Source organism: Salinicoccus sp. RF5, assembly GCF_020786625.1.
Taxonomy (GTDB): domain Bacteria; phylum Bacillota; class Bacilli; order Staphylococcales; family Salinicoccaceae; genus Salinicoccus.
Genome location: NZ_JAJGRC010000002.1, coordinates 55,666 through 286,351 on the forward strand (window position 1 = coordinate 55,666; position 230,686 = coordinate 286,351).

Here is a 230,686-nt window from a genome sequence, read left to right on the forward strand (position 1 = left end):
CTTCGACAATGCAGGGTCGTCCATCGGCCAGCTTGTCCGTACCTTATCCTGCCATGTGCCGCCATAGAACTTACCGGTCGCAATCTTCTCCCTGCTGAAGCGGGGATCGGCATAGGAGTAGTCATACCAGCCGCTGTGGCCGACGATGGCCCAGTCATTATCCAGTATGAGCGGGGCGCTGATCATACTCTCCGGATGTTCCCTGTAGAACCTGTATATATCGGCACTTGATGCTCCTCCGGATTCCGGCTGCCAGTAGTCGTGGTTGCCTGGAACGAAGCGGATGTCGATTCCCGTCCGGGCCATGAGCGAATGGATGAAGTTGGTTGTGATGCGATAGTCGCTGGAGATGTCTCCGGCGATGAGGAGCAGTTCGATTTTTCTTCTATGGATCTCATCGGCAAGTATCTGTTCAAAGTCGTTTATCGAGTAGCGTGCATGCCGGCGGTCGACATGTAGGTCGGAAATGATGCCTATTCTCATATTGATCTCTCCGTATGGTCGATTTATCAAGAAGTATCATGTACACCCCGGGATGAAGTCAATCAAACCGTCCCCGAGCATACAAAAAAGACAGGCCGGAAGGCCTGTCTTTCTACATATACAGTATCAATTTTAAGCGAAGAATCCGACGACTGCTGCAGTGAGCACACTGACCAGGGAAGCACCGTATACGAGCTTCAGGCCGAAGTGGGCCACCTTGTTGCCGCTGTCGTCATGCAGGCCTTTGACGGAACCTGCGATGATGCCGATGCTTGAGAAGTTGGCGAATGATACCAGGAATACGGAAATCATCGCCTGGGATTTGCGGCTGAATTCGTCCGCCATTCCCGTATAGTCGAGCATGGCGACGAATTCATTCGTAATCAGCTTCGTCGCCATCAGGCTGCCTGCCTGCTGGGCTTCAGCCCAAGGGATCCCGATGAGGAATGCGATCGGCATGAAGATGTAGCCGAGGACATCCTGGAATGTGATCTCCATTCCAGGAATGAGCAGGAATGCTTCGTTCAGGATGGCGATGAGCGCGATATAACCGATCAGCATCGCTGCAACGGTCATGGCGACTTTTGCACCATCCATGATGTAGTCCCCGAGTATCTGGAAGAATGATTTTCCTGCATCCGGATTGTCATCGACATCGGCTGCATCTTCAGCATCCGTCACTTCATACGGATTGATGATGTGGACGATGACATATGTACCGAACAGGTTGAGTACGATCGCCGTAACGACATACTGCGGTTCGAGCATTGTCATGTAGGCACCGACGATGGACAGGGATACGGAACTCATCGCCTGTGCGGAAAGCGTATAGAGCCGGTGCTTCGGCAGATGTGGCAGCTGGTTCTTCAGTGAAATGAAGACCTCCGACTGGCCGAGGATCATGGATGCCGCACCGTTGTAGGACTCAAGATAGCCCATGCCTGTGACTTTGGTCAGCAGGAAGCCGAGTCCGCGGATGATCAGCGGCAGCAGTTTGGTGAACTGCAGGATACCGATTAGTGCCGAAATGACGATGATCGGCAGCAGTACATTGAAGAAGAAGACATCTGCCGGAGAACCGTCTCCGAGTGTCGTCAGGTCGCCCATGACGAACCCGACACCTTCAGCGGCAAAGCCGAGCAGCGTGTTGAATCCGGCTGCCAGGAATTCGATGACGGCCTGGCCGGCGCCTGTGGAAAGAAGTATGAAAGCAAAAAGCAGTTGTAGACCGAGAAGGATCAGAATGTTCTTCCATTTTTTGAAGGCAAGTTTGCGGTTGCTGCTCACAAGCCATGCGAGGAAGAAAGTGAATGCGATCCCGATGATACCCATAAGAATATTCAAGAATTTCACCCCATAAAAGATTAAGTTGTATTCATTATATAGCATGGCGTTATTGTCTGTATATGTAATCATGTGACAAAATCATCCCGATTCATTATAATGCAAACGTTTACAAAAATAAAGGGGAAATACAGAAAACTTTACGTTTGCCATATTTGACTATAGGAGATATAATTTAGTCAAAGAAGGTCAAAAGGGGTGATGTAATGCGCAACATGTCGGATATAATCGAACAATACCTCAAACAGCTGATTGAAGAATCCGGCGGTGAAGTTGTGGAAATAAAACGCGCGCATATCGCAGAGAAATTCGACTGTGTCCCCTCGCAGCTGAACTATGTGATAAAGACCCGTTTCACCAATGAACATGGCTACACCGTGGAAAGTAAGAGGGGCGGCGGCGGATACATCCGGATCACCAAGGTGGAGGCCCACTCAAAATCCGATTATCTGGCACGCCTGAAGCAGCTGATCGGCGACGGCATCTCTCAGCAGAATGCAAAGCACATCGTACAGTCGCTGATGGAGAACGAAGTGATTACAATGAAGGAAGCGAAAATCATAGATGCAGTCCTGGAGAGGGAATCTCTCATGCTCGATCTGCCATACCGTGACCGCCTCCGTGCGAATATACTGACGAGGGTGATAGATGTCATTCTCTACACAGAGGAGTGATGAGATGAAATGTGAATCATGCAACGAAAGAGAGGCAACCATCCATATCTCAAAGGGCAATGGCTTCGAAAAGACCGAAAAGTTCCTGTGCGAGCAGTGTGCCAATGCCTCATTCGAGAATGACTTCAGTTATCCGGACGACAGCTTCAATATACAGAAGCTGCTCAAATCACTGTCCGAGCACCCATCCCTGCAGCAGACAAAACGGCGTCCGAAGCAGTGTGCGACATGTGGATCCACCATCAACACCATCGTACAGATGGGGAAATTCGGATGTCCCGACTGCTATACCACCTTCGGCAGTCAGGCAGCCGACATCATCAGCCGGGTGCAGGCCCACCAGTCGGAGCATGTCGGGAAGGTGCCTGTGAAGGCGCGTGCCCAACTGAAGACGAAGAAGAAGCTCGAACAGCTGAAGGGTGAACTGGCAAAGCTCGTCGAAGCGCAGGAGTTCGAGGAGGCGGCGGTGGTGCGTGATGAAATCAAGGCGCTGGAACAGGCAGGTGATGATGATGGGATATGATCACATCAGCCCGTGGATGCAGGAATCAGAGGAGCTGCCGGTCGAAATGTCTGCGCGGGTGAGGCTTGCCCGTAACGTGAGTCACCTACCCTTCCCATACATGATGAAGGGAAATGAGGCCATTGCGCCGGTGCTCGAGAAGCTGGAGGAGACGCTCACAGACTACCGGCGTGTAGAGATGGCAGGCCTCCAGTTCGAGGACAAGGCGCTGCTGGTCGAAAAGCATCTGGTGAGCCCATTGTTTACGAAGCAGGGGCTGCTCAGTTATATTAATGAGGACGAATCCGTTTCCATCATGGTCAATGAAGAGGATCACCTGCGCATCCAGGCGATGGGGGTCGGCCTCCCGATGATGGACCTTTATAGAAAAGCGGATGCGATCGATGATATGCTGGAGTCGGAAGTCGATTATGCATTTGACGAAAAGTATGGCTACCTCACCGCCTGTCCGACGAATGTCGGCACCGGGCTGCGTGCCTCTGTGATGCTTCATCTGCCGGCACTCACCTTCGGCAGCCGCATTCAGCCGCTGTCTGCAAATCTGAGTCGTTTCGGTTTCACATTAAGAGGTATATATGGAGAAGGATCCGTCCCGCTCGGACATATATACCAGCTGTCGAACCAGCTGACACTCGGGCAGACGGAAGAGGAGATCATCAACAACCTTGACGAACTGAAGGAACGCATTGTTGAAGAAGAGATGGAGATGCGCTCATGGCTTGAAAGTGAACATCTTCTCGAAGTGAAGGATTCGGTCTACCGCTCCTATGGCCTCCTGAAGCACGCCTACAGGATGCCATTGAAAGAAGCAGCGAAGTGTCTGAGTGATCTGAAGCTCGGCACCGACCTCAGCTTGATTGAACTGGAAGGTTTCCAGTTCCAGAAATGGATTCAACTTATTCAGCCAGCATTCGTCAAGATGCGCCTGAATGAAAAAGATATAGAGATCACGTCCTTGGAGCATGCTGTTGAAGAAGAGCGTGCGGCTTTGATGAGACAACTACTAGGAGGGGAATAATATGTTATTTGGCAGACTGACTGAAAGAGCGCAAAAAGTGCTGGCCTATGCACAGGAAGAAGCAATCAACCTCAAGCATTCGAACATCGGAACCGAGCACCTGCTGCTTGGGCTCGTAAAGGAAAACGAAGGTATTGCCGCGAAGGTCCTCGAATCCTTCAATATCACTGAAGAGAAAGTGAAGGAGGAAGTGTTCAACCTGATCAACGAAGGCAGCGAACCTTCTTCCTCCATCCACTACACGCCGAGGGCGAAGAAGGTCATTGAACTCTCAATGGATGAAGCGCGCAAGCTCCACCATAACTTCGTGGGCACGGAGCATCTCCTGCTCGGCCTGATCAGGGAAAGCGAAGGCGTGGCCGCACGTGTGCTGTCGAACCTCGACCTGAACATCACGAAGGCCCGTGCCGCAGTCATCAAGATGCTCGGCAACCCTGAGTCATTCCAGCAGAAGGACGGCATGAAGAAGGACCACAATACACCAACCCTGGATTCACTGGCCCGCGACCTTACGCAGATTGCCCGTGATGAAATGCTCGACCCGGTCATCGGCAGATCCAAGGAGATCACCCGTGTGATCGAGGTGCTGAGCAGAAGGACGAAGAACAACCCGGTCCTGATTGGTGAACCCGGTGTCGGCAAGACGGCGATTGCCGAAGGCCTTGCACAGGCGATCATTAAAAACGAAGTGCCGGAAACCCTGAAGGACAAGCGCGTCATGTCACTCGACATGGGGACCGTCGTGGCAGGCACGAAGTATCGTGGTGAATTCGAGGAACGCATGAAGAAGGTAATGGAGGAGATCCATAAGGCCGGCAACGTCGTGCTGTTCATCGATGAGCTGCATACACTGATCGGGGCCGGCGGCGCCGAAGGTGCAATCGATGCCTCCAATATCCTGAAGCCTGCACTTGCACGCGGCGAGCTGCAGTGCATCGGGGCGACGACACTTGATGAATATCGCAAGCACATCGAAAAGGATGCGGCACTGGAGCGCCGTTTCCAGCCTGTACAGGTGGATGAGCCGAATGTCGAGGATGCGATACTCATTCTGAGGGGTCTCCGCGACCGTTATGAAGCACACCACAGGATCACCATCACGGATGAGGCGCTGGAAGCGGCAGCGGTCATGAGTGACCGCTATGTCCAGGACAGGTTCCTGCCGGACAAGGCGATCGACCTGATTGATGAAGCGTCATCCAAAGTCAGGCTCAGAAGCTACACATCCCCGCCGGACCTGAAGGATCTTGAAGGCAAGCTTGAAGCCATCAAGAAGGAAAAGGATGCAGCCGTACAGAGCCAGGAGTTTGAAGCGGCGGCGAACTACAGGGACCAGCAGACAAAGCTTGAAGATGAGCTTAAGAAGCGTGAAGACAACTGGAAGAAGGAACAGGGACAGGCATCACAGTCTGTGACGAAGAGTGATATAGAACTTGTCATCAGCAGCATCACAGGCATCCCGCTCTCCAAGATTGCAGAGGACGAGTCGGAGAGGCTGATGAACCTGGAGTCCATCCTGCATGACCGCGTCATCGGTCAGGAGGATGCTGTAGCTTCCATTTCGAAGGCGGTCAGAAGGGCACGTGCCGGACTCAAGAATCCGAAGCGTCCAATCGGCAGCTTCATCTTCCTCGGTCCGACGGGTGTCGGTAAGACGGAACTTGCCAGGGCACTCAGCGAAGCGATGTTCGGCGAAGAGGATGCGATGATCCGCGTCGACATGAGCGAGTACATGGAGAAGCACTCCGTCTCCCGTCTCGTCGGTTCACCACCGGGCTATGTCGGCTATGATGATGGGGGCCAGCTTACGGAAAAAGTGAGAAGAAAACCTTATTCACTCGTACTTTTCGATGAAATCGAGAAGGCCCACCCGGATGTCTTCAACATGCTGCTGCAAGTATTGGATGACGGCCGTCTGACGGACTCCAATGGACGTACCGTCGACTTCAGGAACACGATCATCGTCATGACATCGAACGTCGGTGCCCAGGAGCTCAGGGACAACAAGTTTGCAGGCTTCGGTACGACGGCGCAGTCCCAGGACTACGACACGATCAGAAATACGATGATGAAGGAACTGAAGAACAGCTTCCGTCCCGAATTCATCAACCGTGTGGACGACATCATCGTCTTCCACAGCCTGGAGAAGGAACACCTCAAAGAGATCGTGACGCTCATGATCAATCAGCTGACAGAACGTTTGAGCGATCAGGATATCCATCTTGAAGTCACCGATTCGGCCACCGACAAGATTGCAGAGGAAGGATATGACCCTGAATATGGTGCGCGTCCACTCGCACGCTCCATCCAGCGTCATATCGAAGACAGGCTCAGTGAATCCCTGCTTTCCGGCGAGGAGCTTGAAGGCAGAGTAGTCACAATCGACTACAAGGATGATGAATTCAATGTAAGCACGAAAGATAAAGTTGCAGTGGAATAGAAGGAGTGGCAACGCCGGGATGGGAAACCATCCCGGCTTTTTCATCATGAGGCATCGGGCTTCAATGAGGTTCCGCTTTAAAATCATAGGTAATAGTTATACAATATTAATAATAAAATCAAATTACAGGAGAGTCTCTAGACATGGCAAAGACGAAAAATATTTTCGAGTGTATGGCGTGCGGGCATGAATCGCCCAAGTGGATGGGCAGATGTCCAAACTGCGGTGCATGGAACCAGATGGAGGAGAAGCTTGTCCACAAGGAGACCAAGGGCAGAGGGACATTCGGCAAGCCTGAAGCAGAAGGGCGCCAGCGCAGCCGGAAGCTTGAACGCGTGAACAAGAGCAACACGCCGAGGACGCTGACCCAGAGTGGCGAGTTCGACAGGGTGCTCGGTGGCGGCATCGTCGATGGTTCCCTGATACTGATCGGAGGGGACCCAGGAATCGGGAAGTCGACGATTCTGCTCCAGACTGCGCTGACCCTGTCCCAGAACCACGAAGTGCTGTATGTTTCGGGTGAGGAATCACTGGAACAGATAAAACTGCGTGCGGACCGGCTGACCGAAGGAAGCGACCAGCTGAACGTCTACAGCGAAACGAACCTCTTCTACATCCATGATGAGATCAAACGGCTGGATCCGGACTTCCTGATCATAGATTCCATCCAGACCGTGTTCAATCCCGATGTGACAAGCGCCCCCGGCAGTGTTTCGCAGGTACGGGAGTGTACACAGAGCCTGATGAATATCGCGAAAAGCGGCAACATCGCCACCTTCATCGTGGGCCACGTGACCAAAGAGGGACAGATTGCGGGGCCAAGGATGCTCGAGCATATGGTGGATACGGTGCTCTATTTTGAAGGGGACCAGCATCATACGTACCGGATGCTCCGTGCGGTCAAGAACCGCTTCGGCTCCACGAATGAAATGGGCATGTTCGAGATGAAGAGCGAAGGACTGAAGGAAGTGCTCAATCCATCGGAAGTGTTCCTCGAGGAACGCTCGAAGAATACGCCCGGATCGGCCATAGTGGCGACCATGGAAGGGACGCGGGCGCTGCTGGTTGAGGTCCAGGCACTCGTCACACCGACGCACTTCCATAATCCGCGTCGCATGGCCACAGGCATCGACCAAAACCGTCTATCACTTCTGATGGCGGTGCTCGAGAAAAGTGAAGGACTGCTCATGCAGCAGCACGATGCCTACATCAAAGTTGCAGGGGGCGCCCGGTTGGATGAACCGGCAGTTGATCTGAGCATCATCGTCAGCATCGCTTCAAGCTTCAAGGCCGCACAGGTGCGCGGCGACGACTGCTTCATCGGTGAGGTCGGGCTGACCGGTGAGATCAGACGGGTCACTAAGATTGAACAGAGGCTCCAGGAGGCGGCGAAGCTCGGCTTCAACCGTGCAATCATCCCGGCGTCGAACATGAGTGGACTGGAGGTGCCGGAAGGCATCGAGGTCATCAGCGTCCGCACCTTGAAGGATGCGCTGAAAGCCGCAATCAAGAAGTAGGGGAGGTGAATATCCATGTTGAAGTATCTGCTTTATATTCTGTACGTACTTATCGGGGTTTCACTCGGCGTCTGGCTCATGCCGACGCTCTTCCAGCTGCTTCCGTTCGATCTGCCGATGGTGATCGATAATGTATTGGTTCATGGCCTTGCCGGGCTGCTGCTGTTTCTCCTCCTCTTCCTGTGGACGGTGCCGAAAGTCGAATCGCTTATCCGGAGGAGCGAAGCCCTGATCCTGAACCGCAGCCTTGCAGAGATTGTGTCCGCCACACTAGGAATGATCGTCGGCCTTTTAATTGCTGTCTTAATTTCCCTATTGATCAATGCCATCGACATTCCTCTGATCGGCGATATCATTCCCTTCATACTGGCTGTGATACTGGGGTATCTCGGGTTCCAGATCGGGCTCAAGAAGTTCAGTGAAGTTCTGGATTTCCTCCCCGGCAATTTTTCGAAATCCCAGGAAGAGAAGAAGAGGATTCCGCGTAAGTTCCTCGATACGAGTGCCATCATAGATGGAAGGATCGTGGATGTGGCAAAGACGGGGTTCATCGAAGGGGAGCTCGTGATTCCGCAGTTCGTGCTGGATGAACTCCAGCTCATTGCCGATGCTACAGACCCGATCAAAAGGGACAAGGGACAGAGGGGGCTGGATATGCTGAACACCCTGCAGGAGCAAAGTGATAATGTCACCATCATGCCGGTCGATTACGACAAGCTTGATGTCGACCATCAGCTCATCGAAGCCGCGAAAGCCGAGCAGGGCGTCATCATCACCACCGACTACAACTTGAATAAAGTATGCCAGCTGCACCAGATCCCGGTCCTCAATGTAAATCAGCTATCCGATGCAATCAAAGTCGTCGTCATCCAGGGCGATACATTCGACCTGCTGATCTCGAAGACGGGCAAAGAGGAAAACCAGGGTGTCGGATATCTCGAAGATGGTACAATGGTTGTGGTCGAAGAAGGCAGGTCGCTCATAAACAAGACCATTAAAGTAGAAGTGGTAAGCGTGCTCCAGACGAATTCCGGACGCATTGTATTTGCGAAGAAAGTGAGAAAGAAATGAAATATACAGTAATAATTCCAGCTGCCGGAATGGGCAGCAGAATGCATATGGATTACAATAAGGTTTTCATCAGGCTGGGAGACACCCCGATCATCCGGATGACTGTAGAGAAATTTGAAGCAGATCCCGACTGTGAAGCCATCCATCTTGCCGGGCGTAAGGGGGAGATGGATACATTAAAGGAGATGCTTAAGGGATGCACCAAGGTCAAAGGTATCCATGAAGGCGGCAGGGAGCGCCAGCACAGCATCCATAACGTCCTCAGGGCTATCGACCCTGCAGAATATGTGTTTGTCCATGATGGGGCGCGGCCCTTCGTCAACCAAGGAACGCTGGATGGTCTGAAGGCATCGGTGGAGTTGCATCAGGCAGTCATCTGCGGCGTGAAGCCGAAGGATACGCTGAAGCGCATATCCGGGGATGAAGTGGAGGAGACCATCGACCGTACGTCGGTCGTCGCAGTCCATACACCGCAGGCCTTCGAATATGACCTGCTCATGCGTGCATATCAGAATGCAGCGGAGAAGAACCTTACTGTGACGGATGACTCGATGATGGTGGAAGCACTTGGAAAAAGGGTCCATGTGACAGCATCGACTTATGATAACATTAAAATAACGACTGAAGAGGATCTGAAGGTCGCCGAATCCATTATGAAGAAAGGAAGTGAATGACATGCTCAGAATCGGTCACGGATTTGATGTCCATGCGTTCGAGGAAGGACGTCCGCTGATCATCGGTGGCATCGAGATTCCCCATGACCGCGGGCTCAAGGGACACTCGGATGCGGATGTGCTGCTCCATACGATGGCGGATGCGATCCTCGGTGCCCTGGCTCTCGGGGATATCGGCAAGTTCTTCCCGGATACGGATGCGGCGTTCAAGGATATGGATTCCAAAGTGCTGCTTTCTGAAGTGGTGGAGATGATGGTCCAAAAAGGATATAGGATAGGGAACATCGATGCCGTCATCATGGCTGAGCGTCCCAAGTTCAGGCCGCATATCGATGATATGCGGGATGTTGCCGCCTCCCTTTTGAAGACGGATCTTTCAAATGTTAATATTAAAGCGACAACTACGGAAAAGCTCGGTTTTACAGGCAGGGGCGAAGGCATCGCTTCTGAAGCGGTAGTTCTAATTGAAAAAGTGGAGGAATAGCAATGGATAAAGTAAGAGTGAGGTATGCACCAAGTCCGACAGGATATCTGCACATCGGTAACGCGCGGTCGGCATTGTTCAACTATCTTTTTGCCCGTCGTTATGACGGGGATTTCATCATCCGTATCGAAGATACGGACAGCGCCAGGAATGTGGAAGCAGGAGAAGAGTCCCAGCTCCACTATCTGAAATGGCTCGGTCTGGAATGGGACGAGAGTGTAGATAAGGACGGGGGCTACGGTCCCTACCGCCAGTCGGAACGCCAGCACATCTATCAGCCGGTCATCGACAAGCTGCTGGAGGAGGGCAAAGCCTATCGATGCTATATGACATCGGAAGAACTTGAAGCGGAGCGGGAGGCACAGATCGCCCGTGGAGAAATGCCGCGTTATGGCGGCCAGCACGCGAACCTGACGGAAGAAGAGGAGCAAGCATTCATCGATGAAGGCAGAGAACCGAGCATCCGTTTCCGTGTACCGAAGGATGAGACATTCGTATTCGATGATATTGTAAAGGGTGAAGTGTCATTTGATTCGAATGGTATCGGCGACTGGGTCATCGTCAAAAAGGACGGTGTGCCGACATACAATTTCGCTGTCGTCATCGACGACCACATGATGGAAATCTCCCATGTACTGCGTGGGGACGACCATATCTCCAATACGCCGAAACAACAGATGATCTATCAGGCGATGGGCTGGGAAGAGCCGAAATTCGGCCATATGACGCTCATCGTCAACGAGAATAAGAAGAAGCTCTCCAAGCGTGATGGCTCCATCATCCAGTTCATCGAACAGTATAAGGATTTGGGTTATCTGCCTGAAGCATTGTTCAACTTCATCGCATTGCTTGGGTGGACGCCTGAAGGGGAAGAGGAGATCTTCTCCAAGGAAGAATTCATCAAGCTGTTTGATGAGACTCGGCTGTCCAAGTCCCCGGCGTTCTTCGACAAGCAGAAGCTGACGTGGATCAATAACCAGTACATGAAGGAGAAGGATGCTGAAACGGTCTTCCAGATGGCACTCCCTCATCTGGTTAAGGAGGGGCTCGTCGAGGAGAACGCTTCCGAAACAGAACTGGACTGGGCCCGCAAGCTCGTAGCCCTCTACCAGGAGCAGATGAGCTTTGCAGGGGAGATCACAACCCTGTCCGAACAGTTCTTCAAGGATGATATCGAATTTGATGAAGCGGCGAACGAAGTCATCGCACAGGAGCATATTCCAGAACTGATGACAGCCCTGCACGAGAAGTTCAGCACGATGGACGACTTCTCTCCGGAAGCCATCAAGGCGGCAATCAAGGAAGTCCAGAAGTCGACCGGCTACAAGGGCAAGAAGCTCTTCATGCCGATCCGCGTGGCTGTGACCGGCCAGACGAAGGGGCCGGAGCTGCCGGAGACCATCTCACTGATCGGCAGGGAAAAGGCACTGGCGCGCATCGGAAAGTTGAAGTAGCCGGGCAAACCAGTTGCAGCATGGGGCGGAATCCATTATGATTGTTAGAACAGAGAAACGAGTATGATCTTTTGACGGAAACCAGAGATTATCCGGCAGGTGTGAGGATAACCGGTCACTGATCAGAATTGCCCTCTGTGGAAATCTCAATATACCGAGAGTGCAGCATAGGCTGCAAGCAGAGTGGAACCGTGCTTAATGCGCCTCTGTCCTAAATGGACAGGGGCATTTTTATTAGAATGGAGGAAGACGAAATGCTGGATAGAATGAAGGAAGATATCGATATGGTGCTGGAGATGGATCCGGCTGCCAAAAATCGCATGGAAGTGTTTATCACTTGTTCAGGGCTCCATGCCATCTGGTCACACCTGATTGCCCATAAATTGTACAAGAAGAAGTTTACGACAAGTGCGCGCATTATCTCTCAGATGAGCCGTTTCTTCACCGGCATCGAAATCCACCCGGGGGCCCAGGTCGGGCGCAGGCTGTTCATCGACCATGGCATGGGTACCGTAATCGGGGAGACATGCCGCATCGGCGACAATGTGACGATATACCAGGGAGTGACCCTTGGCGGGACCGGCAAGGAGGAGCAGAAGCGGCACCCGGATATCGACGATAATGTGCTCATTGCAGCGGGTGCCAAAGTACTGGGGAACATACGCATCCACGAAAACTCGAAGATCGGTGCAAATTCCGTAGTATTGAAGGATGTGCCCCGTGATGCCACTGTCGTGGGCATTCCGGGCTATGTGGTCAAGCAGGCGGGCGAGAAGGTTAAGAATGCCAGGGATCTTAATCACACCGATCTGCCAGACCCGATTCTCGATATGATCCACGGATTGGAAGATGAAATCAAGGACTTTAGACACGAAGTCAGGAACGAGGTAGAAAATGGTTCTCATATTTAACTCTTTAACGCGGCAGAAGGAAGAATTCAAACCCATCGAGGACGGCAAGGTAAAAATGTATGTGTGCGGCCCTACCGTGTATAATTATATCCACATCGGTAACGCGCGTCCGGCGATTGCATTCGATACGGTACGCCGTTATCTTGAATATAAGGGATATGAAGTGGAATATGTCTCCAACTTCACTGATGTCGATGACAAGCTCATCAAGGCATCACTCGAGCTGAAGGAAGAGGTCCCGGTCATCGCCGACCGTTTCATAAAAGCCTTCTTCGAGGACACGGGGGCATTGAACGTGAAGCCTGCCACACACCATCCACGTGTAATGGACCACATGGACGATATCATAGAGTTCATACAGGTGCTGATCGACAAGGGTCATGCCTATGAATCAGACGGCGATGTCTATTTCAGGACACGTTCCTTTGACGGATACGGAAAGCTCTCCCATCAGTCGGTGGATGATCTGAAGGTTGGAGCGAGGATTGAATCTGGGGAGAAGAAGCAGGATCCGCTGGACTTCGTGCTGTGGAAGCAGGCCAAGCCGAATGAAATCAAATGGGAATCACCATGGGGGGAAGGGCGCCCGGGCTGGCACATCGAATGCAGTGTCATGGCGCGCCACCATCTGGGTGATACGATAGACATCCACGCAGGCGGCCAGGACCTCACCTTCCCACACCATGAAAATGAGATTGCACAGAGCGAGTGCATGACGGACAGCACATTCGCAAACTACTGGATGCATAATGGCTACATCAATATAGACAATGAAAAGATGTCGAAGTCCCTTGGGAACTTCATCCTGGTCCATGACATCATCAAGGAAATCAATCCGAATGTCCTCCGCTTCTTCATGATCAGCGTCCACTACCGCAATCCGATCAACTATAACCGGGAGCTGGTCGGGGCTGCCGAGAACGGGCTGAAACGGATCCAGTTCAGCTACCTGCAGGCGAAGGAACGCCTTGCGAGTGCCGTAGGCAACGGTGAGGACGAGGTGATGCTGAAGATCATCGACGATAACATCAAGACGTTCGAAGCGCATATGGATGATGATTTCAATACGGCAAATGCCATTACGGCTTGGCATGACCTTACGACCGAACTGAACAAGTATCTGCGCCGCCATACGACATCTGCCGGGGTGCTGGAACGTTTCGTCGAAGTGTTCGAAATCTACAGCACGGTCCTCGGTATCGAACTCGATGAGGCTGAAGTATTGCTTGATGAGGAAATTGAAGCATTGATAGAGGAACGTAACGAAGCCAGGAGGAACAGGGATTTCGCGCGTGCGGATGAAATCCGTGACGACCTGAAGGCGCAGGGGATCATCCTCGAGGACACCAAGGAAGGCGTGCGCTTCAGACGTGGGTGAGCATAATACCGACCGCATGCAGCCCCTGTCACTCGCCTTTGTCGGAGATGCAGTGTACTCGGTCTATGTGCGGACACATCTTCTGGTCGAGAATCCCCATCTGAAGCCGGATGCCATCCACCAGGCTGCCAACCGGATGGTGAAGGCGAGTGCCCAGGCAGAAGCCCTGGACCACTTGCGTAAGCACATCCTGACGGAAGAAGAGTGGGATATTGCACGGAAGGCACGCAATAAGTCGAGTGCAACACGGGCGAAAAACGCATCAATCAAGGACTACAGGAATGCTTCAGGGCTGGAAGCGCTGATCGGCCACCTCCATCTGAAGGGAGAGAAGGCGAGGCTTGATGAATTGATGCATATCATATTGGAATCAGGGAGGGATAGAAATGAGTGATTCAGTGATAGCGGGGCGCCATGCAGTGCGTGAGGCATTGATGGGGGATGCGGACATCAACAAGGTGTTCATCCAGGACTCCGTAAACAAGGGACAGATCAAGGATATACTCGATACCGCAAGAAAAAAGAAGGTGGTCGTCCAGACGGTGCCCAAATCGAAGCTCGATGGGCTGACTGATGAACGGCATCAGGGTGTAGTGGCCCTCGGCAGTCCGCACGACTATATGCCGCTTGAAACATTGATGGGAAGAATCGAGGGGAAGCGTGCAAACCTGGTCATACTCGATGGCCTGGAGGACCCGCACAACCTTGGATCCATCCTCAGGACCTGTGATGCCACCGGATTTGATGGTGTCATCATTCCGAACCGCCGCTCCGTGCAGCTGACGGATACGGTCGCCAAGACATCCACGGGGGCGATAGAACATGTGCCGGTCGTCCGCGTGACGAACATCAACCAGACCATCGACAAGCTGAAGGAGAAGGGGTTCTGGATTGCGGGCAGTGACGGCAAGGGCACGATGGATTACCGGGAAATGGCGGCAGATGTCAATACAGCGCTTGTGATAGGGAGCGAAGGTAAAGGGATCAGCAGAAAGACATTGGAGAAATGTGATTTCGTCGTACAGATTCCGATGGTGGGCCACATCACCAGCCTCAATGCCTCGGTATCGGCCGCACTGCTGATGTATGAAGTGTTCCGCAAGCAGAACGACGTCAGGCGTGGATGATATGAAGCGGAAAAAAAGGCGCATCCTGATTGTGGATGGCTATAATCTGATTGGTGCGGATCAGGAACTGCATAGGGAGTCCCTCCATTCGCTCGAGATGCCCAGAGAAAAGATACTGGCAGCCTTAGCTGAATACCAGTCGGTTGCGAACTATGAGATCATCTGCGTATTCGATGCCTACGAAGTGCGCTCGAAAGAAAGCATCCTTGATTATCATGGTGTCACTGTAGTGTATACGAAGGAGAAGGAGACGGCAGATGAGTATATTGAACGCTTCGTCCATGACCACTATCACCCCCATCTATGTGAAATCAGTGTGGTGACGAGCGACCTGACTGAACAGAATGCAATATTTGCACTCGGTGCCTACAGGATCTCCTCCCGGGAGATGTGGGTGAGCCTGGCGGAGGCTGAAAAGAATATCAGCAGGAAAATAGATACGATTAATGAAAAAATGCCAAGGCAGAAATTGGATATCCGCGATGATGTCCAGGCGAAACTTGAAAAATGGCGCCGGGGACGATTCTAGCGTATTGTATTTGACTCCGTTCCCTCTTATCATTCCTATTAATAGGATAGGGGGATGGGTATGTACCAGATTGCCACGTTTCATTTTTTTGTCAGGGAAGATGCCGATGATGAACTGGATGCATTGGCGTTCAGGGTCCGCGCAGGTGATATGCAGGCTTTCGATCTGATCGATGCCAGACTGAGGCCGCAGATCCACCGTATGAGCTATCGGTATATGAATGATTTCCATGATCGTGAAGATGTCGAGCAGGAAATGATGGAACAGGCGCTCAGGCTGTGCAGCCGCTATCAGCATGACAGGGGGAGGTATCGCCATTATCTGTTCCGCACGCTGCATCTTGAAATGCGCTCGCGCAGGAAGCGGGGCATGAGGGAGTATAGGGTGCTCGTGCCGACGGGGGATAAAGGTGTGGTAGAACAGGCCGAACCGGAAGAGAAGGTGGCCAACCCCATCAACATCATGGTGAAGGAGGAGCAGCTTCAGTACCTTATGCATAAGCGGGGGATCTGCTCGCCGCTTGAAAGGAAGGTGCTCCAGCACCTCGAAAAGGGCCATGGCATCAGCGATGTCTGCAGGGAGCTCGCCCTCGACAGAAGAAGCGTGCTGAACACCCTGCACCGCATCAGGCGCAAAAAGGAGCGCCTCGCCCTGTTGGAAGACTCCGGGGGGCTGTTTGACAACATGGCTTGAAATCGGTATAGTAAATTAGAATTGAAATGAGGATTTTATGATGAAAGTGGCATTGTTATGCACTGAATGCGGGTCGCGCAACTACACGACTGAAAGCGAGCATAAAGAGCGGCTTGTGCTCAAGAAATACTGCAGGACATGCAACCGGCATACGACTCATAAGAGTTCCATCTGATACAGGAGGAAGCAACCGATGGCAAATGATAAGAACTTCTTGCAGAATGTTGTCAGCGAAATGAAGAAAGTAAGCTGGCCGACTGGTCAGGAGACGGTACGCTATACTGCGGTCGTCATGTTCACAGTGATATTCTTTCTGGCGTTTTTCTATGCGCTGGACCTGGGTATCTCCGCAATCATAGACTTAATGTAACTAAAGGAGAGATACTATGTCTGGAGAAAAGAACTGGTATGCTGTGCACACCTATTCCGGATATGAAAATAAAGTAAAAGCAAATCTCGAGGCGCGCCTCGAATCGATGAATATGCAGGATCAGATCTTCCGTGTCATCATTCCAGAAGAGGAAGAGACGACCGTCAAGGACGGCAAGCGCAAGACTGCCATGAAGAAGACGTTCCCGGGCTACGTGCTGGTGGAACTGGTCATGACTGACGAATCATGGTACATCGTGCGGAACACTCCTGGCGTCACCGGGTTCGTCGGCTCGCAGGGGGCAGGCAGCAAGCCGAACCCGCTGCTTCCGGAGGAAGTCAAATTCATCCTGAAATCCATGGGGATGGCAGAGCGTACAGTCGATTTCGAAGTTGAAGTTGGAGAATCCGTCAATATCGTTGATGGACCGTTCAAGAACCAGACTGGGGAAATCCGTTCAATCGATGAGGAGCACTACAAGCTTACGGTACTTGTCGAGATGTTCGGCCGGGATACGCCTGTGGAAGTCGAATTCGACCAAATCGAGAAATTGTAATATGTGACTTGTGTTTTCAATGGAATAATGGTATATTGTCATGGTCGAATTTTGTTCGACCATCTTTTTATGATGCGAGTGGGAGGGTGAAAACTGACATCCTATGACCACATCACGATAACGAGGAGGTGCACATCGTGGCTAAAAAAGTAATCAACGTAGTAAAATTGCAGATTCCTGCAGGTAAAGCGAACCCGGCACCACCGGTAGGTCCGGCACTAGGTCAGGCGGGCGTAAACATCATGGGATTCTGTAAAGAATTCAATGCACGTACACAGGAACAGGCTGGTCTCATCATTCCGGTTGAAATTTCCGTATTCGAGGACCGTTCCTTCACTTTCATTACGAAGACTCCACCAGCGGCTGTTCTTTTGAAGAAAGCTGCCAACACCGAAAAAGGTTCAGGCGAACCGAACAAGAATAAAGTGGCGACAGTAACTGAAGCGCAGGTACGTGAAATTGCTGAAACTAAAATGGAAGACCTTAATGCAGCAGACGTGGAAGCGGCTATGCGTATGGTCGAAGGTACAGCAAGAAGCATGGGCTTCTCTGTAGAGAAATAATTTGAATTGACCATAAGGTTAAAGTATTAATACAAACGTGGGAGGATTACCCGCTATAACCACAAGGAGGAATAGTAATGGCTAAGAGAAGTAAAAAGTATCAGGCAGCTCTCGAGAAGTTTGATCAAAATGCGTCTTACAGCGTAGAAGAAGCAGTCAAACTTGCCAAAGAGACAAGCACTGTAAACTTCGATGCTTCTGTAGAAGTAGCATTCCGCCTGGGTATTGATACGCGTAAAAACGATCAGCAGATCCGTGGAGCAATCGTACTGCCGCACGGTACTGGCAAGTCACAGCGTGTATTGGTATTCGCTAAGGGCGACAAGGCGAAAGAAGCAGAAGCAGCAGGTGCAGACTACGTAGGAGAACAGGACTACATCCAGAAGATCAATAATGGATGGTTCGACTTCGATGTCATCGTAGCTACACCAGATATGATGGGTGAGGTCGGCAAGCTCGGCCGCGTGCTCGGACCAAAAGGTCTCATGCCGAACCCTAAAACAGGCACTGTAACAATGGATGTTACTAAAGCCGTTGAAGAGATCAAAGCAGGTAAAGTTGAATACCGTGCAGAAAAATCCGGTATCGTCCATGCAGCGATCGGCAAGGTTTCCTTCGATGATGAGAAGCTCGCCGACAACTTCAGGGCGATTGCTGATGCACTCACAAAAGCGAAACCGGCTTCTTCAAAAGGCACCTACTTCAAATCCGTGGCACTGTCTTCAACAATGGGGCCTGGTGTCAAAGTTGATCTGAACGAAGTAAGGGTCTAATTTCAATACTTGATTGGATATTGACAACTGCAGCTGTATTGTGTATAGTTGCAGTTGTATTTTAATATTCCCTAAGACAGTAGGAGCACCCTGTGCTTAAAACCCGATCCTACCGAGGCAAATGATGACGACTTGAATTCATATTGAATATTCAAGCACTTTTTGCCGTGGGTAAAAGGTGCTTTTTTAATGCACCGGATACACAAAAATTATGGAGGTGTAACTATGTCAAATGTGATTGAAGCTAAAAAGCAGCACGTGGATGTCATTTCCGACCAGCTCAAGAACTCTGTATCTACAGTGCTTGTAGACTACCGTGGCCTGTCTGTATCTGAAATGACTGAACTGCGCAAGCAGCTTCGTGAAGCAGGCGTCGAGTTCAAAGTCTACAAGAACACGATGACGCGCCGCGCAGCTGAAAAAGCTGAACTTGCTGAAATCAATGAGTTCCTCACTGGTCCAAACGCGCTTGCATTTTCAAACGAAGATGTAATCGCCCCAGCGAAGATCATCAACAATTTCGCGAAGGAACATGAAGCTTTGGAAATCAAAGCGGGCATCATCGAAGGAACGTTCACGCCGGCAGAAGATGTCAAGGCGATTGCAGCGCTTCCAGGCAAAGAAGGCCTTGTTTCCATGCTGCTCTCTGTACTTCAGGCTCCAGTACGCAACTTCGCCTATGCAGTTAAAGCAGTCGGTGAAGAGAAAGAGAACGAAGAAGCCTAAACCAATCTATTAAAAAAACGGAGGAATTATAATGTCTCAAGAACAAATCATTGAAGCAATAAAAGAAATGTCCGTACTTGAACTTAACGACCTTGTTAAAGCAATTGAAGAAGAATTCGGCGTAACAGCTGCAGCTCCAGTAGCAGCAGCAGGCGCAGGCGGCGGAGAAGCAGCTGCTGAAGAACAGACTGAATTCGACGTTGAACTTACAGACGCTGGATCTTCCAAGATCAAAGTCATCAAAGTTGTTCGTGAAGCAACTGGTCTCGGACTCAAAGAAGCGAAAGCAGTCGTTGACGGCGCACCTAAAGTTGTCAAAGAAGGCCTCGCTAAAGAAGAAGCTGAAGAACTCAAATCCCAGCTTGAAGAAGTTGGCGCAAGCGTAGAACTTAAATAATTTTTGTGTAAACACTTGGAGGCTCATGTTAAACATCTACTGTTTAAATGGGCCTCCTTTGTTATTTTATTCAAGTGCTTCATTACATAGGAGTGGTATCATGAGCCATTATTTCACTGGAGATAATACAGAACATGAATATAGGGAGATCAAATTCAACTACAGGGGCAGGGTCTACCGCTTCAGGACCGACCGCGGCGTCTTTTCGAGGGACCGTATCGACTATGGATCCTCGGTTCTGATCGATGCCGTCGTCCATGACACTAACATGTCAGAAGGCGGTGTATTCGTAGACATGGGTGCAGGATACGGCCCGATCGGCATTGTCCTTGGCGATGTGCTGGGTGCAAGGCCTGTCATGGTCGAAGTGAATTCCGACGCGCTTATGCTGTGCCGTGGGAATGCAGAGCAGAATGGTGTGGAAGCCGAAGTGATGGATCGTACGGAATATGATGAAAGGGAACTTGCAGAGCCTCCGGCGCTCTATGTGACCAACCCGCCTTTCCGTGCGGGGAAGCCAGTGGTGCTGGAAATGATTGAAGATGCCCACAGGAAACTTGGCGCAGGAGGATCCTTCTATATGGTGGTCCAGAAGAAGCAGGGCATGCCGTCGTACAGAAAAGCAGTTGAAAAGCTTTTCGGGAACTCGGAAATCGTTGCCAAGGACAAAGGCTATCATGTGCTGAAGGGCATCAAAATGTAGAAGACCAGTGTTTGACTTGACAAATTTTCTGTGTTATAGTTATAGAATGTAAAAATATAATGTCAATCAGTATGCACTTTTTGAACACTGATTGGATGGAGCGTATTAAATATTGTTAATAAATAGAAAATGGGGTTGGTCACGATTCCGTTTTCTTTTTGTCTTATTAACTGTTTAACTGCTTCGGTGAATGTTTTACGTAATTTTTATTAGGGGTGAATCTGTCGATGAGTCAATTGATTCAATATGGAAGACACGCTAAACGCAGAAGCTATGCACGTATCGAAGAGAAATTGGATTTGCCGAACCTGATCGAAATCCAGACGAAATCCTATGAATGGTTCCTGCAGACGGGCCTGATCGAAATGTTCAAGGACATTTCACCGGTCGAGGACTTCACTGGGAACATGTCATTGGAATTTGTGGACTATAAGCTTGGCGAACCCAAGTACGATGAGGAAGAGGCAAAGAACCATGATGCAACATATTCTGCACCATTGCGTGTAAAAGTACGCCTTGTCATCAAGGAAACGGGCGAAGTCAAGGAACAGGAAGTATTCATGGGTGACTTCCCACTGATGACGGATACAGGTACTTTCATTATCAATGGCGCAGAGCGTGTAATCGTATCACAGCTTGTCAGAAGTCCATCCGTATACTACTCGGAAAAAATGGATAAGAACGGCAAAGCGAGCTTTGGGGCGACGGTGATTCCCAACCGTGGTGCATGGCTCGAATACGAAATCGATGCTAAAGATATAGTTTACGTAAGAATAGACCGTACGCGCAAGCTGCCGATGACGGTACTGCTCAGGGCGCTCGGATTTTCTACAGACCAGGAAATCATAAACCTTCTCGGTGACAGTGAACATCTCAGGAACACACTGGAGAAGGATACGACAGAAACAGTGGATCAGGCACTCCTAGAAATATACGAACGACTTCGCCCAGGCGAGCCGCCGACAGTTGAGAATGCCAGAAATCTCCTCTACTCACGGTTCTTTGATCCGAAGCGTTATGATCTCGCGAGTGTTGGACGCTACAAGATGAATAAGAAGCTCCACCTTAAGAACCGTCTGTTCAACCAAGTGCTTGCTGAGCCTATCGTGGACAAGGAAACGGGCGAAATCGTAGCGGAAACAGGTACGACCGTCGACAGGCGCACATTGGACAGCATCATGGATGTGCTGGAAGCCAATGCAAACCTTGAAACATTCCGCCTTGAAAATGGACTTCTGGATGAACCGATTGAAATCCAATCCATCAAAGTGGAAGCACCGAACCAGGAAGAGGGTACAACGACAGTGATCGGCAACGCCTTCCCGGATGTGGAAGTGAAGTCCATCACACCGTCTGACATCATCGCCTCCATGAGCTACTTCTTCAACCTGATTGAAGGTGTGGGTCATACAGATGATATCGACCACCTCGGCAACCGTCGCCTGCGCTCTGTCGGTGAACTCCTGCAGAACCAGTTCAGGATCGGACTTTCCCGTATGGAGCGTGTAGTAAGGGAGCGCATGTCGATTCAGGATACTGAGTCGATCACACCACAGCAGCTCATCAATATCCGTCCTGTGATCGCATCCATAAAAGAGTTCTTCGGAAGCTCCCAGCTTTCCCAGTTCATGGACCAGACGAATCCGCTTGCAGAGCTGACACATAAAAGACGTCTGTCTGCGCTTGGGCCCGGCGGTCTGACGCGTGAACGTGCGGGCATGGAAGTGCGGGACGTACACTATTCCCACTACGGCCGCATGTGTCCGATCGAGACGCCGGAGGGCCCGAACATCGGTCTGATCAACTCACTCTCGAGCTTTGCCAGAGTGAATGAATTCGGCTTCATCGAAACACCATACAGAAGAGTGGATGCGGAAACGAACCGTGTAACGGACCAGATCGACTACCTTACTGCCGATGAGGAAGACAGCTATGTCGTGGCCCAGGCCAACGCCCTCCTGAATGAGGACGGATCCTTCGTAAGGGAAGAAATCGTATGCCGTTTCCGCGGCAACAACACGAAAATGGCAAGGGAACGCATGGACTACATGGATGTTTCTCCAAAGCAGGTCGTTTCTGCTGCAACAGCGTGTATCCCATTCCTCGAAAACGATGACTCCAACCGTGCGTTGATGGGTGCGAACATGCAGCGTCAGGCTGTACCACTTCTCATACCGCAGTCCCCTCATATCGGCACAGGCATGGAGCATGTGGCTGCCCGTGACTCCGGCGCTGCGATAGTTGCACGCTATAAAGGCCGTGTGGAGCATGTGGAAGCTAAAGAAATACACATCCGCCGCATCGAGGAGGAGAATGGCAAGGAAGTAGAAACAGAAAAGGATATCTACAGGCTGTCCAAATTCATCCGTTCCAACTCCGGTACATGCTACAACCAGAAACCGATCGTCGCAAAAGGTGATGTAGTCACACAAGGTGAAATCCTTGCAGACGGACCATCCATGGACAATGGTGAGATGGCGCTTGGACAGAACGTCGTGGTCGGCTTCATGACATGGGACGGCTACAACTATGAGGATGCAGTAATCATGAGTGAACGTCTCGTCAAAGATGATGTCTATACATCCATCCATATCGAAGAGTATGAATCTGAATCCAGGGACACCAAGCTCGGACCTGAAGAAATCACAAGGGATATTCCGAACGTCTCCGATAACGCACTCAAGAAGCTCGATGACCGTGGCATCGTTCACATTGGCGCAGAAGTCAAGGATGGCGATATCCTCGTCGGGAAGGTGACGCCGAAAGGTGTGACGGAACTGACTGCAGAGGAGCGCCTCCTGCATGCGATATTTGGTGAGAAGGCGCGCGAAGTGCGCGATACTTCACTGCGCGTGCCACACGGTGCCGGCGGCATCGTCCTCGACGTCAAAGTGTTCAATCGTGAAGATGGCGACGAACTGTCCCCGGGTGTCAACCAGCTCGTACGTGTCTACATCGTGCAGAAGCGTAAGATCAGCGTAGGGGACAAGATGTGTGGACGTCACGGGAACAAAGGTGTAATCTCCAGGATCCTTCCGGAAGAGGACATGCCTTACATGCCGGACGGCACACCGATCGACATCATGCTCAACCCGCTGGGTGTACCTTCCCGTATGAACATCGGACAGGTGCTTGAACTCCACCTCGGTATGGCGGCCCGTGCGATGGGTCTGAAGATGGCGTCACCGGTATTCGATGGTGCCAACGAAGAAGACGTATGGGAGACGATGGCTGAAGCCGGCCTTGCACGCGATGGCAAGACCGTCCTTTATGATGGACGCACAGGCGATCCGTTCGAAAACCGCATCTCCGTAGGCGTCATGTACATGCTCAAACTCGCCCACATGGTCGACGACAAGCTTCACGCAAGAAGCACCGGACCATATTCCCTGGTTACGCAGCAGCCGCTTGGCGGTAAGGCCCAATTCGGTGGCCAGCGTTTCGGGGAAATGGAAGTATGGGCACTGGAAGCCTATGGTGCCGCCTATACCTTGCAGGAAATCCTGACGGTCAAGTCGGATGATACTGTAGGACGTGTGAAGACTTATGAAGCGATTGTAAAAGGTGAAAACGTCCCTAAACCTGGCGTCCCTGAGTCATTCCGCGTATTGATGAAGGAACTCCAGAGTCTTGGCCTCGACGTCAACATCCTCGATGATCAGGACGAAGAAGTCGAGATGCGTGATACTGAAGAGGATGATGCATCCAATCAGATGAATTTGAGCGAGAAGACAAGCGCTGCAACTGAAGATGTCACTGAATGATGATTGAGCTTGATAAAACTTTAGGGAGGAAAGCTCATTGATAGATGTAAATAGATTTCAATATATGAAAATAGGTCTTGCTTCATCAGAAAAGATCCGCTCATGGTCCTTTGGTGAAGTGAAGAAGCCTGAAACAATCAATTACAGAACATTGAAGCCTGAAAGGGACGGCCTTTTCTGTGAAAAGATCTTCGGTCCTACGAAGGACTGGGAGTGCAGCTGTGGAAAATACAAGCGTGTAAGGTATAAAGGCATGGTCTGTGACCGTTGTGGTGTCGAAGTGACACGCTCCAAAGTACGCCGGGAAAGGATGGGGCACATTGAACTTGCTGCCCCTGTCTCCCATATATGGTACTTCAAGGGCATCCCGTCCAGGATGGGACTGCTCCTCGACATGTCACCGCGTTCACTGGAAGAAGTCATCTACTTTGCTTCCTATGCAGTAATCAAACCGGGCTCCACAGGTCTTGAACCGAAGCAGCTCCTCACTGAGCGTGAGTACAGGGAATACTATGACAAACACGGCAACACGTTCACAGCCAAGATGGGTGCGGAAGCGATCAAGGAACTCCTTATGGACGTCAACCTTGAAGAAGAACTCGAAGCACTGAGGAAAGAGCTGGAAACTGCTACGGGGCAGCGCCTGACAAGGGCAATCAAACGCCTTGAAGTCGTTGAATCATTCCGCAGTTCCGGCAATGACCCATCATGGATGATCCTCGATGTCCTGCCGATCATCCCACCGGAAATCCGTCCAATGGTGCAGCTTGATGGGGGCCGCTTTGCAACAAGCGATCTGAATGACCTCTATCGTCGTGTAATCAACCGAAACAACCGCCTGAAGCGTCTGTTGGACCTCGGTGCTCCCGGCATCATCGTCCAGAATGAGAAGCGCATGCTTCAGGAAGCGGTGGATGCACTCATCGATAACGGCCGTCGCGGCCGTCCGGTGACAGGACCGGGGAACCGCCCGCTCAAATCGCTTTCCCACATGCTCAAAGGGAAGCAGGGTCGTTTCCGTCAGAACCTTCTTGGTAAGCGTGTCGACTATTCAGGCCGTTCCGTAATCGTTGTTGGACCAAGCTTGAAGATGTATCAATGCGGACTGCCGAAGGAAATGGCACTTGAACTCTTCAAGCCGTTCGTAATGAAAGAGCTTGTAGAACGTGAAATGGCGACAAACATCAAAAACGCCAAAGGCAAGATCGAGCGTATGGAAGATGATGTATGGGATGTTCTTGAAGATGTCATCAAAGAACACCCTGTCCTCCTCAACCGTGCACCAACGCTCCACCGTCTGGGTATCCAGGCGTTCGAGGCGACGCTTGTCGAAGGCCGCGCCATCCGTCTGCACCCACTGGTGACGACGGCGTACAATGCCGACTTCGATGGAGACCAGATGGCGGTACACGTGCCGCTCTCCAAAGAAGCACAGGCGGAAGCGCGCATGCTGATGCTCGCTGCCCAGAACATCCTCAATCCGAAGGACGGGAAGCCGGTTGTTACACCATCACAGGATATGGTGCTGGGGAACTACTATCTCACCCTCGAGAGGGAGAACACGAAACGTGAAGGACACATCTTCAAAGATACGAATGAAGTTGTAATGGCCTACCAGAATGGCTATGTGCAGCTTCATACACGCATCGGACTGCACACGAATTCACTCGAGACGGAGAAGGTCTCCGAAGAGAATAAAGGCAAGATCCTGATGACGACGACAGGCAAGGTCATCTTCAACGAGATCATGCCGCCATCCTTCCCATACCTCAATGAACCGACAAGGGAAAACCTTGAGGATAAGACTCCGGACCGCTACTTCGTTTCAGTATCGGAGCTTGGTGAAGGCGGGTTGGCAGAGAGGCTCAAGGAGACGCCGATCGTGGAACCTTTCAACAAGAAGTACCTGGGTCAGATCATCGCGGAAGTATTCAACAAGTTCCACATCACAGAAACATCCGTAATGCTCGACCTCATGAAGGACCTCGGCTTCAAGTATTCTTCCAAAGCCGGAATCACCGTAGGTGTATCCGATATCGTGGTCCTGCCGGATAAACAGCAGATCATTGATGAGACAGAAGAGAAGGTCGAAAAAGTGCAGAAGCAGTTTGCACGCGGTCTGATCACTGAAGACGAGCGCTATGGTGCCGTCATCGAACTCTGGACGAGAGCCAAGGACGTCATCCAGGAACGCCTGATGGCATCACTCCACCGTCTGAACCCAATCTTCATGATGAGTGATTCCGGTGCCCGTGGTAATGCGTCCAACTTCACCCAGCTTGCTGGTATGCGTGGACTCATGGCCAACCCATCCGGACAGATCATCGAACTCCCGATCAAGTCCAGCTTCCGTGAAGGGCTGACGGTACTCGAGTACTTCATTTCCACACACGGGGCGCGTAAAGGTCTTGCCGATACAGCACTCAAGACGGCCGACTCCGGTTATCTCACAAGAAGGCTTGTTGATGTGGCACAGGATGTCATCGTGCGTGATGACGACTGTGGTACGGACAAAGGCCTCCTCGTTTCTGCATTGACAGAAGGGTCCGAGCTCATCGAACCGTTCATCGACCGTCTGGAAGGGCGCTATTCGAAAGAAACGGTGAGACATCCTGAAACGAAAGAAATCCTTGTGCGTTCAAACGAACTCATCACCACAGAACTGGCGAAGGAGATCGTGAACAGCGGCATCGAAGAGATGTACATCCGCTCTGCCTTCACATGCAACACCCGTCATGGTGTTTGTGAGCGCTGCTATGGTAAAAACCTGGCGACAGGCGAAAAAGTCGAAGTGGGTGAAGCAGTCGGTACAATCGCTGCCCAATCCATCGGTGAACCGGGTACACAGCTTACAATGCGTACATTCCACACAGGTGGGGTTGCCGGAAGCGATATTACCCAGGGTCTCCCGCGTATCCAGGAGCTCTTCGAGGCACGTAATCCAAAAGGTCAGGCGATGATTTCAGAAATCCGCGGAGCCGTTACGGATATCGAAGTCGTCAAGGACCGCCAGCAGGAGATCAAGATCAAGGGCGAGCAGGAGACGAAGACCTACACAGCACCGGCGACAGCGCGTCTGCTCGTGGAAGTTGGAGATCAGATCGAACCCGGCCAGATCCTTACAGAAGGTTCGATAGAACCGAAGGAACTCCTTGCGGTAGCGGGCTTGAACCGCACACAGGAATATCTTCTCAAGGAAGTTCAGAAGGTATACCGCATGCAGGGTGTTGAAATCGACGATAAGCACGTCGAGGTCATGGTCAGACAGATGCTCAGGAAAGTCAGGATCATCGATGCTGGAGACACGACGCTCCTTCCAGGTGCACTTGTCGACATCCATGCGTTTACGGATGCAAACAAGGAAATCTTCAAGAAGCGTAAACGTCCAGCAACGGCGAAACCGGTACTGCTCGGAATCACGAAAGCATCCCTTGAAACAGAGAGCTTCCTCTCTGCAGCCAGCTTCCAGGAAACGACAAGAGTACTTACAGATGCTGCAATCAAAGGAAAACGGGATGAACTTCTCGGCCTCAAGGAAAATGTCATCATCGGTAAGCTGATTCCGGCAGGAACAGGCATGCCGAAGTACCGCGATGTCGAGATCGATGTCGAAAGAAATACTGAAGCAGCCGATAAGGAAGAAGTATTGATAGAAGAATAACAGCAGCTCCCACTCTCCGGAGTGGGGCCTGTTTTTCATGATATATTGTTGACATCAATAGTGGCGGATGCTATTATTATTAAGGTTACTCTATATGGGATCGATACGATCGATATGGAGATAGAAAATGTTGAAATGTAAGATTTCAGTCTTACACATTTTTTATACCCTAAAAATGAACCACCTGGATGTGTGGGATTAATGAAGAGAGGAGGAAAACCATGCCAACGATTAATCAGCTTGTAAGAAAACCTCGTCAATCAAAAGGACAGAAATCAGACTCACCAGCATTGAACAGAGGGTTCAACAGCCTTAAGAAGCGTGTGACACACGAAAATGCACCACAGAAACGCGGTGTTTGTACTCGTGTTGGAACAATGACTCCTAAGAAACCGAACTCCGCTCTGCGTAAATATGCACGTGTGAGACTTTCAAATAATGTTGAAGTGAACGCATATATTCCTGGAATCGGGCACAACCTGCAAGAACACAGTGTAGTACTTATTCGCGGTGGACGTGTAAAGGACCTTCCTGGTGTGCGTTACCATATCGTACGTGGTGCGCTTGATACTTCAGGTGTCAACGACCGCAGACAAGGCCGTTCACTCTACGGTACTAAACGCCCTAAGAAAAAATAATTCCGTCATGATATGACGTACACAAACCTAATTTTTGAAAGGAGGATGACTATGCCACGTAAAGGACCAGTTGCCAAAAGAGACGTATTGCCGGATCCGATTCACAATTCCAAACTTGTGACTAAGCTTATCAATAAAATGATGGTGGACGGAAAACGCGGTACATCCCAAAGAATTCTCTATTCAGCATTTGATCTTGTACAGGAACGTTCTGGCAGGGATGCAATCGAAGTTTTTGATGAAGCGATCGAGAACATCATGCCGGTACTTGAAGTTAAAGCACGCCGTGTAGGTGGTTCAAACTACCAGGTGCCAGTAGAGGTACGTGCAGACCGCCGTACAACTCTCGGACTTCGTTGGCTCGTGAACTACGCACGTCTGCGTGGGGAAAAGACAATGGAAGAGCGCCTAGCGAACGAAATTCTTGATGCTGCCAACAATACAGGCGGAGCCGTCAAGAAACGTGAAGACACACACAAGATGGCTGAAGCAAACAGGGCATTCGCTCACTACCGCTGGTAGTCGGAGCCCCATAGCCGCTTAGCTTAATTTCATCCCATTCCTGGAAGGAGAAAAGGATACAAATGGCAAGAGAATTCTCTTTAGATAAAACGCGTAATATCGGTATCATGGCCCACATCGATGCTGGTAAGACGACGACGACTGAACGTATTCTTTATTATACAGGCCGCATCCACAAGATTGGTGAAACTCACGAAGGTGCATCCCAGATGGACTGGATGGAGCAGGAACAGGAACGTGGAATCACGATCACATCCGCTGCCACAACAGCGCAGTGGGACGGTCACCGCGTCAACATCATCGATACACCTGGACACGTAGACTTCACTGTAGAAGTTGAACGGTCCCTCCGTGTACTTGATGGTGCAGTAACAGTTCTTGATGCCCAATCAGGTGTCGAGCCGCAGACTGAAACAGTCTGGAGACAGGCTACGACATACGGCGTTCCACGTGTTGTATTCATCAACAAGATGGACAAAGTCGGTGCGGACTTCGAATATTCAGTAAGTACCCTCAGAGACCGACTGCAGGCGAATGCCCACCCGATCCAGCTGCCGATTGGTGCTGAAGATGACTTCAATGGCATCATCGATCTGGTAGAAATGAAGGCATTCAAGTACAACAACGACCTGGGTACGGAAATCGACGAAATCGAAATACCGGCTGACTACCAGGACAAAGCGGAAGAACTCAGAGAAAGCCTGATTGAAGGCCTCGCTGACGTGAATGAAGACGTCATGGAAAAATACCTGGGTGGAGAAGAAATTTCAGTTGCAGAACTCAAAGCTGCAATCCGCCAGGCGACATGTGATGTCGAGTTCTACCCTGTAATGTGCGGTACAGCCTTCAAGAACAAAGGGGTACAACTGCTCCTTAATGCAACAATCGACTATCTGCCATCACCACTTGATGTAAAACCTATCGTTGGACACAAAAAAGGTGACGAAGATGCGGAAATCATTGCGAAGCCGGATGATTCCGAACCATTTGCTGCACTTGCATTCAAAGTAATGACAGACCCGTTCGTGGGTAAACTTACTTTCTTCCGTGTGTACTCCGGTACACTGGACGCAGGTTCCTACATCAGGAATACTACGAAAGACAAGCGTGAGCGTGTCGGACGTATCCTGCAGATGCATGCGAACTCCCGTCAGGAGATCTCCACAGTCTACTCTGGAGATATCGCAGCAGCAATCGGACTCAAAGATACTGGTACAGGAGATACGCTGTGTGATGAAAAGAATCAAGTTATTCTTGAGTCCATGGACTTCCCTGAACCGGTTATCCACCTGTCTGTAGAACCGAAATCCAAAGCTGACCAGGACAAGATGTCCAACGCCCTCGTCAAGCTTCAGGAAGAGGACCCTACATTCACAGCCCACACTGATAATGAGACTGGACAGGTCATCATCGGTGGTATGGGTGAGCTTCACCTCGACATCCTTGTCGACCGTATGAAGCGTGAATTCAAAGTTGACTGTAACGTAGGTGCACCAATGGTATCCTACCGTGAAACATTCAAGAAGCAGGCTTCTGTACAAGGTAAATTCACACGTCAATCCGGCGGCCGCGGCCAATACGGTGACGTTCATGTTGAATTCACACCTAACGAAGTCGGTGGCGGTTTCGAGTTCGAAAACGCAATCGTCGGTGGTGTGGTACCACGTGAATATATCCCATCCGTAGAAGCAGGTATCAGGGATGCCATGGAAAACGGTGTGCTTGCCGGCTACCCTATGGTAGACGTCAAAGCGAAACTCTTCGATGGTTCCTACCACGATGTCGACTCCTCTGAGATGGCCTTCAAGGTGGCTGCATCCCTGGCACTCAAAGAAGCTGCCAAGGTTTGTGACCCTGTAATCCTTGAGCCGATGATGAAGGTTGAAATCGTAATGCCTGAAGAGTACATGGGAGACATCATGGGTGACGTTACAAGCCGTCGTGGCCGTGTCGAAGGTATGGCTGCACGCGGTAACGCCCAAGTCGTCAACGCATTCGTTCCACTGTCCGAAATGTTCGGATATGCGACCAACCTGCGTTCAAACACGCAAGGCCGCGGAACTTATACAATGACATTCGATCACTATGAAGAAGTGCCGAAATCAATCTCTGAAGAAATCATCAAGAAAAACAAAGGTGAATAATCAGCCCGCTTGATTTTTAGGCTTGAATCATTTATAAGTGATTTAGAAACACCTCGGGCGGGTGCAGCCCGCTCCGAGTTTCAATATAAAACAAACAATAACTTTATTTAAGGAGAGGTATACGAAATGGCAAAAGAAAAATTCGACCGTTCCAAAACACATGCCAATATTGGTACAATTGGTCACGTTGACCATGGTAAAACAACTCTGACAGCTGCTATCGCGACTGTTCTTGCTAAAAGAGGTCCAGGTGAAGCTCAGAGCTATGACATGATCGACAACGCACCAGAAGAAAAAGAACGTGGAATCACAATCAACACTTCCCACATCGAGTATGAAACTGAAAAGCGTCACTATGCGCACGTTGACTGCCCAGGACACGCTGACTACGTTAAAAACATGATCACTGGTGCAGCTCAAATGGACGGCGGTATCCTCGTTGTTTCTGCAGCAGACGGTCCAATGCCACAAACACGTGAGCACATCCTGCTCTCCAAAAACGTTGGCGTACCTGCGCTTGTTGTATTCCTCAACAAAGTTGACATGGTAGACGACGAAGAGCTTCTTGAACTCGTAGAAATGGAAGTGCGTGAACTGCTTTCCGAATACGACTTCCCTGGCGATGACATCCCAGTAATCGCTGGTTCTGCCCTCAAAGCACTTGAAGGCGACGAAGAGTACGAAGATAAAATTCTTGAACTCATGCAGGCAGTGGATGACTATATCCCAACTCCAGAGCGTGACTCCGACAAGCCATTCATGATGCCAGTAGAGGACGTATTCTCCATCACTGGCCGCGGTACAGTTGCAACAGGCCGTGTTGACCGTGGACAAATCAAAGTCGGTGACGAAGTTGAAATCATCGGTCTTGCTGAAGAGTCCTCCAAAACAACTGTTACAGGTGTTGAAATGTTCCGTAAGCTTCTTGATTATGCTGAAGCTGGCGACAACATCGGTGCACTTCTCCGTGGTGTATCCCGTGACGACATCCAACGTGGCCAAGTACTTGCTGCGCCTGGATCCATCACTCCACACACAGAGTTCAAAGCAGAAGTTTATGTACTTTCAAAAGAAGAAGGTGGACGTCACACTCCATTCTTCAACAATTACCGCCCACAGTTCTACTTCCGTACTACGGACGTAACTGGTGTAGTAAACCTTCCTGAAGGTACTGAAATGGTTATGCCTGGCGACAACGTTGAAATGACAGTTCAACTCATTTCTCCAATCGCTATCGAAGACGGTACACGTTTCTCCATCCGTGAAGGTGGACGTACTGTTGGATCAGGTGTTGTAACTGACATCATCAAATAATCCAATTTCATTGGAAGGAAGAGCCGGGGAACCCCGGCTCTTTTTTTGTGGCAAATAAAGGCGTCCTCAAACTGAGGACGCCTTTATTCTACTATTCAAACCCAGTCACTATCCTTATGAGTGCTTCGACACCGGCTTTCATGCCGCGCTCATCAATATCGAATAGCGGATGATGATGGGGGCGGTCGGCACCGATATCTGTGTTTCTTACTCCTGTATAGAAGTAGCATCCCGGCCTTTCCTGCAGGAAGTAGGAGAAGTCTTCTCCCCCCATGGATGGTGGGTTCTCCTCACAGGTCTTAACGTAGCTGGCATCCTTCAATACATTCAATGTGTGGTCTAGCTGATCATTGTCATTGAGCAGTGAAGGATAGCCATCTGTGTATTTGAGATGGCATTTGACGTCGAAGCTCGACTCAATCCCGCGGATGATGCCTTCCATGCGCTGCCGTACCCTTTCTTTGACTTCCTTTTCGAAGGTCCTGATTGTACCGCTGATTTCAACGGTATTTGGAATGACATTGAAGGAGGACCCTCCATTGAAGGTAGATACGGTGACGACAGCAGATTTCAGCGGATCTATGGTTCTTGAGACGATGCTCTGCATCTGCTGGATGAGGGAGGCTGCAGCAACAACAGGATCGATTGCCTCATGAGGCTCAGCGCCATGGCCGCCCCGTCCTTCTATCTCGATAGAAAATGCATCGGCACTCGCAAATGCATAGTCATAGGTATATGAGAGGGTGCCGACGGGATAGAGGCTGGAGACGTGCGTTCCGAATACATAATCGACATCTTCCAAGGCTCCGTCCTCAATCATCGCTTTTGCGCCTCCAGGAAGCAGCTCTTCTGCATGCTGGTGGATGAGGACCACGTTGACGGGGAGTTCCTCTTTGTGTGCGGCCAGTATGCGGGCTGCTGTAATCAGCATCGCCGTGTGGGCATCATGGCCGCAAGCATGCATCACACCCGGGTTGGTCGATCTGTAGGGGACATCCTTTTCGTCCTGGATGGGCAGGGCATCGAAGTCGGCGCGCAGTCCGACCGTCTTATAGTCGTCATTTACATGGAGACGCGCGACAATGCCATTACCGCCTACATCCTGACGGATATCAAAGCCGAGGTCCCTGATCTGTTCATATATATAACGTTTCGTATTCTCCTCTTCAAACGATACTTCAGGGTGCATGTGCATATGGCGGCGTATGGCGACCATATCCTCATAGTGCTGTTCTATTTCATTGGTCAGGTCCATCATTCGTAAGACTCCTTTTCCAGATAGTTGAATACGGATTTCAGCATGACGGACACTGCGTTCGTCAGGCCCTTTTCATCAATGTCGAATTTGCCATGATGATGCGGGTAGTCCGCTTTGAAGTTGGGGTTCCGTGTCCCGGTGTAGTAGAAGGTGCCGGGCACACGCTGCAGGTAGTAGGAGAAGTCCTCGCCGCCGAGGTCCGGTTCCAGCTCCTGGACTTCCTTCACGGTGGAGACCTGCTTTGCCGCCGCCAGTACAAGATCCGTCTCATCAGTCGTATTTACTACAGGCGGATACCCCTTCATGTAATCAAGGTCATAGGAGATGCCTGTAGTGGTGACCAGCCCTTCGAGACACTTCTTCAGCTCTGTGATCATGACATTCTGCGTCTCGGCATTGAAGGTGCGGATGGTCCCTCCGACTTCGACCTCGTCCGGGATGATGTTATGCTGGTGTCCGCCGTTGAACATCGTGATGGACAGGACGACCGGTTCCATCGGTTTCGATTTGCGGGTGACGATGTACTGCAGCTGATTGCAGAAAGAGATCGCCGCTGCCACGGGGTCGGTGGCCACATGCGGTTTTGAGGCATGTCCTCCGCGTCCGTGTATTTTTATGGTGAAATCATCAGGCATGCCTGTGGCCGTGCCGTATTTATATCCGATGGTGCCGACATCAAGACTGCTGGTGACATGCTGTCCGAAAATGACATCGACATCTTCCAGACATCCATCGGCAATCATCTGTATGGCGCCGCCGGGATCCACTTCTTCGGCATGCTGGTGGATGAAGACCACGTTACCCTTCAGATGCTCCCTATTCTCCGAGAGGATGCGTGCCACAGTGAGCAGCACAGCCGTGTGGGCATCGTGTCCGCATGCATGCATGACTCCGGGGACAGTGGACCTGTACGGCACATCCTTCTGGTCCTGGATGGGAAGGGCGTCGAAATCAGCCCGCAGTGCTACAGTAGGCAGGGAAGGGTCGGTGATCAGCCTGCCGACGACACCGCGTCCACCGACGCCTTCCTGCACATCGAGGCCCAGTTCCCGCAGGTATTCGGCAATATATGCGGGCGTCTGGACCTCATGGAATGAAAGTTCGGGATACATGTGGAAATGGCGGCGCAGACGCACCATCTCATTGTAGTGGGTTTCCGTCAGACGTTCTATCATTGCTATTTCCATTCGATCACCTGCTCGATTTCAAGTATTTTCATGAACATGGAAAGGCCGCTTTGCATGGCATCTTCGTCCATGTCGAATTTCGGGTGATGATGCACATAGTCGCTGTGCTTTCCGGAGTTTCCGGATCCGGTGAAGAAGAACGCGCCGGGCCGTTCATTGATGTAATAGGAGAAATCCTCCCCGATCATCAGTGGTTTGGCCTCCTCGAAGTCGAATCCGAGTGCTTCAGCTGCCTGCTGGATCACTGAGGCTTCCGATTCATGATTGACGACTGCAGGATAGCCGAAATTATAGTCGACTTCTGCTGTCGCCCCCCGTTTTTCAGCGGTCAGTTGGGCCTCCTGATGGAAGATGTCGCGGATCCGCTCCTTTACAGTGTGATCGAATGTCCGTACAGTCCCTATGAGTTCGGCAGAATCCGGTATGACATTGAAAGCATCACCGGCCCGTACTTTGCCGACGGTCACGACTGCATTATCCAGTGGGGAAACCTGTCTTGAGACCGCAGTCTGCAGATTTGTGATGAGTTCTGCGGCGATGACGACCGGGTCGACCGAATTCTGGGGCTTTGCGGCATGTCCGCCCCTGCCCTGTATACGGATCGTGAACATATCGGGGCTCGAGATGACCGGTCCCGGCTTCGTCTTGATCTGATGGGTCGGGTATTGGCTCCAGTAGTGCTGCCCGTAGACTTTGTCGATGCCTTCAAGCACACCGTCCTCCACCATCGAAATCGCGCCGCCTGGCTGCACTTCTTCAGCGAACTGGAAGATGAAGGAAACACTGCCCTTGAGATCTTCACGATTCCTGTGTACTAGTTCCAGCAAGGCGAGGAGGGTGCTTGTATGGGCATCGTGTCCGCATGCATGCATCACACCATCGACCGTCGACCTGTATGGCACATCCTTCTCATCATGGATCGGCAGTGCATCAAAGTCTGCACGGATGGCGATGTGGGGATGGGGCGCATCACCGATTGTGGCAAGCAGGCCGCGTCCGCCGACACCTTCCCGGACCGTAACGCCCGGGTAGCGTTTCAGGCGTTCCAGTATGTATTGATACGTCTCATCCTCCTGAAATGAAACTTCAGGATGCATGTGCATATATCGTCTGTTTTCGACCATATCAGGGAGTATGGTTTTTGCGATTTCATCTATCGTCATTTAATTCGCCTCCATAAATTATATTACATAATTTTATCAAATTTTCGCACTTTTATAAACATAATAAAACCCATGTTTTCAATTCTAAGTGAAGTTCCACTTGTGATATGATATGGGAAAGAGGAGGAGATAGACAATGTCTAAAATTTTGGACGAATATCTTGCATCGAATCTGCAGGAACTCAAGGAAAATGGGCTTTATAATGAGATCAATGTCGTAGAGGGCGCGAATGGTCCTGAAATCACGATTGAGGGGAAAAAATTGATCAACCTGTCTTCCAACAACTATCTGGGTCTGGCAACAGACGAGACATTAAAGAAGGTGGCGAAGGAAGCGATCGACTCCCATGGGGTGGGGGCAGGAGCTGTACGTACAATCAATGGAACACTTGATCTGCACGTGGAACTCGAGGAGACGCTAGCCAAATTCAAAGGGACGGAAGCGGCTGTTGCATTCCAGTCCGGATTCAACTGCAACATGGCTGCCATACAGGCCGTCATGGGCAAGGAGGACGCCATCCTATCCGATGAACTGAACCATGCATCCATCATTGACGGATGCCGCCTGTCCCGTGCGAAGATCATCCGTGTCAATCACTCTGATATGGAGGATCTCCGCAGTAAGGCGAAGGAAGCGGTGGAGTCCGGCCAGTACAGGAAAGTCATGTATATCACCGACGGCGTCTTCTCCATGGATGGGGATGTTGCACTGCTGCCTGAAATCGTCGAAATCGCAAAGGAATTCGACCTGATCACATATGTCGACGACGCACATGGTTCAGGCGTCATGGGCAAAGGAGCCGGCACAGTTAAGCATTTCGGTCTGGAGAAGGATATCGATATCCAGATGGGTACACTGTCGAAAGCGATCGGCGTCGTCGGCGGTTATGTGGCCGGCAGCCAGGACCTGATCGACTACCTGAAGGTGGCGGCACGTCCATTCCTGTTCTCCACATCACTGACTCCAGGGGATACGCGCGCAATTACTGAAGCGGTCCGCATGCTGATGGCTTCTACAGAGCTGCATGACAGAGTATGGGAGAACGGCGATTACCTGAAGGAAGGTCTGAAGAAGCTCGGCTTTGATATCGGCAATTCAGAAACTCCGATAACGCCTTGCATCATAGGGGATGAAAAGACGACGCAGGAGTTCTCGAAGCGTCTGATGGAAGAGGGCGTCTATGCGAAATCCATCGTCTTCCCGACGGTTCCGAAAGGGGCAGGCCGGGTAAGGAATATGCCGACTGCGGCGCACACGAAGGAAATGCTGGATGAGGCGCTTGCGGTCTACGAAAAGATCGGCAAGGAATTGAACGTAATCTCATAAATAAGGAGTACAGCAATGGAGCGAATTATCATAACGGGTGCGCTCGGCCAGATCGGCACGGAGCTCACCCTGAAACTAAGGGAAAAGTATGGGGAAGAGAATGTTTTGCCGACTGATATCAAGGAGCCTGAAGGGGAAGCGCTCAAGGGGAAGCCCTTTGAAGTGCTGGATGTCAGGGATCAGGAACGGATGAAGGCACTGGTTTCCGAATTCAAGCCTGATACGATGATGCATATGGCCTCATTGTTGAGTGCGACTGCGGAAAAGAATCCCCAGTTTGCATGGGAAATCAATATGGGCGGTCTGGTGAATGCACTGGAAACCGCCCGGGAATTCGGCCTGAAGTTCTTCACCCCAAGTTCAATCGGGGCATTCGGCCCGTCGACACCGAAGGAGAATACACCTCAGGTCACCATACAGCGGCCGACCACCATGTATGGGGTAAACAAGGTGGCAGGCGAGCTGCTGTGCGACTATTACCATGAGAAGTTCGGCGTGGATACGCGGGGGGTCCGTTTCCCGGGCCTGATCTCGCACGTAAAGGAGCCAGGCGGCGGTACGACGGACTACGCTGTTGAAATCTATTTTGAAGCACTCAGGAATGGACGCTACACTTCATTCATAGACAAGAGCACCAACATGGACATGATGTATATGGATGATGCGATTGATGCAATCATCAAATTGATGGAAGCGGACCCTGGACAGCTCAAGGACCGCAATGCATTCAATGTCAGTGCCATGAGCATCAACCCTGAGATGGTGGCGAATGAAATCAGGAAGCATATTCCCGATTTCGAGCTGGACTACGATGTGGACCCGGTACGCCAGGGAATTGCAGAAAGCTGGCCGAACGCAATAGATTCCACCGAAGCAAAACGCCAGTGGGGATTCGATCCCCGGTACGACCTTGAAAAGATGACGGAAGTCATGCTCGAAGCGATACGAAATAAGTAATGAGAAGGCGTTTTGCCTTCTTATTTTTCTAATTGGGAGGCAAAATGACGCGTGTAATTTTATTTGATAAAGACGGGACGCTGATGGACTATCAGAAGGTATGGACCCCTTATGCAAAACGGTCCATTGAAGCATTTGCACAGGAGTTCGGCCGCCATGACATCAAGGATGAGCTGGCGCACAGGCTAGGCCTGATCGATGGGGAGATTGCACCGAACTCCATACTCGCAAGCGGCACAGGAGAGACCATCCAGAATTATTTCGAACGCTACCAGAAGGGTGGCGGTGAATGGATGAAAGCCTTCTATGAAAAGAACCTCGATTCACTGCGCGACAGCATGGAACTGATTGAGGGCGCAGGGGATGTACTGCATCATCTGGCGGGGGAAGGCTACAAGAATGTCATAGTGACGAGCGACAGCCGCCTCTCGACGGAATATTTCGTACGTAAGTTCTCCCTGGAGGATGTCGTGCACGATGTGGTCGCAGGGGATGATTCCGAGTTCCACAAGCCGGATATACGCATCCTCAATCCGTTGTTCCATAGATATGACTATACCCTCAGGGAGATGGTGATGATCGGGGACAACCGGGCGGATACGATGCTTGGCTATGAACAGGGTCTGCGGACCATAGGCGTGCTCAGCGGGACCAGCCGCAGGGAGGATATGGAAGGCGCTGACATCATACTCGACAGTGTGACCGAAATCATCCGGGATGGCCGCTTCATCATGGCTGAAGGTGGCAGGAGTGATGCATGAAACGTTCATGAAACTGGCTATTGAAGAGGCGAAGAAGGCAGAAGCGCTTGGTGAAGTGCCGATCGGGGCGGTCATCGTCCATGATGGGGCGGTCATCGCCAGAGGCCATAACTTGAGGGAGACGTCACAAAATCCGTTGACCCACGCAGAAGTCATCGCCATCAATCGGGCCAGCGAGGTGGTCGGATCCTGGCGTCTGGAAGACTGCACGCTGTATGTCACACTGGAGCCGTGCGTCATGTGCTCGGGTGCCATCGTGATGAGCCGCATCCCCCATGTCGTCTATGGAGCGAAAGATCTGAAGGGCGGTACGGTGGACAGTCTGATGCACCTTCTCGGGGAACCACGCTTCAACCACAGGGCAGCGGTCACAGGCGGAATCCTGGAAGCGGAGTGCGGCGGGATGTTAAAATCATTCTTCAGAGCGTTGAGGGAAAAGAGAAAAAAATAGCCAGTAGATTAAATTTTCTGATAAAATGAAGTAAAACTAATAGAGGGAGTTTTAGAAGGCTTATGGTCAAACTAATCGCATTGGATATGGATGGGACGCTGCTTGGTCCCAATCATGATATCAGCCGCCGGAATATGGAGGCGATCAATAAGGCGATGGAACGCGGTGTACAGGTCGTTGTAGCCACAGGACGTGCATTCTACGAAGCACATGGCATCATCAGGGAGCTTGAGACACCATTGCCATACATCTGTCTGAATGGGGCCGAAGTACGCAATGAATCGCATGAAATCCTGTTCACCAATGCATTGAATACAGAGCTGATCCATAAAGTTGCAGATGTGTTCCGTGCGGAGGATATCTTCTATCAGATCTATACGGACCGTGCAATCTACACTTCAAGCGTCGAGCGGGATATAGAGATATTCATGGACCTTGCAGGCCAGATGGGCCACCTTGCGAGTGAGGAGCGGATCAGGAACTTCATGGAGGAAAGGCTCGAACGCGGAACGCTGATAGAAACGGATGACTACCGGTCGATATTCGAAAGTGAGGACGAGAATATATTGAAGCTCCTTGCTTCTTCATCGAGCCGTGCGAAACTCGTACGTGCTAAAAATGAACTGAATGAAATCGGCAACCTCGCCGTCTCGTCATCATCTGCAGGGAATATCGAATTGACACATGAAAATGCACAGAAGGGGATTGCTCTTGCCCATATTGCAGAAATCATGGACATCGACATGAAGGACATCATGGCAGTGGGGGATAACCTCAATGACATTTCCATGCTCAAACGTGTCGGCACCGCGGTTGCGATGGGCAATGCGGCTTCGGAAGTGAAGGGCATCGCAGACAAGGTCACTGCGACCAACATCGAGGACGGTGTAGCGCTGTCCATTGAAGAGGCGCTTCATTCACTTGAAGAGAAACAGGAAGCCCAGGCCGGTGAATCGGCCGAATCATAGAATGGAGAGGGACGTCCTCTATTCGTGACGGAACAGAATAATAAATGGCGATTGCTGCCGCAACATCATCAAAGGTACCCGCTTCCATTTATGGAAGCGGGTACCTTTCTATATGCTCTGAAGGTCGGTTCCAGGATGGGCGGCTTCCTCTGCTGGCTCACGCTCGAGCTCCCCCTCCGCCTTGGCAGCAATATACATCCTTTTTGACTTGGCGAGGAGTCCTTCATTGAAGAAAAGCAGGACTACCGCAATCATCAGGACTGCACTGGCGGCATTGATCAGCCAGTAGAGCTCAAAATCATAGAGGAAGCCATAGAAGATTGCGCCGACCGGCATGATGCTCATGGAACATAGGTTCATGACTGAAAACACCCGTCCTTTGACGTGCTGCGGAGTGACGAGCTGGACGAAGAGGTTGATGGGTATATTGATGAACTGCAGCGCCAGGGCAATACCGATTCCGACACTTCCGATGATGAGTATGTGGGAGATGAGGCCCCCATTGAGGTACAGCGGCAGAAGATAGAGGACCACCAGGCCGGCAAATGTCAGCATCCCGCGCTTCATGAGGAGGAAGGGATGGTCAAGTCCTCTCATCCTGGCGACCGCCACGCCTCCGGCAAGCACCCCCAGGCCGCCGATCGCATTGATGATGCCGACCGTCCCAGGCTGCAGTGACAGCTCATGGATCATCATCTTCTCCGGGAAGATCGTTATGACGCCCGCCATGAAGTTGATCAGTGCACCGATGAGCAGAAGGGATTTGAATACTTCATTCCCCGCAATGAAAATGAAGCCTTGGCTGATGTCGCGTTTGAATCTGTCCATCCCTCCGCCCTCATCATTATTTTCCACATTCTCCACTTTGGTGGAGTGGAGCTTGAAGTCCATAAGGAAATCGAGGGCGGCGGAAATGATGTAGGCGATGAGGAAGATCATGATGATGTGATTGAAACTCAGCAGTCCGAACAGTGCACCGCCAAGGATGGGGCCGAGGATGACCGTCGATGAGAGGATGGCAGAAGTGTACCCCATCACCTTCTGTATCCTGTCCTTATGGAAGAGTTCGGTCATGGCAGCCTGAAAGGCATTGGAGATGAATGGCTCGATCATTGAAGTCAGGAATGTGACCGTGTAGATGGCCAGCAGGGTGACGTCATATATCATCGTGTAGAGGAAGAAGCCAAGGAGTATGATGCTGTTCATGGTCTCGCCTGTAATGATGATCCTCCTCTTATTTCCGAAGTCGCTCAAGACGCCGGAAAATGGCAGCAGGAGTACAGTGGTGGCAATGCTGATCGCCATGTTGACCGAGAAGTAGAGTGCCGATCCTGTTTCATACAGGATGTAGTAGCTCACGGCGAACAGGTAGATATATTTCCCGACGCTCAGGACAAAGCGGCTCAAGGCGTAGACAATGAAGTTGAGACGTTCCTGCAAAGGCACCTTTTTATCAAAAACCATTTCCTCACCCCATTTGTTTAATTTAATTAAACTTATTATAATGCCGGAATGGTTGCTTGTCAATTAAAAGTTTAATATAATTAAACTAAAGAAATATGGAGATGAGATTATGACTTTGGGAAAACGCATCAGACAGTTGCGGAAAGAAAGGGATATGACGCTGGTGGATCTGGCAGGCGGCAAAATCACCAAGGGTATGCTGAGCCTTATAGAAAATGACAAGTCACAGCCTTCCATGACGACGCTCTCCCATATTGCGAAGAAGCTCGATGTCTCAATCGGCTACCTCACCCGTGAAGGAGATGAGGAGTGGACGCGGCAGATGTTGGCCGAAGCCGATTTCAGCCATTACTTCTCATTCCCTTTCGAGCATATAGAAAAGAATATTCTCCCCTACCTGGACCGTGTTTCGCAGAGCAGCAAGGGGATGGACCTGTACAACATCATCCGCATCTACTACAGGTATAAGGGGGAGCATGCGACTGCCGATGAATATACGGAAAAAATCGGCAACTTCTACAGGCGCATCGGCATAGAGCATCTCGTCGTGAAGAACAGGCTGAACGATGCCATCTCCCTCATGTACAGCCAGGACTATACGGAAGCCTACAACCGGCTGGTCGATTCTGAAGCGGAGGTCATGGAATTCAAGGCGTATGACCCGCATCTCGAATTGGAATACGTCTATCTGAAGGCCATCTTTTCCGTCCCGGTCGATATGGGGGAGTGCATCCCTCTCGCCAATAGAGTGATTGGGCTGTCCTATGATATGGAGAACTTCAAATACTTCTTTTCGGCCAATATGATACTCGGTTACTATTATGGGCTCGAGGGGGATATGGAGAACCATGGGAAGTATGAGGAACGCCTGAAACAGTACCTTCAATTCAACAGCCAGGAGAAATATGAGCTCGAACTGATTGATGCAGACCATCCCATCACGGTCTTCCATGTACTGGTTGAGGATACGAAGCAGCGCGCCGATCTATATGAGGCATATGTCAGGAAGATCGAAGCACATCACGAAGCTGACAATATACAGTCCAGCAATATGGCGTTCTACCATCCTTTGTTCCTGCTCGAAATGGCCTATTTCAAAAAGGACTACAGGACGGTAGTTGAGAACTATAAGGAAGGAATGTACATCCGTTCGGCCGCGCAGCACCCGATCGACCGCATCATCATGGCCACCCGCTCGTGCATCTACCCGCTCAGCCTGCACCATCTTGGAGAGAGGCGGCAGGCCAGAGAGGCATTCGAGAGGATAGAAGAGACGATCGAGGATATAAAGCATTCCGTCTTCACGAAGGAATTCTCCATGATACGGGACATCATTTTTGAGGGAAACCGGGGTATGGTGCCGAAGGAAAAGTGATATAAGAGCATGGTTTCGGATTTCGGTTTGTAGTATTCAAGTAAGATGGCAGGAAATATGCACTTGTTTTCATGCTGAAATTCCGGGTAGTCTGATAATATTGAAGTTTTTAAAGCGGAGGAGATTCAATGAAGGAAATCGTACGACGGGTACCATACTTCCATATACAATCATGGCGGCAGGAGGTGGAACGCCCATGCTGACTGCAGTGTTGATCCTGCTCCTCGGCATTGTAGTGATCTTCGCGATAATTGTAGCCAATGGCTACTTTGTCGCCCAGGAGTTCGCCTACATGTCTGTCGACCGTTCGAGGCTGGGGGCGTTGGCCGATCAGGGAGACAAGGCGGCCGAAAGTGCTCTGACCGTTACAAAACGTACGTCCTTCATGTTGTCCGGTGCGCAGCTGGGCATCACAGTGACGGGACTGCTCATCGGTTATGTGGCAGAGCCCCTTGTCGGACAAAGCCTGGGGATTCTGCTCGGGGGCGTCGGTGTGCCGCCTGCTGTGAGCATCTCAGTGGGTACTGTGGCAGCTTTGGCTCTGTCCACGATCGTACAGATGATCTTTGGTGAGCTGTATCCAAAGAACCTCGCCATTGCGAACCCAGAACCATTGGCACGGAACCTTGCCCGCTCGACGAATATCTATCTTGCAGTTTTCGGCTGGCTGATAAAATTCTTCGACTGGTCAGCCAATAGTGTACTTAGACTTTTCAGGATTGAACCGGTGCATGATGTCGACAGCAGTGCGACAGCACGTGATCTTGAACATATTGTTGCAGATTCCAGGGAAAGCGGTGACCTGCCTGAAGGGCTGTCGATGATGCTCGACCGCATCCTTGATTTTCCGCAGCAGGATGTCGACCACGCCATGGTCCCCCGTTCACGGACGGATATAGTTGGGCCGGATACATCGATCGGCCAGGTACGTTCGATGATGGCGGAAGCACATACGCGTTATCCCGTCATCAATGATGAGGATGAGCCAGTCGGGGTTGTGCATCTCACCGATATATTGGGGAATGCATCTGACGATGCCCCGGTAACTGGAATCATGCAGCCGCCGCTCGTTGTTCCGACTCTGATGGCACTGCCCGAAGCACGTTCCAATATGGTTGAGACCGAAAATGATCTTGCCTGCGTCATCGATGAGTACGGAGGTTTTATCGGCATCATAACATTGGAGGACCTCTCCGAGGAGCTGGTGGGCGAAATTACGGATGAACACGATGATGAAGTGCCTCCAGCCGTAGAGACTGAGGAGGAAAATAATTGGCAGATGAATGGAGATATTCATATAGACGAAGCGGAACGCGAGATTGGCCATCAGCTGCCGGTAGGCGATTATGAAACCATCGCAGGTATGGTCATTGCGCATTTCGGCAACCTGCCGGATGTGGGGGAAGTCGTGAATATTGAGCTGCCGATAGATCCAGCCGATTTCATACACGATGACCCTATCCGACGCTACCTCGTGGCAGAGGTGAAGGAAGTGGATAAGCATGTTCCCACTTCTGTGTCACTGACCCTCCATGTGTTGGAAAGTGACGAAGCGGATGCAGCTTCATCCGCACTCAAGCAGCAGAGGAGTGACAGAGATGACTAACCCATGGGTTGTTCTGATAGTGACAGCAGTACTGATCGCCTTGACGGCATTTTTTGTAATCATCGAGTTTGCCCTCCTGGGCGCCCGCCGGCATAGGCTTGAAGAGACAGCCGTCACGAGCCGTGGCGCCCGCGCTGCATTGAAATCCGTGAACGAGCTTACTGTAATGCTCGCTGGTGCACAACTCGGTATAACGGCGTGTACTTTCGCACTTGGTGCCGTGACCAAACCGGCAGTGGATTCCTGGCTTTCCCCGTTGTTTGCAGGAATCGGACTTCCCTATTGGCTGGCAGATGGCACATCGTTCTTTCTTTCTCTGCTGGTCGTTACATTCCTGCACCTGGTGGTTGGTGAAATGGCGCCAAAATCATGGGCCATCGCCCATCCGGAGAAATCGGCGATCATGGTCAGCCCGCCAGCCCGTGCATTCATTTGGGTCTTCAGGCCCCTTCTGAAATGGGTCAATGACATTGCCAACCGTCTCGTCAAGCTTTCAGGGGTGGAACCGGTTGAAAGTGCAGCCGTCGGTGGGCAGAATGCTGCAACAATACGCCATCTCGTAGAGCATTCTGCACAGGTGGGGACGCTCGATGCATCAATGCGCACTCCGATATCAGGCGCGTTGGACCTTGAAACCTTGAAAGTGGATGATCTGGTTGCGGACGGAAGGCAGCCGACAGCCGTTCCTTCTGACGCAACAGTCCGTGAGCTCCAGAAGGCAACAGCGCAGTCCGGCCATAAGCGCATTCTTGTAATGGGGGACGAAGAGGAGGCCCCCCTTGTAGTACACGTAAGGGATACGTTGCTGGAAGCGGAGGAGCGTCCAGTGAAAGAAATTGCACGCCCCGCTTTTATACTTGAATCGGGTACGCTGGTGCATGAAGGGCTGAGGCGCATGCGGCAGTCGAGTGAGCAACTGGCAGTAATAATGGATGGTTCGAAGTTCATTGGAATCATGACCATCAATGATGCATTGGATAATATCCTGCCGGCTGCAGAAGGTAGGCAACAATAGTTCGTGTCCTTGTGCTAAAAAGGAAGGATACATCAAAAATAAAGGCCAGCGCATGTGCGCTGGCCTCTATTTCTATTTGATATCCCATAACCGTCGTGTGACGGGGACGGGGAAACTTATTTCTGGTATGACATTCTGCTGAAGGCATCATGCTGGTGGATGCTTTCTTCGTTGCGGCATTCGAGCTCGAAGCCTTTGACCCAGTCGAGTTCGACAAGATCATAGGCGATGAGGCGGATGAGGTCTTCGACGAAGCGCGGATTTTCATAAGCACGTTCTGTGACCATCTTCTCGTCTGTACGCTTCAATATCGGGTAGAGCTGGGAGGATGCATTGATTTCAAGGAGTCCGTACAGCTGCTCCTTATGGTCTTCCGGAAGTTCCGCATCCGGATCGATATCAAGCATCACCTTCACGTACCCGCGCTGGTTGTGTGCACTGTATTCGCTGATTTCCTTCGAGCATGGGCAGAGCGTTGTAACCATCGCCGTCATTCCAAGCTGCTTATGCTCGACGCCGGATTCGGAAATCCTCATGGAGTACTCGACGTCTGCATGGGCCATACCGCTGAGCATCGTATGAGGGCTTGGTTTTGAGAAATACCATTTCCCCGCTCCCGTGACTTCAGCTTCGTCCTGGTGCATGCGTACGCGCAATATTTGAAGGACATTTTCCAATGTATCGAAAGTGAGCGGTACGCCGCCGTCATTCTCGGTCTCCAAGGATTCAAGGATGCGGCTCATGTTGATGCCTTTTTCGTTCCTTCTCAAGCTGGTGGCAAGTTCAAAGGTGCCGACGGACTGGAAGCCGCCGATGACTACGGGATAGCTCAGGTTGTTGATGCCGACGGAATCGACTTCGAAAAGGAAATCTTTCTTCGAACTCTGCAGATCCACCATCATTTCCTTTTCTACGGGTTTCGTGCCTTCGATCGGATCGACGGATCCGAAGTGTCTGAAACGTGCCTCTCTAGTACTAAGATCCAATTGTTCCATGTGTCTACTCCTTAATCTATATCATAACTGTAGAATGTTTCATTCTGCATCCACATCTGGCGTGCGGCTTCACTCTCCTGCGTGTTGCCGGCCAGTGTCTTGAGCAGCGGGCCGGTCTGTGATTCATGGGCCGCCATGATCTTCTCTTTGCGTTCCTCATATCCTTCGATGCTGACGACGATGTCCGGTTCGCCGAGGTCCTTGAGTGTATCGTTGCTGAAGGCGACGAGCTGGAGCACCGGACGTTCTGATGCGGGCATCTCCGATACGGCTTCGACTACCGCTTCTGCAGTGGCCTCGTGGTCAGGGTGGACGGAATAGCCGGGATAGAAGGTGATGATCCGGGTGGGACCGAGTTCATCGATCATATCCCTGACGACACCTTTCAGGTGGCCTGGCGGCTCGAACTCGAGCGTCTTATCCCGATAGCCGAGGAGCCTGAGGTCATCGAGGCCGATCAGCCGGGCACTTTCCTCGACTTCCCTTTTGCGTATTTCGTGCAGTGACTCCCGTGTTGCGAACGGGGGATAGCCAAGATTTCTGCCCATGTCCCCGAATGTCAGGCAGGCATATGTCACCGGGACTCCCATGTCCACATAGCGGCTCATCGTACCGCTCACACCGAAAGCTTCATCATCGGGGTGGGGGAAGATGACGAGTACGTGATTTTCTTTTTCCATGGTATGCCTCCTATTTAAAGAATTCTTTTGTAGAAATTTCAAGTGCGCTTGCGAGCTTGCCTTCATAATTGAAGCCATGCATGATGAATTCATTGTTCTCATTGACTTCGAAGTGTGTGAGGCCAAGCACATAGACCCAGCCGCCGTTGTCGAGTTTCAGGCCGACACGGTACTGGCCTTCGTCACCACCCCTGATTGCACCCTGAGTGTAGTTCACCGGGACATTCCTGAGGAACATGCCTGCATTGAATACCTGGTCATCCAGATGGCTCGCATACATCCCGCTCGTCACTTCGACGTGGATATATACCTTCTTGTCCTGGTAGCTGTTCAAAAGCTCCTGTACCTCTTCGCGGTTGATCTTCTCCATTGTGTGAAACGCTCCTTAAAACAGCATACACAAAAGAGATAGGCGTGCTATCTCTTTTGTGGCTGTAGCTATATCTGTTCTTCTGTGACTTCGATCTGCTCTACAGTATTCGCTGCACCATGGCGGACGACGCCGACATGATCGTTCATCTTCCAGCCGTTCTTGATGGCTGAAGTGACGAAAGCTTTGGCGTTCTTGATCGCTTCAAGCGGCTCCTGTCCATTGGCAAGGTTAGCCGTGATGGCCGCTGCGAACGTGCATCCGGCACCATGGTTGTAGGAGGCGTCAATCTTGTCGCTTGAAAGCAGGTGGAATGCCTTGCCATCATAGTATACATCGACAGCCTTTTCACCTTCGATCTCGGAGCCGCCTTTGATGATGACGTGCTGTGCGCCTTTGGAATGGATGACTTCTGCGCATTTCTTTGCGGCATCCAGAGTCTTCGGCGTCTTGTATCCGGCAAGCTGTCCCGCTTCAAAGAGGTTTGGTGTCACGACTGTTGCATGCGGGAGCAAGTGCTCGACCATCGCGTCAACAAGGCCCGGGTTGAGGACTTCGTCGTCGCCCTTGCAGACCATGACAGGGTCGATGACGAAATGCTTCGCTTCACTGTTGAGATAGGCATCCTTGCTGCGCTCGATGACCTCTTCTGAAGGGAGCATGCCCGTCTTTATCGCATCCGGTGAAATTGAAAGTGCTGTCGCAATCTGTGCGTCAACGACATTGAGTGGTATTGGATTGACACCATGGGACCATGTTTCAGGGTCCATCGTCACAATCGTAGTCAGTGCCGTCATGCCATACGTTTCATGTTCCTGGAATGTTTTCAGGTCGGCTGCAATGCCTGCACCGCCACTTGTATCTGAACCTGCAATTGTGAGTGTTTTTTTAAGTGCCATGAGTTGAATTCCTCCAATGTCATTAATAATGATATTTTACTATAACGAGGGGTATATTTCTAGAGACATGCTTGATTAGATGATATAATCAAACTTTAGACAGAGGTGAGGATCATGAAATGGGAAGATGTCTTCCAATCGATAAAAGAAGAGAGCGACTTTTCCAATCTGGAATCGACACTTGAAGAGAAATACGAGTCGGGGGAAGTGTTCCCGCCGCGTGAACAGATATATACAGCATTCGAACTGACACCGCTTGAAAATGTGAAGGTCGTCATACTGGGACAGGATCCCTACCATGGGAAAGGCCAGTCGCACGGCCTTGCCTTTTCAGTCAATGACGGCGTCAAAATACCGCCATCCCTGAGGAATATGTATAAGGAGCTGGAATCGGACCTCGGCATCAAAAGGACGACCGGCAGCCTGAAGGACTGGGCGAGAGAAGGCGTACTGCTGCTCAATACAGTATTGACCGTTGATGCCAACCAGGCGAATTCCCACCGTGGACTCGGCTGGGAACCGTTTACGGACGGCGTCATCAGCCATGTATCGGACAACCTGGAGCATGTGGTGTTCATCCTCTGGGGCAAGCCGGCCCAGAAGAAGGAACGGCTGATCGATACATCGAAGCATTGTGTCATCAAGTCGACCCACCCAAGTCCGCTGTCGGCACACAGGGGTTTCTTCGGCACCCGTCCATTCAGCCGGGCCAATGAGTACCTGGAGGCGCATGGGAGAGCTCCTGTGGACTGGAGTGAACAGGAATGAGGCAGGAAATCATTGCAGAACTGAAGCAGGAGCTCCACAGGATGGAAGTGGCCAGCCAGCCGCATGAATTCGAGAAGCACCTGTATGCGATGGAACGGCTGCTCGGCCTGCTGAAATCGGAGACGGGCAGCGTGCAGCACCCCGCCCCGCCGGCTGGAGCGCAGGATGGGCAGATGCTGTCGGAAGAGGACCGCATGATGCTCGAGCAGATGGGCGGCAAGGTGTCCGGAACGAAGCCGGCGCCGGCGACCCGCGAAACACTCAGGACAGACGATGGCTTCGGAAACGGCGAGTCACTGTTCGATTTCTAGATTGATTCAAAGGAGAAAAGGAAATGAAGACTTTCATCATACTCGGGGCGGTCAATGCATTCATATCGGTTGCGCTCGGAGCCTTCGGGGCACACGGCCTCGAAGGGAAGATCAGTGAGCATTACATGAGTGTCTGGGAAAAGGCAGTGTCCTACCAGATGTACCACGCACTTGGACTTATAGCGGTCGGCATCCTCGTCCAGGCGACGGGAGCACCGCTGCTCGGGGCAGCCGGATGGCTGATGCTGCTCGGCATCATCTTCTTCAGCGGCTCCCTGTATATCCTTGCGGTCAGCGGCATCTCCATACTCGGTGCCATCACGCCGATCGGCGGGGTACTCTTTCTGGCCGGATGGGTATGCCTCATCATCGGTATGATCAGGCTGTAATACCTTATCGGACTCCATTTGGTGGGGTCCTTTTTTTATGCTTAAAATCCAAAGTGCATGTTTACATCTTCTGCATATTGGTATATACTTATATACATAACTATATAACTAGTTAGGAGGGGTGCATATGGCGGGGGTGCTCAATGACAAGAAGCCCATCTTTGAACAGATCAAGGATTGGATCAGCGACCAGATCATCGATGGGACGCTCAAGGCGCATGACAGGATTCCTTCCACAAATGAAATCGTCCAGTTCTATAAGGTGAACCACCTGACGGTGGCAAAAGGCGTCAATCAGCTCGTCGATGAAGGGGTCATCTATAAGAAGCGGGGGGTCGGCATGTTCGTCGCACCCGAGGCGAGGGGTGTGCTGCTCAACGGCAGGAAAGAGCGTTTTGTCAGTGAATATTTGAAACCGATGATCGAGGAAGCGGAGAAGCTTGGCCTTACCAGGCAGGAGATTGAAGGATTGATTCATGAGATGGAGGGGAATATGGATGTCGAATAGTGTATTGGAAATCAAAAATGCGTCCTTGAACATAAAGAAGGATACGATACTGGAGGACGTCAGCCTGAAGATGGAGACGGGCAGGGTCTACGGGCTGCTCGGCAGAAATGGCGCAGGAAAGACATCATTGCTGTCACTGATCGCCTCCTTCAGGAAACCGACACGCGGGGTGGTGACGATCGACGGCCAGGATCCGTACGAGAACGCCGATCTGATGCCCAAGGTGGATTTCCTCTACGAAGCCGACTACTCTGAGGAATACCGGACACCTGAGGATTTCTGCAGAATGACGAAGCGATACAAGGAGGATTTCGATACCGATTATGCGTATGAACTGCTCGATGGCTTCAAGATCGATCGCAGGAAGGCGCTCAACCGCATGTCAAAAGGGCAGCAGGCCGCGGTGAATGCGGTGCTCGGTCTTGCATCGAATGCACCGGTCACCATTTTTGACGAGGTGACGAACGGTATGGACGCCCCATCAAGGGAGTATTTCTACCAGCAGGTGGTTGAAGCGAATGCACGCACCCCGAGAATCCTGATCCTCTCCACCCATATCGTATCCGAGATGGAATATCTGTTTGATGAGGTCATCATCATCCATCAGGGGAGGGTGATGATGCAGGAGCCGCTGGATATATTCCTTGAGCGTGGCTTCAGGGTCACCGGGCCGACGGAGAAGGTGTCCGAATTCACCCGTGGGATGGATGTGCTTGCGACCGAGCATCTCGGGCCCACCCAATCCGACATGGTGCTTGGGCATCTGGAAGAGCCGCAGAAGCAGGAAGCGCAGTCGCGTCATTTGAACATTGCACCTTTGAAACTGCAGGAATTATTTATCAGAATGACTGAAGACAGGGAGGGTGTACAATGAATAATAGACTGAAACTGGCAACGATGGACTTTTCGAAGGAGATCGCCAAATGGACCATGTGGTACTTGCCGATCATGGCTGTGATATATATCCTTGTATCACTGTTCGTAAATGAGACCGAAGTGAATGAGATGTCATTCTATGCGATGGCATCCTCTGCCAATCGCATCTTCATGCTTGTAGCAGGAATATTGGCGGTATTCATGTTCCTGGAACTTGCAATCAGCCTTGGTCTGACACGTAAGACTTTCCTAAATGCCATGATTCTGACAGGTGGGGTGGTGACGATCGGCCTGGCAGTCGTAACGTGGATCCTGTCGCTTGTTCTCGGCATGATGCCATGGTTTGGAGATGGCATCGTCGCAGCCGATACGGTGGCCGGCCCGCTGGCCCATATCGTCTCGCACCTGATAACGGCATATGTGTTCTTCCTGGCCGGCTTCATCATCAGCATCGGATTCTACCGCGGTTTCCTCGGCGGCATGATCGCCATTGTGCTCAGCCTCGGCATTACGGCTGCGATCGATGCGATGTGGACATTCCAGACTGCAGGAACGTTCTTCAATATGGAGATGGCGGGATACGGCTCCGGCAATCTGCTGCTGACGATCATATTCAGCATCCTGCTCATACTGTTCACCATTGCGGTACTTCAATCCCTCATCCGTTCCGTGCCTGTCAAAGTGAAATAGAAAAAAGACCTCCCCATCATGGACGTGATCCATGCGGGGAGGTCTTTCTATTTCAGGCGGTAGGGGGTTACTGCTTGCCTCCGCCTTTATTTTTACGGTTCTTGAATTTCCTGATTATGAATGGCAGTGCCAAAGGGATGAGTCTGCGAAGTAGACGGCCCATCTTGATTCCTCCCAACTCTCTCTCGATAAGTGTATTTATTTATATATAGCCACGTGAGAGTGTATTGAAACCTGAAACTTATCTGAAAAAAGCGGATAAGGAGTCCGTCGGCAGATGAACACCTACGAAGAAGTCTCCGAAGTCGCCGTAACGTGCGGATACTTCATCAAATCTCATTTCATAGATCAGTTTCTTGAACTGCAGCATATCATCGGAGAAGAGGGTTACGCCCCATTCATATTCGTCGAGGCCGATGGAGCCCGTGATGAACTGCCTCACTTTGCCGGCATAGCTGCGGCCGATCATGCTGTGGGAACGCATGAGTTCACGGCGCTTCTCCATATCCAGCATGTACCAGTTGTCGTCTCCCTGACGACGCTTGTCCATCGGGTAGAAGCAGATGTACTTCGATTTCGGGACTTCCGGATAGAGGCGCTTCCTGACGAATTCGTTCTGGTAAGGGTCTTCACCGGAATCTTTCGCCAGATAGTTGCTGAGCTCGACGATGGAGACATATGAGTAGGACGGGATGAGGAAATCACTGATCTGGAGCTTGTTGAATTCGAGCTCCAATGTATTGAGTTCATCGACCGTCGGGCGCAGCATCCATAGGATCAGGTCCGCTTTCTGCCCAGTGATGTTATAGAAGGAATAGCTGCCTTCATTCTTCTGGTGCACTTCCTCCTGGCGTTCGAGGAATCCCTTCAGTTCTGACACAAGAGTGTTCAATTCTTCCTCTTCAAGCAGACGGAGGGACGGCCAGTCCACATTGTAAAGCAGGTGAAGGCTGTACCAGCCATCGAGTGTTTGTGCAGCTTCATTCATTTGTGTATCTCTCCTTTTTTCATATCTCCCTCCATCTTACTCCATAAGAAAACGTTTTAAAAGCAGATAGGGATGAAATAATGTGACAAAAAGAGTATAATATGGCGTATGCAAAGGCTAACCAAGGAGGATATTATGAGTCAATTTCTAGAGAATCTCAAATCTAACCTGGAAGATAGAAATATGGAAATCGTTTTTCCGGAGGGCACAGATCCAAGAGTCCTCACTGCCGCTGTGGAACTTGCGGAAACGACATACGTCAAACCGATTGTACTCGGGGATGCGGCTGGAATAGAGGCCCTGGCTGAAAAAGAGGGGCTGGATATCAGTAAGCTCGATATGATCGACCCAGCCACCTATGAGGACAAGCAGATGCTTGCAGATGAGTTCGTGAAACGTCGCAAAGGCAAGGTGACATCGGATCAGGCACTCGAAATACTGAATGACGTCAACTACCTCGGTACGATGCTCGTATATACGGGGAGGGCCAAAGGCCTTGTATCCGGTGCAGTCCATTCCACTCCCGACACGGTGCGTCCGGCGCTCCAGATCATCAAGACGAAGCCTGGTGTGACCCGTACAAGCGGTGTATTCTTCATGCTGCGCGGCGATGAGCTGTATGTCATGGGGGACTGTGCCATCAATCCGGAGCTGAATGCAGAAGAGATGGCTGAAGTTGCTGTGGAAGCGGCAAAGACGGCAAAGAGCTTCAGTATGGACCCACGGGTTGCATTGCTGAGCTTCTCTACAAGAGGGTCTGCAAAGACGGAAGAGACGGAAAAAGTGAAGCTTGCGACACAATACGCGAAGGAGAAGCTGCCTGAAGTGCCGATCGATGGAGAACTCCAGTTTGATGCAGCCTTCGTTCCAAGTGTAGCCGAAAAGAAGGCACCCGATTCCGAATTGAAGGGGCGTGCAAATGTATTCATATTCCCTTCCCTTGAAGCCGGCAATATCGGCTATAAGATTGCCCAGCGCCTCGGCGGCTTTGAAGCCTATGGACCCATCCTCCAGGGGCTGAACCAGCCGGTCAATGACCTTTCCCGTGGATGCTCCAAGGATGAAGTCTTCAACCTTGCACTGTTCACTGCCACACAGGCGCTGACACAGGACGATGCATAGGCTGTTCCGGGAACACTGGCACTATGTGCCGATTGAAACGACACCCCATCCTTACATGTCATTTGCCATGGATGATGTGCTTCAGGAGATTGTGAGTACAGATGGTGTGCCGAGGTTCAGGGCATGGGTCCATCATCCCTATGTCATCCTGGGACTGCATGATGCACGGCTGCCCCATCTCACGGATGGGCTTTCCTATCTGGAAGAGGCTGGATTCGACTATATCGTGAGGAACAGCGGCGGCCTTGGTGTTGTGCTCGACACGGGTGTGCTGAATGTTTCGCTCATCCTTCCGAAATCGTCAGCTGCCCAGATTGATGAGGGATACGATATGATGCTGGAGCTTGTCCGGGAAGCCTTCCCGGATACGGAAATAGAAGCGTATGAAATTGAGCACAGCTACTGCCCCGGCAGCTATGATCTGAGCATCGATGGGCGGAAGTTTGCAGGAATCTCCCAACGGAGGATCAAGCAGGGTGTCGCCGTACAGATCTATCTGTGTATTACGGGTAGTGGTGCGGAGCGCGCTGAAATAATGCGTAATTTCTATGAGGCGGCCAAGAAAGGGGAGGACACGAAGTTCTCCTACCCCGACATCCATCCAGGCGACATGGCTTCGCTGAACGAGCTGCTCGGTACGGAGCTGACTGTCGATGGTGTGCTCGAGCGCATGCTCGGCATCATCCGCAGGGAGGGGCGTCTTGAACCGCTCCCGGATATGGATGCGGCAATGCGGGACCGTTACCATCATCATATAGAACGTATGAAGCAGCGGAATAAGGATATCCGTTCGGAAAAAGAAGATATGAAATGAAGAGGTCATCAATGGATGGCCTTTTTTGTTGGGTAAACGCAACATGGAGTATCATGACGATAGAAATACGGGCGTTTAACTCTTCCGTGGGGTGGAATATATCCTGTAAAAGGAGTGGATATGAATGGCTGATGAAAAAAATAAAAGAATGACCACAGAAGAAGATGAAGAAATGCTCAAACATCAGAAGGAACGCGGGCTTGAGGATGAAGTCAAGGAAGATGTCCCTCCAGACAGCCCGCCAAGCCAAAGGGGCAAAGAGGAGGCCGAAAGGAAAGAGGACGTGCAGAAGCAGAAGAATGAGAAGCGTCCCCTCGGCAATGAAGAAGACAAGTAGCATCTTCCAATGCGCATGGTACAGGGCTGCCCATCTTTGGTAGCCCTTATTTTTATGATATTATAGGGGCATAGGAGGGCAGTGGGATGACAATCAGTGAATATGGCAAAAAACAGCTTGTAGAAGAGAAGGTTTTCAAAGACCCGGTGCATCGGTATATTCATGTGCGGGATCAGGTGATATGGGACCTGATCAAGACGAAGGAGTTCCAGCGGCTGAGACGGATCAAGCAGCTCGGCACGCTTTATTTGGCATTCCATTCTGCAGAGCATTCCCGGTTCAACCACTCGCTCGGCGTCTACGAAATCGTACGGCGCATGGTGGTCAACTTCCAGGAGTTCGAAGAATGGAATAATGATGATCGGCTGCTGGCCCTGGCCGCGGCACTGCTCCACGACCTCGGTCATGGACCGTTTTCCCACTGCTTTGAGACGATATTCGATACGGATCACGAGGAATTTACGCGTAAGATCATCCTCGGAAATACGGAAGTGAACGAAGTGTTGAAGCGGGTGAGTGTGGACTTCCCGCTTGAGGTCGCCAAGGTCATCGACAAGACGCATGAGAACAGGCTGGTCATCAGCATGATATCGAGCCAGATCGATGCCGACCGTATGGACTACCTCCAGCGTGATTCCTATTATACAGGCGTAAGCTACGGCAATTTCGATATGGAGCGCATACTCCGTGTCATGCGCCCGAGCCGGGAGGAGGTCATCATCAAGGAGAGTGGTATGCATGCCGTTGAAGACTACTTGATGAGCCGTTACCAGATGTACTGGCAAATCTATTTCCATCCCGTATCGAGGGGTGGGGAAGTCCTTTTGAACCTCGCCCTGAAGCGGGCGAAGCACCTGCACGAAACGGGTTATACATTCAAGCAGGCGCCAAAATACTTCATACCATTCTTCTCGGGGGAAGTTACCGTCGAAGATTACCTGCGGCTGGACGAGATGGTCGTCAACTTCTATCTTCAGGAGTGGATCCATGAAGATGATCCGATATTGAGTGACTTGGCGCACCGGTTCGTCAACAGGGACCTTTTCAAATACCTCCCGTTCGATGGCTCGGTCATCACCATTTCCGAACTCGAGGCCCTCTTTGAGAAGGCAGGCATCGATCCCGACTACTACTTCTTCAGTGATTCCTATTCGGACCTGCCCTATGATTATGACCGTCCCGGATCGAAGAGCAACCGCAGGCCGATCCACCTGAAGCGGAGCAATGGGGAACTGCGTGAAATCAGTACCCAGTCGGCCATCATCCACAGCATAACCGGCGTCCACCGCATGGATTCGAAACTTTATTACCCAAGAGAAAAGATATTGCAGATAGAGGACCTTGAAGTCAAAGGTGAAATTATAAATCTACTTAATGAATTGGCATAGGAGTATGATAATATGACGAATGATTCTAATGGCAAGAAACCTGGATTCCAGTTCAATATCCTCAAGAATGACCCGCTTGATGGGCACAAGGGCCAGAATATCGGCTCCATCAGCCTGGAGAACGTCGCCCCCGTATATGTGAATAAAGATACGGGTGAAGTGTTCATCGATATGGGCGGATTGCATGCGCGCGCTGAAGTGGAGCGCCGTGTGAAATGGGTGACGGACAGATCCGAAGTCGAAGGTGAGGATGCGGAATCCTACTGGCTGGTATGGGTGAGTGTGGAACGCATGGATGTCGGACCCGTATACAGCGGGGTTGCGGCATGCTTCGAGATGGTCAACAGGACGAAGCGCCGGGGATACAAGCTGATGCCTGAGCATGTCAACATGATGGACCGTTCCATGAAAGGAAAGATCGATCTGAACGAAATGGATCCGGCCAGCCGCTCTGCCCTGAAATCCTTCCTGATATCCCACAATGAGGAGATATGGAACAACTCGGAAGCGCTGCAAAAAGAGATGGAAAATGACTAAATTGTGACGGTATTGTGTCAAAGCGATAAAAAGATTGCAGATTGGTCTGCCGAAATATAAAATATATGTAGTTATATGCGATATAACTAGGACACGGTGGCCAGGAGAAATCCTGGCCACTTTTTTTGTTCTGCTACGCCTCCGTGCGGGTATGGTCCAATAAGGATTCGAAGGAGGCGTAAATTAATGAGGGATATGAAGAAAAGGCTCGATTCCCGGACAATCGAGACATACAGGGAGATGCTTCATGCGGACGGATCGGCATTCGCCGAACGCTTTGCCGGGCTACATAGCAATGAACAGTACCAGATTCTGAGGTCCTTCAGCAGAGCGGAGCAGGCAGCGGTATTTGAAGTCATTTCACCGGAGGCATTTGCACAGGTCTTCAAATGGTTTTCCCGCAGAAGGCAGCTGAAGCTGTACGGGATCATGGCGGAGGATTACCGTATACGCATGCTGGAACGTCTGGCGACCGATGACACGCGTCGTTTCATCGAGCCGATGGAGGAAGCGGACCAGCAGGAGATCCTCTCCCGATTGAGCCCGACCAAGCGGCGGTACATGGAGGAGCTCCTGCAGTATGACCAGCACAGCGCCGGGAGCATCATGCGGAAGGAATTCGTCCGAGGGGCACCCGAGGATGATGTGAACATGATGGTTGAAAAGCTGAAGACGGATACGACGACATATGAAGCGATGCATTTCGTCTATGTGGTGGACGATGACCAGCAGCTGATCGGACTCGTTGCATTGCGAGATCTCCTCATTGCCGACGATTCACGGAAACTGAAGGAGATATGCGATACATCGGTCCATACCGTGACCGTCGACATGGACCAGGAGCAGGTGGCCCATATCATGCAGGACTATGACATCATTGCCGTCCCGGTCGTGGGTGCAGACAATGAACTGCTCGGCATCATCACGGTGGATGACATCATCGATATCATGGAGTTCGAAGCGACGGAGGATGTGGGGGAACTCACCGCCTCGCGGGGTACGACGGACATGAATGTCTCCCCTTTTGGGGCCGCCAGGAAACGGGCGCCATGGATCATGCTCCTCATGGGCCTCGGGCTGATTACGGCAAATGTCATCGGTGCGTTTGAGGAGACGCTCGAATCGGTCGTCCTGCTCTCCTTCTTCATCCCGCTCGTCATGGACGCAGCGGGCAACACGGGGACGCAGTCGCTCGCAGTGATGGTGCGGACGATATCCACAGGGGAATACCAGAAGCATGGCCTGTGGCGCACGCTGGGACGGGAGCTTGGCGCCGGGGTGATGGTCGGCACGGCGAGCGGAATCACGATCATCACACTGATCCTGGTCTTCTATCAGGAGCTGTGGCTCGCATTCATCGTCGGCATCTCACTGCTCCTGACGCTGAGTGTTGCAACGGTCATCGGTACAATCATGCCGATCATCATCAGCAAGCTGAAGATAGATCCGGCTGTTGCGAGTGGCCCGTTCATCACGACCCTGAATGATATCATCGGACTGTTCATCTACTTTTCAATAGCGACCACCCTGCTGCAGATATAGGCGTAGTCTACATTATGCCGGTATGTTATAATTTACCTTACTTGTAGGTGATATTATGGATAAGAAGGAAACAATGTATCGAATCAACCAGGTCGTCGATATGAATGGCGAAAGGAAACGCTATGAACAGACGGTCACTGCTGAAGTGCTGGAGCGGAAGGACCGCTACCTCCGCTACACGGAGCAGCTGGACGACTATGAAATTGATGTGGTGATGCGTGTCGGTGATGATTTCATCAAGATCCAGAGGCGCGGCATCATCAATATGAATTTTCATTTTCAGCAGGGGGAGGCGACGGATACGTTCTATGAGTCTCCGGCGGGGAAGCATCATTTCCGCATCAATACGACCGCGCTCGACATCGGGGAAGTGACGATTGAGATCCGTTACGAATTGTACGACCATAACGGCAAACTCGGGGATTATCATTATAAAATCAGGAAAGTAGGGTAAGCGATGGATTTGAGACAGCAGTTAAGGACATCGATCGAAGCAGCAGTCAGAAAGTCGGGGCTCGTGGAAACCGTGCCCCCGGTCAAGGTGGAAGTGCCGAAGGAGAAGACGAATGGGGATTTCTCCACGAATATAGCGATGGTGCTGACGAAAGAGGCGAAGCGCAATCCGAGGGAGATCGCCCAGGCGGTCATCGACAATCTCGACTATAAGTCGGCCAGTGTGAAATCCGTGGACATTGCAGGGCCGGGCTTCATCAATTTCAGGATGGACGAGGCGTCCCTGACGGGCATCATCCATAAGGTCCTGTCCGAGAAGGACCGCTATGGCAGTACGGTGCACGAGAACCCCAAAAAGGTGCTGATCGAGTTCGTCAGTGCGAATCCGACGGGTGACCTGCACATCGGTCATGCACGAAATGCAAGCGTCGGTGATACGCTGGCGAACATCATGGCGTTTGCAGGGCATGATGTGACCCGCGAATACTATATCAATGATGCCGGAAACCAGATCGAAAATCTGGCGCTGTCCATTGAAGCCCGCTACCTGGAAGCGTTGGGGCAGGAGCTGTACATGCCGGAAGACGGGTATATGGGCAAGGACATCCAGGTGATCGGCGAGAAGTTGGCCAAGGAGTCGCCGGAGCTGATCGATACGTCCCGTGAAGACCGCGTGAAGATGTTCCGTCAGATGGGCGTCGACTATGAGATGGAGAAGCTGAAGCAGGATCTCCATGACTTCAATGTGCACTTCGACAGCTGGTTCAGCGAATCGACACTGTATGAGAAGGGTGAAATCACCGAGGCGCTCGACAAGATGACTGCAAACGGCTATACGTATGAAGCGGATGGTGCGCTGTGGCTGAGGACGACGGACTTTGGAGATGACAAGGACCGTGTACTCAGGAAGCAGGATGGCACATACACATATCTGATGCCGGACATCGCCTATCACTTCGACAAGGTCGAGCGCGGCTATGACAAGCTGATCAACCTTTTCGGTGCGGACCATCATGGCTATATAAAGCGTCTGAAGGGATCGCTCGGGGCATTGGGTGAAGATCCGGAGCGTCTGGAAATCCAGATCATGCAGATGGTGCGCCTGATAGAAAACGGTGAAGAGGTCAAGATGAGCAAGCGTACCGGCAAGGCGATTACGCTGCGCGACATCATCGAGATGATCGGAGTGGACGCAAGCCGCTATTTCCTCGCGATGCGCAGTCCGGATACGCACTTCGACTTCGATCTTGAACTGGCGAAGTCCGAATCCAGTGACAACCCGGTCTATTATGCACAGTATGCGCATGCCCGCATCTGTTCGATACTGCGCCAGGCGAAAGCGGATGGCCATGCGCTCGATATGGACGCGGATCTTGATGTGATTGTACATGAACATGCACTCGAGGTGCTGAAGAAGCTTGCCGATTTCCCGAATGTGGTCAAAGGTGCGGCGGAGAGCCGTGCGACACACCGCATTCCAAACTATATACAGGAACTCGCCGGGGTGTTCCACAAATTCTATAATGCAGATAAGGTGCTGACGGACGACCAGGCAAAAACGGCTGCCTATCTGCTCATGATTGAAGCGGTCAGGCAGACTTTGGAGAATGCACTGGGTCTGATCGGCGTCTCTGCACCTGAGCAGATGTAATCATCGCCCCCGCCAAGTGGTGGGGGCTTTTTTACAGGAATTGAAATCAATGACCAAGGAAGTGGCGGATATGGACAACAGGCTGTCAGTCGTACTGCTCATATTTATCATCACGCTTGCAGGATGTACTTCGGCCGGTGAAGGTGTGGATGAGGTCGATCCTGAGGAGACACCGCTTGAGGGACGCCGCATCGTTTCACTGATGCCGAGCACTACGGAGATCATTGCAGAACTTGGACTTGGGACCAATCTGGTGGCTGTGACGACGGAAGTCAGCCATCCGGAGTCGGTCGTGGAGAATGACGAGATTGAGAAAATGAATGTCTTCGAACTGGATGCGGAGCAGCTGATCGAACTTGAGCCGACTCATATACTCGGGCATGAGACCTCTGTATCCCATTATGCAGAAACGCTGGAACTGGTTTCCGGGACGACGGGGGCAGAGCTGCTGATCCTCAACGAAGAGCGATCCATTGAAGATATATATGCATCGATCAGGGACATCGGGGATTTCCTTGGGGAAAAGACGGCTGCCGAGTGGCTGGTGGAGGGCATCGAACGGGATGTCAATGTGCAGAACAACATCTTTGAGGAGCGTTCAGATTCATATGAGGTATTCGTACATATTTCCAGCCAGCCTGAACTCTATACCGCAGGGAGCGGGACTTTCATCGAAGATGCGCTGGAGGAAATCTATATCGACAATGCATTCGGTGATCTCGAAGGGTATCCGAATGTCAGCCCTGAGGACGTTGTAGAAAGGGATCCGGACAAACTGGTGTCGATCATGGGCCTTGAAGACGCGGAACTTGAGGAATCAATCGGAGGGACGCCCGGGTTTTCCGAACTCAAAATCAGCCAGCCTGAAAACCAGTGCAACATCCCTCCGGACCTTCTGGCCCGCCCGGGCCCCCGGATTGCGGAAGGTCTGAGGGCAGTCGGACGCTGTGTATATGAATAGGCATGTCGCCATCATTGCAGCAGCCACCTTTCTGGCAGCGGGCCTGAGCCTCTTCATCGGCTCGGTGAATCTGAGGGGGCTCCCCTCGGACCAGGCCATGAACATCATCATCAACATCCGCCTGCCGCGTGTACTGTTCGCCATTACCGTCGGGGCTGCGCTCGCCATGAGCGGGGTGGTCTTCCAGATTGTACTGCGCAACCCGATGGCGGACAGCTTCACCCTCGGGATGGCGAATGCCGCCGTCCTCGGCAGTGCAGCTTCGGTCACCGGTGTGATGCCCCTGGTCCTCCGCCCATTGGCGAGCATCGTTGCGGGGCTTGTGGCCCTGGCACTCGTGCTGGCAGCAGCAAGGCGGCTTGAGACGACCTACCGGCCTGAGACGCTGATCATCATCGGGGTACTGCTTGGGGCGATGATGAGTGGCGTGCTATATATCATCGTGCTCATCGCGCCCGATCAGACCGAATCCATCGTACGCTACATGTTCGGCTCATTATCCGGTGCAGACTACGGTGCAGTGCTGCTGACGGGTGTGCTGACCCTGCTGTCGGGTGCGGTACTGTATCGGGCCGGTGGTGCCCTAGACCTGCTCAACCTGGGCGATGCCAGGGCGTACAGCCTTGGCGTCGATGTCCGGAGGATACGTCCCCTGCTGCTTGTCGTCGCATCGGTTCCTCCGCTTGTTGCGATCAGCTTCACCGGACTGGTTGCGCTGGTCGGCATCATCGTTCCGCAGATGATCCTCTATTTCCGGCCGTTGATGTTCCGGCCGCTCTTCATACTCTCTTCACTGTATGGGGCGTTATACATCATCATCATCGATACCGTCGGACGTACGGCCATCGCACCCATCCAGATCCCCACAGGGGTGATGGTGATGGTTTCAGCGGTGCCGCTCTTCATCTTCCTGATGCATAAGCGGGTGCTCACCGGAGGCCGTCAGTGACATGAGTGGGCAATTGAATATCATCGTGATAAAATAATGAAAAGGCTGTATATTCAGTCTTTTTTTAATTTAAGGGGGAATTATAGTGACACGTAGAACGAGCATTCAGGATATTTTCAAAATCAATTCGGTCTCTTCGCCGAAAGTGGGGGCTGATCAGCGGATCACCACACTGGTCACGCATCTCGATGAGGAGAAGAATGACTACATCACCAATCTGTACCGGCTTCAGGATGGAGCCATGCAGCAGCTTACATATCAGCCGGAACGTCTGTCCAATGTCAGACATTCGAATGACGGCCAATGGATGCTGTTCATTGCAAAGGCCGACGACAAACCGCAGGTCTTCCTGCTGAATTCAGCAGGTGGGGAGCGTGTCCAGCTGACCGATGAGAAAGAGGGTGTCAACAGCGCCGATTTTTCAAGTGACGGCCAGAAGGTCCATTACCATGTCTCCAATGAAAAGGGGAATGGAGAAGGCGAAGAGGAATCAAAAGATGACAAGGATAAGAAGCCGGAACCGGTCGTCATCGACCGGATGAAATATAAGGCCGACAGCCTGGGGCTCCTCAAGGAGAAATATCAGGCGGTGAAGTCCGTCGATATGGAGACACGGGAAGTGGAAACCCTGTTCGAAGGGGAGGAGAACTTCACGCTCCACGAAACGATCGGCGGGGATGTGTATGTCTATTCGACGGATGCCAGCGAAGATCGCGATTTCAACTTCAACCAGACGCTGTACATCAAAAAGGGGGATGCACAGCCTGAGGAGATACCGACTGCAGAAGGCGGTGTGGTGAAAGTGGATGCCTCGCCCGATGGGAAGCATCTGCTGGTCGTCGAGATGGGACGCGAGTTCGAGAATGCCACACATGCCACGCTTCATGTCTACAACATTGATGAAGGGGAGAAGCAGCATGTTACCGGGGGGCTCGACAAGCCCGTCGGGGACTATGTCGCTGCAGACACCCAGCAGGCCATCGAGCAGAACCCCGCGCAGTGGATATCCGATACACGCTTCGTGTTCCTCGTATCGGACGACGGGAGCGTAAACCTCTATGAAGGCAGTATAGAGGGTGAAATCAGACCGCTGCTTGAAGGCCGCCACCATATCTTTGGTATGGATGCCGCGGAAGATCATGCCGTGCTCGCGATCTCAACACACACCTCTCCAGGTGAACTGTACACGTTTGATTTCGAATCGAAGCAGCTCGAGCAGCTGACACATGTCAACCGTGCATACGTCGAGGAGACGGAAATTGTGGACCCGGAAGACATCACATTCAACAGTGGAGACGGCACGGAAGTGCAGGGATGGTTCATGAAGCCTGCAGGCTATGAAGAAGGCAGGAAGTATCCGATGATCACGAACATCCACGGGGGCCCGCATGCCTTCTATGGCAATACATTCTTCCATGAGATGCAGGTGCTTGCGGCTAAGGGGTATGCCGTCCTGTTCGTAAACCCACGGGGCTCGCACAGCTATTCACAATCCTTCGTCGATGCCGTCAGGGGAGATTATGGCGGAGGCGACTACAGTGACATCATGGCTGGAGTCGACTATATCACAGGAAAATATGACTGGATCGACCAGGATAATCTCGGTGTCACAGGCGGCTCCTACGGCGGGTTCATGACCAACTGGATCGTGGGCCATACGGACCGTTTCAAGGCTGCGGTTACACAGCGGAGCATCTGCAACTGGGTGAGTTTCCGCGGGGTCTCGGACATCGGCTACTACTTCACCGACTGGCAGATCCAGGCGGAGTTCGGAGACATCGACAAGATGTGGCACCATTCCCCGATCAAGTACGTCGACGCCATCAATACGCCCCTCTTGATCCTGCACAGCGAGCGTGACTTCAGATGTCCGATCGAGCAGGGTGAGCAGCTGTATATCGCACTCAAGTACCAGAAGAAGGAGACGCAGTTCGTCCGGTTCCCGGAAGCGGATCACAACCTTTCCCGTACCGGCAAACCGAACTTGAGGATCGAACGTCTGACGCACTTGACGGACTGGTTCGAAAAATACATGGACTGATTAAAAGGGGGCTTCCATGAAGGAAAAACGGGATCCGACACTCTTTGAGGCATTATCGACGATTATTGTTCTCGCAATCATCATTGGAATCGGTTTTGGAGTGATGGGGCTTGCCATCCAGCCACTGCTTCTGCTTGCAGCCGCATATGCAGGATTCATCGCCTGGAGGGTCGGCCTGAGCTGGCGGGAAATGGAGGAGGGGGTGGCCGATCTGCTCAAGACGGTCATGCCCGCACTCTACATACTCCTTGCTGTGGGCATCATCATCGGGACGTGGATCTACTCCGGGACCGTCCCATACCTGATCTATTGGGGGCTGCAGATCATTGATCCGACCTACTTCCTTGTCAGTGCCTTCCTTCTGACAGCCATCGTATCGGTTGCGACAGGCACTGCATGGGGCTCGGTCGGTACGGCGGGCATCGCCCTGATTGCGATTGCGATGGAGCTCGACATCAATGTCGGTATGGCGGCGGGTGCCATCATTTCCGGCGGTGTATTCGGTGATAAGATGTCACCTCTGTCAGATACGACGAATCTCGCGGCGCTGGTCAATCGTGTGAATATATATGATCATATCAGGCATATGATGTGGACGACATTCCCGGCTTCCATCATCGGCCTCATCGTATGGTTCATTGTGGGGCTGCAGATTGATGCCGGTTCGGCCGATGCACCGAATGTCCAGGAGCTGCTGAGCCAGCTTGATAGGGCATTCAATTTCAGCCTGGTCATGCTGCTGCCGATTCTGGTGATCGTCATCGGGGCATTCAAAAAGTACCCGATAGTGCCGATGATGCTGCTTTCAAGCATCGTGGCCCTCTTCATCGGGTTTCTGGTGAATGGATTCGGATTCGCCCATGGTTTCACATCAATGGTCGATGGATTCAATTTTGAGATGGTTTCCCACATCCTCCCGGAACCGAATGAAAATATGCAGTCCCTCCTCGACAGGGGCGGGATCATGAGCATGACGACCATCATCGTCACCATCCTTTGCGGCTATGCGTTTGCTGGCATGATTGAAGCAAGCGGATGTCTGAAAGTCATTCTGGAAGCGATATTCAGCATCATAAAATCGATGGCCCACCTGATTTCAGCCACAGTACTTGCAAGTCTGGTCATGGTATTCACGGCCGGTGTGGCTTCAGTGGTCATTATTGTCGTCGGCACATTGATGAAGGATGCATTCGACGAATTCGGTCTGGAACGCAAGAACCTTTCCCGCACACTTGAAGATGCCGGTACCATGGTGCTGCCCTTCATTCCATGGGGCACCTCGGGCATCTACTATACGACATTGCTCGATGTCTCCATCTCTGAATTTCTGATCTGGGCGATTCCGTGCTATCTTTGTGTGGTCTTTGCCCTCATCTATGGATGGACCGGCTTCGGCATTGCGAAGAAATCCCACACCTGATGCCTCTCCGGTATCATGAAATTTCCCGGGAAATCTTCTTGGAAATACCCCTCTTTCCATCGCCCTGCTTAACGCTCGCGCAAAGAGGGAAAATGAAACGGAAGCAACTTTTATGGACGAGGTGAGTGGAATGACGGAAAAGGAAAAGATGCTGCGTGGAGAATATTATGACCCGCAGGATGCAACACTTGTACACTTGAGGGAGAATGCACAGAATCTGATGAACCAGTATAACCATCCGCATGGCGAAGACAAGGGACGGCTGCTGGACATGCTGTTCGGCTATCACGCAGAGGGGCTGAGCATCCGCGCGCCTTTCTACTGCGATTATGGCATCAACATCAAAGTTGGACGGAACTTCTATGCAAACTACAACTGCGTCTTTCTCGATGTTGCAAGGATTACAATCGGTGATGATGTATTTTTTGGGCCGAATGTGTCGGTCATTACAGTCAACCATCCCATCGATCCTGTAAAAAGGCGGCAGGGACTGGAATATGCCGAAGAGATAAGGATTGGTGACAATGTCTGGATCGGCGCTGATGTCACGGTCAATCCGGGAGTCACGATCGGCGATAATGCCGTCATCGGATCCGGGGCGGTCGTCGTCAAGGACGTGCCGGCAAATGTGGTCGCCGCGGGCAACCCGTGCAAGGTAATCCGGACGATTGAACCCGGAAGAGAATGATGGAAGCAAAAAGGATGTGGCCTCCCGAAGGGTGCCACATCCTTTTTATGTTGAAGTGCCGAGATTCCAGATCAATATGAGGTCGACGGCATTCCACAGGCGCAGCATGATGAAAGTGATCAGATGGATGCCGATGATATATAGTATGATGGGCCAGAAAGTGTCGATGGGCCTGTGTCGGATGGCCAGATAAAAAAGATAGCCGGGATACAGGTTCAAAAGAGTGAAAATGATGACGAGTGAAATCCCGAAGACGATGAGCAGCGGTGATTCAGTGATGCCGAAGATTGAGTCGAACCCCCAGATTAGGAGGAACATCAGTATGGTCAGTATAAAGACGCCTGTTGTGAATATGAGGTAATAGGATAGAAGTACTGGTACTTGGACGAATGACTTTCTGAACCACCCGATCATGAGATAGAGGAAGAACAGGTTGGCCATAGCATACAGGGTGAGGACTCCCAGGCGGAGCAGAAGGATTTCAAAGAGCAGGACACCAGGTATCGTCTCCTGTGAGAAGAGTTCCACGCCGAGCAGGTAGCCGAAGATGCCGCTGATGATTGTATAGAGCAATAGGAGGGAGACGGTGATGTGGGGCTGGATGCAGAATGTGGGATTGAACTCCTTATGGAGCTGCTTGATGGATGATAGTGACATGAACCAGGCCTCCATTTTTCGATACTGTAATGGTAGCATAAGTGGCATGGAATTTATATTCACTCAACCTGTGGTATATTGGAAATGATGAAATGAATGAGAAAGGATGTTGGAGATGACACAGAAATACAAAGAGAGAGTGGAAAAACTTACATCAATGCTTGATTTGGACATGGTGGTCATTACAGAACCGACGAACGTCTTCTATTTCACAGGCTGCCATATCGAACCCCATGAGAGGGTGCTCGCCCTGCTGATCAACGTAAAGACGAATGATACGGCTCTGATGTTCCCGGCACTTGATCAGGAAGTCGTCAATGATACGGCGACCGTCGACAACCATCTACCGTATAATGATGGGGAAGACGCATTCAGGCTGATCTTCGAACATGCGATCGACGCGGAGTCACTGGGTATCGAAGGCGGACATGTGACATACAACCGCTATCAGAGGCTCCTTGAAAACTATACAGCCGATCAGATACACTCCGTAGAGGCTCAAATAAACCAGCTGCGCGGAAAGAAGGATGACGACGACAGGGAGAAGCTCCAGGAAGCGGTGGACATTACAGAAAAGGCCCTGGCCGACCTGGTGAATGAACCGGTGTCCGGCAAGACGGAGAAGGAAATCGCAGAATTTTTGTTGGCACGGGTAAAGGCGCATGGTGCAGTGGATGTATCATTCGGACCACTCGTGCTGACGGGGGAGAATTCCGCACTGCCGCATGGCACATCCGGGGAGACTACCGTCGAACCAGGACACTTCCTGCTCATCGACTTCGGTGTGGTGACGAAGGACCGCTATGTATCGGACATGACACGCACGTTCATCATTGGCGAGCCGACCGAGGAGCAGACGGCCATCTACAACTCCGTACTGAGGGCAAACGAAGCCGGCATCCGCCAGGCTCAGGTCGGTGCCCCGATGAATACGCTCGATGACGCGGCACGCGATGAAATAAAGGCCGACGGCTACGGGGAGTACTTCACACACCGCATCGGGCATGGCCTGGGTCTCGGACTGCACGAAGCGCCATCACTTGATGCACAGAATACGGATAAGCTTGAAAAGGGGCATGTCATCACTGTGGAGCCAGGGGTCTACAAGGCTGGATTTGGCGGCGTGCGTATAGAGGACATGCTGTATATCGATGACACACCGTACATCTTCACAAAATTTCCGAAAGACATCGGCAGCATTACACTTGAAGCATAGAGAAGACCCGTTTGGCTCAGCCAAACGGGTTTTTAAGTGTGCATATCCATCTGCCGCGGACGCTTCCTCGACTGGAGCGCCAGGATGGCGAGTCCCATCAGGAGCATGAGGAGGCCGACCCAGGACCAGAGCGCAAGCACTTCCCCGACAAACAGCACCCCGAGCAGGGAGGCGGTCAATGGCTCGGCGAGTGCGAGTGTGACGGCGGAAGAGGACTTTACATATTTCAGGCCATAGGCGAACAGGAAATAGGCGAGCCCCGTGCCGAACAGGCCGATGTAGAGGGCCACGGAGATGCCGCTTGGGGTTATCATCCAAGACTGGTCATTGAGCATCAGGAATGGCGTGAGCATCAGTGCGCTGATCGTAAAGACGATGGCGGCAGTGGCGATTGGATGATGGTTCTGCACAAGCCTGGAGTTCATTATCGTATAGCTGGCGAAGGATATGCCCGCTCCAAGACCGGAAAGGATGCCGAGTGGATCGACGGTGATCGATCCCGTGTTGAACATCAGGATGGCACATCCTGTGATGGCAAGGGTGGTGGAAACCCACCATACACGACCGGGACGGACTTTGAAGAACAGCCATTCGATCAGCCCTGAGAACACGGGCGCGCTGCCGATTGAGGCGACCGTACCGACTGCGACACCGGTGAGTGTGACTGCATTGAAGAAGAAGGGCTGGAAGAGTGCCATGGCAAGTCCGGCGGTGAGCACGATTTTTACAGGCCATCCCCTGAAGGTCAGCTGCCCGAGCAGCCGGGCGATGATGAGGAGGACGAGGCTGCCGATGATCAGACGCATGGCTCCGATCGATATGCTGTCGACGCCTTGCGGCAGGTATATCTTCGCTGTACCTACAGTCCCCCATAGTATTGCGGCGATGAGAATGATTACAGGGGCGAGACTGGCTTTCATTATGCTCCCTCCGTTTCAGCAGTTGGTCGATGTGGTATTGAGTGAACATGGAATGAATCATATTATAGATACTATACGCCATAATGGAGTATGATTTCCATAAGAACATCCGGATAATTGAAAGGAAAAGAAAAATGATAGATACATTTATGGGGTTCGACCCGTGGCTGCAGGCACTCTTAGCCACACTGTTCACATGGATTACGACAGGACTTGGTGCAGCCGTCGTGTTTTTCACAAAAGAAGTGAATGAAAAATTCCTCGATACGATGCTCGGCTTTGCCGGCGGTGTCATGATTGCAGCGAGCTTCTGGTCTTTGCTTGCTCCCGCAATTGAACACAGCCAGAACCACTTCATCGGTGAGTGGTTCCCTCCAGCCGTTGGGTTTCTGCTCGGCGGACTGTTCATATACGCATTCGACCAGCTGATCCCTCACGCGCATAGGAATGCGCCTGAAGACAGGATGGAGGGGTGGCGTGCCGAGAAGAAGAGGCGGAGCACACTGCTCGTCTCTTCCCTGACATTGCACAACATCCCGGAAGGCCTCGCCATCGGTATCGCATTCGGCGCCGTCTCCGCCAATGGGGAAGGGGCCGCCATGGCAGCAGGAGCCGCTACTTTAGCGCTTGGTATCGGTATCCAGAATATCCCGGAAGGCATGGCTGTCGCCATGCCGCTCCGTGGTGAGGGGATGTCACGTACGAAAAGTTTCTTCCTGGGCTGGATGTCGGCTGTTGTCGAGCCGATCTCAGCGGTCATCGGGGTCCTCGCCATTTCATTCTTGGATCCGGTTCTGCCGTACGCGCTCGCACTTGGTGCAGGTGCGATGATCTTTGTCGTCGTCGAAGAAGTCATCCCAAGTACACAGGAAAACGGCCATTCCGACCTTGCCGCCATGAGTCTCATGCTCGGCTTCACCCTCATGATGATCCTCGATGTCGCACTCGGATAGAACGAAATGAACTTCATGTTTAACACCCCCTCCCCATATGGGTATAGATAACGGATTAGACAAGGAGGAATTACTACATGAAAGTACTTGTTATTGGTGCAAATGGCCAGGTCGGCCATCAACTTGTAGAAAAGCTGAAAGATAAGGGTCATCAGCCTGTTGCGATGGTCCGCAAGGAAGAACAGGTGGAACAGTTCAAGGAGAAGGGTATCGATACGGTGCTCGGTGACCTGCAGAAAGACTTCTCCCATGCATTCGAAGACGTTGATTCCGTTGTATTCGCAGCAGGGTCCGGTGGCGACACAGGAGCCGATATGACCGTGCTGATCGACCAGGAAGGCGCGATAGAATCCGTGGACAATGCAAAAAAAGCCGGTGTCAAACACTTCGTCATGCTCAGTTCCATGGGTGCAGACGCACCTAAAGATGCTGATCAGATGCAGCATTACCTGTATGCCAAACACCGTGCAGATGAGCATCTCAAAGCTTCAGGACTTGATTTCACCATCCTTCGTCCAGGTATGCTGACGAACGATTCGGGCACAGGCAAAGTCAGACTCTTTGAAGGCGGCACTGAAATCGCTGAGATTCCTAGGGAAGACGTAGCAAATGTACTGGCCCACATCGTAGACACAAACAAGCCGGAAGGTAAGACTTATTATCTCCACGAAGGCGACACACCAGTGGAAGACACATTATAGTAGAAAGCATCAGAAAAGCTGCGGAATCCTTGCTGGAGTCCGCAGCTTCTTTTGCGTTTTATAAATTTAGCTAGGGTGTGTCTGTCTAATTCACCATCGCACGCGAAACGATGGCAAGTTGGAGGTCCAATTCACCGTCGCACGTGAAACGATGGCGAGTTAAGCGACCCCTCTCCTCAACTACACCGTTTCAGGAGTCAATGATTCCTTCGTTTTCTCTTCACCATAATGCTTGTCCAAGAAGTCCTCCCGCTCCTCATCGGATATCTTTTCGATGCCGATGCCTGTGGCGGCAAGGAGGATGGAGATGAACGGCACGACCAGATTGAATATCGCGTAAGGCGCATATTCCCAGGCTGCGACACCGAGCACGCCATAGATGAAGACACCGCATGTATTCCACGGGATGAAGACGGAGGTCAGTGTGCCACCATCTTCAAGTGCACGTGAAAGGTTCTTCGAGTGCAGGTTCTTTTCGATATAGGTCCGCAAAAACATTCGTGAAGGGACGACGATGGATATATATTGCTCCGAACACGTTGCATTCGTTGCGAACGCAGCGACGATCGTCGAAGTGACGATGCCGAGTGTCCCTTTGGCTATTTTGATGACCTGTTTCATAATGGCCTGCAGCATGCCGCTGTACTCCAGGATGCCGGCGAAGGTCATGGCCACGATGGTCATCGATACCGTATACATCATTGATTCGAGGCCGCCGTTGTTGAATAGTTCATTGATCATATCGTTATTGGATTCGATGACATAGCCACCCTGCAATGTGGCGATCGCAGTCCCCAGGTCTCCGCCCTGTACAATGATATGGCAGAGGAAGCCTAGGACGATGCCGACGATCAGTGCAGGGATGGCCGCCATCTTGAAAGCGATGCATACGATGACTGCAAGCGGAACGAGCAGGAGCCACGGAGAAATGATGAACTGTCCATCAAGCGACTGCATCATACCGGCAATCTCAGCATCATTGGCATTGCCCTGGCCTCCGAATTGGCGGCCGAGGAAGAAGAAGGCCGTCAGTGCGATGATGAGCCCCGGAATGGTCGTATAGAACATGTGCTTGATATGTACGAAAAGATCCGTATTCGTGAGGCCCGAAGCAAGGTTCGTCGTATCCGACATCGGGGACATCTTGTCGCCGAAATAGGAGCCGGATATGACTGCACCTGCTACCATCGCCGGCGGAATCCCCATGCTCATGCCGATGCCCATCCCTGCGACGCCGACCGTTGCCATCGTGGACCAGGAGCTGCCGATGGACAGTGCCACAATCGCACAGAGCACTGTGATCGTGACCAGGAACAGCGCCGGACTGATCAGCGCCAGGCCGTAGTAGATCATTGTGGCGACGATGCCCCCGCCGATCCATGAACCGATGACGAGGCCGACGAGTATGATGATGACGATTGCCGGCAGTGCCAGGCGGATGCCCTTATACATCATATCCTCGATTTCTTTCCATTTATATCCGTAGAGCATGGCCACAATCGCTGCGGAAGCGGTACCAAAAATGAGCGGCAGATGTGGGTCCTGTTCCAGCCAGATGACCGCCGTTCCCATTGCTGTAATCATGAGCAGCAGCGGCAATAGTGCCATGAATATGTTGAAGTCTTTTTTTTCCCTTTGTTTTTCCATATTTATCACCCAAGCATGATTATATATCAAATGGGGCGGGATGATGAAATGATTATAAAAATATTTGGCATATTTTATGGATAGTATTGTGATGGAGAGGATTAAAGGTGCACAGATGAAGCCGCAGAGGCTCCTCTTTGGTTTAGAAAATGTGCAAAAGGTGAATTTAAAGAGAGAGAAGTCAAAGGGAGGGACTTTCATGAAAACATCGGCAGATGTCATCATCGATCTGATTGAAAGGTTTGATGTCCATGATCCAGGAGCAAGAAGGGCCCATGGGAACGGCGGTCATCATGAAGCAGATGTATATCTGAATGAAGAAGGCAGGGAAATATTCGGAGATGTCACGAAAGCAACCGTCCGGCTCTCGAATGCAGCGACTTCGGAAAAGATGCCGGATGAACTGGTGAACATCAAGGGATGTTCGGTCAGGTTTCATCATCGATTGAGGCCGGTTGATATCATCGGAGTCAATTTCCCCTACTTTCCATTGGGCACGGCAGCGGAAGTGACCAGTGTGATGTTGAACATCGGAGTATATTTGAATGATAAGTCGGCAGGTCGATTCTTCAGCATATTCTGGCCAGGCCGACTCTACCGCGATCTGGATACGATACTGAAGTGGCTTCCAAAGCGGACGGATATGGACTATAAATATTATACAGCGCAAAGTTATGGGGAAGATCCACTCAAATTCCGCCTGGACTATGACCCCCAGACGAGCAATATAGAACTTTATGCCGAGAAGGATGGACATGTGACGGAATACCAGCCGGAAGGTGAAATGCATCTCGGACACATTTCAGTGGATCAGGAACCGGCCGGTCAGGAAATAAAGTTCATGGACACGATGAATGCGCCATTCGGCCGTGATCCAAACGGAGAAATTCCTCTGCTCCGCCATTTCCTATACAGGCGGTCTTTTCTCGGACGCATGGAGGAAGCGGAACTTGATCAGGAGAAATTCGGAATGCTCGAGGAACTCTGGAGAGAAGAAGAACTTTTCATACTGATGAAAAGTCCGGAACTCCATGATCAGGTGCAGAACCTGCTTGAATCAGGAACCCGTATGTCGGTCAGCGAATTCAGAAGGCTGCTTGATCAGGCATATGATATGGAATACGAGCCGGAAAATATGCAGGCTTATATGAAGATGGTATGGGAACGGTTCATGAATGAGACGGATGAAGGGGAGCATACGCGTTATCAGGAGCTGCAGGAGACTCGCGATATTAATGAAATCCATACTTTCATAGCGGAACTGGCGCTGAAGTATGAAGTGGCGGAACTGCTCGATTCAATCGTCGTCAAAGTTCTCGGGAGAAGAGAAGTGCAGAGGGTACAGAAAGGAAGGATATAGATGTTGAATAGAAAATATGACCTTAATGATGGCAGTACATTGCCGGAGATTGGCCTGGGCACGGTGAATATACGAGGGGCCAAAGGTGTGAACAGTATTGTGACGGCCATTGAAGAGAACGGCTACCGCCTCATCGACACCTCCACGAACTACAACAATGAAGGGGCGGTGGGAGAAGCCATCCGACGTACAGATGTGCCGCGCGAACAGCTGATCATCAGTTCCAAGCTTCCGGGCTCGGCGCATGACTATGATAAGGCAATAATGATGATCCAGGAGTCGCTGTACCGTATCGGTATCGATTACTTCGATAAATACCTCGTCCATTGGCCTTTGCCGAAACAGGATAAATATGTCGAGGCATGGCAGGCACTGATCGACGCCCAGAAGTTCGGGCTGATCAAGACCATCGGAGTATCGAACTTCCTCGCCGAACACCTCGAGCGCCTCATCGACGAAACCGGTGTCACACCAGCAACCAACCAGATTGAACGCCACCCATATTTCAACAATAAGGAACTGGTTGAAACGAACAAAAAGCATGGCATACTGACCGAGGCGTGGAGTCCATTCGGACGAAAGATCAATGATGTTCTTGAAAACCCGGTGATAAAGGAAATCGCCGATAAATATGCCAAGTCCCCGGCGCAGGTCATCATACGATGGAATGTTCAGAACGGGGTCCTGGTCATACCGAAATCCGATTCCAAAGCCCACCAGTGGGAGAACCTCGATGTGTACGGGTTCGAATTGACGGAGGAAGACCTCGAAGCGATAGATGCCCTGGACAAAGGAGAGCCGGGCAGGGTGGAGGACCAGCATCCGAATGAATATGAAGAATATGTATAGGCCAGGTCATCATCCCATATAACAAAATAGAACGTCCCCAGATGTAGTGCATCCGGGGACGTTCTATTCATTTCTCCACTTTTATCTCTTCGTATTTCCTGAACCATTCCGGGAAGATTTTCTTGAAGGGAACCGGTTTGAATTCGCCGTCCACTTTTTTGACGACGATGTGGGTGGTTGTCCCTTCCGTACATACTTCTCCAGCAGCGTTGACGACCTGGTAGCCATATGTCGTCCGTATTCCGGTATTCTCTTCGATCCATGTACGTACCGAAGCACGGTCCCCGTATTTCAATGCTTTCTTGTAGGTGACGTCGACATTATAGACGGGAGCGTAGTATCCTTCGCGCTCCATCGCGACATAGTCGTAGCCGATGTCCTCGATGAGCTGCATGCGTCCCACCTCAAACCATTTCAGGTAATTGCCGTGGTAGATGACACCCATCATATCCGTATCTGCATACATGATCTGTATTTCCTTCTCAGCAGTGTAGCCCGGCTCCATTTTTTCATTCCTTTCGTATTTTAATGTATTATATCATTTTAATAAAATGTTGAATTATATTAAAGTAGAAAAAGAAAAGGATAAGAAATGTGATATAATATTAGTACAAACTTACAATATACGTACAAAGATCAGGGTGAAAATTATGGTGAACGAAAAGATTGAATATAATGCGGATCATCTTCAAACTTTGGAAAAAGGACTTAAAGTAATAGAAGCCTTCAATGGGCAAGAGTATCTGACGATATCCAGTGCTGCAAAAAGTGTCGGGATTTCACGTCCTACCGCAAGGCGGGCACTGATAACACTGGTCAACCTGGGCTATGCCCAGATGCTGGACAACAGGTTTTATCTGACCCCTAAAGTGCTTTCCCTTGGGTATTCCTACATGACTGCACGTGACAGTTGGGAAATAACTACGACGCTTCTCAGGGACCTGTCGAAGCAGACGAATGAATCGAGTTCAATCGCCAAGCTCGTGAACGAGGAAATTATCTATATCGGTCGTGTGCCGGCAAATAAAATCATGAAGATCTCCTTGAATATAGGGACTCATCTGCCGGCTTTCGCAACCTCGATGGGCAAGGTGCTGCTCGCGCATCTGGACGAAGAAGCGCTTGATGATTATTTCAGCAAAGCCGACCTCAAGCCATTGACGCCGTATACCGTCCATCAAGAAGACGAATTGAGGAAAGAATTTGAAATGATAAGGGAACGGGGGTGGGCCATCAGTGAAAACCAGCTGGAGATCGGTCTCATGTCGATTGCAGCACCAATCCGCAACATGCGTGGAGAAGTGATTGCAGCCATAAACTGTTCGACTAACTCCTCCATCACTAGCCGTGAGGAAATGGTGGAAGAATATCTCGAACCGCTTCTTAGAACGGCAGACCTTATCAGTAAAAATACGGAAATAGAATTGCCATTTTAAAAGAGCTCTGCGATTTTCGCAGAGCTCTTTATTATTTACTCGATATTGTCGACCATGAGGGATATGCCCTGACCGACACCGATACACATCGTGGCAAGGCCGGTCCTGGTCCCCCGGCGTTTCATCTCATAGATGAGGTCTGTCAGGATGCGTGCGCCACTTGCCCCAAGGGGATGGCCAAAACTGATGGCACCACCATTGACGTTGACGATGGATTGGTCCAGCCCGAGCTGGTTGATGCATTCCAGTGACTGAGAAGCGAAGGCTTCATTCAGTTCTACAAGGCCGATGTCTTCAACAGACCGCCCCGTCTTCTCAAGGAGCTTCCTGGTGGAATTGATCGGCCCAAGTCCCATGACGGAAGGTTCTACACCGGCTGTCGATGAGAATACATACTTCACGAGAGGTTCGAGGCCGAGTGCGTCGGCCTTTTCCCTGGACATGACCAGCAGTGCACTGGCGCCATCATTCACTCCCGAGGCGTTGCCTGCTGTGACAGTACCATTTTTGAAGATGGGGCGGAGCTGTCCAAGCTTTTCCAGTGTAGTTTCGGGACGTGGATGTTCGTCCGTATCGACAATCGTTTCGTTGCCTTTTCTATCCGTAATTGTGATAGGTATCATTTGCTGCTTGAATTTTTTCGCTTCCATAGCCGCCTTCGCCCGCTTCTGACTTTCATACGCAAAATTATCCTGGTCTTCTCTTGAAATGGAATAACGTTGCGCAACATTCTCAGCAGTCTGGGGCATGGAGTCAATACCATATTCCTCTTCGATTTTGGGGTGTGGGAAGCGCCAGCCGATGGTCGTATCGACGAGTTCCATGTTTCCGCGCGGATATTCCTTTTCTGGTTTGAGCATGACGAAAGGAGCACGGGACATGCTTTCCACACCACCGGCAATTGCGACATCTATTTCTCCAGTCAGGATTGAGCGGGCAGCCATCGATACAGTGTCCAGGCTGGAACCGCAAAGCCGGTTGACTGTTGTACCGCTCACTGTTTCAGGCAATCCCGCAATAAGAGTGGACATACGTGCAACATTCCTGTTCTCTTCACCTGCACCATTGGCATTTCCGAATATGACCTCGTCTATCTGATTGACATCAAGGAGCGGGTTTCTATCTACGAGGGCTTTGATCACCGCTGCACCAAGATCATCAGGCCGAACGGATTTGAGTGCACCTTTATACCTGCCGATAGGTGTCCTCACGGCATCAACGATAACAACTTCCTTCATGATTGCAAACTCCTTTTAAGCTCTTCATTGACTGTGAAATGAGCTTCGGTATTCTGTTCAACTTGTTCAAGGGTCGTATCACCCATCAGTTCGATCAACTCGAATACATCTCCCGTTCTTTCAAAGACCGCCAGGTCTGTAATGATCATGTCAACCTTCCTGGTCGAAGTGATGGGATATGTGCATTCTTTCAAGAACTTTGGAGAGCCGTCTTTCGCAGTGTGGTTTGTTGTAATGATGACCTTCTTCGCTCCGACCAGAAGGTCCATCGCACCTCCAACACCAATGATATCTTTTCCGGGGATTGCCCAGTTTGCCACCTGGCCGCTCTCATCAACCTGGAGCACACCGAGGATGGCAACATCCACATGGGATCCACGAATCATCGCAAAGGAATCGGCGCTATGGAAATAGCTTGCTCCTACAGCTTCTCCTACTGGCAGTTTGCCTGCATTGACCAGATTCGGGTCAATGTCTTCTTCATCTACGGATGTGACGCCAAGCAGTCCATTTTCCGTATGAAGGTAGTATTTTTCTTTATCCAGGTAGTTGGCAACCAGGGTGGGCACCCCGATACCAAGATTGACGATAGAGTATTCTTCAAGGGCATGGGCAGCACGTTCTGCTATCATCTCTTTCATACTCATTTATGGATCACCCCATCTTTCGTAAGAATCTGTTCAGCCAGTACAATTTTATCGACATACAGATGCTGTGTCACGACTTCCTCAGGATTAAGTTCCCCAGGTTCAACTATTTCATCAACTTCCGCAACAACATATTTTGCTGCTGTCGCCATCATCGGGTTGAAGTTGCGGGCTGTCTTATAATAGACCAGGTTTCCAAGTTTATCTGCTTTATGGGCTCGGATTAGTGCCACGTCAGCTTTCAGGGATTTTTCGAAAAGATAGGTTTCCCCGTCTATCTCTTTTGTCTCTTTCCCTTTCGCAAGGTCCGTACCGACCCCCGTTTTAGTATAGAACCCCCCGAGTCCGGCACCCCCGGCACGGATGGCTTCGCTCAGAGTTCCTTGAGGAAGCAGGTCGAGTTCAAGCTTTCCGGCATTGTACCACTTTGCAACTTCTCGATTGCTCGTGAAGTAGGAGCCGACTGCTTTTTTCAACTTCCCTTGATCAAGAAGAAGTCCGAGGCCTTTCCCTGCTTCTCCGACATTATTGCTGATGACGGTCAAATCTCTTAAGTTCACTGTAGTCAGATGATCGATGAGCGACAAAGGCGCCCCGATCAGTCCAAAGCCACCGACCATCAGGATGTCACCATCTTTGACGGATTCCAATGCTGATTCTATATTCGAAATTTTCGATTCCATGGTGTCACTCCTTTTTCAAAAAGTCATCTATTTCTTGATTTAAATCATTTTGTTCATTGAAGACAATTTCATAATGGTTGATATCATATGTGCTGGATTTTATTGAAGGAACAGTGGAGAGCATTTTATCATATCCGTCTTTACTGAAAAGTGGAATGCCGTCCTTGATAGCTCCTGTACAGATAATCAGAAATACCGGCGCTTTCACGTTTTTGTATACATCAGCATGCGGGAATTCATAGAAGCTCTCGAAATCCTGCTTCGTCAATGAATAGTCTGATTTATGTTGGACGGTCCCATCTATGTTTTCCACTTCATGTTCAATGACCTTATCCATGATACTGGACCACTCTACACCGAGGGCGCCATATGATTGCTGCATCATTTCCCTGTAGGCATCAACAGATTCAAATTTTTTATCCAGTCTGCCAAGGGATGGAAGAACAAGGTTCGATGTATTCTCACCCGCTTCTCCTCCGCCGTCGAGCAGGATGACTTTTTCAATCCCCTTCATTTTTGCAGCAGCTTCCAGGGCGATATATCCACCCATGGAATAACCGATGAGGATGAATGTGCTGTAGTCCGTTTTATTGAGGAACTGCATCAGGTCATCGGTGTGCTGATGAATATCCGTTGGTGCCTTTTGAAGGTCGCTGTCACCGCGGCCACTGAGATCATAACTGACTGTGTCATAGCGGTCTGAAAGGTGGGACTGGAAATGATGCATCTGCAGATAGTTTCCGGTAAGGCCGTGAATCAGTACCACAAGTGGGGGGCTGTCTGCGTTCTTTACAGGATGGATGTTCAATTGTTTATTTTCAAGTGCAATCTTCTCTGTCATATAATCACCTATTCCACAGTATATATTGAGTAGCTTACTCCTTCGGGCAGACGGATGCCGTTGGAGATGAATATACGATTGTTCAGCCAATGATATTTTTCACTGGCGGTTTCAAACACGGGACTGGTACGGAAATAATATTCATCCGGATCCACATTCTCGCCCTGGTCCAACCGGGAGAGCACTTCGGCAGGCCCTGTACGTATGCCTCTGTAGGTCATGAGTATAATTTCATTGTCATCCGTTTCCAGGGTGATTCTCACATCCTGGATGATTGTGCCGTCTTCCCGTACGGTAATCCAGTCATCCCCGCCTGGCAGGACTGTGGCGTTGAAATATTCGCCTTCAAACTTTCCACCTGTCACTTGGATGATGCGACGGGTGCCGATAGGTGTCTTTCCTGGGAGATGGGGTTTGGCTACAGAAAGCTCCATGTGTCCAAGGAGCTTCAGTTCAGGCTGTGGTAATTCTCTCATTATGATTCCTCCAAATATAAAATATGAAATGGGCATGGTCTCCATGCCCATTTGGAACTATTGGTCTTTACGCATTACAAACTCAAGCTGGGCTTCTTTATACCCATCTTTTTCCTGCAGTTGTGTAATGAGTTCATCGCGTACACCTTCTGCTACATCCGTTTCCATCCATTCGTCGCCTTCAAAGAATACTTGTGTGATCAGTGTCTCATGGCCCGGTGCCTTAAACATGATATGCAGGTGGGCAGGACGCATAGGGTGCTGTTCCATATAGCCGAGGAATTCTCCTGTAGGACCCTGGTCAGGAATCGGATAAGGCACGGCTTGGATGGTCTTGACAGTGAATTTGCCATTTTCATCGGTTTTGAAACGGCCGCGCAGATTATAATCTGGGGCATCTGAATCAAAGTTGGAATACTTTGCCGAGTTGTCATTCTGCCAATAGTCAACCTCAGCATTTGCCAATGGTTCACCCTCGACACTTTTGACTGTTCCGGAGAAGTAGAGAACATCGCCTGGTTCATTTTCGCGTTTAGGCAGGTCAATGATGCCCTCTTCATCTGCCTCAACGAACGGCGCGTCATCTACATAATAGGGGCCGAGCAATGAAGGCTGTGTGCCTGGCAGTTCCGTGTACATCGCCTGCAGGACGTGTGTTTCCAGGAATACATCGGCATAGAGTGGAAGTTCCCCAGATTTGCCCAGGCGGTCTGCCCAGTTGACGAAGTTTGTATACTCTTCATGGTTCAGCTTGGCTTCTTCCAGGAAAGCCTGCATGTGCTTGATGAATAGATCGAAAACCTCTTCAACCCTTTCATTTTTTGTGGTAGGCAAGTGTTTTGTCATTTCTTGTGTCATAATATCTCTCCTCAGATAGTATATTTTAATATATGAAAATCAACTGCTATGCAGAAAATTTATCAATCCCGAACATGAATGGCATTATATAGTAGACGAAGATGACGATGAGCACCACTGCTGCCATAGTCAACCATGTGCCTTTGCGCAGCATGTCTACGATGGTGATTTTTCCTGTTGCATAAATAAGTGCATTTGAAGGGGTTCCTATTGGAAGCATGAATGCAAAGCCAGCTCCAAGGGCTGTCGCTGCCATGATGGGCAGCGGATGGACGTTGATTGCTGTTGCAAGGGCGGCAGTGATGGGCAGCAGGATGGTCACAGTCGCTGTGTTCGGTGCCATCTGTGTCATCAGGATGCTGAGCAGGGCACTGACGGCGATGATGATTATGAGCGGAGCACTTTCAAGATTCATCAGTTGACCACCCATCCAGTCGGCAAGGTCCGTCCCTGTAAACCCTGTAGCGAGTGCAAGACCACCTCCGACCAGAAGCAGGACTCCCCATGGCATTTTTGCGAGTGTATCCGACTCGAGTATCCGTGTTCCTTTTTTATTTTTCGAAGGGATAAGGAACAGAAGCATGGCTGATATCATGGCAATCATCGTGTCATTTATTCCAGGTATGATGTCAGTCCATATGAATGTCCGCGTCAACCACATGAATGCCGTGAAGATGAAGATGGCCAGTACGACCTTTTCTTCAAAAGAAGCTTTGCCAAGCTCCGCTTTCCTCTCCAACACGAACTCTTTCCCTTTACTGATTGTCTTGACTTTCATCGGATATGCGACTTTCGTCAGATACATGATGAATACCACCATAAGGATGGCAGTCAGTGGAAAGGCGAAGAGGAGAAAAGTCCCAAATGGGATTTCATAGCCGAGCAGTTCTCCTGTCATACTGGCGAGGATCAGATTTGTAGGGGTGCCTATGAGTGTGGCACTACCTCCGATTGTTCCTCCAAAGCCAATGGCAAAGATGATGGATTTCGTGAACTTATTTTCCTCATCTTCAGTATGCACACCATCCTGCTTCATCAGTTCTGCAACTTTGGCAATGATGGCGGTACCTATAGGAATCATCAGCATGATCGTTGCCATATTTGATACCCACATTGATAGGAAACCTGTCGCCAGTGCGAAGCCGAGTATCAGTCCGGAAAGGCTTGCGCCCACCATGCTGATGATGGTGAGGGCGATACGTTCATGAAGATTCCATTTCTCCATTGCAAGCGCGATTGTGAAACCACCCAGGAACAGGAAAATGAGCGGATCGCCATAAGCGGAAGCGACCGTTCCACTGTCTACGGGTGTAAGTACAGGCATGAGTGCCAAGGGCAGCAAGGAAGTGATGCCAAGAGGCATGGCCTCGAGAATCCACCATATTGCAAGCCAGGCGGCAAACGCCAGCACAGCACGTCCAGGGGAGGATAATCCTTCAAGAGGAAGGACGAACATCACCAGCAGAAAAGCTAGTGGTCCAAGTATGAGCCCGACGAACTGACTTTTAGTGTAGGACTTTTTCTGGCGTGGTAATTCAATATTTTCTTTCTTTCTTCTTCTCAGTTGGGTGAACAGAAAAATGTCCTTAGTCTGGTTGTGGTCCCCCCACACTGCATTGCTGAATCTGGAAATCAAGTTCATTAAATCCCTCCTTTTATCGTTTATAATGTTCCAGTTTTTCCATATCAAGTGTGACTCCGAACCCAATTTCATCAGGAATATGGATTTTGAAATCTTTGACTTCTATATCTTCTGTCGTAAGGCGGTCCCTGTATAGAAGAGGGCCGAATATTTCAGTGCCGAATTTGAGTTCAGGAATGGTAGAGTAGACGGTTGCCGCGATGGCATTGCCAAGAGAAGATTCAATCATGGTGCCGCCGTACAGGCCGATGCCGGAAGCTTCGGCTATACCGGCAATCTTTTGAGTGGCAAGCACCCCGCCGTGCTTGGCAGGCTTCAAAGCAATGGCGTCTCCAGCTCGTTGCTTGATCAGACGATAGGTATCTTCCAACGAAGTCGCTGCTTCATCAGCCAAGATGGAGACATCAAACCGTTCGGTCAATCTGGCCATCCCCTCGTAGTTCCAGGTGGGAAGGGGCTGTTCAATCATGGAAACGCCCATTTCCTCCAGAGCTTTTATTTGCTTCAATGCCGTGTATTCATCCCATGCTTGGTTGATGTCTACGGTAATTCGTGATTCTTTCCCTACTGCTTTGATGATTTCTCCGACATGATGAACATTTTGATCTGGGTCACCGCCGCCAATCTTCAGTTTGAAAATGTTATGCCGTTTCTGGTGAAGCATCTCTTTTGCTTCTTCGATATCTTTGGATGTATCCCCACTGGCCAGTGTCCAGGCAAGAGGGAGGCCGTCATGAATTTTACCGCCTATAAGAGTATAGGCAGGCACTTCCAATTGTTTGGCTGCAAGGTCGATCAATGCGGCTTCTATGACACATTTAGCGAAGTTATTTCCTCTGACCTGTTTTGAAATGTCATTCATGATCCGATTGAAGTTTTGTGGGTTTCTGCCGATGAGATGCGGGGTGATGTAGGCGTCAATATTTGCCTTTATCGCCTCTACAGTGCTTTCCCCATAGGAAGCTCCACCAATGGTAGCGACTTCCGAAATCCCCTGCCTTCCCTCACTGTCAGTGATGAGACCAATAACGATGGCTTGGGTAGTGATGGTTGTCATCGCAAGCTTATGTGGCCTTATGGTAGGCAAATCACAGATATGTATGTCCACTTTTGAAATATTACTCATGCTCCACCTCCGATGTACTTATATCGTACATGTATATGATATTCGAACACACACCCATTATATATATTCCTTGAAAGCGGTGTCAATGAGTTTTTTGAAAATTTACAATTGATATATATTAAATTCAATAATATCAATTTTAAAATTATCTATTGTTTAACCAGAAAACTAACTTTATTCCATTAATTTTGATTTTACATTGATTTATTCGTTAATTAGTTGTACTATTAAACTAATTAAAAAGATACGGGAGCGGTTAATGAAATGAGAAAATATTTTGTGCTTTTTGTAAGCGTATCCATCCTCCTCCTGCTTGGTGCATGCTCCAATGCATCGTCTGCAGCCGGAGATGGGCACAACATGATACTTGCGCATAATCATCCTACGGACCACCCGGTACATAAATCCCTGGAGAAATTCAAGGAGGAAGTGGAAGAGCGGTCCGACGGGGAGATGACTATGACGCTCTATGCGAATGGACAGCTTGGGGATGAGCGCGAGGTCATCGAGCTGACGCAGACGGGTGCAGTGGATGTCACGAAAGTCAGCGCGGGGGCGCTTGAGAGCTTCCGTCCCGAGTACTCGATCTTCGGTCTGCCTTACCTCTTTGAAGATACGGATGAGTTCAAGGAGAAGATGTCGGATCCTGAAATTACGGATGTTATCTACAATTCTTCTGAAGATATCGGATTCGTCGGCCTTACATACTTCGATGCGGGCAGCCGGAGTCTCTATACAAGGGACCGCGTCGTCGAGAATACGGAGGATATGTCCGGGCTCAAGGTGCGCGTGCAGCCAAGTGCCACAAGTGTGGCGATGATTGATGCACTCGGTGGAACGCCGACGCCTATGGCATATGGAGAAGTGTATACATCACTCCAGTCGGGCATCATTGATGCAGCCGAGAACAACCTGACTTCCCTTGTCAGCTCGAAGCACGGGGAAGTGGCTGACCACTGGATGTATACAGAGCATGCGATTGTCCCGGATATGCTCATCATGAACAAGCATAGACTGGACCGTATGACTGAAGCACAGCGCCAGATCATCCATGATTCTGCGGAGGCTGCGAATGCCTTCCACGAAGTCGTATGGAATGAAGCGACTGAGGCGGCAGCGGAAGAGGCGCAGAATGAAATGGGTGTAGAGTTCCATGAGGTGGACAAGTCCTCCTTCATCGAATCTGTCCAGCCGCTCCATGACGAAATGAAGGCAGACGAGACGATGGGGCCGATCTATGAACTGTTCAAGGGAGGAGATTCTGATGAAGAAAGCTAAACGTATAGTGGATACCGTCATCCTCGCTTTCGCAAGTGTTGCGATCATTTCCATGACACTGCTCTCGATCTGGCAGGTCATCGCGAGATATATATTGAACAACCCGAGCACGATGAGTGAAGAGATCATCAGGTACACATTGATATGGTTCACACTCCTCGCTGCAGCCTATGTCTTCGGTAAAAATAAACACATCGCGATCCTGTTCGTCCGGGAAAGGATGGGCTGGAATACGCAAGTGGCATTGACATACCTGGCACAGATTGCGATTCTGCTTACGGCAGCGATTGTCTTCATCTACGGCGGCATCCGCATCACAATGCTTACGGCTCCGCAGATCGCACCAGCCACAGGCATATCCATGGGCTTCGTCTATGCGGCGCTGCCGGTTTCTGGGGTGGTCACGCTGTTCTATACGATATATAACATCATGAACATTGAAAGAGTTGCGAAAAAAGAGAATGAGGATGTGAAAAGTCTATGAGTTTGACAGTACTATCGGGAATCGTAATCTTCGGATTGCTGCTTCTGTTCCTGGCAATCGGCTTCCCGATCGCCATTTCCATCCTGCTGAGTTCGCTCTTTACACTCATGCTCATCATGCCATTCGATACGACGATACTTACCGGTGCCCAGCGCCTCGTCACCGAGATGGACAGTTTCACGATGCTCGCTGTACCTTTGTTCGTGCTTGCAGGCATCATCATGAACAACGGGGGCATCGCATTCAAGCTGATCAACTTCGCCAAAGTGCTCGTCGGCAGGATGCCGGGGTCATTGGCACATACGAATGTTGTCGGCAATATGCTTTTCGGTTCGATCGCAGGGTCCAGCGTGGCCTCTGCTGCGGCCATGGGACGCATCATGACGCCGATGCAGCTGAACAGCGGCTATGACCGCAAATATGCAGCGGCGGTCAACATCGCATCCGCACCTGCGGGACTGATCATTCCACCGACGTCCATACTGATCGTCTACTCGCTCGTCAGTGGCGGCACATCCATCGCTGCCCTCTTCATGGCCGGATACATTCCGGGCATCCTCTGGGGATTCGCGACAATGATCGTCGCCTATGTACTGGCGAAGAAATACAAGTATCCGGTTTCCGATAAGATCGCCTGGCGCGACAAGTTGTACCTTACACTCGATGCGATTCCGAGCCTGCTGCTCATCGTCATCGTCATCGGCGGCATCGTGGCCGGCATCTTCACAGCAACGGAAGGCGCAGCGGTGGCTGTGGTCTACGCTACAATACTCTCGATGATCTACAGGAACCTGAAGATCAGGGAAATTCCGAACATACTCAGGGAGACGGTCGAAATCACCGGGATGATCCTGCTGCTGATCACCGTTTCAGGACTCTTCTCACTGGTCATGTCCTATACAGGGCTGCCGAACGCCATCAGCAGTTCCCTGCTGTCCCTGACGGATAATACGATCATCATCCTGCTTCTCATGACGGTCATCCTGCTCGTCATCGGAACATTCATGGACATCACGCCGGCGGTGCTGATATTTACACCGATCTTCCTGCCGATTGCGATGGATATGGGCATCGATCCGATCCACTTCGGCATCATCATCACGTTCAACCTGTGCATCGGCAACATCACACCGCCTGTCGGATCTGCATTGTTCGTCGGCGCGAGTGTGGCAGACATACGGATAGAAAAGGTCGTACCGGTCCTGATCCCATTCTTCATCGTACTGTTCATCATGCTGCTGATCGTGACGTTTACGCCGGTTCTGAGCATGTTCCTGCCGGAACTGTTCAACCTGACATAAGCCATCAATAAAGGAATAGGAGAGATATAAATGATCGACAAGGATTTCCTGCTTACTACAGAGACCGCAAAGTGGCTGTATCATGATGTGGCCAAAGACCTGCCCATCATCGATTATCACAACCACCTCAACCCGAAAGAAATCTATGACAATGAGAACTACCGTTCCATTACCGAAGTATGGCTCGGTGGAGACCATTACAAATGGCGCGCCATGCGGGCAGCCGGCATCGACGAGGAAAGGATAACAGGGGATGCGGACGAGAAGGCCAAGTTCGATGCATTCGCAGAAACAGTACCCCAGCTCTTCGGGAATCAGCTGCTGCACTGGACGCAGCTTGAGCTTAAGACATTCTTCGGCATCAGCGACCTGCTGTCGCCAAAGAGTGCCGATGCGATCTATGAAAAGGCGAATGATATGCTGAAAGGGGAGGCGCTGAAGCCGAGAAGCATACTGGAGAGCCAGAAAGTGAAGTTCCTCGGCACGACGGACGACCCGACGGATGACCTGGAATACCACAGGCGCATCAGGGAGGATGATACGATAGATGTGCAGGTGTCACCTTCCTTCAGGCCTGACAAAGCCATCGCCATCGATACACCGGACTACAGGGAATGGCTTGGGAAGCTGGAAGCTGCGGCAGATGGCAAGATAGACACCTACGATAAGTTCATGGATGCATTGTACAGCCGCATCGAATTCTTCAATGATATGGGATGCCGGGCATCGGACCACGGCATCAATGAAATGTTCTATGCCGAGGCGGAAGCGGAAGCGGTTGGAGCAATCTTCGATAAGGTCATCAGGGAAGAGTCTCTTTCAGAAGATGAAGTGGCGCAGTTCAAGACATATACCCTCGTCCAGCTTGCGAAGAAGTACAATGAATACGGCTGGGTGATGCAGCTGCACATCGGGCCGCTCAGAAACAACAACTCCCGCATGTTCAAAGAACTCGGACCAGACAGTGGATTCGATTCCATCAACGACCAGCTTGTGGCACAGCCGCTTTCCAGATTCCTGGATCGCATCGATCAGGAGGATGCACTTCCGAAGACGATACTATACACACTGAATCCGCGGGATAACATCATCATGGCAACGATGGCCGGAAACTTCCAGGGCGGCGGCATTCCAGGGAAGGTGCAGTTCGGTACGGCATGGTGGTTCAACGACAACTATGAAGGTATGCGGGAGCAGATGAAGACGCTGGCAAATGCGGGTGTGTTCAAAAATTTCATCGGCATGCTGACGGATTCAAGGAGCATGCTGAGCTTCACACGCCACGAATACTTCAGAAGAATCCTGTGCGAACTGCTTGGAGAGTGGGTGGAGTCGGGCATGGTGCCTGACGACCGTGAGCTTCTCAAGGAGTATGTCGAAGGTATATGCTACTACAATGCGAAAAGATATTTTGGACTTGAAAGTGAATAAAAAGGAGCGATTGCTATGGAAATGAGTTTTAGATGGTATGGCTCGGATGATCCGGTGAAGCTTGAAGACATCCGCCAGATTCCACAGATGAAGGGGATCGTATCAGCGATCTATGACATCCCCGCCGGCGAAGTCTGGCCGTATGACGAGATCGTAAAACTGCGGGATGCAGTGGCGGCACACGGCATGCGCCTGAACATCATCGAATCGGTGCCCGTCCATGAAGACATCAAGATGGGCCGCGGCCGCCGCGATGCATTGATCGAGAACTACAAGGAGACGATCCGCAATCTGGCCAAAGCGGGTATTGGCACTGTCTGCTACAACTTCATGCCGGTATTCGACTGGACACGCATCGAACTCGATGCCCCGCTGCCGGACGGGTCGAATTCCCTGAAGTATGACGAGGCGCTGGTCAAGGACATCGATCCGTTGAGCGGCGAACTCACGCTGCCGGGCTGGGACCTGTCCTATCAGACGGACGACCTGAAGGAAATCATCGATGCCTACCAGGACATCAGTGAAGACCAGCTGTTCGACAACCTGATCTACTTCCTCGAGCGCATCATTCCGGTCGCAGAGGCGGAGGATGTCCTCATGGCCATCCACCCGGACGATCCACCATGGGGCATCTTCGGCCTGCCGCGCATCATCACCGGCGCGCCGGCCCTCCGGAAGCTGTTCGATGCCGTGCCGAGCAGGCACAACGGCATCACGTTCTGTACCGGATCCTACGGCTCCACGCCGGACAACGACCTGTTCGAGATCATCGAGCTCGCCAAGGAACGCATCCACTTCGTCCATGCCAGAAACGTCAAGTGGACTGGGGAGCGCTCCTTCCAGGAGACGTCCCACTCCATCCATGACGGATCCCTGGATATGGTAGGCATCGTCGAAAAGCTCATCGAGAGTGGTGTCGACGTGCCGATCCGTCCGGACCACGGCCGCATGATCTGGGGTGAGACGGGCAGACCGGGCTATGGCCTCTATGACCGTGCACTGGGTGCCGCCTACCTGAACGGCATCATCGATACAGTAAACAGAAAATAAAAAGAAAAGGATAAGTCCGACTTATCCTTTTCTGGTATTAATGGGCAATATGATAGGCATTCAGGTCGAAATGGTGGATATCGAGATATTTCGCAAGGGGTACAAGTGCTGCACCAAGGGCGCTGGATTGCGTACCGAGGGGCGAGATGAGGATGTCCCCATAATCGATGAACGATGATGTAAGTCCGGGCTTGAGTTCATCAAGCAGTTCCGGATACTTGGAGAATATGGTGCTGTTGATGACCAGCTTTTTAGGGTTGAAGACATTGATGATGTTATTCAGCCCGACGGTGATGAAGGAGATGTAGTCTTCAAATATGGCCTTCGCCTTCTCGTCCGCCTTCAAGGATTCATATGTCGGAAATTCAACCAGTGAGATGCCGGCGTCGGCAAGCGAGCGGGTGAGCACCTCATCCGAAGCATAACGCTCGAAGCATCCCCTGTTTCCACAGCGGCATTCTATGCCATCCTGCTTGATGATCATATGTCCGACTTCGCCGGCATAGCCGGAGAATCCATGGAACACTTCATTGTTCAGCAGGATGCCGAGCCCGATACCACTGGACAGCGTCATGCTATAGAGGTTGGTCTCATATGCAGTGAACGACTGTTCGGCACGGACGGACATATTGGCGTTGTTGTCGATATGGACGGGCACTTCGAATCGTTCCTCAAGTTCTGACAGCAGCGGTTTCAGATCAAGCTGCTGGGGTGGGGAATAGAGCAGCTCCAGATCGGAATTGACGATGCCGTGGAAACTGATGCCGATGCCGATAAGCTGGTTCGGACGGTAGACTTCATTGTATTGTCTGATCACCGGTTCGAGCAGAGTCGGCAGGAGTTCAGGAAGCGCATCCGTATGGCGGATGTCGAAGTCATGTATGTTGTTGTAGACGGTCATGCCCTTGAGGTTGATGACCATGATGCGTATATGGGAACGGTCGATGTCGATACCGATGGAATATGTGCTCATCGGGTCGAGTTCCAGGATGATCGGCCGGCGGCCGGGCTGTGCATAGTTTTCGACGGGTTTTTCAATGACCAGCGACTGGTCGATCAGTTCATTGACCTGGGAAGAGACCGTGGCCTTGTTCAATCCAGTGCGCTTTGATATATCAACTCTTGAAATGGAGCGGCTGCGGATGATATCTTCCAGTACAAGTCTGCGGTTCATCGTTTTAATATAGTTCGAATCACCAGTAACCATAAGGTACACCTCATTTTGGTTTGTTAGATAAACTAATCTTACCAAATAGTTATCCAATGAGCAATTTCATTTACCATAAAATAGGAGGAAGAATAATGACTACCCCTTTCAATACAAATCTTAAAGGCCAGGTTGCAGTCGTCACAGGCGGTGGCGGTGTCCTTGGTTCATACTTTTGCCGTGCACTTGCGGATGCTGGTGCCAAAGTTGCCGTTCTCGGCCGCACACTCGAGTCTTGCGAAACGGTGGCTGCCGAAATAAAGGAAGCAGGCGGCGAAGCGCTGGCTGTCCAATGTGATGTTACAGATAAGGCATCTGTAGAAAAAGCGCGTGAAGCGGTGAATGATGCACTTGGTACATGCGACGTCCTCGTCAATGGCGCAGGTGGCAACAATCCGTCCGCATCCACTGAAGATGAGTACCTGGACCTCGACAAGCTGGACGACCCGAATGTCAGGAACTTCTTTGCCCTCGATACGGACGGCATCGACTTCGTCTTCAAACTGAACTTCCTGGGTACATTGATACCTTCCCAAATCTTCGGCAAGGACATGGCACCAAAAGAGCATGCAACGATAATCAATGTATCCTCAATGAACGCCTTCACGCCATTGACGAAGATCCCGGCCTATAGCGGTGCGAAGTCTGCAATCAGCAACTTCACACAGTGGCTCAGCGTCTACATGTCACGCACAGGCGTCAGAGTCAACGCCATGGCACCAGGCTTCCTGGCCACCAATCAGAACAGGGACCTCCTTTTCGATAAAGATGGCAACCTGACGGAAAGAAGCCACAAGATCATCAATGCAACACCGATGGGCCGCTTCGGTGAACCTGAAGAACTGCTTGGCACACTGCTCTATCTGGCTGACCATAAGGCCTCCGGATTCGTTACCGGCATCGTCATTCCGGTCGACGGCGGTTTCTCTGCATACTCAGGTGTCTAAGACAGGATCATATGAACAATAGAACAGGCTGTCCCCAAAGTGGGGACAGCCTGTTTTCATTTCTACCTCTTCACTTCTCGTGTTGCATCGAGCACATCCGCCATCTTCGATATATCCTCTGTGGCGAAATCCCCGCTGATCGTATGCTTGTACAGCATATTTCCGAGTGCATTCTGCAGGATGTCCTGTTCTCCAAGACCATTCATCAGTCCATGGATGACACCTGCAGTGAAGGCGTCACCCGTACCGATCCGGTCGAGTATCTCCACTTCATAGGCGTCCGTCTCCCTGATACCATCCTTTGAAGACAGCATCCCCTTGATGATGTTCCTGTTGGAATGGACGACGGTGCGCTGTGTGAATGCAATATATTCTATATCATATGCAGTATGCAGCTTTTCAAGTATCGGAGCCAGGGTATCGGCATCCGGGTTGCGTTCAAGACCATCCTTGACCTCTTTGCCGTCTTCCTTCAACTCGACCGGCTCATATCCGAAGATCACATCACAATGTTTGATGAACTGCGGCATCGTAGACCGTGCTTCGTCAAAGGACCAGAGATTGCCCCTGAAGTTGAGGTCGGCACTGATTTTTAGTCCCATCTCTTTGGCCGTCTCCACTGCCCGGAGCAGCACCTTCTGGAGTTCTGCATTGAGGGCAGGGGTGATGCCGCTGAAATGGAACCAGTCATATCCTTCCAACGCCGCTTTGAAATCATAGTCTTCAACTGTCGACTGCTCGAAGCTTGAATACTTGCGGTCGTAGATGACGGAGGAGGAGCGGATATTGAACCCCTGTTCGAGGAAGTATGTCCCCATGCGCTGGCCGCCCATGCGAATATGCCGCGTCTCCACATCGTTGCTCTTCAGGAGGGAGAGCGTGCGCCTGCCAAAGGCATTGTCAGGCAGGGAAGTGATCATTGCAGTATCCACACCTGAGGCGGCGAGGCTCATTGCAACATTCATTTCACTGCCGCCGATGTTGACATTCATTTGATCGGCCGTTCTGAAAGTGTCCGATGCATCCGTGCTCAGACGCATCATGATTTCCCCGAATGTAATGAATTTCATGCCTATTCCCCTTTCAACGCTTTCTGATATGTGGCGACGAATGCTTCAGTGTTTTCTTTGACGACTCCCGGGTTCGAACCATCATAGCCTTTGGCGAGGGCACTGCCGATGCCGATGGCGAAAGCTCCGTTCTCCATCCAATCAGCCATGTTCTCCTTGTTGACGCCGCCGGAAGGCATGAGGTTTGCATGCGGCATCGGTCCTTTGATGTCCTTGATGAATGACGCACCGAGCACACCGCCAGGGAAGATCTTGATGACATCCACGCCGGCCTTCATCGCTTCTGCGACTTCCGTCGCCGTCGCACATCCAGGCAGGTAGGGGATCTGATTCAAGTTGCAGAGGGCTGCGACATCCTTGTCGAAGTGTGGACTGACGATATACTGTGCGCCACGCCTGATTGCTTCATCCGCAGTCTCCCGCGACATGACCGTGCCTGCACCCACACATGCTTCACTGTTCGTTGCGAAATGCTCGATCAGCTCACTTGCCTTCGGTGTCGTGTAGGTGATTTCTATATTTTTGATTCCACCTTCGATGATGTTTTCGATCATCTTCACCGTATCCTCGAAGCCTTTTCCACGCACAACTGCAATCAGGTAGTTTTCACGGATTTCGTTCAATATATTAAATTTCTTCATTTCTTGGACTCTCCTTTATAATTACTTGTTTACTGTATCGATGATGCCGTTCAGGTAGGCGGCACCCAGTGCACGGTCATAGAGGCCGTAGCCCGGTCTGCCCGTCTCACCCCAGATCATGCGGCCGTGGTCCGGACGGATCGGCACGTCGACACCACTCTCGATGAGCTTTTCGACGATGCCTACCATATCCAGGGATCCGTCATGGATGGAGTGGGACGTCTCCTGGAAGGAGCGCTCCCCAGTCCACTTGACGTTTCTGGCATGGACGAAGTGGATGCGTTCCTTGGCGAGCTCGATGATCTCGAACAGGTCGTTGTCCGGCGTGGAGCCGTAGGATCCGGTACAGAACGTGATGCCGTTGTGCCTGCTCGGCACGGCATCGAACAGCTTCCGGAGGGCCGGCGCGCCGGTGATGATGCGCGGCAGGCCGAAGATGCCCCATGGTGGATCGTCCGGGTGGATGGCCATGAGGACATCCTCCGCCTCTGCGACCGGAATGATGCGCTCGAGGAAGTAGATCAGGTTGTCGAACAGCTGGTCTTCACTGATGTCCTGGTAGGCATCGATGATTTCCTTCAGGTCGTCCGTCTGATAGGACAGGTCCCAGCCCGGCAGCGTGAGTTCGCCGCTCAACGGATCGATGTCCTTGACCAGCGCCTCGTCATACTTCAGGGAATTCGACCCGTCCGGCAGCGGGGCATCGAGTTCGATGCGTGTCCAGTCGAATACCGGCATGAAGTTGTAGCAGACAGTGCCAATACCCGCTTTGGCCAGATTGCGGATCGTCTCCTTGTAGTTCTCGATCAATGCATCGCGGCGGCCGCGGCCCATCTTGATGTCTTCATGGACGGGCACGGATTCGATGACGTTCAGGCGCATGCCGTGTGCCGCCACTGCATCCCGCAGTTTTACGATCTCGTCATACGGCCAGACTTCGCCGGCGGGGATGTCATAGATCGCTGATACGATCCCCTTCATCTGTGGAATCTGGCGGATGTCTTCAAGCTTCACCGGATCATCCGAGCCATACCATCTAAAACTCATTTCCATAGCAATCGCTCCTCAAAGTCATATTAATTTTCAGATAAATATTGTAAAGCGTTTTCATATTTGTTAATATGAAATCACATAGTTTACTAAATCGTTTTATCAATTATAAAGGTAGTATAACATGAAAAAAATCACAATTAAAGATGTGGCAAAAAGAGCAGGGGTCTCTGTTAGTACAGTTTCCCAATACCTCAATAAGAGATATCACTACATGAGTGATGCAACAAAACATAGAATAGATGTCGCTATAAAAGAACTGGATTACGAACCAAATTTTCTAGCAAGAAATTTGAAAAGTAAGTCTACAAAAACAATTGGAATCATCGTAGCTAATATTCTTCATCATTTTTCTACCTCCATTACAAGAAGCATAGAAGATTATTGTGATAGTAATGGATATCATCTTATTATTTGCAATGCAGATGATGACTCTGAAAAAGAGAAGAAATACATACAAAATTTGATATCCAAGCAAGTTGACGGATTAATTATATTTCCTACCTTTGGTAACGAACAGCTGTATCAGCAGCTATTAGATAAAAAGTATCCTATTGTCTTTATTGATCGTTATATAAAAGGCCTAAATGTACCAACCTTTAAATTGGATAACACATCAGCCATCCAAAAGTCCTACGACTATTTAATGAAATTTAAGCTCAATAGAATCTATTACATCAGTACATCTTTAGATAAAAATATAACTCCAAGAATTGAGAGAATGGAAACTTTTAAATCCATTCAAGAAAAAACAAATGATTTGAATGAACACATCATAATTTCGGAAGATGTTGCCAATTTAAAAGAAGCAATTTCGAGAAATATGGACCTATCGGTTGATAGGAATGGCGTTATTCTTGCGAACGACTTTGCTTTAGCAGAATTTTTAAGTTTTACAACTGGGCAGAAATTACCGTTGCATGAGAAATTCAAACTAGTCTCAATTGATGATATTCAACTTGCCCAACTGTATCAGCCACCCATCTCAACTATAAAGCAGCCTATAGAAACCATTTCTGAAAACGCTTTAAACTGTTTACTTCAACAGATTAAAAATGAAAAGCATACTTATGATCTTATTAATGAATATGAACCTGTATTAATAGAAAGGTAGGTGGAGAGAAGGATGTCAACGGTAACAATCAATGTGAAGGAAGCAAGAAGAAAAGCAGTTAAAAAGTTCACTGATTTAGGATTGGGTAAAAAACACGCCTGTGTCGTTACAGAGGTCCTTCTGCATGCCGATCAAAGAGGCGTCTCCTCCCACGGTTTAATGAGGATCGAGCATTATCTGGAAAGAATTCGTCAAGGAGGGTTGAATATCTCACCCAATGTGACGTTCGAAGATACATCGGGCTCATCATTTATATGCGATGGTGATGACGGCATGGGGCATTATATAGTGAACTGTGCAGTAGACTATGCATTGGAAAAAGCCGAGGAACAGGGAGTTGTTATGGGGCTTATCAAAAAGAGCAGTCATTGCGGTGCTTTGTCATACTTTGTCAAAGAAATAGCTGAACAGGGATATATAGGAATAATGCTCAGTCAAACAGATACTATTGCAGTGCCATTTAAAGGTACTTCTCCATATTTCGGAAGTAACCCTATAGCTTTTGGTTTTCCAAAAGGTAAACAAGAATATCCGACAATAATTGATATGGCTACGACTGAGGTAGCGCTAGGAAAAGTTTTACACGCACAGGATAACGGCTCTCAAATACCATATGGTTGGGGGACGGATGAAGAGGGTCGAGAAACAGATAACCCTAATGAAATAAAATATCTAAAGCATTTTGGTGGCCCAAAAGGTTATGCACTGGCATTTGCAATTGATGTACTTACTGGCATATTAGGGAACGAATCCTATGGTACAAATATTCCGTCCATGTATAAAGAATTGGGTAAGTTTCGAAATCTATCTCAGAGCATAATCGTCATTAATCCAAAAATGTTTGGAGATAATCTTTTATTCGAAAAACTGCTGCAGCAAATGGAGACAGAGTTAAAGGATATCCCTACCTCTGACGGCTCGAAGGTTAAAGTTCCTGGTGATATTGAAAAGGACAAGGCAGTTGGGTCTGATGAAGTAGTTATCAATAATAAGCTTTACAAATTTTTGAATGGGGAGGAAGAACAATGAAAAAGTTTTTGTTTCTAGCAATTTTCTCAATTATGGTTTTGGCATTAGCAGCGTGTGGCAATGGAGGAGACGAGGCTGAAAACCAAGAAGGCAGTGAAAGTGAAAGCGAGGGTTCTGAGGAACAAGCTAGTAATGATGGAGAGCAGTATACTTGGAGCTTGGGCCATTTGGCAAATGAGGAACACATTTGGCATAATACCTCAGAAGAATTTGCCAGCTTGGTTGAAGAAAAAACAGATGGTCAAATTACAATAGAAATTTATCCTAACAACCAACTTGGTGGCGAAGTGGATACAATTAATAGTATCCGTGCAGGCAATGCAGATATGGTGATTACTGGCGAATCCATGGAAAATTGGTCGCCAAAAGCAGCACTTCTAGCAGCACCTTATGCACTTCGTGATTCAGAGCATCTTCAAACTGTAGTTGAAGGAGATGTAGGTCAGGAAATAGAAGAGGATATCGTCGAAAACGTAGGGGTCACGCCATTGTTTTACATGGAAAGAGCGCCAAGGAACCTAACTTCCAATGAGCCAGTTGAAACACCTGAAGACTTGAGTGGCTTCAATATGAGAATACCTAACGTACCTCTCTTCATGGACGCTTGGAGTGCGGCGGGAGCAAGTCCTCAAGTTATGGATTTTAACGAAGTATTTACTGGACTTCAACAGGGTGTAATCGATGGCCAGGAAAACCCTGTCGATCTGATCCACAGTGGTGGTCTTTATGAAGTCCAAAACTATGTCAATGAAACTGAGCATGTCTACTCTTGGATTTATGTAGTCGTCGGTAATGATCAATGGGAAGAGATAGGTGAAGACTTGCAACAGAGTGTTCTAGAGGCGGCGGAAGAAGCTCAGGCTCATGCAAGAGAGCTTCTTAATGAAGAAATTGACAATTATAGACAGATGCTTATAGATGAAGGTATGGAATTCGTTGAAGTAGATAAGGAAGCATTCCAAGAAGCTATGCAACCAGGAATTGAAAATTCGCTGGATGAAGAGCAAATGGAACTTTATCAGCGTATTATTGAAACAGAATAGAAAAGTTAAAGGGATAGAGCTTCTCTATCCCTTTAATAAATTGAGGTGAAAAAAATGAAATTTGCAAAAGTTTTCTTTAGATTACTTGAAAAAGTTCTCTCATTTTTGACTATAATCTCTTTTATTGGTCTCGTAGCAGTAGTCTTATTGCAGATAGGAGCCAGGTTTACAACTACATCTTTTATTTGGACTGAAGAAACTACAAGATATCTGTTTTTATTCACCATCGCTTTTGGAGCAGGATTAGGTGTCATTAAGAACGAATATATGGGCATCGACTTCATTCTTGAAATATTTTCAGAAAAGGGAAGAGCGTTATATTTAAGGTCTACTTATGTGATTATGATCATAACCAACGGTATTATTGCTTATTATGGTTATGAATTCATTCTACTAGGCCAAGGTCAAGACACTTCAACTTTAGGGTTTAGTATGGCATATATTCATCTTTCAATTTTCCTTATGGCATTTTTTATAATGATCTTTTATATTGAGAAACTTATTGATAAGGATGTGAATTTGCAATGATGGCGTTATTACTTTTTGGTCTATTCTTTCTATTAATGATATTGCGGATTCCAATAGCATTCAGTTTGGCTATTTCGTCTATGATATATCTTTTCGTAAATGGCATTCCACTCAATATTGTTCCTCAGAGAATGTTTGGAGGACTTAATTCCTTTGTTCTTATTTGTATTCCCGGCTTTATACTGGCGGGTAATCTGATGAATGCGAGTGGTATTACAGAAAGAATCATCAAGTTTGCAGACAGCCTTCTTGGTCATATAAGAGGAGGTCTAGGTTTGGCCAACGTAGGTGCTTCTCTTGGTTTTGCCGGGATATCTGGTACTGCACTGGCAGATACTGCAAGTATAGGTTCTGTGATGATTCCTGCGATGAAAAAAAGAGGATATGATGCAAAGTTTGCAGCTGCAGTTACATCATCATCTTCTACGGTAGGTCCCATCATCCCACCTTCATTGCCCCTTATCATAGTAGGTACATTGGCAACAGTTTCAATAGGCGACCTGTTCATAGCAGGAGCAATCCCTGGTTTCATGCTGGGGCTGGGGCTGATGATTCCTACATATTTGATATCAGTAAAAAGAGGATATCCTAAAGAACCGAGAGTACCTATAAAAGGCATTGCTAAAGATTTCTTCGGAGCCTTCTGGGCAATTATGATGGTGGTCATCATACTCTATGGAATTCTTGGAGGCTTCTTCACTCCTACTGAAGCATCAATTATAGCGGTAGTTTATGCCTTCTTGGTTGGGTTATTCATTTACAAAGACTTGAAAATAAAGTCTGTGCCAAACGTTATACTTACCTCAATGGTTCAGACTGCTTCAATAATGATGCTTGTGGCATTTGCTAACCTCTTCGGTTGGATCTTAACGAGTGAAGGCATTCCAGGGATGGTTGCAAACACAATATTGTCCATTAGTGGTAACGATGTAATAGCAATACTGCTAATACTATTACTATTATTAATAGTAGGTACTTTCATGGAAACGATTGCTGCGCTTGTTATTCTATTCCCTGTGCTTTTACCTGTAGCATCACAGGTGGGTATGGATCCAATCCAGTTTGGGATTGTCATGGTTCTAGGACTGGTTATAGGACTATCGACACCACCAGTGGGTGTATGTCTTTTTGTGGCTGCGAGTATCGGAAAAGTCGGCATTTTAACTGTAAGTAAAGAGTTGTTACCGTTTCTGTTCGTAAGTATTATCGTCCTACTCCTTGTAGCCTTTATCCCATCCATTACATTATTCTTACCGAATTTATTTGAATAGGAGCGATTATTCATGAAACAAATTCTAGTAAAAGAACCTAATCAGATTGAAGTTGTCGAAGCAGAAGAAGTTGTGAATATAGAAAACAATGAAGTTAAGGTAAAAGTCTTATATGCCGGACTATGCGGATCAGATGTCCATATCTTTGAGGGGCATAATCCATTTGCGACGTATCCAAGAATTATTGGTCATGAGGTGATGGGCACAGTTGAAAAAGTGGGTGCTGACGTTACAAGCCTTGAACTGGGTGACCAAGTAGTACTTGAGCCAATTAAAACATGTGGAAAATGTAAGCCATGCAAAATTGGTCGTCCGAACATCTGCGAGAAACTGCAAGTCTATGGTGTACACAGAGATGGAGGGATGCAAGATTCATTTGTAATTGAGAGTGACAAGTTGCATAAGGTTTCTTCTGAAGTAGAACCGGAAAAAGCAGTCCTTACAGAGCCTTTGACAATTGGTGCACAGGCTTCTTTTAGAGGAGAAGTAGGGGAGGGTGACACTGTGCTCATTCAAGGTGCTGGCACCATCGGACTCTGTTGTCTTTTAATAGCCAAGTATAAGGGAGCAACGGTGATCGTCTCGGATTTGGATGAAGGTAAACTTTCATTTGCCAAAGAAAAGGGGGCAGATTATACCATTAATGTAGGGGAATATAATTTGTTGGATGAAGTTTATAAATTAACTGATGACAAAGGTGTAGATGTGTCGATGGATGCCGTGGGCATCAATGCAACCTTTGAAAATGCAATCAAATCCTGTGCGCCAGCAGGTAAAGTGGTTGTGCTAGGTTTTGAGGAAAAACCGGCACAGGTGAGTCAGGTGGATATAACAAAAGGTGAACTCGATATACGGGGTTCAAGACTTCAGACACATCAATTCCCATTTGTCGTTGATCTACTGGAACGGAATCTGATCAATGTGGAGGATATTGTGACTCATATTAAAGATAAAGACGAGATTACAGAAGCCTTAGAGCTTTTTAAAGATGATAACAGCAGGAAGATTCTTATTAAATTTTAGGCGGGGATCCCATGGAGATGACATTCAGATGGTTTGGAGATCAAAACGACTCTGTAAACCTTTCAGATATAAGACAGATACCGAATGTTAAAGGAATTGTTTGGACGCTATTAAATCAGCCTGTAGGAGAGGCTTGGCCAGAAGAGGAGATCGCCCGAGAGGTGTCGAAAATCAAAGAAAATGGTTTTCATCCGGAGGTGGTCGAGAGCCTGAATATTCATGAAGATATTAAACTGGGTAAGCCTACGAGGGATGACTATATTAAGAAATATATAGATACGATGGAAATTTTGTCAAAGCATGGGGTTAGAGTGATTTGCTATAATTTCATGCCGGTTTTCGATTGGATAAGAACAGACTTGGAGAGGCCACTCGAGGATAATTCGACAGCAATGCATTATGAGCATAAAATATTGGATGATATGAGTCCAAAAGACCTTATTCATAACATGAAAGAGAATACTTCTTTTGAACTTCCAGGTTGGGAGAAGGAGAAGTTGGACATAATTCAAGATTTGTTTAAAGCTTATGAAAGTGTCACGAGGGAAAGTCTTTGGGATAACTTACAATACTTTTTGGAAGCAGTAATACCTAAAGCGGAAGAACTGGATATAAGATTAGCAATTCATCCTGACGATCCACCATGGTCACTATTTAATTTGCCCAGAATCATCTCCAATGAAAGAGACATCAATAGACTGATTAATTTGTATCCGAGTACCCACAACGGTTTTACTTTTTGCACAGGTTCCCTCGGGGCCAATAGGGATAACGATCTAGTGGAAATAGCTAAAAAATATGTTGACCATATATTTTTTGCGCATATTCGCAATATCAGATATTTAAATGACACGGATTTTGTTGAAACTTCGCATAGAGAATGTGACGGAAACATTCCAATTTTATCAGTCTTAGAAACACTATATAGAAATGATTTCAAATATTATATACGACCTGATCATGGAAGACAATTATGGAATGAAGAGTGTAGACCTGGATATGGGCTGTATGACAGAGCGCTTGGCATAATGTATATGAATGGAATCATCGATCATCTTGATAAGGAGGATAAAAAATGAGTTACTTTGAAGGCAAGAATGTAGTAGTAACTGGAGGTACAGGGATATTGTGCAAGGCAATGGCTGAGTTTCTTGTGAAGGAAGGTGCCAACGTAGCCGTTTTATCAAGAGGGGAAGAAGCGGGGCTTTCGGTCGAAGAGGAACTGTCTGGTCAGCTTGGTAAATGTAAATTCATTCAGTGTGATGTTTTGGATGAAGATTCAGTGAAAAATGCTAAGAAGAATTTTAATGAAACTTTCGGTACGTGCAATATCTTAATAAATGGGGCTGGAGGCAACAATCCAAAAGCCTCCACAACATTCGAAACTCATACTGATGCAACTGTTGAAGGACAGGGATTTAAAGATTTGGATTTGAAAAGTTTTTCCAAGACCATGGATCTTAATTTCATGGGTACCGTAATTCCTACACAAATATTTGCAGAAGATATGGTTGATGATGGAAACGGCACTATATTAAACATCAGTTCAATGAGTGCTTTCGCTCCAATGACGAAAGTTCCTGCCTATAGTGCAGGAAAAGCCTCAATAAATAACTTTACCCAATGGCTGGCAGTATACTACGGGGAAGCTAATATTAGAGTAAATGCAATTGCGCCTGGTTTTTTCATTACTAAACAGAACCATGATCTATTGATAGATTCTAATGGAAAATATACAGAAAGAGCTCAAAAGATTCTGAACAATACACCAATGAATAGGTTTGGCGATCCGCAAGATTTGATTGGCCCAGTAAAATGGTTATTGAATGATGAGGAGTCTAACTTTGTAACTGGAGTTGTAGTTCCGATAGACGGAGGATTCATGGCTTATTCAGGAGTCTGAAATCAATGGAAATATTAAAAAAGAATGGATGCTACTTCATATGATATAGCATCCATTCTTTTTTTGAACTATTTTAAAGTAAACGTTTCCAATGGAAATCTTATTTGAAGTAACCGTTTACACTCATTGACTTGTTTACAGACACCCTTTATAATTAGTTAGTCTAACTAACCAAAGGGGTGATCCCGTGCGTATCGAACAGGAATTTTTTGAAGCCTATATGGCAATATACCGCCCTTATATCAACCGGGCAAACAGTGTCCTGTCGACATATAAGCTGTACAGTTCCCAGTGGCTGATACTGAAGGATATCGAAAAGAATGGTACGACGACCTCAGTGGATGTGAGCCGGCGGCGGGGAATCGAGAAGCCGACGGCGACGAAAGTGATCAAGCATCTGCTTGAACTCGGCCTCATCCAATCTCATCAGGGAGAAGATCGCCGTATTAAATATTTGACGATGACGGAGGAAGGAAAGCGCCTTTACGACGAAGTCAGCGATAAGATGAATCAGATGCAGCAAGAAGTGCTGAAGGATTTTGAAATTGACGAGGTTCAAGAGCTGATTGCATCACTCAGGAGAATGAACTTATAGAAAGGTGTGCTACTTTGCAGAATAAAGATTATTCAAATGATGGAATCTGGACAAAGGAATTTGTTGTCATATTCATGTACCATTTCATCATCATGTTTGCCATGTATGTGTCCATGGTCACGATTGGAAGTTTCGCAATCGACAATTACAATGCTTCTGCCAGTACGGCGGGTCTAGTAGCAAGCATTTTCATCATAGGAGTGCTCGCTGGTCGTGCATTGACGGGCCAGCAAATCAACCGCTTGGGTGCGCGGCGTCTTCTCTATATAGGAACGATCTTATTCTTTGCAACATATGCCCTTTATTTTATCGATGGGAGTTTGTCACTGCTCATCATCACACGTTTCCTCAATGGTTTTGCCACCGGGCTGATCAGTACCGCACTCAACACATTGGCGACCATATCCGTTCCAGAAAGGCGTCGGGGAGAGGGGATTAGCTACTTCAGTCTGAGCTTTGTACTCGGATCGGCAATCGGTCCGTTCCTTGGCTTCCTATTGGCAGATACCATCCCATACAACGTGATGCTGCTGATTGTTGCAGTACTGGTGCTGATTGTGGCCATGACCATTCCGATGATCCGTACGAACAACATCAAACGTCCAATGAAGCCGACTGTAAAAGGTTTCAAGATGGTCGACCGCGATGCACTGCCGATGGGCTTCTCAATTCTGTTCATGGGCCTTGCGTACGCAGGCGTGCTGTCCTTCCTGAACATGTATGCACAGGAAGTGGATCTCGTGACTGCAGCAAGTTTCTTCTTCATCGTCTATGCCATATCCATTACATTGACGCGTCCATTTACAGGTAAACTGATGGACCAGAAAGGCGCCAACATCGTCCTGTACCCTGCATTCATATTGATGGCGATAGGATTCTTCATGCTTGGAAGTGCCACGACGGGGCTGGTCCTCCTGGCTTCCAGCATCCTCATCGGTTTCGGTTACGGAAACTTCCAGTCCATTGCCCAGACTGTCTGTGTCAACCTGGCTTCCCGGGAGAACGTAGGGCTTGCGACCAGCACATATTTCATCATGCTAGAAATAGGCTTGGGATTCGGGCCATTCTTCCTTGGGTTCCTTGTTCCATCACTCGGTTATGGCGGGCTCTATCAGTTCCTCGTCATTTCCGTGCTCATTGCGATGGGCATATTCCATTTCGTCTACGGTCGTCATGAGAGTGCCGAGAAGCATATGTCGCAGCAGGATTTGAAATAGATCTAAATAAAATGAGGGTAAGAGTTTTAAGTGTCCATAAAAATTGCCGCTCCGGTTCAAACCGGAGCGGCAATTTTTTATAAGGTATTTTCTAACCGTGTATGCCTTGGATTGTTATCCGAATTCCCCTTGGACAAGTGGTTTCGCTTTTTCTTGCTCCTGTACGTGTGCCTTTGTATAAGTCAGGGTTTTTCCTGTCATGCCAAAGAAAATGGTAAGGATCGGGCAGAGCAGGCAGAAGAAGGCAAATGGCAGGTAGGATAGGGTAGGGACGCCAAGCACGCTTGCGATGAAGACACCGCAGACGCTCCATGGTACGAGTGGGTTGATGACTGTACCCGCATCCTCTGCAACCCGTGACAAGTTCTTGTTTTCAAGTCCAACTTTTTCATATTGCCTCTGGAATGTCTCCGTAGTAAGAAGTATGGACAGATATTGTTCGCCGATAAGTATATTGATGCCGATGGCATTGAGAGCGGAACCGAGTATGACGCTCTTTACGTTTTTGAGCATACTTTCTATGGCTGCAAACAGTCTTGGAACGATGCCCAGTTTGAAGAGGAGTCCTCCCATACCAAGTGCAAGAAGCACGATGCCGATGGTGAAGAACATGCTTTCCATGCCTCCCCTGGACAGCAGCTGATCGATCTGTTCTATTCCAGTTTCAGAAACGAATCCGCCGAACAGTATGCCGAATATGCTGCCTATGGAAGGCACTGTATGCATTACCGACAGGACTAGTGCGCTGATGATGCCTGCAGTAAGTGAAATGAGGGCGGGAGCCCGCATCAATGAGAATACAAGCAGAACTCCAAGTGGGATGATGGCGTTATACCAGCTGATCAGTCCAGTTTCCATCAACCCCTGTTGATAGATTTCCATTTCTCCGAAGTTGGCCGAGGAGATATTCGGCGACATGAAGGCGAACAGGACCAGAGCGATCAGGAATGCTGGTATGGTCGTCCACATCATGTTTTTGATATGCTCGAAAAGGTCAACTTTAAGTATACTTGATGCCATGTTGGTCGTGTCTGATAGTGGGGACATCTTATCCCCGAAAAATGCACCTGATACAATTGCACCGGCTGTCATGGCCAATGATATGTCGAGTGCGCCTGAAATGCCGATGAAGGCGAGGCCCACGGTGCCCACCGTCGTCAATGAACTGCCGACGCATATGCCGACTATTGAAGTGACGATGAGTACGACTGCAAGATAAAAATTCGGTGTAACAAGTTCGAATCCGCCATAGATCAATGTCGGTATGGTGCCGCTATAGATCCAGGAAGCAATGAGCATACCGATCATGAAGAAGATGAATACAGCCCCCATCCCTGAGACTGCCCCTTCCGAGAAGCCTTCCTGCAGCTTCTGGTAGGGTATCCTCTTTGCCATTCCATACAAGATCAGCAGAAGCAGTGAGAGCATCAACGGTATATGTGGCACTGTCTCGAAATAGATGATGCTCGTGCTGATTATGATCACGATAGCGGCTACGACGGCAAGTGCTTCGAATAACGATGGTGTCTGTGCAGGTTTAATGCGGAACATGGAAATCCCCCTTTGTTTTAATCGTTCATCAAACCAGTTCCAATAAAAGCAGTTTCGGATTTTCTAGAAGTGACTTAAACCTGTTCGTGAATGCGATTGCCTCCCCTCCATCGGCAACGCGGTGGTCGAATGTCAATGTGATGTTCATCATGGAACGGATGACGATCTCATCATTCTGATCCACCACCGGCATCTTTTTGGTCTTATGGAAAGCCATCAGAGCGACCTCCGGATAATTGATGATGGGTGTCGCCCCGATACTGCCGAGCGGTCCGACATTGCTGATGGTGAATGTGCTGCCTGTGACCTCCTTTCCTGTAATATTGTTTTCCATCGCCTTTGCAGTGAGTGACTTCATCTCTTTGTGGATATCTGAGAGTGACTTTCCTTCTGCATTCCTGATCACCGGAACAATCAGCCCCTCAGTAGTGTCTGTGGCAATGCCCATATGAACGGAATCCTTGAGAAGGATCCGACCGTTTTCTTCGTCCAATTCAGAATTGAAGATCGGATAATCATTGAGCGCAATAGCCAACGCTTTAATGAAGAATGCTGCTACGGAAATGGAAGCTTCAGGCTTCAGTTCCTGCCTGAAGGCGAGGAGTTCCGTCATATCCACTTCTTCCATATGAGCGACGTGCGGTATCGTATAGATGGATTGGGTCATCTTTTTGGCGATCTGTTTGCGTCGTCCTTTGAATGGAATCCAATTCTCCTCTTCCGTCGGGTCTTCGGCTGCCTTCTTGGTGGCAGGAGCCACTTTTTCCCCTTTATCTACAGCCTCTTCCGGACCCTTGAAACTTTTCACATCTTCGACTGTAATGCGGCCATCTTTACCGGTCCCTTTAATCTGTTCGATATCCACTTCAAGTTCCCTGGCAATCTTTCTGGTATAAGGTGCGGCCTTGATTCTGACGGGTCCCTTCACTTCTCTTTTCCGATCATGATCTGGTGCCGTTTCTGATGGTTCGGATGTCTCTGAATCATTCTTCGGTGCCGCCTCATCTTCTTCGATGGATGCATTTCCGGCATCTATGGTCAGTATGGTGGTGCCTACGGATATGGTGGCCCCTTCTTCCACCAGAATATCCTTTATTCTTCCTCCCTTGGGAGCGGTCAGTTCAGTTACCATCTTTTCTGTCTGTACTTCGATGATGGGCTGGTCTTCATTGACATCTTCCCCTTCTTTGACGAAGTAGGTGATGACATCCCCTTCAGTCATGCCTTCTCCAATATCATGCAATTTAACCTCTACCACTGCTGGTCCCCTCCTTAGAAATCCATTACTTTCTGTACGGCATGTAACGTCCGTTCCGGTGTCGGGAGGAAATGTTCCTCCAGTGCCCAGAATGGTACATGAACATCTGCGCCCGTCACTCTCTCGATTGGTGATTTAAGATAGAGGAAGGAAGTGTCGTTGACGATTGAAATGATGTCATTGCCGAGACCGCCGGTGGACTGGGCTTCATGCACGATTACACAGCGGTTGGTCTTTTGTACGGACGCTGCAATGATGTCCTTGTCGATGGGGGAGAGGGTACGCAGGTCGATCACATCGCAGGTGATCCCCTTTTCCTCCGCAAGCTGTGCAGCTTTTTTTATGACGGGCACCATCGCTCCCCAGGCAATCAGTGTGACATCTTCCCCTTCCACAAGAAGTTCCCCCTTGCCGATTTCAACTTCATATTTACCCTCGGGTACTTCATCCTTATATGCACGGTAGAGCTTCAGAGGTTCGAGGAAAAGGACGGGGTCCGGATCCTCAATGGCTGAAATGAGGAGACCTTTTGCATCATATGCATTGGATGGACATACCACTTTAATGCCCGGCATATGGGTGAAGAGTGCCTCCATGCTGTCAGAATGTATCTCCGGCGCCCGGACTCCAGCTCCATACGGTGCGCGGATGACCATCGGGACGGTAAAAGCACCCATCGATCTGTAGCGCATCCGCGTAGCATGCGTCATCACCTGTTCATAGGCAGGATAGATGAAGCCGAAGAACTGGATCTCGGCGACGGGCAGCATGCCGTTCATCGCCATGCCGATTGAAGTTCCGATGATGCCGGATTCGCTCAAAGGCGTATCGAATACACGGTCTTCCCCAAAGCTTTCCTGCAGGCCGTCCGTCGCACGAAAGACACCGCCATTGATCCCTACATCTTCACCGAGCACGACCATTTCTTCCCGTTCCTGGAGCATGGTGCGAAGCCCGTCATTGATTGCCTGGACCGGCGTCATACTGTTGGTCTTCACTGTCGTCATTTTTCGGAGCCCCCTTTCAGATATTCCATATATGCTTTCTTCTGCTCTTCGATGGGCCATGTAGGAGACTCGAACATATGGTCATATATATCATTCACATCAGGTTCCGGCATGGATTCCATTTCCTTTACGGCTTCATCAATTTCAGACTTGATGTCCTTTTCGAAGTCTTCCGCCCACTGGGCATCCCAATAGCCTTCTGATTTCATGAATGCCTCAAGTCTCGATAATGGGTCATTCAGCAGGTTTTTCCTGTTCTCTGTTTCGTTGTCTCGGTACTTTGTCGGGTCATCCGCCGTCGTGTGGGCACCATATCTCCATGTGACTGCCTCTATCAATGTTGGTCCTTCACCATTCCTGGCCCTTTCCAGGGCTTTCATGGTTTCGTGGTGGACGGCGAATATATCGTTGCCGTCCACCCTCACACCTGGCATACCGTAGGCGACGGCCTTCTGGGCAATTGTTTCCGAATTCATCTGTTTCCATACAGGGACGGAAATTGCGTAACGGTTGTTCTGATTGAAGAAGACCACAGGCGCCTTGAATACACTGGCGAAGTTCATTCCTTCATGGAAGTCCCCTTCAGAAGTGGCACCATCACCAAAATAGGCGATGACCGCCTGGGAGGACTCCCTGTATCTGCTGGCCATTGCTGCACCGGTGGCCAGAGGCAGCTGTGTTGCAATCGGTACGGAAGGGGGAACGATGTTGCGTCCTTCCGGCGGACGGTTGCCTTCGACCCGTCCCTTCCACGTGGAAATTATTGCGTAGGAGCCGCCGAAGGTGATGCTGGCTGCATGGTCCCTGTATGTAGGGAACATCCAGTCATCTTCCCGTAGGGCCAGTGCGCTGCCGACCTGGGCAGCCTCCTGCCCATTGAAGCCGGGATAGGTCCCGATTCTGCCCTGACGCTGAAGATTGATCGCTTTCTGATCGAAAGTACGCATGCACAGCATCTGACGGTAGAACTTCCTGCAATCTTCGATATTGATTTCGTTCCGGTATGTATCATCGACAAGGTTGCCTTCGCTGTCGATGATCTGCTTCATAGGAAACTGTTCTGTAATATCCTGTTGGTGTGTATTTCTGTTTTCGATTGGTGTATGCATGAAATCACTCCCTTACTTCCCATTTGGGACGACGTTTTCTGGAAAAGAAATTGTTCCGGTGCTTCTGTTCCTCGAGCACATGTGTCACCTTCTGATTTGCAGCGTCGGTAGTCGTTGTCGCATCCATTTCTGCCTGCTGATAAATCTTCAGAAGGGATTGATAGATGGTTTTGGTTTTCGCAAGGACACGCTTTGGATTAGGACCATACAGTTCATCAGCGACCTGAATCAGCCCTCCGGCATTGACGATGAAGTCAGGGGCATAGAGTATACCGGACTGTTGGAGCTTTTCCGCTATGGAATTGTCGGAAAGCTGATTGTTTGCTGATCCCACCACCGCTTTCACCTGCAGTTGCTTAAGCGTTTCATCGTTGATGATTCCACCCATTGCGCATGGGACGAAGATGTCGGCTTCAACACCATAGATTTCATCGCTTTCCACAATCTTCAGCTCTCCAGTGGTCCCGGAGGCATAGTTCTCAATACTGAGGATCGCTGCCTCGTTGATGTCTGTAACGAAGAGTTTGGCTCCAGCCTCGAGCAGCTGCTCAGCTACTTTATATCCGACTTTGCCGAGTCCCTGGATGGCATAGCTGCGCTTGCCGAGGTCACGGCTGTTGAACAGGTGCTCATTGGTCGCCTCAAGAGCGTAGAGCACGCCCTGTGCAGTAGGTATGGATGAGTCTCCGCTGCCGCCATACTCTTCAGGAATCCCATTGATGAAGTGCGTCTCCTTGAATGCCTCCACAAAATCTTCGGTAGTGGTTCCCATGTCCGTTCCGGTATAGAAGCGGCCATTCAGGGAATCGACGAACTGGCCGAATGACCGGAATAGAGCCGGGGATTTGTCGGTTGCCGGATCAGCGATGATGACCGCTTTGCCGCCACCGAAGTCGAGGCCGGAAGCCGCACATTTATGGGTCATGCCCTCTGAAAGTCTAAGGACATCATCCAAAGCGGCATCGACACTTTCGTAGGGATACATCCGCGTGCCGCCCAGGGCGGGGCCGAGGGTAGTATCATGTATTGCTATGATTGCCTGAAGTCCGGTTGCCGGATCGTTGCAGAAGAGCACCTGCTCATGGCCTGCTATCTTTTCAAACATGTCTTTCGTTTCCGTTCTGCTGTATTCCATCTGTTTCAAAGTAATCCCTCCTGAAATTATTCATGCCTTCTGATGCGCGAGTCTTTTTTTCATGGTATTTTTCGGCATTATCGCCTGGACGACTTCCCCTTTGCCGATGATGCCCTCAGCGTTGCGGGCGATCACTTCCGTCGTGGCACGTGCAGGGGTGAGATGCACAAGCTTCGCCTCATGCACCACTTTGGACCCGATTGGTGAAGGGGCAGAGTGGGTGAGTGATACAGACGCCCCGGCACTTTCTTCGTCAGTCTCCAAGTAAGGGAGAAGCAGATCTCGGGATGCACACTCCATGTGATAGACCATGGAAGCGGTCGAATATACAGGGTGCACGACCTCCCCATGGAACTGGGCGAACATCTCCTCAGTCACTGTGATTTCAAGGATTTGCAAGATGCCTGTTTCAATACTGTCTTTCAAATGATCACCACCTGATTAATGTGAAAACGCTTACAAATAGACTGAAAAAAATTTGGTGAATATTCCAAATACAAATAAAATTATATATACCCGACAGTTAACCGTCAACTGCAAATAAAAATATTGAGGCCTGATTCCGTGAAGAATCAGGCCTCAATATGCATCAGGACACCTTTCAGGGCTTTTTGAACATGTTCGCTCATCAATGTTTCAGCGCGCTCTGCATCCCGGTCAGCTAAGGCATCGTATATTCTCTGGTGCTCTTCGATGAAGGAGGTGTAGAACGGTTCGCCAACCATGCAGTTCCTCATGTAGTGGAGCTTTACCTTGATTGCTTCAAGCAGTTTAATGAGGTGGTTGTTGTTGGAGCTCTCTATGATGATCGTATGGAATTCCTGGTCGTAGGTTCCGAGTTCGGAGGAGGAGGAATCGAGTTTCTTGGTTTCCTCGATATTCTGTGCAAGCCGTCTGAGGGTGTCCTCATCCAGGTTTTTCAACGCGAGACGGATGGCCAGTACTTCAAGACTTTCCCGGCATTCGAATATGTCGACGATATCTTTTCTCGAAGGGTTGTAGACCTTTACCAGTCCATCGTTATAGAGGAGCAGCCCGTCTTGAATCAGCATCCGGACCGCTTCCCTCACGGTACCGCGGCTGACTCCAAGCTCTTTGGCGGTCCGTGCCTCAACAATCCTGTCTTCAGGCTTCAGTTTTCCATTCATGATGGATTCCTTGATCAGGTGATAGGCCTGTATGTGCAGGGATTCGGCTTTTATAATTTTGCTCACTTGCATCAGCTCATTTCTGAATTGAAGATATTCACCCTGGCCGCGGGATGTCGGCAGTAATTCATGTGTCGATGCGACCATATTCATTCATATCAAATATACCATAGATCTAATTCATTTCGTCCTCTTCATCAAAGAGTTCTATGAACTTTTGGGCACTTTTTGACAAGTATCTGTCCTTCAACCAGATTACGGCGGATTCAGAATGGAGTGTATCCTCTTTAATCTTCATCATCTTCACTTTCCCTGGATTGTGCTTCTGATAGGCAAGTTCCGGGATGATCGCAGCCCCGACGCCTTCACTTACAAGTTCCAGTATCATGTCGACATCCGGACACATGGTGACTACTTTTGGGGAAGCATTGTAATTTTTGACCTGGTCGAGAATCAGTTCATACTGTCCGCGGCCACTGGTTCGCCTGAGCAGCAGTAAGGGCAAAGCGGATAGGAGCTCCATACATATCGTATTATCATCACCTTCGACAAGCCATTCATCTGGAAGTACAGCTACATAATCTTCCATGGGGAGACGTTTATGATGAAATTCATCAAGTTCCAGGGGGAGGCGGATGACTGCAAAATCTATCCTGCGGTTTTTAAGGTCTTCGGCCAGTGAGGCAGAGTCCCCCTCCTTGAGTTCAAACGTTATATCCGGGTAATTTTCTCCGAACCTTTTCATCTTTCTGGGGATATGTGAGAATGCTGATTTTACGCATCCAATGCTCAATTTACCCCGCATCCCTTCTCCAGTATCCTGGACCTCCAACAGCGTCTCCTCGAAAAACTCGAAGATCGTTTCGCATCTTTGGTAGAGGGTCCTCCCTGCTTCAGTCAATTCCATCCGTCTTCCATTGCGGTCGAACAGTGGAGTGCCGATACTATGTTCCAGGTTTTTCAGACTCTGGCTCAAAGGGGGTTGGGCGATATGAAGTTTTTTTGCAGCTTTCGTAATCTGTCCTTCGGTGGCAATGGTGTGGAAATATTTAAGCTGTCTCATATCCATTCTTCAATCGCTCTCCTATATACTTTAAAAGTATGGTTTATATATATTATATATATTTTTAATATAATATCAAAGGTGCTATTCTATAGCCAGGTTGAATTTTCCGAATATTCAAGTCGAACATACACCGGAGTTCAGCTTTTTTAATTCATCTGTTTGTAAGCGTTTTCTATTAAGTGGCTCTCAGGTGATAAATTAAAGGGGGAAATACCATGCCAGCTAAAACAGGCGCACAGTATATCGAAAATCTCAGGAAAGCAAATAACAATGTCTACATACACGGTGAACGTGTAGAGGATGTAACGACGCATCCAGCATTCAAAGGCGCAGTGAATTCAATGGCCAGACTATATGATCTGCAGTATGAAAAGCCCGAGAAGATGCTCTATACATCACCAACTACAGGCGACAAGGTCGGCAAGACATTCATGGTGCCTGAAACCGTCGAACAGCTCATTGAGAGACGAGAAGCCATCATGGAATGGCAAGGGGTTACGAAAGGCCTGATGGGCCGTGCACCTGACTACCTGAACTCCGAAGTCATGACGATGGCCAAGGCATTTGAATTCTACGGGCAGGGCAGCAATCCTGAATTTGCAGAAAATGCAAGAAGATACGCTGAGTATGCAAGAGAGAATGATATCAGTCTGACGCATACGCTCATCCATCCTCAGGTCAACCGCTCAAAAATGCAGGCCGACCAGGACGATGCGAACGTAGCGCTACATGTAGTAGAGAAGAATGACGACGGTGTAGTTGTAAGTGGAATCCGTCTCCTGGCTACACAGGCAGGCATCACGGATGAAATCTTCGTCTTCCCGTCCACAGTCGTGAAGAGCGGTGCGAAAGACGATCCTTATTCCCTCGCATTTGCAATCCCGAATAATACGCCTGGTCTCAAGTACTTGAGTCGCGAATCCTTCGACTACGGTAAAAACAGCTACGACCATCCAGTAGGATCCCAGTTTGAGGAAGGGGATGCAATCGTTTCATTCGATAATGTGCTGGTTCCTTGGGATCGTGTCTTCATTTTGGAGGATTCCGATCTTTGCAACCGTGCATTTGCCGATACAAGTGCAGTAGTCCATATGTCGCACCAGGTCATTGCGAAAGATGTGGCCAAGCTTGAATTCCTTCTCGGTGTGACTTTGAAACTCATGGATTCGATTGGAATCGACGGTTTCCAGCATGTCAAAGACAAAGGTACTGAAATCATGCTGACGCTTGAAAATATGAAGTCCCATCTCTATAGGGCGGAACATAATGCGAAGCTAGATAAATGGGGCATGATGACACCTGACTTTGAGGCGTTGAACGCAGCTAGAAACTGGTTTCCACGTGTCTATCCACGCATGACTGAAATTCTGAGGATACTTGGCGCATCCGGACTTATGGGCATCCCGACATATGATGATTTCTCGAATGATGAGATCGGTCCGATCCTCAACCGGGCAATGCAGGGCAAGAATGTTGAAGGGTTTGAACGTGTCCAGCTCTTCAGACTTGCATGGGACATGACGATGAGTTCCTTCGGTACACGACAGACGCATTACGAATACTACTTCTTCGGAGACCCCGTCAAGATGGGCATGGCATACTTCGACCAGTACGATAAAGATTCCCTGGTTAAGGAAGTGGATGAATTCCTCAAGCAGCAGGATGTAAAACGTCCAAACTTCAATGCAACACAACGTGTCTGAATCTGAATGTCCAGCATTATCAGATATAGCATAATTTAGTTCCATACTTGATTCCTTGAGGAATTCGTAGTGTTTACAAAATCTGTTCTGGGAGTGAGGCAATATGGAAGTGATCCATCTTGACCATTCAGCAATACCGGCCATGAAAGAGCAGCATGTCATGGCCATCGGTTTTTTTGACGGTGTCCACCTTGGTCATCAGGAACTCTTGAATGAAGCGCGGAACCTGGCTGAAAGGAAGGGATGCAAGTTTTCTGTCATGACCTTCAGCCCACATCCCAGCGAAGTGGTCAGAAAGAACAGCAGCTTCCGATACCTTATGACTTTGCCGCAAAAAGTTGCAAAGATGAAGCGGCTGGGCATCGACACGCTGTTCATTACAAAGTTCGACTTGAACTTTGCATCACTTCGACCAACAGAATTTGTTCAAAAATATATCAGGGATATCAATGCATGCCACGTTGTGGTGGGTTTTGACTTCACTTTCGGATTCAAAGCCCAGGGAGATGCCGAACTGCTGAAACAGGAGTGCTCCAATGAATCTTGGGGAGTCAGTGTCATTTCGAAGAAAAAGTGTGCTGAAGAGAAAATCAGTTCCACACGCATCCGGAATATGGTGAAGGCAGGCGAATTTTCCTCTATTCCAGAGTGTCTCGGAGAGCACTACAGTGTTCGTGTGGAAGTTGATGCAGGGGAAACGGCATGCCACTATATGGTTCATGCCGACCCAAAGGCCACTCTACCGGTGTCAGGAGATTACGATGTAGAAGTGACGATATCCCAGGGGAAGAAACATGGCCGTTTGAAGATACATGAGGGAAGAGCAATAGAACTCAGGATGCTTACCCCGTTGGAAGAGAGCAAGGATGGCTATGAAATGGCATTTATTAGAAGAAGCCCGGAAACACAAAGAAATACAATGGAAAGAATGGAGGAGATTGTATATGGATAGCAGAGAATTCCGTAATGCAATGGGCAGGTTTGCTACAGGTGTGACTGTAATCACATCGAGTGACGGCAAAGAAAACTACGGGATGACGGCAAATGCATTCATGTCCGTTTCACTTGAACCAAAGCTGATTACGATTTCAATAGACAACAATGCAAACATCCTGGATAAGATCAAGACTTCCGGACAATTTGCAGTCAGTTTCCTCTCTGAGGAGCAGCAGGACATCTCTATGCATTTTGCAGGTCAGAAAAAGAAGGATGATCCGATTGATTTCGATGAAATCGAAGGTGTACCTACGATAAGGGGATCCCTCGCATCTGTAGTGTGTGACGTCGACCAGTCCATAGTGGTAGGGGACCACACGATATTCATCGGAAAGGTTCTTGATCTGAAACTTTCCGACGGTCAGCCGCTCACATTTTTCTGCGGAAGATATGGAAGCTATCAGGAGAACATACACGTATAGAATAGAGCGAATTACATTTGAAGTGCATGCAGCGCGATGATGCTGAGTGTTAAGGGACAACGTATCGATAAAAATTAGGAGATGATTTTGTGGCAAATCAACAGACGCAATCAGTAGCAGACCAACATACTAAACTCGCCAAGGAGCTTCAGGATGTGAAGCTATACATCGATGGGAAGTTTGTAGAGGCTGAAGATAATGGCACCTTTGAAAATATCAGCCCTTTCACGAACGAAACGATGAACAATATCGCTTCAGGACAGGCTGCAGATATCGACAAGGCGGTCAAGGCAGCACATAAAGCATTCAAAGGCGAATGGGGCAAGATGAAACAGTCGGAGCGTCTGGACTATGTCTACAAGATCGGCGATCTGATTGAGGAACATGTAGAAGAGATAGCACTGCTTGAGGCGCTGGATACCGGACTGCCATTAAGCCAGACGAAGAAGCAGGTTTCACGCTCAGCGAACAATTTCAGGTTCTATGCTGATACTGTAAAAAGCCAGATGTATGGTGAAACCTATCAGGTTGATGACGAGTTCATCAATTATACTGTGCGCACGCCTGTAGGTGTAGCCGGACTCATCACTCCTTGGAATGCGCCGTTCATGCTTGAGACATGGAAGATCGCCCCTGCTCTTGCTACCGGCAATACAGTTGTATTGAAGCCGGCAGAATGGTCTCCGCTGACTGCGAACCGCATGGCGGAAATCATCGACCAGGCTGGCTTGCCGGACGGTGTATTCAATATTGTACATGGTTTTGGTGAAACAGCAGGAGATGCATTGGTCAAACATAAAGATGTAAAACTCATTTCCTTTACAGGGGAAACGACTACAGGCTCCACCATCATGAAAAACGGAGCAGATACTCTGAAGCGCTTTTCCATGGAACTTGGAGGCAAATCCCCAATCATCGTCTTCCCGGATGCCGACTTGGACCGCGCGCTCGATGCAGCGACATGGGGCGTCTTCTCCTTTAATGGAGAACGATGCACAGCGAACTCCAGACTTTATCTGCATGAAGATATCGCGGAAGATTTCGTTGCAAAGCTGAAGCAGCGTGTTGAAAACATCAGGGTGGGAGATCCACTGGATGAATCCACACAAGTTGGACCACTCATCAAGACCGAGCATTATGAAAATGTTAAGAGCTACATTGAAATAGCGAAAGAAGAAGGCTGTGAAGTGGTGAGCGGGCATATTCCTGAGGAGTTGAGCCGTGGGAATTATGTGGCACCGACGATGCTGCTGAATGCCGAAAATGATATGAGGGTGGTACAGGAAGAAATATTTGGACCTGTCATTGCCGTCATGACTTTCAAAGATGAAGAAGAAGTTATCGAAAAGGCGAACGATGTCGAGTACGGTCTGGCCGGATATGTATGGACTAATGATATCAAACGTGGGCACCGCGTCGCTCATGCTGTTGAATCCGGTATGCTTTGGGTGAATGCCCAGAATGTCCGTGATCTGAGGACGCCGTTTGGCGGTTCCAAGAACAGCGGAATCGGGCGTGAAGGCGGATACTACGCTTTTGAATTCTATACAGAACAGAAAATCATCCATGTAGCAATTGGAGATCACCACATTCCACAATTCGGGATTTAAATATAGTGTTTGAAATATGAGAGGGGAAAACATATGAATTTTGATATCAAACGTACTGGCCGGGCTGTATTGCATGTAACTGATCTGGAGAAATCCAAGGAGTTCTACGAATCATTGGGTCTCATCGAGACGGAGTCCGATGATGAGAATGTCTTCTATCGGGCGATAGAAGATCATAACCACCATTGTCTGTGGCTCAGGAAAATGCCTGAAGCGGCAGTTGAAGTCATCAGTTACAGAGTGGATTCAGAAGAGGACCTGGATAAGCTCGCTGATTTCTTTGAAGCTGAAGGCACAGAAGTGATCTGGATGGAAAAAGGCATGCAGCCTGCAATAGGGCGTACGCTGCGTGTACAGGATGTTTCAGGAATCCCTTGCGAATACTACTGTGAAATGGATAAGGTGGAGCGTATGCTCCAGCGCTTTGATGTCCATGTGGGAGCAAAAGTCCAGAGGATCGATCATTTCAACTGTGCAGTGGCGGATGTCCAAAAAGCCTATGACTACTATATAGACAAGCTTGGTTTTGCTTGTTCAGAGTATACGACGACAAAAGGCAGCGACGAAGTGTGGGCAGCATGGCTTCACCGCAAGCCCGGCGTCCATGATACAGCGTTCATGAACAGCATCGGACCGAGACTGCATCATATCGGCTTCTGGCTGAAGGATCCGATGAGTCTGATCGACGGCTGTGACTACCTTGCAGCAAAAGGCCTTGCACCGACAATCGAGAGAGGGCCGGGCAGACATGGCCTCTCCAATGCATTCTTCCTCTACTTGAGGGACCCGGACGGCCACCGCATCGAATTGTACAATGGAGACTATTACACAGGGGATTCCGATTTTGATCCTGTGGAATGGGACCTTGACGATCCGCAGCGCCAGACTTTCTGGGGGCATGAAGCACCGGACAGCTGGTTTGAAGAAGCTTCCACATTCCTGAATGTATATACAGGAGAAAAAGTGGAGACTGAACAGCCGAAGCTCGATAAAAGAAAGCCGAATACAATCATCTGATCCAAAAAGGATATGAAAGTGGCATTCAATAATAATATCAGGAGGTTCATTATAAATGAGTAATCAATATGAAGATATCAAGCAGAGACTAAGAGGGTCGATCTGTCCGGTCATCACACCTTTCAAGGCCAACGGGGACATTGACTTTGAGAAGCAGGCTGAACTGATCGAATATCAGCTGGAAAATGGTACACACGCCATTTCTGTAACAGGCACATCAGGAGAGCCGAGCTCCTTGACTACAGAAGAGCGGGTACAGGTGATGGAAAATGCAATGAAGGCCATTGATGGACGTGTGCCGTTTGCACCTGGAACCGGTTCTGTAAACCACGACGAGACAATGTATCTCACCAAAAAGGCCGAGGAGATGGGTGCAGATGCTGCGATGGTGATTGTTCCCTACTACAACAAGCCGAACCAGGAAGCGCTGTATCAGCATTTCAAGACAGTGGCGGATTCTGTAGATCTTCCGATCATCATTTATAACATTCCTGGGCGTACTGCACAGAATATGACGGTACAGACGATGGCGAGACTGGTCAAGGACTGCCCGAACATCGTCGGTGCAAAAGAGTCCAACAAGGACTTTGAACATGTAAACCGTGTAATGCTCCATTGCGGTAGGGATTTCCTCCTCTATTCAGGAATCGAACTGCTTTGCTATCCAATGCTGGCAATCGGAGGCGCGGGTTCCATCAGTGCGACAGCGAACGTGGAACCTGCCAAAGTGGCTGAAATGCATGATGCATGGGAAGCAGGAGATATCAAAAGGGCGCAGGATCTTCATTTCGAGCTGATGAACCTGAATGACGTGCTGTTCAAAGATACCAACCCAGCGCCTGTCAAAGCGGCACTCGGCATGATGGGTATGATAGAGCCTGTCCTCAGGATGCCTATGGGACTGCCTTCTGAAGAACTTCAGGAGGAAATCAAGGAAACATTGGTGGAGTACGGTAAGCTGGCAAAACAAAATTCATAATCCAACCATAAGGGGAAGGATAGGACCAGTACATGCTGGTCTCTTTCTCTTTTTACAAACTGACTAAAGGAGAATGCAGGAATATGGCAAACATCAAATTCAAACACCAAGGCATACAGTTGATGCAGGAAGCTCTGTTTGAAGCACCAGATAGTGTGATGCTTGATGCAGAACAGCATAATATTTCAGAGTTCAATTTTGATGTCCCGATTAACGGGACAGTCTATGGCGCACTCCTCAATTTCAAGGGTGCCTACGCGCAGTATGAGGGTCAATTGAATGACGACCCCTATAAAGCACCTCCAAAAGCACCAATACTCTATATCAAACCGATCAATACATATATCGGGGACGGGGAAGCTGTACCAATGCCGCAAAGTGAAGAAACGCTCTCAGCAGGAGCTGCTCTGGCAGTGGTCATCGGAAAGACGGCGACCAGACTTGAAAAATCAAATGCCCTCGATCATGTAGCGGGGTATACGATCGTCAATGACATCAGCATTCCGCATGAAAGCATCTACAGGCCTGCCTACAAGGAAAAGGCAAGGGATGGTTTCTGTCCGATCGGTCCATGGATAACAGAGAGGGATTCTGTCGGTGATCCAAACGCTTTAAAAATTTCCGTGTATGTAAATGGAGAGCTCAAAGCTGAAAATAACACATCCAACCTCATTCGTTCAGTAGAAGGACTTCTGGCGGACGTTACTGAGTTCATGACGCTCTACGAAGGGGATGTTCTGCTGGTCGGTGTACCTGAAGACATGCCGTTGCTCAAGGCCGGGGATACGGTCAAAGTGGAAGTGGAAGGCATCGGTGTTCTGGAGAACGAAGTATTGGATGAGAATCAAGTGGCAGGAGGCAAAAGGAAATGAAGCATGCAAGAATCGCAGTAGACGGTTTGATTCATAATGGTGTGGAGACGGAAGCAGGTATAAAGCTCGAAAATGGCAGGGTTGTCCAGGAGAATGATGTGGTCTGGCTCCCTCCGGTCCAGCCCCAGACGGTCTTCACCCTTGGTCTCAACTTTGCAGACCATGCGGCTGAGCTGTCCTTTAAGGAAGCGCCCAAGGAACCGCTCGTATTCCTGAAGGGGCCGAACACTTTCATAGGCCACCGTGGGAAGACATACCGTCCTTCAGATGTGACATTCATGCACTATGAATGTGAGCTTGCTGTAGTGATTGGAAAAGCCGGGAAGAACATCTCCAAGGAAGATGCCTATGATTACGTAGGCGGCTATACAGTAGCCAATGATTATGCCCTGAGGGACTATCTTGAAAACTATTATCGTCCCAATCTTAGAGTTAAAAACCGTGATACGTGCACACCAATCGGCCCATGGTTTGTAGATAAGGAGGATGTGGAGGATCCGATGAACCTCAAGCTGCGTACCTTGGTGAACGGAGAGGTCGTACAGGAGGGCACTACTTCAGATATGATTTTTTCAGTCCCTGACCTCATAGAATATCTGAGCAGCTTCATGACCTTGAACAAAGGTGACATCATTCTTACCGGTACACCTAAAGGGTCTGTTGATACTAAAGTCGGGGATGAAGTGATCACTGAGGTTGAGGGCGTCGGCCGTCTCGTCAATACCATCGTAGGTGAAGAAGCGGATATCAAGCAGTAGATCATCCAACATAATTCAAGGAGGAACTGTAGATGCCACATCTCTATATAGAATACACATCCAACCTGAAGGGCGCGTTCGAAGTGGACGCGCTCCTCGAACAGGCAAATGCCTCCCTGCTCTCCCATTCGGATGTCATTCCAATCGGGGGCTTGCGTACAAGGGCGATCGAAATTGCAGATTACCGTGTTGCAGATGGTGCTGAGGATAATGCGTTTGTGCACATTACATTAAAGCTTGGCGGTGGACGCTCTGAAGCGGTCAAGAAAGAGCTGTGCGACGACCTTTTCAGTACCATTACAGACTACTTTGAACCAATATATCAAAAAAGGTATCTTGCCCTCTCAATGGAGTTGTATGAATTTACGAACCCAACGTACAAGAAGAATAATATTCACGGAAGATATAAAAAATAACAGCAGGTAGTGGAGGCATGTTAATGGCAAATGTTGAAATGTATATCAATGGCGAGTGGACTGGGAAAGAACTTGAACAGATGGATGTCACCAATCCGGCCACGGGCGAAACGATCGCTTCCGTCCCCAAGGGAGGGAGTGATGAGGCCAGAGCTGCTGTGGATGCAGCAGCTGCAGCATTGAAGGAATGGCGGGCGCTCACAGCTGAGGAACGCAGTGCCTACCTTTTCAGATGGCATCAGCTGATTCATGAACATAGGGAAGAAATTGGCAGGATCATGACCGAAGAGCAGGGAAAACCGTTGAAGGAAGCAATCGGTGAAGTGGATTATGCCAATGGTTATATCTCCTGGTATGCAGAGGAAGGCAAAAGGATCTATGGGGACATCCTACCGGCCTCCCATAGGCACAAGCGTTTATTCGTGACAAAACAGCCGGTTGGTGTCGTTGCGGCAATCACCCCTTGGAATTTTCCGGCTGCCATGATTACGCGCAAGGTGGGACCGGCGATGGCTGCGGGATGTACCGTGGTTGTAAAGCCAGCCTCCCAGACTCCGTTGACTGCCTTCAAACTGGTCGAATTGGCAGAAGCTGCCGGTGTGCCAAAAGGTGTGATCAACGTCATCACCGGGAGCTCCCGTCAGATTGGGGAGGTGTGGACCCAGGACAGCAGGGTCAGAAAGCTCACCTTCACAGGATCTACAGGAGTCGGCAAGCAGCTGATGAAGGATTCGGCGGATACCATGAAGAAGATATCTCTAGAACTTGGAGGGCATGCACCTTTCATCATCACAAAAGATGCTGATTTGGATAAAGCGGTAAATGGGGTGGTCATGTCTAAATTCCGCAATGCTGGTCAGACATGTGTCTGTACCAATCGGGTATATGTACATACTTCTATAGAGGAAGCATTCAACGACAAGCTCAGGGAGACAGTCTCTGGTTTGAATATGGGCAATGGTCTTGAATCAGATACCGATATCGGCCCGCTGATTGATGATTCTGCAGTGGAGACAGTAGACAATCAAGTGAAGGATGCGGTGGACAGAGGAGGTACGCTGGTATGCGGAGGCGATCGGGGCGAAGGGCTGTTCTATCAGCCGACTGTCGTTACCGGCGTTTCTGATGAGATGCTCTGCATGCATGAAGAAACATTCGGGCCATTGCTGCCGGTCACCGTGTTCCACGATGAGGAAGAAGTGATAGAGCGTGCCAATAATTCTCCATATGGATTGGCGGCCTATGTCTTCACAGAAAAGATCGGTGAAGCAATCAGGATCAGTGAAGCGTTGGAATATGGCATCATTGGACTGAATGACGGCGGACCGTCGACACCACAGGCACCATTCGGCGGCTTCAAGGAAAGTGGCCTTGGAAGAGAAGGCGGCTATTATGGTATAGAAGATTACCTGGAAACGAAGTACATTTCATTGAGCTTTGAATAGAAGACGAAAAGGAGCCTTCTGGTAATTATGAAGTAGGATCCATAGGCTGATACTCACTATTTGGTATAGGAGCCAGCATCGAAATATGCTGGCTCCCATCTATGTTAATGCCCTATTCTGCCCCAGCAAGCCAATCAGTTTATCAATTATTTGAAAATTGTGATATAATCTTGGGTACATTATATACTGATGGGGGTAATTGGGATGAAGCTTTTGACTTTTTATAGTGATGGAAAACTCAAACCAGGGGTACTGACGAAAAAAGGTGTCCTGGACATCTCGGGGTCCTATCCGACATTGATCGAGGCCATTGTACGCTATAAAGGTTTGGAAGAGTTTCTGCAGTTTGCACTCGAAGAGGGATGCGAATCCTTTCTGGACCCCCGCAAAGTGGATCTGGGTCCCGCAATAGACTGTTCTGAAAAGATCATCTGTGTGGGCCTGAACTATAGGAAACATGCAGAAGAGTCGAATATGCCGGTGCCCGACTATCCAATCCTCTTCAGCAAGTACAGGAACAGCCTGTCCGGAAATGGGGAGACGGTCGGAATTCCGGCAGAAGCCTCCCAGGTGGACTATGAGGCGGAGCTCGCCATCATCATCAGCAGGGAGGCCAAAGACATCAGAGAGGAGGATGCCGAAGACTATATTTTCGGCTACAGTGCCGCGAATGACCTGTCTGAACGGTCATTTCAATTCAGAAGCGGCCAGTGGCTGCTCGGCAAGAATCTGGATGGCTTCTGTCCATTGGGTCCATACCTGGTCACCCAGGATGAAATCGAAGACCCGAACAAGCTGCGCATCAGCTGCAGCGTCAATGGAGAAGTACGGCAGGATTCCAATACGAATGACATGATCTTCAAGTGCGAGAAGCTGGTCAGCTATATTTCACACTATATGACGCTGAAGCCGGGAGACGTCATTCTCACGGGAACACCGGAAGGCGTCGCCATGGGTCATGAAGAAGGTCATCGTCCATGGCTCCAGGATGGTGATGAGGTCACCGTCGAAATCGAGCAGCTGGGCAGGCTCACCACATATATGGAAGCGGAGTAGAAAGCATTCCATTTGATTTGTTTCCGAATGAAGCGCAACATGGAATCATAGACATTTGAGGAGGCGAATATGTAATGAGAATATTGGTGATTGGCGCAAACGGCCAGATCGGCAGAATGGTTGTCGAAAAGCTGAAGGAGAGCGAGCATGACCCAGTCGCTATGGTGCGTAAGGAAGCACAGGCGGAAGCATTACACGAACAGGGAATAAAGACCGTCATCGGCGACTTGGAGAAGGATTTTTCTCACGCTTTTGAAGACATCGACCTCGTGCTGTTCACGGCTGGTTCCGGTGCGAAGACGGGTGCCGACAAGACGATCCTGATCGACCAGGAAGGCGCGATGGAATCGATCGACCTTGCCAAGGCGCATGGTGTGAAGCACTTTGTGATGGTCAGCGGCATGGGTGTTGAAAACCCAAGGCAGGCGGACGATAAAATGCGCCCATACATGCATGCCAAATTCCGTGCGGATGAGCACCTCAAAGCATCCGGCGTCCCATATACCATCCTCCGTCCGGGACTTCTGACGAATGATGACGGCAAAGGCTCGGTGGACTTCTATGAATATGAAGGGGAGACACGCTACGGGGAAGTGCCGCGTGCAGATGTCGCAAGCGTACTCGTTGAAATCATCAATGCGAAACCTGAGAACAAGCTCTATTATCTCATCAGCGGGGACACCCCGGTTGCTGAAATCCTATAGACTCATATCGATGATCGACCCGGCTGAGATGCCGGGTTTTTATTATTCATCAATGTAAACGGTTTCATAAAATAAAAATTCAGAAAATGTAGAATATTTTGTGTGGAAGTGTTAATGTATCGGTAATTATATCTTGGCATCCGCTCTGGAGCGGGCCTGGAACCAATCATAAGGAAGGTGATTGAATGAAGCAGAAGACACGGGAACCGATCACGAACTACAGGATATGGATCGGCTTCCTCATCATTTTCATCCTGTTGAATCCATGGTATTTCCCATCCGGAGATCCGGTGCTGGTCTATGGCGTACCGCTCTGGGCATTGGTGATCATGGGAGTGACGGTCGTGCTGTCGCTCTACATCACATATGTCATCCGGTACCACTGGGAGATTGAGGACGAAGAAGAATCAGGAAAGGAGGAGAAGTAGATGGAACTGGCGTTTTCAGGGACGTCCGGCATTCTGATCATGCTGTTCTATGGCATCATCATGCTGCTGATCGGCGTCGGGACATATATGAGAAACAAGAACGTACATAGCAGTCTGGAAGAATATTACCTCGAGGCAGGGGGCTCGGGACGATGGTCCTGTTCTTCACCTTCTTCGCCACCCAATACAGCGGCAATACGGTCATCGGCTATTCGGCTGAGGCGTACCGCGTCGGGTATGCGAACCTCGTGAGCATACCGTTCTTCATCATGATCATCCTCGTCTACCTGCTGTTTGCACCGAGGATGTACAAACTGAGCAAGAAGCATAATATCGTGACACCGGTGGATTGGCTGGAGATGAAGTTCGAATCGAAGGCCGTCTCCATACTCGCAGCAATCATCATGCTGTATGCTCTGGGAAACTTCCTGCTCGAGCAGCTGATTGCAATCGGTCAAGGTGTTGCAGGGCTGACGGGTGGTACGGTGCCATACCAGGCGGGCGTCATATTCTTCATCGTCATCATGGTGGTATATGGCTGGCTCGGCGGCATGCGTTCGGTCGCCTATACGGATACGATGCAGGGCATCGCGCTGCTCGTCGGCGTATTCATGCTGTTGATCGGCACAATCGTCTACTTCGGTGGCCTGCCGGCAGCTGGAGACTACATCCGGACATACTCCCCTGAAAACCTTGGTGTACCGGAGGGAGGCGGACTGGTCCGGTGGACCAACTTCCTCATATTAGTCGGTATCGGGGCGGCGGTCTATCCGAATGCCATTCAGCGGATCTTCTCCGCCAAGAGTGAACGGTCGCTCAAACGGTCGCTTACCCAGATGGCATGGATGCCGTTTTTGACGGCAGGTGTCGTGTTCGTCATCGGTATACTCGCCTATACCGCCTTCCCGGACCTCAGTGTGGAGGAATCTGAACAGATCGTCGGCATGATGGCCAGCGCCATCGCCAATGAGAACATCATCTTCTATATCGCGATGGTACTGCTGTTCGGCGGTATCATTGCAGCCATCGTCTCTACTGCAGACTCTGTGCTGCTTACATTCTCATCCATCGTATCGAAGGATATATACGGACGGTACATCAATCAGGAGGCTTCCGACAACAAGAAGATAATGGTCGGGAAGATCGTCGGTGTCATCGCGGTGGCATTCCTGCTGATGGTCGCATGGAACCCGCCCGGCACACTGTATCAGGTCTTCGTTCTCAAGCTTGAAATCCTTGTCCAGGTGGCACCGGCCATCATACTTGGCCTCTACTGGGAGCGGAGTCATGCGAAATCCGTGTTTGCCGGCATGCTCACCGGTGCACTGGTTGCGGCGGTATTCACATTTGCCGGCCTGACGCCACTCGGCATCTTCAGCGGCGTATGGGGACTCATCATCAACCTGTTCATCTATATCGTGGGCAGCTTCGCTTTCGGGACTGCTTCAGCAAAAGAGAGTATAGCTCAAGTTGAAAGCAGCGATGCCACACAGGCAGTAAGATGAATATAAAGCAACGAAGTAGGTGCTTTTTTGATATCGACATTAAATTGGAAGTCCTTTCACTTTTATTGACAGAGGGTAAAGGCACATAATACATTTACACTAAGTGTATATGTAATAATTTCGGGAGGCTCACCCTCTGCACATATCGGCTTATGAATTTCATTCAGTTAAGAAAGGATAGGTGGGATATCAATGACAGTACTTGGCAGAATCAAGGAGCATAAAATGATAGGCATACTGCGCGGTTATGATACGGAAGATGCGGTGAAAATTGTCGATACCCTCGTAAAGAATGATTTCAGGGTCATTGAAGTGGCGCTCAATTCCCCAAACTCATTGAAGACGCTGAAAGTGCTCAAGGAAAAGTTCGGCGATGAAATCATTCTTGGTGCCGGAACGGTGCTGACTGTGGAGGCTGCGAAGGAATGTGTGGCGATTGGCGTCCAATTCCTGCTCTCCCCGGCATACGGTGAACGGGTGCTTCAATATGCAAAATCACGCGGCATCCTATACATTCCAGGGTGCTATACGCCGACGGAAATCTACGAGGCCTATCTGGCTGGAGCGAAGATGATCAAGGTTTTCCCAGCTGGGCAGCTGGGTGCAACCTATATCAAGGATGTGCTTGGACCGATGGATGATCTGGTGCTGCTCCCTACAGGAGGTGTGAATCCTGACAATATCCGGGCTTACTTGAATTCAGGAGCTCAGGCGGTCGGGGTAAGTTCCGCCATCATCCCGCCAAACCGTCCAGTTGATGACGCGCTGCTAGAAGAAATCGGTGAGCGGGTTCATAAGATGAAAGGTGAAGTAGAGTAAAGAAAAGATGGTCTGCTTCTTCCGGTTTATGAGAGACCTGATCAGTCGTGTCATCAGCATTTTCATATAGAATGAAGTTACGACCCCATGCCGCGCATGGGGTTTTTGTATACACAGCCAAAAAGCCATATAATAGAAGGAACAGGAAATAAAAAGGGGGAATCGCCATGAAGAAGTATATGATGGGTCTGGATCTCGGCACGACTGCAGTCAAGGCGGTGCTGTTCAATACGACCGGCGAATACATAGACAAGGAAACGCAGCATTACCCGCTTCACACGCCGGATGTCCATATTGCAGAACAGGATCCGGATGAGATCCTGGAGAAGTCGATGGAGGCGATTAGACTGCTCGTCAAACGCAACCGTTGCGGCAGCAGCATCGAATTCATCTCCTGTTCATCTGCGATGCACAGCCTGATCCTACTCGACAAGTCGGGGAGCCGGCTGACCGAATGCATCACCTGGGCCGATAGGCGCAGTGAGGAGGTGGCAGAGGAATGGGGGACGGAGCGCGGCGTCGGAATCTACAGGCGGACCGGCACGCCGATCCATCCGATGAGCCCGTTCATCAAGCTGCTTTATTTCAAGGATGCACATCCTGAGCTGTACAGCCAGATCGGCAAGGTGGTCGGCATCAAGGAATATGTGCTGCATCATCTGACCGGTGTCTATGAAGTCGACAAGTCCATCGCGAGCAGCATGGGCATGATGAATCTGGAGACTTCCCAGTGGGACACGGAAGTGCTTGAAATCCTCGGGCTGAACACGGCGCAGCTGCCGGATATCGTCGGGACGACGAAGGTGTATCCATCCCTGAACAGGATGCATGAAAAGCTCGGCATCGCTGAAAAGACGAAGATCATCACCGGTGCAAGTGACGGGGTGCTTGCGAACCTCGGCGTCAATGCCATCCAGAAGGGGGATATTGCGATCACCATCGGTACGAGCGGGGCCATCCGTACGGTCATCGATGCCCCGAGGACGGATGTGAAGATGCGTACATTCTGCTACCACCTGACGGACGATCACTATGTCATCGGCGGGCCCGTGAACAACGGCGGCGTCGTCCTGAGGTGGATCCGCGACGAGCTGTGCACGGAGGAAGTCGGTGAAGCGGCATCCTCCGGCAAGGACCCATACGAAGTGATGACACAGGCGGCAAAGGAAGTCAGGCCGGGAAGCAACGGGCTCATCTTCCACCCCTACCTTGCAGGGGAACGTGCACCGCTCTGGAATGCAAAGGCGGTCGGATCCTTCTACGGCCTTACCTTGTCGCATGAACGGAAGCACATGATCCGTGCTGCGATGGAGGGTGTGGTCTACAACCTCTACAGTGTATACCTGGCCCTCCGCGAGCAGATGGACAGTGTAGGCAGCATCAAGGCGAGCGGCGGTTTCGCCAGAAGTGAAATGTGGAAACAGCTTATGGCCGACGTGTTCGGTGAACAGCTGACGGTGCCGAAATCATATGAAGCCAGTGCATTCGGTGCCTGTCTGCTTGGCCTGTATGCCATTGGTAAAATGAAGGATCTGGACGAAGCCGCACAGTTTGTCGGGGAAAGTGATGCATATGTTCCTGAAGAAGCGGTATATATGAAGTACCAGGAGATCATGAGCGTTTATATCGAGCTTGGGCGCGCGCTGGAACCATTCTACAACCGGATGGACGAAATCAGATGAGGAGGGCGGTACAATGAATCTGCACCAGTTTTTCATGCATTTCCTGCAGGAGAATGAACTCGTACGTGCCAATCTGATCAATGACCGCTCCTTCGAGTCGATCGAAGCGCTTGTAGACTATAAGGAAGCGGAAGTGGGCGGCCTGGACGTCCGCTCGCCTGTAGCGGGTCTACTGACGATGACCGAGGTTGAACTCATCAGCCATCTGGTGGATATCGGGAGTGATGATCATCTGCACCATGTGGCGTATGATGTCTCCAGCTATCCCGTCCTGATCGACCATCAGTACATACTTGAGGCGGGTGACGGGGCAGGCGTCATCCATCATGACATCATCCAGAACCTGCATGCCATATTGAAGGAGAGCGGCATCCTTCCAGGGCATCCGATGTACATCCATAAGGATGAACCTTTGGATCTCGAGGAGGTGCGCCAGCTCGACCGCATCTATAAGGGTCCGATCTACTGGCTGTACGACAATCTGACATGGCGTACGCTGCGCGCGACCTTGAAGCGGCTCAATGTCGAGCCGGATGGCCATCAGAAGGAGGACTATCTGAGGCACATCACTTCAGTCGTCACCCACCCGAAATATCTCGAAGGCATCCTGCTTCATCTCGGCTTTGAAGAATACACGCTCATCAGGGAGAATGTCGAAAAAGGCTTCAATGTCTATGAAGCAAACTCGAGGTGGGAGGCGGCAAAGGAGGTCGGACTGCTCGTCAAAGTCCATGCCGACTACTATGTCATGCATGAGGCGGTGCGCCAGGCGCTTGCAGAGGTCAATTTCAGGACGGTTGAAGAAAAACACAGGCGCAGCCCGCAGCCTGCCGGACGAAAGAAGCGGGGTGGGGACTACAATGCCTATGTCATAGACCTCACCATCAAAGATATCGATTTTAGGATCAGAAGGGAGCTCACCGTGCCGGCCGGCATCAATTTTTTCGAACTGCATCTCGTCATCCAGAAGGCGATGGGCTGGCAGCGCAAGCATGATACCGCGTTCAGGACAGGGGACATCACGATATTCGAAACGATGCACCAGCTGAAGGAAGCGGAGCAGGAAGGCAGGCAGATGGCGGCAAGTTTCACTCAGATCGATGCGGTATTCGACCAGTTCAACCCGCTTGAATATGTATACGGGGACTCCTATCGTGTGGCGGTTGATCTACAGGATACGGCGAACATCCACCGGGCCATTCCAATGATACGGAATTATGAAGGCCCGGCGCCGATCGAAAATATCGGGGGTGCCGCACGGCTGCCCGGGATACTTGAGATTCTTGAGAATCCGAAGCACCCTGATTATGCAGCAACATATGAGAAGGTGAGGGCCACAAACTATCGGGAGCGTTATCCCATCACGGCCATCAACCATCAGATCGAGAAGCTGTTTGCCAAATCCCATCCGCTGACGGAGTTCAACGCGAATGGGATGGATATATAATTTCATTTATCAGAGGGGGAGTCAGATGGAACATCGGAAAATTCACAGGCTGTTCACTGGGAAAGTCAAAAAGGCGGGCCACAGCGATGCGGAGAACAAGATGGATCAGGAATGGGAGAGCGGCATATTCAAGGAACCCACGGAAGGCCCGGTATATCTAACCAAAACGGGCTTTGAAGGGGATGAGGTCGCTGACAAGAAGAATCATGGGGGCCCCGAAAAGGCGGTCTTCGTCTACCCGGTCAGACATTATGAAGAATGGAAACGCGAACTTAATGCAGATATCCCCGTTGGCGGTAATGGGGAAAACTTTGCGGTTTCAGGCATGGATGAATCGAATGTGTGCATTGGCGATACATTCAAGGTTGGAGAAGCAATCGTTCAGGTTTCGCAGCCGAGACGGCCATGCTGGAAGCCTGCCCGGCGCCACAAGGTCATCGATCTTGCCCTCAGAATCCAGAAGACAGGACGTACAGGGTGGTACTTCAGGGTGCTCAAGGAGGGTCGTGTCGAGGCGGGGGATACATTCGAAAGGATGGAACACCCGTGCCCGGGGTGGACGATCGAGGCATGCAATGAAGTGATGTACAATCAGACCAGCAACATCGGTCTTGCGGAGAGCTTATGCGCATGTGAATATCTCGCCGACAACTGGAAAAAGACGCTCAACAAGCGTCTGCAGGGCAGTGAGGGCAGCAGTGAACCGCGCGTTTTCGGCCCGAACAGGTGACGTAGTGAGAAGGGAGCATACCATCATGGCATTGCTCCCTTTTCCCAGTTTTTGCAGAAGTGGATAGTATTTATTCCAAGTTGCTTGCATCAAGCCAATGACTTGTATAAGGTCTGGAGAACCCTCAAATGCCCTCCTTTATAAAGGGCGCAATCAATTTTATGGACTGCTTTTGTAGAAGTTTATAGCTTGAAAGTTTCGGAGAGGGGCATTCGGGGAAAATCATAGACTGTCAGGCTTTAAATCGTCCTGAGAATAAGATAAAATATGTTATAAGGAGACATTCGATGATTGTACTCCAGGCGCTGTAAATGAAAGCGCTTTTTTATGGTGCATTCATCACAGTATCCAATTAAGCGAAATGAAGGAGGAAGTATTCAATGGTAGTACCGTATCACGCAGAACCAGCGACAGATTTCACAAAAGAAGAGAACAAGAAGGCCTTCCGGGAAGCCCTGGAACAGGCGAAGAATGATTTTGGCGTCGAACGTCCAATCATCGTCGGCGGTGAGCATATAGAGACGGAGGATAAGATCACATCCTACAACCCTTCCGATAAGGAGCAGGTCATCGGTCATGTATCGAAGGCGACAGTCGAGCATATCGACCAGGCGATGGAAGCTGCGGAAGAGGCATTCGAGAGTTGGAGCGAATGGGATCCGAAAGAGCGTGCTGAACTATTCATCAGAGTAGCGGCAATCATCAGACGCCGTAAGCATGAATTCTCCGCACTGATGGTGCATGAAGCGGGGAAACCATGGAATGAGGCTGATGGGGATACAAATGAAGGCATCGACTTCATCGAATACTATGCACGCTCCATGATGGAACTTGCAGACGGCAAACCGACCCTAGACCGTGAAGGGGAGCACAACAGATACTTCTACCAGCCGATGGGGCCGGGTGTGACGATCACACCATGGAACTTCCCATTCGCAATCATGACGGGCACAACCGTGGCACCGGTCATTGCCGGGAACACTGTTCTGTTGAAGCCGGCGAGAGATACGCCATTGATTGCTTACAAGTTGATGGAAGTGCTTGAAGAAGCGGGACTGCCAAAAGGCGTCGTCAACTTCGTTCCAGGTGATGCGAGTGTCATCGGCGACTACATGGTCGACCACCATAAGACACACTTCATTACGTTCACGGGCTCCAAAGCGACCGGCCTCCGCATCAACGAGCGCGCAGCTGTAGTACAGGAAGGGCAGGATTTCCTGAAACGCGTCATCACGGAAATGGGCGGTAAGGATACGATCATCGTCGATAAGGATGCGGATCTGGACCTTGCGGCAGATGCGATCGTCAATTCCGCATTCGGATTCTCCGGCCAGAAATGTTCTGCGGGATCCCGTGCGGTCATCCACAAGGATGTCTACGATGAAGTGCTCAAGAAATCTATTGAACTGACTGAGGAACTGACAGTCGGCAACCCGGTGGACGAAACCTACATGGGGCCGGTAATCAGCAAGAAGCAGTTCGATACGATCAGTGAATATATCGAAATCGGAAAAGAAGAGGGCGTATTGAAAATTGGAGGAGAAGTGGACGACTCCAAAGGCTACTTTATCCAGCCGACGATCTTTGCAGACTTGGATCCGAAAGCCCGCATCATGCAGGAAGAAATCTTCGGACCGGTCGTGGCATTTGCGAAGGCAGAAGACTTCGATGAGATGCTGAAGATCGCCAACAACACCGAGTATGGACTGACGGGTGCCGTCATTACGAACACACGTGAACACTGGCATATCGCGTGCCGCAAGTTCAATGTCGGCAACCTTTACCTGAACCGCGGATGTACGGCAGCTGTAGTGGGTTACCACCCATTCGGCGGCTTCAAGATGTCCGGTACAGACCAGAAGACCGGCAGCCCGGACTACCTTCTGAACTTCCTCGAGCAGAAGGTCGTATCAGAAATGTTCTAGAACGATAATAAACATGGAGAGTGGTGGAAGGCTCAAGCAGCCTCCCACCACTTTTTTATGCTTTACCCTCACTCTGCTATAGCTATAGGCTATGGCCAACCATGAATATTATCAGTTATACCATATCCGACTTCCCATGCTAAGATTAAATCAACAAATACATAGAGGGAGTGGTTGACGATGACAGTAATCAATAAAGTGGGAGTGCGAAAAGAAACACCTTTCAGGTTTGATAATGTAGGCAGTTTCCTGAGACCGAAAACATTGAAAGTGGCACGGAAAGCATATCAGGAGGACAGGCTGACACAAGAAGAACTGACGCTGATTGAAGACGAAGCCATCCGTGACCTTGTGAAAAAGCAGAAGGAAATCGGCCTCAAGGCCATTACTGATGGAGAATTCCGCCGCTCCTGGTGGCACCTCGACTTCATGTGGGGACTGAACGGTGTGGAGAAGGTGGATGTTGATAATGGGTATAAGTTTGAACACGAAGAGACACGTGCAGAGTCCGCAAGACTGACAGGAAAGATCAGCGGCGAGGGTCACCCATTCGTCGAACATTTCAAGTTCATCCAGCAGTTTGCCGATGAAGAAGTGATCGCAAGACAGACGCTCCCGGCACCGGCACAGTTCTTCGCCGAACTGCAGCGTCCTGAAAATATTGAAGCGACACAAAAAGTCTATCCGGATACGGAAGCGCTCATTGCCGACATAGCATCAGCCTATCAGACGGTCATCAGCGAACTGTATGAAGCCGGCTGCCGCAGCGTCCAGCTTGATGACTGCACGTGGGGCATGCTGGTGGATGAAGGGTACTGGGACTGGGCGAGCAAAAACACCAATGAAACGGTGGAAAGTCTGAGCAGGCTTTACGTTTCCCTCAACAACGGGGCGATTGAAGGCCACCCCGAAGACCTCGCCATCACAACGCATGTATGCCGTGGCAACTACCATTCGACTTGGGCTTCCTCCGGTGCATACGACACCGTAGCTGAAATCCTTTTTGGCGATGAGAAGGTCGACGCCTATTACCTCGAATTCGATACCGAACGTTCCGGCGGTTTCGAGTCACTTGTCAATGTCAGCGACGACAAGCTCGTCGTCCTCGGCCTCTTCTCCTCCAAAGTGGGGACACTTGAGGACAAGGAGGAGATCAAGGCGCGCATAGAAGAGGCTTCCAAATATGTGCCGCTCGAACGTCTGTGCGTCAGTCCACAATGCGGATTCGCCTCTACCGAAGAGGGCAACATACTGACTGAAGAAGAGCAGTGGAATAAATTGTGCCTCGTGCGCGAAGTTGCAGCAGAAGTCTGGGGGAAATAAAGAGAAGGTGGGGATATCCCCACCTTCTTTCTGTTTTATCCGGTTTATCCGGTCAATTGTCACTGGTGGAAACCACGAATGACAATTAAATCATCCAACCACCCCATCTACTTCCTACATCATGCTGCTGAACCAGAATCCGAGGGCGGTCCCGATATAGTTGCCGATGATATAGCCGAGTGTCCCGACGATCAGGATCGGCCCGACGAGTTTCGTCCACCCCCGGGAGATGGCCATGGCGGCGGCCGTCGTCGGCCCGCCGATATTGGCGTTGCTGGAGAGGATGATCTCTTCAAGGTCGAACTTGAACAGTTTCCCAAGCGAGAACGACACGAGCATGTTGATGAATACGATGATGGCCGCAAACAGCAGGATGAGCGGCGCATTCTGGATGATCAACGGAATTGAAGCGGGCACCCCGATGACGACGAAGAAGATGTAGATCAGGAATGTGCCGATTTCCTGGGCGCCGTTAATGCGTTCAAAATACTTCGGTACCAATGTTACAAGCACCAAAGTCAACGTCGTCAGCATCAGGTAGTTGTCACCGATGATCGCCCTGAGTATCGTGAGGAAGATGTTCGCATCTTCCGGAATCAGATTGCTGAAGATCTCGGCGAGCTTGAAGGATACCGCGACGATGACGAATGAAGTACCGACCGCGAGTGCGATATCATTCAATGCTATCTCCTTGCGTTTCCAATAGGAGGCGGCCGCGGTCTTATTCACTTCATCCCGGGATTCGACTTCATCGATGTGCGGTGTCCCGAATTTATTCCTGAAGAATCCGAATGCCGGCAGGGCGATGAGTACGAGGAAGTAGACGGCCATCAGCAGGTTGTCCGCAACGACTGCAGAGGATACCGTCTCACCAGGTACATCGAACCGTGTCGCCAAGGCGGCGAAGTTCACGCTCCCGCCCGTATATGATCCGGAGATCATCGCTGCGATATGCGGCAGCCCTGGTATCAGGTCCTTCAATAATGTAAATGAAACGATGGCGCCGGCGACGGTGCCGATTGCGCTGATCAGGAAGATGATCAGCAGCCGGCCGCTTTCATGCCATATCTTAAGTATATTCGACTGGAATAGGAGCAGCGGGATGGAGAGTGGTACGACATAGCTCCATACCGCATCATAGACCGGCGACTCGATGGGGATGACCCCGGTGTTCGCCAGGATCATCGCCCCGAGCAGGGCAATGATGGCCCCTGAGAGTTTCGATGCCCATTCGAAGCGCTGTTCCAGATAGATCGATACTGCCGCCCAGCCGACGAGGAAGGCCCACAAGAGCCATGTCTCATCAGGTGAAATCAATGTGTTCATGTATAAATCCCCCTTGCTTCATCTCTTGTCCCTATGATTTCCTGTAGACCATCCGGCCGTTGATGAATGTGTAATGGATGAGCGCATCACTCAGAACGATATCCTCATCCAACGGGTTTTCATCGAGTATGATGAGGTCGGCATCCTTGCCGATATCGACGGTACCGTTCTGATCCTCCGTACGGTTGAGCTTCGCCCCATTCACCGTCATCGCCTTCAATGCCTCGAAGCGTGTCAGCTTCATCTCCTCGCCGAGCACCCGTCCGCTCTTCGTCTTACGATCACACGCGATACGGATGGTATCGAGCGGTGATATCGGCGTCACCGGGCAGTCGGAGTGGAGTGTATAGAGTACGCCGAGGTCTTCCGCCCACCGTGCCGGATCCATCTTTTCCGCGCGCTCCGGTCCCAGGAACTTCTCGTAGTGCTTGTCCCCAAAGTAGTAGATGTGGTTCGTGAAGAACGAGCCGTCGATATGATGGGCCTTCATCGCCTCTATATCCGCATATTCCCCAGTCTGGATGTGTTCTATACGCTTCACTTCATCGTAATCCGGCAAGGCATCGACTTTGCTGTAGGCTTCGATGATCGATTTGATCGCCGCATCGCCATTGCCGTGCGTCGTGAGCGGATAACCGCGTCCGGCGAAATCCATATACAGTCCTTCGAGCTTCTCCTGCGGGATGATGATGTGGCTCCTGTCATCCACATTATGGTAGTCGCGGGTCAGTGCTGCGGTGTTGATCTGGATGGAGCCGTCCTGGAAGAATTTCGCGCTGTCGAGCGTGCACTGTCCATCGGATAGTGCCTCTATCTTTTCCTTCAATTGTGAAAATGAAAGGCCCATGAGCGCCTCTGTTTCCATCAGCAGATGGTAATCGATCATCAGCCTGAGCTTCAGATCGTTGTCCTGCTGGATGTAGGCGGTGAAGGCATCATAATCGTCCGCCCCATGGGCGAGGCCGACGCATGCTTCGGTTGCGGTCGTGATGCCCCGCTCGATATAGTCCGATTCCGCCGCCTCTAGTGCCTGGATCATCTCTTCCTTGGTCGGTTTCGGCAGGTGGGGGAGAAGCACCTCCACTGCAGGCAGCTCGAACAGGAGGCCGTTCAGCTTTCCATCCGTCCGGGCGAAATATCCGCTATCGGGATCCGGTGTATTCTCGGTGATGCCGGCGATTTCGAGGGCTCTGGAGTTCGCGACACCCATATGGGCGGAACTGTGCCGGATATAGATCGGGTGATCTGTGGAAACGACATCGAGCTCTTCGATCGTAATATGGCGGTCCTCTTCGAGTTCTGTTTCACTGTAGCCATGGCCGACGATCCATTCTCCGGCCGGCGTATCCGCCGCACGGGCTTTGAGCGCATCCTGTATGTCTGCGACATTCTTCACCGCTTCCGGCGTCAGGTCGACAAGCGACTTGTACAGTCCGTAGAGCAGCAGGTGGCTGTGCGTATCGATGAAGCCGGGCAGGACGAAGCGGCCTTCCGCATCTAGCACGTCCTCTTCGCCCGCGGCGATTTCCTCATCGATGTGCACGATCTTTCCGTCTTCAATCAGGATATCCCCGAAATAGGGCGTGTCGAATATCATATCGATGATGTTTGCATTTTTAATCAATAGTGTAGTCATCGTCTATCCTCCATATAGAATATATACCAACCCACAGGCCATCAGCTCCGATTTTTAGGATGGTTAAAATTATATAGCATATCGGATGAAATTTCTAACTTGCCTGATAATTTCATTCAGGCAGGGAAGTCAAGAGAGGGCATCATGGGTAATATGTGAGTGATGGGAAGCGGTGGAAAAGCAGTATGGGGTACAACAAATCACCATCAGAAGGGGAGAGGGAGATGTTTACGAGAATCGGGGAAGTCATGCTCTATGTGAATGATTAGGAGGCGACGCGTAAATTCTGGACAGAGAAATTCGGTTTCATCGTCGCTTCGGAATCCGAGGAAGGGGCCGATATGAAGTGGATCGAGATAAAGCCGACACGAGAAGCGGAGACGAGCATCATCCTGCATGACAGGAAGCTCATCGAGAAGCTGTCGCCGGAGCTGAATTTCGGTACCCCTTCACTCATGTTCTTCACGGATGATTTGGACCGTCTGCATGAAGAACTCTCAGAAAAAGGGGTGAAGGTCGGGGAAATTGAAACATTCTCATCCGAGCGGACATTCAACTTTGCAGATAATGAAGAGAACTATTTTGCCGTGATGGAAAACAATGAATAGCACAAAAAAACCGCACCTTCATATGAAGGTGCGGTTTGCTTTATGGAACCAAGGGGGCTCGAACCCCTGACCTTTGCACTGCCAGTGCAACGCTCTCCCAGCTGAGCTATGGCCCCTGATTGCTACATTCATATTCTATACGATTCGCTTATGATATTCAAGCCCCTTTTCAACGTTTCCTTATGAATATACATCATTTGTAAGCAGTATAAATATACGGAAATGAACAATGCAAATCTTATAATTGAACAATCCAAAACTTGTGGACATATAGGAAATTAGATTGTAGTATTTTAAGTGCTCACCTGTATGGGAAATCAATACTTCTGTAAAATATTTGAAGTAACCGGCCGGTGACCAATTAAGGGAAAGGAGTGGAAAGTGGAGTGAAGAATTTTGTAAGCGATTACCTGAAGGAGCATGAATCTTATTTCAAAGAAGTGAGTGCATACATATTCAATCATCCTGAAACGAGATTCGAGGAGTACGATTCAGCACGCTTTCTGGCTGACGAATGCGAGCGTCAGGGTTTCACTGTCAAACGCAATGTAGCGGACATAGAGACGGCATTTACAGCTTCATATGGTACGGAAGGGCCTGAAATCGCCTTCCTCGGCGAGTTCGATGCACTCTCCGGCCTCTCTCAGAAGCCTGGGGAGACGTCATACCAGCCGATGGAGCCGGATATCGGCCATGGCTGCGGCCACAACCTGCTTGGTACGGGTGCCTTTGCGGCAGCCTGTGCAGCAAAGGCGTACCTTGAGGAGAACGATCTCCCGGGACGGGTAACCTTCTATGGCTGTCCGGGTGAAGAGGGGGGCTCCGGCAAGACGTTCATGGTGCGCGAAGGCGTATTTGATGATGTCGATGCGGCACTCACGTGGCATCCGTCACCGGTCAACGCCATCATGGACCTCTCGACGCTTGCGAACTACCAGGTCTACTTCCGCTTCAGGGGCAAGTCGGCGCATGCGGCAAACACACCGCACCTTGGGAGGAGTGCACTGGATGCGGTCGAACTGATGAACGTCGGTGCGAACTACCTGCGCGAACATATCGTGTCGGAGGCGCGCATGCACTATGCAGTGACGAATACCGGCGGCATCTCACCGAACGTCGTGCAGGCGAATGCGGAAGTGCTCTACCTCATCCGCGCGCCGCGTGTGGACCAGGTGGAAGAAATCTATCAGCGCCTCATCAAGGTCGCAAAAGGGGCGGCGATGATGACGGAGACGGAAGTGGAGATCGACTTCGACAAGGGCTGCTCGAACTACGTGTCGAACCGCCATCTTGAAAGCATGCTCCATAAAAACCTGACAGAGGCAGGTCCTGGGGAACCTGCGCAGGACGAAAAGGATTTTGCCAGGAAGCTGTGGAATACGCTGTCGGAATCCGAACAGCAGAACTATCTCGCGCCGCTCAGCGGTTTCGGCTATACCGGTGACGGCGAGGAGTACGCGGGCAAATATCTCGCCGACTCCATTTCCCCATATGAGGCACGTGAAGGCGTGCTCGCCGGTTCGACGGATGTCGCGGATGTCAGCTGGGTGGCACCGACTGCACAGCTGACCGCAGCAACTGCATCGCTCGGCACGAGCGTCCATACATGGCAGATGACGACCCAGGGGCTGAGCGACTTCGCCAACCGCGGCATGATGCGGGCGGCGTCGGCAATGGCAATGACAGGCATCCAGCTCTTCGAATCGAAGGAGGACCTGCAGCAGGCCAAGTCGGAGTTCGAACAGTTCAGAAAGAAGAACGACTACAAGAATCCAATTCCTGCAGGTGTACAGCCTTCCAGGCTGGATGAAAAGTGAACATCATAAAAAAGAATAGCGAGGTGCATTAATTATGGAAAAGAAAAAAGGGTTTTTCACGAAAGCGCTGGACGTCATAGAACGGGTTGGCAATAAGCTGCCGGATCCATTCGTCCTCTTCATCGGACTGGCATTTTTCATGATTCTCCTGTCTTTCGTATTCAGTCTTTTTGGGGCGACCGTCGCCCACCCGGGTACAGGGGAAGAGCTCCAGATCCGCAACCTGCTGTCCGGTGAAGGGCTGCAGTTCATACTGACATCGATGCTCGATAACTTCACAGGCTTCGCACCGCTCGGATTGGTGCTGGCGATGATGCTCGGTATCGGCCTTGCTGAGAAGGTCGGCCTGCTTGATTACGCGATCCGCAAGACGATTCTGAAATCACCGCCGTTCCTGCTGACGTATACAGTCGTCTTCACGGGTATACTCGGCAACCTGGCATCCGATGCTGCGGTCGTCCTCGTTCCACCACTCGGTGCCCTCGTGTTCTACAAGGTCGGCAGGCATCCCCTTGCCGGTTTGGCGGCCGGCTTTGCCGGGGCAGGTGCGGGATTCACTGCGAACCTGTTCATCGCAGGTACGGATGTACTCCTCGCCGGTATTTCGACGGAAGCTGTCGCGATCATCGACGACACGATCACCGTCACGCCGGTCGACAACTGGTACTTCAACATCGTTTCCGTATTCCTGCTGACATTCGTCGGCGGCCTGCTGACTTCCAAATTCGTCGAGCCGAGGCTCGGAGAATATAAGGGGGAAGCGGTCGAAGAGGAGGATACGGAAGAGCTGCCGAATGCAAAGAAAGGGTTCATCACAGCGCTCATCACAGGTGTGCTCTACTGGGCAATCATCGTAGTTGTGATCATGCTGCCGGACAGCCCGCTCCAGGGTGAAGGTGGAACCATCATACCGTCACCGTTCATCGATGGCATCGTGCCGCTCATCCTGATCTTCTTCGTCCTGATCGGCCTCGCTTTTGGTCTCGTGACGGGCAAGATTAAGTCCGGCAAGGACATGACCAGATATATGACGGAATCGATCAGTGACATGGCGGGGTATATCGTACTCGTCTTCGCCATCGCCCAGTTCATCGCCTACTTCAACTGGTCCAACCTGGGTACCTGGGTGGCCGTCAACGGTGCCGAATTCCTGCAGGAAGTCGAGTTCACCGGCTTTGGACTGATCATGGGCTACATCATCTTCACCAGCCTGATGAACTTCCTGATCACATCCGGTTCCGCCAAATGGGCGATCGAGGCACCGATATTCATCCCGATGTTCCTGCAGCTCGGGTACGACCCGGCATTCACGCAGGTGGCCTACCGTATTGCGGATTCATCTGTGAACATCATCACACCGCTGTTCCCGTATATGGTCATCATCCTTGCGTTCATGCAGCGTTATGACAAGAATGCGAGCATCGGCACGTACATCTCACTGATGCTGCCGTACTCCATCGCGTTCCTGGTCGCCTGGATCATCCTGCTCGCGGTCTTCTATTTCACAGGCCTGCCGTACGGTCCGGGTGCATACACGTTCTTTGAAGACAGACCATAATGAACAGATGAAGGAGAGAAATAAATGACACAGCTCGAAAAGCAACTGATCGAATGGCGGCGCGACTTCCACCAGTATCCGGAGCTCGGATTCCTGGAGATGCGCACCGCCACCATCGTGGCGGACATACTTGAAGGCTTGGGCTATGAGCTCGAGATCGGGAAGGCCGTCATGGATTCCGACTACTGCATGGGCAAGCCGTCTGAAGAAGAAACGAAGCGCCACCTCGAGTGGGCGCGCGAGAACGGGGCGGTCAAGAAATACCTCGGCCTTGTCTCGGAGGGCTATACAGGTATCGTTGCGACACTCGATACAGGCAAGCCGGGACCGACCATCGCCTACCGGGTGGACATGGATGCCCTGCCGATCGTCGAGGCGACAGGCGACGACCATGTGCCGGTCAAAGAAGACTTCAGGTCGACGAATGACAATATGCACGCCTGCGGGCATGATGTGCATACGACCATCGGCCTTGGTCTCGCCACGAAGCTCATGGAAAACAAGGACCAGCTCAAAGGGAAGATGAAGCTCATCTTCCAGCCGGCCGAGGAAGGGACGCGCGGGGCGCGCTCCATGGTGGAGGCGGGGGTCGTCAGTGATGTCGACTACTTCGTCGCTTCCCATATCGGCACCGGGGTACCGCACAGCCACTTTGTTGCGGCCAACAACGGATTCCTTGCAACATCGAAGATGGATGTCACCTTCAAGGGCCGCTCGTCGCACGCCGGCGGCAACCCTGAGGAAGGGAAGAATGCGATGCTCGCTGCAGCAAATGCCGTCCTCAACCTGAATGCCATTCCGAGGCACTCGGGTGGGGCGACACGCATCAACGTCGGTGAACTGCATGCCGGCAGCGGCCGCAACATCATCGCCGACCATGCTGCGCTCAAGATCGAGACGCGCGGCGAGACATCCGACATCAACGACTATGTCAAAAGCCAGGCCGAAGCGGTCATTGAAGGCGCTGCGAAGATGTACGGCGTGACCCATCATATCGAACTCGTCGGTGAAGGCGAGAGCGCCGACTGCTCCCTCGAAGTGGCTGAAGTACTCAAGGACATCGCCGAACAGGAAGGTCTTACAAGCGACCTCAGGAGCGATGCCAGTGCCGGTTCGGAGGATGCGACTTTCTTCATCAACGCCGTGCAGAAGCATGGGGGTCAGGGCACCTACTGCATCTTCGGCACCGATCTTGCTGCCGGACACCACAACGAGAAGTTCGACATCAACGAAGACAGCATGCCGCACGCCGTCAACATACTGTTCGAATCGGCGAAAGCGCTGGTCGAGAAATAGATGCAGAAATCCCCCTGGCACCTCAGTGTCAGGGGGATTATTCTATAGTCCGACGAACAGTAGCGCCAGGACGTATATGATCGGGAATGAAATGATGGTCCTCAGGATGAATATCGCAATCAGTTCCCATACGGAAACGGGGATCTTCGACTTCAGCAGCAGGGCACCGACTTCCGAGAAGTAGATGATCTGTGTGAGTGACATGACGGCGATCATGAATTTCGTGAAGTCGCTCTCGATGCCGGATCCGATGACGGACGGCAGGAACATGTCCGTCACGCCGATGATGAACGCAGGCGCTGCAGCTGCGGCTTCCGGTACGTTGATCAGTTCGAGAACCAGTTGGACCGGATAGCTCAAGTACGTGAACACCGGTGTGTATTCCGCCACGATCAGGGCGAGTATGCCGATGGCGATGACGACCGGAATCAGTCCGCCGTAGATGTCGATGACGTTCACCGTACCATCGCGGGCGATGCTTTTCGCGCCATCGCTTTCATCCGCACGCTTGTAGGCGCGCGTCGTCGCAGTTTTGAGCATCGTGCCTTCCGTTGACCGGTCATCGATCTGCTTGCCGGTCACCTCGTAGTACGTATCCTCCTTGCGGGAGAGTGGCGGAATGCGCACCATGACGAGGGCGGTCAGGATACAGGCGATGGCCATCGTCAGATAGAACTGCAGGAAGTACTCCTCGATGCCGATGAATGTTGCAATCACCAGGCTGAAGGGAATCGAGAGCACCGAGAAGTTGGTGGCGATGTTCATCGCCTCGCGCTTCGTATAGAACCCGCGCTCGTACTGCTGGGTCGTGATCATGACGCCGACCGGACTGCTGCCCATCCATGAAGCGAGCGCGTCGATCGAGGAGCGGCCCGGCACCCTGTACAACGGGCGGATGATGGGTTCCAGGAACGTGCCGATGAATTCCATCAGGCCGAAGTTCATCAGAAGCGGCATCAGGAAGGCCGCAAGGAGGAGCCATGTAGCGAGTATCGGCACGAGGCTGTTCATCATAGTGCCGCCTGTGAGGTCACTCGTGATCGCCTCCGGACCGACGCCCGTGACGGTCATGATCGCAAACAGCGTACCGAGTACACGCAGTGTGAACCACAGCCAGTCGAGGACAAATATATCCCGCATTTTAGGTGCGTTCTTGAAGCTGTTGCGGTTGATCAGCGTGCCATATATGGTCACGATCAGGAAGAAGGACATGATGACGGTGATGATCGTTGGGATGGAACCTTCCAGTCCCGTCAGTATATAGTCGGCGAATATGCCGAGGATGATGGTCCATTGGCCATTGAAGTAGACCGGAACGATGAAGAGCAGAAGGGCGAGGGTCGACACCGTCCATGTCTTTATCTTGGTCTCTCTAGAGAACTGCATAATTAATCCCCTTTTATGTATTTTTATGAATATCGCAATGATAAAGGAAAATGAGGTTCATGTCCAATATATTTTCAAAAAGCATTGAATTTTATATTATAAGCAATGCTCGATATAAAGCGCATGAGAACTCAACTGGGCTATTAACAATAAAAGTAAATGAGAGTAAAGATAATATGATATGTTAATATAATGAATAGGGAGGTAATTATGGTATTTATATACATATTATTTGCTGCAATCATCTTTTATTTTGTTATAAGGGCTGCTGTAAGAGATGGGATTATAGAGTCTAAAGTAAAAGAAGAGGAACTAAGTTATAATCAAAAAAGCGATGATTTACTTCAGGAGATCATGGGTTTAGAATCTAAAGTCTCAAAAGAACTTGATGCTGAAGGAAAGAAGCAGGCAAAACTGATTTACGATAATTCTTTGATGGTATATTATTCTGACAAAGAAGCTAAAGAAAAATTTAAAGGTTTACGAGAAAAGAAAGAGGCACTTGTTTCATTAAAAAAAGACATCTAAGTTAGATGTCTTTTTCTCATCTTCCTGGTGTATCCTGACAAACGAAAAGTTTTAAAAAAAGGATGAAAAAATGTCTACGTTATACTTTTATTTGGGTACTGTGTTAATAATTATTGCTGTAACTACACTTTTAGAGACCGTCAATAATTATGTGTAAATGAAGGCATGCCTTTTCTTGTAGTGTGCATTACCCGCTGAACATTTCAGCTAATTCTGCACGGGCCTGGTCAAAACCAATATGGCACCGTGTCGCGAACCGTTGGTTATATGCTTCAAATTGAGTGACCAGGAAACGGTCAAGGGAGTCCGCGTTCGGGAACTGCTCTTTGCGCTTACTGTACCGTTTGATCTGCTTATTGAATGACTCAATCAGATTTGTGGAGTAGATGCTTCTCCTGATTGCTTCAGGGAAATCATAAAAAGTGAACAGATCCGGATTGGCTTTCAACGATTGCGTGACTTTGGCGTAAGATTTCTTCCACTTCTCGATAAACGCGTCCAAAGTCTGCTCAGCTTCGGCCTTATCCGTGGCGCGATACAGGGACTTCAGGTCCTCACAGATTGCCTTCCGGTCCGACACACGGACCTTGTGGGAAATGTTGCGTGCAACGTGAATGAAACATGTCTGGTATTTCGCTTTTGGAAACACCGAATGAATACTGTCTTTGATACCTGGAAGCCCGTCAGAAATGAAGCGCAGGACTTCCGTCACGCCCCGTGCATGGATATCTCCAATCAATTCTTTCCATACATACGCAGATTCCGTCGGCGCGACAGTATAGGCCAGCACTTCCTTGGAGCCATCCTCCCGGATGCCCACAGCGATATAGACAGCCTCTTTGGTCACTGTCTCCCGTTTGACGGGCAGGAATGTCGCATCCAGGTACACGCACACATACCGCTCGGATAACGAACGCTGGCGAAATGCCTCCACTTCTTCTGTGACCGCCTGGGTCATATTTGAAATGGTCTGGGGCGTATAGTGATGCCCATACATCCGTTCAATCAGATGGGAGATTTCAGACATCGTCACACCTTTTTGAAACATATGGATGACAAAAGATTCCAATGTGTCATTGGACCGCTTGTAAGGCGCAACGGTCTGCTGCTTGAAGTCCCCATTCCGGTCCCGGGGAATGTCAATCTGAAGGTCGCCATATTCGGTATGTAACGTGCGGGAATAGACGCCGTTTCTGGAGTTCCCGGAATTGAAGCCCACACGGTCATACTTTTCGTAGTCCAGGAATGCAGTCAATTCGGTTTTCAGTAATGTGTTCACCGCCGTTTCCAGGTGGCTGCGGAAGATTTCTGTGACATCGTCTTTTTTACTAGAGCTTGAATAATATCTGATGTAAAATGATCCATAGGGGTCGTCCTCTTTTCTTGGATTTGGTGTGGTAACTTAATCTTACAAGAAAAGGACGCCCTTTTTCTATTTATTCATTTACACAAACTATTTTACGCTCTCCATACGTCACAAATATGTGTGAAATTTGATGCATCTAGTAAATATCAACATAAATTAACAATTTATGATATATTATTAGTAAATGTTTGTTTTTCAAACAAAAGTAGAGGAATTAATAAAATGTGAAGGGGCAAAACAGGTGAATAAACATCAGCGTCTGGAAGAAATCGTTAAACTTTTGAATAAAAAAGATACAATCAGAATTACAGAAATAGTCGACACCTTACATGTATCAGATATGACGGCAAGACGTGATTTGGCCGAACTGGAAGAGCAAGGTGTACTCACCAAGATACACGGCGGAGCAAGGAGTAATTCAGCATTTCACTATAAGGAAATGTCCCACAAGGAAAAGCATACCCAATTTATAGAAGAGAAAAGAGATATTGCGAAAAAGGCAGCAGCAATTATTGAAGAGGGGAATACAGTTTTTCTTGGTCCAGGAACAACGGTAGAATTGTTGGCTGAAGAAATCAGTAATACTAATCTGTCGGTCATCACAAATTGTTTACCAGTATTCAATATATTATTCAAGAAGAAATCTGAACAGTTTAAAGTGTACCTTATTGGTGGAGAAATGCGGGGCGTTACAGAATCTTTCGCTGGTGAAATGGCGAATAACATGATAGAAACCATGCGGTTCAGCAAGATGTTCTTCAGTGCAAATGGTGTGAAGGGAGAAGATGTAATGACATCTTCTCATGAAGAGGCATATACGCAGAAGTTGGCAATAAAAAACTCGATCGAAAAATATCTATTAGTCGACTCCTCAAAGGTTGGAAAAGAGGATTTTGTATCTTTTTGTGAATTGAGAGATTTAACTGCAGTCATCATGGATAGTAAGGATGAAGAAAAAGCTAAAAATATCCAACAGTATACTGAAGTAGTTATATAGGAATTAAACATTTGATAAAAATTATAAACATATTGTGTCTTTTTACATCGAATAAAACATAAATTCAACAAAAAGTGTTGAATTTATGTTTTTTTAGTTTTATAATTTAAACAAGAACTTGTGAAAGCGATTTAAATGTTTGGTTAAACAAATACAAATGGAGAAAGGAAGACTTCAGTGAGTATAGTAATTGGTGCAGACGCATATGGGAAAGACCTAAAATCCCAGATTAAAAAATATCTGATTGATAACGATTATGAAGTAATTGATGTAGATGAAGCATCGGAAGGAGACTTTGTAGATGTCACGAGATCCGTTGCTGAAGAAGTGCAAAAAAATGATGAGAATCTGGGAATTGTAATTGACCAGTATGGTGCGGGCAGTTTCATGGTAGCGACAAAGATCAAGGGTATGATTGCTGCAGAAGTTTCAGATGAAAGATCAGCATATATGACACGCAGTCATAACAACGCGAGGATGATTACCATGGGCGCGGAAATTGTTGGAGAAGAGTTGGCAGTCAATGTAGTCAAAGGTTTTATAACTGGAGATTATGATGGCGGTAGACATCAAATTCGCGTTGATATGCTAAATAAAATGGGTTAAACAGGAGGAAATTAACAGTGAAAATTGCAATTGGTTGCGATCATATCGTTACAGATACAAAGATGGAAGTTTCAGAGTTTTTAAAGTCATTAGGGCACGAAGTCGTTGATTGTGGAACTTATGATTTTGCACGTACACACTATCCGATTTATGGAAAGAGGGTCGGTGAAGCGGTAACCAATGGTGAAGCCGATTTGGGTGTATGCATATGTGGAACAGGTGTTGGTATTAATAACGCTGTAAACAAAGTGCCTGGAGTGCGCTCTGCACTTGTTCGTGATATGACATCTGCGTTATACGCAAAAGAAGAGCTTGATGCGAATGTGATTGGTTTTGGAGGTAAAATTACTGGCGAGCTTCTCATGTGCGACATTATTGAAGCGTTCATTAATACAGAATATAACCCGACCCAAGAGAATCAGAAACTCATTTCTAAAATTGAGCAAATGGAATCGAAGAACGTAGAGCAGGAGGAAGAAGGATTCTTCGATGAGTTTTTGGAGAAATGGAACAAAGGTGAGTACCATGACTAAGGGTAGATTCCAATGATTCTAACGATAACCATGAATCCCTCTGTGGATATATCATATCAGCTAGACTCATTTAAATATGATTCAGCGAACAGGGTTTCAAATGTCAGCAAAACAGCCGGCGGAAAAGGGATAAATGTAACAAGGGTTTTATCACAGTTGGATAAGGATGTTACAGCAACTGGGCTGACAGGCGGCATTCTTGGAAGGTTTATTGAAGCCTCTTTGAAGGATAAGGGCATTAAGAATTCTTTCTACGAGGTAAGTGGAGCTACGCGGAATTGTATTGCTTTTCTGCATGAAGGTAATCAAACAGAAATACTTGAAAGTGGTCCTATAATAAATAGAGAAGAAATCGATGGCTTTATCACTCACCTTGAAACATTATTGCCGAAATGTGAGTTGGTATCCATATCAGGAAGTCTTCCTAAAGGTGTAGATTACACATTTTATTCCGAACTGATTGAAATATGTAGTGAGCACGAGAAGCGTGTGGTGACAGATTGTTCAGGAGAAGCCTTGCGGGAAGTTATTAAAGGTCGGCACAAGCCGATGCTGATTAAACCGAATCTAGAAGAGTTATCCGAATTGATAGGGTTGGAAGTGGCAATAGATAATGAATCATTAAAGAATGCAGTTTCAACAGAAATTTTCGATGGCATCGATTGGACTTTTGTATCTCTTGGTGCTGATGGTGCTTTCGCAAGAAATGAAGGGAAATTCTATAGAGTAAAAATTCCGAAAATTCGAGTTATTAACCCGGTAGGTTCTGGGGATTCTACAGTAGCAGGAATTGCTTCAGCGATTGTTGAAAATAAGTCTGCTGAGGAGTTATTAAAACACTCGAATACTCTAGGAATGCTAAATGCACAGCAAAGTGTCACAGGTCATGTGGATTTAAGTAATTATGAAGAAATCTATAAAAAAATTGAAATCATTGAGGTGTAGATATGATAGTATCCGATAAAAAGCTCGATTATTTAAAGCAGGTTAGTGATGAAAATGGAATCATTTCAGCTTTGGCGTTTGACCAACGTGGCGCATTGAAACGCATGATGGCACAGCACCAGGATGATGAACCGACAGTTGAAGAAATTGAACAGTTGAAAACAATTGTTTCTGAAGAATTGACACAGTATTCCTCATCTATCCTATTGGATCCTGAGTATGGGCTGCCAGCATCAAGGGTGCGAGACGGAGAGGCTGGATTATTATTAGCCTATGAAAAAACAGGATACGATGCAACTACAAAAGGGCGCCTCCCGGATTGCTTGGTTGAATGGTCGGTGCGACGCATCAGAGAAGAAGGGGCAGACGCGGTTAAATTCCTGTTGTATTATGATGTGGATGATGATGAAGAAATCAACATTCAGAAGGAAGCATACATTGAAAGGATAGGATCAGAGTGTGTGGCTGAAAATATTCCATTCTTCCTGGAAATTTTAACGTATGATGATAATATATCGGATAATAAAAGCAGGGAATTTGCTAAAGTAAAACCAAGAAAAGTCAATGAGGCTATGAAAGTCTTCTCTGAAGAAAGGTTCCATGTGGATGTTCTCAAGGTTGAAGTTCCAGTAAATATGAATTTTGTAGAAGGTTATTCAAATGAGGAGAGTGTCTACTCAAATGAAGAGGCGGCACAATATTTTAAAGACCAGGAAGCATCTACACACCTTCCATATATTTATCTGAGTGCAGGGGTTACAGCTGAAATGTTTCAAGAGACATTGAAGTTTGCACATGAATCAGGTTCTAAATTCAATGGTGTGTTATGTGGCAGGGCGACATGGGCCGGAGCGGTACCAGTTTATATTGAGGATGGTGAAGAAGCAGCGAGGGAATGGCTGCGAACAGAGGGCTACAACAATATCAATGAACTCAATAAAGTACTCCAGAAAACAGCGGTCTCTTATAAAGAGAAAATATAGAATATGAGGAGGATATACGTATGAATAGAGAAGAGGTAACAATGCTGGGTTTTGAAATTGTTGCATTCGCAGGTGATGCGAGATCCAAATTATTAGAATCGTTAAATAGTGCAAAACAAGGGGATTTTGATAAAGCGGAACAACTCATTAAAGAAGCTGACGAATGTATTGTAGAAGCACATAATGCTCAAACATCATTGCTTACGAAAGAAGCAAGTGGGGATGACATCGCATATAGCGTCACAATGATGCATGGTCAAGACCACTTGATGACTACGCTCTTACTTAAAGACATGATGAAGCATATGATCGAATTATATAAAAGGGGGAATTAATGCTTATGCAAGCATTAATCGCACAAATTGAAAAAGCGAAACCCGCCTTTGAAAAAATGTCGCGCAATATTTATCTGCGGGCAATTCGGGATGGGTTTATTGCAGCAATGCCAGTTATCCTGTTTTCGAGTATATTCTTGCTGATTGCATATGTGCCGAATGTGTTTGGTTTTGCTTGGGACAGTACGATAGAAGAAATTATCATGAAACCATACCATTATACAATGGGCATTGTAGGACTGCTTGTTGCAGCAACAACAGCAAAGTCCTTAACAGATGCGTATAACAGAAGAATGGAAAGTACAAACCAGATCAACTTCATATCAACAATGTTGGCGGCGATTTGTGGATTTTTATTCCTTGCTGCGGACTCAGTTGAAGTTGGTGGATTCTCCAATGCGTTTTTAGGAACGAGAGGTTTGCTGACTGCATTTTTGTCAGCATTCGTGACGGTGATTATATATAGTTTCTTTGTGAAAAGAGATATCACCATTAAGATGCCGGAAGAAGTACCTCCTAACATTGCACAAGTGTTCAAAGACATCATTCCATTTATGTTTGTCATATTAGTAATCTATGGTTTGGACCTTTTGGTAAGAGCAATTAATGGTACAAATGTTGCGCAAGCAATCCTAGAATTATTTGAACCATTATTTACAGCGGCAGATGGATATATTGGTCTTACTATCATCTTGGGGGCAATCGCATTATTCTGGTTTATTGGTATTCATGGTCCATCAATTGTAGAACCTGCAATTGCGGCGATCACCTACGCAAACGTGGAATTGAACTACCAGTTGCTGCAATCAGGTGAACACGCAGACAAAATCTTAACACCGGGGACCCAAATGTTCATCGCAACAATGGGCGGAACAGGCGCAACACTTGTTGTACCATTTATGTTCATGTGGCTGGCCAAGTCGAAACGAAACAAAGCAATTGGTCGAGCATCTGTCATACCAACTTCTTTCGGCGTTAACGAACCAATCCTGTTCGGTGCACCGTTAGTGTTGAATCCAGTGTTCTTCGTACCATTTATTATGGCGCCGATTGTCAATGTATGGCTGTTCAAGTTTTTCGTTGATGTCATCGGAATGAACAGTTTCAGTGTGGTACTTCCATGGACTACTCCAGGACCGATTGGAATTATCTTAGGTACCGGTCTTGGATTATGGTCGGTTGTTCTTGCAATAACACTGATTGTAGTAAGCGTATTCATCTATTATCCCTTCTTCAAAGTATACGACAAGCAAATACTGGAGGAAGAATTGGCAGGTATCGATAATTCAAATGAACTGCACGACAAAGTGAAGGAAAACTTTGACACAAGCAAGGCGGACAGCATCCTTGCTTCATCGAAGACGGAAGCAGCTGCAGATGAATCCAAAGAGGTTAAAAGCAGTAAAGAAAAAGAGGCGTCTGAGGACACAAATGTATTAGTATTATGTGCCGGTGGTGGTACAAGTGGTCTACTGGCGAATGCATTAAACAAAGCCGCTACAGAAGAGAATGAATCAGTGAAAGCGGCTGCAGGCAGTTATGGGGCACATATGGATATTATGAAAGACTACCAGCTCGTAATATTGGCCCCGCAAGTAGCCTCAAACTATGAAGATATTAAGCAAGATACAGATCGTTTAGGCGTGAGATTGGCAAAAACACAAGGTGCTGAATACATTAAGCTTACACGTGATGGCAAAAGTGCTTTGGCCTTTGTTGAAAATCAATTCGCCAACTAGAGAGGAGATTCTAAAACAATGAAGAAGTTACCAGAAGATTTTATATTCGGTGGCGCTACAGCCGCTTATCAGGCAGAGGGTGCGACACAATCAGGTGGTAAGGGAAGGGTGGCATGGGACACGTATCTCGAGGAGAACTACTGGTATACAGCAGAACCGGCGAGTGACTTCTATAATCAGTATCCTGTAGACTTGGAGTTGAGCGAAAAGTTTGGTGTTAACGGCATAAGGATTTCCATCGCCTGGTCCAGAATCTTTCCGGATGGATATGGTGAAGTGAACGAAGAAGGTGTTCAGTTCTACCACAACTTATTTAAAGAATGTCATAAAAGGAATGTAGAACCATTCGTGACCCTCCATCACTTCGATACACCAGAAAAACTCCATTCAAATGGTGATTTCTTAAACCGTGAAAATATCGATCACTTTGTGGATTATGCAAAGTACTGCTTTGAAGAATTTGAAGAAGTAAATTATTGGACGACATTCAATGAAATCGGACCCATCGGGGACGGCCAATATTTGGTTGGTAAGTTCCCACCAGGAATTAAATACGACTTCGCAAAACTCTTCCAATCTCATCACAACATGATGGTGGCACATGCGAGAGCTTTGAAACTGTTTAAAGAAAATGGTTATAAGGGTGAGATTGGCATCGTCCACGCATTACCGACAAAATATCCATATGATCCAGAAAATGAAGAAGATGTGAGAGCTGCAGAGCTTGAAGATATTATTCATAATAAATTCATATTGGATGCGACATATCTGGGCAAGTATTCCGATAAGACTATGGAAGGTGTAAATCACATATTAAATGTGAATGGTGGAAAACTCGAAGTGACAGATGAAGATATGGAAATATTGGATGCTGCAAAAGATTTAAATGACTTCCTGGGGATCAACTACTATATGAGTGACTGGATGCGTGGGTTCGATGGTGAATCAGAAATCACGCATAACTCAAAAGGTGCCAAGGGTGGATCAAAGTATCAGCTGAAAGGTGTTGGACAAAGGGAGTTTGACATAGATGTCCCAAGAACGGATTGGGACTGGATGATCTATCCCCAGGGACTTTATGACCAAATCATGCGCGTCAAAAAAGACTATCCAAATTACAAAAAGATTTACGTAACAGAAAATGGTTTAGGGTATAAGGATGAGTTCAAAGACAATACTGTGGAAGATGATGCACGCATTGATTATGTGAAAAAGCATTTTGAAGCCATTGCAGATGCAATTGAAGATGGGGTAGACATTAGAGGCTACTTCATCTGGTCACTCATGGATGTATTCTCCTGGTCGAATGGATACGAGAAAAGATATGGTCTATTCTATGTTGATTTTGAGACGCAGGAAAGGTATCCGAAGAAGAGTGCATATTGGTATAAAGAACTTTCTGAAAAAAAAGTAATAGAATGATAACTATAAAGTGAAGGTGATGCAAAAGGCATTGCCTTCGTTTTTTATTGTAGTTGTCTATGCTTGGTATATCCGAAATTATGAGGGGGCCAAAGCACAAGCCATCTGTTATAATCGGTAGGGAAATCAATGGGAAAGAGGGATACGATGCCACAGGCGAACAGAAAAATGAAGGATATCGAGGTCCCGGGCACACGGCAGTTTGCCAACCGGGTGGAGGAGTTCCCGGATGCGGTGGATCTGACGCTCGGACAGCCGGACTTCGAGACGCCGCAGCCGATTAAGGATGCAGCAATCGAGGCGATCAATACGAAATCGATGAAGTACTCACATAATACGGGGCTCTTCGAACTCCGGGAGACGATCAGCCAGTACTACCGCGAGGTCCATGGTGCGGAATATGATCCGGACGGCGAGGTGCTCGTCACGGTCGGTGGGAGTGAGGGGATCGACGGGATCCTGCGTGCCATCCTCGACCCGGGTGATGAAGTGCTCATTCCCGCCCCGACTTATCTCGGCTACGAGCCGATCATCGAACTGTGCGGGGCCGTGACGAAGTTCGTCGACATGACCCCGACGGGCCACATTGCGACACCGGAACTGATCGAGTCGAATATTACAGATAAGACGAAGGCCGTACTGCTCAACTATCCGACGAACCCGACCGGCGTCACCTATACGAAGCCGCAGATGGATGCGCTTGTCGAAGTGTTCAGGAAGCATGACATCTTCGTCATTACCGATGAGATCTATGCGGAGAATACGCTTGAAGGGGAGCATATCAGCCTTGCAAGCTATACGGACATCAAGGAGCAGGTGCTCGTCGTCAACGGCCTCAGCAAGTCGCATGCCATGACCGGATGGCGCATCGGATATGTCGTCGGCCACAGGACCATCATGGAGGACGTCACGGCCGTGCATCTCTACAACACCATCTGTGCCGCACTTCCGAGCCAATATGCAGCAATCGAGGCGCTGAAGAATCATCGTCATGTGCCGAAGGAGATGAATGAAGCCTACATCGAGCGGCGCGACTACATCTATAAGCGTCTCCTCGACATGGGGCTCGAAGTGTCGAAGCCGACGGGGGCGTTCTACATCTTTCCGTCGATCAGGAAGTACGACACCGATTCGTTCCGGTTCGCGACCAACCTGCTTGAGGCGACGCAGCTCGCCGTCGTACCGGGCCGCTCGTTCTCGGAATATGGTGAGGGGCACATCCGTCTGTCATTCGCCTGCAGCATGGCGGAACTCAAGGAAGCGGCCGACAGGCTCAAGCGCTACATCGACACATTGGAAGAGAAATGAAGAATCGCCTTGCGGGCTTATCCGCAAGGCGAATTTTTCGTCAGTACCTTGTCTCCTTCAACCTGAGCGTCAATATGAATCCAAGCACCGCAAGCCCGGCCATGACGATCAAGGCATAGGATGTGCCCCAATAGGTGCTCACGGCATACGGCGCCTCCATCACGGCGACGGTGATGCTGATGATGGATGTCAGTATGATGATGCCGAAGGCCATGGCGAACTGGCGCACGGTGTTGACGATGGCGGAGCCATGGGGGATGTCCGCCTTGCCGAGCTCAGACATGCTGACGGTGACGAGCGGCATGAGTGTCAGTCCGAAGCCGGTCATGAACAGGCAGAAGTACACCATGATCCAGTAGGGCGAATCATCCATGCCGACGGTGTTGATCAGTCCGAGTGACAGGGCGGTGCAGGCGAACCCGATCGTGGCGATTCGCTTGCCGCCGTACCGGTCATACAGGTTGCCGGAAACGAATGTGATGACGGACAGGATGATCGTCCCCGGTACGAGCAGGAAGCCGGACAGGAAGGCACTCGTACCGAGTGCGTCCTGTGCGAACATCGGCAGGATCGTCTCTGTCGAGAGCAGCAGCATCATATTGATGAAGATCAGTATGATGGCGAGTGTGAACGTCCTGTTGCGGAACAGATCCAAGTTCAATACCGGCGTCGGGATGCTGAACTGGCGGCTGATGAAGAACAGCACACTCACGATTCCGACCGCCATCGGCAGTATCGACCACAGGCTCAGGAAGCCATACACGCTGATGTTGCTGAGTCCCAGTATGAAGAGGGCGAAGCCCGATGCGGACAGGACTACCGAGCGGAGATCGAGCGTCGTCCGGTTCTGTTCAAGCACGTTCTTCATCAGGAAGAGCGCCATGACGAAGGTGATCAGGATGAACGGCAGGATCACCCAGTGGAGCGACCGCCAATCGAGATAGTCGATGATGATGCCCGATATCGACGGGGCGGAAGCGGGCGCGATGTTCGTCACCGCACCGAGCAACCCCATGGCGAACCCCCGCCTGTGGTAGGGGAAGACGATGAGCAGTATCGTCTGGATCAAGGGCAGGATGATCCCCGCACCGATCGCCTGGATCATGCGTGAAAGGAGCAATATACCGAAGTTCGGCGACCAGCCGCCGATCGCCGTACCGATGAGCAGGCAGGTGAGCGAGAAGATGACGAGTGTGCGGGCGGAATAGGTAGTCGACAGGTACCCCGACATCGGGATGAATATCAGTGTGACGAGGATGAAGGCGTTCGTCAGCCACTGGACCTGTGTGGCATTGATGTCGAACTCCGCCATGATTGTCGGGAATGCCGTGATCAGCAGGAATTGGTTGAAGGTCAATAAAAAAGCTGCGGCGATGATCACCACAACGACACCCTTGCTCTCTATTCTGTCTTCCGCCATACCGATCCCTCCAATCGTTCATTTATATTCATTGTTGCATAATCCCATTCCCCGGTCAAAGCGGCGCGGCATGAATAAAGCCCTGCCTCGGGAGTCCGGAGCAGGGCATCAGTTCTATTTCATCTTCTTGTATTCCTCGACCATGCGATCCACAGCCTCTTTGACGAACTTCGGATGTGTCGCAAGGTTCAGGCGGATGTAGCCTTCATAGCCTTCCCCGAACCACTCGCCATAGTCGACGGCGAGCTTGCACTTCTCCTGGACGAATTCCTTCGTACCTTCAGGGGCGAGGAAGCCGCGCAGGTCGATCATCGGCAGGTATGTGCCTTCGAGTTTCATCACTTTCGCTTCCGGTATATGCACACCGAGTGTCTCCCTTACGTAGGCGTAGTTCGACAGGATGACGTTCTTCAGCCCATCGAGCCATTCGCCACCGCCCTCGTAGGCGGCTTGTGTGGCAAGGTGGCCGAGGATGTTCTTCTCGCTCTTGATGTGCTGGCCGGCATAGTCGTCGAACTGCTGGCGCAGTGCGTCGTTCTCGATGACTATGTTGGCATGGAGCAGGCCGGGCAGGTTGAATGATTTGGAAGCGGCGTTCACGAGCACAATGCGGTCGGTGTACTTGCCGTCTGCCACAAGCGGTGCCGGTGTATGCTTGTGTTCCCCATAGGCGAAGTCCTGGTGGATCTCGTCCGCAATGACGAGGACGTCATGCTTCTCGCAGATTGCGAGCATGCGCTCGAGTTCCGATTCCGTCCATACACGGCCGGCCGGATTGTGCGGCGAGCACAGGATGAAGAGCTTCACATCATTTTCCTCAATCTTCTGTTCGAACAGGTCGAAGTCGAGTTCGAAGCGGCCGTCATTCTCATTCATATCCGCCGTCACGAGTGTGCGGTCGAGGTCACGGATGACGTTGAAGAACGGGTAGTAGACGGGCGGTGTGATGATGACCGCATCCCCTTCCTCCGTGTAGCAGTTCATGAACCAGTAGAGTGCCGATACGACGCCTGTCGCCGGACGGCACCATTCCTTCTCGACCTTGTAGCCGAAGTTGTCCTCCATCCATTTGGAGTATGTGTTGTAGTACTCGTCCGGGATGAATGAATAGCCGTATGCACCGTGCTGCACACGCTCGGTGAGTGCGTTGATCACGCTGTCCGGCGCCTTGAATTCCATGTCCGCGACCCAGATCGGCAGCAGGTCCGGATCTCCGAACCGCTCCTCGAGAAGATCCCACTTCGTGGAGTTCGTATTCTTGCGCTCCACATAATATGTATCGACAAAATCCTTTATATCCAAAATCATCGCTCCCTTTCATATGTAATCATAAAGGTATTATATCAGTCATGGACGAAATAAAAAGCATCGGGAGCGCATTTGACGCAATATTCTGGAGGTTATATCATTGGGAGGAGTGATACGCCAAAAAGGCGAATGAGAAGCGGAGGAAAATTCCATGATTACACTGACCGATGAACAGATTGAAAAAGAGTACCACATGCACCACGCGATAGCGGACGTCAAAAATGTCCTGCAGGATCTGAAGGATGATGCGATCATCCAGGCGCCCCGCACCGTCCTTCCGGTGGATGACAACAGCTCGATGCTGTACATGCCATGCATCAGCACGGCGTCGAAGATCTCCATCATCAAGACCGTCTCCATCTTCCCGGTGAATAAAGACCTCCCGACGACGCAGGGGAACCTGCTCGTCACCGATCTGACGAAGGGGGAGCATAAGGCGACGATGGATGCGTCATACCTCACACGCCTCCGTACCGGTGCCATGACCGCCATCGCGACGGAAAGGCTGGCACGTAAGGATGCCAAGACGCTCGGTGCCATCGGTACGGGCAACATGGCCTTCGAGCAGGTGCTCGGTGTCGTTGAAGTGCGGGATATCGAAAGGATCGTGCTCTACAACCGTACGAAGGAGAAGGCCCAAAAATTCAAGGAAAGGCTCGAGGCATTCGGCATCAAGGCCGACATCGATGTCGTGGATAATGCATCAGACGTCGTCACACAGAGCGACATCCTCAACTGTGCCACCCAGTCCACAGAGCCGGTATTCGACGGCAATGATCTCAAGCCCGGCACACACATCAACGGCGTCGGTTCATTCAAGCCCGTAATGAAGGAAATGGACGAAACGACAATCAAAAGAGCAAACCAGATCTATGCCGACGACCTCGAATCCGTCAAGGAGGAAGCTGGTGAGCTGATCCATGCGGTGGATGGCGGCATCATCAGCTGGGACGACATCAAAGGCGAACTCGTCGATATCTTCGAGCAGGACTATCTCAGGCAGGATGATGAGGAGATCACCCTCTACAAATGTGTGGGGGCGGGATATTTCGACTTGGCTGTTGCCGGCGGCGTCATGAAGATGTTTGCGGAGTAGATACAGACACGAAACCTACTTAGTGGTTTCGTGTTTTTTAGTCTAAGGGGTGTACATACAATTATGTTAGAATATTCTTAACTTTATATACGAGGTGACAGCATGGCAATTATGGTACCTAGCTATCGTCGAAGTGAGGAGTTTAATCGTAGTAGAGGAGAACGTTTGCTCTATAATGAGTTAAAAAAACAATTAAGTGATGAATATGTCATATTTCATTCAGTTAATGTTTTAGGACGTGCACGTACAAATAAAGGTTATCCTGTAGACAAAGAAATTGATTTCATAGTTTTTCATCCTCAAAAGGGGATTATATGTATCGAGGTTAAGCATGGGGAAATAAGGTTTAGGGATAATGGGATATTTCAAAAACAGTATCTTGAGTATGATGATTCATCTAGAAATAAAGAGAATTATGTTTCAATTGATCCTTTAAAACAAATTGCACCTGCCAAGTACTCTTTAATAAAACATTTAAAAGATAATCTTGGAAGTCGCATAGAGTACTCATGTACATCAGTAGCTTTCTTTACTTCAGTGCGTAGTGTAGATATGCATGGGAAGCTTCCACTTTTTTATAGAGGACGTATATTATTTAAAGAGGATTTAGAAACCCTTTCTGAATCGCTAGATAACCACTTTGATTACCATAATGGACGGATTCCCAAGGACAAAGATTTAGTAAAGGAAACAAAGAATTCTGTTATAAATGAGATTGCTCCTTCTTGTGATGCAATACCTATATTGAGTGAGCGCATTAAAGAGAATGAATTCTCATTTAGAAAGATGACACAAGAGCAGATCAAGGTATTGGACTTTCTTGAAAAACAAAAGAATGCAGTAATTGAAGGAATGGCTGGGTCTGGGAAGACTGTTATCGCCTTGGAAAAGGCGAAACGTCTATCTGAAAGCCGTAAAGTGCTTGTCCTTTGCTTTAATAGAATGATTAAAGATTATATGAAGATATCATTACAAAAATATTCCAGCAACATTGATGTTATGAATATTTATGACCTCGGTTTAGCATACCGTTATTTGAAGTCAGGTGAATTTCATTGGACTAGGCAGATGGAACTTTTGAATGATATATTGCAAGGCAAATTAGAATGGGATTATGATGATTTAATTATTGATGAAGCGCAAGACTATACAAAAGGCATATTAGAAATGCTATATAACATACAGAAAAAATCAAACGGACATTTTTATGCATTTTATGACATACATCAAAAGACTCATAATAATATGTCGGAAGAGTGGTTGGATAAATTTCACAACCGATACGTATTGCATAGTAATTGCCGGAATACAATGGAAATAGCAGAAGCATGTTGTAAAATCGTTGGGGAAAATATAAGAAAGCCAAGTATAAAAGTGAGTGGTCAAAGACCAAAATGGCATATAAATCGAACTGAGGATGAGCTAAAAAAGACTTTGGAAACTCAGTTGGACTACTATATTGAACAAGGGATTTCTTTAGGTGATATTGTCTTACTTACAATTAAATCTAGCAATGACCCTAGCGGAATATTATGCAATGAAAAAAACTTAAAAGCCGCATCATTTAATATAGGAAAATACAAAGTGAGTGGCTATAAAAAAGAAGGACATCTACTTTTTACTACAGCAAGAAAATTCAAAGGAAATGAAAGTGACATTGTCATTGTTGTAGATATCAATGAAGAATCTTTGTGGAATGATAATGGTAAGAAACTATTTTATATAGCTGTTTCTCGAGCAAAGCATATTGCCGAAGTACATTGTGTAATGGATCGTACGGAGGAAGAGAGTTTATACCGTTCAATTTCTCGAGAAAAACGCAATGAACCTTTTGCATTAAGGGAATATTTAGCAATGGAAAAGGTGAACTATAGTCATGGGATGAGATAGAGCTCTTAAAAAATTAGGGAGATATATTATTGTGTTTAACTGAATAATCTATAGTCGTTAAAAACCAATATAAGATATTATCATTATATAGATAAGTGAGGCAGATTAACATGTTAAAAGATATAACACTCTCCGAAAAAGATATCCGGTCTTTCAAAGAGTATGTGGATAGTTTCTTGGAAGTCTGCAATAACTCAATCGGAAAAACGTCGACAGATAGTCGTGGAAAGACTCTAAATAATTTTGTTGTTGGAGGAACAAGGAAACCAATTACCGTTTCGGAAGGAAAGTACAAAGTGAGCCGATCTTTTGCGCATGGTAATAATTCATTGAATACCTATCCGTACGTAAATGTCGGGTGGATGAGCCTTTTTTATGATTGGCAGGCAGTGCAGTGGGGAAAGAAGGCTTTCTTCCTGTCGACAAAACAGTCGTACTCCAAAGTGGATAAGCCTCTACCAGAGCCGCATAGAGGGGGTCTTGAATCATATTATAAAAGTTGGGATGTTGCTGAAGACGGCCTGAGCTTGGAAAATGAACAAGATTACGAAGATATGCTTAGAAATATGATTATGCTGTATAACGATTTCACTCAGGAATCAGGAGCCGAGAGTAATACAGTAGAGTTTAAAGAGCGACTGTTAAGTTCGAAAAACATTATTCTTCATGGGCCTCCCGGAACTGGAAAGTCTTATATGGCGTTGGAACTGGCCAAACAGATTACTGAAAATAATGATGATCAGATGGAATTCGTCCAGTTTCATCCAAGCTACGACTATACGGACTTCGTAGAAGGGCTTCGGACGAAACAATATGGGAACAATCAAGTGGGCTTTGAACTGATGCCGGGAACCTTTATGAAGTTTTGTGATAAAGCACGGAGGAATCAGGCAGGCTCGGATAACTTTAATGAGTCATGGGAGCTCATGCTTGAAGAAATGAGAGAAAAAGAGGAGATTTCTATACCGACTCTGACAGAGAGGAGTACGCTTACTTTTCAATTATCTTCAAAAGATTCATTAAGATTCAAAGATATCAGTGCAGGGACTTTAACTAAATGGAATTTATATAACGTGTATAGAGGGAAGCAAGGGCGTCCTTCCAATGCATATGATAACTATATGAAAGCTGTGCTTAAATACATGAAAGAAAACCATAAACTTCAGGATTATGCAGAAGCGAGTGGGAAGAAATACGTCTTTATCATCGATGAGATTAACAGAGGAGAAATATCTAAGATATTTGGCGAGCTCTTTTTCTCCCTCGACCCTGGATATAGGGGAGAAAAAGGTGCTGTCATGACCCAATATCATGCGTTGCATTCTGGGGCAGAGTACCCATTCCCCGAGAAGTTTTATGTGCCTGAGAATGTCTACATCATTGGTACGATGAATGACATTGATAGAAGTGTGGAAAGCTTCGACTTTGCGATGCGAAGGCGGTTCAGGTTCATAGAAATCAAGGTGAAAGACAGCCTCAGTATGTTGAAACAACTCGATGAGACGCGGGTGACGATTGATGATGTGGAGGCTCGACTTACAAGGCTGAACGAAGAAATAGAAGATATACCTGGGTTGGACAAGAGCTACCATATAGGTCCAAGCTACTTCTTGAAATTGAATGATGTCGGTTATGACTTCGAAGTGTTGTGGGAGGAGTTCCTTGAGCCACTGCTGAAAGAGTATTTAAGAAACCACCTGGATGCAGAGGAACATTTATATCGTCTTAAGCAAGCCTACTATCTCGATGAACAGGATGAGTAGCATGGACGGACAACATTTAATCCTTAAGGATAACTCCCGAACAGAGTTGGAGGAAAGCTGTCTTGGAAACACTGTCTTCCAATATTTGCAGAACAAAACAATGGGGGATCTGACAAGGTCGGACATGCTTATTTTTCCAGGAGATAATGAGGCGTATGCAGATGATGACAGAAAGGTTATTGAGACAACGCAAGATAAAGTAGTGACATCAAACCTTCTGGGATTCTTCAGTAATGCCAAAGATGCAGTCAGTATCGTCAGTAGATTTGACGATCCTGAAGATAACTATTTTCTCCAATATATGTTGAGCAAGGTATATGGGATTACACCGTTGGACTATTCCAGTACCATGAAACCCAATCAGGGTTTCTTGGATTTATTGGTACTTCTGTTCCCCAGTATTTTGAATCAAGCATTGGCGAAAGGGATCTATAAAGAGTATCGAACGAATCGTCACAATAACAGTGCCCTCAAGGGCAAAATTGATGTCGCCCGACATATTAAAAATAATATTCCTTTTACTGGAGATATTGCCTTCACAAATAGAGAATTCAGTTTTAATAATCCAGTGATTCAGCTTGTACATCATACAATCCAATTTATAAAACGACATAAACAGTATCATCGCATTTTGAATGAATCACACATTACACATGAAAATATAAAAATCATTGAAAGTATTGCTTCTTCAGCAAAAGGATCAACGGCCAAACTGATTGATCTTAATAAGCGGAATATAGTGAAACACGCTTACTATAAAGAGTATGAGCAGCTACAGAAAATATGCATCGTCATACTTGAAAGTCAAAGTATGCTGTTCACAAGCAACAGTAAAGAAAAATTTTATGGTGTTGCTCTCGATGGGGCGTGGTTGTTTGAGGAATACGTGAATACGGTAATAGGTGATGTATTCCACCACCCTAACAATACAGAAGGGACGGGGGCTAATTATCTCTTCTCCGGTGGCGCGGGAAAAATCTACCCTGACTTCATATCAAAAGATAGTGAAAATAGAATCATCGCGGACGCGAAGTATAAACCGAGCCGCAATATTTCAGGGGCAGATTATCATCAGATTGTATCCTATATGTATCGATTTGACTCAGCCGAGGGTTATTATATCTATCCATACTCAATAATGGAAAATGAAAGGCCTTCAAAGCGCCCCATGGAACTTTTAAAAGGTCTCAACTTTGGCTCGAAGAAAGAAAGTATGAAGCGGGATCAAAAAATTACTGTAACGAAGCTGGGGCTGAGGGTGCCGATAGGTGTAGAGAGTTATCAAGAATTTAAACATATGATGGTAATGAACGAAAACGAGTTGAAGGGAGATTTGAAGATTTGATGTTAGAGGAAATAGGACAGGCAACACATGGGGATAATTAATGAGGCAATAGAGGAAATGCGAAGACTGAAATAATAAAAGTAGCTCTTAAGAAGAAAAATCACTTCTTAAGAGCCATACTTTAAAGTATTTCATTTATTTTAGGGAGATCCCAAGGGGTTATAATTCCAATGATATCTTCAGGCTTTTCAATTTTACCCAATGCTGTAATGAGAAGAACAACTCCTCTTTCGCCATTGCGGATTCTTCTAGAAAAAAGTTCATCTACATTATAAAGAGACATGTCGGCCTTAATGGTTACATAGTTCATACGATTTTCATCATGTCCAATAACATCAGCAATCTTAACTTCTGATAAATCTACGATTTCCTCTTTTATAACCTCAGATAACCAAAATGTGATTCCATTATCAGAAACTAAACCTAAGAATTCATTCTGGTCAAATACGGGGAACTGAGTATAACTTTTGTCTTTAATATAATTTAATACATCTTTTAAATTATCTTCTGCTTTAAAACATTGAACATGATTTTTAAAGATTTTATTAACTTTTGTAGGATATTCTATTTGATTTCTTATCTCGATCATATCGTTGATTAACTCAGACGATGGTTCAGCTAAGTTATATTTACTATCCTTTTTTTCATGGACTAAGATATTGCGAAGCTCTCTAATCAAGTGCAGCTGTTTTTTATGTTTCTTTACTACACTATTATTCTCCAGTTCATCAATGAGTCTACGAAAATCCACAAACTTGCTAGAATTGTTACTTTTTTCTTTTAGCACATCATGTAATTTATTAAATTCTGCTATAAAACTCTCAAAATTATTGCTCACTGCTATATTCCTCCACTTCAAATATCTAAAAATTAAGTACAATTAATTACTTTCATTATACATAGAAAAGAAATATATTTACTAAGGTTATTGATTAATTGGTAAATATTGTTGATAATATATGTAAAACAAATATAAATAGAAAATTCATTAAATTTAGATTATCAAGAGAGGAGGGAGAGTAATGTCATTGGAACTTGATATGATAGAAAAAAGAGATTATTTGAAACAATCCTCTGATAACATGTTTCTCTATGGATGGCTAGATATCAATGACGAAGAATATAATGAATTAATGGCAAAGAGTAAAGAATTACTTTCAAGTGATAATATTTTTAGTTATAACTCAGAGAGTAAAGATGTTGTGATTACATTGAGTCTCGTAGAATATGCCAGAAGAGTCTATACAGACGACGAAGATCTCTTTATATCATTTTTGAACGAGCTAGATATATCTTCCTCTTTATTAGATTTAAAGCTTTTGCAGAAATTAGTTTTCAAACATTTGAAACAGCATGCTCATGTTATTGAGACAGAGAAGTCTAAAAGATACAGAGACAGCATATTAATGCAAAACTTCATATTGAATTGCAACGCGGATAAGATCTTTGAGTTTCTTGTTGAAGTCTACTTTAGGGAACTGAAGGAGAATATTAATCACAGACATGTAACTACATTTTTTTTAAAGCTCTATCATGCTTTTAGAGACTATATTTTAAATGAAGAGGATAACGATATAAGCAGTGAGAAGATGACAGGCATTATTCAGACTGTACCCAACTATTTTATACATGCATATTATAATTCTCCCGAGTTCGTGACAACTATATTAAGAGAATGGCTAACCTATATTCATGCACTTAATTTTAATATAGTCCCCGTATTTAAGAAGAATAAGTATACAGCTATTTTCAAAAATAAATATACAGATATTAAAAGGGAAATTTTAATAAGAGAACAAGGGAAAGCACGAGAAACTCACAAAAATGTACATGCCCATAAATACCTAGAATTAAACGAGAGGGGGCTAATAATTAATATTCCCTCTTATCATATATATGAATATGAGAATAGATCTTATAAAGTGAATATATATAATAATGAAAAACTGATTAATTCACACCATCTAGAAGTCATACATACAGAAATAGGCTATGCGACTGAAAATAAAAAGTTTCTAATCAATAAGTTAAGCACAGATTTGAGATATGAAGTTTATGAAAACGATAAAATAATATATGATTCTAAAGATTTTTTTGTCAGAGATTTTTACTTGTTTAATGATAAAGAAAGATTAGTTAGCATAAATCAGCTTAAACTGGATAATTCTTTCACAATAGTCACCCCTTATGAGATAGAGACAATCAAGGATGGTAATGAAGAAAGAGAATTCCGTGATGGCTGTAATTTATATACTTCTTTACTCGAAGAAGACACGGAAGTAGTGGTAAATGACTATCTAATAAATGCGAAAGGAATTAATTTCGATACAGGTTTTCTTAAGGATGACCTCTTTAGTCATGTGAAATTAATGATTGATAAGCAAGAAATACAATTGATAAAAAGCTTTTCTAACTTTTATTTGAAATTGCACAGAGATGAGTATATATCAGATTTTATCTTAGAAATAAATAATTCTGAAAAATTTGATCTAGACAAGCTATATAATGCTGAAGTGATTGAAGAGGCTGGGGAAGCAGTAGTAGTCAAAGTAGATATTAAAAAGATAATAAGGATGCTGCGCATAGAATTTAACAATACAAATGTCTATGAGGTTGGTTTAAGGAAAAAAGGAGCAACAATATGGACCTATCACGGTTTATTTATGCCTATAGGTAGGTTGGATTATAAGTTCGATAAACAGTTATACACAAAGGAGAAACATGCTACATTACTCGAGTTGCAATCTCCGCTAATTGAAGAAGAGTTCCATCCTTTAACACATCCTACTAATACAGAGGGGACTTTTGTTTTTCCGCTTGATCAGAAGTCGAAATTAATATTTCAACTACCTTCCATACTATCTAAAGCTGGGAGTGAAGATGAAGAAATATGGGTTGAAGATTTTAAAGAAACTTCTATTAGAACGCAAGGCCTGGCAAACCACCCTATATGGCAAGTTGAGGCTGGAGGCCCTATTACGCCCTTGAAACTTGGTGTTATAGAGAAAAGAGGGGGATATAAAGAATTTAACTTGGAGAATTTTAATAAACTAAGCTCTCCGTCTAAGACATTATATATAAACGTAAAAGGTGAGAAGTTTAGTATTTTTAAAGTTACTAATCAACCTAAGATTAAGAGTCTTCTCACCATACCTGATGGGAAAGATTTGATTGTAAAATGCAATTATGTAGGACCGAAGAACTTGAAAATACGATATGAGAGATATAATGAACCTGATAAATTAATGACTCTCTCCTTATCAGATGAGGTGATGTTTCCGGGAGTACTAACTGACTATCATAAATACACTTTATCAATTATTCGAGAGAAAAAGTATTTTTCAAATTCAGTTGATATAGTTGAAAGTAGGAGTGAGTATTATGGGGATTTTCTCATTATTGAATCGAAACAAAAAAACTTAAAGATAGACTCAGTTATATGTGATGAAGATCGATATGAAATTAAAAACTTATACGTTAGATTTACATGGATTTCTCAAAGTGATATTTATATTGCGAAAATGTACCATATGGCTGTCGACCATGTGAGCGGTAATATCAAGGTGAAATACTATGATTATATTAATCCTGTGAGAATGGAAATGCTCTACTCAGATGAGGAATATATTACGTTTAGAGGGCAGGATACTAATCAAGAAGCATTGATATTAGATAAAGAAACAGGATTCTTAAATACATACTACAATCTTAGAGACTACAGCCGTTATTTAATAATAGATGAAATAATTTTAAGAAAGGATGAGTGTCTTGTTTAAGCCATTAAGAGAGTCGCAAAGAATTGTAGATGATTACAAAGAATTTATGAAAACAGGAAGACATATTAAGCATCCTCTTTATAATAAGCTCTTCGCTGAGGCATTGGAGAAAGAAGAGATAGACAAAGGTCCATATCTGGAAGTGACAGATTCATTTACCAAAGGAAGAAGTTTAAACGAGCTGATTCATGAAGGCGTATTAAACGCTGACTATAAGTTACTTAATAATTCGAAACATAAGGCAGTGCATTTAAATAGACCTTTATACAGCCACCAGGAGAGAGCTTTTGAAGTGATTGGTACGAACAATAGAAGTGCAGTAGTAACTACCGGTACAGGGTCAGGTAAAACAGAGTCCTTTCTCTATCCCATCCTCAACGAACTAATGAACGAAAATGCTCAAGGGGCTTTGGGTCCTGGCGTAAGAGCATTAATAGTATATCCTATGAACGCTTTAGCAAATGATCAAATGAAACGGTTTAGGGAACTGTTGGCGAACTATCCTGACATTACTTTTGGTGCTTATACTGGAGAAACCAAATATAAAGAAGAGTCAGCCATCAACCACTATAATGCACAATATAAATCTGATCCTTTGGAAAATGAAATTATTTCAAGGGAAAAAATGAAAGAGTCACCTCCCAATATTTTAATCAGCAATTATGCAATGCTCGAGTACTTATTATTGAGACCGGGAGATGAGATGTTTTTTAATGGTCCTCACTCGAAAGAGTGGAAATACATTGTACTGGATGAAGCTCACACTTATTATGGAGCCTTGGGAATTGAAATATCTATGTTATTATCCAGACTGAAAGAAGCAATAAATAAAAAAGACCTAAATTATATTTTAACAAGTGCCACTTTAGGAGATCAAAACTCTGTAGATGATATTGTTAATTACGCCAACAATCTGACTGGGAGTAACAGTTTTGATAGAGAAACAGTTATATTTTCAAAAAGGGAGAAAATAGAAGCTTCTCGAAATATAGTTGAACTTCCCAAAGAAACTTATAAAAGAATAAATGCAGTATTAAAGAATGTTTCTAAAGAAGAGCCGATAAAGGTATTAAAGCGTGAGCTGGATTACTTAGGTATTTCTTATAAAGAAGAGACAGTTGAAGAATTAATATTTGAGTTGATTACCAATGATGCTTTCTACTTTAAAATTAAAAATATACTAGCTGAAAAAATGTCTGTAAAAGATATTACTAAAGCATTGGATATCACAGAGGACGATTTACAAAACTTTGTAGATGTAGCCAGTATGGCATCAAAAGAAGGGATAAAGCCATTTGATGCAAGGTATCATATGTTTATTAGGACAATAGAAGGTTGTTATATTTCTTTTGGGGAAAAGCCGGATCTAAAACTGTCACCTAGTAAAACTAACAAAGAAGGGGCAAGGTACTACCAGATTTCCATATGTAAATATTGTGGAGAAATTTATTTAAAGGGGAGCATTCATGACGGTTTTTTGATACAAGCAGAAGAATATGAATCAGAATATCTCTTGACGGATAGCATAGATAGTTATAAAAATAACGAGGATTATAGAATATTTAATATCGACACCTTCTCAGGAAAAGTAATTCCAATTAACCAAGTTACTAATAATAGATTTGAAACAGATAGAAGTTATCATAAATATATAGTAACTAAAGACAGTGAAAAAAATACTCTTTTCAAATGTTTCTCTTGTACTTCTAGTGATACACAATCTGGTATTACCATGGATTTTTACTTCCCACAAATGAGTTCAACAAGTGTCATAGGATCGAGTTTATATGAATCTTTGCCTTCCTCAGAGACTAAGAAAATTGAGAGCAACCAATCTAAGGTCGGCCTTTTTAAACCTGCAAAAAAAAGGACAAAAATAATTAATAGACCAAAACAATATTTGACCTTCTCAGACAGCAGACAACAAGCTGCACGCTATGCATCATATTTTAATTACACGTACCAAAATATATTTAAAAAGAGACTGCTATTAGAAGCATTAGATATTGCAACAATTGAAAACCCTGGTCAAACAGAGTTCGATTTTCATCTAATTGCTCGAATACTAAGTGGTTTAATAGAAGGTAAAATCAAAGGTGAAGATCAAGATTTCAGACCACGGAAAGAGGCGATTAAAACCCTGCTTTATGAATATGTCTCCAGGGATAGAAACAGTTTGATGCAACTAGGTATTATTGATATGAAAATAAATCTGTCTGAACTCTTAGAGATGAATGAAGATCCTTTCATTGAAGGATTTACAAATAAAGATAAGAATGACTTCTTCAATTATCTACTTCGTCCTTTCAGAGTGAATCACGCTTTAGAAGTTCCTCAAGAATTTCAGTCACAAGATTTGGAAGATATATTTAGAGGAAAACAGAAAAAATTCATTTCTAAAAATACTGTTGGTAAAATTAAAGGTTTTATATCTCAAGATAAAAATAACAAAAATGCTAAGATGGTCAGGGATTTAACAAGAATTGAGACAGAGGACGAAGTTCAAGAGTTTTTAGAGGGTTTTTTTGAATTCATCAAAGAGGTGGAGCCTAAAGAAGATTGGCCATTAATAATTAATAGAGATGGAGAGAAATATCAATTATCAAACCGATATATTAAGATAAAAGACATGCGTAAAGAAAAATGCTACCAATGTAGTAGCTGTCATAAAATACAGTATAGCCCTCTTGCTGACTACTGCATCAACTGTCATCGGTTTAATACATTAGATAAAACAGCCCCCTCTCAAATCCAGTCCAACCACCATTATTATAAAATATATACAGCAGGTGAAACTGCACCAATGGTGATCAGAGAACATACTGCACAATTGTCCCCAGATCAGGCAAGAGATTATCAAAATAAGTTCATAAAAAAGGAAATCAATATCCTTAGTTGTTCTACAACATTTGAAATGGGTGTAGATGTAGGAGATTTAGAGACTGTATTTATGAGGAATATCCCCCCATCGCCAGCCAATTATATTCAAAGAGCAGGACGTGCGGGGAGGAGCTCTCAAGCAGCTGCGTTTAGTTTAACTTACAGTAATCTAACCAGCCATGACATGAATTATTTTAATAACCCTGAAACCCTGATTAAAGGCCGTATATCTCCTCCTGTATTTGATCGAAATAATTACAAAATTGCAATGAGACATGCTAATTCTTTAGTCATTGCAACATATTTTAGGGAATACCCAGAATTTTTCACTGAGAATAAGATAGATTCTTTTTTCAATGAGAAAGGGATAAGTTTGTTCATTGATTTTATTGAAGACCAAAAACATATACTAGCAAAGAGAGTTGAAGAAATCTTACCAGAAGCATTGAAAAAGTATTCATTAAAATATGTAGAACAATTGATGGATGAAGAAAATTCACCTATTCTGAAATCATATGAAAAATATAAGATTGAACTAAAAGAGCTGAGTGAACTGTATGATGAATTAGTAGTGGAAAAGAAAACGAGAGAACTTGTGAACATCGATAAAGCAATAACTTCTCTAAAATCAACTGGGATAATTCAACACATGAGCAGGAGTAATTTTATACCTAAATATGGGTTCCCAGTAGATACAGTGGAATTGGAAACAAGTTTTACTAGAGATAGTAACAATACATTGCGTCTCTCAAGAGATCTTTCTCAAGCAATTAATGAATATGCACCAGACTCAGAAGTTATAGCTGATGGATATATTTATAAAAGTAGGTATGTAAACTTACCTCCTAAAAGAAATGTTGGTTTGCCATCCTATGTTTATATACAGTGTACTAATGAGGAGTGCAAACATCTAAATATAATCCGGAACGAACTCAAAGGTAAGTTATCAAAGTGCTCTTTATGTAAAGAAGAGCTAAATGAAAAATCACAAAGAAAATTAATCATTCCTGAATATGGTTTCACAAGCGAAGACCAAGTGGAAAAAGCAACAATAAAAACGCCTCATAGAACAAAGCGTAGCTCGGTATATTATTTAGGTGGTAGAGAAAAAGAATCTTATGATAAAGTATCAGCTTACAGCATTCAAATGAAGTCAACTAAAGATGATGAGCTAGCTGTAATAAATACTAGTGATTTTAGCATTTGTGATGAATGTGGTTATGGTATTTTAGATGATAAAAAAGCAAAAAAGAAATCACATAAAAATAAATGGGGCAGAGATTGTGAAGGGTCTTTTTCGAAAAAATCACTGGGTCACATATTTAAAACAGATGTAATATTACTAAAGCTCAATCTAGATCTTGATTTCTATGATGGCTTAGGCGTCCTATATGCTTTGCTAGATAGTATGTCGGAGAGTTTAGGTATAGAAAGAAAAGATATCTCTGGAACAGTAGAAAAAATTGGAGAAAGAAATAGAAGGACAGTACGCTTTGTATTGTATGATAAAGTACCAGGAGGAGCGGGCCATGTTAAAAGATTATATGAGAGGCCCGAGAAAGAAATAGAAGAAATTTTTAAAAAAGCGTATAAAAAAATATCTGAGTGTAACTGTACTAAAGATACTTCTTGTTATAGTTGTCTACGTAATTACGAGAATCAACATTTTCATGATAATCTTACGAGGGCAGGTACCTTAGCTGCCTTAGAAAGTATTATGGGAGAGGATACCCTGATATAGAAAATAATTCAGTTTAAATTCATGCCATATTAATCGTAATCTAAATTAAAATTAGATTGATAAGTAATAAGCGGGTGCTTCGTTTAATACATTGCCATTCTATATAATTAATTTATTAAGTCCATCGATGCTTCTGTGTAGAACCACGGCATCTTTGGACATTTATTATAAATAAATCACTGAAAGAAAAATAACCAAATTTATATTTTGGCTAGCATGATGATATAAATAAATTTTCAAGGACTAAATAACTGATGAGCTAAGTGAATTTGTAAAATCGGCTAAGAGGTCCACCTCATAATAATGAAAGATTAGAATGCTTGGAGGACGAGGTTTGGATGATGTATTAATACATGGTCTGAGCCCTACATACATACTGAGTGAATGAACTCTTGAAAGAGGTGAAAGAATGGAAGGATTAAAGTTGGAGACACTCCTTTTCAATGAAAGGAACATCGCTAAATTAAAGAGCATGGATTACAACAACTATCCAATCGTCTATATCCTACACGACAACAAGAAGAAAAAGAGTGCCTATATCGGGCAGACGGTACAGATGAGAAATCGGATGAAGGCACATCTTAAAGACGAAAAGAAGAAGGGGTTGGATAGTGTCCTTCTGATTGCCCACGAAATGTTCAATCAGTCGGCTACATATAATATAGAGACGAACCTGATCAACTATTTCATCGCCGACAATAAATATGTATTAAAAAATGTGAGCCAGACGACGAAGGCTGTTACCCATAACTATTATGATAAGTACAAGTATGATGATGAAATCTTCAGCGAACTGTGGGAGAGGTTGCGGGCAGATGAACTGGCGGATCATACGCTGGAATATCTTCAGAACAAGGATGTATTTAAACTCTCCCCCTACAAGGAATTGTCGGAATCGCAGGTGGAATTGAAGGAGGAGATACTCGATTTCTGCAAACATCATATTAATAGTGATAAGCGGTCGGTATTCCTCGTGAAGGGTGATGCAGGAACGGGCAAGAGTGTGGTCTTGAGTTCGACTTTCAATGCAATACAGGATCTGAGCAAAGATGAAGACTCTCCATTGAAGGGGACGAATAATTATCTGCTCGTCAACCATAATGAAATGATCAAGACATACGAATCCATCTCGGAGAGTCTGCCGAATTTGAAGAAGAAGAACTTCATGAAACCGACGTCATTCATAAACCAGATGGATAAGACTGGAGAGGTTGCAGACATCACTTTTGTGGATGAAGCACATCTGCTCCTGTCGAGAAGCGATAAATATAATAGCTATTCCGGAGAAAACCAGCTGCGTGACATCAGTCTGAGAAGCAAGGTGACGATTGTGGTTTTCGATGAGAGGCAGTTCCTCAAACTGAAGAGCCACTGGTCCAGCAATCTCCTTGAGGAGATGACCAATGGTGCTGAGACGAAGACTTACGAACTCACTGATCAGTTCAGGATACAGGCAGATCAGGAAGTGGTCGACTGGATTGATGCTTTCGTCGATAAGAAAGTCAGACCGTTCCCTGAATCAACTGGAGATTATGAGCTGAAATTCTTCGACAGTGCGGCAGAGATGTTTAAGGCCATTCAGGAAAAAGATGGTGAACATCAGCTTTCCAGGGTCGTCGCCACCTTCGACTATGAACATAAGAAGGATGGAGAGGAATATTACGTGGAAGAACCCGGGTTTAAAGGTGTGTGGAACAGGACGCACTATAAGGAGACCTGGGCAGAGCACCCTGAAACGGTGAGGGAAGTGGGGTCCATATATACGATACAGGGGTTCGACCTCAACTATGTCGGTGTCATACTCGGACCCTCGGTCTCATATGATGAGGAAAAACAGGAGCTGAAGCTGCTTCCTCAGAAGTATAAGGATAAAGAGGCCTTCAGGACGTCCTCCGAATCCAAGGTGCAATATAATGTTGAAGAAATGAAGGAACAGATTATATTGAATTCAATCAATGTATTGATGAAGCGGGGCGTCAAAGGACTCTATCTCTATGCAAGCGACGAGAAGCTTCAGGCGGTGTTGAAAGAGAAATATCAAGGAGGACGAGGAAATGAATGAACTGATAAAAGAAATCAACAAGTTCAGGGATGAGAGGAATTGGAGACAGTATCATAATCCCAAAGATCTTTCATTATCGCTCTCCCTGGAAGCGTCCGAACTCCTTGAGAACTTCCAATGGATATCGGCAGAAGAGGGCGCTGAGAAGAACCGCCAGAATATAGAAGAAGAACTGGCGGATGTGTTCATATACGGTCTGATGATGGCCGATGATCTTGGTATTGATATGGAAGAAGCGATATTAAGGAAGCTGAAGAAGAATAGGGAGAAGTATCCTGAAAAATGAAACCATAGACTAAGTCTGTATATAAGGAGTATTTATATGAGGGGATATATAGGTATTACGGCAAGAAACTGGTTCATGAAGATTGCTGAAAAAGAAAACTTGAAGGAAATAAACTTTTGGAGGAAGAACATAAATGATTTTAAAGTAATTAAGGAGGGGGATTATTTCTTTTTTCTAGTGAAAAATGAGAAAGGGATAAAAGGAGAAAGACCAGTAATGGGAATGGCTACTTTCAAACGCTACGAAGTGTTGAGTCCTTACGAAGCGTGGATAAAGTATAGAAGAGGAAATGGCTACGAAGATAAGCAGAGTTTTATGGCGCAAATTAAAACAATGTATGGAATAAATAAAGATGATCATAAGATAGGATGTGTCATATTATCGGATTTTTATAAATTTCCAGAACCAGTTTATTTAAGTGAAACTCCAATATCCTTTAAAAAAAGCATTGTTTCAGGAAAAAGTATTTCTGACGAGGAATTACAAGTGATAATTGAAGATTCATCTAAATTAATAAATGAATCAAATGAAGAGCTTTCTGAATTTAAAGGTTGGGATATGTATAACGAGGGTCTTCCAGAAGGAAAAGAGGTCTTTAAACAACACTTGATGAAAGAAAGGAACAGAGGTTTAGTATCATTAGCGAAAAAACAGTTCTTAGAAACACACGGTAAACTATTTTGTGAAATTTGTGGTTTTGATTTTGCAGAGAACTATGGAGATGTCGGAAAAGGATATATTGAAGCTCATCATATAAAGCCGTTATCAGAAATGCATATGAATGAGAAGACAAGAGTTGAAGATTTAATGATGGTATGCTCAAACTGTCATAGTATGATTCATCGCAAGAAACCATGGTTAACTGGTGCTGATATCAAAAAACTGTTGTCTGATAGAGGAGCGTAAGACGTCACAAGGTAGTTGATATAATTAGAAATATTGATTTTTGTGGTCACAGGGATTTAAAAACCATCCATGAGAGTGGGAAAATAAATGAGCAAAAAAATAAGTGAAGATAGACAAGCGCTTCAAAATTTTCTAATGGATGTCAGTGAGCTAGATCGACTAGAGAAGACGACCTCTAAATTTAATGCCTTTGAGACCTTGGGGATAGTCAATACAGAGATACGCCACAGTAATGTACTGGGGTGGCTTATGACTCCTAATGAGCAACATGGACTTGGAGAAGCTTTTACTAAAAAACTGATTCAGGAGATTGCTAAGAACTATGGAGATGGTCTGCTCGAGCATGACCCTGTGAAACTACTATTGTGGGACTATCATGACCTGATAGTGAGAAGAGAGTGGCGCAATATAGATTTGTTGGCTATTTCTGAATCAAACAAGTTTGTGATTGTCATGGAAAATAAGGTGTGGAGCAAAGAATCGAAACACCAACTGAAAAAATATGAGGCAATTGTACAAAATGAGTTTGCTGATTATAAAAAGTTATTTATATATCTTACACCTTTTGGAGATGATTCAAGCAACCCAGATTTATGGAAAAGTGTGAGCTATACGCAAATTATAGATATAGTTGAATCTATTTCATTACTTAAAGAAAACTCGATGGACACCAGTGTGAAATTATTTATTGAACAATACATAGATACATTAAGGAGGCATGTTGTGGGAGATCATGAATTGGAAAAGATATGCCAAGATATATACTTTAAGCATAAACGAGCATTGGATTTGATATTTGAATACAAGCCGGATATGTATTCAGAAGTAGCAATGATTCTTAAAGAAAATATCGAAAAAAGGCCTGGCTTTATACTGGATGGCAGCAGTAAAACTTATATACGATTTACAACCCAAACTATAGATCAATTAGTAGAGAAAAAAGGCAAAGGATGGACATCTTCACATAGGATCCCTCTTTTTGAATTCCAAAATCGTGGAACCAAGTTAATGCTTAAATTTCTTATTGGGCCAGGGGAAGAAAGTATTAGAAAGCATCTTTATGAAATAGCATCCAGAAACTCCTCTACATTCAAAGGACGCAATAAACAACTCAAACCTGTATATACTTCAATTTATTCAAAAAGTATCCTTATTTATGACGAGAGTTATGAGATCGATTATGAAAAACTTAAAACTACATTGAATTTGCGACTGGATAAATTTTTTGATACTGAATTGAAAGAGTTGGAAGAGGCACTGATTGAAGAGTATGTTTTATAATCTTATATATGGTTTTATCTCTAATTGGGGCGATACCTGTCTACGGTTTTAAGTTATAGATAACGATTGTTGCGGTGAGGAGGGGAAAAATAATTCAAAACTATATAAAGGAAATTTTATACAATAAGAATATTGCTAACATTGTATTAATCTCAGGTTGGCTATGGTGGTTGGTGTCTCTATTTTCAATACCTCAATTAACAGCAAGCGAAGTCGCTTCTGATTTTCATTATGCTTCCATTGGATTGTTTTTCTTATTTATATTATTAAGTACTTATGATATGAAAATTTCTAAGTATGCTACTGATAGATTAGCAAGTATAGGTATTATCTTTCTTAGCTTCACAACCTCTATAAATCTAATGATTTTCATTATATTTATATTTAGTATCTATGGAACGTATATTAATGAGTTTAATATTTATCTATTTATAGTGACACTCGTGCAATTAATTATAAATATCTACCTTAGCTCTAGATCATGGGTGATTATAAGTTCAAGGTTCAGGAGGCTATCACTCAGAGCTCAAAAAAAGTTTTTCAATTTAGCATTAAGAGTTGTCTCAGTGATTTCTGTAATATTATTGCTTTACAAGTTTCTATTCAACTCTACAATGGATAATCCAACAATCGAGTCTCAAATAGATGTTTGGTTTTACTTAATTTGGTGTTCAAATCTCACTTTATTCATATGTGAAGGGGTATTCCTCCATTTTTCAGAATATAAAAAATCAATGATTTTGTTGTGGAAAGATTTAATGAAGGGTTAAGAATATTAAGTGAATAGGAGTGAGATTTATTTCTTTCACCTTGAAATAAATAAAATTATTTAATGAAACATTAAAAATATATTAAGTAGGATTAGCTAAACATACGTTAATCTTTGGCCAACTAAACCATTAAAAAAATTTACCTCTCTCTTCTAAAGGCGAAGCTAGTATTGAACTTAAAGGTTAAAATCTTATATAAGGAAATAATAATTTCTTATCTTTTCCATAATCAACTGCCGTCTTTCCTTAAGAAACTCTTGGAAATCTCCTGCATCCATCTCATAGATGGACTCGGGGATGCAGTTCATCTTCAGGTTCTCCTCCAGTTCCTCTTCACTCAATATTTCGCCAATCACATATTCCTTATTTCCAATCTGCTTCTTCACTGTCTCCATGTATTGCGCAGGGGGCTGATTGCTGAGCGCGAGGTTCACTGTCTGTTCGGTGTAGACATAGTTGGCGATCTGGTTGTAGATGGAGTAGTGGTCGAAACCGTTCTTCTGAAGATAGTTCTTCGGGAACACATGATGCACATCCCCCCGTTCTTCGATCAGCTGCTGGACCCTGATGGATTTCGACAGGAAGGCGTAGTCATTGTCATAGATCTGCGCCATTACATAAAGGTTGAAGAATGGGCTGTTGGATGTGGATGTTTCAAGGTTTTCGAGGAATGTGTTCTCCCAGAATGCATCGGAGAGTTCACCATTCTCAACGGATTGAATGACGTTACGCGGGTCTTCTTTTGCGAACCGCTTGATGTCAGCGGAAAAGCGGCTTTCGATGGAACTTGAATACCTCTCGGTCAGGGTGGATGCGACAATCCATTTCCTGACGGCGTGGTTGATGTCTGATGAAGAGTAGTTCTGTTCCCTCAACAGCAGATAGAGTGCATAGGCGAAGTTCAGTACGGTGATCGACCGTACAAGCTTTTTATCAATCATGCCGGCTGATTTGACGATCATGAGGAATCTCTTGAAGTTCGTTTCATCGACAAACTGCATCACGCCGTCCTTCAGGTCGGCGAAGGATGATTCGATGATTTCATCCTTGAATTCCCGTGTCTCGAAATCCCTGCCCGACAATAGGCTGACGAGGTTGGAGAGGGGGCCGCGCAGGAACTTGAATGTATAGGCGACTCGCAGCACATCGGAATAGCTTGGCTGGTAGATGTTGCTGTTGTAGTCCTTAAGCCACTGTATCTTCCTGAAGGCTTTCGTCTGTGAGAACTCTGCATCATTCGCACGGATGTTCTCAAAGATGTTCGGATGCTCGATGAGGTGTGAGAAGTAGTCGATGGTCTTGCGGATGATCGGTCCGTCGTGCTGACTGTTCACCGATATTTTGGACATGACGAAATCGGCCTGGCTCAGGCTGACGCCTGTAGAGTTGATGCGTATGAAGATTTCCGTCACCATCTTGATGTCAAGTGTGTGGTTCAAGTCTATGATGCCAAGCGTACTATGGCGGATGTTGATCAGACGCTGGATGATCCGGTTCAGTTCATCAGGATTCATGCCAGGGTTATTGTTGCAGTACTCCGTAATAAAATTGAATGAACTGAAGGTGGGTTTGAATATCTCTGAGATATCCGGAATCCACCTTTTGTCATTCAATATCGCCGAGTTCTGCACTTCAAATTTTTCCTTTTCCGGATGGAAGGCGATTTTGATGCGCTTCTTCTTGTACTTCCCGTCCAGTACTTCATGCCCTGAAATCGCAGCCATGAGGGCAGTGACACGCTGCTGCCCATCGATCAGTATCTTCTTCCCGTGTGAAACGGTGCCGTCCTTGAGCCGTGCATCGGGATTCTGCCATGTGATGATGTAGCCGATGGGATAGTCCTTATATAGGGAGTCCAGGAGATCGCGGACTTTCGTCGCACTCCAGACGAACGGGCGCTGGATTTCAGGAATCGCGACGATGCCTTCGTCAATCCAGCCGAGCAGGGCATTTACTGTACTGTTGTTCACATTATAGTTGGACATGGTATACATCCTTTACGAGTGTGTTTATTTTTATAATATCAGAACTACCACTGAAAATAAGTGATTAAATACAAGTATTAAATTTAAAACCCCTATGGAACCTATACTTTCAGGCTTTCATAGGGGTCTTTTCTATATCTGCTGCTCCTGCTTTTTCGCGTTTTCCACCCTGCCAATCGAACTCTTGGCGAGTCCGATGATGACCATGTCATCCATCGGTGGGTTATGGAGGCCGGCACGGACATTCCTATAGTACCGTTGCAGTTCATTGTCGGCAGACAGGCTCTTCGCACCGACGACGCGCATGGCGAGGTCGACGGCTTCGACTGCCTTGTTGACGATGGATGTCTTGACGGCGCCGAGTTCGCTGCCCATTCTGCTTCTTTCTTCTTCATTGCTTTCATCCCACTGCCTGGCGACGGAATAGAGGAAGTGCTCCGATTCCATCAGCAGCATCTCGATGCGGCCGAGCTTCTCCTGGACGTTCGGCAGCTCTGAAATGGTCCCCTTGATGCTGTTGGGGGAATAGGTGGTTGCGAATTCGAGTGCCGAATCCTGAGCGGCGCGCGCAATACCGAGGTAGCACGCCGGTATGTGCAGCAGCCAGCCGGCGGGTTCCTTCTTCCCGAGTGTGCGGTAGGAGACGAGGTCCTCTTCCTGCACATGCACATCCTCCATGATGAAGTCATGGCTGCCGCTTGCGCGCATGGCGACGGAGTTCCACGTCTCATCGACACGTACACCCTTGAGTGCACTGTCGACGAGGAAGTTTCCGACTTCATCACTGCCTTCGATCGCAGCACTGACGACGCCGTACTTCAGTATCGGTGACAGTGTGGCGAATGTCTTCCTGCCGTTCAGGATCCATCCATCGCCTTCTTTCCGTGCCGTGGTCTCCGGCCTGCCGCCGCGTGTCGGGCTGCCGGTCGCCGGTTCCGTGGCCAGGTTGTTGATGAGGGCACCGTTCTCGATCACATCCTGGACGACCTTCCTGTATTTTGCGTCGTCCCATGTCTTCTTCTCCCCGAGATCCATGATGATGCCCATATGCCATCCGATGGACAGCGCGGTGGCACCATCATATTTCGCAATGATCTCCTGGTGCTTCATCAGTTCGACCAGGGAGATGCCGCCTCCACCATATTCAGATGGAATGGACAGCTGCGGATAGCCGATCTTCTTCAGTGCTTCGAAATTCTCAAAGGGGAAGGTGACGTCCTCATCGTGCTGCTGAGAAGTCTCACTGAAAGCCTTCACCGTTTGCTCCATCAGCTGGAAGCGTTCATTCATTTCAAGCTCATTTAATGTTTTCAAAGTGATGCTCCTCTCTGAAAGTATATCCTGTTCATCGGAATTCCATATATTATCCCATTAGTAACAGTAACTTTCAATTGATGTGCATATCAGTATCACCCGGGTGAAAAAGTAAAATATTTTAGAGGGGGAATTTAAGGAAATTTAAGTATAATGGAGGCACAATATCTAGAATGGATGAGAGGCACCTGCCCCTTGCATTAGTACTGGGAGTTGAGGGAAATGGAAAAGTTGATTACCAGAGAGGAAAGGGAAGCGCTCCAGAATTTCCTGATGGATATCAATGAACTGGAAAAGGTAGAGGCGCAGACATCGAAGTTCAACGTTTTTGAAACGCTGGGCATCGTCAACATGGAGATACGCCACAGCAATGTACTGGGTTGGCTGTTTTCGCCCAATGAGCAACATGGCTTCAGTGATGCTTTCATAAAACGCTTCATGCAGGAAATCATTCAAGGATATGATGGGACGGAGGGAACGCTCGACCCATTGAAGGTACTGCTCTGGGATTACCATGATCTGATTGTCAGGAGGGAATGGCAAAATATCGACCTGCTTGCGATTTCCGAGTCCAACAGATTTGTTCTGGTTATAGAGAACAAGGTATGGAGCAGGGAGTCGAAGCATCAACTGAACAAATACTATGAAATCATCCAGGACAACTTCCCTGGATACCATCAAGTTTTCATTTATCTCACACCTTTCGGGGATGAAGCAAGCAACCCTGAAATATGGACAAGCATGGATTACAGCGGGGTGATGCAGATGATCGAGTACTGTCTAGAATCCAGGCAAAATATGATGGAGAACAGCGTGAGGCTGTTCATCGAACAATATATGGATACACTCAGGAGGTACGTTGTGGGAGACAGCAATTTGGAAAAACTGTGTCAGGATATATATTTCAAGCACAAAAAGGCGCTTGATCTGATTTTTGAATACAAGCCGGACATGTATTCGGATGTTTCTGCGAGAATTCAGGAAATGATAAAGGAAAATGATGACCTGGTACTGGATGACAGCAACAAGACGATGATCCGCTTCACTACGAAACAGCTTGATCAAACAGTTGAAAATGAAGGCAGGGGATGGACCTCAAGCAGAAGGATGCTACTGTTTGAATTCCAGAATACAACCAGAGGACTCAGGGTGAAACTGATTATTGGTCCTGGAGAAGAACATATCAGAGAACGGCTGTATGATATCGTTTCAGATAAACCTGCCATTTTTAAAGGAAAAAACAAGAAACTTACCACTGCGTATACAACAGTATATGTAAAGAACATCCTCGATTATAATGAAAGTTATGAATTGGATCACGAGAAATTACATGATGCGATTAAGAATAAGATGGATAAATTCTTCAGGGATGACCTGAAGAATCTGGAGAAAGCAGTGCTGACAGAGTATTAATTTGAATAGAAAAAGGACGCCCTAGTTTTGGGCGTCCTTTGCTTGTTGCTGAACTATTATCAAATGGATGATATCTTATTACTCTTTATCCCCATACTTTCTTACTCTAAGCAATGCCTGTTCTGCATGGCCGGCGAAGTTCTCCAGCTGGCACAGTCTGGCGGCATATTCTCCGATGTAGGCACTCTGTTCTTCTGATGTAATCTTTTGATAGGTGACGGTCTTGAGGAACTTGCCGACCCATAGGCCGCCTGTATACTTGGCTGCACCTTTTGTAGGCAGAGTGTGATTGGTTCCGATTACTTTGTCACCATATGCCACATTGGTTTCAGGCCCGAGGAAGAGACAACCGTAGTTTGTCATGTTTTCCAGGAAGAAGTCCGGATTTTTGGTCAGGATTTCAACGTGCTCGAATGCCAGCCTGTCTGCTTCTTCCAGTGCCTCCTGCTCATCTTCGACCAGTATGATCTGTCCATAGTCTTCCCAGGATACACTGGCTACATCAGCAGTAGGGAGGACTTTCAGCTGCCGTTCGATCTCTTTTACCGTTTCTTCAGCAATTTCTTTGGAAGTGGTAATCAGTGCGCCAGGGGAAGTGGGACCATGTTCGCCTTGCCCCAGGAGGTCGGTTGCGATCATTTCAGGTTCACTGGTTTCATCAGCGACCACAAGTGTTTCAGTGGGACCCGCAAACAGATCGATGCCTACACGTCCGTAGAGCTGACGTTTTGCTTCTGCAACGAACGCATTCCCCGGACCGACTATCATATCGACGGGTTCAATACTTTCCGTCCCTACAGCCATTCCAGCCATGGCCTGGATGCCGCCGAGGATGTAGATTTCATCCGCACCGGCTTTGTGCATGGCATATACGGTGGCGGCAGGTATGCCTCCATTGATTGGGGGTGTGCACGCAATGACTCTTTTGACGCCTGCGACTTTGGCGGTGAGGACGCTCATATGGGCCGAAGCGACCATCGGATAGCGTCCGCCGGGAATATAGCAGCCGACACTGTTGACGGGTATGTTCTTGTGTCCAAGTATTACGCCGGGCATTGTCTCCACTTCGATATCCTTCATGGATTTCAGCTGCTCTTCAGCAAACTGTCTTATATTGTTCTGTGCAAACTCAATGTCCTTTTTGGTCTGTTCGGGAATCTCCGCAATTACATCCTTTATCTGTTCCTGGGTCAGCTGGAAGTTTTTGGGGCTCCAGTCATCAAACTTCTCTGAGAGCCTGCGAACTGCCTTGTCCCCTTCGTCTTCGATATCTTTTATCGTGGACTGTACAATCTGGGAAACTTTATCGTCGCTCTCCTTTATTTCCTCGGGCATCTTGCCTTTCTTCAAATATGTTGCCATCTCCATCTCTCCTTTTTTGAATACGTATGCAAAAAAATATAAAAAACACTTGATATCTAGAGGTGTTGAATATAAGATAAATGAAACCGTATTCATTTGTCAATAAATATTGAGTTTTCTAATTTCATTTAGAAAGGAGATGCTTATGGAATACTTTAAAGATCTGGAAGGCCAGAAAGTCCTGGTGACTGGCGGAAGCAAGGGTTTGGGCAGGGACATTGCGATGCGCTTTGCGGAATGTGGAGCCACGGTGACCATTACGGGAAGAAATGAAAGAGATCTGTCCGAGACCACGGAGGCGATTCAGGAACTAAAGATGGACTGCTCATACATCGTTGCCGATATGCAGGATGTCCAGAGTGTGTATGGAATGGTGGATGAAGCTGAATCGAGGATGAAGGGCATCGATGTTCTGGTCAACAATGCAGGCGTCAATATTCTGCAGGATGCATTCGATGTAAACGAGGAGGATTGGGACAAGGTTCTGGATACGAACTTGAAGGGGGTGTTCTTCTGTTCCCAGCGCACCGGCAAGTACATGGCCGGCCAGGGTGGGGGCAGGGTGATCAATATCGTGTCCCAGATGGCTTTCGTAGGATATATAAAACGGGCTGCCTATTCTTCAAGTAAAGGGGGAGCGGTCCAGCTGACGAAAGCATTGGCTATTGAATGGGCGGATAAGAATATCAAAGTGAATGCAGTGGCGCCGACTTTCGTCAAAACGGCTTTGACGGAGAAGTTTCTGGAGGACGAGGGCTTTTACCGGGATGTGCTGAGCAGAATACCACTGGGCAAAATTGCCGAACCATCGGATGTATCGGGCGCCGTTTTATTCCTGGCTTCGGATATGGCGAACTTCATCACAGGGGAAACAATAAAAGTGGATGGCGGATGGACAGCGATATGAAAAGGCTGAAACTTGATGTTAAGAATTGTATCACATTGTGTTGACAAAATTGTCAGATAAATGTTTAATGAAAAATGTAAGCGTTTGCGAGGTGTGAAATGGTATCTTCCAAGGATATTGCGAAAAAAGCGGGGGTCTCCCAGTCCACGGTTTCCAGGGTGATCAACAACCCCGCATCAGTCAGAAAAGAAAAACGGGAAGCTGTGGAAAGGGTGATGAGGGAGCTGAACTACAGGCCTGATTCTGTAGCCAGATCCCTGATCAGCAATAAGACCAATCAGATTTCACTGATCTCAGGGACTCTGAACAATCCATTCTTTGTCGAAACGACGAAGAAGATCATCAATTACGCCTATTTGAAAGGCTTCAATGTGAATGTCTATTTCGAAGAGGATTTTCCGAAGGATGACCTCTACAACACTGTGTTCTCCCAAAGGACGGAAGGGATCATACTTTCCTCCATGTATTTCAGCAGTCCTCATTTTGATGACCTCATCAATCTGGGTGTCCCTTACATAATGTTCAACCGCAAGCACGAAAAGGGTGGTAATTTTGTTGAACTGGACAATTATCAGGCAGGAAAGATGGCTGCCGATTATCTGTTGGAAAAGGGGCATACCAATATCCATTGGTTTGGAGGGGAATTGGAGAAATCGACATTTCGCGGGAGGTATGATGGCTTCTGCCATTCGATGAAACAGCACGATATGGATGTGTCAGCCTCGAATGTTTCCATCACCCAGCAGAACCCGGAGGCAATAGAGCAGGAACTGAATGAAGTGCTGTCCAAAAAGGAACGGCCTACCGCAATATTTGCTGCGACGGACATGATTGCCATGAAAATCATGGATGTTCTCCAGAGAAAGGGTTTTTCCATTCCTGGGGATATTGCTCTGATAGGGATAGATAATACTGAACTGATCCAGCATAGTGCGTTTGACATCACATCGATCGGTCTGGAGCAGGGTAGGAATCTGGGAGACATCGCCATAAGGCATCTGATGGACCAGATTGAGGGCCAAAGCAACAGCCTGATACAGGAAACCTACTCATGCCAATTGTATGAAAGAGGAACGGTGTAGTTCCCCTTTAAATGAATACGTATTCATTTAAAGGGTGGTGTTTAATAATAATTTTGGAGGTCGAGTTATGAATTATATGGAACTTCTGGATAGGGAGATTGCCAAAGATAACGAATTCAAATTGGATACATATCCATACGAATATTCCGGTGATTTGAACACATTCCAGATCTACGATTTTGACAGGGAAAGTCTGACTGAAGTTGTCCAGCGTTCGCAGAGCGCTTTTGAACAGTTCAGACATACCAGCAGCTATGTCCGCACGGAGATTCTGTTGAAGGCCGCCGGGCTGTTGGAAAACCATTCCGAGACGATGGCAGAAATCATAAGTCTGGAAGCCAAAAAGCCGATTAAAGCGGCAAGACAGGAAGTCGGCAGGTGTGTACAGACACTGAAGCTTTCAGGAATAGAAGCCTCAAAGCTTGAAGGTGAACCCATCAATCTTGATGTTGCACCGAATGGCTCCAACAGGGAAGCGTTTACGAAGTACGAACCGCTTGGGATTGTGTATGCGATGACGCCATTCAATTTCCCTTTGAACCTGGCCCTTCATAAAATTGGCCCGGCGATTGCGGTAGGCAATTCGGTGATCATAAAACCCTCTGAAAAGACGCCATTCTCCTCCTTCCTCATGAGGCATATCTTTGAAGAAAGCGGCCTGCCGGAAGATGTGCTTCAAATAGTCACCGGAGATGGAGAGCGGGTCACCGATCACCTGCTTGAATTTGATGAGATCAAGAAACTTTCGTTTACAGGCAGCGCGAGAGTAGGAAAAATCATCAAATCCAAGGTCGGGCTGAGGGAACTCACTCTGGAACTTGGGAGTACATCACCCGTCTACATCACGAAAGACATCAATGATTTGGAAGGGGTGGCCCAGAAGGTTGTGAATGGTGCATTTTCATATAATGGACAGGTGTGCATAAGTACCCAGAAGGCCTATGTCGATGAAGAAATATATGATGCGTTCATCTCTCATTTGAAGACACAGACTGAAGCCCTGAAGTATGGTGATGTGCTCGATGAAGCGACGGACTTCTCGGATCTCATCGATGAACAGAGTCAGGAAAGGATAGTTGCGTGGCTCGAGGAAGCGGTACGGGATGGAGCTGAAATCATCACTGGCGGCGAGAAGATCAACGGCAGTGTGACGCCTGCCATTGTGGCGAATACATCCGATGATATGAAGATATGCACAAATGAAATATTCGGTCCGGTTCTCGTAGTGGAAAAGGCGGCGTCCTCCATGGACATGTCCGAGAAACTGAATGCCTCTGAATTCGGTCTGAATGTCGGCGTCTTCACGAATGACTTGAAGCGTGCCCTGAAGCTTGGCAATGCGCTTGATTATGGCCAGGTCCTGATAAACGACGTTCCTACATTGCGCTTTGACCACATGCCATACAACGGCAGGAAAAACTCGGGATATGGCACTGAAGGCATCAAATATGCCATCAGGGAGATGGCGAAATTGAAAATGATCAGCCTGAACTATGAATGAAATCAAATTCAACCTGCCGATTCTGGTTTCCCAGTGGCACGTAACATACAAGCCGCTGCCTCTACTGGGGAAGAAGAAGCTCAGGCATATGCTGGCGACTGATCTCATCCAAAAGGAGACTTCCTTTTTAACTGATGACTATGAGGCATATAGAGAGAAGAAGTATTCCTATACGATGCCGGTGGAAATGATCTATGACATTGAGAAGAACGGCTATGACCTGCTCAGGCATCATTACATGTACAAGAAGAAAAGTTGGAGTTATCCGGAAATAGAGAAGGTGGACCAGTATTACATCTACCTTCCCTACCGTATTACAGAGGAGAATGGGGGCTATGTCCTTCATGAAGAAGTGAGCGGTATGCGCAGGAAGCTTAAGAAGAACGATGAAATATACAAAATGATAATAAGGGGATGAAATTGCAATGACATTTTTGTATATAATTTTTGCAGTCAATTTCACAACATGGGTAGCGATGTATCTGATTCTGTTCAAGACATCATTCTTGAACGGAAAAAAGGGGGTTAAATAATGGATAGTGTAATCATGTGGTCATGGATATTCATGACAATCTTCATAGGCGCCATGCTGTTTTTCGGTTACCTTGGGATGAAAAAGACACATACGAGTGATGACTTCGCGACAGCAAGATCCAGTTATGGTCCGATTACGATTGCACTTGTAATCAGTGCAGGTATTGCCAGCGGCTCCACTTTCATGGGCATGCCCGGACTTTCATATGCATTGGGGGCACCGTCACTCTGGTATCCTCTGCTTTACCCGGTAGCTACAGTATTCGGTATGCTCTTCTTTGCGAAGGCAATCAAAGAATACGGGGATAAGCTTGGAACACGTACCATTCCTGAATTCATCGGAAATCGTTACAACAGCAACATATTAAGGCTGGTATTGGCAGTCATCTCCATCCTGCTGATTTTCTATGTCATTTCACAACTTGTTGCAGCAGCAACAATGTTCCAGATCATGATGGGACTGGATTATGGTGTAGGAATCATCATTACAATCGTAGTCATAGGAATCTATGTGTTCCTGGGTGGTTCCCACTCAGATATCATGACTGATGCCGTACAGGGTGCGCTCATGGTTATGATTGCACTGATAGTCGTCATCTGTTTTGCGCTCGGTGTAGGCGTTGACGGCGGTTTCGGTGAACTGATCGACAGAATTACGGAGAGAAGGCCGGAAGGTCACTTTGGGCAACTGTTCATTCCGGGGGATGAAACGTATGGCAGCATCTGGCTTGTACTGCTTCTGCTGATTGCCCACCTGCCATTTGCTGTACAGCCGCACTTGGGGAACAAGTTCATGGCCGTGCGTTCAAATAAAGACCTGAAAATGCTGCTCATGTTCACGACCGTTTTCGCGACCATCCTTCCTTTGATGGGTCTGGGCGGCATGCTTGCAATTGGAGTGCTGGACCCAAGCACAGAAATAAGAGCGGATGCAGTAATACCAACACTATTCACTGAAATCTTCCCGCCATTCCTTGCGGCATTCCTGGCAGTCGCTGTCCTTTCTGCAGTAATGTCCACTTCTGACGGTCTGGTAGTATCACTGACGCAGATACTTGCCAATGATATATTCAGGCTGTCAATCGTACCTAGGACAAATATGAGTGAAGAAAAAGCTGAGAAATATGAACTTGCCATAAGCAGATATTCCACATTCCTGTTCCTCATACTTGCCGGTATAGTCGCCTGGAACCCACCAGAGTTCCTATCCATATTCATGTGGATTGGTATCGGCGGCATAGTTTCTGCCACAGCCGGCCCGCTTGTTGTCGGCTCACTGTGGAAGAGGGCCAACAGGACATCGGCAATCACATCATTGGCGGCAGGGACGATCGCATATTGGTTCATTTACCTGCCATTCGGACTTGATGTTTCCAACCCGTTTGCAGCAGCAGGCATGGGTGTATTGATATCGATGGCTGTCATGGTGATTATGACCCTGGCCACTTCGAAGCCTGGAGATAACAACCTTGTACAATTCGAGGATTCAAAATAAAAGGAGAGATGAATATGAAATTGATATCACCCGCACAGATACATCACGGGGTGGACTCCACTGATAAAATAAATGACATCGTTAAAGAGATGGATGCCAAGAAAGTCTATATCCTCTGTGACCCGATACTGGAAGAGCTGGGCTCTACCGGAAAAATAAAATCCATACTGGATGATCATGGTATCAAGTATGAACTATCCACGAATGTGATGGCCGAGCCTTCAGTTGAAAAAGGGAACGAAATCATTGAGGAAGTCAGGAAATATGACCCTGACCTCATTATAGGACTGGGGGGCGGCAGCACTCTAGACTTGGTGAAAGCTGCATCACTGATTGCAGTACAGGATGGAGGGGTTGAGAACTACCTGAATTTGACCGGGGACAAAAAACTCGGCAAGGAGAAGATACCGAATATATTAATGCCGACCACTTCCGGGACAAGTGCTGAAATAACTGATATCGCTGTATTTTCTACTGGAGACAGTAAAGATGCTGTAACAGACCCGCTCATGCTCGCAACCTATGCCATAATTGACCCGGTATATACGTATTCCCTGCCGCCCAAAGTCGCGGCGGCAAGCAGTGTGGATGCCTTCACCCATGCGATAGAAGCATTCACCTCCGTGAACGCGACCCCGATAACGGACACCTTAGCCACGGGAGCTATAGAAAAAATCTACAACAATGTCAGAGAAGGTGTGTGGGATGCCAAAAATTTTGAAGCCAAAAATGAATTATCCGCTGCCAGCATCATGGCAGGATTAAGCTTCTACAATGCAGGTGTCGCTGGCGTCCATGCCCTTGCATATCCTTTGGGTGGAAACTTTAAAATTCCTCATGGGGAATCAAATGCAGTGCTCCTTCCGTACGTCTACAACATTATCCAGAAGTCATGCAGTAATAAGTTGTCTAAGCTGGCACCAATATTTAAAATCGATACAGCGGGTAAGGATTCGATGACGATCTCTTCCGAAATAGTACAGAAGCTTTTCAATCTTGTAGAGGACGTGGGTCTCCCGAGAAACCTCAAGTACTATGATATCAAGGAAAATGATATTGAACTTCTGACGAAAAATGCTCTAAAACAGACAAGACTACTTGTCAGGAGCCCACTGGAACTGAAAGAAGAGGTCATAAGAAAGATTTATACTGATGCGTTTGAAGGATAAGATGTTTATGTGAAGAAAGAGGGGAAATCATATGATTTCCCCTCTTTCTTCTTTGCTTCGCATATTCATTCCGTCCTTCGGGCCTTTGAAATTTGGAAGGATAGGAAATTGAAATATAGTAATTAACGACGCTCTAAAAAAGAGCACCGTTAATTTTTTGGGTGTACTACAAAAATCATGATACTTATTGCTTTTGTATTGATGGTTAGAATCGAAATGGGAAGCTGTTCCCTAATTGTAGTGTGGTGCACTATTGTGTCCTACGAGGTCCGGGTAATCTGAAATGACTCCATCAACTCCGTACTCCATCAGTTCATTGATCCTTGATTGATCATTTAATGTATATGGAGCAATACGCATGCTGTAGTCATGGATACGGCTGACAAGATCCGTGTCTACCATCTGGTGGTTGGGATTTACATAATCAGCGTATGTGGAGAACTGGGCGAGTTGTGCATCAGATATGCCTTCAGCGTTGTAGCCCACGAGAACACCGGTGTCGACATTCGGCAGGAGGGCATTGAAGTGTGCGATTGATCCGTGGTCGAATGATTGTACAATGATCTTGCCGTTATTCGGTTTGTCCATATTCCTCTCTTCCAGTGCAGCAGCAACTTTTTCTTCTATACCTGGATGCTGGGATGCATTCTTGATTTCAATCAGGATACCGATCTTTCCTCGGTAGGCGTCGAGTACTTCTTCAAATGTAGGGATCTGTTCTCCCGCAAATTGAGGTCCAAACCAGCTGCCTGCATCGAGCTGCTTCAACTCCTCAAGGGTGTAGTCGTCCACACTGCCTGAACCATCCGTCGTCCTGTCGATCATTGCGTCATGCATCAGAACGACTTCCTCATCTTCGCTCAATTGAACATCTATTTCGATGTAATCGGTTTTCATCTCCAAGGCTTTGTCAAATGCGGCCATTGTATTTTCAGGTGCATAGCCGGAGGCGCCCCGATGTGCAATGTTCATCGTATGTTGTGCAGCATTTTGGGAAATATTGTTTTTTCCGGCTGCGGAAACTGCATCTTGGCCATTCGATATTCCCAATAGGCCGACCAAAAGGAGTGCCATCAATAAAGTTTTCACCAAGGTGCCTGCGAAATTTTTCATGCGTCTTCTCTCCTTCATAGTAATTAGTCCATCTTCCAATGGTTTCATAGCTCTTCTTGTAAGGTGAGCTACATCAACAGTCTAAAGAGACAATGTTCAGACGCGATGAAATTCGTGTTAATATGCTGTAAATGCTTCGTATTTCCCTGTCATTTTTGACGCGCATAAGAAAAGCACCCTCCCATAATTTGAAGGATGCTGATTGAGTGCGCCGTTATTTTATTCTTCGTACTCCTTGGCTTCTTCTTTCTCCTCTTCTTTCTCCTGCTCACGTTCTTCCTTCAGTTTCTCATGACGCTGGCGTTGACGGTATCCATATGTGCTGTCGAGTACGACTTCTTCGTCTTCGAACGCGGAGCCGAGTGCACCGATGATTGTGGAGATGCTGGCGCCGATCCAAGACGTATAGAAGTAGATTCCCATACCTGGCGAGGCTGAAGTATAGTCTTCAATCTGTGCCATTGGCATGAGCAGTATCGTCCAGATGGAAAACATGCCGAATAGTATGATGTAATACATGATGACGGTCATGAGCAGGGTGAAGAAAGTCGTTACATTGTAGATCTTCCTAAGGAAGGTCCTGTTCTCCTCACCCTTTTTCTCCCAGAGTTGATGGGCCATGATGATCCACATGGTAAGAGCAAGTATGGAAAATACGGTCAGCAGCAGTGCCCTCGGCACGCTGAAATTCATACTGAGTTGCCATAGGGTCGAGAATACAAGGGCATAGGAGCCAGTGGTGAATGCAATGACGATGATTTTGCCGAAGGCAGGGAACATCTTCCATGGTTCATTCGCGAACACCATGCCGGAAATGATGCGCAGGTAGCCGCCCGGCTTTGACTTGACGGTATATCGGACATCGACACCTTCTTCTTCTTCCTGGGGCGTTTCACGGATCAGGGGTGAGATGCGTTCGAAAATCCGCGAACCGATGAGCTTGCGTGAATCCTTGTTCCTGAGGGCATCGAACTTCTGCTTGTCTTGGGATTCCATATGGGCCGCAGAGGCTTGCCGTCCTTCATCGGATGTGCCATAGTACATCTCGTTCATCAGCTGGAGTATTGACTCCTGAACGCGTTTCTTCATTGTGGTGAAGCCGAAACCGGGCAGGCTGAGGAGTGCTGCCGATCTGTCCTTCAGGGCCTCGGCGACGACAGGACGTTCGTCTTTGAAGAGCGGCAGGTCGGTCAGGGCGATGGCATAGTCCCATCCCTCGTCATCCTTCTTGTCGCAGACGGCTTCAATCACTTCCTTGGAATCATTCGTGCCGCCGGTAAGTATGTCATCATAGTAGTGGACATCCCACTCGTAATCATCCGTGATGTAGTAGTCGAGCATCCCGGGTATCTCTTCGACGAGTTCGGCACCGAGCCGCTCTGCGATGCCGGGCGCTGTGATTAAAGCGATACTCTTTTTTTCCATGCAGCCACCTCCATTGCTGTCTGATTTCATGCTTTCCTTTCTTATAACCGTATTTAGAGGAAGATATGCCTGCAATATGCATGTTTTTATGCAACCTCAAGTTTGCCCTTGGAGTCACAGGGTAGCTTTAAACCAACATATGGAAGGGGATGAAAAGGATGATCAAGGCGCTGGTATTCGATGCATATGGGACACTGTATGATGTCCATTCAGTCAAGGAGGCATGCGATTCGCTATTTCCGGAGAAGGGAGAGGCAATCAGCGCGGAGTGGCGCAAGAAGCAGTTGGAGTACTTTTTCCAGAGGCAGATGATGGGGCGTTACAGGCCTTTTGATGAAGTGACTCGTGATGCGCTGCGATATGCCTGCAAGGCGGAAGGCGCAAAACTTACAAAGGAAAACGAAGATATGCTGATGGAGGCCTACCTGGCGCTTGAGTTGTTCGAAGAGGTAAGGGATGTACTCGGGAAGCTCTCCGACAAGCAACGCGTCGTATTCTCGAATGGTTCGGAAAATATGATTGGCCCGCTCGTCAATGGCCCCGACATTGCTGGTGACATCGACATGGTCATCAGTGCAGATGAAATCAAGCAGTATAAGCCGGCTGCGGCCGCCTACGCCCATGCACTGGACAGACTGGGAATTGAAAGGGATGAGGTGCTCTTCATGTCCTCGAATTCCTGGGATATCATGGGGGCGGCAAGTTTCGGTTTCCATACAGCCTGGATCAACCGGGGAGGTGCACAGCCTGAAACACTGGATATCCAGCCTGATAGGGCGTATACGGATTTGAATGGCATACTCGAGTGGATGTAGTTGTGGAAGGGCAGCCATGGCTGCCCTTTTTAATGAATTTCGGACATTCCGGTGTATTTTACACGTAAAACTGATATGATGATGCTTAAATAATGAAACTGTTTGATGGACAAAAATAATAGGAAAGAAGCTGTCATATGGAAATATTATCGCTTATCGCCATATTTGTCGTTGGCATCGTCGTCGGCTTCATCAATATCGTCTCAGCGGGCGGTTCCATGCTTACACTGCCGATGCTCATATTCTTCGGACTGCCATCGAATGTGGCGAACGGGACGAACCGTATCGCCATACTGTTCCAGAATGGATTTGCACTGTACCAGTTTCAGAAGAATGGGCACCTGAACTGGAAGTTTGGCCTGTTGCTGGCTATCCCGACCACCATCGCCTCGATATATGGGGCACGGTTTGCGGTCAACATCGCAGATGACACATTCGATACATTATTGGCGGTGTTCATGGTCATCTTCGCAGTGCTGCTCATCATCAAGCCCCAGCGCTACATAAAAAGCAAGTTCAACCCGAAGGTCGCGATCCCGCTGCTCGGGATCGCCTTCATACTGATCGGCCTATACGGCGGCGCACTTCAGGCAGGGGTCGGCTTCTTCATCAGCCTGACCCTGCTCATGCTCATTCCGAATATACCGATGGGGGAGATGCACGGGCTCAAGACGCTCGTCGTCACCATCTACATCTCGGTCTCGACCTTCGTCTTCATCTTCAATGACCTGATCAGCTGGAAGTTCGCCATTGCGCTATCCATCGGTTCCGCAATCGGTGGGTCCATCGGCGGCAGGTATGCGAGCACCCTGCCCGACAAACTGCTGGAGAAGATATTGATCATCGCCATCATCTTCTTCGCGATCATCCTGCTCGTCAGATAGAATAAAAATCAAGAAACCTGCCGGTTGGAATCATTCCAACCGGCAGGTTTTTGTTTGTATTAACATGTTCTAGTGCTGTGTCAGATATTCATCAAGTTCCCACTCGGTGATCTGGGCGCTGTACATCTGCCATTCCAGCTGTTTGTTGTCGTAGAATTGCTTATAGATATGCTTTCCGAGCGCTTCCTGGATGACTGTATCTTCCCTCAATGCCTTGAGCGCGGTGTAGAGTGTCGTCGGGAGATCTTCGATGTTTTCGACATCCCTTTCCTTCTTCGTCATTTCATAGATGTTTTCGTCGACCGGCGTATCGAGTTCGGTTTCATTGCGGATGCCTTCGAGCCCTGCCTTCAGGATTGCGGCAGTCGCAAGATACGGGTTTGCGGATGGGTCGAGGGAACGGACTTCAGCACGCGTCGCCGCACCACGAGTGGACGGAATCCTGAGGAGTGGAGAACGGTTGCGGCCGCTCCACGCGATGTACTTCGGTGCTTCAAAACCGGACTGCAGTCGCTTGTAGGAGTTGACGAGCGGGTTGCAGACGGCAGTGTACCCTCTGGCGTGGTGCAGCAGTCCCGCCATGAAGTGGCGCATTTCCTTGCTCAGACCGAATTCATCATTCTCATCATAGAAGACGTTCTTTCCGTCGCGGAAGAGGGAGACATTGTAGTGCATGCCACTTCCCGGTTGTCCATAAATTGGCTTCGGCATGAACGTGGCATGGAGGTTGTAGCGTCTTGCGACCGTCTTCGCGACAAGCTTGAATGTCTGCAGGTTGTCGGAAGATGTGACGGCGTCTGCATATTTGAAGCTGATCTCCTGCTGTCCCGGGGCGTTTTCGTGGTGGAACATCTCCACTTCGAACCCCATTTCCTCAAGTGTACGGGAAATTTCACGACGGCATTCCTCGCCATCATCCATTGCTGCGAGGTCGAAGTAGCCGCCCTCGTCACTTGGTTCGGTAGTCGGGTTGCCTTCCTTATCCAACTTGAAGAGGAAGAATTCCGGCTCGGCACCGAGGTTCATACCTTCATAGCCCATTTCTTCCATCTCTTTGACGACTCTCTTCAAGTTCGATCTCGGGTCACCTTCGAAAGGATTGCCGTCGATGTCATAGACATCACAGATCAGTCTGGCGATTCTTCTGCCGTTGTGCTCCCATGGGAAGATCACCCAAGTGTTGAAGTCGGGCTTCAGGTACATATCGGATTCTTCCAGTCTTACGAAACCTTCGATGGAGGACCCATCGAACATCATTTCGCCGTCCAGCGCCTTGTCCAGCTGGCTGACTGGGATCTCCACATTCTTGATTGCACCCAGAATATCAGTGAACTGCAATCTGATGAATCTTACGTTTTCATTTTCAGCAATCCTTAAAATATCTTCCCTCGAGTACTCGGTCATAAAGTAAACACGCTCCTAAGTTATTTTGTGCCTTTTGATTTTTGACACTATTCCATACTCTTTAACCTTAACATTACATGGATAAACGTAAAAATGATAACTGGTTGAAATTATATGAATAGTTGCAGGAATTTTGGTTTTTAGGATTGCCTCGGGGTATATTGTTATTATTGGAAAATGATACTGGAAAGGCGATAGGTATAATATGAAAATCAATAGAAAGAATCATGAAGATGGGATTGTGGAATACGTGCTGGAGAACGGTACAGGCATGAAGGTCGAACTACTGAACATCGGGGCAAGCATCATCGGTATCCATGTACCCGATAGGAATGGTGAGTTCAGCAATATCGTGCTACGGAATGAATCATTTGAGGAGTACAGGGGTAATCTGCACTTCCTCGGTGCCACCATCGCCCCTGTGGCGGGCAGGGTGAAGGATGCGCAGATTGAATTGGATGGAGAGGTACACCGCTTCGACAGCAACGATGGTCCGCATCTGCTGCATAGTGGTGACGCAGGCGTGCATACGAAGATGTGGGAAGATGCTGTCATCGACGAAGATGGCATCGAAAAAGTGAAGTTCACGACCTCGGTCGAGGACTACCCCGGGACCCCCGAAGTGAGCATCCTCTATTCCCTCGGTCAGGACAATGCCCTGAAGCTCGAGTATGAAGTGAGGAGCATGGGGCCGACAGCCGTGGCACCGACCAACCATGTCTATTTCAATCTGAACAGCGATACTGAGACCGCCATCGGCAACCATTTTGTGAGGAGCGGTGCCTCCCGATATCTCAAGATGGATGACACATTGATCCCGGAATCCATCGCAGTATGTGAAGGCATATTCAATCTTCAGAAGGGCAAAGCGCTGCAGGAAGTGTTCGAAAGCGATGATGCACAGATCAAAGTGGCGAATGGCGGTTATGACCATTACTTCCTGTTGGAGGGTGAAGACCACATCGAAGTGTACGAGCCGAAGAGTGGGAGAAAGGTAACAATGGACACGGATTTCCCTGGACTTGTGTTCTACACGGGCAATAATCTGGATGATGGTCTGCCGCTCGCAGAAAGAAAACCGCAAAAATATATGGGGTTCTGCATGGAGGCGCAGGTGACGCCCGCTGCCCAGCATATGGATCTCGGGTTTGAGATGGAAGCTCAGGAGATGGACAGGAAAGAAACGATATTCAGATTCAGTGTGGAGAAATAGAAAGAGGGGCTGCAAAGCAGTCCCTCTTTTGGTTATCTGATGGTTTTTTCAGTCTGGGCATCAAAGAAGATTGCCTTGTTCATATCGAAAGCAAGCTCTATCTGTGAATCGGGTTTGACATCCGTCCGTGAATCGATACGGGCAATGAACTTCTGGCCGTCATAATTGGAATGCAGGAAAATCTCTGCGCCCATAAGTTCTGCGACTTCAACATCTGCAGTCAGCGCAGCACCGGGTGCTGATTGTATGAAGAGCGGTTCATCGTGGATGTCTTCCGGTCGTATGCCAAGAATCACTTCCTGATCCGTATAGCCTTGTTCCCTCAATACTTTCAGCTTACCCTCTGGAATTTTGAGTTTGCGTGAATTGGTCACGAAATGCTCATCCATCAATTTTCCGCGGAAGAAGTTCATTGCAGGCGAACCGATGAATCCAGCAACGAATATATTGTCGGGATGGTCATAGACTTCTTTCGGTGTGCCGACCTGCTGGATGTAGCCATCCTTCATGACAACGAGTCTTGTGGCCATGGTCATTGCCTCGGTCTGATCATGTGTGACATATATGGTTGTCGTCTGAAGTTTATGATGGAGGTTCTGTATCTCGGCACGCATCTGGACCCGGAGCTTGGCATCGAGGTTCGAGAGCGGCTCATCCATGAGGAAGACTTTTGCATCCCGGACGATTGCACGGCCCAGTGCGACCCTTTGGCGCTGCCCGCCTGAGAGTGCTTTGGGTTTGCGGTCGAGATATTCTTCAAGCCCCAATATTTTGGCGGCGTTCCTGACTCGCTGGTCTATATCCTTCTTGTTCTGCTTCCTCAGTTTCAGACCGAATGCCATATTATCATATACGGTCATGTGTGGATAAAGGGCATAGTTCTGGAAGACCATCGCAATATCCCGGTTTTTTGGTTCCACATCATTGACGACCGCATCATCGATGCGTAGTTCACCCCCACTGATTTCTTCCAAACCGGCAATCATTCGAAGTGTGGTCGACTTACCGCACCCTGATGGACCAACGAAAACAATGAATTCCTTGTCTTTGATATGTAGGTTGAAATCTTCAACCGCGACTGCCCCGTTATCATAGACCTTTTTGATGTCGTTCAACATGAGTTCTGCCATATTTCATATCCCCTTTGTCGTGTGGTTGCCTTTTATTCTAGAGGGCAGGGGGGTGGGATGTATATGGAAGGAGTGCACAATGATTGACGCTTATTTTGTGCACTTCTCCATATTGAGGCATCTAATGGCAAGCTGGACCTTTACCGCATCATCGAAATTACGTAGGTCAAGCCCAGTATTTTCACTGAACTTGTCCATCTTGTACAGCAGTGTATTCCTGTGCATGAACAGCTTTTTCGAAGCTACCGATATGTTCAGGCTACTTTTGAAGAGGACTGTCATTGCCTCGAGCCAGGCAGGGTCGTCTGCATAATCACCGAGCACTGAAATGATGTTCTGTTTGTCTTCCTGGGAAGTTCTATCGAGTATGAGGTCCGTCATGCCGTCCGTGAAGGATATGACGGATTGTCCCAGGGTGTTGAATAGGAGGCGGGCCTGCTCAGAAGTACGATCATGATAAGTCTTTGGGCTCATGGCATCATAGTTGGCAGGCGCCACATAGAGCTTTATGTTCAGGTAGAGGTCGCTCATGATCAAATCGATGATTTCTCCGAATTTGATGGTTTCCTTCGACTGCTCGATTTCTTCTATGATGATGCCTTCATGGGCATTCTTCCAGATGATTTTCACCTTCCGGTCGACTGCCTCCCTGAGTGCCTGATCGACGGCTTTGGGCTCAACATGCCTGGTGAGGATGTGGAAGTGGATGAAGCGGTAACTGGACTTCCAGTCAAGAGTCTGCCTTCCCTGGATGGCATCGGTCCACTTCTTCTCTTCATCTGTGGGCATTGGGAATTTCTCCCGGTACGGGGTGAGGAAGGCGGAAAGCACTGAAAAATCACGTTCGGAGAGCTCGGACTTGTCGATGCCGATTATTTCATCATCCTCCATCACAAACCATATGTACCTTTCCCGTTCCGATTCTTCCCATGTGAAGGGGATGAGGGAAGGGAAAGCAGTCTTAAGTCTTGAAAACATGGAATCCTCCTTTCCTAAAGTGCGGTTTGGCTATATTGGTAGCTCCTCAGGAAGTTTTCGGTGGAAAAGGCGGCCATGCCCATTGCCGAAGAATGGGTGGAGAGGCCGGAGAAATCAAGGTGCAGCCCTTCCTTTTGGAACCATAGTGTCCCATCCAGTTTTTCTCTTATTGCAGGTTCAATCCATTCCTGTGCAGAGCTCATGCGGTTTCCGATGATGACCTGTTCAGGATTGAATGTATTGACGATATTCTTGACACCAAGGCCGATATAGCCGCCGACCGTATTGAAGAGTGAGAGGGCGCGCTCATCATTCTGCTGGGCGAGGTCAATCAGATATTCGAGGTCCCTCTGATCATTCGATTGAGGGGAGATATCGTATGCAGACATGGCTGCATGCAATCCCTTTTCAGAAGCATAGAGCTCCCAGCACCCCTGGTTGCCACATGGACAGGGATTGCCATTCAGATCGATGGTCATGTGTCCCATCTCGCCAGAAAAACCGTTGTTGCCGCGATAGAGTTCTCCATTAAGCATCATGCCGATGCCGATACCGATACCGATACTGATGTAGAGGATATGATTGCTTTTGCTGCCAACACCGTATTTCTTTTCACCATAACATCCTGCATTCGCCTCATTTTCGATAATTACCGGGACCCCATACCGATCTTGCAGCTTGTCTTTTATCTCTATGTTTTCCCAGTTGAGATTGGGTGCGAGCATAACCTGGCCCTTCAAGTCGACTGCTCCCGGAATGCCGACCCCAATCCCCACAATGCTGTAGGGGGTGTCGGGCTGTCTGGCAATGAGGTAATCGATTACTTCCAACGTATGTTGGATGGTTATCTCGTAGGATTCATATTCGTATTTGATATACTTTTCCATCAGAATCTCACCGGTGAGGTCGGTAAGCACACCAAGGATATAGTTGACGCCAAGGTCGATTCCTATGGAACAGCCGGCCATCCGGTTGAAGTTCAGCATGACCGGACGTCTGCCGCCACTGGATTTCCCAGGTCCGGACTCGTAGACCATATTCTCTTCAATCAGATCATTGACGAGGGAGGAGACCGTCCCTTTGTTCAAGCTGGTTTTAATTGCCGTTTCTGCTCTGGAGATCGGGGCGTAGCGCATGATCGTATGCAGTACGAGGTCCTTATTCTCCTGTTTGACCACATGTTGGTTCCAAGTCTTTGTTTTCTTCATTGAGTCGACTCCTTCCAATTGATCCTTATCGGGACAGCCCTCATGATAATGTTAAATATACAGTACATCATTCCTAAAAGAAATGACGAAATGGATTTTGGTAAAACTTTGTTCATCCACTAGACAAATGAAGTTAGGGGTGCTATTCTATCAACAAGAAATAAAAAATGATTGAAAAATCAAACAGGGGGTTTTTTTATTGGGTTACTTGAAAGCGCTTACGGCTACAGGGGCTACGGCCATGGTTCTGATGCTTGGAGCTTGTTCCGGTGGAGAGGACGAGTCCGCTTCAGCGGGTGAAGGGAACGAAGGGGAAAAAACGGTCGAATTCATGCATCTATGGCCGGAAGGCAATTCGGCCCAGCATCATAGGGTGGTCGAGGAGATCATCTCAGATTTTGAAGCAGAGAATGAAGGAGTCTCGGTGGATGTTGAAGTCTTGAGCAACGAGCAGTATAAGGATAAGGTGAAGGTGCTCTCCTCCTCTGATGAATTGCCGGATGTCGGCATGACATGGGCAGCGGGATATCTGGAGCCTTATGTCAGCGGAGAAAAGTTCGCGCCACTGGACGACATGCTGGATGATGGATTGCGCGAACAGTTTGTAGAAGGGACGACTGAAGGCTATGAAATCGACGGTCAGACGTATGGCCTGCCATTGGAACTGAATACGGCGAACGTCTACTACAACAAAGCCATATTCGATGAATACGGCCTGGAGCCGCCTGAGACACTGGAGGAGTTCAATTCGGTGGTGGATACACTGAACGAAAATGGTGTACCGCCTGTCGCTCTTGGAAATGGAGACAGTTGGACAGGCTCGATGTGGTATATGTATCTGGCTGACAGGCTCGGGGGCTCCCAACTGCTGACGGAAGCCATTGAATCCGGCGATTTCAACAAGCCTGAACTTATACAGGCTGCAGAAGAAGTACAGAACCTCGTGGATAATGATACCTTCATGCAAGGGGCGAATGGTCTGTCCGACCAGGAAGCCAAGAGTTCATTCATGAATGAGCAGGCGGCAATGTATCTGATTGCTACATGGGATCTGCCGAACTACACGACGAATGAAGACGTTCCACAGGAGTTCCGCGACTCGGTCGGCTATTTCAAATTCCCAACCGTTGACGGTGAGGGAGATATGGACAGCTATGTCGGCGGTCCGGGCGTTGGCATGTTCGTTGCTGAAAACTCGGATGTAAAGGAAGAGGCGAAGGCATTTACCAAATTCTTCGTAGAAGAATGGGGCGAGCGTGCAGTGACCGATGTAGGTATAATTCCGGCAACCAAAATCGATCCCGAATCGCTGGACCTGCCTCAGATGTATGTAGATGTGCTGAACGATTTGAATTCGGCTTCTAACATCACTCTTTATGCAGATGTACAGATGAGTGCAGACGCAGCAGATGTGCACCTGAATCAGATACAGGCATTGTTCGGCGGAGAAGTGACACCTGAAGAATTCACTGAAGCACATACGGAAGTGCTCGAGGGCGAATAGTTGTACACGCATCATGATTCTGGGAGGGTGGCGATCTTACCGTTGCCCCCTCCCTCAAATGTAGGTGAATGTGATGAATAAGGTAATGTCTAATAAATGGATGATACTCCTCTACATGTCACCGGCGCTTCTGCTGGTGGGGGTGCTGATCTTCATTCCACTTATCCTGTCAGGCTATTATGGATTGATGGAGTGGGACGGTATAGGGGAAATGAAATTCATCGGATTGGAAAACTATATCAGGGGCTTGCAAGACGGCATGTTCTGGACAAGTGTATGGCATTCGACACTTCTGGCTCTATTTTCTACACTGAGCCTCATACTCTATCTGGCTGTATCCCTTGTGTTGGCTTCCAAAATAAAAGGGGCCGGTCTCCTGAGAAAAATCTATCTTATCCCAATGTTGCTGTCGTCTGTTGCGATTGCGCAGTTGTGGATCAAAGTCTACAATCCTTCCAATGGTATCCTAAATTGGATCCTGATGCAGGTGGGGGTTGAAAATCCACCTTCATGGCTGGCTGACCCGAATATCGTACTCTATGCCATATTTCTGCCGATAGTGTGGCAGTATGCAGGGTTCTACATACTCATATACTATGCTGCACTGAAGAATATTCCCGAGACGGTGATTGAGGCGGCCCGTATAGATGGGGCATCGCCGCTGCAGATTGCACTCAAGATAAAATTACCTCTGATCCGGGAAGTCATCCTTGTTACGGTAGTGCTGGCGGTTGTCGGGTCATTGAAATACTTTGATTTGATTTATGTAATGACCAATGGGGGACCGAACGGTGCAAGTGAGGTCATGGCCTCATATATGTATAAGCTCGCCTTCTCGGTAAATGACTTCGGGTACGGAAGTGCGATTGGATTCCTGATGCTCATAATTACATTGATAGCAACCTTGCTCATCCGTAAAGCCACTTCAAGTGATGAGAAACTTCAATATTAAAGGGGATGTGTATGTTGAATCGTTTAGGTTACATACTGCTCTATTCCTTCCTTGGAATCGTGGCAGTGATACAACTTTTTCCGCTGTTTTGGCTGTTCCTCTTTTCCCTCAAGGACAACAGGGAGATCTTTTCCGGGTCTCCCTTTGCCCTGCCAAGTGAATTCAAATGGGAGAACTACCTGAAGGTATGGGAGGGCGGCATTGGCCTCTACTTCTGGAACAGCATATGGATTACAGCTACTGCTGTAATACTCACTGTAGTGATAGCCAGCATGGCTACATTTGCATTGACCAGGATGAAATGGAAACTCAGCGGCCTGGTGCTAGGGCTGATCATGGTCGGCCTGATGATCCCCGTCCATTCGGCCATCATTCCGCTGTTCAGCATGTTCCTTCAAGTCAATCTGATCGACAATCCATTGTCGATCATCATCACCTATACGGCCTATAATCTGCCAATCACCATCATGATCCTGCTCGGCTTCTACTACACACTCCCAAGAGAGATAGAGGAAGCGGCAGTCATTGACGGCTGTAATATCCATGGGGTGTTTTTCAGGATCATACTACCCATGACGATGCCGATCATGTCCACGACGATCATCATCAACATGATCTACAACTGGAATGAGTTCGTATTCGTCAACACCTTCATCAGCTCCGATAAGTACAAGACGTTGACAGTCGGGATACAGAACTTCATAGGCCAGTATATGACGGACTGGGGGGCTATCGGGGCCACCCTCATCATCAGTATCTTGCCTATCCTCATCGCCTTCATCTTTTTCAGCAATAAAGTGGTGGAGGGACTCGCTTCCAGTGCGGTCAAAGGATGAAAAAAGACACCTATGCGGTGTCTTAGCTGTTCGGTGCCTTTGAATTGAGCTTATTGAAAGCCATGAGGGCGAACCAGGTGGTCGTTAATGAATAGGCAGTCATGCCAAAGATGAAGGCAAGCGGCGGGAGGAAGTAGAAGATTGCGCCAAGTGCTGCAAGTGATACAGCCATCAGTGCTGTATGCACGGGACTGATCAGCATGAAGAGGAATGCGTTTCTAACGACTTTCAGGATGCTGCCTTCAAAATGGACGAAAGCGGGGAACAGATAGAACAGGAACAGGGCGTAGAGTAATATGACAGCAAAAAGCAGGATGTGTATCAGCATCAAATCGCCGGGTGCAGTAACATCGATGAAGATTAGGTTCACTGCAATCAGGGCCACTCCGAAGATAACGCACAGGCCGAGCAGGTTGCTTTTGAAAAAGTGCGCCTTGTAATGGCCGATGAAAGTTTTTGAAATGGACACGTCGGTGTCTCCCCTCAACCATCTCCGAACCACATGGAATACGGAAAATGTAGCAGGGAAGAGACCGAATGCCACCAGACCAATCAGAGTGAATACTACCCAGAGGAGCTGCACATACGCAAGGCGCATAATCCACTCAAGAATTCTGTATATGAATGAGTTATACATTAAGACCACCCCGTTTGGATTAGTTTAGTATATTCATGTTAAGTACATCACAATTACTTAGTTTGTCTTTCAGACGAACTAACTATTAATAAGTATATTTAAAACTAGGAGGAAATACAATGGCATACTTCAACAACATAGAAAAGATCAATTACGAGGGACCGAATTCAAACAAGGACATGGCGTTCAAGTTCTACAATCCGGATGAAAAAATCAATGGCCAACGTATGGAGGATATCCTGAAGTTCGGCGTCGCCTATTGGCATACGTTCACTGAGGATCTTTCGGACCCATTCGGTGCAGGTACAGCGCAGAGGCCTTGGGACAAATTTAGTGGAATGGATCTGGCTAAGGCACGGGTCGAAGCGGCTTTCGAATTCTACGACAAGCTTGGTGTTCCTTACTTCTGCTTCCACGATGTAGACATCGCACCTGAGGGAGATTCCCTGAAAGAAACCTATAAAAATCTTGATGAGATCGTTGCAATGATCAAAGATTACCAGAAGACAAGCGATGTAAAGCTGCTCTGGAATACTGCCAACAACTTCTCCCACCCGAGATTTGTACATGGTGCTGCTTCTTCCAACAGTGCGGATGTATTTGCTTATGCAGCTGCGAAGGTGAAGAAAGGACTGGAAATCGGCAAGGAACTTGGGGGAGAAAGTTACGTTTTCTGGGGCGGCCGTGAAGGATACGAGACGCTGCTGAATACTGACATGAAGCTTGAAATGGACAACCTCGGCAGATTCTTCCATATGGCGAAGGACTATGCAAGAGAAATCGGCTTCGACGCTCAGTTCCTGATCGAGCCGAAGCCGAAGGAGCCGACTTCCCATCAGTATGACTTTGATGTGGCAAGCGGATATGCGTTCCTCCAGAACTATGGTCTTGAGAAGGACTTCAAATTCAATATAGAAGCAAACCATGCAACATTGGCCGGCCATACATTCGAGCATGAACTGCATTATGCAAGAATCCACGATATGCTTGGTTCCGTCGACGCCAACCAGGGACACCCGCTGCTCGGGTGGGATACCGACGAATTCCCGACAGACATCTACTCGACGACTCTGGCAATGTACGAAATCCTCAAAAATGGAGGCCTCGGAAAAGGCGGACTTAACTTCGATGCCAAAGTGAGAAGGGGATCATTCAAGGCAGACGATCTCTTCCATGCTCATATCGCAGGAATGGACAGCTTCGCAGTGGGGCTTAAACTCGCCCAAAGACTGCTTGATGATGGTGTAATCGAAGACCTCATCAGCGAACGCTACGACTCCTTCAACCAGGGCATCGGCAAAGAGATTGTGGAGGGCACTACAGATTTCAAGAAACTCGAAGCACACGCGCTTGGGCTTGGTGAAATCAACCTCGAATCCGGCAGCCTCGAGAAGATCAAAGCTAAAATCAATCAATATATGCTGACGATGTATAAATAGAAGAAAGAAGGTATTCAAGATGGCTCATGTACTGGGTGTTGACCTTGGCACAAGCTCAATCAAGGTGATCATGGTTGATGAAGCGGGGAAGGTCGTAAAAGAGGCCGTGCAACCGCTCAATATATTTCATGAAAAATCAGGATACAGTGAACAGGACCCTGAAGAGTGGGTTGAGAAGACGCTGCTGGCGCTCAAGGAAATAGGCGGCACAGGCACTGAAGAGATCGAAGCATTGAGTTTCTCAGGTCAGATGCATGGGCTGGTGCTTGTAGGAGAGTCTGGAATGGCATTAAGGAATGCGATTCTGTGGAATGATACACGGACGACGAAGGAATGTGGAGAAATTATTCAGACTGTCGGAAGCGACAGATTGGTTGAGATCACAAAAAATGCAGCTCTGGAAGGCTTTACGCTTCCAAAGCTGTTATGGGTGAAGAAGCATGAACCTGAGGTGCTGGAGAAAGCATATCGTTTCCTATTGCCGAAAGACTACTTGAGATATAGGCTCACAGGTGAGATGAACATGGAATATTCGGATGCTGCCGGTACACTGCTGTTGGATGTGCAACACAGGGAGTGGAGTCGGGAACTCTGCGAGGTGCTAAGCCTCGACTTCTCCCTCTGCCCACCCCTCGTAGAATCGACAGCCCAGACGGGCACTCTGAATTCAGAAACAGTGGAAGCAACAGGGTTATCAGAAAAAGTGAAAGTATTCGCAGGTGGAGCAGATAATGCTTGCGGTGCCATCGGGGCAGGTATTTTAGCCGAAGGTGATGCACTCTGCAGCATCGGAACCTCGGGTGTCGTACTCTCCTATGAATCGACCGGAGATAAAGACTTCGGCGGTGCCATCCATTATTTCAACCATGCGGCGCCGGAAGCCTTCTATACGATGGGAGTAACGCTCGCTGCCGGAGACAGCCTTTCCTGGTTCAAGAACACCTTCGCCCCGGATATGGACTTTGAAGAGTTGCTTTCAGGCATTAAGGGAGTCCCGGCTGGTGCTAATGGTCTGCTGTTCACACCATATATATCCGGGGAGCGGACGCCTCACATCGACAGCAGTATCCGCGGCGGGTTCAACGGCATAGATACATCGCACACACGTAATCATTTCACTCGTGCTGTGATAGAAGGCATCACCTTCTCATTGAAGGAATCCCTTGAAATCATCAGGAATCATGGAAAGCCGATCGACCGCATCATCTCCATAGGTGGTGGGGCTAAAAATGCAGAATGGCTGCAGATCCAGGCGGATGTCTTCAATGCAGAGATAGTGAAATTGAAGACCGAGCAAGGTCCAGCGATGGGGGCGGCAATGATTGCCGCAGTCGGTTCCGAATGGTTCGATTCATTGAAGACGTGTGCAGAGACTTTCACGGAGGAGGCGGAAAGCTTCAAGCCGTCAAAAGCAGAGGTGGAGCAGTACGAGAATGTATACCAGTTATATAAACAGGTCTATCCTGCAACACAGAAGTTGAATCATGACCTGATGGCTTACAAATAATATCGACGGGAGTGCATGATCATGAAAATAGAAAATCCGATACTTAAAGGGTTCAATCCAGACCCGAGTATATTGAGGGTAGGGGACGACTACTATATAGCCGTCTCTACATTCGAATGGTTTCCCGGAGTTCAGATCCATCACTCGAAAGACTTGGTGAACTGGCAGCTGGTCTCCCATCCGCTAAACCGGGTGTCTCAGCTTGATATGAAGGGCAATCCAAACTCAGGGGGCGTGTGGGCCCCATGCCTCTCCTACAGTGATGGTCAATTTTGGCTCATCTATACAGATGTGAAGGTGGTCGATGGACAATGGAAGGATTGCCACAACTATCTGGTGACTGCAGATGCTGTAGATGGAGAATGGAGTGAACCCGTCTTCCTGAACAGTTCAGGGTTTGACCCTTCGTTGTTCCATGATGAAGATGGGAAAAAGTATCTGTTGAATATGGTCTGGGACCACCGGGTCGGCCATCATCCCTTCCGGGGGATTGTCCTCCAGGAATATTCCCCGGAAGACAAGGAACTCGTAGGAAAGCCGGAGATTATTTTCGAGGGGACGGAAATAAAACTGACTGAAGCGCCGCATATTTATAAAATAGATGGCTACTACTATCTTCTTACTGCCGAAGGCGGGACAAGGTATGAACATGCTGCAACTCTGGCACGTGCAAAAAACTTGCGGGGACCTTATGAGCTTCACCCTGATAACCCATTGCTCACATCCTGGCATGAGCCCTCCAACCCACTGCAGAAGGCGGGACATGCCTCCATTGTCGAGACGCAGAATGGCGAGTGGTACATTGCACATCTTACGGGTCGTCCGTTGAGGATGGAGTCGGAATCCATCTATCATGATCGGGGATACTGTCCGCTCGGTAGGGAGACAGCCCTTCAACGTCTGGAGTGGCGCGATGGATGGCCGTATGTAATCGGCAGCAAGGCAGGCAGCCTGCTAGTTGATGCACCCGACTTGCCTTCGTATCCTGTGTCTCCTACGTATAAGGAATTGGAAACTTTTGAAGGGGATGGACTGAACATCAATTTCCAGACTCTCAGAATACCGTTTAACGACACAATCGGTTCTCTTAAGGAAAGCCCCGATCACCTCAGGCTGTATGGCCGGGAATCACTGACCTCCCTCTTCACCCAATCATTTGTTGCAAGAAGATGGCAGAGCCTGAATTTTGAGGCTGAAACGGCACTCAAGTATACTCCTGAAACTTTTCAGCAGGCAGCTGGTCTGGTCAACTATTATAATACAGAAAACTGGACGGCCCTTCAGGTCTCTTTCAATGAAGAAAAGGGAAGGGTGCTGGAATTGACCTCCTGCGACAACTTCGGCTTCTCAGCCCATCTGGAAGATGCGCACGAAGTTCCCAGAAGCGTAGAGTATATTTACTTGAAAGTAAAAGTTGATGGACATCACTATAGCTATTCTTATTCATTTGATGGAGAATCGTGGATGGACATAGGGGTGACTTTTGAAAGCCGTAAACTGTCTGACGATTATGTTGAAGGCGGAGGATTCTTTACAGGCGCCTTTGTAGGGATGCAGTGCCAAGATACAAGCGGCAGAGGAAAGCATGCCGACTTCAAATATTTCAGGTACAAAGAAGATTAAGCATGAAAGAAACTGGAGATGGTCATGCCTCTCCAGTTTTTAAGTATAAGCTCAAGATAAAGGGGTTTTCATATTATGGCGCAACACTATAACAGAGGTTTCATCGTTGCAATCACTCTGATTGCAACACTGGGTGGGTTATTGTTCGGTTATGACACCGCAGTCATTTCCGGGGCTGAACAATCGCTTCAGAAATACATAACTGCGGATTACAATTCGTTCATCCATGGCGTGACGGTCTCCAGTGCCCTCATCGGTTGTGTAATCGGCGGCTTGTTGTCCGGGCGGATTGCTGCAGCTTTTGGGCGTAAGAGATCGCTGCAGTTGGCAGCGCTGCTGCTGATGGTTTCTGCATTTCTTTCCGCATATCCTGAACTTATTTTCTTTGAAGTCGGGGAGTCGGGTCTCGCCCTGCTCATCATGTTCAACATCTATCGTATTATAGGGGGGATCGGGGTCGGACTTGCCTCAGCCGTTTCTCCGATGTTCATAAGTGAGATGGCACCTTCGGGCATCAGGGGTCGTCTGGTTTCATGGAACCAGTTCGCCATCATATTCGGGATGCTCGTCGTCTACTTCGTCAACTATGCCATTACATTCGGACAGTCGGACTTATGGATCGACGATATGGGCTGGAGATACATGTTCGCATCAGAAGCGGTGCCGGCATTGGTCTTCTTCGTCCTACTATTCATGGTACCGGAGACGCCGCGCCATCTGACATTGAACGATGAAGAAGACAAGGCTTTGACGGTGCTGAACAGAATCTACCGCTCACCATCCCATGCCAAAAAGATTCTGGCGAACATCAAATCAACGAAAGATGGACAGAGTGAGCAGAAGACGCCGCTATTCACTTTCGGCAAGAAGGTCATCATCATCGGCATCATGATCTCCTTCTTCCAGCAATTCATCGGAATTAACGTGGCACTGTACTATGCACCACGTATATTTGCAGATCTTGGTGCAGGTGCAAACGCATCGATGGTACAGACAGTTGTGATGGGACTTGTGAATGTGATCTTCACACTTGTTGCCATAATGTATGTAGATAAGTTTGGCCGTAAGCCGCTGCTCATCATAGGATCAACGGGCATGGCAGTGGGCATGCTGGGTGTAAGTACGCTTGCAGGTTTCGGCATCATCGGCATTTCAACCCTTATATTCATCGTCATCTACACAGCTTCATTCATGATGAGCTGGGGCCCGATTGCCTGGGTGCTCCTTTCCGAGATATTCCCGAACAGGGTCAGAAGCAGTGCGATGGCCATTGCGGTAGCCGTACAATGGTTGGCGAACTTCACAATCACTTCCTTCTATCCTTTCATGATGGAAATAAGCGGAGCCATGACATACGGCTTCTATGCTCTGATGTGTTTCCTTTCCGGACTCTTCGTATGGAAATTCGTTCCTGAGACGAAAGGGAAAACGCTGGAAGAGCTTGAAGAGCTGTGGGTAAAGGGATGATCATAAAAATTTCTTACAATACAATCTCTACGAAGTGGTAGATATATTGAAGGCTTGGACTACGGTTCAAGCTTTTTATTTTTTAATGGAAATATCATTTAAATATAAAGTTTTAAATAACTGAATTTTTAGTATATTATGTATGTATCCCTATAGAGAATACAGGGTTATAGTGACGATATATACATTAAAATAAGGGGGAATGGTTCGATATGGGTCTACATATCGTAAGATACGAAAAGGAAAATGAAGCGCAGTGGGGTGTCCTGTCAGGAGAAGAAGTAATTCCACTGACTAATACATCCGGCACATTGGATGCATTTTTGGAAGAAGGGCCGGATGAAGCGAAGTCCCTTCTGTCCTCAGAAGACGCCGAGTCATTTCCAGTAGGTGATTTGAGGCTTTTGAGTCCGGTGACCAAACCGGCACGAATCGTCTGCCAGGGGGCGAACTATTCTTCACACCGTGAGGAATCGGGGCTCGAAGCAGCCCGTCCGCCGTTCAACATGATATTCGGCAAGGCGGACAGTTCCCTGTGTGGCGCCTATGAAGATGTCATCCGTCCGGACGGGGTGAAGCTTCTGGACTACGAAATAGAACTTGGCCTGGTACTCGGTACGGAGGTTACAGAGCATTCGGATATAAACGAAGACAACCTGCATGAGTATGTGGCGGGGCTTGTAATCACCAATGACATATCGGCACGTGACATCCAACTGCCTCAGGGCCAGTGGCTGAAGGGCAAGAGCTATCGTACATTCTGTCCGATAGGTCCATACCTGTATCTGCTTGATGAAGATGAAATGCCGCTCATCCATGACCTGGAACTTGATCTGTGGGTCAATGATGACCTGCGTCAGTCGGCAAACACGGACCAGCTTCTGTTCAAGCCTGCAGAGACGCTGGTGGAGCTTGCCGGCATCATGGATCTCTCAAGAGGCGACCTCGTCATGACTGGGACGACAGGAGGCGTGGCAATGAATCTGACACCTGAGCTCCTCGGCAAAGTGACGAGTCTTGCGGTGCCGGGCCAGGAAAAGATCGACATGATGGTTGAAGATCAGGAAGGCAACGGAAGATATCTGAAGGATGGGGATGTGATCCGCTGTGCAATCAGAAGTGCAGATGGGAAGATCGACCTTGGGGAACAGCAGAACAGGGTCGTGTCACAAAGCATTGCGTCTTCGACAGCACGCAGTAATGGCCTCAATGCAGCAAAATGATAGATGCATTTTAAGATTTGGGCACTTTTGTCCAGGTCTTTTTTGTTTTCGGAAGGGCGTCCCAAGTGGTCCTTACACATTGTAAGGAAAAGTTCATATCTTTTTGAAGAATACTTGAACCTTATCATATCAACGGTTCCGCGAATCATATGAAAGCGTTTTAGTACATTTCGTTTTAAAATATTAGAATTTTCATATAATTAATAGGTGCTCATGACATAAGGTAACGCATATACTTCTAATTAACCTATCAAACTGATAGCGCTTACAAACAGAAGGGGGAATTGTAAGTTTATGAAAGAAACAAACGTACTACAAAAACCTGTATCACGTGAAGAGCTGTTGCGCAGAGCCAAAGAACTTGGTGAGCTCGCAGAAAAGCATTCATTGGAATCTGATGAAAACGGACAGTTGAACGATATAGTCATAGAGAAGATGAAAGAAGGCGGCTTCCAATACTTGATGCGTCCGAAATCCTACGGCGGTCAGGAAGTGGATTTTGAAACGTTCGGAGAAATCATCCGTACTGTAGCGTACCACAGTGTACCAGCTGCCTGGATCACATACTTTGCGATCATACATGAAACATGGCCGGCATTCCTGCCTAAAAAAGGACGGGATGATTTATATGGCCGCGGTGAGCTGATGGCTGACGTCTTTGCACCTGTTGGAGAAGTGGAAGATGCACCGGACGGCGAAGGCTACATCGTCAGCGGCACATGGAACTTCTGCAGCGGCGTCCTCTGGTGCGATTGGATTGCACTTGGTGCCATCCATAAGATGAGGGACGCAGAAGAACCTGAATTGAGCCTGTTCATCGTACACAAGGATGATGCCGAAATCATCAAGAACTGGGATACATTGGGGCTCAGGGGAACCGGCAGTAACGCAGTCAAACTGGATAAGGCGTACGTGCCACCACATTATGTATTCCCAATCAAAAGAGTGGTTGAAGGTGCAACGGCGCCGGACGGAAACTACGAAGAGGACTACACCATCTTCAACGTCCCTTACCTTGCATACTTCCTGTCAGGATTCTCGCAGATTGCGCTCGGCGGCCTGGGACGTCTTGTCGATGACTACACTGAAAAGACGAAAAGCCGTGTAAGGATCTACAACAACAACAAGAATGAGAAGGACGGCAGCAGCGGTCAGCGTACGCTTGGAGAAATAACGATGGAGTACAATGCACTCAAAAACATCGGTGCAGATTATCTCAAGAGGATGCAGTACTACCGTGACAACGGCATCAGGGTGCTGGACGAGAAGGAACGTGAAGAACTGTTCGCAATGCGCGGCTATGTCTCCAAACATTCCGCACAGCTTGCAACACGCATCATCGTAAACCTCGGTGGCAACGCCATATACAGGGACGGCCACTCCGAAAGGTTCGTACGCGACCTGATTGCGGTTGCAGCACACCCGACGCACCTCTATGAAGATGCGATGGTCGGCTACGGCAAGTCCATCCTCGGCTTCGACGGCCACCCGATGTGGTAATAAAAATAATTTATATAAAACAAACTTTATTAGGGGGAAATGACAATGAAACAAGAACCAATCTTTGATGTGGCGCAGCTGGCCCATTTTGAAATCTACAGTCCGAAAATTGAGGAATCAGTAAAGTTTTTCACAGATATTCTGGGGATGACCGAAGTTGCACGTGAAGGAAAATCAGTTTATTTGAGAGCCTATGAAGATATTTACCATAATTCACTTAAAATCACGGAGAACTCTGAAGCGGGTATTGGTCATATGGCTTTAAGGGCCAGATCTCCGCAGGCACTTGAGCGCCGTGTCAAAGTACTGGAAGAAATGGGTGCTGGAATCGGCTGGGTTGATGGAGATGTCGGTCACGGTCCAGCCTATCAATTCGAAGCGCCAGATGGCCATATAATGGAAATCTTCTGGGAAGTGGAATATTATGAGGCACCAGAAAGTGAGAAGACGGCTCTGCTGAACAGACCTCAAAAAAGGCCGGGTAGAGGGGTGCCCGTGCGCCGCATCGATCATGTGAACATTCTGGCAAGTGATACAAATAAAACGGTTGAATTCTTGGAAGAAGCCCTTGGATTCAGGGTGAACGAAAGAATTCTAGCAGATGATAATACTGATATTGCTGCTTGGACGAGTGTCAGTAACTTGGCACATGATATCGCAATCATGGGCGACATGATGGGCGGCAAGGGCAGGCTTCACCACATCTGCTACTGGTATGGCTATGCGCAGAACCTGTCAGACGTTTCTGACCTCCTGCTCGATAATGGATATGAAATCGAAGAAGGTCCGTTGAAACATGGTGTCTCCCAGGCACAATGCATGTATGTCCGTGAACCGGGTGGCAACCGGGTGGAGTTATTCGGTGATGCAGGTTATCTCATCTTCGATCCGGACTGGAAGACGGTGGAATGGAAAGGTGAGGATCTTCAGAAAGCGGTTGTGTGGCATGGATCTGAACTGCAGCCTGAGTTCATGAAATATGGTACACCTGACATCCCGGATCCTGCGGAAGCGGTATCGGAAGAAGTGGGAGCAGAAAAGACAAACGTGTAAATTGATTGTTGGAGACTTCACATGATGATCTTATAAAGCACCACACGATAAACAGAAGGAGGATTTATCTTGACAGCAACTGATAATAAGCAAGCAGCTGAAAAAAGCATGAAGGTCAACGGCATTGAGACGAACTATCTCGAGGCAGGCTCAGGCACGGAAACCATGATACTCATTCATGGTTCCGGCCCCGGGGTTTCCGCCTTCGCCAACTGGCGTCTGGTACTGCCCCGCCTGAGTGAGTCACTCCATGTATTCGCTCCAGATGTTGTGGGATTCGGCAAGACGGAGAAGGTCTCGAAAGAGGAGTATGGCCTGGATACTTGGGTCAATCATCTGATCGGCTTCATTGAAGAAGTGGCGGACGGTCCTGTATATCTTGTCGGCAACTCATTCGGTGGCGCGATGGCATTGCACATTGCAGACAGAAGGCCGGACCTCGTCAAAAAGCTCATCCTGATGGGTTCGGTGGGTGTAAAGTACGAGATCACCCATGGTCTTGATAAAGTATGGGGTTATGACCCGAGCATCGAGAACATGCGTGAACTGATCGAGCTGTTCTCCTATGACCAGGCGGCTGCAAAGAATGAAGAGCTCGTCCGTCTGCGCTATGAGGCAAGCACGGAACCTGAATCCGAAGAAGCATTCCGTTCAATGTTCTATGACAATCGTCAGGAACGTCTGAATGAACTCTCACTGCCGGAAGAGAGGCTCAAGAATATCGAGGTGGAGACGCTCCTGTTCCATGGTATGAACGACCAGGTCATCCCGATCGAGGAGACGAGCTACAAAATGGTACAGCTTCTGCCGAACTCCGCCCTCCATATCTTCAACAAGTGTGGGCACTGGACGCAGATTGAAAAGACGGACCCTTTCATCGACCACATACTCGCATTTGTGGAAGATAAGGAATAGCATAAAAAAGGATGGCCGATGGCCATCCTTTTTTATGTTCAAATTTTCCCCTGGGCTTTGAGTATATTCAATGCCATATATACGGAAAATAAATTCTTTGTATCATCCAGTTCGATTCCGAGTATCTCACTGATCTTGCCGAGACGGTAGCGCAGGCCGCTGATCGACATCGAAATGGCCTTTGCCGTGGCATTGATGTTCATGCCATTTTCGATATAGTCCTGCAATGTATTGACCAATTCAAGGTCCGGATCCTCCTTGAGCAGCCTGCCGACCTGGTTGTCGACGAACCGGTTGATCAGCTGATCATCGGAGATCTGGAAGAGCACGCTTTCGATGCCCAGCTCTTCATAGAAGATGATCTGTTTGCTGGCGCTCTTGGCGTTGAGGGCGGTGAGGGTCTCCTTGTGCAGCAGGGGGAGTTCTTCGAGGCCATTCGAAGTGGAACTCACCCCTACGAAGAACTTATAGTCCTTGAGCCTTGCGCTGCAGTATTTGAGCAGCTTTTTGATGAAAGTGTCACGGCTTGAAAAAATCCTTTTGAAGCTGCTGCATTCCATCACAATGACGATCTTATTGGATTTCTGCGCGGCGAAAGCGTCCATGCTGCGTTCCCGGAAGAAGAGGGTGATGTAGCGGATCAGGGTTTCTGTAGTTTCCACTTCGTTGCTCAATTCATCCTCATTGATGTTGCGCTCAAGCGTCATCATCCAGTAGTTCGCATCCGGGTCGATCTCCATGTATTGGGCATATTTGTAGAGTTCCTGTTTATCGAGCCGTCCATCCAGGACATCGTTCAGGAAGCCCCGCCTGATATTCTGTTCCGTATTGATCTTTATGTTTTCATTCAACCGGATGATGGATGCCATCAAGGCAGCCTGATCGATGATCATGCGGTCCAGTTCACTTGGGGGTTCCCCTCCCTTATAGATGAAGGAACAGTACCCTTGAATTTTATTTTCAAAGTAGATCGGTGTCCTGAGGAGACCGGAATCCGCTGAAATTTCCATGTAATCAGTCGTACGCGTATCGAGGCCCTTCAGTTCGAAATCTATGACTGCCCCCTCCGACTGCCTGACGATCCGATGTCCGCCGTCCTCTATGAAGGCCGGCAGGCCGGTTTCCTGTTCAAGCAGGTTGAGTATGTTCTGGAGGTTCTGCTTCGACAGCAGTTCCTCTATCAGCTTCCGGTGAACTTGATTTCCTTTTGACAGGTAGTCCCGCTCCTCCTTGAGTTTTGCCGTAACCGCATCCAGCTCCTTGATCATGCTTGCAGACTGGTAGTAGCGGTATTCGTTCTGCTGCTCCTCACCCCATTTGTCGAGGGGCATGCAGAGTGCCTTGCAGTGGTCGTGTCCCATCGCCCTGCACCCGGTCTCCTTGACGAGTATCGTCTTCTCGAGGACTGCAGACAGGTAGCCGCTCGCATATCCGCATAAAGTGTGGCAGACAGGGCAATCGCTTTCCGGATTCTCCTCAAGGTGCCCCTCCGCTTCATAGGAATTGAACCAGGACAGGTCGATGTATTCCATGTTGTCATCGGCATCAAAACGGATGTCGTTGATTTCGACTTTCTCAAGATAGCCGTGCAGGATATGAAGTTTCGGCCCGGCATTAATCAGGTCCATCTTGTCGGTCCATTCCATGCTGCGGACCTTTTCACCGTCACTCATGCCGGTGTGCCAGCCATACCTGATGAATATCCCTTTGGAACGTTCCTCCCCCATGCTTTGGAGAAGTTCCTGCTTCAGGGTTTCCAATGCGGTGGTCGGGATGCTCACCATCCGTTTATGGAAGGTATTCAAGGTCTCTTCCTTGGGTAATTTGAAAACACTTTTCAAGCTCATATCGGTGGATTCAGCGGTCATCTGCAACACTCCTTCTCTGAAAATCCATTACTTCATCATGTGACTTTAACATATTCCATACTAAAATATTTAAATATTCACACTAATTATAGGTTATAATGCAAGTCACAGGATGATAGCATGTAATTAATCTATTCAGAGTGCTTCAGTGGCTCTAAAAATTTTTGAAATTGTTTGGTAGCGATTTCATTATATCCATTCGCCGGCCATTTTGCAAAAATCAGCCGTGCATTGAGGGACTGGAGCATTTCTACTGGATGGAGCATAAATAAAACTTAACGTGGAAGCAACTTGCTAATCGATAATTCTTCAAATCACTCAAGGGGGTAATTTTAATGGAAGATCGTCAATTCAGGAATGCAATGGGGAAATTCGCAACAGGTGTCAACGTCATCGCAACGGAGGTGGATGGTGAAGTCTACGGCATGACGGCGAACGCGTTCATGTCCGTGTCACTCGATCCGAAGCTGATCGTCATCTCCATCGGCAATCATGCGAAGATGCTCGAGCGGATCCGCCAGAGCGGCAAGTTCTCGGTGAACGTCCTGTCTTGCGAGCAGCAGGAGGAGTCCATGAGATTCGCGGGCCAGAAACAATTTGAAGATAAATTTGAATTCGATACGCTGGCTGGTGTACCGGTCGTGGAGAATGCCCTGTGCCAGCTCTCCTGTGATGTCTACAACGAGCATACGGAAGGGGACCATGTCCTCTTCATCGGCAAGGTGAACGATCTGGTGCTCGAAGAGGGTGACCCGCTCATCTTCAACTGCGGCAAGTACCGCCGCCTGGAAGCGCTCGAAGAAGTCAGCAGCAAATAATACATTCGGCAATATTTGAAGGGGGATGGCCTGAATGGAAATCATTCATCTGAACGAAGAGAATCTGGAAAGCTGGCAGAACAGATCGCGCAGGAATGTCATTGCACTTGGTTTTTTTGATGGTGTCCATAAGGGCCATCAGAAAGTCATCGGCACTGCAGCGGAAGCAGCTGAAAAAGCGGGGGCTGCACTCGATGTGATGAGCTTCTTCCCGCATCCGAAGACGGTGCTGTCGAACGGCAAAAAGCAGGTGGAGTATCTGATGCCGCTCGAGGAGAAGGCGCGCATCCTTGAGGGGATGGGTGTCGACCGCCTCTACATCGTAAAGTTCACCAAGGCATTCGCTTCGCTCGCACCCGAGGATTATGTGGCAGAGTATCTGTCCAAGTTCGATACGATCCACGCTGTGGCGGGGTATGACTTCTCCTACGGATTCAGGGGGGAAGGGACGATCGACCGGCTGTATGCCGATTCCGGTTTCCGAATCACTACATCGAAAGTGGAGAAGGTCGAGCACACCGGCGAGAAGATCAGTTCCACCCGCATCCGTACGGCCATCCTGGATGGGAAAGTGTCCGAGTTGTACCAGATGCTCGGACGGCGCTACCGGACATGCGCTGAATGTTCGGATGGTCATCTTTCATTGAAGGATTACTACATGCTGCCGCAGGATGGCATATACGACGTCATCATCGACAACGGCGTCAGCCGGTATCGCACGCAGATTTATGTGGACAGTGCACAGCAGCGGATTACATTTACGAAGCACTGTCTGATGGATCACATCAACCAGCAAGAAATCGCCATCACTTGGGAGAGAAGGGTTGCATCCCATTCCTTCTATCAACTGGTGGCACAATAGGGAGGCACATTCATGGCAACAGTGAAAGCACTCGGTGAAGAAATATATGAAGCAGAAAAAAATGTCGCACCCATCAGCCCATTTACGGAGCGGTATCCGGAAATGACGGTCGATGAAGCGTATGGCACGCAGCTTGAGTATGTGGAACGGCGTCTGGCTGACGGTGCAGTGATCAAAGGAAAGAAAATCGGTCTGACAAGCAAGGCCATGCAGGAGATGCTCGGCGTCGATCGGCCCGACTACGGACATATCTTCGACGATATGATCCATAATGCGGACACGCCGGTCGATGTCAGCCGGTACATCAAGCCACGTGTAGAGTTCGAAATCGCCTTTGTATTGAAGGAAGATATCGATGGCGGCAATGTAAGCGAAGAGAATGTCGCCGGGTCGATCGACTATGCGGTGGCTGCTGCAGAAATCATCGACAGCCGCATCCGTGACTGGAAGATCAAATTCGAAGATACTGTATCTGACAACGGCTCATCCGCCGGTGCCATCATCGGCAGCCGGAAAGTGGCGCTCCAGGACATCGATCTTCCTGAAGTGAAGATGGAAGTGTTCAAGAACGGTGAGAAGATTGATGAGGGCCAGGGTTCCGCCGTGCTCGGCAATCCGCTCAAGGCAGTCGTCTGGCTCTCTGAAGCCCTGCATCAATATGGCATCTCTTTAAAGGCCGGTGAAGTCGTGCTTGCAGGTGCATTGACGAAAGCTGTCGATGTCGCAGCCGGTGACGAATTCAAGGCCACATTCGATGGACTCGGTGAAGTGTCTGCATCTTTCAAATGATCATATACAAGAATGGACTCCCCTCAAGGATGGACTTTGAGGGGAGTTTGATTTATTCATCTTCCTACCTGGGTAGGATATATAAGCAGACATCTTGATATTGTCTCGAATTCGAGATAATATATACGTATTAACTTTTGGAGGGATTCTATTATGAAAAACGAAGGACTGCTCGGTATCCACCACGTCACCGCAATGACGGATGACGCGGTGAGAAATTATGAGTTCTTTACAAATGTTCTGGGCATGCGTCTTGTGAAGAAGACGGTGAACCAGGATGACATACACACGTACCACACATTTTTTGCGGATGATGTCGGTTCTCCGGGGACGGATATGACGTTCTTTGACTTCCCGAACAACCCAAAAGGGTCGCCTGGGTCGAACTCCATCTATAGAACGGCATTCAGGGTGCCGGATGATGCGGCGATCGAATACTACAGGGACCGCTTCGATGAATTCGGTGTGAAGCATGACGGCATTCAGGAGCTGTTCGGCAAGCAGGTGCTGCCGTTCGAAGAGGCTGATGGACAGAAGTATCAGCTGATCTCCGACGAAAAGAATGAAGGTGTTGCAGCAGGTACCCCTTGGAAGAACGGACCGGTACCGGAAGACAAGGCGATATACGGCCTCGGACCGATTGAGATCCACATCAGTTATTTCGAAGATTTCAAGAAGGTACTGATGGATGTCTATGGCATGAAGCCGGTTGTGGAAGAGGCGGACGTGGCCCTTCTAGACGTTGGCGAAGGTGGCAACGGCGGTCAGGTCATCCTGAGGAAGGACGAGTCTGAATCTGCGATGCAGGGTTATGGGGAAGTGCACCATGTATCGTTCAGGGTGGCGGACCATGAAGTGATCAAGAAATGGGAAGAGAAGTATAACGAAATCGGCATGCGCCATTCAGGCAATGTGGACCGCTTCTACTTTGAGGCGCTATATACGCGTGTTGGCCACATCCTGATTGAACTGTCCACCGACGGCCCGGGATTCATGGATGACGAACCGTATGAAACGCTCGGGGAAAGCCTCGCATTGCCGCCTTTCCTTGAGGAGCGGCGCGAGTATATCGAAAGTCAGGTCCGTCCATTCGATACGAAGCGTTCGAAATAGAATTAAGGAGACCTGTTAAATGGAAGCAATTAGAAGAATCCACCACATTACAGCGATTGTCGGCGATCCTAATGAGAATCTGAGGTTCTACCGCGACGTGTTGGGCCTCAGGCTGGTCAAGCAGACGGTCAACTTCGATGATCCGGGTGTCTACCATCTCTACTTTTCAAATGATGATGTGACACCGGGGACGGTCATCACCTTCTTTCCCTGGAGGAATGGACGTGTCGGCCGAAAGGGCAGCGGCCAGGTCGGCAGGATTGCGTTCAGAATTCCAGCCGGAGGTATGGAAAGATGGAAAACCCATTTTTCTGAGCAGGATATCGAATTTTCGATGACGGAACGTTTTGGCCAGAAGACATTGGAATTTCAGGATGTACATGGTCTTGATCTTGCACTTGTTGAAGGGGATCAGGCATCATCTGATGATGGCATACTCGGCTTCCATGGTGCAGTCCTGTTGTCCTCGAATCCGGAAGGGTCGAAGCACTTCCTCACACGGACACTCGGGCTGAAGCTGCTCGATATCGGCAGCGGCATCGAGCATTTTGAAACGGCGGGGGAAGAGAAACACCATATCATCATCGCCCTGCCACCGCTGCCGAAGGGCAGATGGGGCACCGGGACCGTCCATCACATCGCATGGTCCGTACCGACTGAAGCGGTGCAGAGGGACTGGCAGAGCCAGCTGCTTGCTGATGATGTCGGTGTAACGGAAGTGAAGGACAGAAACTATTTCAAATCCATCTATACAACGGAGCCTGGCAACGTGGTCATGGAATTCGCAACAGATGGCCCGGGGTTTGATGTTGATGAAGAAAAATCAAAACTTGGTACAGAACTGAAGCTGCCGGAGCAATATGAACATCTCAGGCCGGAATATGAAAAAAGCCTGCCGGAACTGGATATATAAGAGGTGGAAAGAATGCTTGATTTCACGCCGCAGCAGCTCAATGAAAAGGAACAGAAGAAATTCCTGATCGGCTCGGTCATTCCTAGGCCGATTGCTCTGGTTTCCACCATGTCGCGAGAGGGAATTGTGAATATCGGACCGTTCAGCTACTTCAATATTGTCACTTACCGTCCACCTATACTGTCAATTGCAGTTCAGCGGGCGGCTGGCGAACCTAAAGATACGGCGCGGAATATATTGAATACGAAAGAAGCGGTTGTGCACGTTGTTGACCAGGACAATGTGGAGGCTGCGAATGAAACAGCAGCCCAACTCGGTCCAGAAGAGAGTGAGTTGGATGTATCCGCATTTACGACGGCAGTCTCGAAAACTGTCAGTCCGCCTGGGCTGAATGAAGCCAAAGTCCGCATGGAAACAGAACTGTATGATTCAATGGTCATATACGATGATGACAGCCATGCGACGACGGATCTACTGCTGCTCAAAGTCGTTCATTTCCATATTGATGATGATATCTATCATCATGGATATGTCGATCCGGTCAAGTTGGGAGCAGTCAGTCGTCTGGCAGGACATGACTATGCAGAGATAGGCAGGATGTTTACTGTCCAGCGACCAGAATAGAGAAGGAGTGTTCACTTATGAAACATATATACAATGAAAATAAAAAAGGTGCACCGGTATTCGTACTGTTGCATGGCACCGGCGGTACGGAGCATGACCTCCTGCCGCTTGCAGGGATGCTCAACCCGGAGTATAACGTGCTCAGTGTGAGGGGTAATGTTTCCGAAAATGGCATGAACCGTTACTTCAAGCGGCACGGGGAAGGGCAGTATGATGTGGAAGACCTCAATTTCCGCGGCAAGGAGCTGCATGACTTCATCGTTGAAGCATCAGAAGACTATGGATTCGATGTCCGTGACGTCATCTTCGTCGGATTCTCCAACGGTTCGAACATCGCCATCAACATGATGCTGAGGGAAGATACCGACTACAGGAAGGCGATTCTTTTTGCGCCGCTCTATCCTGTTACAGTCGATCATGATAAGGACCTCAGCGGTGCGGAAGTATTCCTCTCCATGGGCAGGAATGACCCGATGGCACCAGAGGAGGAGAGCAGGCGCGTCATCGAGCTGTTCGAATCACGCGGAGCCGATGTGACCACCACCTGGGTCAATGGACACAGTCTGCCTCAGGAAGCTGCGATGAAGGCGAAAGAGTGGTTGGAAGGATAGTCCAAGTAAAAAGGTGCATATCGAATAAGAGGCTAGTAAAAGTGACTCGTTCCTCATTTACGATATGCATCATCTTTTTAATATTTATCTTTAATTCGAGATAATTATATGATATACTTCGAATTCGAGATAAATATGCCTGATTCATCAGGAGCAGGCAATTTATTATGGAAAGTGAGTGAGCAATATGGGTTTTATGGACAGACTATTCAATAGATCAAAGGAGAATGATAAAATGTCGAATGTAAAAGTAGCAGTGGTATTCTACAGTATGGGTGGCACGAACTATCAGATGGCCAAATGGGCGCAGGAAGGTGCAGAAGCAACCGGAGCCGAAGTGAAACTGCTCAAGGTCGAGGAACTTGCACCGCAGTCTGCCATCGACGGCAATGAGGCATGGAAAGCGACTGTCGAAGCGACGGCAGATGTTCCGGTTGCGACTTCAGAAGATGTCGAGTGGGCGGATGCACTCATCTTCAGTGCACCGACACGTTTCGGCAACGTCCCTTCCCAGATGAAGCAGTTCCTGGATATGCAGGGAGGCATCTGGGCAAACGGCAAGACGATCAATAAGGTCGTCAGTGCGATGACTTCTGCACAGAATCCGCATGGAGGGCAGGAAGCGACCCTGCTGTCGCTATATACTACAATGATGCATTGGGGTGCCATCATCGCATCTCCAGGATATACTGATCCCGTGCTTTTCGGTGCAGGGGGTAATCCTTACGGTACAAGTGTTTCCGTCGACCAGGACGGAAACATGGTTGAAGACGTCGAGGCGGCAGTCAAGCATCAGGCAGCACGTACTGCATCCGTTGCAGAGTGGGTCAGGAACGGAAACCAATAATCGTCATAAAAGGAACGCCGGCAACAGCTGGTGTTCCTTTTATTTATGGAAAACGGGTTGGTAGGTGTATAATCATTTCCATTATCGGACGAAGGGGCGTATAATTATTGTGAAATAGATAACAAATGAGGAGGGCTTTATATGCGTGCAGCAGTATTTCACGATGCAAAGGATATTCGTGTAGAAGACGTTGAAACACCGGAAGTCAGTGAAGGTAAAGTGAAGGTCAAGGTCGCTTGGGCTGGCATCTGCGGCAGTGATCTCCACGAGTACAACGCAGGTCCGATTTTCATTCCAAGCGGAGAGGAATCTCCGATGACGGGCAGAAAAGCGCCGCTGACCATGGGCCATGAGTTTTCAGGTACGGTGGAGGAAGTGGGTGCGGGTGTCGAAGGACTCAAGGCTGGAGACAAAGTGACGATCAACCCGCTCATCACCCAGGAAGTGCACGACGAACCACTCGTCGACATGTATAAGGGATTCACTTTCGTGGGCCTCGGCAGTGACGGCGGTTTTGCCGACTATGTTGTCGTGGACAGGAAGAATATAGTGAAACTCGAAGATGATACTTCCCTTGAACTCGGCGCACTTGTCGAACCGACAGCCGTTGCCCTTCAGGCAATCCGGGAATCCGAAATGCAGTTCAGCGACTCCGTTGCGGTATTCGGGGCGGGGCCGATTGGTCTCTTGACCATCATTGCCGCGCGGGCTGCAGGTGCAAAGGACATCTTTGCATTCGACCTCAGCGATGCTCGACTTAAGAAGGCGAAGGAAGTCGGCGCGACACACGCGGTCAATTCAGGCAACGAAGATCCGATTGCATATATCCAAAAATACTACCCTGACGGTGTCGACCGGACATTCGAAGTCGCAGGTGTCGGCGTGACGGTCGACCAGTCCATCCAGGCGACACGGGCGCGCGGTATGGTCACAATCGTCTCCATCTTCGAAAAACCGATTGAATTCAACCCGATGTCCCTCACCGCAAGCGGGGTGCGTATCGCATCCACCCTGGCCTACGAGCCGGACATCTTTGAAGCTACCGTCAAGATGATGGAGAGTGGACAGATCGACCCATTCCCGGTCATCACCGACCATATCGAATTGAACGAGATCGTCTATAAGGGATTTGAAGCCCTGCTGAATGACAAGAGCCAGTCCAAGATCCTTGTGAAACTCAGCGGTGACAAATAAATATATTTTCCAGCCATGGCAATAATTGATGTTGTCATGGCTGTTTTTTTATATAATGGAGGAGAGTGATAGGGAGGGGTGGCCATATGAATATGGATGTACAGGAATATCTGCCGTTTTTGATACCGTTGCTTCTGCTGCAGCTGGTACTGATGGTGACTGCGCTGGTGATGATCATCAGGCAGGAGCATTTCAAGTATCTGAATAAGGTGGTCTGGATCATCATTGTGCTCCTACTGAACATCATCGGGCCGATCCTATACTTCGTACTGGAGCGCAGATGATATGGGAATATTGAAGATTGAAGGGCTGAAGAAGGCATTCAACGATAAGACGGTGATAGAGGATCTGAACCTTGAAGTTGCAGAAAATGAAATCTATGGATTCATCGGCAGCAACGGTGCCGGCAAGACGACTACGATGAAGATGGTGCTGGGGCTGTTGAAGTCGGACGATGGAGAAATATATGTCTGCGGTGAAAGGGTCCGGTTCGGGGATACGCCGACGAACCGCCATGTCGGCTATCTGCCGGATGTGCCGGAATTCTATACCTATATGAATGCAGAGGAATATTTGAAGCTGTGTGCCGACATCACCCGGATGGGGAAGGCGGAGCAACGTGAACGGATCGATGAACTCCTCAAGCTGGTCGGGCTCCGCGGAGAGAAAAAGCGTATCAGGGGCTATTCCCGTGGGATGAAACAACGGCTCGGCATTGCACAGGCGCTGATCCACCGGCCGAAGCTCCTGATCTGCGATGAACCGACGAGTGCCCTCGATCCGAAGGGACGGATGGAGATACTGAAGATATTGAAGGAGATTACAAAAGAGACGACGGTCATTTTCTCCACGCATATTCTGACCGACGTCGAGCGTATTTCCGACAGGGTGGGGATCCTGTATGAGGGGAAGATCGTGAAGGAGATTGACCTTTCCAAGGAATCCCTCGGCGAAAAGGGGATTGTCATCGAACTTGAGCAGGAATCCTATGACAAAATCTCGCCAGTGCTTGATCTGATTCATATCGGCGGGGGGTCATATGTCATAGAGGACCATTCCCTGCAGGAAATCTATGGTGTGCTGCATGCGCATGGAGTATATCCGGAAAAGATCGTGAAAGAACGGAAATCCCTTGAGGATGTGTACCTGGAGGTGACCACATGAGCCAGATGGTGCCGCTTTTCAAAAAGGAACTCATCGAATCGTGGCGCAACTTCAAGTTTGCGGCGATCGTCATCGTATTTGCGATCATCGGGATACTCAGTCCGTTCACGGCGCTCATATTGCCTGATATACTTGGCATAGTCATGGACGACTCCGGCGTTACGGTCGAGATTCCTGAATCTACGTCACTGGATTCCTACATGCAGTTCTTCAGCAATATGAACCAGATGGGACTGGTGATCTTCGTCATCGTATTCGGCAGCATCCTCACGCATGAGTTCACCCGCAATACGCTGGTGAATCTGGTGACCAAGGGGCTGAAGCGGACGTATGTGATTGTGGTCAAAGCTTCATTCCTCATGCTCGTGTGGACTGTGGGATATGTCATCAGTGCACTGGTGGCCTATGCTTACACGATCTACTACTGGGATGAGCCGGTGGACCATCTCGTGCTGGCATTCAGTATGACGTGGTTATACGGTCTGTTCATCATCAGCCTCATCCTGCTTGCTTCAACCCTCTTCACGAACAGCTTCATCGCAGTGCTGTTCAGTGTCGTCGCAGTCGTCATCGTGATGCTGATGGCGGGGATCCATCCGGATATCGCAGAATACCTGCCGCAATATCTGATCGGGAATAATGTAGGCCTGCTTGCCGGAGAAATCGATCCGGAGGATGTGCTGTGGCCAACGGTCATCACTGCAGTGCTGAGCCTGGTGTTCATACTTTTGGCCGTCATCAGGTTCAAAAAGGTGCCGATGACCTGATATTTCCTGGGAAATGTGCGGGAGGAGATATCTATTTCTCCACCATATGTATTTTCCAGCACTGCCCCCATACAGCCGGATTGAAACCACAACATTCCAAACATAAAAAGGACGAACGCCCACCATCCATTACAGGATGGTCAAGGGCCGTTCGTCCTTTTCTCGTGTGCCGGGGTTTTTGTTCCGGCACTGTCTATTCAATTGATCCATGCTAGTACGGATCGGATTCGTGTCCTTTATCGACTGCGTCTTCAGCAGCCTGCTGCTGGGCGGCAGTGCCCTTGCCATATCTGGATTTCTCTCCAGCTTCACGGCCGGGCATTTCGGTGTCGTCGCCCATCTCCTGCATTTCCTTCACCTTTGCTTCGATGCCTTCCTTGACGCGGCGTCCGTATTCTTCGTCCGCCTGCGTGAAGTGGTGGACCATGGCCTCCTGTATGCGCTCGTCACACTGTGAGAGTACATTGGAGAGGTTCTTGATCAGTTCGTCGCGTTCCCAGTCCTCGAAGCCACGGTACGTCTCACCGGCCTGGCCGTAGTTGTTCGGACGGTCGATCGGCTTCGTCATCGCCGCAGCGTTGTATGTCGGCTGATGCTGTGGTGCCTCTTCAGGCGCCTCCTCGAGACCGCCGGTCATGGATGGTTCATAGTTGATGCTCGGATCCCTGCTGCCTTCGCTCGGATCACGATGGTCGAGCTGTCCGCGGTGCTGGTTTGTGCGTACGTTGGTCTTCGGCCTGTTGACAGGCACCTGCAGATAGTTGGCACCGACACGGTAGCGCTGCGTATCGGAGTAGGAGAATGTACGGCCGATCAGCATCTTGTCGTCGGAGAAATCCATGCCGTCGACGAGTACACCGGTACCGAATGACGCCTGTTCGATCTGGGCGTGGAAGTCCGTCGGATTTTCATTAAGCACCATGCGTCCGACCGGCTTCCAAGGGAACTTGTCCTCAGGCCAGAGTTTCGTATCATCGAGTGGATCGAAGTCCAGTTCTTCATGATAGTCATCCTCCATAATCTGAACGAACAGTTCCCATTCAGGATAGTTGCCGCGTTCGATCGCGGTGTAGAGGTCCTGTGTCGCATGGGCGACATTCTGGGACTGGATATCGTGCGCTTCTTCCTGTGTCAGGTTGCGGATGCCCTGTTTCGGCTCCCAGTGGTATTTGACGAGGACCGCTTCCCCTTTGTCATTCACCCACTTGTACGTGTTGACGCCGGAACCCTGCATATGCCGGTAGGAGGCAGGGATGCCCCAGGGCGAGAACAGGAATGTGATCATGTGCGTCGCTTCCGGAGAACGGGAGACGAAATCGAACATCCGTGTCGGATCGGGCACATTGGATACAGGATCTGCCTTGAAGGCGTGGATCATATCCGGGAACTTCATGGCATCACGGATGAAGAAGATCTTCAGATTGTTGCCGACGAGGTCCCAGTTGCCGTCCTCCGTATACATTTTTACAGCGAAGCCCCGTGGATCCCGTTCCGTTTCCGGAGAGTCCTTGGCACCTGCGACAGTGGAGAAGCGTACCATGAGCGGCGTCTTCTTGCCTTCGCCGGAAAATACTTTGGCGCGTGTGTACTTTTCCACCGGTTCATCACCGACTTTGCCGTATGTTTCAAAGTAGCCGAATGCACCGGTGCCTCGTGCGTGCACTACGCGTTCCGGCACTTCTTCCCGGTCGAAGTGCGACATCTTTTCAAGGAAATGGTAGTTCTCCATCGTCGCCGGCCCCCGGTCGCCGATGGTGCGCAAGTTCTGGTTATCTGTGACGGGCCGGCCCTGCCGGGTCGTCAGCGTATCGCGTTCCGCCTCTTTTTCTCGTGGAATCTCATTTTCTTTCTGATAGTTCTTATCTGCCAAAACCAAAACCTCCTATAATATAGTTCTTGACCAATTACGGAAAGATGATGCTTGGGAAATATCAATCAGAACAGTCCGCAGTTTATACTGCTCCCAATTTGTACATCTACAATTATAGTAACGTAATATTCTGAAATCAAATCATAGGCATGGAATATCTATTGAATATAATTCCTACTAAAAAAATAAGGTTTAGTGTTGACTTTGATTCAGGCATGGGATATATTAGTCAACATAACTTAATAATTCAGAAAATTCTTATCCAGAGAGGTGGAGGGACTGGCCCTTTGAAGCCTCGGCAACAGACCGTATGTGAACTGTGCCAATTCCAGTAGCGATTTGCTAGAAGATGAGAAGAGAGTTCTATTTTATAAATAAAGCCCCTCTTCTTATCTACAAGAAGCAGGGGCTTTTCAATATCAAAAACGGAGGTATGTACATGTCAAAAAAACAGATTCATCTCAACGGTTTCATCCAAAATTCGCCATCACCGCATTCTACAGGACTCTGGAAGCATGAAAAGGACCAGGGGACTCGCCACAACCGCCTGGACTATTGGACCGGTACAGCAAAGACTCTGGAACGCGGTAAATTCGATGCGCTCTTCATTGCGGATGTTCTCGGCACATACAGCGTCTACGGCAACAGCCATGATGCAGCGGCGAAGCATGCCGTACAGCTTCCCGCCCATGACCCGACACTTGTGATTCCTGCCATGGCGGCCGTCACGAAGCACCTCGGGTTCGCACCGACGATTTCGACTACATACGCACAACCCTATTCATTGGCCCGCCAGCTGTCGACGCTGGATCATCTGACGGAAGGGCGGGTCGCATGGAATGTCGTGACTTCATACCTTGAGAGCGAGGCGGTGAATATGGGGCTTGAACAGCGTCTGCCGAAGGAGATGCGCTATAACCGGGCAGATGAGTTCCTCGAAGTCGTGTACAAGCTCTGGGAGGACAGCTGGGAGGCGGATGCCGTCCAACATGATAGGGAGAAGGATACTTTTGCCGATCCGGATAAGGTGCACATGATCAACCACCGCGGTGAATTCTTCAATGTGCCCGGACCCCACCTTGTGGAACCTTCACCCCAGAGGACGCCAGTGCTCTTCCAGGCGGGTGCATCGCCAAAGGGACGCGACTTTGCAGCGAAGCATGCAGAAGCGGTCTTCACGAAGAACCATTCGCTCGAGGCGCTGGCGGCCTACGTGAAGGATATCAGGGAGCGTACGGTGGCCCAGGGCAGGAATGCAGATGACGTCAAAGTGTTTCCGATGATCCTGCCGATCATCGGGGAGACCGAGGCGGCAGCCTACGAGAAGTATGAAGCACTCCAGGACAGTGTGAGCTATGAAGGCACGGCATCCCTCCTGTCCGGCCATACGGGCATCGACTTCTCTCAGTATGATCCGGACCAGTATATCGAAGACATTGAGACGGAAGCGGTGCAGGGGAACCTCGACATGTATACGAAGGATCCGAACCGCAAATGGACATTGCGGGAAGCAATCAAGAACCACGGACTCGGCAATGGGACGGTGAAGTTCATCGGTACGCCGGCACAGATTGCGGACCGGATTGAAGAGTGGGCCATAGAGGGCGATGCGGATGGCTTCAACATCGCCCAGACCTATTCGCCGGGCACGTTCGAGGAGTTCGTCGACCTTGTCGTCCCTGAACTGCAGGCGCGCGGCATCTACCGCACGGAATATGAAGGGGAGACGCTCAGGGAGAACATGTTCGGAAAAGGAAGGAAACATCTTGCAGACAATCATCCCGCAAAGAGGCCAAGCCTTGCCGGGCAGTGGCACTAGGGTAGGGAAAGGAGACACATATG

The 230,686-nt window shown here is 48.4% G+C and carries 209 protein-coding genes, 1 tRNA gene, 2 pseudogenes, 1 riboswitch and 1 other annotated feature (2 of these 214 running past the window's edge); of the genes and pseudogenes, 157 read left to right on the plus strand and 55 right to left on the minus strand.

Annotated elements, in window-relative coordinates; all coding sequences use genetic code 11:
* Nucleotides 1-483, minus strand: the 5' portion of a protein-coding gene (locus tag LLU09_RS07280) for a metallophosphoesterase (RefSeq protein ID WP_228311175.1). 333 nt of this gene lie to the left of the window's left edge; only the first 483 of its 816 coding nucleotides appear in the window; it begins with the start codon at nt 481-483; its stop codon lies beyond the left edge, outside the window.
* 132 nt (nt 484-615) lie between these two features.
* Nucleotides 616-1,827 (minus strand): NupC/NupG family nucleoside CNT transporter, encoded by a 1,212-nt coding sequence (locus tag LLU09_RS07285; protein WP_304612936.1) that lies wholly within the window; start codon nt 1,825-1,827, stop codon nt 616-618.
* A gap of 206 nt (nt 1,828-2,033) precedes the next feature.
* Here LLU09_RS07285 and LLU09_RS07290 point away from each other — a divergent pair, with 206 nt between their 5' ends.
* From LLU09_RS07290 to tuf, 29 genes are all read left to right on the plus strand, one after another.
* A complete protein-coding gene (locus tag LLU09_RS07290; RefSeq protein ID WP_228311177.1) occupies nt 2,034-2,501 on the plus strand; it encodes a CtsR family transcriptional regulator in 468 nt (155 codons plus the stop codon).
* Nucleotides 2,502-2,505: 4 nt separating this feature from the next.
* Nucleotides 2,506-3,024 carry a UvrB/UvrC motif-containing protein gene (locus tag LLU09_RS07295; protein WP_228311178.1) on the plus strand — a complete coding sequence of 173 codons (519 nt, stop codon included), beginning with the start codon at nt 2,506-2,508 and terminating at the stop codon, nt 3,022-3,024.
* Nucleotides 2,978-4,042 (plus strand): protein arginine kinase, encoded by a 1,065-nt coding sequence (locus tag LLU09_RS07300; protein WP_228311477.1) that lies wholly within the window; start codon nt 2,978-2,980, stop codon nt 4,040-4,042. The genes LLU09_RS07295 and LLU09_RS07300 overlap by 47 nt, the downstream gene beginning before the upstream one ends.
* 1 nt (nt 4,043) lies before the next feature.
* Nucleotides 4,044-6,482 carry an ATP-dependent Clp protease ATP-binding subunit gene (locus LLU09_RS07305; RefSeq protein WP_228311179.1) on the plus strand — a complete coding sequence of 813 codons (2,439 nt, stop codon included), beginning with the start codon at nt 4,044-4,046 and terminating at the stop codon, nt 6,480-6,482.
* 143 nt (nt 6,483-6,625) lie between these two features.
* A complete protein-coding gene (gene radA, locus LLU09_RS07310) occupies nt 6,626-7,999 on the plus strand; it encodes a DNA repair protein RadA (protein ID WP_228311180.1) in 1,374 nt (457 codons plus the stop codon).
* Between the two features lie 15 nt (nt 8,000-8,014).
* Nucleotides 8,015-9,070, plus strand: a complete 1,056-nt coding sequence (locus tag LLU09_RS07315; RefSeq protein WP_228311181.1) for a PIN/TRAM domain-containing protein — start codon at nt 8,015-8,017, stop codon at nt 9,068-9,070.
* The gene (ispD, locus tag LLU09_RS07320) at nt 9,067-9,744 is read left to right on the plus strand and encodes a 2-C-methyl-D-erythritol 4-phosphate cytidylyltransferase (RefSeq protein WP_228311182.1); all 678 of its coding nucleotides are present in this window, start codon (nt 9,067-9,069) and stop codon (nt 9,742-9,744) included. Before LLU09_RS07315 ends, ispD begins: the two co-directional genes overlap by 4 nt.
* Nucleotide 9,745: 1 nt before the next feature.
* On the plus strand, nt 9,746-10,228 hold the full coding sequence (gene ispF, locus LLU09_RS07325) for a 2-C-methyl-D-erythritol 2,4-cyclodiphosphate synthase (protein ID WP_228311183.1): 483 nt from the start codon (nt 9,746-9,748) through the stop codon (nt 10,226-10,228).
* A 2-nt stretch (nt 10,229-10,230) separates the two neighbouring features.
* Nucleotides 10,231-11,682: a glutamate--tRNA ligase gene (gltX, locus tag LLU09_RS07330; RefSeq protein ID WP_228311184.1), complete on the plus strand. Its 1,452-nt coding sequence runs from the start codon at nt 10,231-10,233 to the stop codon at nt 11,680-11,682.
* 254 nt (nt 11,683-11,936) lie between these two features.
* The gene (gene cysE, locus LLU09_RS07335) at nt 11,937-12,593 is read left to right on the plus strand and encodes a serine O-acetyltransferase (RefSeq protein ID WP_040106286.1); all 657 of its coding nucleotides are present in this window, start codon (nt 11,937-11,939) and stop codon (nt 12,591-12,593) included.
* Nucleotides 12,577-13,971: a cysteine--tRNA ligase gene (gene cysS / locus LLU09_RS07340; protein WP_228311185.1), complete on the plus strand. Its 1,395-nt coding sequence runs from the start codon at nt 12,577-12,579 to the stop codon at nt 13,969-13,971. The genes cysE and cysS overlap by 17 nt, the downstream gene beginning before the upstream one ends.
* On the plus strand, nt 13,964-14,365 hold the full coding sequence (locus LLU09_RS07345) for a Mini-ribonuclease 3 (RefSeq protein ID WP_228311186.1): 402 nt from the start codon (nt 13,964-13,966) through the stop codon (nt 14,363-14,365). The genes cysS and LLU09_RS07345 overlap by 8 nt, the downstream gene beginning before the upstream one ends.
* The gene (gene rlmB, locus LLU09_RS07350; protein WP_228311187.1) at nt 14,358-15,098 is read left to right on the plus strand and encodes a 23S rRNA (guanosine(2251)-2'-O)-methyltransferase RlmB; all 741 of its coding nucleotides are present in this window, start codon (nt 14,358-14,360) and stop codon (nt 15,096-15,098) included. Before LLU09_RS07345 ends, rlmB begins: the two co-directional genes overlap by 8 nt.
* A gap of 1 nt (nt 15,099) precedes the next feature.
* Nucleotides 15,100-15,627: an NYN domain-containing protein gene (locus tag LLU09_RS07355; protein WP_228311188.1), complete on the plus strand. Its 528-nt coding sequence runs from the start codon at nt 15,100-15,102 to the stop codon at nt 15,625-15,627.
* A 60-nt stretch (nt 15,628-15,687) separates the two neighbouring features.
* The gene (locus tag LLU09_RS07360) at nt 15,688-16,320 is read left to right on the plus strand and encodes an RNA polymerase sigma factor (protein ID WP_228311189.1); all 633 of its coding nucleotides are present in this window, start codon (nt 15,688-15,690) and stop codon (nt 16,318-16,320) included.
* Between the two features lie 40 nt (nt 16,321-16,360).
* Nucleotides 16,361-16,495 (plus strand): 50S ribosomal protein L33, encoded by a 135-nt coding sequence (gene rpmG, locus LLU09_RS07365; protein WP_084184888.1) that lies wholly within the window; start codon nt 16,361-16,363, stop codon nt 16,493-16,495.
* Between the two features lie 18 nt (nt 16,496-16,513).
* A complete protein-coding gene (gene secE / locus LLU09_RS07370) occupies nt 16,514-16,690 on the plus strand; it encodes a preprotein translocase subunit SecE (protein WP_031545932.1) in 177 nt (58 codons plus the stop codon).
* A gap of 16 nt (nt 16,691-16,706) precedes the next feature.
* On the plus strand, nt 16,707-17,246 hold the full coding sequence (gene nusG, locus LLU09_RS07375; RefSeq protein WP_228311190.1) for a transcription termination/antitermination protein NusG: 540 nt from the start codon (nt 16,707-16,709) through the stop codon (nt 17,244-17,246).
* Nucleotides 17,247-17,383: 137 nt separating this feature from the next.
* Entirely contained in the window at nt 17,384-17,809 is a 426-nt protein-coding gene (rplK, locus tag LLU09_RS07380) for a 50S ribosomal protein L11 (protein ID WP_094906130.1), read from the plus strand.
* A gap of 77 nt (nt 17,810-17,886) precedes the next feature.
* Complete coding sequence (gene rplA, locus LLU09_RS07385; protein WP_228311191.1) at nt 17,887-18,582, plus strand: 50S ribosomal protein L1; 696 nt, start codon at nt 17,887-17,889, stop codon at nt 18,580-18,582.
* 52 nt (nt 18,583-18,634) lie between these two features.
* Nucleotides 18,635-18,779, plus strand: a sequence feature (ribosomal protein L10 leader region).
* Between the two features lie 28 nt (nt 18,780-18,807).
* Nucleotides 18,808-19,308 (plus strand): 50S ribosomal protein L10, encoded by a 501-nt coding sequence (rplJ, locus tag LLU09_RS07390; RefSeq protein ID WP_040106278.1) that lies wholly within the window; start codon nt 18,808-18,810, stop codon nt 19,306-19,308.
* Nucleotides 19,309-19,336: 28 nt separating this feature from the next.
* A complete protein-coding gene (gene rplL / locus LLU09_RS07395; RefSeq protein WP_175288096.1) occupies nt 19,337-19,705 on the plus strand; it encodes a 50S ribosomal protein L7/L12 in 369 nt (122 codons plus the stop codon).
* Nucleotides 19,706-19,805: 100 nt separating this feature from the next.
* Nucleotides 19,806-20,408: a class I SAM-dependent methyltransferase gene (locus LLU09_RS07400; RefSeq protein WP_228311192.1), complete on the plus strand. Its 603-nt coding sequence runs from the start codon at nt 19,806-19,808 to the stop codon at nt 20,406-20,408.
* Nucleotides 20,409-20,635: 227 nt separating this feature from the next.
* On the plus strand, nt 20,636-24,172 hold the full coding sequence (gene rpoB, locus LLU09_RS07405; protein ID WP_228311193.1) for a DNA-directed RNA polymerase subunit beta: 3,537 nt from the start codon (nt 20,636-20,638) through the stop codon (nt 24,170-24,172).
* Nucleotides 24,173-24,209: 37 nt separating this feature from the next.
* Nucleotides 24,210-27,833, plus strand: a complete 3,624-nt coding sequence (gene rpoC / locus LLU09_RS07410; protein WP_228311194.1) for a DNA-directed RNA polymerase subunit beta' — start codon at nt 24,210-24,212, stop codon at nt 27,831-27,833.
* Nucleotides 27,834-28,054: 221 nt separating this feature from the next.
* Nucleotides 28,055-28,471, plus strand: a complete 417-nt coding sequence (rpsL, locus tag LLU09_RS07415) for a 30S ribosomal protein S12 (protein WP_031545912.1) — start codon at nt 28,055-28,057, stop codon at nt 28,469-28,471.
* Between the two features lie 51 nt (nt 28,472-28,522).
* Nucleotides 28,523-28,993, plus strand: coding sequence for a 30S ribosomal protein S7 (gene rpsG, locus LLU09_RS07420; RefSeq protein ID WP_031545910.1), 471 nt, complete (start codon nt 28,523-28,525; stop codon nt 28,991-28,993).
* A gap of 62 nt (nt 28,994-29,055) precedes the next feature.
* Nucleotides 29,056-31,137 carry an elongation factor G gene (gene fusA / locus LLU09_RS07425; RefSeq protein ID WP_228311195.1) on the plus strand — a complete coding sequence of 694 codons (2,082 nt, stop codon included), beginning with the start codon at nt 29,056-29,058 and terminating at the stop codon, nt 31,135-31,137.
* Nucleotides 31,138-31,263: 126 nt separating this feature from the next.
* On the plus strand, nt 31,264-32,451 hold the full coding sequence (gene tuf / locus LLU09_RS07430) for an elongation factor Tu (RefSeq protein WP_228311196.1): 1,188 nt from the start codon (nt 31,264-31,266) through the stop codon (nt 32,449-32,451).
* Nucleotides 32,452-32,542: 91 nt separating this feature from the next.
* Here tuf and LLU09_RS07435 read toward each other — a convergent pair whose 3' ends face one another.
* The 3 genes from LLU09_RS07435 to LLU09_RS07445 are packed head-to-tail and all read right to left on the minus strand — an operon-like array spanning nt 32,543 to nt 36,059.
* Nucleotides 32,543-33,709 carry a M20 metallopeptidase family protein gene (locus LLU09_RS07435; RefSeq protein WP_228311197.1) on the minus strand — a complete coding sequence of 389 codons (1,167 nt, stop codon included), beginning with the start codon at nt 33,707-33,709 and terminating at the stop codon, nt 32,543-32,545.
* The gene (locus LLU09_RS07440) at nt 33,706-34,896 is read right to left on the minus strand and encodes a M20 metallopeptidase family protein (RefSeq protein WP_228311198.1); all 1,191 of its coding nucleotides are present in this window, start codon (nt 34,894-34,896) and stop codon (nt 33,706-33,708) included. The genes LLU09_RS07435 and LLU09_RS07440 overlap by 4 nt, the downstream gene beginning before the upstream one ends.
* A complete protein-coding gene (locus LLU09_RS07445; protein WP_094906137.1) occupies nt 34,887-36,059 on the minus strand; it encodes an amidohydrolase in 1,173 nt (390 codons plus the stop codon). The genes LLU09_RS07440 and LLU09_RS07445 overlap by 10 nt, the downstream gene beginning before the upstream one ends.
* Before the next feature lie 136 nt (nt 36,060-36,195).
* Here LLU09_RS07445 and LLU09_RS07450 point away from each other — a divergent pair, with 136 nt between their 5' ends.
* The 5 genes from LLU09_RS07450 (at nt 36,196) to LLU09_RS07470 (ending at nt 40,523) form a co-directional block, all read left to right on the plus strand.
* Nucleotides 36,196-37,386, plus strand: a complete 1,191-nt coding sequence (locus LLU09_RS07450; RefSeq protein ID WP_040106270.1) for a glycine C-acetyltransferase — start codon at nt 36,196-36,198, stop codon at nt 37,384-37,386.
* A gap of 15 nt (nt 37,387-37,401) precedes the next feature.
* A complete protein-coding gene (locus LLU09_RS07455) occupies nt 37,402-38,343 on the plus strand; it encodes an L-threonine 3-dehydrogenase (RefSeq protein ID WP_040106269.1) in 942 nt (313 codons plus the stop codon).
* Nucleotides 38,344-38,387: 44 nt separating this feature from the next.
* Nucleotides 38,388-39,104 carry an HAD family hydrolase gene (locus LLU09_RS07460; protein ID WP_228311199.1) on the plus strand — a complete coding sequence of 239 codons (717 nt, stop codon included), beginning with the start codon at nt 38,388-38,390 and terminating at the stop codon, nt 39,102-39,104.
* Nucleotides 39,097-39,555, plus strand: a complete 459-nt coding sequence (gene tadA / locus LLU09_RS07465; RefSeq protein WP_228311200.1) for a tRNA adenosine(34) deaminase TadA — start codon at nt 39,097-39,099, stop codon at nt 39,553-39,555. Before LLU09_RS07460 ends, tadA begins: the two co-directional genes overlap by 8 nt.
* Before the next feature lie 62 nt (nt 39,556-39,617).
* Complete coding sequence (locus tag LLU09_RS07470) at nt 39,618-40,523, plus strand: Cof-type HAD-IIB family hydrolase (RefSeq protein ID WP_228311201.1); 906 nt, start codon at nt 39,618-39,620, stop codon at nt 40,521-40,523.
* Between the two features lie 108 nt (nt 40,524-40,631).
* Here the strand turns inward: LLU09_RS07470 and LLU09_RS07475 are convergent, their stop codons facing one another.
* The gene (locus LLU09_RS07475; RefSeq protein WP_228311202.1) at nt 40,632-41,987 is read right to left on the minus strand and encodes an MFS transporter; all 1,356 of its coding nucleotides are present in this window, start codon (nt 41,985-41,987) and stop codon (nt 40,632-40,634) included.
* A gap of 109 nt (nt 41,988-42,096) precedes the next feature.
* Between LLU09_RS07475 and LLU09_RS07480 the strand changes: the two genes are divergently transcribed.
* The 3 genes from LLU09_RS07480 (at nt 42,097) to LLU09_RS07490 (ending at nt 45,983) form a co-directional block, all read left to right on the plus strand.
* Entirely contained in the window at nt 42,097-43,362 is a 1,266-nt protein-coding gene (locus LLU09_RS07480; RefSeq protein ID WP_228311203.1) for a helix-turn-helix domain-containing protein, read from the plus strand.
* Between the two features lie 196 nt (nt 43,363-43,558).
* Entirely contained in the window at nt 43,559-44,968 is a 1,410-nt protein-coding gene (locus LLU09_RS07485; protein ID WP_228311204.1) for a hemolysin family protein, read from the plus strand.
* Nucleotides 44,961-45,983, plus strand: coding sequence for a hemolysin family protein (locus LLU09_RS07490; protein WP_228311205.1), 1,023 nt, complete (start codon nt 44,961-44,963; stop codon nt 45,981-45,983). Before LLU09_RS07485 ends, LLU09_RS07490 begins: the two co-directional genes overlap by 8 nt.
* A 116-nt stretch (nt 45,984-46,099) precedes the next feature.
* Here the strand turns inward: LLU09_RS07490 and folE2 are convergent, their stop codons facing one another.
* From folE2 to thiD, 4 genes are all read right to left on the minus strand, one after another.
* Nucleotides 46,100-46,978, minus strand: a complete 879-nt coding sequence (folE2, locus tag LLU09_RS07495; protein WP_228311206.1) for a GTP cyclohydrolase FolE2 — start codon at nt 46,976-46,978, stop codon at nt 46,100-46,102.
* An 11-nt stretch (nt 46,979-46,989) separates the two neighbouring features.
* Nucleotides 46,990-47,658, minus strand: a complete 669-nt coding sequence (gene bshB2 / locus LLU09_RS07500) for a bacillithiol biosynthesis deacetylase BshB2 (RefSeq protein ID WP_040106261.1) — start codon at nt 47,656-47,658, stop codon at nt 46,990-46,992.
* A 10-nt stretch (nt 47,659-47,668) separates the two neighbouring features.
* The gene (locus LLU09_RS07505; protein WP_175287886.1) at nt 47,669-48,028 is read right to left on the minus strand and encodes a DUF1806 family protein; all 360 of its coding nucleotides are present in this window, start codon (nt 48,026-48,028) and stop codon (nt 47,669-47,671) included.
* 68 nt (nt 48,029-48,096) lie between these two features.
* The gene (thiD, locus tag LLU09_RS07510; protein WP_228311207.1) at nt 48,097-48,927 is read right to left on the minus strand and encodes a bifunctional hydroxymethylpyrimidine kinase/phosphomethylpyrimidine kinase; all 831 of its coding nucleotides are present in this window, start codon (nt 48,925-48,927) and stop codon (nt 48,097-48,099) included.
* Between the two features lie 114 nt (nt 48,928-49,041).
* On the opposite strand from thiD, the gene LLU09_RS07515 reads away from it, so the two are divergent.
* From LLU09_RS07515 to LLU09_RS07540, 6 genes are all read left to right on the plus strand, one after another.
* Nucleotides 49,042-49,695 carry a uracil-DNA glycosylase gene (locus LLU09_RS07515; protein ID WP_228311208.1) on the plus strand — a complete coding sequence of 218 codons (654 nt, stop codon included), beginning with the start codon at nt 49,042-49,044 and terminating at the stop codon, nt 49,693-49,695.
* A complete protein-coding gene (locus LLU09_RS07520; protein WP_228311209.1) occupies nt 49,692-50,006 on the plus strand; it encodes a DUF5327 family protein in 315 nt (104 codons plus the stop codon). Before LLU09_RS07515 ends, LLU09_RS07520 begins: the two co-directional genes overlap by 4 nt.
* A 23-nt stretch (nt 50,007-50,029) precedes the next feature.
* Nucleotides 50,030-50,395, plus strand: coding sequence for a DUF423 domain-containing protein (locus LLU09_RS07525; protein WP_040106256.1), 366 nt, complete (start codon nt 50,030-50,032; stop codon nt 50,393-50,395).
* A 127-nt stretch (nt 50,396-50,522) separates the two neighbouring features.
* Entirely contained in the window at nt 50,523-50,903 is a 381-nt protein-coding gene (locus LLU09_RS07530) for a GntR family transcriptional regulator (protein WP_228311210.1), read from the plus strand.
* Nucleotides 50,893-51,777, plus strand: a complete 885-nt coding sequence (locus tag LLU09_RS07535; protein WP_228311211.1) for an ATP-binding cassette domain-containing protein — start codon at nt 50,893-50,895, stop codon at nt 51,775-51,777. The genes LLU09_RS07530 and LLU09_RS07535 overlap by 11 nt, the downstream gene beginning before the upstream one ends.
* Nucleotides 51,774-52,469, plus strand: a complete 696-nt coding sequence (locus tag LLU09_RS07540; RefSeq protein ID WP_228311212.1) for a hypothetical protein — start codon at nt 51,774-51,776, stop codon at nt 52,467-52,469. Before LLU09_RS07535 ends, LLU09_RS07540 begins: the two co-directional genes overlap by 4 nt.
* Before the next feature lie 241 nt (nt 52,470-52,710).
* Here the strand turns inward: LLU09_RS07540 and hemQ are convergent, their stop codons facing one another.
* Nucleotides 52,711-53,457: a hydrogen peroxide-dependent heme synthase gene (gene hemQ / locus LLU09_RS07545; protein WP_228311213.1), complete on the minus strand. Its 747-nt coding sequence runs from the start codon at nt 53,455-53,457 to the stop codon at nt 52,711-52,713.
* A gap of 135 nt (nt 53,458-53,592) precedes the next feature.
* Here hemQ and pta point away from each other — a divergent pair, with 135 nt between their 5' ends.
* The 13 genes from pta to LLU09_RS07610 all read left to right on the plus strand — a co-directional run bounded on the left by pta (nt 53,593) and on the right by LLU09_RS07610 (nt 67,360).
* Nucleotides 53,593-54,579, plus strand: coding sequence for a phosphate acetyltransferase (gene pta, locus LLU09_RS07550; RefSeq protein WP_228311214.1), 987 nt, complete (start codon nt 53,593-53,595; stop codon nt 54,577-54,579).
* The gene (locus tag LLU09_RS07555; protein ID WP_228311215.1) at nt 54,572-55,393 is read left to right on the plus strand and encodes a lipoate--protein ligase family protein; all 822 of its coding nucleotides are present in this window, start codon (nt 54,572-54,574) and stop codon (nt 55,391-55,393) included. Before pta ends, LLU09_RS07555 begins: the two co-directional genes overlap by 8 nt.
* A 124-nt stretch (nt 55,394-55,517) precedes the next feature.
* Nucleotides 55,518-55,730: a hypothetical protein gene (locus tag LLU09_RS07560; RefSeq protein ID WP_228311216.1), complete on the plus strand. Its 213-nt coding sequence runs from the start codon at nt 55,518-55,520 to the stop codon at nt 55,728-55,730.
* A gap of 86 nt (nt 55,731-55,816) precedes the next feature.
* Nucleotides 55,817-57,118, plus strand: a complete 1,302-nt coding sequence (locus LLU09_RS07565) for an HD domain-containing protein (protein ID WP_228311217.1) — start codon at nt 55,817-55,819, stop codon at nt 57,116-57,118.
* Nucleotides 57,119-57,130: 12 nt separating this feature from the next.
* Nucleotides 57,131-57,655: a YwhD family protein gene (locus LLU09_RS07570; RefSeq protein ID WP_228311218.1), complete on the plus strand. Its 525-nt coding sequence runs from the start codon at nt 57,131-57,133 to the stop codon at nt 57,653-57,655.
* Nucleotides 57,656-57,841: 186 nt separating this feature from the next.
* Nucleotides 57,842-59,197, plus strand: coding sequence for a magnesium transporter (mgtE, locus tag LLU09_RS07575; protein WP_228311219.1), 1,356 nt, complete (start codon nt 57,842-57,844; stop codon nt 59,195-59,197).
* A 73-nt stretch (nt 59,198-59,270) separates the two neighbouring features.
* The gene (locus tag LLU09_RS07580) at nt 59,271-59,651 is read left to right on the plus strand and encodes a YwiB family protein (protein ID WP_228311220.1); all 381 of its coding nucleotides are present in this window, start codon (nt 59,271-59,273) and stop codon (nt 59,649-59,651) included.
* 3 nt (nt 59,652-59,654) lie between these two features.
* Nucleotides 59,655-61,301: an arginine--tRNA ligase gene (argS, locus tag LLU09_RS07585; protein ID WP_228311221.1), complete on the plus strand. Its 1,647-nt coding sequence runs from the start codon at nt 59,655-59,657 to the stop codon at nt 61,299-61,301.
* A gap of 49 nt (nt 61,302-61,350) precedes the next feature.
* Nucleotides 61,351-62,262: an ABC transporter substrate-binding protein gene (locus LLU09_RS07590; protein WP_228311222.1), complete on the plus strand. Its 912-nt coding sequence runs from the start codon at nt 61,351-61,353 to the stop codon at nt 62,260-62,262.
* Complete coding sequence (locus LLU09_RS07595) at nt 62,255-63,211, plus strand: FecCD family ABC transporter permease (RefSeq protein WP_228311223.1); 957 nt, start codon at nt 62,255-62,257, stop codon at nt 63,209-63,211. The genes LLU09_RS07590 and LLU09_RS07595 overlap by 8 nt, the downstream gene beginning before the upstream one ends.
* Before the next feature lie 82 nt (nt 63,212-63,293).
* Nucleotides 63,294-65,252 (plus strand): S9 family peptidase, encoded by a 1,959-nt coding sequence (locus tag LLU09_RS12685; protein WP_483314030.1) that lies wholly within the window; start codon nt 63,294-63,296, stop codon nt 65,250-65,252.
* A gap of 16 nt (nt 65,253-65,268) precedes the next feature.
* On the plus strand, nt 65,269-66,672 hold the full coding sequence (gene nhaC / locus LLU09_RS07605; RefSeq protein ID WP_228311225.1) for a Na+/H+ antiporter NhaC: 1,404 nt from the start codon (nt 65,269-65,271) through the stop codon (nt 66,670-66,672).
* Nucleotides 66,673-66,802: 130 nt separating this feature from the next.
* Nucleotides 66,803-67,360: a sugar O-acetyltransferase gene (locus LLU09_RS07610; protein WP_094906165.1), complete on the plus strand. Its 558-nt coding sequence runs from the start codon at nt 66,803-66,805 to the stop codon at nt 67,358-67,360.
* Nucleotides 67,361-67,405: 45 nt separating this feature from the next.
* Here the strand turns inward: LLU09_RS07610 and LLU09_RS07615 are convergent, their stop codons facing one another.
* The gene (locus tag LLU09_RS07615) at nt 67,406-68,017 is read right to left on the minus strand and encodes a hypothetical protein (protein WP_228311226.1); all 612 of its coding nucleotides are present in this window, start codon (nt 68,015-68,017) and stop codon (nt 67,406-67,408) included.
* Nucleotides 68,018-68,132: 115 nt separating this feature from the next.
* Here LLU09_RS07615 and LLU09_RS07620 point away from each other — a divergent pair, with 115 nt between their 5' ends.
* On the plus strand, nt 68,133-69,233 hold the full coding sequence (locus LLU09_RS07620) for a M24 family metallopeptidase (protein ID WP_228311227.1): 1,101 nt from the start codon (nt 68,133-68,135) through the stop codon (nt 69,231-69,233).
* 32 nt (nt 69,234-69,265) lie between these two features.
* On the opposite strand, the gene LLU09_RS07625 is transcribed toward LLU09_RS07620, so the two are convergent.
* A complete protein-coding gene (locus LLU09_RS07625) occupies nt 69,266-70,153 on the minus strand; it encodes an EamA family transporter (RefSeq protein WP_228311228.1) in 888 nt (295 codons plus the stop codon).
* Between the two features lie 134 nt (nt 70,154-70,287).
* Between LLU09_RS07625 and LLU09_RS07630 the strand changes: the two genes are divergently transcribed.
* Together LLU09_RS07630 and LLU09_RS07635 are read left to right on the plus strand one after the other, a co-directional pair.
* On the plus strand, nt 70,288-71,106 hold the full coding sequence (locus tag LLU09_RS07630) for a ZIP family metal transporter (RefSeq protein ID WP_040106354.1): 819 nt from the start codon (nt 70,288-70,290) through the stop codon (nt 71,104-71,106).
* A 77-nt stretch (nt 71,107-71,183) separates the two neighbouring features.
* Nucleotides 71,184-71,807 (plus strand): SDR family oxidoreductase, encoded by a 624-nt coding sequence (locus LLU09_RS07635; protein ID WP_228311229.1) that lies wholly within the window; start codon nt 71,184-71,186, stop codon nt 71,805-71,807.
* Nucleotides 71,808-71,987: 180 nt separating this feature from the next.
* On the opposite strand, the gene nhaC (LLU09_RS07640) is transcribed toward LLU09_RS07635, so the two are convergent.
* On the minus strand, nt 71,988-73,454 hold the full coding sequence (gene nhaC, locus LLU09_RS07640; RefSeq protein WP_228311230.1) for a Na+/H+ antiporter NhaC: 1,467 nt from the start codon (nt 73,452-73,454) through the stop codon (nt 71,988-71,990).
* A gap of 199 nt (nt 73,455-73,653) precedes the next feature.
* Between nhaC (LLU09_RS07640) and LLU09_RS07645 the strand changes: the two genes are divergently transcribed.
* Nucleotides 73,654-74,814: a catalase family protein gene (locus LLU09_RS07645; protein WP_228311231.1), complete on the plus strand. Its 1,161-nt coding sequence runs from the start codon at nt 73,654-73,656 to the stop codon at nt 74,812-74,814.
* Nucleotides 74,815-75,663, plus strand: a complete 849-nt coding sequence (locus LLU09_RS07650; protein ID WP_228311232.1) for an aldo/keto reductase — start codon at nt 74,815-74,817, stop codon at nt 75,661-75,663. It begins immediately after the preceding gene.
* Between the two features lie 67 nt (nt 75,664-75,730).
* On the opposite strand, the gene LLU09_RS07655 is transcribed toward LLU09_RS07650, so the two are convergent.
* Entirely contained in the window at nt 75,731-76,168 is a 438-nt protein-coding gene (locus LLU09_RS07655; protein WP_228311233.1) for an acyl-CoA thioesterase, read from the minus strand.
* A gap of 145 nt (nt 76,169-76,313) precedes the next feature.
* Here LLU09_RS07655 and LLU09_RS07660 point away from each other — a divergent pair, with 145 nt between their 5' ends.
* Nucleotides 76,314-77,099, plus strand: a complete 786-nt coding sequence (locus tag LLU09_RS07660) for an IclR family transcriptional regulator domain-containing protein (protein ID WP_228311234.1) — start codon at nt 76,314-76,316, stop codon at nt 77,097-77,099.
* 35 nt (nt 77,100-77,134) lie between these two features.
* Here LLU09_RS07660 and LLU09_RS07665 read toward each other — a convergent pair whose 3' ends face one another.
* Genes LLU09_RS07665 through LLU09_RS07700 form a run of 8 tightly spaced genes read right to left on the minus strand, consistent with a single transcriptional unit; the run spans nt 77,135 to nt 84,610 of the window.
* Nucleotides 77,135-78,337, minus strand: coding sequence for a thiolase family protein (locus tag LLU09_RS07665; RefSeq protein ID WP_228311235.1), 1,203 nt, complete (start codon nt 78,335-78,337; stop codon nt 77,135-77,137).
* Entirely contained in the window at nt 78,334-78,984 is a 651-nt protein-coding gene (locus LLU09_RS07670) for a 3-oxoacid CoA-transferase subunit B (protein WP_228311236.1), read from the minus strand. The genes LLU09_RS07665 and LLU09_RS07670 overlap by 4 nt, the downstream gene beginning before the upstream one ends.
* On the minus strand, nt 78,981-79,667 hold the full coding sequence (locus tag LLU09_RS07675; protein WP_228311237.1) for a CoA transferase subunit A: 687 nt from the start codon (nt 79,665-79,667) through the stop codon (nt 78,981-78,983). Before LLU09_RS07675 ends, LLU09_RS07670 begins: the two co-directional genes overlap by 4 nt.
* A gap of 4 nt (nt 79,668-79,671) precedes the next feature.
* Nucleotides 79,672-80,508 (minus strand): alpha/beta fold hydrolase, encoded by an 837-nt coding sequence (locus tag LLU09_RS07680; RefSeq protein ID WP_228311238.1) that lies wholly within the window; start codon nt 80,506-80,508, stop codon nt 79,672-79,674.
* An 8-nt stretch (nt 80,509-80,516) separates the two neighbouring features.
* On the minus strand, nt 80,517-80,984 hold the full coding sequence (locus tag LLU09_RS07685; RefSeq protein ID WP_228311239.1) for a DUF3237 domain-containing protein: 468 nt from the start codon (nt 80,982-80,984) through the stop codon (nt 80,517-80,519).
* A 57-nt stretch (nt 80,985-81,041) separates the two neighbouring features.
* Nucleotides 81,042-81,842 carry a dioxygenase family protein gene (locus LLU09_RS07690; protein WP_228311240.1) on the minus strand — a complete coding sequence of 267 codons (801 nt, stop codon included), beginning with the start codon at nt 81,840-81,842 and terminating at the stop codon, nt 81,042-81,044.
* Between the two features lie 46 nt (nt 81,843-81,888).
* Nucleotides 81,889-83,484: an SLC13 family permease gene (locus tag LLU09_RS07695; protein ID WP_228311241.1), complete on the minus strand. Its 1,596-nt coding sequence runs from the start codon at nt 83,482-83,484 to the stop codon at nt 81,889-81,891.
* Between the two features lie 13 nt (nt 83,485-83,497).
* Nucleotides 83,498-84,610: a muconate cycloisomerase family protein gene (locus LLU09_RS07700; protein ID WP_228311242.1), complete on the minus strand. Its 1,113-nt coding sequence runs from the start codon at nt 84,608-84,610 to the stop codon at nt 83,498-83,500.
* A 264-nt stretch (nt 84,611-84,874) separates the two neighbouring features.
* Here LLU09_RS07700 and LLU09_RS07705 point away from each other — a divergent pair, with 264 nt between their 5' ends.
* From LLU09_RS07705 to uxuA (LLU09_RS07725), 5 genes are read left to right on the plus strand one after another with little or no spacing between them, the layout of a single operon-like run.
* Nucleotides 84,875-85,888 carry a TRAP transporter substrate-binding protein gene (locus tag LLU09_RS07705; protein WP_228311243.1) on the plus strand — a complete coding sequence of 338 codons (1,014 nt, stop codon included), beginning with the start codon at nt 84,875-84,877 and terminating at the stop codon, nt 85,886-85,888.
* On the plus strand, nt 85,875-86,372 hold the full coding sequence (locus tag LLU09_RS07710; RefSeq protein ID WP_228311244.1) for a TRAP transporter small permease: 498 nt from the start codon (nt 85,875-85,877) through the stop codon (nt 86,370-86,372). Before LLU09_RS07705 ends, LLU09_RS07710 begins: the two co-directional genes overlap by 14 nt.
* Nucleotides 86,369-87,673, plus strand: a complete 1,305-nt coding sequence (locus LLU09_RS07715; RefSeq protein WP_370632478.1) for a TRAP transporter large permease — start codon at nt 86,369-86,371, stop codon at nt 87,671-87,673. The genes LLU09_RS07710 and LLU09_RS07715 overlap by 4 nt, the downstream gene beginning before the upstream one ends.
* Before the next feature lie 30 nt (nt 87,674-87,703).
* Complete coding sequence (gene uxaC, locus LLU09_RS07720) at nt 87,704-89,104, plus strand: glucuronate isomerase (protein WP_228311245.1); 1,401 nt, start codon at nt 87,704-87,706, stop codon at nt 89,102-89,104.
* Nucleotides 89,105-89,119: 15 nt separating this feature from the next.
* On the plus strand, nt 89,120-90,154 hold the full coding sequence (uxuA, locus tag LLU09_RS07725; RefSeq protein ID WP_228311246.1) for a mannonate dehydratase: 1,035 nt from the start codon (nt 89,120-89,122) through the stop codon (nt 90,152-90,154).
* A gap of 37 nt (nt 90,155-90,191) precedes the next feature.
* Here the strand turns inward: uxuA (LLU09_RS07725) and LLU09_RS07730 are convergent, their stop codons facing one another.
* A complete protein-coding gene (locus LLU09_RS07730; protein ID WP_228311247.1) occupies nt 90,192-91,361 on the minus strand; it encodes an ROK family transcriptional regulator in 1,170 nt (389 codons plus the stop codon).
* Between the two features lie 95 nt (nt 91,362-91,456).
* Between LLU09_RS07730 and LLU09_RS07735 the strand changes: the two genes are divergently transcribed.
* Nucleotides 91,457-92,308 carry an SDR family oxidoreductase gene (locus LLU09_RS07735; protein ID WP_228311248.1) on the plus strand — a complete coding sequence of 284 codons (852 nt, stop codon included), beginning with the start codon at nt 91,457-91,459 and terminating at the stop codon, nt 92,306-92,308.
* A 62-nt stretch (nt 92,309-92,370) separates the two neighbouring features.
* Here the strand turns inward: LLU09_RS07735 and LLU09_RS07740 are convergent, their stop codons facing one another.
* Genes LLU09_RS07740 through uxuA (LLU09_RS07750) form a run of 3 tightly spaced genes read right to left on the minus strand, consistent with a single transcriptional unit; the run spans nt 92,371 to nt 95,072 of the window.
* Complete coding sequence (locus tag LLU09_RS07740; RefSeq protein ID WP_228311249.1) at nt 92,371-93,378, minus strand: sugar kinase; 1,008 nt, start codon at nt 93,376-93,378, stop codon at nt 92,371-92,373.
* 2 nt (nt 93,379-93,380) lie between these two features.
* Complete coding sequence (locus tag LLU09_RS07745) at nt 93,381-94,019, minus strand: bifunctional 2-keto-4-hydroxyglutarate aldolase/2-keto-3-deoxy-6-phosphogluconate aldolase (RefSeq protein WP_228311250.1); 639 nt, start codon at nt 94,017-94,019, stop codon at nt 93,381-93,383.
* 21 nt (nt 94,020-94,040) lie between these two features.
* Entirely contained in the window at nt 94,041-95,072 is a 1,032-nt protein-coding gene (uxuA, locus tag LLU09_RS07750; RefSeq protein WP_228311251.1) for a mannonate dehydratase, read from the minus strand.
* Between the two features lie 121 nt (nt 95,073-95,193).
* Between uxuA (LLU09_RS07750) and LLU09_RS07755 the strand changes: the two genes are divergently transcribed.
* The 10 genes from LLU09_RS07755 to LLU09_RS07800 all read left to right on the plus strand — a co-directional run bounded on the left by LLU09_RS07755 (nt 95,194) and on the right by LLU09_RS07800 (nt 104,792).
* On the plus strand, nt 95,194-96,183 hold the full coding sequence (locus LLU09_RS07755; RefSeq protein ID WP_228311252.1) for a LacI family DNA-binding transcriptional regulator: 990 nt from the start codon (nt 95,194-95,196) through the stop codon (nt 96,181-96,183).
* A gap of 12 nt (nt 96,184-96,195) precedes the next feature.
* Complete coding sequence (locus tag LLU09_RS07760) at nt 96,196-97,212, plus strand: Ldh family oxidoreductase (protein WP_228311253.1); 1,017 nt, start codon at nt 96,196-96,198, stop codon at nt 97,210-97,212.
* On the plus strand, nt 97,209-98,255 hold the full coding sequence (locus LLU09_RS07765) for a TRAP transporter substrate-binding protein (protein ID WP_228311254.1): 1,047 nt from the start codon (nt 97,209-97,211) through the stop codon (nt 98,253-98,255). The genes LLU09_RS07760 and LLU09_RS07765 overlap by 4 nt, the downstream gene beginning before the upstream one ends.
* Nucleotides 98,256-98,309: 54 nt before the next feature.
* Complete coding sequence (locus LLU09_RS07770) at nt 98,310-98,783, plus strand: TRAP transporter small permease (protein ID WP_094906181.1); 474 nt, start codon at nt 98,310-98,312, stop codon at nt 98,781-98,783.
* Nucleotides 98,780-100,054, plus strand: coding sequence for a TRAP transporter large permease (locus LLU09_RS07775; protein ID WP_094906182.1), 1,275 nt, complete (start codon nt 98,780-98,782; stop codon nt 100,052-100,054). The genes LLU09_RS07770 and LLU09_RS07775 overlap by 4 nt, the downstream gene beginning before the upstream one ends.
* Before the next feature lie 12 nt (nt 100,055-100,066).
* Nucleotides 100,067-101,077, plus strand: a complete 1,011-nt coding sequence (locus tag LLU09_RS07780) for a zinc-binding alcohol dehydrogenase family protein (RefSeq protein WP_094906183.1) — start codon at nt 100,067-100,069, stop codon at nt 101,075-101,077.
* An 11-nt stretch (nt 101,078-101,088) separates the two neighbouring features.
* Nucleotides 101,089-102,156, plus strand: a complete 1,068-nt coding sequence (gene uxuA, locus LLU09_RS07785) for a mannonate dehydratase (RefSeq protein WP_228311255.1) — start codon at nt 101,089-101,091, stop codon at nt 102,154-102,156.
* Nucleotides 102,153-102,980 (plus strand): SDR family oxidoreductase, encoded by an 828-nt coding sequence (locus tag LLU09_RS07790; protein ID WP_228311256.1) that lies wholly within the window; start codon nt 102,153-102,155, stop codon nt 102,978-102,980. Before uxuA (LLU09_RS07785) ends, LLU09_RS07790 begins: the two co-directional genes overlap by 4 nt.
* Before the next feature lie 187 nt (nt 102,981-103,167).
* The gene (locus tag LLU09_RS07795) at nt 103,168-103,575 is read left to right on the plus strand and encodes a MarR family winged helix-turn-helix transcriptional regulator (protein ID WP_228311257.1); all 408 of its coding nucleotides are present in this window, start codon (nt 103,168-103,170) and stop codon (nt 103,573-103,575) included.
* A gap of 14 nt (nt 103,576-103,589) precedes the next feature.
* Nucleotides 103,590-104,792, plus strand: coding sequence for an MFS transporter (locus LLU09_RS07800; RefSeq protein WP_228311258.1), 1,203 nt, complete (start codon nt 103,590-103,592; stop codon nt 104,790-104,792).
* Between the two features lie 114 nt (nt 104,793-104,906).
* On the opposite strand, the gene nhaC (LLU09_RS07805) is transcribed toward LLU09_RS07800, so the two are convergent.
* The 8 genes from nhaC (LLU09_RS07805) to LLU09_RS07840 all read right to left on the minus strand — a co-directional run bounded on the left by nhaC (LLU09_RS07805) (nt 104,907) and on the right by LLU09_RS07840 (nt 113,063).
* A complete protein-coding gene (gene nhaC, locus LLU09_RS07805) occupies nt 104,907-106,343 on the minus strand; it encodes a Na+/H+ antiporter NhaC (protein WP_040106212.1) in 1,437 nt (478 codons plus the stop codon).
* A 28-nt stretch (nt 106,344-106,371) separates the two neighbouring features.
* A complete protein-coding gene (locus tag LLU09_RS07810; protein ID WP_228311259.1) occupies nt 106,372-107,601 on the minus strand; it encodes a dihydrolipoamide acetyltransferase family protein in 1,230 nt (409 codons plus the stop codon).
* 14 nt (nt 107,602-107,615) lie between these two features.
* The gene (locus tag LLU09_RS07815) at nt 107,616-108,608 is read right to left on the minus strand and encodes an alpha-ketoacid dehydrogenase subunit beta (RefSeq protein WP_222998663.1); all 993 of its coding nucleotides are present in this window, start codon (nt 108,606-108,608) and stop codon (nt 107,616-107,618) included.
* Complete coding sequence (gene pdhA / locus LLU09_RS07820; RefSeq protein WP_228311260.1) at nt 108,605-109,717, minus strand: pyruvate dehydrogenase (acetyl-transferring) E1 component subunit alpha; 1,113 nt, start codon at nt 109,715-109,717, stop codon at nt 108,605-108,607. Before pdhA ends, LLU09_RS07815 begins: the two co-directional genes overlap by 4 nt.
* A 4-nt stretch (nt 109,718-109,721) precedes the next feature.
* Nucleotides 109,722-110,852: a Glu/Leu/Phe/Val dehydrogenase dimerization domain-containing protein gene (locus tag LLU09_RS07825; RefSeq protein WP_040106347.1), complete on the minus strand. Its 1,131-nt coding sequence runs from the start codon at nt 110,850-110,852 to the stop codon at nt 109,722-109,724.
* A 30-nt stretch (nt 110,853-110,882) separates the two neighbouring features.
* The gene (locus LLU09_RS07830; RefSeq protein WP_228311261.1) at nt 110,883-111,278 is read right to left on the minus strand and encodes a thioesterase family protein; all 396 of its coding nucleotides are present in this window, start codon (nt 111,276-111,278) and stop codon (nt 110,883-110,885) included.
* Between the two features lie 146 nt (nt 111,279-111,424).
* Nucleotides 111,425-112,147, minus strand: coding sequence for a GntR family transcriptional regulator (locus LLU09_RS07835; RefSeq protein ID WP_228311262.1), 723 nt, complete (start codon nt 112,145-112,147; stop codon nt 111,425-111,427).
* 28 nt (nt 112,148-112,175) lie between these two features.
* Nucleotides 112,176-113,063 (minus strand): LysR family transcriptional regulator, encoded by an 888-nt coding sequence (locus LLU09_RS07840; RefSeq protein ID WP_228311263.1) that lies wholly within the window; start codon nt 113,061-113,063, stop codon nt 112,176-112,178.
* Between the two features lie 218 nt (nt 113,064-113,281).
* Here LLU09_RS07840 and hpaB point away from each other — a divergent pair, with 218 nt between their 5' ends.
* The 20 genes from hpaB (at nt 113,282) to LLU09_RS07940 (ending at nt 134,903) form a co-directional block, all read left to right on the plus strand.
* Nucleotides 113,282-114,769 carry a 4-hydroxyphenylacetate 3-monooxygenase, oxygenase component gene (gene hpaB, locus LLU09_RS07845; RefSeq protein WP_228311264.1) on the plus strand — a complete coding sequence of 496 codons (1,488 nt, stop codon included), beginning with the start codon at nt 113,282-113,284 and terminating at the stop codon, nt 114,767-114,769.
* A 103-nt stretch (nt 114,770-114,872) separates the two neighbouring features.
* A complete protein-coding gene (locus LLU09_RS07850) occupies nt 114,873-115,721 on the plus strand; it encodes an FAD synthetase family protein (protein WP_228311265.1) in 849 nt (282 codons plus the stop codon).
* Nucleotides 115,714-116,187, plus strand: coding sequence for a flavin reductase family protein (locus LLU09_RS07855; protein ID WP_040106179.1), 474 nt, complete (start codon nt 115,714-115,716; stop codon nt 116,185-116,187). The genes LLU09_RS07850 and LLU09_RS07855 overlap by 8 nt, the downstream gene beginning before the upstream one ends.
* An 89-nt stretch (nt 116,188-116,276) precedes the next feature.
* A complete protein-coding gene (gene hpaE / locus LLU09_RS07860) occupies nt 116,277-117,797 on the plus strand; it encodes a 5-carboxymethyl-2-hydroxymuconate semialdehyde dehydrogenase (RefSeq protein WP_040106178.1) in 1,521 nt (506 codons plus the stop codon).
* 33 nt (nt 117,798-117,830) lie between these two features.
* Nucleotides 117,831-118,814: a 3,4-dihydroxyphenylacetate 2,3-dioxygenase gene (hpaD, locus tag LLU09_RS07865; protein WP_228311266.1), complete on the plus strand. Its 984-nt coding sequence runs from the start codon at nt 117,831-117,833 to the stop codon at nt 118,812-118,814.
* A 55-nt stretch (nt 118,815-118,869) separates the two neighbouring features.
* Entirely contained in the window at nt 118,870-119,793 is a 924-nt protein-coding gene (hpaI, locus tag LLU09_RS07870; RefSeq protein ID WP_222998657.1) for a 2,4-dihydroxyhept-2-ene-1,7-dioic acid aldolase, read from the plus strand.
* 83 nt (nt 119,794-119,876) lie between these two features.
* The gene (locus LLU09_RS07875; protein ID WP_228311267.1) at nt 119,877-120,665 is read left to right on the plus strand and encodes a fumarylacetoacetate hydrolase family protein; all 789 of its coding nucleotides are present in this window, start codon (nt 119,877-119,879) and stop codon (nt 120,663-120,665) included.
* Nucleotides 120,662-121,423 (plus strand): fumarylacetoacetate hydrolase family protein, encoded by a 762-nt coding sequence (locus tag LLU09_RS07880; protein ID WP_228311268.1) that lies wholly within the window; start codon nt 120,662-120,664, stop codon nt 121,421-121,423. The genes LLU09_RS07875 and LLU09_RS07880 overlap by 4 nt, the downstream gene beginning before the upstream one ends.
* A gap of 32 nt (nt 121,424-121,455) precedes the next feature.
* The gene (locus tag LLU09_RS07885; RefSeq protein WP_228311269.1) at nt 121,456-121,839 is read left to right on the plus strand and encodes a 5-carboxymethyl-2-hydroxymuconate Delta-isomerase; all 384 of its coding nucleotides are present in this window, start codon (nt 121,456-121,458) and stop codon (nt 121,837-121,839) included.
* Nucleotides 121,840-121,862: 23 nt separating this feature from the next.
* Nucleotides 121,863-123,284, plus strand: coding sequence for an NAD-dependent succinate-semialdehyde dehydrogenase (locus LLU09_RS07890; protein ID WP_228311270.1), 1,422 nt, complete (start codon nt 121,863-121,865; stop codon nt 123,282-123,284).
* A gap of 204 nt (nt 123,285-123,488) precedes the next feature.
* Entirely contained in the window at nt 123,489-124,340 is an 852-nt protein-coding gene (locus LLU09_RS07895; RefSeq protein ID WP_228311271.1) for a fumarylacetoacetate hydrolase family protein, read from the plus strand.
* A 74-nt stretch (nt 124,341-124,414) separates the two neighbouring features.
* Nucleotides 124,415-125,044, plus strand: a complete 630-nt coding sequence (locus LLU09_RS07900) for an SDR family oxidoreductase (RefSeq protein WP_228311272.1) — start codon at nt 124,415-124,417, stop codon at nt 125,042-125,044.
* Nucleotides 125,045-125,229: 185 nt separating this feature from the next.
* Nucleotides 125,230-125,472 (plus strand): hypothetical protein, encoded by a 243-nt coding sequence (locus tag LLU09_RS07905; protein WP_228311273.1) that lies wholly within the window; start codon nt 125,230-125,232, stop codon nt 125,470-125,472.
* Between the two features lie 152 nt (nt 125,473-125,624).
* Entirely contained in the window at nt 125,625-126,977 is a 1,353-nt protein-coding gene (locus LLU09_RS07910; protein WP_255620797.1) for a sodium:solute symporter family protein, read from the plus strand.
* Nucleotides 126,978-127,169: 192 nt separating this feature from the next.
* Complete coding sequence (locus LLU09_RS07915) at nt 127,170-127,796, plus strand: bifunctional 4-hydroxy-2-oxoglutarate aldolase/2-dehydro-3-deoxy-phosphogluconate aldolase (protein ID WP_094906205.1); 627 nt, start codon at nt 127,170-127,172, stop codon at nt 127,794-127,796.
* A 167-nt stretch (nt 127,797-127,963) separates the two neighbouring features.
* Nucleotides 127,964-129,478 carry a gluconokinase gene (gntK, locus tag LLU09_RS07920; RefSeq protein ID WP_228311274.1) on the plus strand — a complete coding sequence of 505 codons (1,515 nt, stop codon included), beginning with the start codon at nt 127,964-127,966 and terminating at the stop codon, nt 129,476-129,478.
* A 13-nt stretch (nt 129,479-129,491) separates the two neighbouring features.
* A complete protein-coding gene (locus LLU09_RS07925; RefSeq protein WP_228311275.1) occupies nt 129,492-130,925 on the plus strand; it encodes an IS1096 element passenger TnpR family protein in 1,434 nt (477 codons plus the stop codon).
* 25 nt (nt 130,926-130,950) lie between these two features.
* Nucleotides 130,951-131,655, plus strand: coding sequence for an MOSC domain-containing protein (locus LLU09_RS07930; RefSeq protein ID WP_228311276.1), 705 nt, complete (start codon nt 130,951-130,953; stop codon nt 131,653-131,655).
* A gap of 380 nt (nt 131,656-132,035) precedes the next feature.
* On the plus strand, nt 132,036-133,580 hold the full coding sequence (pruA, locus tag LLU09_RS07935; protein ID WP_094906211.1) for an L-glutamate gamma-semialdehyde dehydrogenase: 1,545 nt from the start codon (nt 132,036-132,038) through the stop codon (nt 133,578-133,580).
* Nucleotides 133,581-133,760: 180 nt separating this feature from the next.
* On the plus strand, nt 133,761-134,903 hold the full coding sequence (locus LLU09_RS07940) for a 5-methyltetrahydropteroyltriglutamate--homocysteine S-methyltransferase (RefSeq protein WP_228311277.1): 1,143 nt from the start codon (nt 133,761-133,763) through the stop codon (nt 134,901-134,903).
* A gap of 114 nt (nt 134,904-135,017) precedes the next feature.
* Here the strand turns inward: LLU09_RS07940 and LLU09_RS07945 are convergent, their stop codons facing one another.
* On the minus strand, nt 135,018-136,229 hold the full coding sequence (locus tag LLU09_RS07945) for a DUF819 family protein (RefSeq protein ID WP_228311278.1): 1,212 nt from the start codon (nt 136,227-136,229) through the stop codon (nt 135,018-135,020).
* A gap of 31 nt (nt 136,230-136,260) precedes the next feature.
* On the minus strand, nt 136,261-137,865 hold the full coding sequence (locus LLU09_RS07950) for an amidohydrolase (RefSeq protein WP_228311279.1): 1,605 nt from the start codon (nt 137,863-137,865) through the stop codon (nt 136,261-136,263).
* Between the two features lie 224 nt (nt 137,866-138,089).
* Between LLU09_RS07950 and LLU09_RS07955 the strand changes: the two are divergent.
* Nucleotides 138,090-138,473: pseudogene (locus LLU09_RS07955) on the plus strand (VOC family protein).
* A gap of 43 nt (nt 138,474-138,516) precedes the next feature.
* On the opposite strand, the gene LLU09_RS07960 reads toward LLU09_RS07955, so the two are convergent.
* Nucleotides 138,517-138,589 (minus strand) — tRNA-Ala (locus LLU09_RS07960).
* A gap of 270 nt (nt 138,590-138,859) precedes the next feature.
* On the opposite strand from LLU09_RS07960, the gene LLU09_RS07965 reads away from it, so the two are divergent.
* Genes LLU09_RS07965 through LLU09_RS07975 form a run of 3 tightly spaced genes read left to right on the plus strand, consistent with a single transcriptional unit; the run spans nt 138,860 to nt 143,144 of the window.
* Entirely contained in the window at nt 138,860-140,290 is a 1,431-nt protein-coding gene (locus tag LLU09_RS07965) for an amidohydrolase (RefSeq protein WP_228311280.1), read from the plus strand.
* A gap of 34 nt (nt 140,291-140,324) precedes the next feature.
* Nucleotides 140,325-141,848 (plus strand): AbgT family transporter, encoded by a 1,524-nt coding sequence (locus tag LLU09_RS07970; RefSeq protein ID WP_228311281.1) that lies wholly within the window; start codon nt 140,325-140,327, stop codon nt 141,846-141,848.
* A 24-nt stretch (nt 141,849-141,872) separates the two neighbouring features.
* Nucleotides 141,873-143,144: an amidohydrolase gene (locus LLU09_RS07975; RefSeq protein WP_228311282.1), complete on the plus strand. Its 1,272-nt coding sequence runs from the start codon at nt 141,873-141,875 to the stop codon at nt 143,142-143,144.
* Nucleotides 143,145-143,186: 42 nt separating this feature from the next.
* Here LLU09_RS07975 and LLU09_RS07980 read toward each other — a convergent pair whose 3' ends face one another.
* Nucleotides 143,187-144,530, minus strand: coding sequence for a YjiH family protein (locus LLU09_RS07980; protein ID WP_228311283.1), 1,344 nt, complete (start codon nt 144,528-144,530; stop codon nt 143,187-143,189).
* 210 nt (nt 144,531-144,740) lie between these two features.
* Here LLU09_RS07980 and LLU09_RS07985 point away from each other — a divergent pair, with 210 nt between their 5' ends.
* Entirely contained in the window at nt 144,741-145,058 is a 318-nt protein-coding gene (locus LLU09_RS07985) for a hypothetical protein (protein WP_228311284.1), read from the plus strand.
* A 187-nt stretch (nt 145,059-145,245) separates the two neighbouring features.
* On the opposite strand, the pseudogene LLU09_RS07990 reads toward LLU09_RS07985, so the two are convergent.
* Nucleotides 145,246-146,423 (minus strand): annotated as a pseudogene (locus tag LLU09_RS07990) (IS256 family transposase).
* Nucleotides 146,424-146,665: 242 nt separating this feature from the next.
* Here LLU09_RS07990 and LLU09_RS07995 point away from each other — a divergent pair.
* From LLU09_RS07995 to LLU09_RS08035, 9 genes are all read left to right on the plus strand, one after another.
* Nucleotides 146,666-147,421 carry a DeoR/GlpR family DNA-binding transcription regulator gene (locus LLU09_RS07995; RefSeq protein WP_094906418.1) on the plus strand — a complete coding sequence of 252 codons (756 nt, stop codon included), beginning with the start codon at nt 146,666-146,668 and terminating at the stop codon, nt 147,419-147,421.
* Between the two features lie 177 nt (nt 147,422-147,598).
* The gene (gene lacA, locus LLU09_RS08000; RefSeq protein WP_094906221.1) at nt 147,599-148,027 is read left to right on the plus strand and encodes a galactose-6-phosphate isomerase subunit LacA; all 429 of its coding nucleotides are present in this window, start codon (nt 147,599-147,601) and stop codon (nt 148,025-148,027) included.
* Nucleotides 148,028-148,044: 17 nt separating this feature from the next.
* Nucleotides 148,045-148,560 (plus strand): galactose-6-phosphate isomerase subunit LacB, encoded by a 516-nt coding sequence (gene lacB, locus LLU09_RS08005; protein ID WP_094906222.1) that lies wholly within the window; start codon nt 148,045-148,047, stop codon nt 148,558-148,560.
* A gap of 12 nt (nt 148,561-148,572) precedes the next feature.
* Nucleotides 148,573-149,505: a tagatose-6-phosphate kinase gene (gene lacC, locus LLU09_RS08010; protein ID WP_228311285.1), complete on the plus strand. Its 933-nt coding sequence runs from the start codon at nt 148,573-148,575 to the stop codon at nt 149,503-149,505.
* A 2-nt stretch (nt 149,506-149,507) separates the two neighbouring features.
* Nucleotides 149,508-150,488 (plus strand): tagatose-bisphosphate aldolase, encoded by a 981-nt coding sequence (gene lacD, locus LLU09_RS08015; protein ID WP_228311286.1) that lies wholly within the window; start codon nt 149,508-149,510, stop codon nt 150,486-150,488.
* A 20-nt stretch (nt 150,489-150,508) separates the two neighbouring features.
* Nucleotides 150,509-150,823 carry a PTS lactose/cellobiose transporter subunit IIA gene (locus LLU09_RS08020; RefSeq protein ID WP_094906225.1) on the plus strand — a complete coding sequence of 105 codons (315 nt, stop codon included), beginning with the start codon at nt 150,509-150,511 and terminating at the stop codon, nt 150,821-150,823.
* 5 nt (nt 150,824-150,828) lie between these two features.
* A complete protein-coding gene (locus tag LLU09_RS08025; protein ID WP_094906419.1) occupies nt 150,829-152,562 on the plus strand; it encodes a lactose-specific PTS transporter subunit EIIC in 1,734 nt (577 codons plus the stop codon).
* A gap of 18 nt (nt 152,563-152,580) precedes the next feature.
* Complete coding sequence (lacG, locus tag LLU09_RS08030) at nt 152,581-153,984, plus strand: 6-phospho-beta-galactosidase (RefSeq protein WP_228311287.1); 1,404 nt, start codon at nt 152,581-152,583, stop codon at nt 153,982-153,984.
* A gap of 147 nt (nt 153,985-154,131) precedes the next feature.
* On the plus strand, nt 154,132-155,292 hold the full coding sequence (locus LLU09_RS08035) for an aminotransferase class I/II-fold pyridoxal phosphate-dependent enzyme (RefSeq protein ID WP_228311288.1): 1,161 nt from the start codon (nt 154,132-154,134) through the stop codon (nt 155,290-155,292).
* 40 nt (nt 155,293-155,332) lie between these two features.
* Here LLU09_RS08035 and LLU09_RS08040 read toward each other — a convergent pair whose 3' ends face one another.
* Nucleotides 155,333-156,712: an MFS transporter gene (locus tag LLU09_RS08040; RefSeq protein ID WP_228311289.1), complete on the minus strand. Its 1,380-nt coding sequence runs from the start codon at nt 156,710-156,712 to the stop codon at nt 155,333-155,335.
* A gap of 114 nt (nt 156,713-156,826) precedes the next feature.
* Entirely contained in the window at nt 156,827-158,020 is a 1,194-nt protein-coding gene (locus LLU09_RS08045; RefSeq protein ID WP_228311290.1) for a MalY/PatB family protein, read from the minus strand.
* A gap of 151 nt (nt 158,021-158,171) precedes the next feature.
* Between LLU09_RS08045 and LLU09_RS08050 the strand changes: the two genes are divergently transcribed.
* The 4 genes from LLU09_RS08050 to LLU09_RS08065 all read left to right on the plus strand — a co-directional run bounded on the left by LLU09_RS08050 (nt 158,172) and on the right by LLU09_RS08065 (nt 164,114).
* On the plus strand, nt 158,172-159,116 hold the full coding sequence (locus LLU09_RS08050) for an ornithine cyclodeaminase family protein (RefSeq protein WP_228311291.1): 945 nt from the start codon (nt 158,172-158,174) through the stop codon (nt 159,114-159,116).
* A gap of 102 nt (nt 159,117-159,218) precedes the next feature.
* A complete protein-coding gene (locus LLU09_RS08055; RefSeq protein ID WP_228311292.1) occupies nt 159,219-161,006 on the plus strand; it encodes an NERD domain-containing protein in 1,788 nt (595 codons plus the stop codon).
* Nucleotides 161,007-161,170: 164 nt separating this feature from the next.
* The gene (locus LLU09_RS08060) at nt 161,171-162,769 is read left to right on the plus strand and encodes an McrB family protein (protein WP_228311293.1); all 1,599 of its coding nucleotides are present in this window, start codon (nt 161,171-161,173) and stop codon (nt 162,767-162,769) included.
* A 1-nt stretch (nt 162,770) separates the two neighbouring features.
* Nucleotides 162,771-164,114, plus strand: a complete 1,344-nt coding sequence (locus LLU09_RS08065) for an McrC family protein (RefSeq protein ID WP_228311294.1) — start codon at nt 162,771-162,773, stop codon at nt 164,112-164,114.
* Nucleotides 164,115-164,235: 121 nt separating this feature from the next.
* Here the strand turns inward: LLU09_RS08065 and LLU09_RS08070 are convergent, their stop codons facing one another.
* Nucleotides 164,236-164,952, minus strand: coding sequence for a CBS domain-containing protein (locus LLU09_RS08070; protein WP_228311295.1), 717 nt, complete (start codon nt 164,950-164,952; stop codon nt 164,236-164,238).
* A gap of 184 nt (nt 164,953-165,136) precedes the next feature.
* Between LLU09_RS08070 and LLU09_RS08075 the strand changes: the two genes are divergently transcribed.
* The 6 genes from LLU09_RS08075 (at nt 165,137) to LLU09_RS08100 (ending at nt 177,046) form a co-directional block, all read left to right on the plus strand.
* Nucleotides 165,137-167,890, plus strand: a complete 2,754-nt coding sequence (locus LLU09_RS08075; protein ID WP_228311296.1) for a hypothetical protein — start codon at nt 165,137-165,139, stop codon at nt 167,888-167,890.
* On the plus strand, nt 167,883-172,511 hold the full coding sequence (locus LLU09_RS08080; protein ID WP_228311297.1) for a DEAD/DEAH box helicase: 4,629 nt from the start codon (nt 167,883-167,885) through the stop codon (nt 172,509-172,511). Before LLU09_RS08075 ends, LLU09_RS08080 begins: the two co-directional genes overlap by 8 nt.
* Before the next feature lie 409 nt (nt 172,512-172,920).
* Complete coding sequence (locus LLU09_RS08085) at nt 172,921-174,573, plus strand: DUF2075 domain-containing protein (RefSeq protein ID WP_228311298.1); 1,653 nt, start codon at nt 172,921-172,923, stop codon at nt 174,571-174,573.
* Nucleotides 174,566-174,859 (plus strand): MazG-like family protein, encoded by a 294-nt coding sequence (locus tag LLU09_RS08090; RefSeq protein WP_228311299.1) that lies wholly within the window; start codon nt 174,566-174,568, stop codon nt 174,857-174,859. The genes LLU09_RS08085 and LLU09_RS08090 overlap by 8 nt, the downstream gene beginning before the upstream one ends.
* A gap of 75 nt (nt 174,860-174,934) precedes the next feature.
* A complete protein-coding gene (locus tag LLU09_RS08095) occupies nt 174,935-175,765 on the plus strand; it encodes an HNH endonuclease (protein WP_228311300.1) in 831 nt (276 codons plus the stop codon).
* A gap of 87 nt (nt 175,766-175,852) precedes the next feature.
* Nucleotides 175,853-177,046, plus strand: coding sequence for a PDDEXK-like family protein (locus tag LLU09_RS08100; RefSeq protein WP_228311301.1), 1,194 nt, complete (start codon nt 175,853-175,855; stop codon nt 177,044-177,046).
* Between the two features lie 961 nt (nt 177,047-178,007).
* Here LLU09_RS08100 and LLU09_RS08105 read toward each other — a convergent pair.
* Together LLU09_RS08105 and LLU09_RS08110 are read right to left on the minus strand one after the other, a co-directional pair.
* Nucleotides 178,008-179,801 (minus strand): GmrSD restriction endonuclease domain-containing protein, encoded by a 1,794-nt coding sequence (locus tag LLU09_RS08105; RefSeq protein WP_228311302.1) that lies wholly within the window; start codon nt 179,799-179,801, stop codon nt 178,008-178,010.
* Nucleotides 179,802-179,933: 132 nt separating this feature from the next.
* Nucleotides 179,934-181,115 (minus strand): acyl-CoA dehydrogenase family protein, encoded by a 1,182-nt coding sequence (locus LLU09_RS08110; protein ID WP_228311303.1) that lies wholly within the window; start codon nt 181,113-181,115, stop codon nt 179,934-179,936.
* A gap of 222 nt (nt 181,116-181,337) precedes the next feature.
* Between LLU09_RS08110 and LLU09_RS08115 the strand changes: the two genes are divergently transcribed.
* Nucleotides 181,338-182,528, plus strand: coding sequence for a PDDEXK-like family protein (locus LLU09_RS08115; protein WP_228311304.1), 1,191 nt, complete (start codon nt 181,338-181,340; stop codon nt 182,526-182,528).
* A 78-nt stretch (nt 182,529-182,606) separates the two neighbouring features.
* On the opposite strand, the gene hisD is transcribed toward LLU09_RS08115, so the two are convergent.
* Nucleotides 182,607-183,890, minus strand: a complete 1,284-nt coding sequence (gene hisD, locus LLU09_RS08120; RefSeq protein ID WP_228311305.1) for a histidinol dehydrogenase — start codon at nt 183,888-183,890, stop codon at nt 182,607-182,609.
* 145 nt (nt 183,891-184,035) lie between these two features.
* Here hisD and LLU09_RS08125 point away from each other — a divergent pair, with 145 nt between their 5' ends.
* From LLU09_RS08125 to LLU09_RS08150, 6 genes are all read left to right on the plus strand, one after another.
* A complete protein-coding gene (locus LLU09_RS08125) occupies nt 184,036-184,797 on the plus strand; it encodes an SDR family NAD(P)-dependent oxidoreductase (protein ID WP_228311306.1) in 762 nt (253 codons plus the stop codon).
* 98 nt (nt 184,798-184,895) lie between these two features.
* Nucleotides 184,896-185,879, plus strand: a complete 984-nt coding sequence (locus LLU09_RS08130) for a LacI family DNA-binding transcriptional regulator (RefSeq protein ID WP_228311307.1) — start codon at nt 184,896-184,898, stop codon at nt 185,877-185,879.
* A 67-nt stretch (nt 185,880-185,946) separates the two neighbouring features.
* On the plus strand, nt 185,947-187,380 hold the full coding sequence (locus LLU09_RS08135; protein WP_228311308.1) for an aldehyde dehydrogenase family protein: 1,434 nt from the start codon (nt 185,947-185,949) through the stop codon (nt 187,378-187,380).
* Nucleotides 187,373-187,798, plus strand: coding sequence for a hypothetical protein (locus LLU09_RS08140; protein ID WP_228311309.1), 426 nt, complete (start codon nt 187,373-187,375; stop codon nt 187,796-187,798). The genes LLU09_RS08135 and LLU09_RS08140 overlap by 8 nt, the downstream gene beginning before the upstream one ends.
* Before the next feature lie 114 nt (nt 187,799-187,912).
* Entirely contained in the window at nt 187,913-189,409 is a 1,497-nt protein-coding gene (locus LLU09_RS08145; protein ID WP_228311310.1) for a sodium:solute symporter family protein, read from the plus strand.
* 14 nt (nt 189,410-189,423) lie between these two features.
* On the plus strand, nt 189,424-190,578 hold the full coding sequence (locus LLU09_RS08150; RefSeq protein WP_228311311.1) for an iron-containing alcohol dehydrogenase: 1,155 nt from the start codon (nt 189,424-189,426) through the stop codon (nt 190,576-190,578).
* Between the two features lie 231 nt (nt 190,579-190,809).
* Here LLU09_RS08150 and LLU09_RS08155 read toward each other — a convergent pair whose 3' ends face one another.
* Together LLU09_RS08155 and LLU09_RS08160 are read right to left on the minus strand one after the other, a co-directional pair.
* Nucleotides 190,810-191,667, minus strand: coding sequence for a glycerophosphodiester phosphodiesterase (locus LLU09_RS08155; RefSeq protein ID WP_370632493.1), 858 nt, complete (start codon nt 191,665-191,667; stop codon nt 190,810-190,812).
* 243 nt (nt 191,668-191,910) lie between these two features.
* Nucleotides 191,911-193,116, minus strand: a complete 1,206-nt coding sequence (locus tag LLU09_RS08160) for a hypothetical protein (RefSeq protein WP_228311313.1) — start codon at nt 193,114-193,116, stop codon at nt 191,911-191,913.
* A 149-nt stretch (nt 193,117-193,265) separates the two neighbouring features.
* On the opposite strand from LLU09_RS08160, the gene LLU09_RS08165 reads away from it, so the two are divergent.
* Together LLU09_RS08165 and LLU09_RS08170 are read left to right on the plus strand one after the other, a co-directional pair.
* Nucleotides 193,266-193,931, plus strand: a complete 666-nt coding sequence (locus tag LLU09_RS08165) for a haloacid dehalogenase type II (protein WP_228311314.1) — start codon at nt 193,266-193,268, stop codon at nt 193,929-193,931.
* Nucleotides 193,932-194,068: 137 nt separating this feature from the next.
* Nucleotides 194,069-194,815, plus strand: a complete 747-nt coding sequence (locus tag LLU09_RS08170) for a sulfite exporter TauE/SafE family protein (RefSeq protein WP_228311315.1) — start codon at nt 194,069-194,071, stop codon at nt 194,813-194,815.
* Nucleotides 194,816-194,884: 69 nt separating this feature from the next.
* Here the strand turns inward: LLU09_RS08170 and glnA are convergent, their stop codons facing one another.
* On the minus strand, nt 194,885-196,219 hold the full coding sequence (glnA, locus tag LLU09_RS08175) for a type I glutamate--ammonia ligase (protein ID WP_228311316.1): 1,335 nt from the start codon (nt 196,217-196,219) through the stop codon (nt 194,885-194,887).
* A gap of 205 nt (nt 196,220-196,424) precedes the next feature.
* Here glnA and LLU09_RS08180 point away from each other — a divergent pair, with 205 nt between their 5' ends.
* Nucleotides 196,425-197,432, plus strand: a complete 1,008-nt coding sequence (locus tag LLU09_RS08180; RefSeq protein WP_228311317.1) for an aldose epimerase family protein — start codon at nt 196,425-196,427, stop codon at nt 197,430-197,432.
* Between the two features lie 32 nt (nt 197,433-197,464).
* Here the strand turns inward: LLU09_RS08180 and LLU09_RS08185 are convergent, their stop codons facing one another.
* The 3 genes from LLU09_RS08185 to LLU09_RS08195 form a co-directional block, all read right to left on the minus strand.
* Nucleotides 197,465-198,562: an ABC transporter ATP-binding protein gene (locus LLU09_RS08185; protein WP_228311318.1), complete on the minus strand. Its 1,098-nt coding sequence runs from the start codon at nt 198,560-198,562 to the stop codon at nt 197,465-197,467.
* A 90-nt stretch (nt 198,563-198,652) separates the two neighbouring features.
* Complete coding sequence (locus LLU09_RS08190) at nt 198,653-199,540, minus strand: PucR family transcriptional regulator (RefSeq protein ID WP_228311319.1); 888 nt, start codon at nt 199,538-199,540, stop codon at nt 198,653-198,655.
* Between the two features lie 14 nt (nt 199,541-199,554).
* Nucleotides 199,555-200,748 (minus strand): ROK family protein, encoded by a 1,194-nt coding sequence (locus LLU09_RS08195; RefSeq protein WP_228311320.1) that lies wholly within the window; start codon nt 200,746-200,748, stop codon nt 199,555-199,557.
* A gap of 241 nt (nt 200,749-200,989) precedes the next feature.
* Between LLU09_RS08195 and LLU09_RS08200 the strand changes: the two genes are divergently transcribed.
* The 3 genes from LLU09_RS08200 to LLU09_RS08210 all read left to right on the plus strand — a co-directional run bounded on the left by LLU09_RS08200 (nt 200,990) and on the right by LLU09_RS08210 (nt 204,040).
* On the plus strand, nt 200,990-202,252 hold the full coding sequence (locus tag LLU09_RS08200; protein WP_124010937.1) for an ABC transporter substrate-binding protein: 1,263 nt from the start codon (nt 200,990-200,992) through the stop codon (nt 202,250-202,252).
* A 73-nt stretch (nt 202,253-202,325) separates the two neighbouring features.
* Nucleotides 202,326-203,204, plus strand: a complete 879-nt coding sequence (locus LLU09_RS08205) for a carbohydrate ABC transporter permease (protein ID WP_094906270.1) — start codon at nt 202,326-202,328, stop codon at nt 203,202-203,204.
* Nucleotides 203,205-203,218: 14 nt separating this feature from the next.
* On the plus strand, nt 203,219-204,040 hold the full coding sequence (locus LLU09_RS08210; protein WP_094906423.1) for a carbohydrate ABC transporter permease: 822 nt from the start codon (nt 203,219-203,221) through the stop codon (nt 204,038-204,040).
* Nucleotides 204,041-204,062: 22 nt separating this feature from the next.
* Here the strand turns inward: LLU09_RS08210 and LLU09_RS08215 are convergent, their stop codons facing one another.
* A complete protein-coding gene (locus LLU09_RS08215) occupies nt 204,063-204,638 on the minus strand; it encodes a YesL family protein (RefSeq protein ID WP_228311321.1) in 576 nt (191 codons plus the stop codon).
* 158 nt (nt 204,639-204,796) lie between these two features.
* Between LLU09_RS08215 and xylA the strand changes: the two genes are divergently transcribed.
* The 8 genes from xylA (at nt 204,797) to LLU09_RS08255 (ending at nt 215,404) form a co-directional block, all read left to right on the plus strand.
* On the plus strand, nt 204,797-206,116 hold the full coding sequence (gene xylA / locus LLU09_RS08220; protein WP_228311322.1) for a xylose isomerase: 1,320 nt from the start codon (nt 204,797-204,799) through the stop codon (nt 206,114-206,116).
* 19 nt (nt 206,117-206,135) lie between these two features.
* A complete protein-coding gene (xylB, locus tag LLU09_RS08225) occupies nt 206,136-207,623 on the plus strand; it encodes a xylulokinase (protein WP_228311323.1) in 1,488 nt (495 codons plus the stop codon).
* A 21-nt stretch (nt 207,624-207,644) separates the two neighbouring features.
* Nucleotides 207,645-209,246, plus strand: coding sequence for a glycoside hydrolase family 43 protein (locus LLU09_RS08230; RefSeq protein WP_228311324.1), 1,602 nt, complete (start codon nt 207,645-207,647; stop codon nt 209,244-209,246).
* A 75-nt stretch (nt 209,247-209,321) separates the two neighbouring features.
* A complete protein-coding gene (gene xylE / locus LLU09_RS08235; RefSeq protein WP_228311325.1) occupies nt 209,322-210,713 on the plus strand; it encodes a D-xylose transporter XylE in 1,392 nt (463 codons plus the stop codon).
* A gap of 212 nt (nt 210,714-210,925) precedes the next feature.
* On the plus strand, nt 210,926-211,936 hold the full coding sequence (locus LLU09_RS08240; protein WP_228311326.1) for a fumarylacetoacetate hydrolase family protein: 1,011 nt from the start codon (nt 210,926-210,928) through the stop codon (nt 211,934-211,936).
* Nucleotides 211,937-212,230: 294 nt separating this feature from the next.
* Complete coding sequence (locus tag LLU09_RS08245; RefSeq protein WP_228311327.1) at nt 212,231-213,436, plus strand: acyl-CoA dehydrogenase family protein; 1,206 nt, start codon at nt 212,231-212,233, stop codon at nt 213,434-213,436.
* Between the two features lie 45 nt (nt 213,437-213,481).
* On the plus strand, nt 213,482-214,489 hold the full coding sequence (locus tag LLU09_RS08250) for a catechol 2,3-dioxygenase (RefSeq protein WP_040106108.1): 1,008 nt from the start codon (nt 213,482-213,484) through the stop codon (nt 214,487-214,489).
* A gap of 69 nt (nt 214,490-214,558) precedes the next feature.
* Complete coding sequence (locus LLU09_RS08255) at nt 214,559-215,404, plus strand: alpha/beta fold hydrolase (protein ID WP_304612937.1); 846 nt, start codon at nt 214,559-214,561, stop codon at nt 215,402-215,404.
* Nucleotides 215,405-215,442: 38 nt separating this feature from the next.
* Here the strand turns inward: LLU09_RS08255 and LLU09_RS08260 are convergent, their stop codons facing one another.
* A complete protein-coding gene (locus tag LLU09_RS08260; RefSeq protein WP_255620808.1) occupies nt 215,443-217,209 on the minus strand; it encodes a XylR N-terminal domain-containing protein in 1,767 nt (588 codons plus the stop codon).
* A gap of 398 nt (nt 217,210-217,607) precedes the next feature.
* On the opposite strand from LLU09_RS08260, the gene LLU09_RS08265 reads away from it, so the two are divergent.
* The 12 genes from LLU09_RS08265 (at nt 217,608) to LLU09_RS08320 (ending at nt 226,974) form a co-directional block, all read left to right on the plus strand.
* Entirely contained in the window at nt 217,608-218,090 is a 483-nt protein-coding gene (locus LLU09_RS08265; RefSeq protein ID WP_228311328.1) for a flavin reductase family protein, read from the plus strand.
* 34 nt (nt 218,091-218,124) lie between these two features.
* Entirely contained in the window at nt 218,125-218,952 is an 828-nt protein-coding gene (locus LLU09_RS08270) for an FAD synthetase family protein (protein WP_040106105.1), read from the plus strand.
* Between the two features lie 12 nt (nt 218,953-218,964).
* Entirely contained in the window at nt 218,965-219,741 is a 777-nt protein-coding gene (locus LLU09_RS08275) for a 2-keto-4-pentenoate hydratase (protein WP_228311329.1), read from the plus strand.
* Between the two features lie 153 nt (nt 219,742-219,894).
* Nucleotides 219,895-220,854, plus strand: coding sequence for a ring-cleaving dioxygenase MhqE (gene mhqE, locus LLU09_RS08280; RefSeq protein WP_228311330.1), 960 nt, complete (start codon nt 219,895-219,897; stop codon nt 220,852-220,854).
* Nucleotides 220,855-220,873: 19 nt separating this feature from the next.
* Complete coding sequence (locus LLU09_RS08285; protein WP_228311331.1) at nt 220,874-221,767, plus strand: VOC family protein; 894 nt, start codon at nt 220,874-220,876, stop codon at nt 221,765-221,767.
* Nucleotides 221,768-221,779: 12 nt separating this feature from the next.
* Nucleotides 221,780-222,391 carry a flavin reductase family protein gene (locus tag LLU09_RS08290; protein ID WP_228311332.1) on the plus strand — a complete coding sequence of 204 codons (612 nt, stop codon included), beginning with the start codon at nt 221,780-221,782 and terminating at the stop codon, nt 222,389-222,391.
* 17 nt (nt 222,392-222,408) lie between these two features.
* Nucleotides 222,409-223,002, plus strand: coding sequence for an alpha/beta hydrolase (locus tag LLU09_RS08295; protein ID WP_228311333.1), 594 nt, complete (start codon nt 222,409-222,411; stop codon nt 223,000-223,002).
* A 235-nt stretch (nt 223,003-223,237) separates the two neighbouring features.
* A complete protein-coding gene (gene wrbA, locus LLU09_RS08300) occupies nt 223,238-223,849 on the plus strand; it encodes an NAD(P)H:quinone oxidoreductase type IV (protein WP_228311334.1) in 612 nt (203 codons plus the stop codon).
* Nucleotides 223,850-223,990: 141 nt separating this feature from the next.
* The gene (locus LLU09_RS08305; RefSeq protein ID WP_228311335.1) at nt 223,991-225,043 is read left to right on the plus strand and encodes a 2,3-butanediol dehydrogenase; all 1,053 of its coding nucleotides are present in this window, start codon (nt 223,991-223,993) and stop codon (nt 225,041-225,043) included.
* A gap of 86 nt (nt 225,044-225,129) precedes the next feature.
* On the plus strand, nt 225,130-225,327 hold the full coding sequence (locus LLU09_RS08310) for a PLDc N-terminal domain-containing protein (RefSeq protein ID WP_228311336.1): 198 nt from the start codon (nt 225,130-225,132) through the stop codon (nt 225,325-225,327).
* 1 nt (nt 225,328) lies between these two features.
* The gene (locus LLU09_RS08315) at nt 225,329-226,207 is read left to right on the plus strand and encodes an ABC transporter ATP-binding protein (RefSeq protein WP_228311337.1); all 879 of its coding nucleotides are present in this window, start codon (nt 225,329-225,331) and stop codon (nt 226,205-226,207) included.
* Nucleotides 226,204-226,974, plus strand: coding sequence for an ABC transporter permease (locus tag LLU09_RS08320; protein WP_228311338.1), 771 nt, complete (start codon nt 226,204-226,206; stop codon nt 226,972-226,974). Before LLU09_RS08315 ends, LLU09_RS08320 begins: the two co-directional genes overlap by 4 nt.
* Before the next feature lie 211 nt (nt 226,975-227,185).
* Here LLU09_RS08320 and LLU09_RS08325 read toward each other — a convergent pair whose 3' ends face one another.
* Nucleotides 227,186-228,844 (minus strand): catalase, encoded by a 1,659-nt coding sequence (locus LLU09_RS08325; protein ID WP_051682999.1) that lies wholly within the window; start codon nt 228,842-228,844, stop codon nt 227,186-227,188.
* A gap of 255 nt (nt 228,845-229,099) precedes the next feature.
* Nucleotides 229,100-229,200, plus strand: a riboswitch (SAM riboswitch).
* An 83-nt stretch (nt 229,201-229,283) separates the two neighbouring features.
* On the opposite strand from LLU09_RS08325, the gene LLU09_RS08330 reads away from it, so the two are divergent.
* Together LLU09_RS08330 and LLU09_RS08335 are read left to right on the plus strand one after the other, a co-directional pair.
* Nucleotides 229,284-230,663, plus strand: coding sequence for an LLM class flavin-dependent oxidoreductase (locus LLU09_RS08330; protein WP_228311339.1), 1,380 nt, complete (start codon nt 229,284-229,286; stop codon nt 230,661-230,663).
* Nucleotides 230,664-230,683: 20 nt separating this feature from the next.
* Nucleotides 230,684-230,686, plus strand: the 5' portion of a protein-coding gene (locus LLU09_RS08335) for a sodium:solute symporter family transporter (RefSeq protein WP_228311340.1). 1,494 nt of this gene lie beyond the right edge of the window; 3 of the gene's 1,497 nt are visible here — the first part of the coding sequence; its start codon is at nt 230,684-230,686; its stop codon lies beyond the right edge, outside the window.

Excerpts from the sequence above, each read along its gene's own strand:
- LLU09_RS08160 (WP_228311313.1), bottom strand. The coding sequence starts at position 193,116 with ATGGAAAAAAAGAGTATCGCTTTAATCACAGCGCCCGGCATCGCAGAG.
- LLU09_RS07690 (WP_228311240.1), bottom strand. The coding sequence starts at position 81,842 with ATGACACAAGAAATGACAAAACACTTGCCTACCACAAAAAATGAAAGG.
- mgtE (WP_228311219.1), top strand. The coding sequence starts at position 57,842 with ATGAGGGATATGAAGAAAAGGCTCGATTCCCGGACAATCGAGACATAC.
- LLU09_RS08185 (WP_228311318.1), bottom strand. The coding sequence starts at position 198,562 with ATGGCAGAACTCATGTTGAACGACATCAAAAAGGTCTATGATAACGGG.
- secE (WP_031545932.1), top strand. The coding sequence starts at position 16,514 with ATGGCAAATGATAAGAACTTCTTGCAGAATGTTGTCAGCGAAATGAAG.
- LLU09_RS07660 (WP_228311234.1), top strand. The coding sequence starts at position 76,314 with ATGGTGAACGAAAAGATTGAATATAATGCGGATCATCTTCAAACTTTG.
- cysE (WP_040106286.1), top strand. The coding sequence starts at position 11,937 with ATGCTGGATAGAATGAAGGAAGATATCGATATGGTGCTGGAGATGGAT.
- LLU09_RS08075 (WP_228311296.1), top strand. The coding sequence starts at position 165,137 with ATGTCATTGGAACTTGATATGATAGAAAAAAGAGATTATTTGAAACAA.
- nhaC (WP_228311230.1), bottom strand. The coding sequence starts at position 73,454 with ATGGAAAAACAAAGGGAAAAAAAAGACTTCAACATATTCATGGCACTA.
- LLU09_RS07490 (WP_228311205.1), top strand. The coding sequence starts at position 44,961 with ATGACTAACCCATGGGTTGTTCTGATAGTGACAGCAGTACTGATCGCC.
- glnA (WP_228311316.1), bottom strand. The coding sequence starts at position 196,219 with ATGACCGAGTACTCGAGGGAAGATATTTTAAGGATTGCTGAAAATGAA.
- pdhA (WP_228311260.1), bottom strand. The coding sequence starts at position 109,717 with ATGCATACACCAATCGAAAACAGAAATACACACCAACAGGATATTACA.
- thiD (WP_228311207.1), bottom strand. The coding sequence starts at position 48,927 with ATGGCACTTAAAAAAACACTCACAATTGCAGGTTCAGATACAAGTGGC.
- LLU09_RS07355 (WP_228311188.1), top strand. The coding sequence starts at position 15,100 with ATGAAGCGGAAAAAAAGGCGCATCCTGATTGTGGATGGCTATAATCTG.
- xylB (WP_228311323.1), top strand. The coding sequence starts at position 206,136 with ATGGCTCATGTACTGGGTGTTGACCTTGGCACAAGCTCAATCAAGGTG.
- LLU09_RS07930 (WP_228311276.1), top strand. The coding sequence starts at position 130,951 with ATGGAACATCGGAAAATTCACAGGCTGTTCACTGGGAAAGTCAAAAAG.
- argS (WP_228311221.1), top strand. The coding sequence starts at position 59,655 with ATGGATTTGAGACAGCAGTTAAGGACATCGATCGAAGCAGCAGTCAGA.
- lacC (WP_228311285.1), top strand. The coding sequence starts at position 148,573 with ATGATTCTAACGATAACCATGAATCCCTCTGTGGATATATCATATCAG.
- LLU09_RS08125 (WP_228311306.1), top strand. The coding sequence starts at position 184,036 with ATGGAATACTTTAAAGATCTGGAAGGCCAGAAAGTCCTGGTGACTGGC.
- LLU09_RS07950 (WP_228311279.1), bottom strand. The coding sequence starts at position 137,865 with ATGACTACACTATTGATTAAAAATGCAAACATCATCGATATGATATTC.
- LLU09_RS07715 (WP_370632478.1), top strand. The coding sequence starts at position 86,369 with ATGAGTTTGACAGTACTATCGGGAATCGTAATCTTCGGATTGCTGCTT.
- LLU09_RS08085 (WP_228311298.1), top strand. The coding sequence starts at position 172,921 with ATGGAAGGATTAAAGTTGGAGACACTCCTTTTCAATGAAAGGAACATC.
- ispF (WP_228311183.1), top strand. The coding sequence starts at position 9,746 with ATGCTCAGAATCGGTCACGGATTTGATGTCCATGCGTTCGAGGAAGGA.
- LLU09_RS07295 (WP_228311178.1), top strand. The coding sequence starts at position 2,506 with ATGAAATGTGAATCATGCAACGAAAGAGAGGCAACCATCCATATCTCA.
- wrbA (WP_228311334.1), top strand. The coding sequence starts at position 223,238 with ATGTCGAATGTAAAAGTAGCAGTGGTATTCTACAGTATGGGTGGCACG.
- hisD (WP_228311305.1), bottom strand. The coding sequence starts at position 183,890 with ATGGCAACATATTTGAAGAAAGGCAAGATGCCCGAGGAAATAAAGGAG.
- LLU09_RS08320 (WP_228311338.1), top strand. The coding sequence starts at position 226,204 with ATGAGCCAGATGGTGCCGCTTTTCAAAAAGGAACTCATCGAATCGTGG.
- LLU09_RS07520 (WP_228311209.1), top strand. The coding sequence starts at position 49,692 with ATGAGGCAGGAAATCATTGCAGAACTGAAGCAGGAGCTCCACAGGATG.
- cysS (WP_228311185.1), top strand. The coding sequence starts at position 12,577 with ATGGTTCTCATATTTAACTCTTTAACGCGGCAGAAGGAAGAATTCAAA.
- uxuA (WP_228311246.1), top strand. The coding sequence starts at position 89,120 with ATGGAAATGAGTTTTAGATGGTATGGCTCGGATGATCCGGTGAAGCTT.
- LLU09_RS07855 (WP_040106179.1), top strand. The coding sequence starts at position 115,714 with ATGGATAGCAGAGAATTCCGTAATGCAATGGGCAGGTTTGCTACAGGT.
- LLU09_RS07885 (WP_228311269.1), top strand. The coding sequence starts at position 121,456 with ATGCCACATCTCTATATAGAATACACATCCAACCTGAAGGGCGCGTTC.
- LLU09_RS07905 (WP_228311273.1), top strand. The coding sequence starts at position 125,230 with ATGAAGCAGAAGACACGGGAACCGATCACGAACTACAGGATATGGATC.
- LLU09_RS07915 (WP_094906205.1), top strand. The coding sequence starts at position 127,170 with ATGACAGTACTTGGCAGAATCAAGGAGCATAAAATGATAGGCATACTG.
- LLU09_RS08145 (WP_228311310.1), top strand. The coding sequence starts at position 187,913 with ATGGATAGTGTAATCATGTGGTCATGGATATTCATGACAATCTTCATA.
- LLU09_RS07770 (WP_094906181.1), top strand. The coding sequence starts at position 98,310 with ATGAAATTTGCAAAAGTTTTCTTTAGATTACTTGAAAAAGTTCTCTCA.
- LLU09_RS07290 (WP_228311177.1), top strand. The coding sequence starts at position 2,034 with ATGCGCAACATGTCGGATATAATCGAACAATACCTCAAACAGCTGATT.
- LLU09_RS07980 (WP_228311283.1), bottom strand. The coding sequence starts at position 144,530 with ATGCAGTTCTCTAGAGAGACCAAGATAAAGACATGGACGGTGTCGACC.
- pta (WP_228311214.1), top strand. The coding sequence starts at position 53,593 with ATGAGTCAATTTCTAGAGAATCTCAAATCTAACCTGGAAGATAGAAAT.
- LLU09_RS07565 (WP_228311217.1), top strand. The coding sequence starts at position 55,817 with ATGACAATCAGTGAATATGGCAAAAAACAGCTTGTAGAAGAGAAGGTT.
- LLU09_RS07985 (WP_228311284.1), top strand. The coding sequence starts at position 144,741 with ATGGTATTTATATACATATTATTTGCTGCAATCATCTTTTATTTTGTT.
- LLU09_RS08035 (WP_228311288.1), top strand. The coding sequence starts at position 154,132 with ATGCCACAGGCGAACAGAAAAATGAAGGATATCGAGGTCCCGGGCACA.
- gltX (WP_228311184.1), top strand. The coding sequence starts at position 10,231 with ATGGATAAAGTAAGAGTGAGGTATGCACCAAGTCCGACAGGATATCTG.
- LLU09_RS07875 (WP_228311267.1), top strand. The coding sequence starts at position 119,877 with ATGGCAAACATCAAATTCAAACACCAAGGCATACAGTTGATGCAGGAA.
- LLU09_RS08065 (WP_228311294.1), top strand. The coding sequence starts at position 162,771 with ATGGACGGACAACATTTAATCCTTAAGGATAACTCCCGAACAGAGTTG.
- lacG (WP_228311287.1), top strand. The coding sequence starts at position 152,581 with ATGAAGAAGTTACCAGAAGATTTTATATTCGGTGGCGCTACAGCCGCT.
- LLU09_RS07740 (WP_228311249.1), bottom strand. The coding sequence starts at position 93,378 with ATGAAATTCATTACATTCGGGGAAATCATGATGCGTCTGAGCACGGAT.
- hpaB (WP_228311264.1), top strand. The coding sequence starts at position 113,282 with ATGCCAGCTAAAACAGGCGCACAGTATATCGAAAATCTCAGGAAAGCA.
- LLU09_RS08115 (WP_228311304.1), top strand. The coding sequence starts at position 181,338 with ATGGAAAAGTTGATTACCAGAGAGGAAAGGGAAGCGCTCCAGAATTTC.
- LLU09_RS07835 (WP_228311262.1), bottom strand. The coding sequence starts at position 112,147 with ATGGTCGCATCGACACATGAATTACTGCCGACATCCCGCGGCCAGGGT.
- LLU09_RS08285 (WP_228311331.1), top strand. The coding sequence starts at position 220,874 with ATGGAAGCAATTAGAAGAATCCACCACATTACAGCGATTGTCGGCGAT.
- hpaD (WP_228311266.1), top strand. The coding sequence starts at position 117,831 with ATGAATTTTGATATCAAACGTACTGGCCGGGCTGTATTGCATGTAACT.
- LLU09_RS08020 (WP_094906225.1), top strand. The coding sequence starts at position 150,509 with ATGAATAGAGAAGAGGTAACAATGCTGGGTTTTGAAATTGTTGCATTC.
- lacD (WP_228311286.1), top strand. The coding sequence starts at position 149,508 with ATGATAGTATCCGATAAAAAGCTCGATTATTTAAAGCAGGTTAGTGAT.
- LLU09_RS07580 (WP_228311220.1), top strand. The coding sequence starts at position 59,271 with ATGTATCGAATCAACCAGGTCGTCGATATGAATGGCGAAAGGAAACGC.
- LLU09_RS07505 (WP_175287886.1), bottom strand. The coding sequence starts at position 48,028 with ATGGAGAAGATCAACCGCGAAGAGGTACAGGAGCTTTTGAACAGCTAC.
- uxuA (WP_228311255.1), top strand. The coding sequence starts at position 101,089 with ATGGAGATGACATTCAGATGGTTTGGAGATCAAAACGACTCTGTAAAC.
- LLU09_RS08250 (WP_040106108.1), top strand. The coding sequence starts at position 213,482 with ATGAAACAAGAACCAATCTTTGATGTGGCGCAGCTGGCCCATTTTGAA.
- LLU09_RS07680 (WP_228311238.1), bottom strand. The coding sequence starts at position 80,508 with ATGACAGAGAAGATTGCACTTGAAAATAAACAATTGAACATCCATCCT.
- LLU09_RS08040 (WP_228311289.1), bottom strand. The coding sequence starts at position 156,712 with ATGGCGGAAGACAGAATAGAGAGCAAGGGTGTCGTTGTGGTGATCATC.
- LLU09_RS07700 (WP_228311242.1), bottom strand. The coding sequence starts at position 84,610 with ATGAGTAATATTTCAAAAGTGGACATACATATCTGTGATTTGCCTACC.
- LLU09_RS07650 (WP_228311232.1), top strand. The coding sequence starts at position 74,815 with ATGTTGAATAGAAAATATGACCTTAATGATGGCAGTACATTGCCGGAG.
- LLU09_RS07570 (WP_228311218.1), top strand. The coding sequence starts at position 57,131 with ATGACGAATGATTCTAATGGCAAGAAACCTGGATTCCAGTTCAATATC.
- nhaC (WP_228311225.1), top strand. The coding sequence starts at position 65,269 with ATGAAGGAAAAACGGGATCCGACACTCTTTGAGGCATTATCGACGATT.
- uxaC (WP_228311245.1), top strand. The coding sequence starts at position 87,704 with ATGATCGACAAGGATTTCCTGCTTACTACAGAGACCGCAAAGTGGCTG.
- LLU09_RS08290 (WP_228311332.1), top strand. The coding sequence starts at position 221,780 with ATGCTTGATTTCACGCCGCAGCAGCTCAATGAAAAGGAACAGAAGAAA.
- LLU09_RS08130 (WP_228311307.1), top strand. The coding sequence starts at position 184,896 with ATGGTATCTTCCAAGGATATTGCGAAAAAAGCGGGGGTCTCCCAGTCC.
- LLU09_RS07945 (WP_228311278.1), bottom strand. The coding sequence starts at position 136,229 with ATGAACACATTGATTTCACCTGATGAGACATGGCTCTTGTGGGCCTTC.
- LLU09_RS07880 (WP_228311268.1), top strand. The coding sequence starts at position 120,662 with ATGAAGCATGCAAGAATCGCAGTAGACGGTTTGATTCATAATGGTGTG.
- LLU09_RS08315 (WP_228311337.1), top strand. The coding sequence starts at position 225,329 with ATGGGAATATTGAAGATTGAAGGGCTGAAGAAGGCATTCAACGATAAG.
- hemQ (WP_228311213.1), bottom strand. The coding sequence starts at position 53,457 with ATGAATGAAGCTGCACAAACACTCGATGGCTGGTACAGCCTTCACCTG.
- LLU09_RS07620 (WP_228311227.1), top strand. The coding sequence starts at position 68,133 with ATGACACAGAAATACAAAGAGAGAGTGGAAAAACTTACATCAATGCTT.
- LLU09_RS07745 (WP_228311250.1), bottom strand. The coding sequence starts at position 94,019 with ATGAAGAAATTTAATATATTGAACGAAATCCGTGAAAACTACCTGATT.
- LLU09_RS07645 (WP_228311231.1), top strand. The coding sequence starts at position 73,654 with ATGAAAACATCGGCAGATGTCATCATCGATCTGATTGAAAGGTTTGAT.
- LLU09_RS07755 (WP_228311252.1), top strand. The coding sequence starts at position 95,194 with ATGAAAAAAATCACAATTAAAGATGTGGCAAAAAGAGCAGGGGTCTCT.
- bshB2 (WP_040106261.1), bottom strand. The coding sequence starts at position 47,658 with ATGGAAAAAGAAAATCACGTACTCGTCATCTTCCCCCACCCCGATGAT.
- LLU09_RS08050 (WP_228311291.1), top strand. The coding sequence starts at position 158,172 with ATGATTACACTGACCGATGAACAGATTGAAAAAGAGTACCACATGCAC.
- LLU09_RS08200 (WP_124010937.1), top strand. The coding sequence starts at position 200,990 with ATGGTTCTGATGCTTGGAGCTTGTTCCGGTGGAGAGGACGAGTCCGCT.
- LLU09_RS08275 (WP_228311329.1), top strand. The coding sequence starts at position 218,965 with ATGGCAACAGTGAAAGCACTCGGTGAAGAAATATATGAAGCAGAAAAA.
- nhaC (WP_040106212.1), bottom strand. The coding sequence starts at position 106,343 with ATGTTCCGCATTAAACCTGCACAGACACCATCGTTATTCGAAGCACTT.
- LLU09_RS08105 (WP_228311302.1), bottom strand. The coding sequence starts at position 179,801 with ATGTCCAACTATAATGTGAACAACAGTACAGTAAATGCCCTGCTCGGC.
- LLU09_RS07515 (WP_228311208.1), top strand. The coding sequence starts at position 49,042 with ATGAAATGGGAAGATGTCTTCCAATCGATAAAAGAAGAGAGCGACTTT.
- rpsG (WP_031545910.1), top strand. The coding sequence starts at position 28,523 with ATGCCACGTAAAGGACCAGTTGCCAAAAGAGACGTATTGCCGGATCCG.
- LLU09_RS08090 (WP_228311299.1), top strand. The coding sequence starts at position 174,566 with ATGAATGAACTGATAAAAGAAATCAACAAGTTCAGGGATGAGAGGAAT.
- LLU09_RS07675 (WP_228311237.1), bottom strand. The coding sequence starts at position 79,667 with ATGGAATCGAAAATTTCGAATATAGAATCAGCATTGGAATCCGTCAAA.
- rpoB (WP_228311193.1), top strand. The coding sequence starts at position 20,636 with ATGAGTCAATTGATTCAATATGGAAGACACGCTAAACGCAGAAGCTAT.
- LLU09_RS07695 (WP_228311241.1), bottom strand. The coding sequence starts at position 83,484 with ATGAACTTGATTTCCAGATTCAGCAATGCAGTGTGGGGGGACCACAAC.
- LLU09_RS08215 (WP_228311321.1), bottom strand. The coding sequence starts at position 204,638 with ATGCGCCTTGCGTATGTGCAGCTCCTCTGGGTAGTATTCACTCTGATT.
- LLU09_RS08045 (WP_228311290.1), bottom strand. The coding sequence starts at position 158,020 with ATGATTTTGGATATAAAGGATTTTGTCGATACATATTATGTGGAGCGC.
- fusA (WP_228311195.1), top strand. The coding sequence starts at position 29,056 with ATGGCAAGAGAATTCTCTTTAGATAAAACGCGTAATATCGGTATCATG.
- LLU09_RS07790 (WP_228311256.1), top strand. The coding sequence starts at position 102,153 with ATGAGTTACTTTGAAGGCAAGAATGTAGTAGTAACTGGAGGTACAGGG.
- LLU09_RS08195 (WP_228311320.1), bottom strand. The coding sequence starts at position 200,748 with ATGAAGAAAACAAAGACTTGGAACCAACATGTGGTCAAACAGGAGAAT.
- rlmB (WP_228311187.1), top strand. The coding sequence starts at position 14,358 with ATGAGTGATTCAGTGATAGCGGGGCGCCATGCAGTGCGTGAGGCATTG.
- hpaI (WP_222998657.1), top strand. The coding sequence starts at position 118,870 with ATGAGTAATCAATATGAAGATATCAAGCAGAGACTAAGAGGGTCGATC.
- tuf (WP_228311196.1), top strand. The coding sequence starts at position 31,264 with ATGGCAAAAGAAAAATTCGACCGTTCCAAAACACATGCCAATATTGGT.
- LLU09_RS07460 (WP_228311199.1), top strand. The coding sequence starts at position 38,388 with ATGACGCGTGTAATTTTATTTGATAAAGACGGGACGCTGATGGACTAT.
- LLU09_RS07360 (WP_228311189.1), top strand. The coding sequence starts at position 15,688 with ATGTACCAGATTGCCACGTTTCATTTTTTTGTCAGGGAAGATGCCGAT.
- LLU09_RS08025 (WP_094906419.1), top strand. The coding sequence starts at position 150,829 with ATGCAAGCATTAATCGCACAAATTGAAAAAGCGAAACCCGCCTTTGAA.
- LLU09_RS07710 (WP_228311244.1), top strand. The coding sequence starts at position 85,875 with ATGAAGAAAGCTAAACGTATAGTGGATACCGTCATCCTCGCTTTCGCA.
- LLU09_RS07730 (WP_228311247.1), bottom strand. The coding sequence starts at position 91,361 with ATGGTTACTGGTGATTCGAACTATATTAAAACGATGAACCGCAGACTT.
- LLU09_RS07630 (WP_040106354.1), top strand. The coding sequence starts at position 70,288 with ATGATAGATACATTTATGGGGTTCGACCCGTGGCTGCAGGCACTCTTA.
- LLU09_RS07590 (WP_228311222.1), top strand. The coding sequence starts at position 61,351 with ATGACCAAGGAAGTGGCGGATATGGACAACAGGCTGTCAGTCGTACTG.
- LLU09_RS07625 (WP_228311228.1), bottom strand. The coding sequence starts at position 70,153 with ATGAAAGCCAGTCTCGCCCCTGTAATCATTCTCATCGCCGCAATACTA.
- LLU09_RS08330 (WP_228311339.1), top strand. The coding sequence starts at position 229,284 with ATGTCAAAAAAACAGATTCATCTCAACGGTTTCATCCAAAATTCGCCA.
- LLU09_RS07485 (WP_228311204.1), top strand. The coding sequence starts at position 43,559 with ATGCTGACTGCAGTGTTGATCCTGCTCCTCGGCATTGTAGTGATCTTC.
- uxuA (WP_228311251.1), bottom strand. The coding sequence starts at position 95,072 with ATGGAAATGAGTTTTAGATGGTATGGCTCGGATGATCCGGTGAAGCTT.
- LLU09_RS08190 (WP_228311319.1), bottom strand. The coding sequence starts at position 199,540 with ATGTTTTCAAGACTTAAGACTGCTTTCCCTTCCCTCATCCCCTTCACA.
- LLU09_RS07890 (WP_228311270.1), top strand. The coding sequence starts at position 121,863 with ATGGCAAATGTTGAAATGTATATCAATGGCGAGTGGACTGGGAAAGAA.
- LLU09_RS08295 (WP_228311333.1), top strand. The coding sequence starts at position 222,409 with ATGAAACATATATACAATGAAAATAAAAAAGGTGCACCGGTATTCGTA.
- LLU09_RS08305 (WP_228311335.1), top strand. The coding sequence starts at position 223,991 with ATGCGTGCAGCAGTATTTCACGATGCAAAGGATATTCGTGTAGAAGAC.
- LLU09_RS07840 (WP_228311263.1), bottom strand. The coding sequence starts at position 113,063 with ATGAGACAGCTTAAATATTTCCACACCATTGCCACCGAAGGACAGATT.
- rplJ (WP_040106278.1), top strand. The coding sequence starts at position 18,808 with ATGTCAAATGTGATTGAAGCTAAAAAGCAGCACGTGGATGTCATTTCC.
- rpsL (WP_031545912.1), top strand. The coding sequence starts at position 28,055 with ATGCCAACGATTAATCAGCTTGTAAGAAAACCTCGTCAATCAAAAGGA.
- LLU09_RS07975 (WP_228311282.1), top strand. The coding sequence starts at position 141,873 with ATGACACAGCTCGAAAAGCAACTGATCGAATGGCGGCGCGACTTCCAC.
- xylE (WP_228311325.1), top strand. The coding sequence starts at position 209,322 with ATGGCGCAACACTATAACAGAGGTTTCATCGTTGCAATCACTCTGATT.
- LLU09_RS07815 (WP_222998663.1), bottom strand. The coding sequence starts at position 108,608 with ATGACGACAGTGAAGACCAACAGTATGACGCCGGTCCAGGCAATCAAT.
- LLU09_RS08170 (WP_228311315.1), top strand. The coding sequence starts at position 194,069 with ATGGAAATATTATCGCTTATCGCCATATTTGTCGTTGGCATCGTCGTC.
- LLU09_RS08245 (WP_228311327.1), top strand. The coding sequence starts at position 212,231 with ATGAAAGAAACAAACGTACTACAAAAACCTGTATCACGTGAAGAGCTG.
- LLU09_RS07900 (WP_228311272.1), top strand. The coding sequence starts at position 124,415 with ATGAGAATATTGGTGATTGGCGCAAACGGCCAGATCGGCAGAATGGTT.
- LLU09_RS07760 (WP_228311253.1), top strand. The coding sequence starts at position 96,196 with ATGTCAACGGTAACAATCAATGTGAAGGAAGCAAGAAGAAAAGCAGTT.
- LLU09_RS07775 (WP_094906182.1), top strand. The coding sequence starts at position 98,780 with ATGATGGCGTTATTACTTTTTGGTCTATTCTTTCTATTAATGATATTG.
- ispD (WP_228311182.1), top strand. The coding sequence starts at position 9,067 with ATGAAATATACAGTAATAATTCCAGCTGCCGGAATGGGCAGCAGAATG.
- LLU09_RS07595 (WP_228311223.1), top strand. The coding sequence starts at position 62,255 with ATGAATAGGCATGTCGCCATCATTGCAGCAGCCACCTTTCTGGCAGCG.
- LLU09_RS08135 (WP_228311308.1), top strand. The coding sequence starts at position 185,947 with ATGAATTATATGGAACTTCTGGATAGGGAGATTGCCAAAGATAACGAA.
- LLU09_RS07480 (WP_228311203.1), top strand. The coding sequence starts at position 42,097 with ATGACTTTGGGAAAACGCATCAGACAGTTGCGGAAAGAAAGGGATATG.
- LLU09_RS07735 (WP_228311248.1), top strand. The coding sequence starts at position 91,457 with ATGACTACCCCTTTCAATACAAATCTTAAAGGCCAGGTTGCAGTCGTC.
- gntK (WP_228311274.1), top strand. The coding sequence starts at position 127,964 with ATGAAGAAGTATATGATGGGTCTGGATCTCGGCACGACTGCAGTCAAG.
- folE2 (WP_228311206.1), bottom strand. The coding sequence starts at position 46,978 with ATGGAACAATTGGATCTTAGTACTAGAGAGGCACGTTTCAGACACTTC.
- LLU09_RS07445 (WP_094906137.1), bottom strand. The coding sequence starts at position 36,059 with ATGACGATAGATGAAATCGCAAAAACCATACTCCCTGATATGGTCGAA.
- LLU09_RS07895 (WP_228311271.1), top strand. The coding sequence starts at position 123,489 with ATGAAGCTTTTGACTTTTTATAGTGATGGAAAACTCAAACCAGGGGTA.
- LLU09_RS07970 (WP_228311281.1), top strand. The coding sequence starts at position 140,325 with ATGGAAAAGAAAAAAGGGTTTTTCACGAAAGCGCTGGACGTCATAGAA.
- LLU09_RS07475 (WP_228311202.1), bottom strand. The coding sequence starts at position 41,987 with ATGGTTTTTGATAAAAAGGTGCCTTTGCAGGAACGTCTCAACTTCATT.
- LLU09_RS07450 (WP_040106270.1), top strand. The coding sequence starts at position 36,196 with ATGTCTAAAATTTTGGACGAATATCTTGCATCGAATCTGCAGGAACTC.
- LLU09_RS07440 (WP_228311198.1), bottom strand. The coding sequence starts at position 34,896 with ATGGAAATAGCAATGATAGAACGTCTGACGGAAACCCACTACAATGAG.
- LLU09_RS07670 (WP_228311236.1), bottom strand. The coding sequence starts at position 78,984 with ATGAGTATGAAAGAGATGATAGCAGAACGTGCTGCCCATGCCCTTGAA.
- LLU09_RS07765 (WP_228311254.1), top strand. The coding sequence starts at position 97,209 with ATGAAAAAGTTTTTGTTTCTAGCAATTTTCTCAATTATGGTTTTGGCA.
- mhqE (WP_228311330.1), top strand. The coding sequence starts at position 219,895 with ATGAAAAACGAAGGACTGCTCGGTATCCACCACGTCACCGCAATGACG.
- LLU09_RS08205 (WP_094906270.1), top strand. The coding sequence starts at position 202,326 with ATGAATAAGGTAATGTCTAATAAATGGATGATACTCCTCTACATGTCA.
- rpmG (WP_084184888.1), top strand. The coding sequence starts at position 16,361 with ATGAAAGTGGCATTGTTATGCACTGAATGCGGGTCGCGCAACTACACG.
- LLU09_RS08230 (WP_228311324.1), top strand. The coding sequence starts at position 207,645 with ATGAAAATAGAAAATCCGATACTTAAAGGGTTCAATCCAGACCCGAGT.
- LLU09_RS08140 (WP_228311309.1), top strand. The coding sequence starts at position 187,373 with ATGAATGAAATCAAATTCAACCTGCCGATTCTGGTTTCCCAGTGGCAC.
- LLU09_RS08270 (WP_040106105.1), top strand. The coding sequence starts at position 218,125 with ATGGAAATCATTCATCTGAACGAAGAGAATCTGGAAAGCTGGCAGAAC.
- LLU09_RS08150 (WP_228311311.1), top strand. The coding sequence starts at position 189,424 with ATGAAATTGATATCACCCGCACAGATACATCACGGGGTGGACTCCACT.
- LLU09_RS07910 (WP_255620797.1), top strand. The coding sequence starts at position 125,625 with ATGGTCCTGTTCTTCACCTTCTTCGCCACCCAATACAGCGGCAATACG.
- rplA (WP_228311191.1), top strand. The coding sequence starts at position 17,887 with ATGGCTAAGAGAAGTAAAAAGTATCAGGCAGCTCTCGAGAAGTTTGAT.
- LLU09_RS07780 (WP_094906183.1), top strand. The coding sequence starts at position 100,067 with ATGAAACAAATTCTAGTAAAAGAACCTAATCAGATTGAAGTTGTCGAA.
- LLU09_RS07525 (WP_040106256.1), top strand. The coding sequence starts at position 50,030 with ATGAAGACTTTCATCATACTCGGGGCGGTCAATGCATTCATATCGGTT.
- xylA (WP_228311322.1), top strand. The coding sequence starts at position 204,797 with ATGGCATACTTCAACAACATAGAAAAGATCAATTACGAGGGACCGAAT.
- LLU09_RS07535 (WP_228311211.1), top strand. The coding sequence starts at position 50,893 with ATGTCGAATAGTGTATTGGAAATCAAAAATGCGTCCTTGAACATAAAG.
- LLU09_RS07435 (WP_228311197.1), bottom strand. The coding sequence starts at position 33,709 with ATGATGGACCTGACCAATGAAATAGAACAGCACTATGAGGATATGGTC.
- LLU09_RS07825 (WP_040106347.1), bottom strand. The coding sequence starts at position 110,852 with ATGGAATACAGCAGAACGGAAACGAAAGACATGTTTGAAAAGATAGCA.
- nusG (WP_228311190.1), top strand. The coding sequence starts at position 16,707 with ATGTCTGGAGAAAAGAACTGGTATGCTGTGCACACCTATTCCGGATAT.
- LLU09_RS07665 (WP_228311235.1), bottom strand. The coding sequence starts at position 78,337 with ATGAAGGAAGTTGTTATCGTTGATGCCGTGAGGACACCTATCGGCAGG.
- LLU09_RS07940 (WP_228311277.1), top strand. The coding sequence starts at position 133,761 with ATGACAGTAATCAATAAAGTGGGAGTGCGAAAAGAAACACCTTTCAGG.
- LLU09_RS08180 (WP_228311317.1), top strand. The coding sequence starts at position 196,425 with ATGAAAATCAATAGAAAGAATCATGAAGATGGGATTGTGGAATACGTG.
- LLU09_RS07705 (WP_228311243.1), top strand. The coding sequence starts at position 84,875 with ATGAGAAAATATTTTGTGCTTTTTGTAAGCGTATCCATCCTCCTCCTG.
- LLU09_RS08165 (WP_228311314.1), top strand. The coding sequence starts at position 193,266 with ATGAAAAGGATGATCAAGGCGCTGGTATTCGATGCATATGGGACACTG.
- LLU09_RS07850 (WP_228311265.1), top strand. The coding sequence starts at position 114,873 with ATGGAAGTGATCCATCTTGACCATTCAGCAATACCGGCCATGAAAGAG.
- LLU09_RS08240 (WP_228311326.1), top strand. The coding sequence starts at position 210,926 with ATGGGTCTACATATCGTAAGATACGAAAAGGAAAATGAAGCGCAGTGG.
- LLU09_RS07455 (WP_040106269.1), top strand. The coding sequence starts at position 37,402 with ATGGAGCGAATTATCATAACGGGTGCGCTCGGCCAGATCGGCACGGAG.
- LLU09_RS07685 (WP_228311239.1), bottom strand. The coding sequence starts at position 80,984 with ATGAGAGAATTACCACAGCCTGAACTGAAGCTCCTTGGACACATGGAG.
- radA (WP_228311180.1), top strand. The coding sequence starts at position 6,626 with ATGGCAAAGACGAAAAATATTTTCGAGTGTATGGCGTGCGGGCATGAA.
- LLU09_RS07635 (WP_228311229.1), top strand. The coding sequence starts at position 71,184 with ATGAAAGTACTTGTTATTGGTGCAAATGGCCAGGTCGGCCATCAACTT.
- LLU09_RS07925 (WP_228311275.1), top strand. The coding sequence starts at position 129,492 with ATGAATCTGCACCAGTTTTTCATGCATTTCCTGCAGGAGAATGAACTC.
- LLU09_RS08310 (WP_228311336.1), top strand. The coding sequence starts at position 225,130 with ATGAATATGGATGTACAGGAATATCTGCCGTTTTTGATACCGTTGCTT.
- LLU09_RS08265 (WP_228311328.1), top strand. The coding sequence starts at position 217,608 with ATGGAAGATCGTCAATTCAGGAATGCAATGGGGAAATTCGCAACAGGT.
- LLU09_RS07610 (WP_094906165.1), top strand. The coding sequence starts at position 66,803 with ATGACGGAAAAGGAAAAGATGCTGCGTGGAGAATATTATGACCCGCAG.
- LLU09_RS07530 (WP_228311210.1), top strand. The coding sequence starts at position 50,523 with ATGGCGGGGGTGCTCAATGACAAGAAGCCCATCTTTGAACAGATCAAG.
- LLU09_RS07470 (WP_228311201.1), top strand. The coding sequence starts at position 39,618 with ATGGTCAAACTAATCGCATTGGATATGGATGGGACGCTGCTTGGTCCC.
- LLU09_RS07300 (WP_228311477.1), top strand. The coding sequence starts at position 2,978 with ATGAAATCAAGGCGCTGGAACAGGCAGGTGATGATGATGGGATATGAT.
- LLU09_RS08095 (WP_228311300.1), top strand. The coding sequence starts at position 174,935 with ATGAAGATTGCTGAAAAAGAAAACTTGAAGGAAATAAACTTTTGGAGG.
- LLU09_RS07560 (WP_228311216.1), top strand. The coding sequence starts at position 55,518 with ATGGCTGATGAAAAAAATAAAAGAATGACCACAGAAGAAGATGAAGAA.
- LLU09_RS08055 (WP_228311292.1), top strand. The coding sequence starts at position 159,219 with ATGGCAATTATGGTACCTAGCTATCGTCGAAGTGAGGAGTTTAATCGT.
- LLU09_RS08100 (WP_228311301.1), top strand. The coding sequence starts at position 175,853 with ATGAGCAAAAAAATAAGTGAAGATAGACAAGCGCTTCAAAATTTTCTA.
- LLU09_RS07315 (WP_228311181.1), top strand. The coding sequence starts at position 8,015 with ATGTTGAAGTATCTGCTTTATATTCTGTACGTACTTATCGGGGTTTCA.
- LLU09_RS07400 (WP_228311192.1), top strand. The coding sequence starts at position 19,806 with ATGAGCCATTATTTCACTGGAGATAATACAGAACATGAATATAGGGAG.
- LLU09_RS07555 (WP_228311215.1), top strand. The coding sequence starts at position 54,572 with ATGCATAGGCTGTTCCGGGAACACTGGCACTATGTGCCGATTGAAACG.
- LLU09_RS07305 (WP_228311179.1), top strand. The coding sequence starts at position 4,044 with ATGTTATTTGGCAGACTGACTGAAAGAGCGCAAAAAGTGCTGGCCTAT.
- pruA (WP_094906211.1), top strand. The coding sequence starts at position 132,036 with ATGGTAGTACCGTATCACGCAGAACCAGCGACAGATTTCACAAAAGAA.
- LLU09_RS07655 (WP_228311233.1), bottom strand. The coding sequence starts at position 76,168 with ATGGAGCCGGGCTACACTGCTGAGAAGGAAATACAGATCATGTATGCA.
- LLU09_RS07615 (WP_228311226.1), bottom strand. The coding sequence starts at position 68,017 with ATGTCACTATCATCCATCAAGCAGCTCCATAAGGAGTTCAATCCCACA.
- tadA (WP_228311200.1), top strand. The coding sequence starts at position 39,097 with ATGCATGAAACGTTCATGAAACTGGCTATTGAAGAGGCGAAGAAGGCA.
- LLU09_RS07540 (WP_228311212.1), top strand. The coding sequence starts at position 51,774 with ATGAATAATAGACTGAAACTGGCAACGATGGACTTTTCGAAGGAGATC.